Source organism: Ruegeria sp. BI7, from assembly GCF_056537925.1.
In genome coordinates this window covers 115,343-346,028 of record NZ_JBQFSK010000002.1, presented here as the reverse complement: position 1 = coordinate 346,028, position 230,686 = coordinate 115,343, and the positions used below count along the sequence as shown (strand labels likewise).

193 protein-coding genes, 2 tRNA genes and 1 pseudogene (2 of these 196 cut by a window edge) are annotated in these 230,686 nt (G+C 57.3%); 103 read left to right on the top strand and 93 right to left on the bottom strand.

The annotated features are described in order from the left end of the window. Together ACR0JB_RS09150 and ACR0JB_RS09145 are read right to left on the bottom strand one after the other, a co-directional pair. Positions 1–256: the beginning of a tripartite tricarboxylate transporter TctB family protein gene (locus tag ACR0JB_RS09150; RefSeq protein WP_170362600.1), read on the bottom strand. Its footprint begins 260 nt before the window's first position; only the first 256 of its 516 coding nucleotides appear in the window; the start codon lies at positions 254–256; its stop codon lies off the left edge, out of view. A gap of 2 nt (positions 257–258) precedes the next feature. Beyond that, entirely contained in the window at positions 259–1,458 is a 1,200-nt protein-coding gene (locus ACR0JB_RS09145; protein ID WP_170395128.1) for an ROK family transcriptional regulator, read from the bottom strand. 92 nt (positions 1,459–1,550) lie between these two features. On the opposite strand from ACR0JB_RS09145, the gene ACR0JB_RS09140 reads away from it, so the two are divergent. From ACR0JB_RS09140 to ACR0JB_RS09130, 3 genes are all read left to right on the top strand, one after another. Then, complete coding sequence (locus ACR0JB_RS09140) at positions 1,551–2,534, top strand: Bug family tripartite tricarboxylate transporter substrate binding protein (protein WP_170395125.1); 984 nt, start codon at positions 1,551–1,553, stop codon at positions 2,532–2,534. A gap of 76 nt (positions 2,535–2,610) precedes the next feature. Further along, positions 2,611–4,146 carry a choline-sulfatase gene (gene betC, locus ACR0JB_RS09135; protein WP_170395123.1) on the top strand — a complete coding sequence of 512 codons (1,536 nt, stop codon included), beginning with the start codon at positions 2,611–2,613 and terminating at the stop codon, positions 4,144–4,146. Between the two features lie 348 nt (positions 4,147–4,494). Further along, positions 4,495–5,178, top strand: a complete 684-nt coding sequence (locus ACR0JB_RS09130; RefSeq protein ID WP_170395120.1) for an IS6 family transposase — start codon at positions 4,495–4,497, stop codon at positions 5,176–5,178. A 115-nt stretch (positions 5,179–5,293) separates the two neighbouring features. On the opposite strand, the gene ACR0JB_RS09125 is transcribed toward ACR0JB_RS09130, so the two are convergent. Then, entirely contained in the window at positions 5,294–7,390 is a 2,097-nt protein-coding gene (locus ACR0JB_RS09125) for a tetratricopeptide repeat-containing sulfotransferase family protein (protein ID WP_170395117.1), read from the bottom strand. A gap of 234 nt (positions 7,391–7,624) precedes the next feature. On the opposite strand from ACR0JB_RS09125, the gene ACR0JB_RS09120 reads away from it, so the two are divergent. Continuing rightward, complete coding sequence (locus ACR0JB_RS09120) at positions 7,625–10,507, top strand: autotransporter outer membrane beta-barrel domain-containing protein (RefSeq protein WP_170395114.1); 2,883 nt, start codon at positions 7,625–7,627, stop codon at positions 10,505–10,507. Positions 10,508–10,712: 205 nt separating this feature from the next. Here ACR0JB_RS09120 and ACR0JB_RS09115 read toward each other — a convergent pair whose 3' ends face one another. From ACR0JB_RS09115 to ACR0JB_RS09105, 3 genes are read right to left on the bottom strand one after another with little or no spacing between them, the layout of a single operon-like run. Next, positions 10,713–12,197: a SpoVR family protein gene (locus tag ACR0JB_RS09115; protein WP_170395111.1), complete on the bottom strand. Its 1,485-nt coding sequence runs from the start codon at positions 12,195–12,197 to the stop codon at positions 10,713–10,715. Continuing rightward, a complete protein-coding gene (locus ACR0JB_RS09110) occupies positions 12,190–13,512 on the bottom strand; it encodes a YeaH/YhbH family protein (protein WP_170395108.1) in 1,323 nt (440 codons plus the stop codon). The genes ACR0JB_RS09115 and ACR0JB_RS09110 overlap by 8 nt, the downstream gene beginning before the upstream one ends. A gap of 15 nt (positions 13,513–13,527) precedes the next feature. Then, complete coding sequence (locus ACR0JB_RS09105) at positions 13,528–15,462, bottom strand: PrkA family serine protein kinase (RefSeq protein ID WP_170395105.1); 1,935 nt, start codon at positions 15,460–15,462, stop codon at positions 13,528–13,530. Between the two features lie 861 nt (positions 15,463–16,323). Here ACR0JB_RS09105 and ACR0JB_RS09100 point away from each other — a divergent pair. Then, complete coding sequence (locus ACR0JB_RS09100; RefSeq protein WP_480789853.1) at positions 16,324–16,815, top strand: adenylate/guanylate cyclase domain-containing protein; 492 nt, start codon at positions 16,324–16,326, stop codon at positions 16,813–16,815. Positions 16,816–17,086: 271 nt separating this feature from the next. On the opposite strand, the gene ACR0JB_RS09095 is transcribed toward ACR0JB_RS09100, so the two are convergent. Further along, entirely contained in the window at positions 17,087–17,551 is a 465-nt protein-coding gene (locus tag ACR0JB_RS09095) for a GNAT family N-acetyltransferase (protein ID WP_170395099.1), read from the bottom strand. Positions 17,552–17,676: 125 nt separating this feature from the next. Between ACR0JB_RS09095 and ACR0JB_RS09090 the strand changes: the two genes are divergently transcribed. After that, a complete protein-coding gene (locus tag ACR0JB_RS09090) occupies positions 17,677–17,850 on the top strand; it encodes a transcriptional regulator (RefSeq protein WP_170395096.1) in 174 nt (57 codons plus the stop codon). Positions 17,851–17,903: 53 nt separating this feature from the next. Further along, the gene (locus ACR0JB_RS09085) at positions 17,904–18,047 is read left to right on the top strand and encodes a hypothetical protein (protein ID WP_170395094.1); all 144 of its coding nucleotides are present in this window, start codon (positions 17,904–17,906) and stop codon (positions 18,045–18,047) included. Between the two features lie 62 nt (positions 18,048–18,109). Here ACR0JB_RS09085 and ACR0JB_RS09080 read toward each other — a convergent pair whose 3' ends face one another. Next, positions 18,110–18,319 carry a hypothetical protein gene (locus ACR0JB_RS09080; RefSeq protein WP_170505901.1) on the bottom strand — a complete coding sequence of 70 codons (210 nt, stop codon included), beginning with the start codon at positions 18,317–18,319 and terminating at the stop codon, positions 18,110–18,112. A gap of 138 nt (positions 18,320–18,457) precedes the next feature. Here ACR0JB_RS09080 and ACR0JB_RS09075 point away from each other — a divergent pair, with 138 nt between their 5' ends. Together ACR0JB_RS09075 and ACR0JB_RS09070 are read left to right on the top strand one after the other, a co-directional pair. Then, positions 18,458–19,096, top strand: coding sequence for a DedA family protein (locus ACR0JB_RS09075; protein WP_170395091.1), 639 nt, complete (start codon positions 18,458–18,460; stop codon positions 19,094–19,096). Between the two features lie 82 nt (positions 19,097–19,178). Continuing rightward, positions 19,179–19,421 (top strand): hypothetical protein, encoded by a 243-nt coding sequence (locus ACR0JB_RS09070; protein ID WP_170395088.1) that lies wholly within the window; start codon positions 19,179–19,181, stop codon positions 19,419–19,421. A gap of 232 nt (positions 19,422–19,653) precedes the next feature. On the opposite strand, the gene lpdA is transcribed toward ACR0JB_RS09070, so the two are convergent. From lpdA to ACR0JB_RS09045, 5 genes are read right to left on the bottom strand one after another with little or no spacing between them, the layout of a single operon-like run. Then, a complete protein-coding gene (gene lpdA / locus ACR0JB_RS09065; protein ID WP_170395086.1) occupies positions 19,654–21,015 on the bottom strand; it encodes a dihydrolipoyl dehydrogenase in 1,362 nt (453 codons plus the stop codon). After that, positions 21,016–22,272, bottom strand: a complete 1,257-nt coding sequence (locus ACR0JB_RS09060; protein WP_170395083.1) for a dihydrolipoamide acetyltransferase family protein — start codon at positions 22,270–22,272, stop codon at positions 21,016–21,018. Between the two features lie 3 nt (positions 22,273–22,275). After that, a complete protein-coding gene (locus ACR0JB_RS09055; RefSeq protein WP_480789852.1) occupies positions 22,276–23,289 on the bottom strand; it encodes an alpha-ketoacid dehydrogenase subunit beta in 1,014 nt (337 codons plus the stop codon). A 3-nt stretch (positions 23,290–23,292) separates the two neighbouring features. Continuing rightward, positions 23,293–24,528, bottom strand: a complete 1,236-nt coding sequence (locus tag ACR0JB_RS09050) for a 3-methyl-2-oxobutanoate dehydrogenase (2-methylpropanoyl-transferring) subunit alpha (RefSeq protein WP_170395078.1) — start codon at positions 24,526–24,528, stop codon at positions 23,293–23,295. Further along, complete coding sequence (locus tag ACR0JB_RS09045; RefSeq protein ID WP_170395075.1) at positions 24,525–25,598, bottom strand: Glu/Leu/Phe/Val dehydrogenase dimerization domain-containing protein; 1,074 nt, start codon at positions 25,596–25,598, stop codon at positions 24,525–24,527. The genes ACR0JB_RS09050 and ACR0JB_RS09045 overlap by 4 nt, the downstream gene beginning before the upstream one ends. 153 nt (positions 25,599–25,751) lie before the next feature. Between ACR0JB_RS09045 and ACR0JB_RS09040 the strand changes: the two genes are divergently transcribed. Then, complete coding sequence (locus ACR0JB_RS09040) at positions 25,752–26,219, top strand: Lrp/AsnC family transcriptional regulator (protein ID WP_170395295.1); 468 nt, start codon at positions 25,752–25,754, stop codon at positions 26,217–26,219. Between the two features lie 333 nt (positions 26,220–26,552). Here ACR0JB_RS09040 and ACR0JB_RS09035 read toward each other — a convergent pair whose 3' ends face one another. The 8 genes and pseudogenes from ACR0JB_RS09035 to ACR0JB_RS09000 form a co-directional block, all read right to left on the bottom strand. Then, on the bottom strand, positions 26,553–26,735 hold the full coding sequence (locus ACR0JB_RS09035; RefSeq protein ID WP_170395073.1) for a hypothetical protein: 183 nt from the start codon (positions 26,733–26,735) through the stop codon (positions 26,553–26,555). A 291-nt stretch (positions 26,736–27,026) separates the two neighbouring features. Continuing rightward, positions 27,027–27,659: pseudogene (locus ACR0JB_RS09030) on the bottom strand (tyrosine-type recombinase/integrase). Positions 27,660–28,153: 494 nt separating this feature from the next. Next, positions 28,154–29,842 (bottom strand): ABC transporter ATP-binding protein, encoded by a 1,689-nt coding sequence (locus ACR0JB_RS09025; RefSeq protein WP_170395070.1) that lies wholly within the window; start codon positions 29,840–29,842, stop codon positions 28,154–28,156. Continuing rightward, positions 29,839–30,753 carry an ABC transporter permease gene (locus ACR0JB_RS09020; RefSeq protein WP_170395067.1) on the bottom strand — a complete coding sequence of 305 codons (915 nt, stop codon included), beginning with the start codon at positions 30,751–30,753 and terminating at the stop codon, positions 29,839–29,841. Before ACR0JB_RS09020 ends, ACR0JB_RS09025 begins: the two co-directional genes overlap by 4 nt. Continuing rightward, complete coding sequence (locus ACR0JB_RS09015; protein ID WP_170395065.1) at positions 30,750–31,718, bottom strand: ABC transporter permease; 969 nt, start codon at positions 31,716–31,718, stop codon at positions 30,750–30,752. Before ACR0JB_RS09015 ends, ACR0JB_RS09020 begins: the two co-directional genes overlap by 4 nt. Then, entirely contained in the window at positions 31,719–33,272 is a 1,554-nt protein-coding gene (locus tag ACR0JB_RS09010; protein ID WP_480789851.1) for an ABC transporter substrate-binding protein, read from the bottom strand. Between the two features lie 55 nt (positions 33,273–33,327). Next, the gene (locus ACR0JB_RS09005) at positions 33,328–34,902 is read right to left on the bottom strand and encodes an ABC transporter substrate-binding protein (protein ID WP_170395060.1); all 1,575 of its coding nucleotides are present in this window, start codon (positions 34,900–34,902) and stop codon (positions 33,328–33,330) included. Between the two features lie 325 nt (positions 34,903–35,227). Beyond that, a tRNA-Leu gene (locus tag ACR0JB_RS09000) sits at positions 35,228–35,312 on the bottom strand. Between the two features lie 749 nt (positions 35,313–36,061). Between ACR0JB_RS09000 and ACR0JB_RS08995 the strand changes: the two genes are divergently transcribed. From ACR0JB_RS08995 to ACR0JB_RS08940, 12 genes are all read left to right on the top strand, one after another. Further along, positions 36,062–36,469: a hypothetical protein gene (locus ACR0JB_RS08995; protein ID WP_174821425.1), complete on the top strand. Its 408-nt coding sequence runs from the start codon at positions 36,062–36,064 to the stop codon at positions 36,467–36,469. 2 nt (positions 36,470–36,471) lie between these two features. Then, a complete protein-coding gene (locus ACR0JB_RS08990; protein WP_170377101.1) occupies positions 36,472–38,481 on the top strand; it encodes a dynamin family protein in 2,010 nt (669 codons plus the stop codon). Between the two features lie 8 nt (positions 38,482–38,489). Continuing rightward, entirely contained in the window at positions 38,490–40,229 is a 1,740-nt protein-coding gene (locus ACR0JB_RS08985) for a dynamin family protein (RefSeq protein WP_480789850.1), read from the top strand. A 22-nt stretch (positions 40,230–40,251) separates the two neighbouring features. After that, the gene (locus tag ACR0JB_RS08980) at positions 40,252–40,653 is read left to right on the top strand and encodes a hypothetical protein (protein WP_170349886.1); all 402 of its coding nucleotides are present in this window, start codon (positions 40,252–40,254) and stop codon (positions 40,651–40,653) included. 24 nt (positions 40,654–40,677) lie between these two features. After that, positions 40,678–41,550, top strand: a complete 873-nt coding sequence (locus tag ACR0JB_RS08975; RefSeq protein ID WP_480789849.1) for a hypothetical protein — start codon at positions 40,678–40,680, stop codon at positions 41,548–41,550. Positions 41,551–41,617: 67 nt separating this feature from the next. After that, on the top strand, positions 41,618–43,660 hold the full coding sequence (locus tag ACR0JB_RS08970) for a dynamin family protein (RefSeq protein ID WP_170349888.1): 2,043 nt from the start codon (positions 41,618–41,620) through the stop codon (positions 43,658–43,660). Continuing rightward, positions 43,657–44,943 (top strand): dynamin family protein, encoded by a 1,287-nt coding sequence (locus tag ACR0JB_RS08965; protein ID WP_170551894.1) that lies wholly within the window; start codon positions 43,657–43,659, stop codon positions 44,941–44,943. The genes ACR0JB_RS08970 and ACR0JB_RS08965 overlap by 4 nt, the downstream gene beginning before the upstream one ends. 339 nt (positions 44,944–45,282) lie before the next feature. Next, the gene (locus ACR0JB_RS08960) at positions 45,283–47,451 is read left to right on the top strand and encodes a serine/threonine protein kinase (RefSeq protein ID WP_480789848.1); all 2,169 of its coding nucleotides are present in this window, start codon (positions 45,283–45,285) and stop codon (positions 47,449–47,451) included. A gap of 208 nt (positions 47,452–47,659) precedes the next feature. Beyond that, a complete protein-coding gene (locus tag ACR0JB_RS08955) occupies positions 47,660–48,691 on the top strand; it encodes an FHA domain-containing protein (RefSeq protein WP_170395042.1) in 1,032 nt (343 codons plus the stop codon). 3 nt (positions 48,692–48,694) lie between these two features. Next, positions 48,695–49,480: a PP2C family protein-serine/threonine phosphatase gene (locus ACR0JB_RS08950; protein WP_170395009.1), complete on the top strand. Its 786-nt coding sequence runs from the start codon at positions 48,695–48,697 to the stop codon at positions 49,478–49,480. A gap of 22 nt (positions 49,481–49,502) precedes the next feature. After that, positions 49,503–50,765 (top strand): type 2 periplasmic-binding domain-containing protein, encoded by a 1,263-nt coding sequence (locus ACR0JB_RS08945; protein WP_480644374.1) that lies wholly within the window; start codon positions 49,503–49,505, stop codon positions 50,763–50,765. A 44-nt stretch (positions 50,766–50,809) separates the two neighbouring features. Continuing rightward, positions 50,810–51,916: a transporter substrate-binding domain-containing protein gene (locus ACR0JB_RS08940; protein ID WP_170395002.1), complete on the top strand. Its 1,107-nt coding sequence runs from the start codon at positions 50,810–50,812 to the stop codon at positions 51,914–51,916. A gap of 284 nt (positions 51,917–52,200) precedes the next feature. Here ACR0JB_RS08940 and ACR0JB_RS08935 read toward each other — a convergent pair whose 3' ends face one another. From ACR0JB_RS08935 to ACR0JB_RS08900, 8 genes are all read right to left on the bottom strand, one after another. After that, the gene (locus tag ACR0JB_RS08935; RefSeq protein WP_170394999.1) at positions 52,201–54,414 is read right to left on the bottom strand and encodes an NADP-dependent isocitrate dehydrogenase; all 2,214 of its coding nucleotides are present in this window, start codon (positions 54,412–54,414) and stop codon (positions 52,201–52,203) included. A 233-nt stretch (positions 54,415–54,647) separates the two neighbouring features. Continuing rightward, positions 54,648–55,688, bottom strand: coding sequence for a tetratricopeptide repeat protein (locus tag ACR0JB_RS08930; RefSeq protein ID WP_170394997.1), 1,041 nt, complete (start codon positions 55,686–55,688; stop codon positions 54,648–54,650). A 244-nt stretch (positions 55,689–55,932) separates the two neighbouring features. Then, positions 55,933–56,958, bottom strand: a complete 1,026-nt coding sequence (locus tag ACR0JB_RS08925; RefSeq protein WP_170394994.1) for a trans-3-hydroxy-L-proline dehydratase — start codon at positions 56,956–56,958, stop codon at positions 55,933–55,935. A 9-nt stretch (positions 56,959–56,967) separates the two neighbouring features. Next, positions 56,968–58,206, bottom strand: coding sequence for an NAD(P)/FAD-dependent oxidoreductase (locus ACR0JB_RS08920; protein ID WP_480789847.1), 1,239 nt, complete (start codon positions 58,204–58,206; stop codon positions 56,968–56,970). Further along, on the bottom strand, positions 58,203–59,135 hold the full coding sequence (locus tag ACR0JB_RS08915) for a 4-hydroxyproline epimerase (protein ID WP_170505934.1): 933 nt from the start codon (positions 59,133–59,135) through the stop codon (positions 58,203–58,205). Before ACR0JB_RS08915 ends, ACR0JB_RS08920 begins: the two co-directional genes overlap by 4 nt. Further along, entirely contained in the window at positions 59,126–60,085 is a 960-nt protein-coding gene (locus ACR0JB_RS08910) for a dihydrodipicolinate synthase family protein (protein ID WP_170505938.1), read from the bottom strand. Before ACR0JB_RS08910 ends, ACR0JB_RS08915 begins: the two co-directional genes overlap by 10 nt. Positions 60,086–60,245: 160 nt before the next feature. Then, positions 60,246–61,304: an ABC transporter ATP-binding protein gene (locus tag ACR0JB_RS08905; protein WP_170505941.1), complete on the bottom strand. Its 1,059-nt coding sequence runs from the start codon at positions 61,302–61,304 to the stop codon at positions 60,246–60,248. Further along, entirely contained in the window at positions 61,301–62,107 is an 807-nt protein-coding gene (locus tag ACR0JB_RS08900) for an IclR family transcriptional regulator (protein WP_170361731.1), read from the bottom strand. Before ACR0JB_RS08900 ends, ACR0JB_RS08905 begins: the two co-directional genes overlap by 4 nt. Before the next feature lie 141 nt (positions 62,108–62,248). On the opposite strand from ACR0JB_RS08900, the gene ACR0JB_RS08895 reads away from it, so the two are divergent. The 10 genes from ACR0JB_RS08895 to ACR0JB_RS08850 all read left to right on the top strand — a co-directional run bounded on the left by ACR0JB_RS08895 (position 62,249) and on the right by ACR0JB_RS08850 (position 73,515). Then, positions 62,249–63,508, top strand: coding sequence for an ABC transporter substrate-binding protein (locus ACR0JB_RS08895; RefSeq protein ID WP_170361732.1), 1,260 nt, complete (start codon positions 62,249–62,251; stop codon positions 63,506–63,508). Between the two features lie 97 nt (positions 63,509–63,605). Beyond that, positions 63,606–64,529: a carbohydrate ABC transporter permease gene (locus tag ACR0JB_RS08890; protein ID WP_170394979.1), complete on the top strand. Its 924-nt coding sequence runs from the start codon at positions 63,606–63,608 to the stop codon at positions 64,527–64,529. Position 64,530: 1 nt separating this feature from the next. After that, positions 64,531–65,379: a carbohydrate ABC transporter permease gene (locus ACR0JB_RS08885; protein ID WP_170349905.1), complete on the top strand. Its 849-nt coding sequence runs from the start codon at positions 64,531–64,533 to the stop codon at positions 65,377–65,379. 21 nt (positions 65,380–65,400) lie between these two features. Then, positions 65,401–66,741, top strand: coding sequence for an alpha-glucosidase/alpha-galactosidase (melA, locus tag ACR0JB_RS08880; protein ID WP_170394976.1), 1,341 nt, complete (start codon positions 65,401–65,403; stop codon positions 66,739–66,741). A gap of 24 nt (positions 66,742–66,765) precedes the next feature. Beyond that, on the top strand, positions 66,766–68,475 hold the full coding sequence (locus tag ACR0JB_RS08875; protein WP_480789846.1) for an IlvD/Edd family dehydratase: 1,710 nt from the start codon (positions 66,766–66,768) through the stop codon (positions 68,473–68,475). Then, positions 68,475–69,242: an SDR family NAD(P)-dependent oxidoreductase gene (locus ACR0JB_RS08870; protein WP_425081953.1), complete on the top strand. Its 768-nt coding sequence runs from the start codon at positions 68,475–68,477 to the stop codon at positions 69,240–69,242. Before ACR0JB_RS08875 ends, ACR0JB_RS08870 begins: the two co-directional genes overlap by 1 nt. 4 nt (positions 69,243–69,246) lie before the next feature. Continuing rightward, on the top strand, positions 69,247–70,140 hold the full coding sequence (locus ACR0JB_RS08865; protein ID WP_480789845.1) for a 2-dehydro-3-deoxygalactonokinase: 894 nt from the start codon (positions 69,247–69,249) through the stop codon (positions 70,138–70,140). Further along, complete coding sequence (locus ACR0JB_RS08860; RefSeq protein WP_170394964.1) at positions 70,137–70,742, top strand: 2-dehydro-3-deoxy-6-phosphogalactonate aldolase; 606 nt, start codon at positions 70,137–70,139, stop codon at positions 70,740–70,742. Before ACR0JB_RS08865 ends, ACR0JB_RS08860 begins: the two co-directional genes overlap by 4 nt. Continuing rightward, entirely contained in the window at positions 70,739–71,599 is an 861-nt protein-coding gene (locus tag ACR0JB_RS08855) for an SMP-30/gluconolactonase/LRE family protein (protein WP_170394962.1), read from the top strand. Before ACR0JB_RS08860 ends, ACR0JB_RS08855 begins: the two co-directional genes overlap by 4 nt. Continuing rightward, entirely contained in the window at positions 71,596–73,515 is a 1,920-nt protein-coding gene (locus tag ACR0JB_RS08850; protein WP_170394960.1) for a beta-galactosidase, read from the top strand. Before ACR0JB_RS08855 ends, ACR0JB_RS08850 begins: the two co-directional genes overlap by 4 nt. Positions 73,516–73,518: 3 nt before the next feature. On the opposite strand, the gene ACR0JB_RS08845 is transcribed toward ACR0JB_RS08850, so the two are convergent. From ACR0JB_RS08845 to ACR0JB_RS08820, 6 genes are all read right to left on the bottom strand, one after another. After that, positions 73,519–74,643: an ABC transporter substrate-binding protein gene (locus ACR0JB_RS08845; protein ID WP_170394957.1), complete on the bottom strand. Its 1,125-nt coding sequence runs from the start codon at positions 74,641–74,643 to the stop codon at positions 73,519–73,521. A 71-nt stretch (positions 74,644–74,714) separates the two neighbouring features. Beyond that, the gene (locus tag ACR0JB_RS08840; RefSeq protein WP_217354370.1) at positions 74,715–76,679 is read right to left on the bottom strand and encodes a beta-galactosidase; all 1,965 of its coding nucleotides are present in this window, start codon (positions 76,677–76,679) and stop codon (positions 74,715–74,717) included. After that, positions 76,676–78,319, bottom strand: coding sequence for an amino acid ABC transporter permease (locus tag ACR0JB_RS08835; RefSeq protein WP_170394953.1), 1,644 nt, complete (start codon positions 78,317–78,319; stop codon positions 76,676–76,678). Before ACR0JB_RS08835 ends, ACR0JB_RS08840 begins: the two co-directional genes overlap by 4 nt. Positions 78,320–78,384: 65 nt before the next feature. Next, the gene (locus tag ACR0JB_RS08830) at positions 78,385–79,134 is read right to left on the bottom strand and encodes a basic amino acid ABC transporter substrate-binding protein (RefSeq protein WP_170394951.1); all 750 of its coding nucleotides are present in this window, start codon (positions 79,132–79,134) and stop codon (positions 78,385–78,387) included. 22 nt (positions 79,135–79,156) lie between these two features. Next, complete coding sequence (locus tag ACR0JB_RS08825; RefSeq protein ID WP_170394949.1) at positions 79,157–80,203, bottom strand: LacI family DNA-binding transcriptional regulator; 1,047 nt, start codon at positions 80,201–80,203, stop codon at positions 79,157–79,159. Continuing rightward, positions 80,203–80,955: a sugar phosphate isomerase/epimerase family protein gene (locus tag ACR0JB_RS08820; RefSeq protein WP_170394946.1), complete on the bottom strand. Its 753-nt coding sequence runs from the start codon at positions 80,953–80,955 to the stop codon at positions 80,203–80,205. The genes ACR0JB_RS08825 and ACR0JB_RS08820 overlap by 1 nt, the downstream gene beginning before the upstream one ends. Positions 80,956–81,161: 206 nt before the next feature. Here ACR0JB_RS08820 and ACR0JB_RS08815 point away from each other — a divergent pair, with 206 nt between their 5' ends. The 5 genes from ACR0JB_RS08815 to ACR0JB_RS08795 all read left to right on the top strand — a co-directional run bounded on the left by ACR0JB_RS08815 (position 81,162) and on the right by ACR0JB_RS08795 (position 85,793). Continuing rightward, entirely contained in the window at positions 81,162–83,252 is a 2,091-nt protein-coding gene (locus tag ACR0JB_RS08815) for a family 1 glycosylhydrolase (protein ID WP_170505953.1), read from the top strand. A gap of 38 nt (positions 83,253–83,290) precedes the next feature. Further along, positions 83,291–84,217: a carbohydrate kinase family protein gene (locus ACR0JB_RS08810; protein ID WP_170394939.1), complete on the top strand. Its 927-nt coding sequence runs from the start codon at positions 83,291–83,293 to the stop codon at positions 84,215–84,217. 17 nt (positions 84,218–84,234) lie between these two features. After that, a complete protein-coding gene (locus ACR0JB_RS08805) occupies positions 84,235–84,906 on the top strand; it encodes a D-lyxose/D-mannose family sugar isomerase (RefSeq protein ID WP_170394936.1) in 672 nt (223 codons plus the stop codon). Positions 84,907–85,051: 145 nt separating this feature from the next. Then, positions 85,052–85,309, top strand: a complete 258-nt coding sequence (locus tag ACR0JB_RS08800; RefSeq protein WP_170349923.1) for a hypothetical protein — start codon at positions 85,052–85,054, stop codon at positions 85,307–85,309. Between the two features lie 10 nt (positions 85,310–85,319). Beyond that, the gene (locus ACR0JB_RS08795; protein WP_170394934.1) at positions 85,320–85,793 is read left to right on the top strand and encodes a hypothetical protein; all 474 of its coding nucleotides are present in this window, start codon (positions 85,320–85,322) and stop codon (positions 85,791–85,793) included. A gap of 3 nt (positions 85,794–85,796) precedes the next feature. Here the strand turns inward: ACR0JB_RS08795 and ACR0JB_RS08790 are convergent, their stop codons facing one another. Genes ACR0JB_RS08790 through ACR0JB_RS08780 form a run of 3 tightly spaced genes read right to left on the bottom strand, consistent with a single transcriptional unit; the run spans position 85,797 to position 90,764 of the window. After that, on the bottom strand, positions 85,797–86,969 hold the full coding sequence (locus ACR0JB_RS08790) for an acetate/propionate family kinase (protein WP_170394931.1): 1,173 nt from the start codon (positions 86,967–86,969) through the stop codon (positions 85,797–85,799). Continuing rightward, positions 86,962–88,356 (bottom strand): bifunctional enoyl-CoA hydratase/phosphate acetyltransferase, encoded by a 1,395-nt coding sequence (locus ACR0JB_RS08785; protein ID WP_170394925.1) that lies wholly within the window; start codon positions 88,354–88,356, stop codon positions 86,962–86,964. Before ACR0JB_RS08785 ends, ACR0JB_RS08790 begins: the two co-directional genes overlap by 8 nt. Continuing rightward, positions 88,353–90,764, bottom strand: coding sequence for a DUF3141 domain-containing protein (locus ACR0JB_RS08780; RefSeq protein WP_170505959.1), 2,412 nt, complete (start codon positions 90,762–90,764; stop codon positions 88,353–88,355). Before ACR0JB_RS08780 ends, ACR0JB_RS08785 begins: the two co-directional genes overlap by 4 nt. Positions 90,765–91,083: 319 nt before the next feature. Here ACR0JB_RS08780 and napF point away from each other — a divergent pair, with 319 nt between their 5' ends. Genes napF through ACR0JB_RS08740 form a run of 8 tightly spaced genes read left to right on the top strand, consistent with a single transcriptional unit; the run spans position 91,084 to position 97,590 of the window. Then, on the top strand, positions 91,084–91,599 hold the full coding sequence (gene napF, locus ACR0JB_RS08775; RefSeq protein WP_170394919.1) for a ferredoxin-type protein NapF: 516 nt from the start codon (positions 91,084–91,086) through the stop codon (positions 91,597–91,599). Beyond that, positions 91,596–91,889: a chaperone NapD gene (locus tag ACR0JB_RS08770; RefSeq protein WP_170349929.1), complete on the top strand. Its 294-nt coding sequence runs from the start codon at positions 91,596–91,598 to the stop codon at positions 91,887–91,889. Before napF ends, ACR0JB_RS08770 begins: the two co-directional genes overlap by 4 nt. After that, a complete protein-coding gene (napA, locus tag ACR0JB_RS08765) occupies positions 91,886–94,378 on the top strand; it encodes a nitrate reductase catalytic subunit NapA (RefSeq protein ID WP_170361756.1) in 2,493 nt (830 codons plus the stop codon). Before ACR0JB_RS08770 ends, napA begins: the two co-directional genes overlap by 4 nt. A 27-nt stretch (positions 94,379–94,405) precedes the next feature. Next, the gene (gene napG / locus ACR0JB_RS08760) at positions 94,406–95,224 is read left to right on the top strand and encodes a ferredoxin-type protein NapG (RefSeq protein ID WP_170349931.1); all 819 of its coding nucleotides are present in this window, start codon (positions 94,406–94,408) and stop codon (positions 95,222–95,224) included. Further along, a complete protein-coding gene (gene napH / locus ACR0JB_RS08755; protein ID WP_480789844.1) occupies positions 95,221–96,138 on the top strand; it encodes a quinol dehydrogenase ferredoxin subunit NapH in 918 nt (305 codons plus the stop codon). Before napG ends, napH begins: the two co-directional genes overlap by 4 nt. A gap of 12 nt (positions 96,139–96,150) precedes the next feature. Continuing rightward, the gene (locus ACR0JB_RS08750; protein WP_170361759.1) at positions 96,151–96,588 is read left to right on the top strand and encodes a nitrate reductase cytochrome c-type subunit; all 438 of its coding nucleotides are present in this window, start codon (positions 96,151–96,153) and stop codon (positions 96,586–96,588) included. 29 nt (positions 96,589–96,617) lie between these two features. Next, positions 96,618–97,319, top strand: a complete 702-nt coding sequence (locus ACR0JB_RS08745; protein ID WP_480789843.1) for a NapC/NirT family cytochrome c — start codon at positions 96,618–96,620, stop codon at positions 97,317–97,319. A 13-nt stretch (positions 97,320–97,332) separates the two neighbouring features. Then, the gene (locus tag ACR0JB_RS08740) at positions 97,333–97,590 is read left to right on the top strand and encodes a hypothetical protein (protein ID WP_480789842.1); all 258 of its coding nucleotides are present in this window, start codon (positions 97,333–97,335) and stop codon (positions 97,588–97,590) included. A gap of 17 nt (positions 97,591–97,607) precedes the next feature. Here ACR0JB_RS08740 and ACR0JB_RS08735 read toward each other — a convergent pair whose 3' ends face one another. Continuing rightward, complete coding sequence (locus ACR0JB_RS08735; protein ID WP_480789841.1) at positions 97,608–98,531, bottom strand: GlxA family transcriptional regulator; 924 nt, start codon at positions 98,529–98,531, stop codon at positions 97,608–97,610. A 97-nt stretch (positions 98,532–98,628) separates the two neighbouring features. Between ACR0JB_RS08735 and ACR0JB_RS08730 the strand changes: the two genes are divergently transcribed. From ACR0JB_RS08730 to ACR0JB_RS08720, 3 genes are read left to right on the top strand one after another with little or no spacing between them, the layout of a single operon-like run. After that, the gene (locus ACR0JB_RS08730) at positions 98,629–99,789 is read left to right on the top strand and encodes an acyl-CoA dehydrogenase family protein (protein WP_480789840.1); all 1,161 of its coding nucleotides are present in this window, start codon (positions 98,629–98,631) and stop codon (positions 99,787–99,789) included. Between the two features lie 2 nt (positions 99,790–99,791). Further along, positions 99,792–101,807: an acetate--CoA ligase family protein gene (locus tag ACR0JB_RS08725; protein WP_170505967.1), complete on the top strand. Its 2,016-nt coding sequence runs from the start codon at positions 99,792–99,794 to the stop codon at positions 101,805–101,807. A gap of 3 nt (positions 101,808–101,810) precedes the next feature. Further along, complete coding sequence (locus tag ACR0JB_RS08720; protein WP_170394910.1) at positions 101,811–102,590, top strand: carnitinyl-CoA dehydratase; 780 nt, start codon at positions 101,811–101,813, stop codon at positions 102,588–102,590. 4 nt (positions 102,591–102,594) lie between these two features. On the opposite strand, the gene ACR0JB_RS08715 is transcribed toward ACR0JB_RS08720, so the two are convergent. Beyond that, positions 102,595–103,836: an acyl-CoA dehydrogenase family protein gene (locus tag ACR0JB_RS08715; protein ID WP_170394907.1), complete on the bottom strand. Its 1,242-nt coding sequence runs from the start codon at positions 103,834–103,836 to the stop codon at positions 102,595–102,597. A gap of 265 nt (positions 103,837–104,101) precedes the next feature. Between ACR0JB_RS08715 and ACR0JB_RS08710 the strand changes: the two genes are divergently transcribed. Then, positions 104,102–104,710, top strand: coding sequence for a GntR family transcriptional regulator (locus ACR0JB_RS08710; RefSeq protein WP_170349940.1), 609 nt, complete (start codon positions 104,102–104,104; stop codon positions 104,708–104,710). A 6-nt stretch (positions 104,711–104,716) separates the two neighbouring features. On the opposite strand, the gene ACR0JB_RS08705 is transcribed toward ACR0JB_RS08710, so the two are convergent. The 10 genes from ACR0JB_RS08705 to ACR0JB_RS08660 form a co-directional block, all read right to left on the bottom strand. Continuing rightward, positions 104,717–105,475 (bottom strand): methyltransferase domain-containing protein, encoded by a 759-nt coding sequence (locus ACR0JB_RS08705; protein ID WP_480789839.1) that lies wholly within the window; start codon positions 105,473–105,475, stop codon positions 104,717–104,719. Beyond that, on the bottom strand, positions 105,472–106,092 hold the full coding sequence (locus tag ACR0JB_RS08700; RefSeq protein WP_170394901.1) for a pimeloyl-ACP methyl esterase BioG family protein: 621 nt from the start codon (positions 106,090–106,092) through the stop codon (positions 105,472–105,474). The genes ACR0JB_RS08705 and ACR0JB_RS08700 overlap by 4 nt, the downstream gene beginning before the upstream one ends. Next, positions 106,089–107,375 carry an adenosylmethionine--8-amino-7-oxononanoate transaminase gene (gene bioA, locus ACR0JB_RS08695; RefSeq protein ID WP_170394898.1) on the bottom strand — a complete coding sequence of 429 codons (1,287 nt, stop codon included), beginning with the start codon at positions 107,373–107,375 and terminating at the stop codon, positions 106,089–106,091. Before bioA ends, ACR0JB_RS08700 begins: the two co-directional genes overlap by 4 nt. After that, positions 107,372–107,992, bottom strand: coding sequence for a dethiobiotin synthase (bioD, locus tag ACR0JB_RS08690; RefSeq protein ID WP_170505976.1), 621 nt, complete (start codon positions 107,990–107,992; stop codon positions 107,372–107,374). The genes bioA and bioD overlap by 4 nt, the downstream gene beginning before the upstream one ends. Next, on the bottom strand, positions 107,989–109,122 hold the full coding sequence (locus tag ACR0JB_RS08685) for an 8-amino-7-oxononanoate synthase (protein WP_170505979.1): 1,134 nt from the start codon (positions 109,120–109,122) through the stop codon (positions 107,989–107,991). Before ACR0JB_RS08685 ends, bioD begins: the two co-directional genes overlap by 4 nt. After that, a complete protein-coding gene (gene bioB / locus ACR0JB_RS08680; RefSeq protein ID WP_170349946.1) occupies positions 109,119–110,099 on the bottom strand; it encodes a biotin synthase BioB in 981 nt (326 codons plus the stop codon). The genes ACR0JB_RS08685 and bioB overlap by 4 nt, the downstream gene beginning before the upstream one ends. A gap of 106 nt (positions 110,100–110,205) precedes the next feature. Beyond that, positions 110,206–110,976 (bottom strand): heme ABC transporter ATP-binding protein, encoded by a 771-nt coding sequence (locus ACR0JB_RS08675; RefSeq protein WP_170394889.1) that lies wholly within the window; start codon positions 110,974–110,976, stop codon positions 110,206–110,208. A gap of 3 nt (positions 110,977–110,979) precedes the next feature. Next, positions 110,980–112,044, bottom strand: coding sequence for a FecCD family ABC transporter permease (locus tag ACR0JB_RS08670; protein ID WP_170394886.1), 1,065 nt, complete (start codon positions 112,042–112,044; stop codon positions 110,980–110,982). Continuing rightward, on the bottom strand, positions 112,037–112,888 hold the full coding sequence (locus tag ACR0JB_RS08665) for a heme/hemin ABC transporter substrate-binding protein (protein ID WP_170394883.1): 852 nt from the start codon (positions 112,886–112,888) through the stop codon (positions 112,037–112,039). The genes ACR0JB_RS08670 and ACR0JB_RS08665 overlap by 8 nt, the downstream gene beginning before the upstream one ends. Next, positions 112,885–113,931, bottom strand: coding sequence for a hemin-degrading factor (locus tag ACR0JB_RS08660; protein ID WP_170394880.1), 1,047 nt, complete (start codon positions 113,929–113,931; stop codon positions 112,885–112,887). The genes ACR0JB_RS08665 and ACR0JB_RS08660 overlap by 4 nt, the downstream gene beginning before the upstream one ends. Positions 113,932–114,246: 315 nt before the next feature. Here ACR0JB_RS08660 and ACR0JB_RS08655 point away from each other — a divergent pair, with 315 nt between their 5' ends. Genes ACR0JB_RS08655 through ACR0JB_RS08635 form a run of 5 tightly spaced genes read left to right on the top strand, consistent with a single transcriptional unit; the run spans position 114,247 to position 118,772 of the window. After that, a complete protein-coding gene (locus ACR0JB_RS08655; protein ID WP_480789838.1) occupies positions 114,247–116,301 on the top strand; it encodes a TonB-dependent receptor in 2,055 nt (684 codons plus the stop codon). A gap of 58 nt (positions 116,302–116,359) precedes the next feature. Beyond that, a complete protein-coding gene (locus ACR0JB_RS08650) occupies positions 116,360–117,193 on the top strand; it encodes a MotA/TolQ/ExbB proton channel family protein (RefSeq protein ID WP_480789837.1) in 834 nt (277 codons plus the stop codon). Between the two features lie 4 nt (positions 117,194–117,197). Beyond that, on the top strand, positions 117,198–117,569 hold the full coding sequence (locus tag ACR0JB_RS08645; RefSeq protein WP_480785791.1) for an ExbD/TolR family protein: 372 nt from the start codon (positions 117,198–117,200) through the stop codon (positions 117,567–117,569). 4 nt (positions 117,570–117,573) lie between these two features. Then, a complete protein-coding gene (locus ACR0JB_RS08640; RefSeq protein WP_480785790.1) occupies positions 117,574–117,957 on the top strand; it encodes an ExbD/TolR family protein in 384 nt (127 codons plus the stop codon). Then, a complete protein-coding gene (locus ACR0JB_RS08635; RefSeq protein WP_170577816.1) occupies positions 117,954–118,772 on the top strand; it encodes an energy transducer TonB in 819 nt (272 codons plus the stop codon). The genes ACR0JB_RS08640 and ACR0JB_RS08635 overlap by 4 nt, the downstream gene beginning before the upstream one ends. Before the next feature lie 12 nt (positions 118,773–118,784). Here ACR0JB_RS08635 and trhA read toward each other — a convergent pair whose 3' ends face one another. The 5 genes from trhA to ACR0JB_RS08610 form a co-directional block, all read right to left on the bottom strand. Then, on the bottom strand, positions 118,785–119,453 hold the full coding sequence (gene trhA, locus ACR0JB_RS08630; RefSeq protein ID WP_170349956.1) for a PAQR family membrane homeostasis protein TrhA: 669 nt from the start codon (positions 119,451–119,453) through the stop codon (positions 118,785–118,787). A gap of 37 nt (positions 119,454–119,490) precedes the next feature. Then, complete coding sequence (locus ACR0JB_RS08625) at positions 119,491–121,839, bottom strand: fatty acid cis/trans isomerase (RefSeq protein ID WP_254440503.1); 2,349 nt, start codon at positions 121,837–121,839, stop codon at positions 119,491–119,493. A 70-nt stretch (positions 121,840–121,909) separates the two neighbouring features. Further along, on the bottom strand, positions 121,910–122,989 hold the full coding sequence (gene cysK, locus ACR0JB_RS08620) for a cysteine synthase A (protein ID WP_170505984.1): 1,080 nt from the start codon (positions 122,987–122,989) through the stop codon (positions 121,910–121,912). Between the two features lie 79 nt (positions 122,990–123,068). Beyond that, a complete protein-coding gene (locus tag ACR0JB_RS08615) occupies positions 123,069–125,126 on the bottom strand; it encodes an FAD-binding oxidoreductase (RefSeq protein WP_170505987.1) in 2,058 nt (685 codons plus the stop codon). A 64-nt stretch (positions 125,127–125,190) separates the two neighbouring features. Next, complete coding sequence (locus ACR0JB_RS08610) at positions 125,191–125,814, bottom strand: glutathione S-transferase family protein (RefSeq protein ID WP_170394860.1); 624 nt, start codon at positions 125,812–125,814, stop codon at positions 125,191–125,193. Positions 125,815–125,940: 126 nt separating this feature from the next. Here ACR0JB_RS08610 and ACR0JB_RS08605 point away from each other — a divergent pair, with 126 nt between their 5' ends. The 5 genes from ACR0JB_RS08605 to ACR0JB_RS08585 all read left to right on the top strand — a co-directional run bounded on the left by ACR0JB_RS08605 (position 125,941) and on the right by ACR0JB_RS08585 (position 129,625). Beyond that, complete coding sequence (locus ACR0JB_RS08605) at positions 125,941–126,828, top strand: LysR family transcriptional regulator (RefSeq protein ID WP_480789836.1); 888 nt, start codon at positions 125,941–125,943, stop codon at positions 126,826–126,828. Between the two features lie 120 nt (positions 126,829–126,948). After that, positions 126,949–127,569 carry a glutathione S-transferase family protein gene (locus ACR0JB_RS08600; RefSeq protein ID WP_170394855.1) on the top strand — a complete coding sequence of 207 codons (621 nt, stop codon included), beginning with the start codon at positions 126,949–126,951 and terminating at the stop codon, positions 127,567–127,569. 38 nt (positions 127,570–127,607) lie between these two features. Then, positions 127,608–128,276 (top strand): cupin domain-containing protein, encoded by a 669-nt coding sequence (locus tag ACR0JB_RS08595; RefSeq protein WP_170376984.1) that lies wholly within the window; start codon positions 127,608–127,610, stop codon positions 128,274–128,276. Between the two features lie 116 nt (positions 128,277–128,392). After that, positions 128,393–128,956, top strand: a complete 564-nt coding sequence (locus ACR0JB_RS08590) for a TetR/AcrR family transcriptional regulator (RefSeq protein WP_170577822.1) — start codon at positions 128,393–128,395, stop codon at positions 128,954–128,956. Between the two features lie 147 nt (positions 128,957–129,103). Further along, the gene (locus tag ACR0JB_RS08585) at positions 129,104–129,625 is read left to right on the top strand and encodes a hypothetical protein (RefSeq protein ID WP_254437248.1); all 522 of its coding nucleotides are present in this window, start codon (positions 129,104–129,106) and stop codon (positions 129,623–129,625) included. A 59-nt stretch (positions 129,626–129,684) separates the two neighbouring features. Here the strand turns inward: ACR0JB_RS08585 and ACR0JB_RS08580 are convergent, their stop codons facing one another. The 4 genes from ACR0JB_RS08580 to ACR0JB_RS08565 all read right to left on the bottom strand — a co-directional run bounded on the left by ACR0JB_RS08580 (position 129,685) and on the right by ACR0JB_RS08565 (position 135,516). Further along, a complete protein-coding gene (locus ACR0JB_RS08580) occupies positions 129,685–131,202 on the bottom strand; it encodes an ABC transporter permease (RefSeq protein ID WP_170349964.1) in 1,518 nt (505 codons plus the stop codon). A 10-nt stretch (positions 131,203–131,212) separates the two neighbouring features. Continuing rightward, positions 131,213–132,262 (bottom strand): quaternary amine ABC transporter ATP-binding protein, encoded by a 1,050-nt coding sequence (locus ACR0JB_RS08575; RefSeq protein ID WP_170349965.1) that lies wholly within the window; start codon positions 132,260–132,262, stop codon positions 131,213–131,215. Between the two features lie 63 nt (positions 132,263–132,325). After that, positions 132,326–133,294 (bottom strand): ABC transporter substrate-binding protein, encoded by a 969-nt coding sequence (locus ACR0JB_RS08570; RefSeq protein WP_480789835.1) that lies wholly within the window; start codon positions 133,292–133,294, stop codon positions 132,326–132,328. A 35-nt stretch (positions 133,295–133,329) separates the two neighbouring features. Next, complete coding sequence (locus ACR0JB_RS08565) at positions 133,330–135,516, bottom strand: DUF1989 domain-containing protein (RefSeq protein ID WP_480789834.1); 2,187 nt, start codon at positions 135,514–135,516, stop codon at positions 133,330–133,332. A gap of 239 nt (positions 135,517–135,755) precedes the next feature. Here ACR0JB_RS08565 and ACR0JB_RS08560 point away from each other — a divergent pair, with 239 nt between their 5' ends. After that, positions 135,756–136,787: a LacI family DNA-binding transcriptional regulator gene (locus tag ACR0JB_RS08560; protein WP_480789833.1), complete on the top strand. Its 1,032-nt coding sequence runs from the start codon at positions 135,756–135,758 to the stop codon at positions 136,785–136,787. Positions 136,788–136,962: 175 nt separating this feature from the next. On the opposite strand, the gene ACR0JB_RS08555 is transcribed toward ACR0JB_RS08560, so the two are convergent. Then, positions 136,963–138,048 (bottom strand): ParB/RepB/Spo0J family partition protein, encoded by a 1,086-nt coding sequence (locus ACR0JB_RS08555; RefSeq protein WP_480789832.1) that lies wholly within the window; start codon positions 138,046–138,048, stop codon positions 136,963–136,965. Continuing rightward, positions 138,041–139,426 carry an AAA family ATPase gene (locus tag ACR0JB_RS08550; RefSeq protein ID WP_170349970.1) on the bottom strand — a complete coding sequence of 462 codons (1,386 nt, stop codon included), beginning with the start codon at positions 139,424–139,426 and terminating at the stop codon, positions 138,041–138,043. Before ACR0JB_RS08550 ends, ACR0JB_RS08555 begins: the two co-directional genes overlap by 8 nt. 580 nt (positions 139,427–140,006) lie before the next feature. Here ACR0JB_RS08550 and ACR0JB_RS08545 point away from each other — a divergent pair. Beyond that, positions 140,007–141,266, top strand: a complete 1,260-nt coding sequence (locus tag ACR0JB_RS08545; RefSeq protein ID WP_170394840.1) for a replication initiation protein — start codon at positions 140,007–140,009, stop codon at positions 141,264–141,266. A 35-nt stretch (positions 141,267–141,301) separates the two neighbouring features. Here ACR0JB_RS08545 and ACR0JB_RS08540 read toward each other — a convergent pair whose 3' ends face one another. From ACR0JB_RS08540 to ACR0JB_RS08530, 3 genes are all read right to left on the bottom strand, one after another. Then, positions 141,302–143,608, bottom strand: a complete 2,307-nt coding sequence (locus ACR0JB_RS08540) for a Tex family protein (protein WP_302478583.1) — start codon at positions 143,606–143,608, stop codon at positions 141,302–141,304. Between the two features lie 64 nt (positions 143,609–143,672). Continuing rightward, a complete protein-coding gene (locus tag ACR0JB_RS08535) occupies positions 143,673–144,704 on the bottom strand; it encodes an Ldh family oxidoreductase (RefSeq protein WP_480789831.1) in 1,032 nt (343 codons plus the stop codon). An 85-nt stretch (positions 144,705–144,789) separates the two neighbouring features. Then, the gene (locus ACR0JB_RS08530) at positions 144,790–145,728 is read right to left on the bottom strand and encodes a c-type cytochrome (RefSeq protein WP_480789830.1); all 939 of its coding nucleotides are present in this window, start codon (positions 145,726–145,728) and stop codon (positions 144,790–144,792) included. Positions 145,729–145,776: 48 nt separating this feature from the next. Here ACR0JB_RS08530 and ACR0JB_RS08525 point away from each other — a divergent pair, with 48 nt between their 5' ends. From ACR0JB_RS08525 to ACR0JB_RS08515, 3 genes are read left to right on the top strand one after another with little or no spacing between them, the layout of a single operon-like run. Continuing rightward, positions 145,777–146,349: an RNA polymerase sigma factor gene (locus tag ACR0JB_RS08525; protein WP_226689425.1), complete on the top strand. Its 573-nt coding sequence runs from the start codon at positions 145,777–145,779 to the stop codon at positions 146,347–146,349. Then, the gene (locus tag ACR0JB_RS08520) at positions 146,346–147,086 is read left to right on the top strand and encodes a hypothetical protein (protein ID WP_170349975.1); all 741 of its coding nucleotides are present in this window, start codon (positions 146,346–146,348) and stop codon (positions 147,084–147,086) included. Before ACR0JB_RS08525 ends, ACR0JB_RS08520 begins: the two co-directional genes overlap by 4 nt. Positions 147,087–147,144: 58 nt before the next feature. Further along, positions 147,145–148,224 (top strand): helix-turn-helix domain-containing protein, encoded by a 1,080-nt coding sequence (locus ACR0JB_RS08515; protein WP_170395286.1) that lies wholly within the window; start codon positions 147,145–147,147, stop codon positions 148,222–148,224. Here the strand turns inward: ACR0JB_RS08515 and ACR0JB_RS08510 are convergent. Beyond that, positions 148,197–149,087 carry a LysR family transcriptional regulator gene (locus ACR0JB_RS08510; protein WP_170394828.1) on the bottom strand — a complete coding sequence of 297 codons (891 nt, stop codon included), beginning with the start codon at positions 149,085–149,087 and terminating at the stop codon, positions 148,197–148,199. The genes ACR0JB_RS08515 and ACR0JB_RS08510 overlap by 28 nt on opposite strands. Before the next feature lie 103 nt (positions 149,088–149,190). On the opposite strand from ACR0JB_RS08510, the gene ACR0JB_RS08505 reads away from it, so the two are divergent. The 3 genes from ACR0JB_RS08505 to fcl all read left to right on the top strand — a co-directional run bounded on the left by ACR0JB_RS08505 (position 149,191) and on the right by fcl (position 152,326). Next, positions 149,191–150,072, top strand: coding sequence for a phytanoyl-CoA dioxygenase family protein (locus tag ACR0JB_RS08505; protein WP_480789829.1), 882 nt, complete (start codon positions 149,191–149,193; stop codon positions 150,070–150,072). 141 nt (positions 150,073–150,213) lie between these two features. Continuing rightward, complete coding sequence (gene gmd, locus ACR0JB_RS08500) at positions 150,214–151,338, top strand: GDP-mannose 4,6-dehydratase (RefSeq protein ID WP_170349978.1); 1,125 nt, start codon at positions 150,214–150,216, stop codon at positions 151,336–151,338. Between the two features lie 10 nt (positions 151,339–151,348). Then, complete coding sequence (fcl, locus tag ACR0JB_RS08495) at positions 151,349–152,326, top strand: GDP-L-fucose synthase (RefSeq protein ID WP_226689422.1); 978 nt, start codon at positions 151,349–151,351, stop codon at positions 152,324–152,326. 33 nt (positions 152,327–152,359) lie between these two features. On the opposite strand, the gene ACR0JB_RS08490 is transcribed toward fcl, so the two are convergent. The 7 genes from ACR0JB_RS08490 to ACR0JB_RS08460 all read right to left on the bottom strand — a co-directional run bounded on the left by ACR0JB_RS08490 (position 152,360) and on the right by ACR0JB_RS08460 (position 161,834). Then, positions 152,360–153,436: a DUF2793 domain-containing protein gene (locus ACR0JB_RS08490; protein WP_480705858.1), complete on the bottom strand. Its 1,077-nt coding sequence runs from the start codon at positions 153,434–153,436 to the stop codon at positions 152,360–152,362. A 206-nt stretch (positions 153,437–153,642) separates the two neighbouring features. After that, a complete protein-coding gene (gene galU, locus ACR0JB_RS08485; RefSeq protein ID WP_480789828.1) occupies positions 153,643–154,536 on the bottom strand; it encodes a UTP--glucose-1-phosphate uridylyltransferase GalU in 894 nt (297 codons plus the stop codon). Between the two features lie 305 nt (positions 154,537–154,841). After that, positions 154,842–156,647 (bottom strand): ABC transporter ATP-binding protein, encoded by a 1,806-nt coding sequence (locus ACR0JB_RS08480; RefSeq protein ID WP_170394815.1) that lies wholly within the window; start codon positions 156,645–156,647, stop codon positions 154,842–154,844. 1 nt (position 156,648) lies between these two features. Continuing rightward, entirely contained in the window at positions 156,649–157,578 is a 930-nt protein-coding gene (locus ACR0JB_RS08475) for an ABC transporter permease subunit (RefSeq protein ID WP_170394811.1), read from the bottom strand. A 10-nt stretch (positions 157,579–157,588) separates the two neighbouring features. After that, positions 157,589–158,512, bottom strand: coding sequence for an oligopeptide ABC transporter permease OppB (gene oppB / locus ACR0JB_RS08470; RefSeq protein ID WP_170349984.1), 924 nt, complete (start codon positions 158,510–158,512; stop codon positions 157,589–157,591). 66 nt (positions 158,513–158,578) lie between these two features. After that, positions 158,579–160,207 (bottom strand): peptide ABC transporter substrate-binding protein, encoded by a 1,629-nt coding sequence (locus ACR0JB_RS08465; protein ID WP_480789827.1) that lies wholly within the window; start codon positions 160,205–160,207, stop codon positions 158,579–158,581. Positions 160,208–160,598: 391 nt separating this feature from the next. Beyond that, entirely contained in the window at positions 160,599–161,834 is a 1,236-nt protein-coding gene (locus ACR0JB_RS08460) for a lytic murein transglycosylase (RefSeq protein WP_170394806.1), read from the bottom strand. Between the two features lie 186 nt (positions 161,835–162,020). Here ACR0JB_RS08460 and ACR0JB_RS08455 point away from each other — a divergent pair, with 186 nt between their 5' ends. Genes ACR0JB_RS08455 through ACR0JB_RS08430 form a run of 6 tightly spaced genes read left to right on the top strand, consistent with a single transcriptional unit; the run spans position 162,021 to position 168,526 of the window. Beyond that, complete coding sequence (locus tag ACR0JB_RS08455; protein WP_480644336.1) at positions 162,021–162,971, top strand: cytochrome ubiquinol oxidase subunit II; 951 nt, start codon at positions 162,021–162,023, stop codon at positions 162,969–162,971. Continuing rightward, positions 162,968–165,052 carry a cbb3-type cytochrome c oxidase subunit I gene (locus tag ACR0JB_RS08450; protein ID WP_480644334.1) on the top strand — a complete coding sequence of 695 codons (2,085 nt, stop codon included), beginning with the start codon at positions 162,968–162,970 and terminating at the stop codon, positions 165,050–165,052. The genes ACR0JB_RS08455 and ACR0JB_RS08450 overlap by 4 nt, the downstream gene beginning before the upstream one ends. Beyond that, the gene (locus ACR0JB_RS08445; RefSeq protein WP_170349988.1) at positions 165,049–165,681 is read left to right on the top strand and encodes a cytochrome c oxidase subunit 3; all 633 of its coding nucleotides are present in this window, start codon (positions 165,049–165,051) and stop codon (positions 165,679–165,681) included. The genes ACR0JB_RS08450 and ACR0JB_RS08445 overlap by 4 nt, the downstream gene beginning before the upstream one ends. Next, positions 165,674–166,000, top strand: coding sequence for a cytochrome o ubiquinol oxidase subunit IV (locus tag ACR0JB_RS08440; protein WP_058281612.1), 327 nt, complete (start codon positions 165,674–165,676; stop codon positions 165,998–166,000). Before ACR0JB_RS08445 ends, ACR0JB_RS08440 begins: the two co-directional genes overlap by 8 nt. 22 nt (positions 166,001–166,022) lie before the next feature. Further along, positions 166,023–167,006, top strand: a complete 984-nt coding sequence (locus tag ACR0JB_RS08435; protein WP_170394797.1) for an HlyD family secretion protein — start codon at positions 166,023–166,025, stop codon at positions 167,004–167,006. Continuing rightward, positions 167,003–168,526: a DHA2 family efflux MFS transporter permease subunit gene (locus tag ACR0JB_RS08430; protein ID WP_170394793.1), complete on the top strand. Its 1,524-nt coding sequence runs from the start codon at positions 167,003–167,005 to the stop codon at positions 168,524–168,526. Before ACR0JB_RS08435 ends, ACR0JB_RS08430 begins: the two co-directional genes overlap by 4 nt. On the opposite strand, the gene ACR0JB_RS08425 is transcribed toward ACR0JB_RS08430, so the two are convergent. Together ACR0JB_RS08425 and ACR0JB_RS08420 are read right to left on the bottom strand one after the other, a co-directional pair. Beyond that, positions 168,523–168,885 carry a fluoride efflux transporter FluC gene (locus ACR0JB_RS08425; RefSeq protein ID WP_170394790.1) on the bottom strand — a complete coding sequence of 121 codons (363 nt, stop codon included), beginning with the start codon at positions 168,883–168,885 and terminating at the stop codon, positions 168,523–168,525. The two genes, ACR0JB_RS08430 and ACR0JB_RS08425, sit on opposite strands and share 4 nt — an antisense overlap. Then, positions 168,882–169,289 (bottom strand): fluoride efflux transporter FluC, encoded by a 408-nt coding sequence (locus tag ACR0JB_RS08420; RefSeq protein WP_367648159.1) that lies wholly within the window; start codon positions 169,287–169,289, stop codon positions 168,882–168,884. Before ACR0JB_RS08420 ends, ACR0JB_RS08425 begins: the two co-directional genes overlap by 4 nt. A gap of 197 nt (positions 169,290–169,486) precedes the next feature. Between ACR0JB_RS08420 and ACR0JB_RS08415 the strand changes: the two genes are divergently transcribed. The 3 genes from ACR0JB_RS08415 (at position 169,487) to ACR0JB_RS08405 (ending at position 173,652) form a co-directional block, all read left to right on the top strand. After that, a complete protein-coding gene (locus tag ACR0JB_RS08415) occupies positions 169,487–171,067 on the top strand; it encodes an FMN-binding glutamate synthase family protein (RefSeq protein ID WP_170394787.1) in 1,581 nt (526 codons plus the stop codon). A gap of 63 nt (positions 171,068–171,130) precedes the next feature. After that, positions 171,131–171,670, top strand: a complete 540-nt coding sequence (locus ACR0JB_RS08410) for an RNA polymerase sigma factor (RefSeq protein ID WP_170394784.1) — start codon at positions 171,131–171,133, stop codon at positions 171,668–171,670. Continuing rightward, positions 171,667–173,652, top strand: a complete 1,986-nt coding sequence (locus tag ACR0JB_RS08405; protein WP_170506013.1) for a vWA domain-containing protein — start codon at positions 171,667–171,669, stop codon at positions 173,650–173,652. Before ACR0JB_RS08410 ends, ACR0JB_RS08405 begins: the two co-directional genes overlap by 4 nt. 46 nt (positions 173,653–173,698) lie before the next feature. Here ACR0JB_RS08405 and ACR0JB_RS08400 read toward each other — a convergent pair whose 3' ends face one another. From ACR0JB_RS08400 to ACR0JB_RS08385, 4 genes are all read right to left on the bottom strand, one after another. Beyond that, entirely contained in the window at positions 173,699–174,250 is a 552-nt protein-coding gene (locus ACR0JB_RS08400) for an ABC-type transport auxiliary lipoprotein family protein (RefSeq protein ID WP_254440505.1), read from the bottom strand. 95 nt (positions 174,251–174,345) lie between these two features. After that, on the bottom strand, positions 174,346–175,662 hold the full coding sequence (locus ACR0JB_RS08395; protein ID WP_170394775.1) for an MlaD family protein: 1,317 nt from the start codon (positions 175,660–175,662) through the stop codon (positions 174,346–174,348). Between the two features lie 5 nt (positions 175,663–175,667). Next, positions 175,668–176,483, bottom strand: a complete 816-nt coding sequence (locus tag ACR0JB_RS08390) for an ABC transporter ATP-binding protein (RefSeq protein ID WP_170349998.1) — start codon at positions 176,481–176,483, stop codon at positions 175,668–175,670. A 1-nt stretch (position 176,484) separates the two neighbouring features. Next, entirely contained in the window at positions 176,485–177,597 is a 1,113-nt protein-coding gene (locus tag ACR0JB_RS08385) for an ABC transporter permease (protein WP_226689415.1), read from the bottom strand. 274 nt (positions 177,598–177,871) lie between these two features. Here ACR0JB_RS08385 and ACR0JB_RS08380 point away from each other — a divergent pair, with 274 nt between their 5' ends. The 4 genes from ACR0JB_RS08380 to ACR0JB_RS08365 all read left to right on the top strand — a co-directional run bounded on the left by ACR0JB_RS08380 (position 177,872) and on the right by ACR0JB_RS08365 (position 184,102). After that, positions 177,872–179,404, top strand: coding sequence for a sulfatase-like hydrolase/transferase (locus ACR0JB_RS08380; protein WP_480789826.1), 1,533 nt, complete (start codon positions 177,872–177,874; stop codon positions 179,402–179,404). A gap of 94 nt (positions 179,405–179,498) precedes the next feature. Then, entirely contained in the window at positions 179,499–181,364 is a 1,866-nt protein-coding gene (locus tag ACR0JB_RS08375; RefSeq protein WP_480789825.1) for a hybrid sensor histidine kinase/response regulator, read from the top strand. Next, complete coding sequence (locus tag ACR0JB_RS08370) at positions 181,364–182,065, top strand: response regulator transcription factor (RefSeq protein WP_226689412.1); 702 nt, start codon at positions 181,364–181,366, stop codon at positions 182,063–182,065. Before ACR0JB_RS08375 ends, ACR0JB_RS08370 begins: the two co-directional genes overlap by 1 nt. 270 nt (positions 182,066–182,335) lie before the next feature. After that, on the top strand, positions 182,336–184,102 hold the full coding sequence (locus ACR0JB_RS08365) for an ABC transporter ATP-binding protein (protein WP_170552109.1): 1,767 nt from the start codon (positions 182,336–182,338) through the stop codon (positions 184,100–184,102). 66 nt (positions 184,103–184,168) lie between these two features. Here ACR0JB_RS08365 and ACR0JB_RS08360 read toward each other — a convergent pair whose 3' ends face one another. From ACR0JB_RS08360 to ACR0JB_RS08340, 5 genes are all read right to left on the bottom strand, one after another. Then, on the bottom strand, positions 184,169–185,479 hold the full coding sequence (locus ACR0JB_RS08360; protein ID WP_480789824.1) for an HlyD family type I secretion periplasmic adaptor subunit: 1,311 nt from the start codon (positions 185,477–185,479) through the stop codon (positions 184,169–184,171). Next, positions 185,463–187,610 (bottom strand): type I secretion system permease/ATPase, encoded by a 2,148-nt coding sequence (locus ACR0JB_RS08355; protein WP_170394764.1) that lies wholly within the window; start codon positions 187,608–187,610, stop codon positions 185,463–185,465. Before ACR0JB_RS08355 ends, ACR0JB_RS08360 begins: the two co-directional genes overlap by 17 nt. After that, positions 187,607–188,851, bottom strand: coding sequence for a TolC family protein (locus ACR0JB_RS08350; RefSeq protein ID WP_170394763.1), 1,245 nt, complete (start codon positions 188,849–188,851; stop codon positions 187,607–187,609). Before ACR0JB_RS08350 ends, ACR0JB_RS08355 begins: the two co-directional genes overlap by 4 nt. A 106-nt stretch (positions 188,852–188,957) precedes the next feature. Next, on the bottom strand, positions 188,958–189,776 hold the full coding sequence (locus ACR0JB_RS08345) for a SapC family protein (protein ID WP_480789823.1): 819 nt from the start codon (positions 189,774–189,776) through the stop codon (positions 188,958–188,960). A 56-nt stretch (positions 189,777–189,832) separates the two neighbouring features. Then, on the bottom strand, positions 189,833–193,729 hold the full coding sequence (locus tag ACR0JB_RS08340; RefSeq protein ID WP_480789822.1) for a beta strand repeat-containing protein: 3,897 nt from the start codon (positions 193,727–193,729) through the stop codon (positions 189,833–189,835). 156 nt (positions 193,730–193,885) lie between these two features. On the opposite strand from ACR0JB_RS08340, the gene ACR0JB_RS08335 reads away from it, so the two are divergent. Then, a complete protein-coding gene (locus tag ACR0JB_RS08335) occupies positions 193,886–195,925 on the top strand; it encodes a beta-propeller fold lactonase family protein (protein ID WP_170394758.1) in 2,040 nt (679 codons plus the stop codon). Positions 195,926–195,937: 12 nt separating this feature from the next. Here ACR0JB_RS08335 and ACR0JB_RS08330 read toward each other — a convergent pair whose 3' ends face one another. The 3 genes from ACR0JB_RS08330 to ACR0JB_RS08320 form a co-directional block, all read right to left on the bottom strand. Next, a complete protein-coding gene (locus ACR0JB_RS08330) occupies positions 195,938–197,254 on the bottom strand; it encodes an HlyD family type I secretion periplasmic adaptor subunit (RefSeq protein WP_170394754.1) in 1,317 nt (438 codons plus the stop codon). Further along, a complete protein-coding gene (locus ACR0JB_RS08325) occupies positions 197,244–198,974 on the bottom strand; it encodes a type I secretion system permease/ATPase (RefSeq protein WP_170350011.1) in 1,731 nt (576 codons plus the stop codon). Before ACR0JB_RS08325 ends, ACR0JB_RS08330 begins: the two co-directional genes overlap by 11 nt. Before the next feature lie 324 nt (positions 198,975–199,298). Next, positions 199,299–200,216, bottom strand: coding sequence for a LysR family transcriptional regulator (locus ACR0JB_RS08320; RefSeq protein WP_480789821.1), 918 nt, complete (start codon positions 200,214–200,216; stop codon positions 199,299–199,301). A gap of 103 nt (positions 200,217–200,319) precedes the next feature. Between ACR0JB_RS08320 and ACR0JB_RS08315 the strand changes: the two genes are divergently transcribed. The 4 genes from ACR0JB_RS08315 to ACR0JB_RS08300 all read left to right on the top strand — a co-directional run bounded on the left by ACR0JB_RS08315 (position 200,320) and on the right by ACR0JB_RS08300 (position 204,432). Then, complete coding sequence (locus ACR0JB_RS08315) at positions 200,320–201,279, top strand: tripartite tricarboxylate transporter substrate binding protein (RefSeq protein ID WP_480789820.1); 960 nt, start codon at positions 200,320–200,322, stop codon at positions 201,277–201,279. Positions 201,280–201,344: 65 nt separating this feature from the next. Further along, positions 201,345–201,812, top strand: coding sequence for a tripartite tricarboxylate transporter TctB family protein (locus tag ACR0JB_RS08310; RefSeq protein ID WP_170412148.1), 468 nt, complete (start codon positions 201,345–201,347; stop codon positions 201,810–201,812). A gap of 6 nt (positions 201,813–201,818) precedes the next feature. Beyond that, complete coding sequence (locus ACR0JB_RS08305; protein ID WP_480789819.1) at positions 201,819–203,333, top strand: tripartite tricarboxylate transporter permease; 1,515 nt, start codon at positions 201,819–201,821, stop codon at positions 203,331–203,333. After that, positions 203,326–204,432, top strand: coding sequence for a lyase family protein (locus tag ACR0JB_RS08300; protein WP_170394739.1), 1,107 nt, complete (start codon positions 203,326–203,328; stop codon positions 204,430–204,432). Before ACR0JB_RS08305 ends, ACR0JB_RS08300 begins: the two co-directional genes overlap by 8 nt. Before the next feature lie 48 nt (positions 204,433–204,480). Here ACR0JB_RS08300 and ACR0JB_RS08295 read toward each other — a convergent pair. Together ACR0JB_RS08295 and ACR0JB_RS08290 are read right to left on the bottom strand one after the other, a co-directional pair. Continuing rightward, a tRNA-Pro gene (locus tag ACR0JB_RS08295) sits at positions 204,481–204,557 on the bottom strand. A 114-nt stretch (positions 204,558–204,671) separates the two neighbouring features. Beyond that, on the bottom strand, positions 204,672–205,787 hold the full coding sequence (locus ACR0JB_RS08290) for a THUMP domain-containing class I SAM-dependent RNA methyltransferase (protein ID WP_170394688.1): 1,116 nt from the start codon (positions 205,785–205,787) through the stop codon (positions 204,672–204,674). Between the two features lie 288 nt (positions 205,788–206,075). On the opposite strand from ACR0JB_RS08290, the gene ACR0JB_RS08285 reads away from it, so the two are divergent. Genes ACR0JB_RS08285 through nqrF form a run of 6 tightly spaced genes read left to right on the top strand, consistent with a single transcriptional unit; the run spans position 206,076 to position 211,948 of the window. Next, the gene (locus ACR0JB_RS08285) at positions 206,076–207,419 is read left to right on the top strand and encodes a Na(+)-translocating NADH-quinone reductase subunit A (RefSeq protein ID WP_170394685.1); all 1,344 of its coding nucleotides are present in this window, start codon (positions 206,076–206,078) and stop codon (positions 207,417–207,419) included. Positions 207,420–207,424: 5 nt separating this feature from the next. Further along, the gene (locus ACR0JB_RS08280; protein WP_170394680.1) at positions 207,425–208,633 is read left to right on the top strand and encodes an NADH:ubiquinone reductase (Na(+)-transporting) subunit B; all 1,209 of its coding nucleotides are present in this window, start codon (positions 207,425–207,427) and stop codon (positions 208,631–208,633) included. Continuing rightward, a complete protein-coding gene (locus ACR0JB_RS08275; RefSeq protein WP_170394677.1) occupies positions 208,626–209,453 on the top strand; it encodes a Na(+)-translocating NADH-quinone reductase subunit C in 828 nt (275 codons plus the stop codon). Before ACR0JB_RS08280 ends, ACR0JB_RS08275 begins: the two co-directional genes overlap by 8 nt. Further along, positions 209,453–210,106, top strand: coding sequence for an NADH:ubiquinone reductase (Na(+)-transporting) subunit D (locus tag ACR0JB_RS08270; protein WP_170350028.1), 654 nt, complete (start codon positions 209,453–209,455; stop codon positions 210,104–210,106). The genes ACR0JB_RS08275 and ACR0JB_RS08270 overlap by 1 nt, the downstream gene beginning before the upstream one ends. Continuing rightward, positions 210,106–210,714: an NADH:ubiquinone reductase (Na(+)-transporting) subunit E gene (nqrE, locus tag ACR0JB_RS08265; protein WP_170350029.1), complete on the top strand. Its 609-nt coding sequence runs from the start codon at positions 210,106–210,108 to the stop codon at positions 210,712–210,714. The genes ACR0JB_RS08270 and nqrE overlap by 1 nt, the downstream gene beginning before the upstream one ends. A 10-nt stretch (positions 210,715–210,724) precedes the next feature. Continuing rightward, a complete protein-coding gene (gene nqrF / locus ACR0JB_RS08260; protein ID WP_170394674.1) occupies positions 210,725–211,948 on the top strand; it encodes an NADH:ubiquinone reductase (Na(+)-transporting) subunit F in 1,224 nt (407 codons plus the stop codon). Positions 211,949–212,023: 75 nt separating this feature from the next. Here nqrF and ACR0JB_RS08255 read toward each other — a convergent pair whose 3' ends face one another. Beyond that, positions 212,024–212,548 (bottom strand): CBS domain-containing protein, encoded by a 525-nt coding sequence (locus tag ACR0JB_RS08255; protein WP_170350031.1) that lies wholly within the window; start codon positions 212,546–212,548, stop codon positions 212,024–212,026. 125 nt (positions 212,549–212,673) lie between these two features. On the opposite strand from ACR0JB_RS08255, the gene ACR0JB_RS08250 reads away from it, so the two are divergent. The 7 genes from ACR0JB_RS08250 to ACR0JB_RS08220 all read left to right on the top strand — a co-directional run bounded on the left by ACR0JB_RS08250 (position 212,674) and on the right by ACR0JB_RS08220 (position 220,042). Further along, positions 212,674–212,859, top strand: coding sequence for a hypothetical protein (locus ACR0JB_RS08250; protein WP_170361640.1), 186 nt, complete (start codon positions 212,674–212,676; stop codon positions 212,857–212,859). A 66-nt stretch (positions 212,860–212,925) separates the two neighbouring features. Continuing rightward, complete coding sequence (locus ACR0JB_RS08245) at positions 212,926–213,951, top strand: FAD:protein FMN transferase (protein WP_170506028.1); 1,026 nt, start codon at positions 212,926–212,928, stop codon at positions 213,949–213,951. A 15-nt stretch (positions 213,952–213,966) separates the two neighbouring features. Beyond that, positions 213,967–214,209, top strand: a complete 243-nt coding sequence (nqrM, locus tag ACR0JB_RS08240; protein WP_170350034.1) for a (Na+)-NQR maturation NqrM — start codon at positions 213,967–213,969, stop codon at positions 214,207–214,209. 64 nt (positions 214,210–214,273) lie between these two features. After that, entirely contained in the window at positions 214,274–215,962 is a 1,689-nt protein-coding gene (locus ACR0JB_RS08235) for a sulfatase-like hydrolase/transferase (RefSeq protein ID WP_480789818.1), read from the top strand. Positions 215,963–216,050: 88 nt separating this feature from the next. Then, complete coding sequence (gene gpmI / locus ACR0JB_RS08230) at positions 216,051–217,568, top strand: 2,3-bisphosphoglycerate-independent phosphoglycerate mutase (RefSeq protein ID WP_170376874.1); 1,518 nt, start codon at positions 216,051–216,053, stop codon at positions 217,566–217,568. Next, complete coding sequence (locus ACR0JB_RS08225) at positions 217,565–218,695, top strand: murein hydrolase activator EnvC family protein (protein ID WP_170376872.1); 1,131 nt, start codon at positions 217,565–217,567, stop codon at positions 218,693–218,695. Before gpmI ends, ACR0JB_RS08225 begins: the two co-directional genes overlap by 4 nt. 6 nt (positions 218,696–218,701) lie before the next feature. Then, on the top strand, positions 218,702–220,042 hold the full coding sequence (locus ACR0JB_RS08220) for a S41 family peptidase (RefSeq protein ID WP_170394663.1): 1,341 nt from the start codon (positions 218,702–218,704) through the stop codon (positions 220,040–220,042). Between the two features lie 43 nt (positions 220,043–220,085). On the opposite strand, the gene ACR0JB_RS08215 is transcribed toward ACR0JB_RS08220, so the two are convergent. From ACR0JB_RS08215 to ACR0JB_RS08205, 3 genes are all read right to left on the bottom strand, one after another. Next, positions 220,086–221,612 (bottom strand): MFS transporter, encoded by a 1,527-nt coding sequence (locus ACR0JB_RS08215; protein WP_480789817.1) that lies wholly within the window; start codon positions 221,610–221,612, stop codon positions 220,086–220,088. A gap of 79 nt (positions 221,613–221,691) precedes the next feature. After that, positions 221,692–222,045 carry a hypothetical protein gene (locus ACR0JB_RS08210; RefSeq protein WP_170394657.1) on the bottom strand — a complete coding sequence of 118 codons (354 nt, stop codon included), beginning with the start codon at positions 222,043–222,045 and terminating at the stop codon, positions 221,692–221,694. Between the two features lie 11 nt (positions 222,046–222,056). Continuing rightward, entirely contained in the window at positions 222,057–222,818 is a 762-nt protein-coding gene (locus ACR0JB_RS08205; RefSeq protein WP_170350041.1) for a DUF6478 family protein, read from the bottom strand. A gap of 241 nt (positions 222,819–223,059) precedes the next feature. Between ACR0JB_RS08205 and ACR0JB_RS08200 the strand changes: the two genes are divergently transcribed. From ACR0JB_RS08200 to ACR0JB_RS08185, 4 genes are read left to right on the top strand one after another with little or no spacing between them, the layout of a single operon-like run. Continuing rightward, positions 223,060–226,167: an ABC transporter transmembrane domain-containing protein gene (locus ACR0JB_RS08200; protein ID WP_170350042.1), complete on the top strand. Its 3,108-nt coding sequence runs from the start codon at positions 223,060–223,062 to the stop codon at positions 226,165–226,167. Next, positions 226,160–227,050: a CPBP family intramembrane glutamic endopeptidase gene (locus ACR0JB_RS08195; protein ID WP_170394654.1), complete on the top strand. Its 891-nt coding sequence runs from the start codon at positions 226,160–226,162 to the stop codon at positions 227,048–227,050. The genes ACR0JB_RS08200 and ACR0JB_RS08195 overlap by 8 nt, the downstream gene beginning before the upstream one ends. 58 nt (positions 227,051–227,108) lie before the next feature. Continuing rightward, positions 227,109–228,041 (top strand): acetyl-CoA carboxylase, carboxyltransferase subunit beta, encoded by a 933-nt coding sequence (gene accD / locus ACR0JB_RS08190; RefSeq protein ID WP_170394651.1) that lies wholly within the window; start codon positions 227,109–227,111, stop codon positions 228,039–228,041. Further along, complete coding sequence (locus tag ACR0JB_RS08185) at positions 228,038–229,312, top strand: bifunctional folylpolyglutamate synthase/dihydrofolate synthase (protein ID WP_170506045.1); 1,275 nt, start codon at positions 228,038–228,040, stop codon at positions 229,310–229,312. The genes accD and ACR0JB_RS08185 overlap by 4 nt, the downstream gene beginning before the upstream one ends. A 78-nt stretch (positions 229,313–229,390) precedes the next feature. On the opposite strand, the gene zapE is transcribed toward ACR0JB_RS08185, so the two are convergent. Continuing rightward, positions 229,391–230,449 carry a cell division protein ZapE gene (gene zapE / locus ACR0JB_RS08180; protein WP_170506048.1) on the bottom strand — a complete coding sequence of 353 codons (1,059 nt, stop codon included), beginning with the start codon at positions 230,447–230,449 and terminating at the stop codon, positions 229,391–229,393. A gap of 150 nt (positions 230,450–230,599) precedes the next feature. Between zapE and ACR0JB_RS08175 the strand changes: the two genes are divergently transcribed. Next, a protein-coding gene (locus tag ACR0JB_RS08175) for an MFS transporter (RefSeq protein WP_170506051.1) crosses the window boundary here: on the top strand, positions 230,600–230,686 show its 5' portion. It continues 1,155 nt past the right edge of the window; the window shows 87 of its 1,242 coding nt (coding positions 1–87); its start codon is at positions 230,600–230,602; its stop codon lies beyond the right edge, outside the window.

Sequence of the window (230,686 nt, the reverse complement as noted above, 5' to 3'; positions counted from 1 at the left end):
AGATTGCATCTGCTTCCGCGTCCTCATCCGCATCCACCTCGGGTGTTTTGAGGAAGTATGATTCCGCCACCAAACTCAGCGCGACAAACACAACGGCGAAAGCAATGACGCGAGGCCAGAACTCAGGTGACAACGCCGAGATCTCGACATTGCCCGGAGAATCCACCCCTGACGGTATGAGTATAACGATTGTCAGAATCCCAAGGACCAGGAACAGTGCCCCCGCGAAAAAATCTCTCCGTTTTGATGGCTCCACGGTCAGTTTCCTCCCTTCAACAAATTCAAATCCAACTCAGCGTTTGCGATGTTTTCGCTGAGCGATAACAGCCGAGCCGCGCCCATATGCGTCATCTCGCTGGATTTGATCTTGATTGGTTGCTGCAGATCCGACTTGAGGGTGTCGATCTGCTTTCGAAACGCTTCAAGGTAGATGGGCGATTGGGCCAACGGCCCTGCCAGCAACACCAGTTCTGGCTGCAAAACCGTCAAACTTAGCGAAAAGCAGTTTGCTGCCCGCGCGCCAAATTCTTCCAAAACCGATTTGTAGTCACCATCCGTTTCATCCGCGCCCGAGACGACCTCCCAGATTTTTCGCGCCCTATCCCGATCGGAAAGCGCATTGAAAACATCCGAAGAAAGCAATTTCTGCAACAGCGCTTTCCCGCCGCACAAATCTGACAACGTCACGGGCAGATTGGACCCCAAGCCGTCGGTGGTCTTAGCTTCGGTCAGAACACCACCAACCCGACTGATCCCACTATAGGGCTGCCCATTGATCTGAAGTCCGATACCAAAGCCAAGCGCGCAGTAGATCACTACCACGTTTTCAATGTTGCGTGCGGCCCCAAATGCAGCCTCGGATTGACAGATTGCAGCGCTCGGTGTTTCCAGCGCAACCGGAACTCCAAGCTCTTTCTGGACCAGATCCCGAACACCCACTTCGTCATCCCACCCAAGTGTCGGGGCCGAAATGACGGTGCCACGCGCCTTGTCCAGATTTCCTGCAATCGTAAGCCCAACACCAAACAACCTGTCTCTGTCAGGAACATGTTGTTCAATGAGCTGTCGGGCCTGATCACAGCATGTTTTCAGAAAGCCTTCGCCTTCGGACAGGCCTTCACCACCAGCATCCCAGGACGCAATTCTGTTGTTTGAAAGATCGGCCAGTGTAACGACCTGCTGATAGGCGTTGATACCTATTCCGATAACGTATCCGCCAGTGCGGTCGACAGACAGTCTCTTGGTGCGCGGGCCCCGCCGCCCCTCGGATTTGGCGTCGCCGACTTCCTGCACCAAGCGTGCCTCGATAAGTTCGCGCGTGATCCGGGACACGCTTGCCGCGTTCAATTCCAGCTTGTCGGCAATTTGCGACCGGGAAATTGTACCAGACCCCAATATCTCACTCAGAACCCTTTGCCGGTTTCCGCGCCCGATTTCTTCCAGTGATGAACCTGCCATTTTGAGCCTCCCATTTCATATTGACTTAATTATTTACTTACTGCAAGTAATTTATTAAGGTGAACTCATTCGATTCAGGGAGACGCTATAAAATGAAACTGAAAAATACAGTAGTCGCTACGCTGAGCTGCCTTGCCCTGCTCGCAATCCCAACTGTGGCATCTGCGCAGGAATATCCAAGCAAGCCAGTAACTTTGGTCGTTCCGTACGGCCCCGGCGGTGCCGCTGATCTGGCCGCCCGTACTATGAGTACAGAAGCCCCCGAGTATCTGGGTGAGAACATTCTGGTCGTCAACAAAACCGGCGCTGGCGGAGTCGTTGGCTCGACTCAGGTCGCAAAATCACGCCCGGACGGCTACACTTTGCTTATGGCGCGCGTGGGCTCTCAGGCCACGGTTCCTGCGATCAACCGCACAATACCGTACAAGTGGGACGACTTTACCTTTCTCGGCCTGATTGAAAAGAACCCGTTTGTCTTGGGCGTAAGTGCAGACTCGCCGTACCAAAACTTTGACGAACTGAAAGCAGCAATCGAGGGGGGCGAGCGCCTTTCTTATGCGTCTGCTGGAGTTGGCACTTTGTTGCATATGGCAATGCTGATCATGCTGGATGATCTTGGGGTAGATTCCGAAGCCCTGATCCATGTGCCCTTCAAAGGGGGCGGAAAGGCGACCGCTGCCGTTGTTGGCGGGCACGCCGATTTGATCTTTCACAACCTTTCAGGTCTGTCCGGCGCAATTGAGAGCGATCAAATTCGCCCATTGCTGACCACCACGCCGGAACGGTTCTCAGCCATACCGGACACCCCGACCGCGCAGGAGCTTGGTCATCCAAATCTGGAAAATGTCGTCGGTTGGACAGGCGTATGGGGCCCAAAAGATCTGCCGGAGGACGTTGTCGCAAAATGGGTCGAAGTGCTGGACGCGATTTCCGCCGATGCAAGCTGGGTTGATACGACTGAAAAGCTGGGCTCGGTCCCTATTGTTCTGTCGCCAGACGAAACAAAATCGTTTGTCGAGGGTCAGGTCAAAACCTTCAGTGACACCGCCGAAAAGCTGGGAATGGTAATTCAATAAGCAGCTCGGCGTCCCGGGCGGCCGCTCCTCCCCTTGGCCGCCCGGGACAATTTTCTTTCACATTTGGGAACCCACAATGGCACGTCCAAACATCCTTTTTATTCAGGCCGACCAGCTTGCAGCAAATGCGTTGAAAACATACGGAAACAAGACGGTGAAAGCGCCAAACATCGACCGCCTTGCGCAAGCAGGTGTAGTGTTTGAAAACTGTTATTGTAACTTGCCCATGTGTGGTCCGTCCCGCGCGTCGATGCATGCCGGAAAGCTGCCCTTCTCCATTGGCATGTATGACAATGCCAGCGAATTCCACGCCGATATTCCAACATTTGCCCATTACTTGCGCAGCATGGATTACCGGGTTGAAATGTCGGGCAAGATGCACTTTGTCGGCCCCGATCAGCTGCATGGATATGACAAACGCCATACGACAGAAATCTACCCGGCGAACTTTGCCTGGACCGTGGATTGGTCCAAAGGGCGCGAATACAAGCCCACGAACCTGACCATGGCACCCATTCTGGAAAGCGGCCCGGCAGTGCGCACCATGCAGATGGATTACGATGACGAGGTCGAATATCACGGCATTCAGGCGCTGTATGACCTGGCGCGCACGGGCGATGACCGGCCCTTTATGTTGACCGTTTCCTTTACCTCACCCCACTCTCCGTTCGTGATCGGACAGGAATACTGGGATCTCTACGACCATGATGAGATCGAGTATCCAGCAGTGCCACCACTTGAGCTAAACGAGATGGATCACCTCAGCCGCAACTTACATTATTGCCAGTCGCGCCACGAATTTACCGTCACCCCCGAAGATCGTCGAATGGCGCGCCATGGGTATTACGGCATGATCTCGTATATCGATGATAAAGTCGGCCACCTTGTGGAAGTTCTAGAAAAGACGGGTCAGATGGAAAACACCATCATTATCCTGACCGCCGATCATGGTGAGATGATGGGCGAGCGTGGCATGTGGTTCAAACAACACTTTTTTGAATGGGCCGCCAGTGTACCTTTCATCGTCTACGCGCCAAATCGGTTCAAACCAGCGCGGGTGAAAAAAAACATCTCACTGATCGATCTTCTACCAACACTCACAGACCTTGCCGCTGACGGCGCGTTCCAGGATTTTGCGTCGCCCATAGATGGCCAATCCCTGGTCCCTGCCCTGAACGGAGACACATCTACACTGTCGGATGTCGCGATCTCGGAGTTTGCGGCCGATGGTTCAACCGGGCCCAGCCGAATGGTTAAAAAAGGGCCGTGGAAGCTCATGTGGCTCGAAGGTGAAGACACATTGCTCTATAATATCGACGAAGATCCCACCGAGGTGAGAAACCGCGCGAACGATCGTGACTGCACCGAGATCCGGGCCGAGCTTGAGGCTATCTTGTTCGATGGTTGGAATCCGGAGGAATTAAAAACAACCATTCGCGCCAGCCAGGTTCGCAGGCTTGCAATTCACAACGTGACAGGTGGGGATCCGACATATGTTCATACAGTTCGCCACGATGATGGTGAACGCTACATCCGCAATGCAGGGGCGGCAGACACCAAGGCGCGGGCGCGTCTACCTTACGTGGCTCCGGCAAAGCCAGATCGGGCGTAAATGCACCGCATGACTATACCCTTGTTGGCGCAGGCACTGCGGGGTTCTTTTGCGTCGCATCTGCCTTCGGACCAAAGTACCGACCGAGCCAATTGAAATGGAACGCGCTGGCCACCGTAGATATCGAAGAAAATCCGTTGATCCTTTAAAAGGACACCAGGGCTAACCGTCACAGATCAGCCCAAATTACACTTTGCTTTCCGGTGGACGAAACCGGACGTTGCCACGCCTCATTATTATTGGCGTCAGCGTCGTGGTTAGATGGGCGGTTTTGTCGCAAACTTCGCCCCTACCTGTCAGTTCGACTGCATTTCTGGTAGCGCGTGCTCTAAATGACAGGAGCAGACCGTGACGATCTTATTTAAAGGCGCGCATTTTCCGAAGGACGTGATATTGCACGCGGTTTTCTTCTACCTGCGCTACGGTGTTTCCTATCGGGATTTGGAAGAAATCATGGCGGAACGCGGCGTTGATCTGGATCACGCAACGCTGAACCGGTGGGTCAGTCGATATGCCGGCCTCATTGCTGAAACAGCGCGGTATAGAAAGCGTCCCGCAGACCGTTCGTGGCGCATGGATGAAACCTATGTGAAAGTGAAAGGCGAATGGGTTTACCTTTACCGAGCGATCGACAAACACGGGAAGACCTTAGATTTCATGTTGTCCGAGCGCCGGAACAAGGCCGCTGCGACGAGGTTCTTCGCCCGCGGTCTCGAGGTGAACGGATTGCCGCGCAAGATCGTTATCGACAAAAGTGGTGCCAACACAGCTGGCATTAAGGCGATCAACAAGATGCTGAAAGGCTTTGGTTGCCCGATCCCGATCGAGATAGTGAGGCGGAAATACCTCAATAACATCATTGAACAAGACCATCGTTTCATCAAACGACGGATCAGACCGATGCTGGGATTCAAATCTTTCGCCTCAGCCGCATCTGTCCTGGCAGGCATAGAACTGGTCAACATTATCCGCAAAGGTCAATTCACGCCCGGACTCCGTCCCTTTCAACAATTCGCCCAACTGGCAGAGTAAACCGCTCACCAATTCCACTGATGCTCTGCCATCTAAAAGTTTGCGACAGAACCATCGAAAACAGCGCCCTACTTCACACCGGCAACCTTCAATTTTAGGTTTCAGCGAAAATCTTTCAGAAAGAAATCCTTGCTCCTCCGATAGTTTCAATAAGCGGGGTTAGATGAGATTTGTAGTTTAGCCATTTTTCCTTTGAGGACTTGTACAGCGGCTGGCGCACTTGCTGAACGCTGGCGGTACGAACTCGCCGCGCATCTTTGTGAAATTCAAGGCAGCGATCATCCCATTCAAGACCACAAAAGGCGATCAGGCGACGCGCTTCAAACTCAATGTTCTCGACCAGGTTTTCATAGTGAACGGTGTGAAAACTGCCCGACGGAAGGATATCATTCCAGTGTTGCATGACGCGAACATAGGCGTTGAAGTACCGGCCAAGCTCGACCTGGTCATAGCTGTGATACTGGCTGCGCTGAAAAACCCGTGTGAAACAGGACAGGCACGTATCCATTGGATTGCGCGCGACATGCACGATCCGTGCGTTGGGCATGATCGCATGTATTAGACCAACCATCAGAAAATTCGCCGGCATCTTATCGACGATAAACGGTTTACCAGGCGCGTGCGCGTCAAGCTGCTGGATATATTGTTGGGCGCGTTTCGAAATCTCGTGATCCGGCAGAGCGGCGATCAGACTGCCCGTTTTCTTGTTTCCACCGCGCAGCTGATCGGTAAACAGCTTGTGCATATAGCTCAACTCTCCGGCCCCAAAAACGTAGGGGTGGCTGGCGAGGATCGACTCGGTCAGCGTGGTTCCAGATCGGGGCATACCAACAACAAAGATCGGCTGGCTGCTATCCACAGAATTTTGGCGGAGCTTTTGGACCAGCTCTGGCGTAAACATTGAAATCAGATCGTCGGCGGTTTCCTCGATCTGGTCCGCGTCAAAATCGATAATGCTGCGCTTTAGCGCGGCCCCTTTTGCAAAATGCTCAAAAGCGCTGTCGTAGCGCTTGAGGTCCTCATAGCATTTCCCCAAGGCGTAGTGATACGAAACCGATTGTTCGGGCGGCAACTTGTCGACCCCGGGCAACGCGGCCACAAGAGCCTGAAAATCAGGGTTGTCTTCGGCAACCTTGTCCAACCTGACCAACGCGATCTGCGCATTCAGACGGGCCTTGTCCCTTTCAGCCGCCTTGTTGAACCAACTGCGAGCGGCGTCAAAGTTGCCCCGCTCCATCTCCAGATGCCCCAATGCGATCATCGTGGCCGAAAAATCTGGTTTTAGTTCAAGGGTCTTTTCGTAATTGGCAAAACCGGCCTCAAGGTCGCCAAGGTGCGATTTGCAGACGGCGATATAGTGATACGCAGGTGCGTGGCTGGGGTCTAAACGCTGCGCTTTTTCAGCCTCGACAAGGGCAAGTTCATGCAGGTTTTTCTCGGTCAGAACCTGTGCAAGCCCGACATAGGATTCGGGCTTCTTTTCATCCAGCGAAATTGCATTCCGAAAACAGCGTTCGGCTTCGTCCCATTCGCACTGCAAAACGTGTAACCGCCCCCGATTGCGATGCAGCTCTGCGGAAACATGTCCCTTGCCAAGGTAATCATCTGCCAACTCTGTGGCCTCTTCCGACTGTTCAGCTTCGATCAATACGGAAATGAGGTTGTTGACACTCTCCAGATAGCCCGGGCGCAGGTCCAGCACCCGGCGGTAGAATGAAATTGCCCCTTCTCTGTCCTCGTTGTCGCGCGCGATCGATCCCAGATTATTCAACGCCGCAATCAGATCGGGGTTTAGGGCCAACGCTCTTTTCTGACAGGCTTCGGCTTCGGACAGTTCACCCATATCATAATAGGCCAACCCAAGGTTTGAATGCGCGTTTGCAACCCCCGGAGCAAGCTGAACCGCACGTTTGCCGACCCTGAGTGCTTCTTCGGGTTTTCCGTTCGTGCGCAATACCTCGGTAAAATTTGACAGGAACCCGGCATTGTCTGGCTGCAATCGGATCGCTTCGCGCATGGCATTTTCGGCAGGCCCGGTCTGACCGGTTTGAAACGCAACTACGCCAAGCAGTTGATGCGCAGGGGCATATTCGGGCGCAGCCTTGAGGACTTGGTTCAGAACCTTGACAGCTTTGTTCAATTGCCCTGTTTCAAATGCCTGAACACCTTGGTTATAGGCCTCTCCGATGGACAAAGTCTGGTTTTTTGGCATTCAAGTAGCTCCGGGCTGGCGCATGATAGCAACCTGATACCAAGCGCCGTCAAATTGCCACATTGTGTTGCAGTTTTCCTACGAATTTCCAACAGCAATAGACCATCTTATGCAATGCATAATTGGTGGATTGCATATATGTTAACGACTTTTTAACAGTTCATAAGCGGAGCCGATCGCGAATACGCGGCAAGCTTCGACAAAAAAAGACAAAAAAATCTAACGGGATAGTAAATGTCTAAAAATGGGTCGGGGGTGAACGCCCCCAAGCTCCGTGGGGGGCGTCTTTTCAAGTGGAAAGGCCAAATTGTCAGTGCGGCTCCTGCTGCGTTGTTGGCACAGGTATCGATGGTTGCACTGACTGCCGGGGACGTACGTGCGGATACGATCTCGAATGTGGTGACGACGCCTCAGGTTTTCGCAACCGATGCGGATCACGAAGTGACGGCAAGCGGCGCGATTGAGATTACATCTTCGACGGCCGCCGCCCTGACGATCACTACGGATTACTCAAGCACGTTTACCAATAACGGGTCGATTTCGGTCACTGCCACCGACACGGATACGGCGACGGGCCTGCGCCTGGATGGCGGCCTGCTTGAGGGCGGCGAACTGGTGAACAACGGCTCCATATCGCTGGATATTACGGGCTCTGACCCTCAGGATATTTATGCAGTCCAGGTCAATGGTGATGTCGCCGGTTCGATCGTGAACAACGGCACCATAGAGGTCGATGTGCAATCGACTGATGGGGACATCGAAGCCTGGGGTATCTATGTCGATGGAAACCTTACAGAGACCGGCGAAATCTTGAACACCGGCACGATAAGGGTCGATGGACTTATCAACACCTCTGCAGGAAGCACCGCGTCAATCTACGGTATCGCCGTTGATGGCGACGTTGGCGGCTCCATCCGAAACACGGGCACAATCGATGTACGCGCCAGATCCTTCGCCGACGATTACGCCTATGCCTGGGGCATCTATGTCGAGGATGACCTGCTAGAGACCGGTGAGATTGTGAACTCGGGCACCATAAAATCGATTGCCATCACCACCGTTGACAGTACTGCATCTGCATTCGGGATTTTCGTTGATGGCGATGCGTCCGGTGTGATCTTGAACACGGGCACTCTGGACATTTTCGCATCTGCTCCAACGACCTATGAGGCGATCGCCTATGGCATTGCTGTCGATAGCGATCTGTCCGGCCGGATTGAAAACAGCGGTACGATCAAAGTAACTGCCTTGGCGGTTGAATCCGACGCTTCGGCATATGGTATCTTCGTCGATGATGATATGCTGGAAGGCGCAACCATCATCAACAGCGGCACGATCACTGCATTCGCAAGTGCCGATACCGATGATGAGGCCTATGCAGGCGGCTTTTACCTCGAAGATCTGGTTGAAGGCACCGTTATCAACTCGGGCACGATCACCGGAACTGCGCTTTCTCTTAATACCGGTGACGAGGCGACAGCTTCGGGCATGTATATTGGCGATGACGTTTCGGGAACGGTCACCAACTCGGGGACCATGACCTTGCGCGCCGAGGCTGCCGAAGACTCGGCAACTGCCGCAGGATTTTATCTGACAGACAATCTGAGCGGTACCATCACAAACTCGGGCAATATCACGGCCACCGCCATCTCGCGGGATACCGAGGCCGAAGCCTACGGCGTATACGTCGACGAAACCGCAACCGGAGACATCTCGAACTCGGGCAATATCACGGTCACCGCCCAGGGTGGGATGGATGGCGGTGGACTATCGCCGGACCAGTCAACGGCAATCGGTATCTACGCCAATGACATGCAGGGATCGTTCTCGAACACCGGACAGATCACTGTTCATGGGACCGGTTCTGCCGGGACACGTGCTGCCGGTATCCAATTCGACAACTTTGACGGCACGATCGACGGCCTGGGAACCATCCGGGTTTCCGGCAATGACGAGGTTTATGCCGTTTATCTCGGGACGGGTTCGGGCACGCTTAACGCTGACACCAATGATGATGTCGACGGCGTCATACGGGTCGACGCGCACAACGTAAATCTCGACGCGCAGGGCGGCAGCGCTGTGTTCAACTTTGAAGACGCCACGCCCGGAGCGGGTGTTTTCACGACCACCGTGTCCGAAGAGGGCTCTGCCTGGTTCGTGCAGGATGAGGGCGGAGCAGCACCAGTATATGCCGCTGTAGATGCTGATGATTTTGCGGTTTCAGGCGACGTCGTCGCCTTTTACGGCAGCGTCGTAGGCAGCAGTGGCAACGCGCTGAACTATGCACCGTCAGAGCAGGTTGCGCAGGGGTTCACCTTTGCGGGCTTCAGGCCATTTGCGATGATCGATGCACAGTATCGAGAGTTCGACCCTGAAACCGGCAGCGATCTGGACGTATCGCTTTTCAGCGGCAGCGCCGGGATTACCGGTCAAATGGACAACGGCATTGCGTTGGCTGTTGGCATGGGCGTGTTCTCGGCGGACGGAGATAACGAGTCCGCGGACTTTGACACGACCGGCTTTTTTCTTGACGCCGCCGTGGGTCGACAGATTGGTGCCTATACGCTTGAAGCTGGGTTTGGCTATGGCTGGCTCTCGACAGACCGCACCCGTCAAATCAATGGCAGCGATGATGCTCATGCCGATTATGACAGCAGGCTGTTGACAGCGCATATCGCGGTCGAACGCGGGTTCGACGTCAGTGGTGATTTCGGGCTGCTCGGATTTGCGAACGCGCGCTATACCAACCAAAAGGACGATGGCTACACCGAAACACGCTCAAGCGCCAACGCCACGGTCGGAGATGTCACCACCGAAGTCATCGAAGCCCAACTGGGTGTAGAGGCTGAAAAGCAGTTCGGTAATGGCGGTATCCTAAGCGGGCAGCTCAGCGGTGTTCTGCGGCGCGATCTGGGAACAACAGATGCTGATGTGACCGTATTCTCATCGACTCAGTCGCTGATATTTGCATCTACCGACTTCACCGGCGCTCGTGTCGCGGTTGGCTACGAGCAAGATATTGTTGAGGACATTCAGCTTGAACTGAATGCCGAACAGGAAATCGGCAGCGACGCCCAGGGCCCCTTCCTTCGGGCGGGACTTCGCTGGTCGTTCTAAATAATAAAATCTCCGCGGCACCCGGGACGGTGCCGCGGAATTCCAATTGGTCGAACTCACGCATTGCGGGACAAAGCAGCCTTTGGAAAACAGGACTGCAGACGCACCATCTGCGCATGGCTCAGCCAGAGAAGATCAGATATGTCACCGCTCATTCTTCGAACGATGAATCACGCCGCAAAGCGGATATCAATGGATCCCGAACCTAGTTTTCAAACGCCACATCAAAACCCCAGATTTGCTGCAGATAGCCTAAAGTCGCTTCGGACGCCTTTTTGTTCAACGGCACACCATTGCGCACGGAGTGATTTAACCTGAGGTGACGATCGCCCATCAAGTCTACGTCAACGATCTGAATATCGGGATCGTGTTCCGAAACGTCGAAACCGTGCGCCAAGGTGTCGCGCACTTGGTGATAACCGCGCTCGTCATGAATTGCGTCGACTGTGTAGAAAGGTTTCCCCTCGTCATCGGTCAGTGAAAACATGCGGAATCGGCGCATGACATTAGGGCTGAGGAACTGTTGCACGAAGCTCTCGTCCCGATAGTTGGCCCATGCATCCTTTAATACATCGCGCCACGCGCCGCTTCCTGCTATGTCCGGAAACCATTCCCGGTCCTCCTCGGTCGGGTCGGTGCAGATGCGCTGGATATCCTGCATCATCGCGAAACCCAGCGCATAAGGGTTGATCCCCATCGCGTTCGGAGCGTCAAAGCCGGGCTGCGTCAACACATTGGTATGACTGTGCAATATTTCCAGCATGGCGCCATCGGTCAGCAGACCGGCGCGGTGCAGCTCGTTGGTAATGTAATAGTGAACGAAGCAGGCGCATCCTTCATTCATCACTTTGGTTTGGCGCTGCGGATAGAAATACTGTGCTATGTTGCGAACGATACGCAAAACTTCACGTTGCCAAGACTCCAGAATCGGGCTGTGGCGTTCAACGAAATAAAGCAGGTTTTCTTCTGGCAACCCCATTTCACGCTTGCGTTTCCGCGCCTCTTCATCGGTTTTCGATGACTGTGTGGGATGATCGAAGGCGTCCCACAAATAGTGTACCGCCCGTTCCTCTTCGATACGCCGCTCACGCTGTCTGGTTCTCTCATCCGCGAGCGATGAGTGGGGCGGGCGCCTATGCCGGAAAACGCTGGACGGCATGAGCGCGTGGGCGGCGTCCAGCAATTGCTCAACCTCGCGTTCCCCGTGCTGTTCTTCGCATTGGGCAATAAAGCCGCGCGCGTAGTCGAGGTAGTCGAGAATACCCTGTGCATCACTCCACTGGCGAAACAGGTGATTGTTCTTGAAGAAATGATTGTGCCCAAAGGCCGCGTGGGCAATCACAAGGACCTGAAGCGCCATAGTGTTGTCTTCGAGGCAGTACGAAATACAGGGATCGGAATTGATGACGATCTCATAGGCAAGACCGTTTGCGCCCTTGCTGTAGGCTTTTTCTTCGTGAACGAAACGCTTCCCGAAGGACCAGTGCCTATACATGAGCGGCATCCCGGTCGACGAATAGGCATCCAGCATTTGCTGATACGAGATGATTTCTATCTGGTTGGGATAGACGTCAAGTTCTAGATCATCAATCGCCACACATTCGATCGCGGCAAAGCTGCGCTGGATGGTCTCGAAATCCCATTCCGCTCCGTCAAACAGCGGCACCCTAACTTCGGTCCGATCAGCCATTGGAAACTCCGTTCGTCTTGCGCGCAAACAACTCGTGCAGAACAGGGTAGATGTCACTGGCGCGCGCGATCCGTTTCATGGCGAAGTTTGGCCAAGCCTCTGCGACCTGTCGGTACGAGCGCCACAGCTCCATACCATTGTCTGCGCTGTTCATCAGATTGGCTTCGGTCTCGTCGACGATCTCCGTATAGGCGAAATATTGGCACCACTTCATCAGTTCACTGTTCAGCAGGTCGGCGCACAGTTGCGAATCTCCGCTGAAATTTTCACCATCCGATGCCTGCGCGGCATAGATATTCCACAGTGCGGACGGATAGCGGGCTTCGATAATCTTTTTCATCTCGTTAAGCGCGCTGCTCACGACCGTCCCACCGGTTTGGCGGGAGTGAAAGAAGGTATCTTCATCGACTTCCGCGGCAATCTGCGTGTGGCGGATAAATACTAGTTCGATCTTGTCGTAGCGTTGCTTGAGAAAAAGATGCAGGAGGACGAAGAACTGCTTAGCAAGGCTCTTCTCCCGCTCTCCCATCGAGGCCGAAACGTCCATCAGGCAGAACATCACCGCATTAGCTGCCGGTTCGGGGCGCATCTCGAAATACTTGTAACGTACGTCCAGCGGATCAATGTAGGGAATGATCTTGCGTCGCCGTAGCATCTTGTCGAGCTGCTCGCGCAGCAACTGCCTTTCCGCCTTTCGCGCCGCATCTGGTTTTCCCAACGCCTCTAGTTCTTCAACCTGTTGCGTAAGAGCCTGTATCTCGGTGTTTGTCGGGCGCCGCATTGCGAGACGTCGCCCGAACGCATTGCGCATTGTTCGCGAAACACTGAGGTTGGCGGGCGTCCCAGCGGCAGTATATCCCATGCGGTGCGGTTTGGAGACGGCAACCTCTTTCAGACTGCGTTTTACCATGTCAGGCAGTTCGAGATCCTCGAAGAATATGGAAAGAAACTCGTCCCGCGACAGGACGAACATGAACTCGTCTTCGCCCTCTCCATCGGGTGCCCCTTCACGTCCGCCTTGCCCATCCTGACCCGACGGGGGTTTCTTAAGCCGGTCACCTGCCTTGAACGTCTTGTTTCCGGTTAGAACCCGGTGTCTGGAACCACCTTTGCTGTCATGTTGAAAATGCGGCTCCCCGATCCCTTCTGACGATACCGAGATATTTTCCTGCTGGTCGACATCAGCGATTTTCCGACGCCGGACACTTTCGTCAACCGCCTCTTTGACGGCTGATCGAACCCGACGCAGAAACCGCCTGCGGTTCCCAAGGTTCTTATCCTTGGGGTTTAGCCTTCGATCGATGAAATGGGCCATTTGAGCATAGACTCCTCATCCTGCCTTGTTGACCCGCATGTACCATTCAACCAGGCGCCTGACCTGACGGCGCGTATAGCCGCGGCCGATCATGCGATCAATAAACTCGTTATGCTTGGCTTCGGTTTCCTTGTCCCGCTTAGCGCCAAAGCTGATGACAGGCAGAAGATCCTGAATTTGGCCGAACATGCGCTTTTCGATAACCCTTCTCAGCTTTTCATATTTGCGCCAGTCAGGGTTTCGACCGCTATTGTTGGCCCGCGCGCGCAGCACGAATTTGACCACTTCGTTTCGGAAATCCTTGGGATTGGAGATTCCGGCCGGTTTTTCGATCTTTTCAAGCTCCTGTTCCAGAACGCCGCGATTGAGAATCTGGCCGGTATCCGGATCCTTGAAGTCCTGATCTTCGATCCATGCATCTGCAAAAGAGATGTATCTGTCAAAAAGGTTCTGACCAAAGTCAGAATAGGATTCCAGATAGGCTTTTTGGATCTCGTTGCCGATAAATTCCGCGTATCGGGGCGACAGATCGTCTTTCATGAAAGATAGATACCGGCTTTCAATCTCGTCGGGGAATTGCTCGCGTTTCACCGCCTGTTCAAGAACATAAAGCAGATGAACCGGGTCGGCGCCCACTTCCTCGGTGTCGTGATTGAAGGTCTCGGACAGCACTTTGAAGGCAAAGCGGGTCGATGTGCCCGTCATCCCCTCGTCCACCCCGGCCGCATCCCGATATTCCTGCACTGACCGCGCTTTGGGATCGGTATCCTTCAGTGTTTCACCATCATAGACGCGGAGCTTAGAAAATGTTGGCGAATTTTCATGCTCTTTTAGCCGAGTCAAAACACTGAACTGGCTCAGGATAGTCAGCGTCTCGGGTGCGCAGGGAGATTCACCTAGGCTGCTTTCCTCAAGCAACTTCTCGTAAATCTGGGATTCATCCGAGGCACGTAGGCAATAGGGAACCTTGACCAAACTGATCCGATCCAGAAAGGCCTCGTTGTTCTTGTTGTTTTTGAACTGCTGCCATTCCGCTTCATTCGAATGCGCAACTATCACACCCTGGAAGGGGAAAGCACCGATATTCTCCGTACCAGCATATGACCCCTCTTGCGTGGCGGTCAGCAACGGATGCAAGACCTTGATCGGCGCCTTGAACATCTCAACGAATTCCATCAACCCCTGCGTGGTGCGGTTCAGAGCACCGGAATAGGAATAGGCGTCTGGGTCGTTCTGGCTGAATTCCTCCAGCTTGCGAATATCGAGTTTTCCGACAAGCGAAGAGATGTCCTGGTTGTTTTCATCGCCCGGTTCAGTCTTCGCAACGCAAATCTGGCGCAGTTTCGACGGGTAGAGTTTGACAACCGAAAATCTGGAAATATCGCCGTCAAATTCCTGCAGGCGTTTGACAGCCCAGGGCGAAATCAATCCGTTCAACAACCGTTTGGGGATATTGTATTTGTTATCTAGCAGATCCCCCATTTGCGCACTGTCGAAAAGGCCAAGCGGCGACTCAAAGATTGGGCTGATCTGGTCATCCGCCTTCAGTACATAAATCGGCTGCCGCTCCATCAGGTTCTTAAGGATCTCGGCAAGCGTTGACTTGCCCCCACCGACTGGGCCCAACAGATAGAGGATTTGCTTGCGTTCCTCGAGACCCTGGCTGGCATGGCGGAAAAAGCCAACGATGCGCTCGATGGTTTCTTCGACGCCATATATGTCCTGGAAGGGCTTGTATCGCTTGATTGTTCGATTAAGAAATATGCGACTGAGCCGAGCATCCTGACTGGTATCAATAAGCTCGGGCTCGCCAATCGCGGCGATCATCCGCTCGGCTGCGGTAGCCCGCATAGTTGGGTCTTCACGACATTCCAGCAAATAGTCCTGCAATGTCATTTCGATGAGCTTTGTCCGCCCATACTCTTCTGCAAACTGCTCGAAAATCTCCATTTTCAAAAATTCCTCTAGGTTTCGTACTCCTTCGTCCCAGCGCGCTAAGTTCATCCTAGTCTACCACAAAACTGGTCCGTAATTGTCTAATTTCTAATCACAATTTGTTTCCCGTTCGTTGCTCCGTTGAAACTAGTATTCTTTGAAGCCTGCAATACCTACCTCTACGCGACCTTTTTTGCCGGCTTGGTCGCGCCGACGTTCTATCCTCGATTTGGGTTTTCCCCGGCCGGTAAGCAGACGCCGTATCCTGAACTCCTGGCAGCCCCGGAAGCACTAATTGCACTTGAACTGGCGGCAGACTAAGTCGAGACCGCATAGCGGCAAAACAATTGCGATCAAACTGTTCATGTACTCGCATTTTGGGGAACACATCACAGCACGGAAGACGCCACATTCCATCCTTAACTCAAAGTAAAAACCAGACATTCAATTTAGCAAGTTGAATGTCTGGTTTTGCGGGGCCGCATCGCAGCGCAGGGGATAGTGACGCATGTCGGCTCTGGGCCGATCCTGGGTGGCCAGCGAACGCAGTCTTGATGCGATACTTCACAATCCGCACTGAATGATTGTCAGCAATTGAACCCCAAGTTCACATTCGTCTGACTCCACCGATTTACTGAGTTTGTCGAAGGAGGGCTCGGAGTTAAACACAGCGAAGCCATGCAGAACGTGCCAGCAACCTCTTTCTGCAATATGCGGTCCCCTTTTCCTTCTGGATCATACACCAGCACGAGCCAACGTTTCTCGAAACGAAGCTCAGCTAAGCTGGTGTTGAAGGAACAACAAGATAGGTGCAAGTTTTTGCGTTTTTCTTATGCTTGTACACTCCACACTCGCGAGCATTGGGCTGAACGACGGATGTCAGAGGTCGATCGCAAACTAACCACCATTCTCGCCACCGACGTTGTCGCATTCACCAACATGATGAGTCGGGACGAGCCCGGTGCGCTGCATGCCCTGAAAAACTGTCTTGGACAAATTGTAGACTGCATTCGCGAACACTATGGCCGCGTGTTTGGAGGCGCCGGTGATTCACTGATTGCCGAATTTTCCAGCCCGTCTTCGGCGGTGAAGTGCGCAGTCGATTTCCAGAACAAGATTGCGGCCCGCAATCGTGACTCTTTGAAGCAGCAACGTATGTGGTTCCGTGTCGGCATCAATCTGGGTGACGTGATGATCGACGGGGACAACCTGTATGGAGAAGGGGTCAATATCGCAAGCAGGTTGGAGGAATTGCGCGAAAAACATCCGAGTCTCTCAGGGTTAACAAAACGGCCAATAATGTTTGGACGAACTACGAACAGGCTGCATTTCGAAGAGGCGTTTGAAGCAATTGGGCTACGGAGCTGATCTGACGGGAGTTCTTAGGCTTTCGATGATTGCCTTGACGAGTCCGCATTTCTGCAAAGCAAAGTCGCTCTCACTATGCGAGGTGAAAATTACTCTACGTCGAGCAGAACGTTTTGATGGGGGTCAAAATGAAGCTCAGTGCATTGGAAATCTGTTGCATACTTCTGGCGGGCGCAGTGGCTGTGGCCGGGTTTGCGGAAGCTGCAAGTGCGCTGATATCGGATATGTGAGTAAAAAAGGGAGGTAGAGTGTCTCGTCAACACTCAGTGCTTCAAGCCAACCGCATGACCAGTTCCACTTCCCCATCAACAATTCTACCCGTTGGGCGAAAGCCAAACTTGGTATAGAGCGGCATAGCGCCACCTGGTTCATCAACAACGCTGACGATCAGGTTTGAACGCCCCCTTTCGCACGCTAACGACTTTGCGAATTCCAAAGCCGCTCTACCATGCCCACGACTCTGATGGGCCTGGTCGACCATTAAACGCCAGATGTAAATCCCGTCTGGGTCATCGCCTTCGTCAAGATCCGCTTCAGGGTGGGACATATCAACAACTGCCAGCAGTCCGACCGGAGTAGATTGCTCCCAAACACCGTAGATTTCCGACCCTGGTTCAAAGACGGACTGCGCCATGGTCATTAAGTTTGATGCAACGAACGTGGCCTGACCGTCGCGCACCTTTAGTCCAGCCAGTGGCCGTAGGGTATCTCGGGAGAAAGGGCGGAATTCGGGCATGGGCTATACCTGACAGAACACCTCAAGATCGAGAAGCTTTGGACATGCCCGATCGGAACCAGCTACCAGAATCGCGTGATCTCGGGTATGAAGTCTCATATCGATTTTTTCTTTGAGGTATTGCCATGACCATTGTCCGCACTCCGACCGAGTACCATGCTGCGCTCCGAGAGATCGAGTATCTGTGGGGATCCGAGCCGGATACGGAAGAGGGCAAAAGGCTCAAAGAATATTTGGCTGCTGTGGATCATTACGAACGAATTTCCAAAGTGACACCTGACGTGCGGGCCATTGCTTGATTCCGCGACTGTGTCTCACCGTGGGTGGCACTCAGCGTATCGGGAGAATGGATATGAACAGAAACTACCTAGTTATCGCCGCAGTGCTGGTTGTTTTACTCTTTGGCCTCACAATGATGAGGTCAGTTGAAGAGGACGCAGAAAGTGAAGAAGCCGCCCCAGCTGCAGAAACGGAAACAACAACTACTGCGGATTGAGCGCCCCACATGACCTTATGTGCGTGTTACGGAGTAGAGAGCGTCCGAACCAGACCAATTTGTCAAAAGTAGTAGTGGCGATAGAAAAAGGGGTCCTGCATGTAGTCAGTGTAATGGCCAGTTTCTCGAAGGTCTTTTGCGACTTGAGCATCGGTCTCCCTTTGCTTCTTTCGCGCCAGTTTTTTTCTTTTACGTCTCGTACGCCTTGTTTCTGGTGAAGCGAACAGGGCGCCCCAAAAGTTTCTGCAAATTTCTTTGTCTGTAAAAGTCATTTTAGTTCCTCTCGCGGTTTGCAGTGTATCCATGGCTTTTAACTGGCACCTACAAGTTGGTAGATCTCTTCCAAATCATTAAGAAAAGTACATCGAACAATCCGCTTCGGGATCGTTTCGGTAGGGCCGGGTTTTAAGATGCATCACTTTGCAAACCACTTCGAAAATCTTGTTGAGAACTACGGACTACTCATACTTTTCCCGACGATTTTTTTTGAGACCTTTGGCCTGCCTCTCCCTGGAGAAAGCGCTTTGGTGGCCGCATCGGTGCTTGCAGCAAAAGGAACTCTGAACATTTTCGCGGTTGCAGCGGTTGCCAGTCTTGCGGCCATAGCTGGCGACAATGTTGCATACCTGATTGGGCGTAGATATGGCCGCGCAATCATCTTAGCGTATGGATCTCGTTTCGGCATTACCGAGACGAAGTACGAGGCCGCAGAACGCGCGACAAACAAATATGGTGCCTATGTAGTGGTTTGCGCGCGCTTTATTGTATTGCTGCGGCAGTTAAACGGCTTGGTTGCTGGCTCAGCTAACATGCCGTGGGTAAAGTTCTTTTTGGCAAATGTTGCGGGCTCTTTGCTTTGGGCACTCTTCTGGACAACTATTGCATACCAGTTCGGACATCGCGTCTCGCTACTACCCGATGCCCTGCATCATGTTTTACTGATGGGTGCCGTCCTGGTTACTGTGGCTTTGGTGCTGGTGCTTGTATTTGGACGGAGGGCTCTATTGAAGCGAAAAGCAATAGCAAAGAAACAACCTGGAGCAAGTTGAGCGCAACTGCTTCGCAGCATTTTCTTTGGCTTAAAGCGTTTAATTGCTTTACTGATTTGGCATTAATTGCTTGGAGAGATAGATGAAACGTTTCGTCGTAATTCCATTTATTGCTGCTTTAGCAGCATGCGATACCCCAACTGATATTGAAGGCACCGCCATAGATTCGGGCGGTGAAACAGCAACTATCAAAGGGCTTAATACTTCTACACCGACCGATGCCGAACAAACCAACGCCGAAGTTCAGTGCAGTGGGCCTGCCACATTCGAAAGCGCAACTCCCGTAGGAGATGGCTTTTACGACCTGAAGTTTACATGCGATTAACCGAAGAAGTTTCGCTGTGGTAGTACGAATTTGGATGGGCAGGACTGCTCGCAAATATGAAGACGAGTAGGAGCGCCTTCTCACAAAGGGTTCTTCAGGCCCATCGCCGTCCACAAGACCCGAGTAAATCTAGGATGCATTGCAGGGCTATCTCGTTAAAGAGCACCCGGTCCGGTTTCCATAGAAAAGACCAGCCCAACCAATACAGGGCTGACCGATTGTTAATCTGACCTCAGATATGCAGGGCTTGACCCAAAGCCTTCAGACAAGCTTCTTGCAAGCCTTCAGATTGGGTCGGATGAGCGTGGATGCTTGCGCCGATGTCCTCAAGGCAGGCACCCATTTCGATGGCGATCGAAAAGGCGGCCGAAAGTTCCGACATCTGAGCACCGACAGCCTGAATGCCTACCACCGCGTGATCGCTTTCGCGCCAGACCACACGGACAAACCCATCTTCACGTTCGCATGTCATGGCCCGACTGTTGGCTGCCAACGGAAAATCTGTGGCCTTTGTGCCTTCAATCTCGTCAGGCAGAGCGCCACAGGTGACGATCTCGGGGTCGGTAAAACAGACTGCTGGGATCGCGCATTTGTCCCACTCGACGGTGTGACCCGCGATATGTTCGGCAACCATTTCGCCCTGCGCCATGGCACGATGCGCGAGCATGGGTTCACCTGTAACGTCTCCGATTGCATAAATGCCGCGCATTGAGCTCTGACAGGTCTCGTCGATCTGGATGAACGGACCGTCCATAGTTAGCGACAGCTCTTCAACCCCGATGCCCTGCGTGCGTGGGCGGCGACCAACCGTTACCAATACTTTGGCGGCTGTAATTTCGCCCTGATCCGTGGCCAAAACACCATCGGAAAAGCTCTGCGCCCTGGCGCCGGTCATAACCGTGACATTCAGAGCCGACAGACGTTTAGCGACCGGTCCAGTCAGCGCTTTGTCATAGGTGGGCAGGATGCGGGATTCGGCCTCGACCACCGTGACCTTGGTACCCAGTTTGGCAAAGGCCGTGCCCAATTCCAGCCCTATATAACCGCCGCCAACAACGGCGAGGCTTTCAGGCACGTCACCCAGCGCCAGAACTTCGGTCGAAGACAGGATATCGCCGCCAAATGGCAGGAAAGGGAGTTCGACCGGGGCTGAACCCGATGCGATGACGATGTATTCAGCAGTGATTTCACGGCTCTCGCCATCTGTATCGCTGACCGACACGGTCTTGCCATCCAAAAACCGGGCGCGGCCCGAAACGAACCTGACTCTGGCCTTTTTCATCAGACCCGAAACACCGGTATTCAGCCGTTTGACGATACCGTCTTTCCAGGCAACGGTCTTGGCGAGGTCGATATTCGGGGCAGCAGTGGTGATGCCCAGCGGGCCGTCATTCACCGCCGTAATCCGGTGAAACTCATCGGCTGCGTGGATAAGCGCCTTAGAGGGGATACAACCCACATTCAGGCAGGTGCCGCCGGGCTTGGCCTCGTCCACCACGATCGTGTCGATGCCCAACTGACCCGCACGAATGGCGCAGACATAGCCGCCGGGTCCAGCGCCGATGATCAGCAACTTGCATTTCAGGTCCGACATTCAGCCCTCCACAAAAAGCATGGCCGGGGTTTCCAGCAGGGATTTCAGTTTTTGCACGAAGACCGCTGCATCCCAGCCGTCGACCACCCGGTGATCAAAGCTACATGAGATGTTCATCATCTTGCGCGGCTGGAACTGCTGACCGTCCCAGACCGGACGAATCTGCATTTTGTTGACGCCCACAATGGCTACTTCGGGGTGATTGATGATCGGCGTGGTAGCCAGCGCACCCAAGGGCCCGAGCGAGGTGATGGTGATGGTGCCGCCCTGCAACTCCTCGCGCTTGATCGTGCCCTCGCGGGCGGCTTCGGCCAAGCGCGTCAGCTCAGCGGCATTGTCCCACAGGCTGCCGGCTTCGGCATGGCGGATTACCGGCACGTTCAGCCCGTTTGGTGTCTGGGTGGCGATGCCCACATGCACCCCGCCATGGCGATGGATGATGCCGGCCTCGTCATCAAAACGCGCGTTCAGTCCGGGCTGTTCGCGCACCGCTTCAACCATCGCGCGCATCAGGAACGGCAGAATGGTGAGTTTTGGCCTGTCGCCCTTGTGCTTGTCGTTCAGCGCCACCCGCAGGGCGTCGAGCGCCTCGATTTCGACCTCTTCAACGATGGTGATATGCGGAATCTGGCGTTTCGAAAGCTGCATCTTTTCGGCGATCTTGCGGCGCATGCCGATGACGCGCACCTCTTCGATGCCGGTATTGGCGCCACGGGTGATCTGACCCTGCTGAATTCCACCCGAGGCTATCCATTGGTCCAGGTCGCTGTGGCTGATCCGCGAGGCCGGACCGGACCCCGGCACCTGGCGCAAGTCGATCCCTTCTTCACGGGCACGAGCGCGTACGGAGGGTGAGGCCAGCGGCTTGGTGCCTTTGGCGCGTGCAACCGCAGGAGCGGCCCGCTCGGGTGCCTTTTCGGGTTCAGGCTTGGGCTCGGCCTTTGGCTCTGGATCAGTTTCCGGCTCAACGTCGGTCGCCTCGGCCACAGCAGGCCCGTCGCCTTCGTTGCCTTCGCCGTCGACCTCGATACGGATCAATGTGGCACCAACGGCCATCAACTCGCCGATCTCTCCACCCAGTTCAAGAACCTTGCCATCTACGGACGAAGGCACTTCGACCGCAGCCTTGTCGGTCATCACCACAGCCAGAGTATCGTCTTCCCTGACAATATCGCCGGGTTTGACCAGCCATTCGGTCAACTCGGCTTCGGCGATCCCTTCGCCAATGTCCGGCAGGCGGATGATATGTACGCCCATGGCTCAGTCCTCCATGACGGTATTGAAGGCTTCACCCACCCGCGCGGGACCCGGGAAATACTGCCATTCCTGCGCGTGCGGATAAGGTGTATCCCACCCGGTGACGCGGATAATTGGCGCTTCGAGGTGATAGAAGCACTCCTCTTGCACAAGGCTCAGCAACTCGGCACCAAAGCCGCAGGTGCGCGTGGCTTCATGCACGATCACGCAGCGGCCGGTTTTCTTCACCGAGGTGGTGATCGTATCCAGATCCAACGGCATGAGTGTCCGCAGGTCGATCACCTCGGCGTCAATGCCAGTTTCTATTGCGGCGGCTTCGGCGACGTAAACCATGGTCCCGTAGGTCAAGACGGTCACATCCGCACCCTCGCGGGTGACCTTGGCCAGGCCAAGAGGCACGATCTCTTCGCCTTCTGGGACGTCACCTTGGACGTGCTTTTTCCAGGTTGTCAGCGGCTTGTCGTGGTGCCCGTCAAACGGCCCGTTGTAAAGCCGCTTGGGTTCCAAAAAGATCACCGGATCGGGGTCGGCGATCGACGCAAGCAATAGCCCCTTTGCGTCCGCAGGGTTGGACGGCATCACCACCTTGAGGCCCGACACATGGGTAAACAGTGCCTCAGGGCTCTGGCTGTGGGTCTGACCGCCGAAAATACCGCCGCCAGTGGGCATGCGGATGACAAGCGGACAGGTGAAATCGGCGTTCGAACGGTGTCGCAAACGCGCGGCTTCACTCACGATCTGGTCATAGGCGGGGTAAACATAATCGGCGAACTGAATCTCGATCACCGGTTTCAAACCGTATGCGGCCATGCCGATTGCGGTGCCAACGATACCGCTTTCGTTGATCGGCGCATCGAAACAGCGGCTCTTGCCGTATTTTTCCTGCAAACCGGCGGTGCAGCGGAAGACACCACCGAAAAAGCCCACGTCCTCACCAAACACCACCACTCGGTCGTCGGCACCCATGGCCACGTCATGGGCATCGCGAATGGCTTCGATCATTGTCATTTGAGCCATCTCTCAATACCCCGCTTGCTGGCGCTGACGGATCAGATGCGACGGCATCGTTTCATAGACACCCTCGAACATGTCACGTGGCGACGGTGCCTTGCCGTCGCCCAGAGTGCCGACACTCTCGGCCTGTTTTTGCGTCGCAATGACTTCATCCATGATTTCGGCCTCGGCCTGTGTATGGCGTTCGTCAGACCACTCGCCGATCGCAATCAGATGCTGTTTCAGCCGCGTTATTGGATCGCCCAACGGCCAGGCGCTGGCTTCTTCGCCCGAGCGATAGGCTGAGGGGTCGTCCGACGACGAATGCCCGCCAGCACGATAAGTCACGTACTCAATCAAGGTCGGACCCAGCCCACTGCGCGCACGTTCGGCAGCCCATTTGGCGACAGAATGAACGGCCAGGTAATCGTTACCATCAACGCGAAGTGAGGGGATTCCAAACCCATGTCCGCGCGCGGCAAATGTGCCTACGCCGCCTCGGGCGATCCCCTGAAAGGTCGAGATAGCCCATTGGTTGTTGACGATGTTCAGAACCACCGGGGCCTTATAGGTGGAAGCAAATACCATAGCCGCATGAAAATCGCTTTCTGCGGTTGAACCGTCACCGATCCAGCCGGCGGCAATCTTGGTATCCCCTGAAATAGCCGAGGCCATGGCCCAGCCAACCGATTGCACGAATTGCGTGCCCAGATTGCCCGAGATCGAAAAGAATCCGTGCTCTTTCGAAGTGTACATGATTGGCAACTGCCGACCGTGTAGCGGGTCATCGGCATTGGAGTAGATTTGGTTCATCATCGTCAGCATCGGGTAATCCACTGCAACCAGCAGACCGGCCTGACGATATGTCGGAAAGTTCATGTCTCCGGGTTGCAACGCACGAGAGAAAGCACAGCTGATTGCCTCCTCACCTAGGTGCTGCATATAGAAACTTGTCTTGCCCTGACGCTGTGCCATCAGCATGCGTTTGTCGAAGGCGCGCAGGGTCAGCATATGGCGTAAGCCGGTTCGCAGTTCATCAGGCGTCAACGCATCTGCCCAATCACCGATGGCCTGTCCCTCTTTGTTTAAAACCCGAACAATCGAAAAAGCCATGTCGCGAATGTCATCCGCGGCCACGTCGACCGGCGGCCGGAGGACCTCACCAGCCCGGGGGATTTCGAAATCCGAGAAATCCGGTGTATCGCCTGGGCGGCAGCCCGGTTCAGGGACGTTCAGCGAAAGCGGTTTGGTTGTATCGCTCATGCCGCCCCCTCCTGTCGGTGATCACATGCACGATCCAGAATGTCACCGACAATCTGATCGGCGACCCGTGTGGACGATTGGCCGGTGCGTTTCGAGGTTTCGAGGATCTCAGCAATTCGAATCGCGATCTCCTCAAGCCTGGCCTGGCGATATGCCTCACCAGCCTTGTGAATTTCACTGGCCACGCTGATGATGCCGCCTGCATTGACCACATAATCAGGCAGATAGCGTATTCCACGAGCGCTAAGGACCTCAGCGACAGAGTCTTCGGCTAATTGGTTGTTGGCCGCGCCACAGACCAGCCGCGCAGACAGTTTCTGCGCGGTTTCATGGGTCAGAATACCACCCAGAGCGCAGGGCGCGAAAATGTCCATCTGCGTGTCAAAGACCTGATCAACGGGGCAGATATCCGCACGCAGCCGGTCGCGGGCCTGGCCCAACTCGGCCTGATTGATGTCTGACACGATCAACGACGCCCCCGCTGCATGCAGTTTATCCGCCAGGCTCATGCCCACGTGGCCCAGACCCTGCACCAGCACGCGGCGACCGGTTAGGTCGTCACTTCCGAACGCGTCGCTGGCACCAACCTTTAAGCATTGGAAAACCCCTTCGGCGGTAAAGGGTGACGGGTCGCCGCTGCCGTGCTCACCCCCTTCAAGACCAACCGCAAATTCCGTTTCCTCAGCCACAATCCGAATGTCTTCGGGCGAGAATCCCACATCTTCGGCCGTATAATACCGCCCCTCCAGCGTATCAATCGCGCGGCCAAATGCACGCAGCATTGCCGGAGTTTTGTCTTCGCGGGCATTGCCGATGATCACTGATTTGCCACCGCCCAACCCGAGGCCAGCCATGACGTTCTTGGCCGTCATGCCGCGTGCCAGTCGCAACACGTCCTCACGCGCAGCTTCCCGGCTGTCGTAAGCCCACATTCGGCAGCCGCCCGCCGCTGGGCCGCAAACCGTCGAATGCAGACAGATGTAAGCCTGCAGTCCGTTGCTGGTGTCCTCGGCAAAGATCAGACGTTCATATCCGGGCGGCGGAGTTTCTTCGCTGATGATCAGGGGCATGATTTCACCATTCGTTTGTATGGTAGGAGTGTCGTCAATTCGATCCATCGGGATCATCACTTCCAGCCTATGGCCCTGTGCCGGGTTGAAAAACCGCTTTTCCAAGGTATTCTGAAACAAAGTGAGTGTTTTTCACTACATATTAAAGGAACAATAGTGCCTTATTCTACTGATCAAGTGGATCGAGAGATTCTTCGAGCGTTACAAGAGGATGGACGCATGTCATTGGTCCAACTTTCGGAACGCATTGGCCTGTCCGCCACGCCTTGCAAACGCCGGTTGGCGCGCCTTGAGGAATCTGGGCTGATTTCGGGCTACAGCGTTCGCATAGACCGTAAAACGGCAGGCTTTCCGATCACAGCTTTCATCTCGGTTGAATTGGAGAGACAGGACGCCGAAAAAGTGGCCGACTTCCAGCGCCAGGTTGCGCTGTTTGACGAAGTGGTGACTGGAACGTTGATGACCGGCGCGCAGGATTTCCTGTTGGAAGTTGCCGTTGAAAGCCTTGAAGAGTTTGAGACGTTCCTACAGACGAAACTAATGCGCCTACCGGGATTACGTGTGGTGCGTTCACGGTTCGCTTTGCGCCAATTTATCAATCGAACGCGCATCCCATATTGAGAGCATAGCGAGTTTGATCTGCGCTCAATCTATCGCTATCAGAAGACAGCTCTTGGCGCGCGAGTTTCTTCAGGAAGTAAAGTGCAAGATTATTCACGGCCGCCATTTAAAACACATCTGTCAAATGGCAATCAAAACCGATACTTGCAGGTTTCTAACTTTTCTCCACCTGTATGCTAAGTGAGTCTGGTGCTGCATAGTCTACGTCTAAAGCAGTAGTGACGGGCCTACTGAGTATCGGAATACCTTAGACAAGTTGATAGCCCCATTGACTCAGAAAAAATGGGCCCAGGATTTCTCCCAGGCCCGATCTGCTTTCAGGCTGGTTGCCGTTTAAATTAAGATCAGGGTCTTCCGCAACTTCAGCCCGCTTCCGATCCCAAAGAAGGCAGTTCCGCCGTCGTTAAGAACCCCGAAAACTTCAACTGCGGTTTCGAGCAGGTTCTGGATAGACGCAGCGTCATTCACCGTATTGACGTGAGCGATTTCAAAGCGAACCTCGGCAACGTGCGTCATGTAGTCCGCCGGGGTAACGAAATTGACGTCGCGTTCAGCAACCTTGGTGCCAAATCCATAAGAAGGGTTCAGGCCGACACCAGCGTTGGAAACAACCAGGGCGCGACCATTGGCATCTAGCAGAGTGACTCGTGCTTAGATCCTGAACCACGATTGGACTCGACGATCTCAATTTTGCTTCTGCGCCTTTTACCTTTGCAGCGAATGGCGACATAGGTGAAGCTACACCGCGGCACAGTCTGGCAAGATGAATGACCGCTTTGGGTCGCCCGTGAAGGCGACCCAACTGCACTATATTTCAATGGCTTCGGCGATAGCTAGGGCATCCTCGAGTTCGACGCCGAGGTATCTGACAGTATTGTCCATCTTGGTGTGGCCCAGAAGGAGTTGAACAGCACGAAGGTTTCCGGTCTTCTTTTAGATCTGAGTAACCTTGGTTCTACGCATCGAATGTGTACCGTAGGCGCTTGCCTCTAGACCGATCGACGTGACCCAATCCCTGACGATCCGTGCATATTGGCGTGTTGAGATGTGCAGGCGCTCATGAAAGCGGCCCGGCCAAAGATACTCGGATCCGACCATGAGTTCATCTTCCATCCACTTCTCGACCGAAGCCCGCGTTCCTTCGGAAATCTCGAAGCGCACAGGTTTCTGAGTCTTGCTCTGACGTACTGATGCTCGTTCCTTGATCTGGCCGGATGCCATCACGTCGACGACTTTCATTTTCACGAGATCGCAGCCGCGAAGCTTGCTGTCGATCGCCATATTGAACATTGCGAGGTCGCGATGGTTTTCGGCCAGTTCAAATCGCACCCGGATTGCCCAGTCGTGCTTTGGTTTCAGTGGTCGCTTCTGGCCAACGATCCGGCCCTTGTTCCAAGCAGGGCGAAGTGCCCGAATGGCGGGTAAGTTCGGTGTTTCCATGACTGATCCTTCGATCCGCCATGCCCTCCCAAACGATAACCCGACGTTGACCAAGGAAGTCTATCATAACACGCAGCACTGCTACCGGTGGCGGCAGTGAGCCCAAAGTTGCCGTTAATGGGGTTGCGGCGAACGTAGGCTTTGGCCGTCCATAGTGGTCATTCGCTGAGACAGCACGATCAAGGGTTGCTAAGTTTGGGTTCGGTGGGTTGCGTGCGAAAGCCTTTGCTTCAGAAGTGGCCATGCCGGGTGGAATTGACGTTGCGAACATGAACCCAGAAGGTCAACTGCACGCGCAGAATCCGTCAGCTTCGCCAATACTCCGAGTTTGAAATCTGAACCTGGGGCGATCTTAGGTTTACAGGTTCGACCTGTTACTTTGGGGCGGAACCGTATCAAGACGGTCTCCGTGTTAATACACTGTAGATTGCTGGCGTCTGCACCTCTCAATTCAATTTCTTCTGTAAAAACGATGCAAGACTAAGTCGGTAAGATTACGCTAGTTGCTTTAGCCGGGGCATCAACTCCAAGAGTTCCCGTGTGTACGGGTGCTCTGGAACCGCGAACAATGAGTCCGTCTCCTGAACCTCAAGCAGCTTCCCATGACGCATCACGCCCACCCGGTCACACATCTGACGTACAACCGGGAGATCGTGGCTGATAAATAGCATAGTCAAGCCGAGGTGGTCCTGCAGGTCTTTAAGGATGTTTAGGATTTGCGCCTGAATGGATACATCTAAGGCGCTAGTCGGCTCGTCGCAGATTAGAAAACGGGGCTGAGTTGCAAGGGCGCGAGCAATACAAATGCGTTGACGCTGCCCACCAGAAAATTCATGTGGATACTTACGCCACGCGTCCTTGGCCAGCCCAACCCAGTCAAGCAATTCGCGCACACGCGGTTCGACAGCGGGCTTGGGCAGAATTTTATGATGATGGATCGGTTCGGCCACGAGGTCCCCGACCCTCATACGCGGATTGAGGCTGGAAAAAGGATCCTGAAAGATCATTTGAATTTGGCGGCGATACGCTTGTAGGGCTTCTGCTCCCATGGCAGTCACATCTTGTCCGTCAAAGATTATTCGTCCACCGTCCACGGGATATAGTGTGCCTATCATCCGCGCGACAGTGGACTTGCCAGAGCCGCTTTCGCCGACAAGGCCAAAAACCTCACCGTCCCGAATGTCGAAACTGACCTGATCGACAGCGGTTAAGTATTGCCGCTGTGATGGCAACAGGCCGCCCTTTTGCAGGAACGTCTTGGTGATGGACTCGACCTCAAGCAGTTTGCCCGATTTTGACAAATCGGTCTTGTCCCAATGCGCCGCCAGATCGTCTATCTTGAAGGTTCTTTCCCGCTCACCATAGCTGACCATCGGAAAGCGTTCTACTTTGGCATGAGGTCGTGGCACGGCGGCAATCAGGGATTTGGTGTATTCATGTGTTGGTGCGCCGAGGATTTGGTCGGTGGTGCCGCTTTCGACCACATGGCCGGAATACATGACGGTGACCGTATCGGTGGTGTCAGCAATAACGCCCATATCGTGGGTCACAAGGATCACGCCAACTTGGCGTTCCTTGGCCAGTTCCTTGATCAGATCCAGCACTTGCGCCTGCACCGACACGTCCAGAGCTGTGGTGGGTTCATCCGCGATCAGAACGCTGGGTTCGGTACAGAGCGCAAGCGCGATCACCACCCGCTGACGCATCCCGCCGGAAAACTGGTGCGGGTACTGGTTGAACCGATCCGCCGGGTCCGGGATGGACACGCGATCCAGCAGGGCAATGGCGCGCTTTTTGGCCTCGGACGCGGACAGGTCGAGGTGCAGCTGGATCGTCTCGACCAATTGCTCGCCCACCGTGAACAGCGGGTTCAGCGAGGTCAGCGGATCCTGAAAGATCATCCCGATCTCTTTGCCCCTGATCCGGCGCTTGTCTTCGGCGTCCAGTTCGTCGATGCGGCGACCGTTCAGCCAGACCTCGCCCTCGGAGACATGGGCCGGGGGGTCCAGCAGGCCGATCACAGCATTGCCGGTCATGGACTTGCCTGCGCCGCTCTCGCCAACAACGCCACGAATTTCACCGGGGTGGAGGTCGTAGGTCACATGCTCTACCGGCTTGAAGACACCGTGGCGGGTGGGGATTTCCACTGTAAGGTTGCGGATCGAAAGAACGGGATCAGTCATTTCAGCCTCGGGTTCAGAACATCACGCAGCCAGTCGCCCAACAGATTCACACTCAATGCCAGTGCCAATAGGGTGCATGCCGGGAAGAACAGGATCCACCACTCGCCCGAGAACAGGAAGCCCTGCCCGATACGGATCAGCGTGCCCAGCGACGGCTGCGTGGGCGGCGCACCAACACCAAGGAAACTGAGTGTCGCCTCGGCAATGATAGCCAGCGCAAGCGAGATGGTTGCGATCACCAGCACCGGTGAAAGCACGTTGGGCAGGATGTGGCGTAGCATGATGGTCAGCGGTCTTTGCCCGATGATGCGCGCGGCGGCGACATAATCCTTGTTCTTCTCGACCAGCGTCGCGCCCCGGACGACCCGAGCAAACTGCACCCAGTCGGACAGACCAATCGCCAATATCAGCACCCAGATCGCCATCTGATCACGGTATTCAATGGGCGTGATGCCCTTGGCGATGCCAAAGATCAGCATTGCCAGAAGGATTGAAGGGAAGGTCAGTTGCACATCCGCAGTGCGCATGATGATCGTTTCGGTCCAACCGCCGAAGTACCCGGACAACAGGCCCAGAATGATCCCTAAGATCATGGCAAACATGACGGCAGCCACTCCGACAAAGAGCGAGATCCGCATTCCGTATAGGATTGTGGAAAACACATCCCGCCCCTGATCGTCGGTCCCCATCAGGAAACTATCACCGGTGAAGGCATTCGGCTCCATGGGCGGGGTGAAGCCGTTCATCAGGTTGAGGCTTGAAGGATCAAAAGGGTTCGTCGGCGCGATCAGAGGCGCGAAGATCGTTGCGAGGACAAGCAGCAGGGCCACTGCCGCAGACACCATGGCCACGGGCGAACGGCGAAAGGCATAGAACTGGTCGCTGTCCAAAATAGCTTGCAAACGGCTCATGCGCTGACCCTCAGACGCGGATCAATGAAGGCATAGAGAATATCGACCGCAAGGTTGATGGTGACGAAGATGACCGAGATCATCATGAGGTAAGCTGCCATAACAGGGATATCCACGAACTGGATCGCGTTGATGAACAGAAGCCCGAGGCCCGGCCATTGGAATACCGTCTCGGTAATGATGGCGAAGGCAATGATGGCCCCCAATTGAAGACCAATGATCGTGATGACAGGAACCATCGTGTTTTTCAAAGCGTGCCGAAAGTTTATGGTATGATCGCTCAGGCCCCGGGCGCGAGCAAAGCGGATGTAGTCTTGCCGAAGAACTTCCAGCATCTCGGACCGAACCAGCCGCATGATCAGGGTCATCTGGTAAAGGCCCAGCGTAATTGCGGGAAGGATCAGCGCTTTAAGCCCGCTGCTGGTCAGCAACCCGGTGCTCCACCAGCCCAGATCCACGACCTCTCCGCGCCCGAAGCTGGGTAGCCAACCAAGCTCAACCGAGAAGATGTATATTAGCAAGATACCGATCAGGAAGGTTGGCAAGGACACACCGATCAGTGATGCCGACATGATGAAATTCGCGGCAAACCCATCTCGTCGGATTGCGGTGAACACACCCAGAGCAATGCCCAAAACAATAGCAAGTACGGCAGAGACCAATGCCAATTCCAACGTTGCCGGAGCGCGCTCGGCCAGGATTTCCGCAACCGGGCGGCCTTGACGGAAGCTGACGCCGAAATTCCCTTGCGCCGCTTCCTGCAAGAATTTCACATATTGCACCGGAAACGGCCGATCGAGGCCCAGCTGAGCGCGCAGACGTTCTACATCTTCCATAGTCCGTTCCTGCCCCAGCATATTGTCGATCGGGTCGCCAACAAAACGGAACATGGAAAACGCGACAAGGCCCACGACGAACAGAACCAGCGCCGACTGGGCTACACGCTTGATTATATATGACAGCATTTAGTTAACCGTGACCCAGCGTAGAAGGAAGAAGTTGTCCGGCCGTTGTGTCAGCTCGATATTGCTGCGCACGCCCCAGACCAGTGGCTGGACATAGAGTGGTACATAGGCCACGTCGTCTTGAAGGATACCCGCGACTTCATCCAGCATTGCCTGACGTTTAGGCTCATCAATCTCAGATTGGATCATCGGCAGTAACTCGTCCACGCGCGCGTTGGAGTAGCCGCCGAAGTTCCACGAGCCCAACTTCTTTTCCTCGTTCGGAGTAGAGGCCAGAAAGCGCACGGGATGTTCGGCATCAAATGTACCTGGCGACCAACCTAAAAGGTACATGTCAAAATTGTCGGCCCGCAGTTCCGGCCAGTAGTTCTGCACCGGCATCGCGTCGAGCGTCACATTCAATCCAACTTGTGACAGCATGGCGGTGATCGCCTGACAAACGGATTCGTCGTTCAGATACCGATTGTTAGAGCACTTAAAGCTGACCTCGGATCCATCCGCCCCGGCCTCGGCCAGTAGCGCTTTCGCACCTTCAGGATCATAAGCATAAGGGTCTGCGTTCGCAGCAGAATACCCCCGCATTGCTGGGCTGACCAATTGGCTGGCCACTTCGGCGTTGCCACGCATGATGGTTTGCAGGATGGCAGGTGCATTCACCGCCTTCGCAACCGCTTCGCGAACACGCGGATCGAGGAACAGGTCCGAGCCACCTTGCCCGGCCTCGCTTGCGCCTTCCTGCTGGTCAAAACCCAACATGATAACACGCGCTTCGATGCCCTGAATGACCTTAACGTCTGGATTGCCTTGCAATCGGGCGACATCTTGAATGGGCACCGGATTGATGAAATCCACATCACCGGCCATGAGCGCCGCCAGAGCTGTCGCAGGGTTCTGGATCGGAACCAGTTCGGCGCGAGTCAGGTTGTGTTCTGCTTCGCCCCACCAGCTCTCAAAGGGTTCCAGAACAGTGCGCAAGCCCGGCTCTCGCGCGGCGACGCGGAAGGCACCGGTGCCATTGGCGTTCAGGGTCGCGTAGTTGCCGGCCTCTTTGTCGGGGAGTGCTGCGTCATTTGTCTCGGCCCAACTGCTATCCATGATCATCCAGTTAGCGATGCTGTCCGGGAAGATCGGGTTGGGCGCAGTCGTCATGACGTCGACGGTAAAGTCGTCAACCTTCACCACCTCGCTGACCGGTGCGAACCAGCTGCGGGTGTCCGAATTCTCGTCCGAGGCGCGTTGATATGAGAACATCACGTCATCCGCATTGAACTCGGCCCCATCATGAAATGTAACGCCCTCGCGCAGCTTGAACCGCCAACCTGCGCCGTCCCCGATAGTTTCCCAACTGGTTGCTAGCGCCGGTTCGATGGTCATATCCTTACCCCGCCGAACAAGCCCCTCGTAGACATTATTCAGAAACCCCAGCACAGGTGCAGAGTTGACCGCATGAGGATCCATCGTTTGCGGGTCTGTTTTGACGGCAAATGTGAACTCATTAGCTGCGACAGGTAAGGCAAGCGCTCCCAAGAGCGCGGCAGTGGTCAGACGTTTCATGATTGCTCCCACTTTTTGGTGGCGGGCCTCGCATGCCGAGGCCCGACCACGTTTCTTAATTCAGGCCGAAATGTTTGACCATTGGCTGATCTTCGGGATCTACGTTGATATCCAGGTTTTCTGCCATGCCCCAGTTCAGCACCTGGTGGTGGATCGGGATATATAGCTGTTCGTCCTGCACCACACGCCAGATCTCAGCGATATCCTCATTGCGCTCGACAAGATTAGTGTTCGAGGCCAACGACTTAATCTTGGCGTCTAACTCATCGTTGTCAAAACCAGTGCCGTTCCACGTGCCAATATCGCTTTCGCGGCCATGAACTAGGAAGTTGAAGATGTACTCCGAGTCATAAGTCGGAACGCCCCAACCCAGCATGTAGAAATCGGTCTTTCCGTCAGTGATCAGCGGGAAGTGCTGCGCTTTCGGCTTGGCATCAAGATTTACGGTAATACCGATTTGACCCAGCATCCCGACAGCGGCCTGACAGATACCTTCATCGTTGATGTAGCGGTCATTGGGGCAATCCAGCCGGATTGAGAAACCGTCGGGATAGCCTGCCTCTGTCAACAGGGCTTTCGCACCTTCGATATCCGTGCTGCTTTCGGCGTCCATGTCGGCGGTCCAGCCGTTAACGAAGGGCGGTGCAATCATCCCGGCAGGTTGCGACTGACCGCGCATGACTACCTGCTTGATGGCATCGCGGTTGATCGCCTTGGACATAGCCTGACGCACACGCACATCTGCAAGAGGGTTCTTGCCATCGACGTTATCCGCTTCGATATCGTCCCCACCCTGGTTCATGCCAAAGAAGATCACCCGGTTCTGCGGCGCTTGTTTGACGACTAGCCCATCCACCGCATTCACTCGATCCAGATCCTGCACCGGCATATCCTGCAGGAAGTTCACCTCGCCCGACAGCATCGCAGCAACGCGGGTGGCATCGTTCTGGATCGGTGTATAGATGATCTCGCTGATCGCCATCGGGAATTCATCTCGACCCCAATAATCCTCGTTCCGCTCCATTACGGTTTTCACGTCAGGCTCACGGCTCACCAGTTTGTAGGGGCCGGTGCCGTTCACATTGGTGGTTGCAAAGGTGATCTCGCCACCTTCAAAATCCTGAACGTCAACTGCGTTGTTCGCCTCGGTCCAACCTTTGTCCATGATGAACAGATCCGTCAGGTTCGCCGGTAGGATCGGGTTCGGACCATCGGTTACGATCTCGACCGTATGGTCGTCGACTGCGCGCACTTCGACGATCGAATTGATCAGCTCTTTCATATCCGAGTTCGGCTGTTTAGCGCGATTGATGCTGAAAACCACGTCTTCTGCAGTGAAATCGGCGCCGTCATGGAATTTCACACCCTGACGCAGATTGAACACCCAGACATTCGGATCACTCTCGCTGGGAGCCCAATCCGTGGCTAGTGCGGGTTCGAAGGCGCCGGACGTGTCTCGGATAATCAGAGGTTCATACATCTGGTGGCGCACAGTATGCGTGGGGCCTTCGTTTTGTGAATGCGGGTCAAGTGTCAGCGCATCCCCCGAGCGCGCCCAACGTAGGGTTTCTGCGTTGGCCAACGACGTCGTCGTCATCAATAGCGCAAGCGCGAGCATTTGTTTATTCATTATTTTCTCCCATATTGCAGTCGTTTAGCTGCATTGAATTCACGATACTATGTCGCAAATTTCTGTGACCTTGTGGTGTGGATAGCATACCAACTGCGAATGCATGTCAATCGTTCAACCCGGTGCTGAGTTGCCAAACGTAAGCGACCTGGGAATTTTGGAGGACAGCTACTGTATTAAAAAAAATGCATCATCCAAGCGCGCGCAGCAGAGGCGAGAACAAAAAATAGCGACAATTAGCGAAAGTGCGAAACACCCTGCGAAACTCTCGCACAGCCTAGAACACGAAAAAGAAGGAGAATCCAAAATGTTCAATGAATTCAAGTGGTGCGGGTGGAGGGACTTGAACCCCCACGCCTTGCGGCGCCAGAACCTAAATCTGGTGCGTCTACCAATTTCGCCACACCCGCACGACCGGCCTTGAGCGCCGGATTGACGTGCTCAATAACAAAGGCTGCGACCGAGTGCGAGAGGGAAATTGGCTTTTGGCAAAGATTATTGCCCCCTTATTGGCGACAATCTTGGCGAGGCTGATCGTCATACCCGGCGCGCAGAATCCACGCCTCTGAGGGTGCGTGAGTAGACTGAATCGGGCCAATAGTCCCAATTTATTGAATGTTTGGAACTTAGATCCCTGGCGAAAATCAGTACGACAGCATTTGATACCTCAATTGGTCGTCCTACCAATTGTTGACGATTCATGCACATTAAAGATGGCCGAAAAATTACACTCGCTTACGTTGAGTTATCTGGTTGAAAGACGGGCGCACCTAACACGGTTGCTTCGATCATCGCACCGGGAGGGTCGGAAAACCGGCTCGTAGATAAAATCTCTTATCGAATTTATATTGTTATAAAACAATATATTACCAACCAATCTCTCAAGTTAATTCATCCTATGAACAACGCCTTGCTCTGCTCTGGCGTCTTGATCCTTCAGTGCCGAAATTCCCCCTACTCGGCCATGAGTTGAGCGATCCTAGGGGTCGCGACCATATTTGCGCCACAATTCAAACGCCAAAAAATCTTATTCGCGTCAAAATAACACCGCCTTGCCAACAATTATGGAGAGCGGGAATTAATGAGTCTTTTTGCCTTCGGGCAAGTACGAGTTTCTTTTTTGCTCAACTCGAACACGAGGGTCTTAGCCGTGACCAATATGATGAACGCTGCTTCTGCCGAGCAAGACGCCATTGGTCTTGCCCGTGAAAGTTTTCTTGGTGAACTGAAGTCCTTGAACCGGAATCATCCGAACACAGGCTTCGGCGTGTCATTGCGTACGCATTCGGGGGGTCACTACCTGTTGGCCAACTCGCGTATGCCGCTGCCCCGAACGAAATCAAAATGTTTTCCGACTGGGCGTCGCCTGGCCCTGCTGGAAAACAGTGAACAGTTCAGCGAGATCGAAGTGCTTGCAGATTCTCAAGCTTATGAAACGATCTCACCCGGTGACGAAGCCGACATTCTGGGCACTGCGCTGAATCTGATCGCGCGTATCGACATCATGACCAGCTCTCCTGACGGTCAGGACCACAATCCCATCGCTGCCACTGGAACCGGAGGCTGACCATGGCCCGAAACGACCATCTTCTGTCCGTTGGAAATGAGGCGCTGACGCCGATGACTTCGGCCATGACTGCCCTGTCTACGCAGATCGACCAATTGACAGAGGTAGCAGATGCGCGATCCTCGGCGCGGTTAGCAACGCTCAAGACGAAGATGGAGAATTTTACGGCCAGTGTGACACTGGTTGGGCAGGTCAAGGCTGGCAAATCCTCGATCGTGAACATTCTGGCCGGGCGCCCCGCCCTGCTGCCGTCGGATGTGAACCCGTGGACCTCGGTGGTAACCACGCTGAACATCAACACCCGCACAGAAGGCGACAAAAAAGCCAAGTTCACCTTTTTCGAACAAGAAGAGTGGGACAACCTGATGGTCGGCGGTGGCCGATTGGGAGAACTGGCCAATCGCGCCGGGGCCGATGATGAGATGGAAGATATTCGCCGCCAGATCGGCGAGATGAAGGCCAAATCCGAATCCCGCCTGGGCCAGCATTTTGACCTGATCCTGGGACAAAGCCACCAGTATGACTATTTCGACGACGAACTGATCCAGCGCTATGTCTGTCTGGGCGATGACGAAGACCCGGATATCAACCCCAAGACCGGGCGTTTTGCCGACGTCACCAAATCTGCGGAACTGTTCATGGACATTCCGCAATATCCGATTTCGCTGAAACTCTGCGATACACCCGGCGTGAACGATACGTTTATGGTGCGCGAACAGATTACGCTGCGCAGCCTGCGCGGGTCCGAGGTTTGCGTTGTTGTTCTGGCCGCCAGCCAGGCGCTGACCACCATGGATATGGCGCTGATGCGGATCATCGCACAGTTTGAAAACCGCCAGATCATCCTGTTTGTGAACCGCATCGACGAACTGTCAGATCCGGTCAATCAAGTGCCGGAAATCCGCGACCGCATTCAGGACACGCTGAAACAGAATAATATCGACACGAGCACAAGCGTTGTGTTCGGCAGTGCCCTTTGGGCCGAAGCCGCCCTGACCGGCAATCCCGACATTTTGACAGAAGAGTCGCGGCAAGCCCTGAATACCTTCTATTTGGCAGCAGGGTTTGGTGATCAGGCCCCGTCGCTGGATAAAATCTGGGCATTGTCGGGTCTTCCCGATCTGCTGCTGGCGATGAATGAACGGATCGCTGACGGAGCGGGCACTCGCCTGTTGGATCGCGTCCGGCATCGCGCCCGCAATATCGCCAGCCAGATTCGGGCGACGGCTGTGGCCAAGAACCTGTCCGACGGCCAAGGGATCGTGCGGGATCTGGATGGTGTGACCCCGGAAGAGGCAATCGCCAAGGTTGCTGAGGAATACGATAAGAAGGCTGCGGAACTGACGACCGCCTTGCGCGACAAAGTGCTGGAACGTCTGAAATCGGCCGAGGCGAACTTTGTCAAACGCGCAACGGACTCTTTGATTTCGCATCTCGAACAGAATGGCGAGGAAGGCACTTGGCAATATGACCCGGCGGGTCTGCGCACATTGCAGAAAGCGGCCTATTTCAGCTTTGCCCGCGCGATGCGCAAAGAGGCAGGCGCGCTTTACAGTACCGCCGCGGCGGATGTCGAAGCGCTGTACCAGAAGCTTTTGGGCAACCATCTGGGTGAATTCAGCATCGAAGCCCCAATCGTCCCTCGCGTACCTCCGCCACTGGGCATCGGGCGCACCATTGCGCTGGACCTGCAAAGCACATGGTGGCGCCGCTGGTGGCAACGCCGCAAAGGGTTCGAAGCATACGCTGCCGATTATACGCGCCTGATCGCATCCGAGGCGAACTCGATCACCAAGGACCTTGAGGAAAATCAGATCGCTGCGGTTCTGGAAAATGTCCGGGCCGGGTTGTCTGACTTCCTGCGCGAGCAGGCCGAGACCCTGTTGAACATCTCGGCCTCAGCCGAGCAAGACCCAAGCCAGGCCGCGCTTATGGCCGGTATAGCACCCAAGAAATCGCGCGACGATATCCTGGGTGACATCCTGAAAGATCTTAGTAACGAGGCAGCATAAGTAGCGATATGGCAAAAGACACACAAACCCGCTTCGTCTCTCCTAAGGCATGGGAACGCATCGAGCAGTGGTCCCGACGCAAACCGATCTTTGCGCTGATGGGAGAGTTCAGTGCCGGAAAATCGACGCTGATGAACTTTTTGCTGCGCTCGCACGCGCTGCCAACGCAGGTCACGGCCACGCAACTGCCCCCCGTCTGGTTCAGTTGGGGAAAAGGTTCGGCCTATGTGCAGCGCCACGATGGTAGCCGCGAGAACATTACGCTGGACCAGCTTGATACCGTAGGGGTCAACGACGTTCAGTTCGTTCGCATTTTCCTTGAATCCGACATTCTGGAAGCGGTGGACCTGATCGACACCCCCGGCATTTCCGACCCGAAAATTTCCAGCGATGTCTGGCGTCGCGCGGTCGGGCAAGCCAATGGCGTGCTGTGGTGTACTCATGCCACCCAAGCCTGGCGCGAGACCGAGCGCGCGACATGGGTGTCTTTGCCCGAACGTTTGCAGCATAACTCGCTGCTGCTGGTGACCCGAGCAGATGTGTTGGGCCAGAAAGATCGCCAAAAAGTGCTGCGCCGCGTGAACCGCGAAGCCGGTCATCTGTTTAACAGATCGATCCTGTTTTCGGCTCGTGACGCGATCACGGCGCGGGACAAAAGCGGTGACGCCGAGCTGTGGGCCCGCAGCGGTGGCGGCAAGATGGTCGACAGCTTCCTCGAAATTACCGAACAGATCATGGACAACCGCGCCGATATGCTGGCGCGCTACCAGATCGACAACAGCCTGTCAGGCGGCCTTCGTGTTCAGCCAAATCGCCCCAAGCGAAAGGAAGAACAGGCCGACGAACCGGCGCCGTTGAAATTGGTCGACCCCGTATCCGAATCCGAGGCGGGTGGCGCAGACGAAGTGGTCACCAACTTCCCAATTCGTCCAACGCGTGTCGAGCGCCGCGCCGAGGATACCGACCGGGAAGAACGCATCGATGCGGCCGAGGCCGAGCGCCTGCGCGCCGAAATGGTGGCGGAAAAGCAGGATGCTGAACCCGTCCAGGACGCCCAAGAGGACGAGCTGCGCGCCTTTTTCCGCGACACACCGGACACCGGCCTGAACCTGTCCGAACACGTGCGGGGTTTCGACGAGGAAGACTCGTTCGATCTGCTGGATGATGACGAATTGGACGAAGATGACGATATCAACCTGTTGTCTGACCCCGAAGTGGACAGCCCTGCCGAAGAACTGGCCGCTTCGGACCCGATCCTTTCCTCGCCAGAAAGCGAGTTGGCAGACACGTCCGAGCAGAGTGAGAGCGCCGAACAGGCACCGGAAGACCGTCGCGCCGATGTCTCGGTGTCATCAATTACGGCTTTGCTGGCGGAACAGGCGAAAGGCGCAGATGATGAGTATGAGCCCGAGCCCGAATCCAGTGGTCTTGTGGACATGCAAGTTGTGCCGCTGTCCAACGGTGCTGCCCCTGACGAGGCAACCCCGGCCGCAAAAAACGGCGAAAAACTGGAAGACTTGCTGAACGTACCGGCAGGAAAACCGCTGAGCGCGGCGTCCATGTGGCGCGACATCACTGCGGATGAGGATTTGCCGGACGACGCTGAAGGCATGAAAAATGTGTTCGACGCGTTCCTCAAGGAATTCGACCAGATCGCAGCCGAACATTACGCACGTCAGGCCAAGGATTCGATGCATACGGTTCCGAACGCTTCGAAAAACGGCGGGGCGGAATTCCATGTGTTGTGACCCGAAGCGCAGGTAGCAAGCGATGACAATCGAAGCCGCATTGAACACCGCGATGGACACCATACCCGACTGCATTGCAGCCGGGTATGTCGATATGGAAACGGGGATGTTGCTGGCGACCAACACCTTGGACACAGACAGCGCGGACGTTCTGGACACTTTGGCCATTGCCGTGGCTAACCTGTTTCAGGGTCGCGGAGTCAAAGCCTTTGAGGAATTGTTGCGCTCGGCCACAGCAGAAGAGTCGGATAGTCCAGGATTTGGGGAAATCGCGGTGTTTTCGAACGATCGGCTGCACATCTTTCTGCGGACCCGGGAATATCCCGATCACGTGGTCTGCTACATCTGTCACAACAGCGCCAATGTCGGGTTGGCGTTGACCAAATCGCATCTCAGCCTGGGGCCGGTAGCGGCTGCAGTTTAGACCGGACCAGAGGGGGGTCACGGCATGATGGACACGGACATACTTGATCTGCTCGACAATATCGGTCGCGCATCTGTCGCCCGCCTGAATCCGGCGGTGACCGTACCAGGCGAAACAGCCCAGGCGCGGCGCGAAAAGGTTTTGCGTACCATTCGCGGCACCATCCTGCCCCGTCGGTTGGAATTCACCGCCGCCAACGGCGATTGCCTGGCGATTGAGGTCAACAGCTCTCGGGTGACGGATGTGTTTCGCGTGCAATCCGGTATTGCCCCGGATTTCGAAACAGAATCGCGTGAGGATCTGGCCGTCAAACTGGCGCAGCTGGTCACGGACATCGCCTGCGCTCCTGCTCCGCTTGAGCTTGTTTCCCTGCAACCAGACACGGCGCTTGAGGCGGATGACGTTGGCATAACCTACAGCGAGATCGAAACCGCCTGTGAAAACATAGAAGTGCCGACAGAGCCGGTTATTTCCATTGTTGCGGATGCCGACCCGGACGAAATAGCATCCGCCGATGAAGCTCTGGAAAGCGAAGAAAACGACACTCTAGCGCAGCGTTTCTATGACGGGTCCGAGCGGTTTGCACAGGGGCGTGTTCTGGCAGCCGGGGCCGACGGAGCAGCACTGCAAAAGGCAGGTGATTGCCAAGAAAATGGATCATTACACCCCGATTCCGGCCTGCTGGCCCGCTTTGCCCGCGATCTTGCTGGTTGGAATGGCGACAGCGCCGCCGTGATGGACCATCCGCAATTGATTGTCATGCGCCCTTCGGGTGGCAAAGACGCCGGGCTGGCAATCCTGAACGATGGTAAAAAACTGGCAATGGCCGTACACGAGGCGCGCAAGCTGGGTGCCGTCGTCAATCTGTGGACCAACATAAAGAGGCCGGACGGATGATTTCGGCCAAAACATTCAATTTTTCGACTAATTCTATCCGTGATTACAAGTTACCAGGGTAAAGTTTATGAGTGAAAACAACCGTCGCGAGTTAATCCGTATTGCCGATGACATGAACGGCACCTCTAATGAAGAGACCCGCCAGTTCATTTCGCGAATTGTCAGCGACCTGACGAATCTGAAACCTTCGATTGCCTTTGTCGGGCAGATCAAGGCCGGCAAATCCCGTTTGATCAACGGCTTCACCGGGCAGGCCGAATACCTGCCGTCGGATGTGAACCCGTGGACGACGGTGATTACCGATATGCATTTCGGCCACCCATCGGGACGCACCGCAGGGGCCGAATTCCACTTTTTCGACAACCGCCAGTGGCAAGCGCTGATCGCCGAAGGCGAAGAGCTGCGCAACATGTTCCCCGATGACGAGGACAGCTATAAGCGCGAAATGATTGAAGAGCAGGTCGAGGCGATGAAAACCCGCGCCAAGCTGCGTCTGGGTGAAAGCTATAAACACCTGCTGGGTCAGCATCACGATCTGGATGACCTGAATTCGGACGATCTGGCGCGCTATGTCTGTGCCGGGGATGATCCGACCGAAGAGGGTGAGCACGACCCTGGATCAGATCGTGGTCTTTACAGCGACATCACCCGCAAGGCCGAGGTCTATTTCGACATCGGCCACTTCCCGTTCCCGCTGACAGTGACGGACACGCCGGGCGTCAACGACCCGCTTTTGATCCGCGAGGAGATTTCGCGCCAGTACCTCAAGGAATCCGACTTCTTTGTTGTGGTTCTGTCTGCGCATCAGGCCCTGTCGCGCGCCGATCTGAAACTGTTCCGCCTGATGCAGGCGCTGGAACTGGGTCAGATCGTAGTCTTCATCAACCGCGTCGACGAATTGGGCGGTGGAGCCGAAGATGCGGGCAAGGTCCGGGCCGATGTGATGGACGGTCTCGAAAAAGCACTTGGCAATTCGGATATCGATGTGCTGATGGGCAGCGCCCAGTGGGCGCACTATGCGCTGACCGGGGACGAAACAGGTATCAACCATGATGAGGTCCTGGCCTGGCTGCGCGCGCATCCGGAACAAATGAAGCAATATCTGGACGGGGTCGAAGAAATCAAACGCGGCTCGGGCCCGATCAGCCGCGAAGGCGTCTTGCGGTTTGCCGCCATGATCGCTTCGGGTTTGCCAGACCTGCGCCGTCACGTGACCAGTGCGCTGACCGAGGGACCGCGCAATGAACAGCTGCGGATGGCTTGGCAGCACCTCAACAGTTTTGCCCAAGGCGAGCTTGAGCGCAGCAAGGCCCATCTGCGCGTCATCGAAGAGGAAATCAGCCCTGCCCCCGACAGCGGTGACGAGAATAGTAAGACGCTCGCCGATCTGCGCACACTGGTAACGCAAAAAACCTCGGAAATCGTCAATGACATGGACGATGTTCTGGCCAATCTGCGCGGGGTCATGGACGATACCGTGGCCGAGTCTGTCTCGGCTGTGGTTCGGGGACCGAATGGCGACTCACCCCTGCTTGCTAAGGGTGGGGATACCGAACTAAACTTCACTCCGCTGCGCGACCGAATGCGCGAGTTGGTTCAAGGGGCCACGCAAGTGGTGCGGCAGCGGATGCTGAGCGAATTGTACTCGATTGACATGCAAAGCAATGCCGCCTTGCGCGCCCTGCCCGGCTGGCAAGACCCAAGCGACAACCGCATGAATACCAGTGCCGTGCGCTGGTTTCGCCCGGATACCACAGCTCTGACCCGCGGCATTACGGTTGAACTGCGGGTCAGCTGGTTGTCACGTCTGATTTCACGCAAAAGCGTTGTCGCCCGCGCCGAACGCATGATCGTTCAGGAATTCGAGATGATCGGCGATGATCTGGTAGACACCGCCCGCAGCGATTTGTTGGAACGCCTGAACACCGTTCTGGACCATTATCTGGCCTTGCTGGCCGGGCATCTTGAACATCGCATTGGAAGCGGCGAAACCAATGAGCGCACCGAGGCCCAAATGGCCTTTGATCAGGCACAGCGCATCGTGGCAGAACTAAGCGCAGTATTCGGCGCGGATGACGTAGACAAATTACTAGCAGAGGCGGCGGAATGATCGAATTTCCCGGAACCGAACAGGAAGTAAGACAACTTGAACGCTTTCTGACCGTGACCGAAAACCTGACAGCCGATGAGTCACTGGGCGATATGCGCGATAGAGCGCTGGCCCATGCCGAACGGCTGTCCAACGCGGTCAACATCGGTTTTGCCGGGGAATTCGGGGCTGGCAAGTCCAGCCTTGCCAACATGTTGGCCGGGGCCGATATCCTGCCCACCGGGCCACAACACCTGAAATTGCCACTGGTTATCGTCGCCTATTCCGAAACTCCGGAAACCACCGTGGGCTGGTGGGATCGTGAACCCAAGATTTATTCCGGCATCGCTCTGGAAAAAGCAGCCGCGGATGAACCCGATTTCATTTCGGTTGGGCTGAACACCCCTGCCCTGCAGGAAATCTCTTTGTTCGATCTGCCGGGAACCGGTGCGCTGGACGACAATTACAAAGAGACGCTCGATCTGCTGAAATTCGTCGATTGTGCGATCTGGTGTACCAACGGGACCAATGCCTGGCGTGAAACCGAACGGCATCTGTGGGTACAAGTCCCGCAAGAGCTGCGCGCCAATAGTCTGCTGGCCGTCACCCACACCGATCTGCCCCATGTCAGCGAAGCACTGGATCGGGTTCTGTCGCGGCTCAACAAGGAAAAGGGCGATTTGTTCCGCTCAGTCGTGCCTATTGGCACGCCGGTTGCCGTCCGCGCCATGGCGCAGGAGCCCGAGCCCGATTTTACCCTGTGGGAAACTTGTGGTGGCCAAAATCTGGCCGAACAGGTTTTAGAGATCGCATCCGCCCGCCGTCTGGCTGACCTTGAAGCCGCACAGGCAGACCTGAAACAGGACTTTCTGCCCTTTCTGGAAACGCTGGACCTGCCCGAGGCCGAGCCGCAGCCGGCCGACACTACCTCGATGCATGCCACGCTGGAATCCGCACTGCCGCCGCTTGAAAACCCGATCCTCGAGGACTGGCTGGCCGCAATTGCCAGCATCTACGAAGACCTGCGTGAATCGTCGGATATCGAACCGTCGGCCTTTTTGCATTCGTGCCAGGAAATCGTCGAAGATTTCGCCGAACGGTTAGAGCAAGGGGGAGAAATCGACCCCACGGCCGACTGGATCCCGGGCGAGTTCGAAAAGGCCACCGACCTGTTGTTGTTGTTGCAATTTGAAAGCGGTGACGCCCCCTTGAAGGACGCGATCAGCATTCTGGCACAGCTCAGCGATAACCTTGCCTGGGCAGGCAGCCGAGTGGATTCGGCGCAGCCAAAAACCGGAACCTGATAACTTCTCGTTAAAATTGAGTCGCGATACAGCGATTCGAATGCCCCAGAATCGCACCTAAAACTTTCTGACTCCGTTGACCAAGCGGAGACAAACAGTCGATCAGCTTGCATTTTGTGCAGGCTGATTTTCAACATTTAGAGACACCACCTCATCTAAATACAATATGTAGTATTGATCCGAAAACGGTCCATAGTGAAGCCATGAGGCGGCCCCAATAAAGTCAAATTTGAAACGTCTAACCGTCTTAAGTGTCCTGCGGTTGTGTTTGGTTGTGAGTTCGAGGGCGATTTAGCCCAGTTAAATAAACCGCAAAACGATCAGAACGGGCGGAAAGAAATGAGCCACAACCAGGCGGTCGGTGCATCGCACGACGAACCGAAAATTGAAGGACTTCAACGCGGCGCAAAACTACTGCGCGGTCAGTATGAAATCCTGCGTTTCCTAAGCAATGGCGGCTTTGGGATCACTTATTTGGCCCGCGACAGCCTAGAGCGTGACGTGGTTATCAAAGAGTGCTTTCCGGGTGCCTTGTGCCGCCGCAATGGCGACATGGTCGAACCCGCCGATCCTGACCACAAGGACGATCTGCGCGCCATCATTGATTTGTTCATTCAAGAGGCACGCAACCACGCGCGTCTGGTGCATCCCAATATCGTAGACGTCCACCAGGTCTTTGAAGACAACAACACCGCCTATATCGCGATGGATTTCATCAAGGGATGCGATCTGTTGGATTACGTTGAGAACTCCGACAACAAGGCCGGGCCGGATTTCATCGTACAGGTGACCGAAAGGATGTTGTCTGCGGTGTCCTTCATCCACCAAAGCGGCATGCTGCATCGGGATATCTCACCCGACAATATCCTGATCAACGAGAACGGCGATCCGGTGCTGATTGACTTTGGCGCCGCGCGCGAGCAAGCGGCACAGCAATCCGCGGCTCTGTTGACCCTGCGGGTTATCAAGGACGGTTATTCCCCCCACGAATTCTATGTGCGTGGCGCCGATCAAGGCCCCAGCAGTGATCTCTATGTGCTGGCCGCCACGCTGTATCACGCCATCAGCGGAGAACGCCCAATTGATGGTCAGACCCGCCTGAACGCATTCAACAATGACCAGGACGACCCATACTCTCCGTTGGCTGGACAGTTCAAAGGCTACCCGGATGGGTTCCTTGAAGCGATCGACAAGGCGATGGAGGTTCACGTCACTGACCGCCTGCAAAGCGCGTTGGATTGGTTGCGCATGTTCCGCGGTCCGGGCGTGATGTTCGATACGTTCGACTATCGTCCGGTTTCCGTCATCGTTGCGATGGACCGCAAGGATGATGAGGTTGAAAAAGCCCGGATCAAAGCCGAAAGCGAAAACGCCGAGGCGGTGGTCACCGCACTACTGGCTGGCAACGCAGATCTGGCTCTGGGCAACGAAGATAAAAACGACGATGAACTGGCCAAGTTCACGTCCAAGGAAGACACGGCCGTCGCCGTTGACACTGTGGTCAAAAGTGGATCAGGCGGCAGCGGAAAACTGGTTGCAGGCATTGCCGTTGTTGTGGCCGGTCTGGCGGCGGGCGGATACTTCCTGATGACCAGCGAAAAACCGGAACCCGCACAGGACATTGCGGTTGTGGCCGAACCCGCAACGACCGAGACCACCACCCCAGCAACAACCCAGGTCGAAACTGAATCGGCAGCACCTGTCGAGCAGACTGCTGATACCGAAGCCCCTGTCGAGCAGGTGGCCAACACCGAACCTACGCCGGAACCAATTGAACCGGCACCCGTTACGGCAGAACCGACGCCAGAGCCTGTCGAGCAGACACAGGCCCCCTCGGCTGACACACAAGAGGCCCAAGCCCAGACAGCCGAACCTTCACCCGCAGCGGTTTCGTCGGGAACCCCTGCGGAAACGCAAGTTGCCTTCTCGCATTGGGATGTCGAGATTCCGTTCCAGTTCTCACGACGTCGTGTATCCACCGGCAGCATCATCGCCGTTACCGGTGTTGACCCGGCACAAGACATGTCGGTGATCGGCGATTGGGTCACGCGCGGCGCTGCGATCTATACGCTGAATGGCAAACCCATTCGCGAGAACGCAAGCTTCGCCGCGCATGTTCTGGATGATCTGTCCGTTGATCCTGACGGGTATATCCGTGTGACCGCGCGTTATCGTCCGCTGGGCAAGACCTTGGCACAGAACGGCTTGCTGGCTCTGCCTGCCATCCGTGTGATCGGTTTGGAAAACGGCATTGGCTTTACCGTCCGCAATGAAGATGGTCAGGGCTGGAAGGCGACTGTAACGACTGCCCCCACCGACACGGCGGGAAGCCTTCGGACTGGCGACGTTCTAATCTCGGAAGCGCAAACCGGGACCATCCTGAACGAAGAAGAAAGCCTGGATGCCCTGCTGGAAGCTCTGGTTTCGGACAATCTCACGCAGGCTCGACTGACCGTGCTGCGCAACGGGGCCGAAGCTGAGGCCGTGATGCAGCTAGCGCAGGAGTAATCTGACCGGTTCGAAAGTGATCTGCCGCAAAGTGAAAACGAAGGGTGGTGCCTGGAAATCCGCCACCCTGACGGGGACCGGCCCGTCGCGGCAGAAAAAAGTTGGTTTGATTTCCAAATTGTAAGTGCCGTTGTGCCGATGCGCGCAGAGGCGAGTAGCAGCCCCGCAGGACGAAAACCCTGTGTCAAAAAGCAAAGGTGTCGACACCATGTTCAAATATAAAAGCCCTCTCAGCCGGCTTCTCGAAGGTGCCGGCAAACCTAAAGAAGCAGAAACCGAAGTAGAAGTGGTCGCGGAAGAAGCCGCCGAGCCCGAGGCGGAAAAGCCCCAGCCGATTGCGGATTTCAACGCACTGCGTAACGCGCTGGCCGGTGGCAACATGTCGTCGGAATCCTACGAAGAAGCTGACGAACTGATCCCCGAAAAGGACATGCCCGAGTTTTCCGACGAGCCGGAAGAAGATGCCTCGGATGACGTCGTGGTGACCGAAGTGGTCGAAGAGGCCGAGGATAACATCTTCGAAACACCCGAAACCCAGCCCGAACCAGAAGAGCCGGTTGTAACCCTGCACATCGCCATCGACGAAGAGATCGAGGCGGAAGAAACCGCACAGGCCGAGGAGCCGCAGGAAGAGGCCATTCTTGAGGTTGTTGTTGAAACACTTGAGACCGCTCAGCCCGAGCCGGTTGAACCTGCGCAACCCGAACCAGTCGCTGAAATCGCGCCTGAACCAGAAATTGCACCGGAACCGCCTCAGCCGGTTCAAGCGCCCGCCTCCGAGGACCGCCGTGGCCGCGTCAAAACCACGTTCCTTGGTTTTGAACGCGCCGACACGCACGTTCAGGAGATGATCGAAAGCGCAGAACCGGTAGCCAAGACCGAGACTGCGCAGGAAACCTTCCCTGTGGGTTGGCTGGTCGTAACCGCCGGACCGGGTCGTGGATCCTGCATCACCCTGACTGAGGGGCTGATGCAGATTGGTCGCAACGACGACCAGGCTATTCAACTGGACTTTGGCGACACCGGTATTTCACGCAGCAATCATGCGGTGATCGCCTATGATCCCGAAGACCGCAAATGCTATCTGGGTCACGGAGGCAAAGCCAACCTGGTCCGTCTGAACGGCAAACCGGTGCTGAGTACCGTTGCGCTGTCCAGTGGCGACCTGATCCGGATCAGCGAAACCTCAGTTCGATTTGCCGCCTTTTGCGATGACGGCTTTGACTGGCGGGATGCTTAATAGATGCTGGCGCAACCGGCATATGACATTGCTCTGATCCTGGAACAGGGTCAGCGCGACTCGCAGGAAGACGCGATCGCGGCGCGCATGTTCGATGCGGCCAATGCCAGCTATGTTGTCGTCGCCGACGGCATGGGTGGTCATGCGGCAGGCGAAGTCGCCTCGGAACTTGTGATTGCCGCCTGGCGCGAGGCCCTGGACGCTGAGCTTGAAAGCAATACCCCGACCGAAAGCGCAATAATCGACGCGTTGCCCTTGGCTGCCATGCAAGCCAATGCCGCAATTGCCGCGCGCTGCGAGGAAAACGGCGAGGGCCTCAACATGGGGTCTACCCTTTTGGGGGTGCTGTTGCTGGAACAGCGCGTGTTCTGGATTTCGATCGGCGACAGCCCGTTGTACCTGTTCCGCGACGGGGTGCTGCGCCAGATCAACGAAGATCACTCCATGGCTCCGGTCATTGACGCGCAGGTGGCCCAAGGCACTCTGACAGAGGCTGAAGCGCAGGTTCACCCGGATCGCAACCAACTGACATCAGTGGTCATGGGGGCCGAAATCCCCAAGGTCGATTGCCCGGAAGAGCCGCTGAACCTGACTGCAGCAGACGTGTTGATCCTGGGCAGTGACGGGCTGCAGTTCCTCAGCGACGCGGAAATTCAGACCATTGTGCAGGCCAGCGCGCATGCATGGGCGCAGGACATCGCCGAAGCGTTGTTGCAGGCGCTTCACGCCAAGTTTGACCCCGATCAGGACAATGCCTCGATCGGTGTTGTGAAATTAACAAGAAACTAACCAAGGCAAAGATACAGGACCCATGAAAACCCATCTGTTCATATCCAGCCTGGCACTTGCTGCCGCGGCCGGAGCCGCCTCGGCGCAAGAGGCGTGCTCAACCTACGAAATCCAATCAGGCGACAGCCTGCGCGAATTGACGATCAATGTTTATTCGACTGAGGATTTTCGCATCATCTTTGACGCCAACCGCGACGTGATCGGCAACAACCCGAACATCATCCGCGTGGGCGACGTACTGACCCTGCCCTGTCTGGAAGATATCGGGCGTGCGCGGGAAGTTCCGCAAACGGAAGCAGAAGCCATGGCAGCTGAGATGGCGGCCGAACTGGTCGCAGCAGCCGAAAAGCGGGCAGCTAAAGCTATAGCCGAGGCCGAAGCCCGCGTAGCAGAAGCCGAGGCCGAGGCCAAAAAGACCAGCGAGGACGCGGTGGTTGCAGCCAAAGCCGCGGCCCACGAAGAAATCGAAGCCGCCCGCGCCGAGGGTGCCGCACTGATCCGCGACGCGGATGGCGGGATCCGCCCCGATATTCGGGATCGCCAGCTGCTGCTGATCACCGGCGGCAACTATGCGCCGTTCACAGATGAGGCCCTGCCCAATCGCGGCCTTTATACAAATCTGGTGGAAACCGCGATGCTTCGGGCCGCACCCGAGCAGGCCTACAAGATCCAGTTCGTCAACGACTGGTCCTCGCATCTGGACCTGCTGATGCCGACACTGGCCTTTGACGGCACCTTCCCCTGGTCGCGCCCCAATTGCGAAACGGCCGAGGCCCTGTCGGAAAATGACCGCGCGCGGTGCGAGACTTACAATTTCTCGAACCCGTTCTATGAGGTTGTGGACACCTTCTTTGCCCGCGAAGGCTCGGGCTATGAACAGACGCTGACCTATGCCGATTTTGCAGGCACCACGATCTGCCGCCCCGAGGGTTGGTCACTGTCGCATATGGATGCAGTGGGTCTTTATGAACCGGCGATCACGCTGATGCGCCCGGTGTCACCGGATGATTGCTTTCACGCGGTTATGGAAGGCACCGCCGACATCGTCGCGATCGAAGCTCACTTGGCCGTCGGTGCAATCAGCCGCCTGGGCTATGAGCATCGCATTCTCGAAAACCCCAACCTGGCGGCAATCAAGTCGCTTAACGTCATGACCCACAAAGATAATCCGGATGGGGAAGCGATCCTTGAGACGCTCAACCAGGGTCTGGCAATCATGCAGCAATCTGGCGAATGGCGTGACATCGTTTCGACCGCTCTGCGTCATCAAATGGAAAATGGCTAAGGCCTCAACCGGCCTGACAACTAAAAAGTCTGGAGGAAGTGGACATGTTTGAATTCAACCTGAAGAAAGTCGTGCTGTCGGCAACAGCCGTCACCGCCCTGAGCGCCGGAGCCGCCGCCGCACAAGAAGCCTGCACCAACTATACCGTCGCGGATGGCGACACGATGGCCACCATCGCCATCGCGGCCTATGGCACGTCGAACTATCAGCCGATCTTTAACGCGAACCGCAACCTGATCACTAACCCGAACGATCTGGCCCCTGGCCTGGTTCTTGCGCTGCCTTGTGAAGACGGCAGCCTGCCGAACGGTCAATCCGCTCAGGAAGTTATTGCGGCCGAGGAACAGCGTGCGGCAAGCGTCAAGCGTTCGAATGTCTATGCGCCGCCGATCAAGATGGTCGCGGGCAACGGATGGGAGCCATTTACAACTGAAACCCTGAACGGTGGCGGTATTATGACCCGTCTGGCAACAACCAGCCTTCAGCGTGCGGGCAACCAGCGCGAATACTCGGTCAGCTTTGTTGATGACTGGAGCTCGCACCTGGACACCCTGTTGCCGCTTGGGGCGTTTGACATCTCGATCGCATGGACCGTCCCGGACTGCACTAACCGCTCGTATGAGTGGTCTGAGGCTACCGAAGCCCGCTGCACGCAGTTTGTCGCATCAGTTCCTGTCTATGACATCGTGGGTGGCTTCTTCACGTTGCCGGAAAGCGACTATGCAAGTGCGACTTCTTTCAAGGACCTTGAAGGCTCGACCATCTGCCGCATGGCAGGCTGGAGCATGGTGGTGCTTGAAGAGCAAGGCTTGAACCACAACAACACAACCGTGGTCCAGCCCAATACAGCCCGTGAGTGTCTGGATGCCGTATTGACCGGCACCGCAGATGTGGCGGCATTCGAAGTGGATCTGTTCGCATCGACAATGAATGACATGGGCTTGACCTCGGCTGACATCGTTGAAAACCCGTATGTATCCACCTTGTCCTCGATGAGCTTCCTCGCGCACCGCACCAACCCGTTCGCACGCGAATACATTGCGATGATGAACAAAGGCCTGATTGAGATGCGTGAGTCCGGCGAGTGGTACGCGATCATCTCGGATACCCTGCGTGAGCAGAACGAAAAGCTGAACGCAGCGTCGAACTGATCTTTTAGTTCACCTGAAACCCTTGGGGCCGGTCTTAGGACCGGCCTTTTTTGGTTTCTGGTACCGCTATTCGGTCAAATTCTTGGGGTTCAAATGCGGAGCCTACGGGAATCCCCTAATACCCGGAATAGCTCAGAGTGATATTCTGAAATCAACTATACCGGAGAGGCGCAGCCTCCCCACTCACTCAAAAAAGGGCCGACTTTTGGGGGTCGGCCCTTTTTTCTATTTTGATCTCTATTTTTCATCGAAAAAGCCACGCCTAAAGGCGTGACTTTCGGCGATCAGCCGATGATCGCATTCAATGTTGAGCTGGGGCGCATCACAGCGGCGGCCTTGGCCGGGTCGGTGTGATAGTAGCCACCAAGATCGGCAGGCGCGCCTTGCGCGGCGGCCAGTTCACCCAGGATCTGACCTTCCTTTTCGGTCAGCTCTTTGGCGATTGGCGCAAATTCGGCCGCAAGGTCTGCATCGTCGGACTGTGCCGCCAGTGCCTCGGCCCAATAGCGCGCAAACCAATAATGGCTGTCGCGGTTGTCCGGCTGGCCAACCTTACGGCTGGGCGATTTGTTGTTGTCCAGAATACCCTGCGTCGCCGCCTCGGCTGCGGCACCCAGAACACCTGCCTTGGCGTTGCCTTTGCTATCGGCCAGGAAGTTCAGCGATTCACCCAACGCGCAGAACTCACCCATCGAGTCCCAACGCAGGTGGTTTTCCTCAACCAGCTGCTGCACGTGTTTCGGAGCCGAGCCACCAGCACCGGTTTCAAACAGGCCACCGCCATTCATCAGCTTGACGATGGACAGCATCTTGGCCGAGGTGCCCAGTTCCAGGATCGGGAACAAGTCCGTCAGGTAATCCCGCAACACATTGCCGGTGATGGCGATCGAATCCTTGCCAGCGGTGATCGTTTGCAAGCTTTGCTGGGTCGCTTCGCGCGGCGCCATGATCAGGAACTTATCCGCCACGCCAGCGGCCTCAAGCGCCGGTTTCACGTATTTGATCAGCTCTGCATCGTGGGCGCGGTTTGCGTCCAGCCAGAAGATCGCCTCGGAACCTGTCAGACGCTGGCGGTCCAATGCCAGCTGAATCCAGTTTTCGATCGGAGCTTTCTTGACGGTGCAAGCGCGCCAGATATCGCCAGCCTCCACCTCATGTGACAGCAGGACGTCACCGTTAGCCAGCGCGATGCGGATCACGCCATCAGCAGGCGCTTCGAACGTGGTCGGATGCGAGCCGTATTCTTCGGCTTTCTGCGCCATTAGGCCAACGTTGGCGACAGCACCGGCTGTGGCCGGGTTCAGCGCGCCATTGGCTTTGAAGAAGTTAATCGCCTCATCATAAACACCGGCATAACAGCGGTCAGGGATCACACAGTTGGTGTCGCCCTTGGCGCCAGCCTCATCCCAACCCTTGCCGCCCGCGCGGATCACTGCGGGCATCGAGGCGTCGATGATCACATCCGACGGTACGTGCAGGTTGGTAATGCCCTTGTCGCTGTCGACCATATACATGGACGGACGGTCAGCTTTCAGGGCGTCAATGGCGGCCACGATCTCGGCGTCGCCTTTGACGCGGTCCAGCAGATCACCCAGGCCCGAGTTCGGGTTCACACCCAACGCATCCAGCTCAGCGCCATATTTTTCGAACACCGGCGCCAACCAGGCTTTGACGGCATAGCCAAAGATGATCGGGTCCGACACTTTCATCATAGTCGCCTTCATATGAAGCGAGAACATGGTGCCGTCTTTCTTGGTGTCCTCAATGGCTTCGGTCAGGAAGGTAGACAGGGCCTTGACCGACATAAAGGTGGCATCCGCCACGGTGCCTTCGTCCAGCGGCCAGCCGTCTTTCAGGACAGTCACGCTGCCATCTTTGCCGACGAATTCGATCTTTGCATCGCCTGCTTGCGCCGCGGTGATGGTGGCCGATTTTTCGTTGGCATAGAAGTCATTGCCGGACATCGACGACACTTTGGTCTTGCTGTCAGCGGCCCATTCTCCCATCGAATGCGGGTTTTTCTGGGCATAATTCTTGACGGCCTTCGCGGCGCGACGATCGCTGTTGCCTTCGCGCAGAACCGGGTTCACGGCCGAACCCTTGATGGCGTCATACCGCGCGCGGATCGCCTTTTCCTCTTCGGTCGAAGGCTCTTCGGGGTAGTTCGGGATATCATAGCCCTGCGATTGCAGTTCTTCGATGGCCGCAACCAATTGCGGGACCGAGGCCGAGATGTTCGGCAGCTTGATCACGTTAGCCTCGGGCGTTTTCACCAGTTCACCCAACGCGGCCAGATCATCGGTGATGCGCTGTTCGTCGGTCAGGTTTTCGGGGAAGGTCGAAAGAATACGTCCTGCCAGCGAAATATCCTTGGTTCCAACACTGACACCCGCGGCGCCGGCGAATTTGCGAATGATGGGCAGGAAGGACGCGCTGGCCAGCTCGGGCGCTTCGTCTACAATGGTATACAATATATCGAAGTTCGATTTTTCTGCCATATTCTTTTACCTTTTTTCAGCCTTTCGGGGCGTGCGATCCAAGAGTAGCGCCACATCTGTGTGGCTGGTACTGAGGCGCGGGAATCCAAGCGCCCCAATGGTGACTCTGATTTGACAGGGTCTCCCTTAAATCAGGTTTGCCTTGGGATCAATCGTCTAGTGGGGGCGCAAATTGACACGGGGTTGAGAAATCCCGAGTTTGCTTAAACATTCAGCCGTTTAGCTCTGCCTAACTAAATCTCTTCCAAATCCTGCGGCGTTGCACCTGCTGGGCGAAACCTTAGGGGCTCCAGCAATGTGCCAGCATGTAGAACGTAGTCTGCAACCGCCCTATTGAGATGCTCAGTTGATCCCTCATAGGCTTGACGTGAAACTGACACTCCTTGCTTGCCGAAGGAATCCAATGTTTCTTTTCGGCCTTTGGGTCCAAATGCAGACAAAGCACTTTCAAGCTCTGGCACCGCCAGGTCCGGTCGCCCCATAACTGCGTGGAGATGGCCGCGGAGCATCATTTCTTCCTTGTTTCTCCACAGATACCAACCAATTGCATTGTAGAACCAACGCTTTATGAAAATGCCTTTTTTTGTGTCATCATTTTCATTCTGGTATGCGGCGAGCTTCTGAACATAGTTTATCCCCTTTTTTTCATCACCAATTTCAAGGTGCACGCGAGCCTTTAACGGCAGCACCGTCGTGATATCCGACGTCAAACGATCGATTTCTGACACTGCTGCCAACGCGCTAACGTAATCACCGGTGTAGCTAAGATGATATTCCACAAGCAACTCGTGGGCCCAAACCTGCTCTGGCCAACGCTCTGACGCCTGATCTAAAAGTGCCTTGACCCCATCCTTCCCTTCAATTCGATTTACTAGGTACACAACCGCATAACCGCTTTTTCTATTGTCTGGCTGTAACCCGAGCACCCGTTTGTAACCCAGAACAGCATCTTCAAGGCGTCCCTGTTTTTCGTCAATTTTCGACTTTTCAAGCAACGCATTGATGTTGTTCGGATCAATTTGCAGCGTTTTGGCATACTCTGTTTCAGCCGCATCGAAATTTCCCTGTGCGTCCAACCCCATGCCGCGTCTTAGATGCGAGGTCGCATCGTTCGGGCGCAGGGCCAAAGCCGCATCATAGTTGGAAATGGCCTCAGCGTAACGCCGACCGCAGTAATAGGCCCACCCCCGCGCCTTCATCAGTTCATTTCTCTGATCCGGAGTGAGCCCATTGACCTCTATCAATGCCGTACATGCCGAAACAACCGTAGCCATACTGCCATTGTTGCCTAGACATGTTGCGGTCAGCTGCGTGTATTTCGCTTCCAATCTGGAAGGTGAATTAAACGAAAGCAGCAATCACAATGATCAGGGCAGCAAGGCGTATATGCATCTAGGCTCCTTTGGGTCAGAGATACTCACCTTTAGGTGGTTATCCCCGGCCCATTCTCAAGATGCCTTTACCGTCAACCTGCTGTAAGTGAGCCATAAAAACCACACGCGCAACCGCGGTGATTGATCACACGCCCCACGTGTCACTCAACCGGTATCCCTGGGGCCAGGGGTCGTCTGGGTCCAGCATGTGCTGGTGGATGCCGGTGATCCAACCACGGCCGCTGATCTCAGGGGTGATGGCCGGGCGGTCGCCGACGCGGGTTTCGGCGACAATCCGACCGGTAAAGTGAGAACCGATGATCGAAACTGCATCGAACGTCTGCCCGGCCGTCATCTGCCCCTTTGCAGCCATCAACGCCATACGCGCCGAGACCGCCGTACCGGTGGGTGATCGGTCGACCTTGCCCGGCTGGATGGCCACTGCGGACTTGCCGGTCAGGCCGGTTTCGGTGGTCTCAAGCGGGCCACAAAAGGCGCAGAATGAGATGTGGTTCCAATCCGGGTTCTCGGGATGGGCAAAGCCAAGCTGTTCGTTGGCGGCATTCGTGATCGCCACACCCATGCGCGCAATATCGCGGGCCTCATTTTCAACAATCTCGATCCCAAGCGCGGCGGCGTCGACCACCACAAAGCTGTCGCCGCCATAGGCCGTGTCCACGGTCAACGTACCAACGCCGGGAACCTCCAACGGTACTGCGATCTTGTCGGCGAAACTTGGCAAGTTCTGCACGTTAATACGCTGGGCCTTGCCGTCCCGGCATTCTGCGCGGACCCGGACCAATCCGCCCGGCGCCTCAAGCGTCATATAGGTTTCGGGTTCCTGCATCGGGATGATCCCGCCATCCAGCAGCACCGTCGACACGCAGATCGAGTTCGATCCCGACATGGGCGGCGTGTCTTCGGGCTCCATGATGATAAAGGCGGCGTCCGCCTCGGGGTGTTTGGGTGGCACTAACAGATTGACATGGCGAAACACGCCGCCGCGGGGTTCGTTCAATACGAAATTGCGCAGAGTCTGATCCTGGGCGATGAACGAGCGCTGATCCCACAGGGTTTCTCCGGGCGGTGGCTGGACCCCGCCGACGATGACATCCCCCACCTCACCTTCTGCATGGGCCGAAATCACGTGGATGGTTTTGATGCTGCGCATGTCTTGTCCTTAGAACCGGGTGGCGGAAAAAGGGGTTAGGGAAATCTGAGAAGGTTGCCCGTCAATCAAAGCTCCGACTAATTCAGCCGTTCCTGCCGATTGCGTCAGACCCAGATGACCGTGGCCAAAGGCATAAATGACGTCCGGCGCGTTCGGCGAGGCTCCGATCACCGGCAGACTGTCTGGCAGGGATGGGCGGAACCCCATCCACTGCGATCCCCCATCGGTGTTCAATCCGGGCAGGAATTGCACCGCTTTTTTCAGCAACGCGTCCGCTCGTTTGTAATTCGGCGGAAGGGTCAGCCCACCCAATTCAACCGCTCCGCCGATCCGAACGCCGCCATTGATTCGTGTGGCGACGAATCCGTGACCCGCAAATGTCAGATGCATGCGCAGGTCAAACGCACCGGCAGGAAGGGTAGTATTGTAGCCACGTTCAGTCTCAAGCGGAATCGCGTCGCCCAGTGTCCGCGCAAGGTGATGCGACCATGCGCCGGCACACAGAACCACCTTGGCTGCCTTTTTCTCACCGTCTGACAGAGCGATCCGAACGCCGCCTTCATCAGCAGTCAGCCCGCGCGTGTCATGAATTTCAATCTGCCCTCCGCGATCGCGAAAGGTCTGGGCCAGATGCGCAACCCATTTCTTTGGATCGACAGTGTTCATCCAGTTCGGCGTGAACCCTGCATGGGTAAAACGGGGGCTCAGGCCGGGTTGTTTTTCGGCAAGTGCCTCGCGACTGTCCAGCAGTTCGAAATCAATCCCATGTTGGCGCCGCAGCTCCCACTCGGGCAGGCTGGCGCGGAATTCGGCCTCGCTTTCGTACAGCTGCATTTGTCCGTCACGCTGCATCATCGCTTCGCCGTTCACCGAAGTGACCAAACGGTCCAAAGCCGCGCGGGACAAGTCCATCAAACGCGCCTGCGCGCGCAGGTGGTCTTGATACCGTCCCGGTCGGCTGGCCCGCCAAAACCGGTACATCCACGGCGCGATTTTGAGTGCATAAGCAGGTGGTACGGACAGCGGCCCCAGCGGGTCCAGAAGCCATTTAGGTGCCTTGTGCATAATCCCTGGCTTTGCCAGAGGTTCGACCTCGGAAAAGGCAAACGCGCCTGCGTTCCCGGCCGAGGCCTGTGCTGCAATACCCTCACGATCCAGAACCAGAACGCGATGGCCCCGGCGCTGCAACTCAAGCGCGGTTGTGATGCCGATCACGCCAGCGCCGATCACGACGACCCGCGAGGTCATAGGTTAATGCCCGCCTTGAAGGGGTCATTGTCCCCAAAGATTAGCGTCGCCTCGGCCATAATATGGGCCCGCCCGGTTATCGACGGGATGACACCACCATTCGTGCCGGGCTGATAGGACAGGTGATAGGCGCTGCCGATGACGCTGTGTTGCACAATCTCTTCGCCGGGTTTCAGCACCCCATCAGCGGCCAGACAGGCCAGACGCGCGGAACTACCGGTGCCACAAGGGGACCGGTCATAATTGTCGTCCGGGCACAGCACAAAGTTGCGACCATGGACCGTCGGATTATCCGAAGCGTCCTGAAAGATCACATGGTCAATCGGTTCACCCTGTTCTCCGCCAATCCTTTGCGCAATCGAGGCCTCTCGGATCGCAACGGTCATATCGGTCAGCTGAGGGATATTTTCAGTTTCCACCGGTATAGGGCTGGGATCAACGATAAAGAACCAGTTGCCGCCATAAGCCACATCGCCGGTCACCGCGCCATAACCCGGCACATCCAGCGTCACCCCGCGATGCACCCGGCGGCTTTCGATATTCGTGACGGTGACAGTGTTGGCGTCGTGCAGGTCGACCGTTACGATCCCAGCAGGCGTTTCAATGCGATGTTGTCCAACACCGATCCGCCCCAGATGGGCCAACGTGACGGTTAGCCCGATGGTTCCGTGACCGCACATGCCCAGCACGGCATCCACGTCAAAATAGATCACGCCAGTCACACAGGTCGGATCAACCGGCTCGACCAGCAACGCGCCAACCATGGCAGGCTGGCCGCGCGGTTCTAACATGATCGAGCGATAGAACTCCTCATGGTCTGTCGCCAACCGGTGGGCGCGTTCGGCCAACGGGCCGGAACCCAAATCGGGTGCGCCACTTAGGATAACCCGTGTGGGTTCGCCCCCGGTGTGGCTGTCGATCACATGCATTCAGCGATTACTCCGCCCTGTTTGGACCAGTCGGCGAACCATGTGCGGAATAGGTCATATTGCTGTTCGCAATAGTTGCGCTGCGCATCTGTCAACTCGTCCGTTTCATTGAAGTGCAGACGGTATTCCTGTTCCCCGTTCAGCACCAGAAGATGCTTGTAATACAGCACCAGGTCCGGGCCTTCGTCAAAGCTGGACAGCACATGGATCGCCTCGGTCAGCTCTCGCGCGCGCTGGCGGGCCTCGGCATGGCCTTGGGCCGCCTTTTTGGACAACCCGGCCAGCAACAATGCCTCACGCGGCAAGGCGGTGCCTATCCCGGTGATCGAGCCCGTCGCGCCGCAATTCACAAAGCCATGATAAACCTCGGTATCCACGCCAACCATCAGGGTGACCTGATCATCCTGACTGGTGATGTTCTCGGCCGCATAACGCAGATCGTCCTTGCCGCCGAATTCCTTGAATCCGATTAGGTTTGGATGCTCGGCGCGCAGGGCAAAAAACAGGTCTGCCCGCGTAGCGAATCCGTAATACGGGCTGTTGTATATGATCGCGGGCACATCCGGCGCGGCGGTCAGGATCGCCTGGAAATGGTTCTTTTGCGCTGCCGGAGAGCTGCCACGCGACAACACGCGCGGGATCACCATCAGGCCAACCGCCCCAACCTTCTGCGCATGGGCCGCATGGGCCACAGCAGACTTTGTATTGATGGCCCCGGTCCCGACCACCACGGGCAACCCTGCATCGATCAACCGTTCAACACCCTCCATCCGCTGTGCGTCTGTCAACAACGGCCAATCCCCCATCGAGCCGCAATAGACCACCGCTGACATTCCCGCGTCGATCATCTGCTTTCCCTTACGCACCAGCGCGTCGAAATCAGGCGTGCGATCAGCCTTACAGGGCGTCATAAGAGCAGGCATGGTGCCGGTGAAAACATTGGTCGTCATCGAAGTTTTCCTTCCAAAAGGCAACGTAGAGGCGGGCTGAATTCACCCTTTTTACTCGCCATAACGGATATTGGATACAAAATCCAGAAAATTTACGACTGACAAAAAACGCACCAGATCACAGAGACCGGTGCGTTTTGCTTCACTCAGGATTTTGCGATTACCGGAACCGTTGTCCGGTTTCAGAATCGAATAGCATTGCACGATCTGACCGCACGGTGATACCGATACGCTCCCCTTGCTTGCTGCGCTGGTCTTCGCGCTCTTCAATGATCAGCTTGTCGCCATTGGGGGTCAACAGATAGGTATAGCTTACCCCACCAAGCGCTTCGGTCAGATCAACGGCGCAGGTTTCGGCTGCACGATCAACTTCGATATGTTCGGGGCGGATGCCCAGGGTCACCTTGTTCAGACCCGCAGGTACATTGGCCGTCACCTCCAACGGTGCGCTAAGGGCGGGATGCGAGACTTTACCGTCCGCAAAATCACACTCCAGAAAATTCATCGCGGGCGAGCCGATGAACCCCGCAACAAAGCGGTTGTCCGGGTCGCGATACAGATCCATCGGCGCGCCGACCTGCTCAATCCGGCCGTCCCGCAATACCACGATCTTGTCGGCCATGGTCATCGCCTCGACCTGATCATGAGTCACATAGATCATCGTTGCGCCGATCTCATTGTGCAGCCGCGCGATTTCGACCCGCATCTCGACACGCAATTCAGCGTCGAGGTTAGACAGAGGTTCGTCGAACAAAAACACCTCGGGTCCCCGCACGATGGCGCGGCCAATGGCAACCCGCTGACGCTGACCGCCAGACAGGGCCTTGGGCTTACGCTTGAGGTACTGATCCAGCTTCAGGATATTCGACGCCTGCTGAACCTTTTGGTCGATCTCGGATTTGGCGACCCCGTTCATACGCAGACCGAAGCCCATGTTCTCGGACACAGTCATATGCGGATACAGAGCGTAAGTCTGAAACACCATCGCCACGCCGCGCTTGGCCGGATCCATATGGGTTACGTCACGCGCACCAATATTAATCTGACCCTCGGTCGTCTCTTCAAGCCCCGCGATCATGCGCAGCAAAGTGGATTTGCCGCAGCCAGAGGGGCCAACGAAAACACAGAACTCACCATCTTCGATGTCCAGATCAATACCGTGGATTACCTGCGTCTCGCCATATCGCTTGATCGCCTGGTTCAGAGTCACTCCGGTCATGTCGCTTGCATCCTGTTGTTGTCGGCGCTTTGGCGGGTCTCAGGGAACCGCCAGGCCTGTGCTTCGGCTCCGATCTGTTCGGCCACTCGGCGAACACGGGGAACCCAGGTTTCCAATTGTTCGAAATTCATCCGCTCGGTCGATCCGGTGACCGAAATTGCCCCCAACATCCGCCCGCCCGACGTCAGAATCGGACAAGCGATGCAAATAATGCCCGGCTCGTGTTCTTCATCGTCGATGGCATAGCCGCGACTGCGGATCAGGTCGAGGTCAGCGCGCAGCGCCGCCTCAGAGGTCAGGGTTTTATCCGTGAATCGGTGATAGCTCTGCTGAGAAACGGCGCGCTCCAGCGCGACCTCATCCAAATACGCCATCATCGCCTTACCGACGCCGGTACAATAGGCCGGGCCGACCTTGCCCGCCTGCGAATACATCTCGATCGGTTGCGCGGCGTTGCGCTTGTCGACGTACAGAACCTGACTGGCATCCAGCTGCGCCAGATGCACCGTTTCCCCAGTCTCTGCGCTCAAAGCATCCAGAAACGGCCGCGCTATCGGCGCCAATGAGCTTTGTGTCCAGGCCGAATGCGCAAGCCGCACCAGCCGCAAACCAGGCGTATAGGTTTGCCGATCAGGGTCATATGACAACATGCCCTGATTGGTCAGCGTTTGCAGAAACCGATAGAGCGTAGCCTTGGGGAAATCGCTGCTCTCCAATAGTTCCGCAAATCGGACCGGGCGCGCAAAAGCCGCCACCTGATCCAGCACCTCACATGCTTTTCCTATTGTTCCGTCACCTGCCACGGGCGTCTGTTCTCCTCCTATTGACCCATCGCCATCTTCACGAGGGTCTTGACAAGACTAACCGAGTCGATGTGTAGTTTTCAATATATAAAACACGGTTTCATTATTTGAAACTAAAAATGGAAGCTAAGGGAGGAAACCATGCATTCCATGTTCAAGCGTACTGCGGTGGCGCTGGCGGCCAGTGCGGCACTTGCCGCGCCCGTAGCAGCCGAACTGTCCGGCGAGCTGCGAATCTTCCTCGACACATCGAACCCGGCGCCCCGCGCGACGATGGAAGCGATGATCGATCGGTTCGCGCAACAGCATCCGGGGCTCGAGATTGAAACCACCGTGATCGACCGCGAGGCGTATAAGACTCAGATCCGCAACTTCCTTACGGCGGACACACCGGACGTTGCGACATGGTATGCAGCCAACCGGATGAAGCCCTATGTTGAGGCCGGCCTGTTCGAAGACGTGTCCGATCTTTGGGCCGAACCCGAGATCGCAGACAATCTCGCCTCGACCAAAGGCGCGATGACCCTTGATGGTAAACAATGGGGCGTGCCCTATACCTACTATCAATGGGGCGTTTACTACCGCAAAGACATCTTTGATGAGCTGGGCCTGACCGAGCCGACCACCTGGGAAGAAGAGCTGGTCAACTGTCAGAAGATCGTCGACTCCGGTCGCGCCTGTTACACCATCGGCACCAAGTTCCTTTGGACTGCCGGTGGCTGGTTCGACTACCTGAACATGCGCACAAACGGCTTCGACTTCCACAACCAACTTGCCAATGGCGAAATCAGCTGGGAAGACGACCGGGTCAAGCAAACCTTCGCCAACTGGAAACAGCTGATCGACATGGGTGCGTTCATCGACAACCACCAGACCTATAGCTGGCAAGAGGCCCTACCCTTCATGGTCAACGGCGAGGCCGCGGCGTATCTGATGGGCAATTTCGCCGTCGCTCCGCTGCGCGAGGCCGGGCTGACCGATGATCAACTGGATTTCTACCAGTTCGTCGCCATCAACCCTGACGTTGAACTGGCCGAGGACGCGCCGACCGACACGTTCCACATCCCGGCCAACGCATCGAACAAGGAAGCCGCACGTGAGTTCCTGCGCTTCGTTGTATCCGCGGATGAACAGTCCCAGATCAACAACGGCGCCAATCTCGGCCAACTGCCAGTGAACGCGCAATCAACCGTGGATGACGACAAGTTCCTGCTACAGGGTTTCGAGATGCTGTCGTCGAACAGCCCCGGTGGCGTGGCGCAGTTCTGGGATCGTGACGCACCTGCCGAAATGGCCAAAGTGTCAATGGAAGGGTTTCAGGAATTCATGGTCAAGCCGGACAATGCCGACCGCATCCTGGCCAAACTGGAACGCGCACGTCAGCGCATCTACGACAACTGAACCGGTCGGGTCGGGCGAAAGCCCGGCCTGCACCTCATCCTGCGTAAGACGGGTAGTAACCCGTCTTACTCAACCTACCTAAAACCCGAGTTTGCTCATGTCAGCCGTCGACGTCCCAGAACAGGAAAGCTGGTTCCATAGAAACCAACAACGCATTGCGCCCTGGCTGTTTCTGGCCCCGGGCCTGCTGTTCTTCATGGTTTATGTGATCATCCCGGTGTTCCAGTCCTTCAACCTGTCCCTCTATGAATGGGATGGACTTGGGGCGGCTGAATATGTGGGCTTTCGCAACTATGAAGACCTCTATTGGGAATGGGTTGACCGGGATGCATTCTATACCTCGTTGAAAAACAACCTGATCTGGCTGGTCCTCTATCTGGCCGCGATCCCGGCGGGCCTGTTCATCGCGCTGTTCTTGAACCAGACGGTCTGGGGCATCCGCCTGTACAAATCACTGTTTTTCTTCCCCTTCGTTATTTCTCAGGTCGTCGTCGGCCTCGTTTTTACGTGGTTCTATGACCCGACCTTCGGCCTGCTCAATGAATTCCTCGGTCTGTTCGGCATCGAGCCGCTGAACGTGCTAGGGGATGAACGCTTTGTCACCTATGGCATCATCTTTGCCGGTCTGTGGCCGCAAACGGCCTATTGCATGATCCTGTACCTGACCGGCCTGAACGCCGTGGACCCCGAACAGATCGAGGCCGGGCGTCTGGACGGCGCCAAGGGCCTGCGGATGTTATGGCACATCATCCTGCCGCAACTGCGCCCCGCCACATTCATCGCCTTTGTCGTGACCATCATCGGCGCGCTGCGCAGCTTCGATCTGATTTCAATCATGACCCAGGGCGGCCCGTTCGGATCATCCCGCGTGCTGGCCTATTACATGTTCGAGGTCGCGCTGTCCGAATACGGCTTCCGTATGGGATATGGTGCCGCCATCGCTGTGATCCTGTTCCTGATCATGCTCTGCTTTATCGCCTACTTCCTGTGGTCGATGTACCGTGAAGAAAAGGGGCACTGAGATGTTTCCCAAACCCATTGAAAAACAATCCCGCGCGGCGCAGATCAGCTATCAGGCCATGCTGCCACTAGCCTTGCTGTTGTGGTTGGGTCCGTTGCTGGCGGTCGCCCTGTTCTCGGTCAAACCGGCTGCGGACTTCACCAACGCGAACTATTGGGGCATGCCGTCCAGCTTTGAAGGTGCGTTCAACTACGGGCAGGTGTTCTTTAACTCGGACATGCCACGGTATCTGCTGAACTCGTTCCTGATCACCATCCCGACTGTGGTCGGGTGTGTCGCGCTCAGCACGATGACCGGGTTCGCGCTGGGGATCTACAAGTTCAAATCGAACATCTGGATATTCTTCATGTTCGTGGCAGGCAATTTCGTGCCGTTTCAAATTCTGATGGTTCCGGTCCGCGACCTGACGCTGCAGCTAGGTCTCTACAACACCAAAACCGGGCTCGTGCTGTTCCACATCGCCTTCCAGACTGGGTTCTGCACCCTGTTCATGCGCAACTTCATCCGTGCCCTTCCGTTTGAGCTGATCGAAGCTGCCCGGGTCGAAGGTATCAGCGAATGGCGTATCTTCTGGTATGTGGTCCTGCCACTGATGAAGCCTGCGATCGCCGCGCTCAGCGTGCTGATCTTCACCTTCATCTGGAACGATTATTTCTGGGCCGTTGTCCTGACCCAAGGGGCCGAAAGCCAACCTGTTACCGCAGGCATCACCAGCTTTAACGCGCAATTCCGCGCCGCCTATCAGTTGATGAGCGCCGGCTCCATCGTCGCAGCCTTGCCGCCGGTGGCCATGTTCTTCCTGATGCAGAAACACTTCATCGCGGGCCTGACCCTCGGTGCCGTCAAATAGCTTCGAACCGGAGTTCGCCTTATGACCAAGATCACCTTTATTGGTGCGGGTTCCACGATTTTCATGCAGAACATCGTGGGCGATGCCCTGCTGACCCCTGCGCTGGCCGACAGCCACTTTGCATTGATGGATATCGACGCCGAGCGCCTGGCTGAAAGCGAGGCGGTCGCCCGTGCGATGATCCGCTCGGTCGGATCGGGTGCGACCGTATCCACCCATAATGACCGCCGCGCGGCGCTGGACGGGGCAGATTTCGTGATCACCGCCTTCCAGATTGGCGGCTATGAACCGTGCACAATCACCGATTTTGAAATTCCCAAGCAGTACGGTCTGCGACAAACCATAGCTGATACGCTGGGCATTGGCGGCATCATGCGCGGCCTGCGCACGGTTCCAGTCCTGTGGGATGTGGCGCGGGACATGATGCAGCTGTGCCCGAATGCAACCCTGTTGCAATACGTCAACCCAATGGCGATCAACACTTGGGCGCTGGCCGAGCAATTTCCAGCGGTGAAGCATGTTGGCCTCTGCCACTCGGTCCAGAACACGGTCGAAGAGCTGGCCCATGATCTGGACCTGCCTAAGGACGAGTTTCGCTATAAGGTCGCTGGCGTAAATCACGTCGCCTTCTTTCTACGGTTGGAACACCAGGGGCGCGATCTCTACCCCGCATTGCGGCAGGGATACGCAAGCGGTCAAATACCCAAGGCCCCGCTGTTGATGCCACGCTGCCCCAACAAGGTCCGGTATGAGGTGATGGACCATCTGGGCTATTTCTGCACCGAAAGTTCCGAGCATCTGGCGGAATACGTGCCGTGGTTCATCAAGGATGGGCGGCCGGACCTGATCGAGCAGTTTTCGATCCCGCTGGACGAATACCCCACCCGCTGCGTCGAACAGGTGGCCAGTTGGAAAGAACAGGCCAAGACCCTGACCGACGGGCGCAATATTAATGTCACCCGCAGCCATGAATTCGCCGCCGATCTGATGAACGCCATCGTCACCGACACGCCCTACGTTGCCTATGGCAACCTGCCCAACACAGGCCAAATCCCGCAATTGCCCTTGGGGGCTGCGGTTGAAACCCCGTGCTTGGTGGACAGCAACGGCGTGCAGCCCTCGGTGGTCGCGGACATCCCACCGCAGTTAATCGCGCTGATGCGCAGTCAGATCAACGTGCAGGAGCTAACGGTGCGTGCGCTGGTCGACCGGAACCCCGAATACATATATCACGCCGCCATGATGGACCCGCACACTGCTGCCGAACTGGACCTGCGCCAAATCCGCAACATGGTTGATGATCTTCTCATCGCCCATGCCGATTGGCTGCCGGACTGGTGCAAACCCGCAAAAGCCGCCTGACCCCAAGAATAGAAGGCAGACCAAATGACTAAGAAACGCCGATCACAGCACTGGTATGGCAAGCTGGACAAAGATGGGTTCATCCACCGCTCGTGGATGAAGAACCAGGGCTTTCCAGACCACGCGTTTGACGGGCGCCCCATCATCGGTATCTGCAACACATGGTCGGAACTAACGCCCTGCAACTCGGGCCTGCGCGATCTGGCCGAAGGGGTCAAACGCGGCGTGTGGGAGGCCGGAGGTTTTCCGGTCGAATTTCCGGTCATGTCGCTGGGCGAGACGCAAATGAAACCCACCGCCATGCTGTTCCGCAATCTGTTGGCGATGGATGTTGAGGAATCGATCCGCGCCTATGGTATCGACGGCGTTGTCCTGTTGGGAGGTTGCGACAAAACCACACCGGGTCAATTGATGGGTGCGGCCTCGGTTGATCTGCCGTCTATTGTGGTTAGTTCCGGCCCGATGCTGAATGGTAAATACCGCGGCCAGGATATCGGGTCAGGCACAGACGTCTGGAAGTTCTCTGAAGCCGTACGCGCGGGTGAAATGACCCTGCAGGATTTCATGAGTGCGGAATCCGGAATGTCGCGCAGTGCGGGCGTTTGCATGACGATGGGCACGGCCAGCACAATGGCGTCGCTGGTCGAAGCGATGGGCATGAGCCTGCCCACCAACGCCGCCCTGCCCGCTGTCGACGCCCGTCGCATGGCGCTGGCACATCTGACCGGCAAACGGATTGTCGAGATGGTGGACGAAGATCTCAAACCCTCGGACATCCTGACCAAGGAAGCCTTTGAAAACGCCATCCTGGCCAACGCCGCCGTGGGTGGATCGACAAATGCGGTGGTTCATTTGCTGGCATTGGCAGGCCGCGTCGGAGTCGATCTGACCCTAAAAGATTTTGAAATCGGTTCAGACATTCCCCTTTTGGTGAACTGCATGCCCTCGGGCAAATACCTGATGGAGGATTTCTGTTACGCAGGCGGCGTTCCCGTCGTTCTGTCCGAGCTGAAACCCTTCCTGCGGCCCGCGAAAACGGTTTTGAACAAGGATATCTCGGCCCATTATGAAGGGGCTGAATGTTTTAACCGCGACGTCATCCGCCCCTTTGACGATCCGGTGAAACCCGCCGCGGGCCTGCGCGTGCTGCGCGGCAATCTGGCCCCGAACGGCGCCATCGTGAAACCCTCGGCCGCGACGGACGCGCTGTTGGAGACCGAGGCCGAAGTCTATGTCTTTGAGAACATCGAAGATCTCAAGGCCAATATCGACCGCGACGATCTGCCGGTGACACCCGAGACCATTCTGGTGCTCAAGGGCTGCGGCCCCAAGGGCTATCCGGGGATGCCCGAGGTCGGCAACATGCCGATCCCGGCCAAGCTGGTGAAGGAAGGTGTGCGCGACATGATCCGTATCTCGGACGCGCGCATGTCCGGCACCGCCTATGGCACCGTCATCCTGCATGTCAGCCCCGAAGCGCAGGCAGGCGGCACATTGGCACTGGTCAAAACCGGTGACCGCATCCGGGTTTCCGCCAGCAAGGGTGAGCTGGAACTGTTGGTCGATCAAAAGGAACTGGACGCCCGTCGCGCCACGTGGCAACCGGATGACCCGCATTACACACGCGGTTATGCGAAACTCTATATCGACCACGTGCTGCAGGCCGATCAGGGCGCGGACCTTGATTTTCTTGTCGGCAAAGACACCCGCCTTGTGACCAGAGAGAGCCACTGATGGATCAACCAGCCACTTTCCACGATCTCAACGGGGCTTCGGTCTATATCACCGGCGGTGGCTCGGGGGTTGGCGCGGCGCTGACCGATGGGTTTCTTGCGCAGGGCGCCAATGTCGCCTTCATCGGCCGGTCCGACGCCAGTGGGTTTGTCGAGGAAATGCGCGACAAACACGGCCGCGCGCCCCTGTTCATGCAAGGCGACATGACCGACACCGAGCTGCTTCACGTCACCATGCAAAAAGCCGCCGAGGCGCATGGCCCACTGAACGTGCTGATCAACAATGCCGCCAATGACAAACGCCATTCGCTGGACGAAACCACCACCGAATTCTGGGACTGGATGATCGAGGTGAATCTCAAGGCTTATTTCTTTGCCTGTCAGGAGGCCGCGCGCCAGATGCAGGGCAAGGGTGGGGCGATCATCAATTTCAGTTCTATTAGCTATATGATGGGCAATGCAGGCTACCCGATCTACACCACCTCAAATGCCGGGATCACCGGGATGACGCGATCCTTGGCGCGCGAATTGGGGCCGCAGAACATCCGCGTGAACGCGCTGGCTCCGGGCTGGGTTCTGACGCAGAAACAGCTGGACATGTGGGCCACGCCCGAAGATCTGGCCGCGCATTTGGACCGTCAATGCCTGAAAGAACACCTGACGCCCGAGGATATGGTCGCACCGACCTTGTTTCTGGCCTCGGACGCCAGCCGCGCGATGACCGGGCAATGCGTGGCCGTCGATGGCGGCGTTGTCGTAACGGGGTAAAGCCATGAGTACGGAATGGATTGCAGTCGACTGGGGAACCTCGCATCTGCGGGCTTGGGCAATGCAGGGTGATGCGGTGCTGGATCAGGCGCAGTCGGACAAAGGCATGGCACGGGTGGACAAAGGCGGGTTTCAAGCCGCGCTGTTCGAACTGATCGAAGGCTGGCTGGGCACGGCGCCACTTGACGTGATCGCCTGCGGAATGGTGGGCGCGCGGCAGGGCTGGGTCGAAGCCCCCTATTCCGCCGTTCCGTGTGAGCCAACGCCGGTTGCGCCGTTTCGTGTTCCCGGCACCGACCCACGCATTCGCGCCTTCGTGGTGCCCGGTCTGAAACAAACGGCACCACCCGATGTCATGCGCGGCGAAGAAACCCAGATCGCCGGGTTTCTGGCCTCGCGTCAGAACTGGGACGGGGTGATTTGCCTGCCCGGAACCCATACGAAATGGGTGCAGGTCAGCGCCGGAGAGGTTGTCAGCTTTCGCACCTTCATGACGGGCGAGATGTTCGATCTGCTGGGCGGGCAATCGGTGCTAAAACACTCGATCGGCGAGGGCTGGGAGGATGCCGCCTTTGCCGAGGCCACGGCCGATGCGTTGTCGAAACCTGAACAACTGGCGGCGCGCCTTTTTGGTTTGCGAGCCGCTGATCTGCTGCAAGGGCAGGATGGCGGCATTATCCGGGCACGGCTGTCAGGTTATCTGATCGGCGCGGAATTGGCGGCCACCCGCCCCTATTGGTTGGGTCAGCAATTGGCAATCATCGGGGCCGAGAGCCTGTCGGAAGTTTATGCCAAGGCCCTGCAACAACAGGGCGCGTTTGTAGAAACCGCCAATAGCACGAAATGTACCCTGGCCGGTCTGCAACAGGCCCGCAACCTCACGAGGCAAACCGCATGAGCCGACCCATCATCGCCATTTTGCGCGGACTAGCCCCCTCGGACGCAACGGACGTTGGACGGGCGCTGATCGACGCTGGCATCGACAAGATCGAAGTGCCGCTGAATTCGCCCGATCCGCTGGCCTCGATCGCCGTTCTGGCCAATGAGTTCAGTGATCGTGCTTTGATCGGGGCAGGCACGGTTTTGACGTCCCAGCAGGTCGACATGGTATCAGAGGTCGGCGGTCGTCTGATCGTGTCACCGAATTGCGACCCCGAGGTGATCTCGCACACACATCGGCTGGGACTGGAAAGCTGGCCGGGTATTTTTACCCCGACCGAAGCTTTCGCCGCGCTCCAAGCTGGGGCATCAGGGTTGAAACTGTTCCCCGGAGCGCTGGCAGGACCAACAGGGTTGGCGGCCTTACGTGCGGTGCTGCCAGAAGGCACAAAGGTTTATGCCGTCGGCGGGGCAGGCCCCGAGAATTTCGACCTGTGGATCAAGGCCAGCGCTGATGGGTTCGGCATCGGATCGGCGCTGTTCAAACCCGGCATGACCGCCTTGGAAGTCGCAGAGCGGGCGGCCCAAATCGTCACCGCCTACGACAAGGCCGCTGGATGAACATCGTCTACGACCACCGCGCCTGTGAACTGGGCGAAGGGCCGTTGTGGCACCCGGAACGGCAACAGCTGTTCTGGTTTGACATCCTGGGCAAACGCCTGATGACGCGGGACGGCAAAGCGCAGCGCAATTGGCAGTTCGACGAACATGTCTCGGCCGCGGGCTGGGTAGACCGGGATAGGCTGTTGATAGCCTCTGAAACGGGCCTGTGGCGGTTCAACCTGCAAAATGACCAGAAAGACCTGATCGCTCCACTTGAGGCGGACAATCCGGTCACGCGCTCAAATGACGGGCGCGCGGATCCTTGGGGTGGGTTCTGGATCGGGACGATGGGTAAAACCGCCGAACCCGGTGCAGGCGCGATTTATCGGTATTGGCGGGGGGAACTTCGGCAACTGGTGGACGATGTCACGATCTCGAACGCGATCTGCTTCGCCCCGGACCGGTCATGCGCCTATTACACGGACACAGCCACCAAGCAGGTCATGCAATGGCCGCTGAATTCCGAAACCGGCTGGCCCAAGGGCGACAGCACTGTATTCCTGGACCTACGCGTCGACGGTTTGAACCCCGACGGCGCCGTGGTTGATGCGAAAGGCAACCTCTGGATCGCGCAATGGGGTGCAAGCCGCGTTGCAGCCTATACACCGTCAGGACAGTTCCTGACAGCCATCCCATTCGAAGCCACCCATGTGTCATGCCCCGCATTTGGCGGCAACGACTTGACCACACTCTACTGCACTACTGCCCGCGAGGGGCTGGACATGGACACGCTTGCTGCACACCCTACCAACGGTATGACCTTTGCCGCCCCCGGCGCAGGCACTGGGCAGGCCGAACACAGAGTCATTCTATGAAGCCCGAACTTGGTGTTTGCTACTATCCCGAACACTGGCCCGAAGAAATTTGGGCCACGGACGCCGCGCAGATGGTCGAAGCCGGCCTGAGTTGGGTGCGGATCGGTGAGTTTGCCTGGAGCCGGATGGAGCCCACTCCGGGTGATCTGCAATTCGACTGGCTGGACCGAGCGATTGAGGTGCTGGGGGCTGTGGGCCTTAAGGTTGTTCTGGGCACGCCGACAGCAACGCCGCCCCGATGGATGCTTGAGAAACACCCTGACATGCTGGCGGTGGATGCTCAGGGGCAGCCGCGCAAATTCGGTTCTCGCAGGCATTATTGTTTTAGTCATCAAGGATATATCACCGAATGCGCCCGCATTGTCCGGCTTATGGGCGAGCGGTACGGGAGCAACCCGCATGTCGCCGCCTGGCAGATCGACAACGAATATGGCTGTCATGACACGACCGTCAGCTACAGCCAGCCTGCCTTGCGAGAGTTTCAGCGGTGGCTGGCCGATCAATATGGCTCGGTCGACGCTCTGAACGCCGCCTGGGGCAATGTGTTCTGGTCGATGGAATACGCAGGTTTCGATCAGATCGACCTGCCCAATCTGACCGTGACCGAACCCAACCCCGTACATGTTCTGGCCTTCCGCCGGTTCAGCTCGGATCAGGTGGTGATGTTCAACAAAGCGCAGGTTGATGCGTTGCGGCCACTGACCGACGCGCCGCTGCTGCATAATTATATGGGCCGGGTTCTGGATTTCGATCATTTCAAAGTCGGTGCGGATCTGGATATCGCCACATGGGACAGCTATCCGATTGGGTTTCTCTCAGACCGGCTTGAGGCGGACGAGGCCCATAAAGCCGCGTTCCTGCAACAGGGCAATCCGGATATGCAGGCCTTTCATCACGACCTTTATCGCGCCGTTGGGCGCGGGCGCTGGTGGGTGATGGAACAACAACCGGGCCCGGTGAACTGGGCTCCTTATAACCCTGCCCCCCTGCCCGGCATGGTGCGCCTGTGGTCGCTTGAGGCGGTGGCGCATGGGGCCGAAGTGGTAAGCTATTTCCGCTGGCGGCAGGCGCCGTTCGCGCAGGAACAAATGCACGCTGGCCTTTTGACACCGAACAACACACCCGCCCCGGCACTGGCCGAGGCTCGTCAAACCGCAGTTGATCTGGCCGAGCTTGGCGCGCTGACGCAAACGCAGGCGGACGTGGCGATTGTGTTCGATTATGCCTCGGAATGGGCCTGGGCGACACAACCGCAAGGGGCCGGGTTCAACTATTTCCGGCTGGTTTTTTCAGCCTATCGCGCGTTGCGGCGGGCCGGGCTTTCGGTGGACTTCATTGCGGCCTCGGAAACGCCCAAGACTGACTACAAACTGATCCTCGCCCCCGGTCTGGCCACGCTGGATGACGATCTGGAAACCCGCCTGACAGAGGGTTGTGATCTGGCCATCCTTGGCCCCCGTACAGGCGCGATCACTCGCGATTTCCAAATCCCAACCTCAGGTCGCCCGGGCCTGTCCGGGCTGGATTGTGAAGTTGATCTTGTGGAAACCCTGCCCCCTAACGTGCAGCGTGATGTTAACGGAGGTGGCGCGGCGCAACACTGGGTTGATCGCCTCTCCGGAGATGCCCCAGACCTTTTGACCTTTGTTGATGGCACATCTGCCCTAAAAGGCGAAAACGGTCTTTGGTACCTTGCGGGTTTCCCGGATGAGGCTCTTTGGGACAGGGTCATCTCGATGGCCGCCAAAACGGTCGACCTGACCTTGCATGCAATGCCCGAGGGCCTGCGCCGACGGGAAACCGAGCAGCATATATTTCTAATCAACTACACCGCCGCACTCGCCCTTTGGAACGGGCACGAAATCGCTGCGTGTGACGTTGTCATCCTACCAAAGGGTCCAGCCGCACAGGGGTAATGCTCAGGCGTTTAAAAATTTTTCGACAAACTCGGCCCGTGCTTTAGCATACCACGGAGCTTCAGCCAGCCACGGGTTGAGGTTGGCCAACGCGTCGCCCGGATAGGCCTCGGCAAAGTTCTTTCTGAACTCATCGCCCGCGAAATCCTCGGCGCCCAGTACGGCTGTGTTATATCCGTTCACTGCAGCGGCAGCTCCGGCTGGCTCAGGTCGGTACAAATAGTTGATGAACGCATAGACCTGTTCGATGTTTTCCGCACCGACCGGCATTGCAAGACCATCCACCCACGCCATCGCTCCTTCGATCGGAGCCTGATAATTCACCGGTTCCCCTGCTGATTTCAAAGCCAGCGGCGGCCCGTCCCATGTTTGCCCCACAACTACGCCGCCATTCAGCAAGCCGTATTTCTGAGTTTCAGCATCGTTCCAAATCAGCTTGATCCGATCCCTGCGTTTAATGCACCAGTCCGTGATCTGGTCCCAGACCCTGCGCATGGTGTCTTCGTCGTCATAGGCATCCCAGACGGACTCGGGCTCCATCTCACCCAAGCGTTCCAAATACAGACCCGCACACAGCATCATAGAATGCGCACGACCCATGGTCATACCGGCGTTATCTTCCACCCAAACATCCCCATAGGATGGGGTGCTGCCTTCGGGCGACCACAGATCGGTGCGATAGGCGATGCCTTCGGTACCCCAGATATGCGGCAGCCAGTGGGTTCCACTCTTGTTGAAATCCCAAGCGTCGGTGCCAATCCTGATCATGGACGGATTAACCGCATCCACGTTAACCCTGTTCAGGTCGAACGGTTGCAACAAGTCCAGCGGTGCCCATTGCAGAGACCGCATATTCGTTGGCGTGACAATATCAAATCCCTGACCGTTCGACTCCATCATCATACTTAAGATTTCTTCGTTCGATCCGATCCCGATATGATTGACCCTGATCCCCGTTTCCGCTTCGAACCCTTTCAGGAACTCAGGCGGCAGGTAATCCGACCACATCACCACGTTGATCTCACCCGAAGAGGCCAGCGCGCTTTTGCTGTAAAGCGGAGCCGCCAAAACAGCCGCGCCCGCGCCTTTCAGCATCGAGCGTCTGGAAAGGGTTTTCCGTTCAGCCATTTTGATTCTCCTGCTATTGAGTTGTTTTGCAGCCTTCTACTTGCTGCCAACAGGAATGTGGACTGGCAAGATCACGTGTCCCGCCAGATTGAAACCCCATAGGGTGGGATTTCAGTGCCCCCAACCAAATAGGCATGTGGTTCGTCAGTCGGTAATGACAACCCATCTGCCCCGAAATTGAAGGCAAATTTCAATCCTCCGCGACGTGTGATCCGCAGGTCCGGTCCGCACTCCGTGACGGGAAGGCCCGCCCAGCTTAACGCGTCCGTAAGTATGGCATGCAGCAATTGGCCGCGTGGGATCATTGCCAGATAGATTGCTCGGTCCGAGCGTACAATCGCCGGGCTGCCATCCCGGTATGCGCTGCTAAACTCTGCCGTTACCGTTCCGCTGGTGTCGATGATTTCCCGCCAACCGGTGAAGTCATACGTCGTTCCGTCCTGCAAGCGCACCGATTCCTGCGCCAGTTCTGGCAGCGATTCCATCCGCAAGACCGTCACACCGGTAAGCTCAGCCAACGCTCCGGGCGCAAGGTTGTGCGGTGTGTGCATGTCGGGTGTCTTGCTGCCCGCGCGCGCGCCGATCAGCAGTTTCGCCCCACTGTCCCGCAGTTTAATGGCCAGATCGTATGGAACGATCATGCTTTGCGGGACAACAATCAAGGCATACCCGTTCAGCTCATCTTGTGGCCCCACAAAATCCAGATCGACCCCAAGCGCGCACAGCCCGGCATACCATTCGCGGATGATCTGAGCATTTGGGAAGGCATCGTCATGCGGCAGGATATCCGCCGCCCAGATGGATTCGTAATCCAGGATTATGGCCACCTGCGCCCGCTCACGTACCACGGCGGGCAACAAGTCGCGCTCTGCCGCGACCTGCGCCAATTCCACGGCGGCCTGATCCGGGCTGCCGTCCGAACGCAACAATGCTGTGTGATACTGTTCCTGCGCAAATTTAGCCTGTCGCCAGCGAAAAAACATCACCGCCTGCGCGCCATGCGCATAGGCTGCCCAGGTCCACAGTCGCACCATCCCGTCCGCGGGTGAGGGGTTTTTCTCGGCCCAGTCCACCGGGCCGGGTTGCTGCTCCAACACCCACATGCGCCCCTTGCCTTGAGAGCGATACAGATCGCAGTGAAACCCCTGATAGTCCGGCGCGCCGGTCCGCAAATAGCGGTGCTTTTCGTCGTCAGACAGGGTCGAGCCCAACAGATTGCCTAAAGGGTAACTGTCGAAGCCAACAATATCCAGATCGGCGGCAACGGCATGGTGATCGAACTCAAAACTGCCCGCCATGAAATTATGGGTGATGTCCCGGTCCGGCGCGTACTGACGCAACACATCCACCTGCGCGCGGTTGAACAGCCGCACCCGGTCCGAGGAGTATCGCGCAAAATCAAGCGCGTGGGTTGGGTTGGGGCTGGCCACCAGCCCGTTTGGCAATTCGATCTGGTCAAAGCTGGAATAGGCAGATCCCCAGAACACTGTCCCCCAGGTTTCGTTCAGTATTGCGATCGACCCGTACCGATCCGCTAGCCATCGCTGGAACCCGACCCGCGCCGCATCCGAATAGCTAAGCACCGTGTCGTGATCGTTATACTCATTGTCGATCTGCCAGGCATGAACATAGGGGTTCTGGCCGTATCGACGGGCAAATACGGTGGCGATCCGGCGGGCTTCGGCCAGATAGACATCGCTGGAAAAGCAATAATGCCGCCGCGATCCAAACCCTCGCACGCGCCCGTCCGGGCCAACTGGCAGAATTTCCGGATGTTCGTCGATCAGCCATTTCGGCGGGGCGGCGGTGGGCGTGGACATCATCACGCGCAGGCCTGCCTCGCCCAGAATGTCGATCACCTCATCCAGCCAATCCCAGTGGAAAACGCCGCGCTCCGGTTCAATCAGGCCCCAAGTGAATTCGGCGATGCGCACCCAATCCAGTCCCATCTCGACCATTCGCTGCGCGTCTTCACGCCAGAGCGACCCGTCCCATTGTTCGGGGTAATAGCAAACCCCAAGTTCCAACCTGCTCATCGATCTTCCCTTGCCGTGCGGCGTTCGATCCATTTGAGGAAGCTGGCGCAGCCCAACGTGATCACCACATAGAGGATTGCGGCTGTATTAAACGGCGCAAAGGGCAGAAAACTGGCGGCCTGAAATTCGCGCATCCGCTGGGTCATATCGCGGACTGACAGGATCGACAGCAGTGAGGTATCCTTGATCATCGCAATGAACTCATTGCCCAAGGGCGGCGTGACGATGCGCAGCGCCTGCGGCAGGATGATCAGCCGCGCAGTTTGCCAGCGCGAAAGACCCAGCGAGCCACCAGCCTCGATCTGACCCCGTGGGATGGCCTCGATCCCGGATCGGAAAATCTCGGCCATATAAGCGGAATAGCCGACCGAGATCGCGATGATCCCGCGAGTCATATTGGTCATATCGATACCGCCACCCGTGGCATCTTTGACCGCCCCAGCCAAAGGCAGACCGATATAGAGGATGATCACTAGCATCGGAATGCCACGGATCGTGTCCACGAAGAACTCGGCCCCTACGGCCAGCGGATGCAGCTTGTGCTGCGCACCGCCCACCGTCAGCGTCAGCAATAGAAAACCAAACACGGCAAAAGCCAGCGCTGGGTTGCGGTACTGATCCGGCAGGAATTGCGTCTGCCAGATCACCGGATAGCCCTTGGTGTTGGCACCGACCGGGACAAAGGCGCCCGACACGCTGTCGACGGTTTCGATCTGTTCCACCGCGCTGGCAGTGTTTGGGGCGCTACGGATGCGGTATTGCTGGTCTTCGCCCCCGTCGAATTCGCCAAACCGGATGATGTCGGCCTGCGCCTGCGGGGTGCCGCGCACAATGGCGATACGCGCATCCAGCGTGCCGATCAGTTCGTATTTGACCTGTGGCTGCATGAAGAAAAACGCCGATACACCCAGCAAAGTCAAGCTGATGCAGCCATAGACAACCGTCGTGCGCGCCTTGGGTTTGAACGATTGCAGCCCGACCCAGATCAGCCCCAGAATGGCGGCGAAGATATAAGCAAAAATGGCGGCGCGAAACGTGATCGCCACTCCGGTTGCAAATTGCCAATGGGCCATAAACATCAGATAGAACAGCGCGGCCCCGGTCAGGATTTCAAACCCAAGCTGAGCAAGTCCCCGCGCCCTGACGGGCAACCGGCCCGACAGCAAAATACCAGCAACCACAAGCGCATAGATTAGCAGTAACACCTGAAGACCTGTCTGAACCTGATCAACAACGTCTGGAAAAAGTACCCAAGTCTGCGCGGAGCGGTCGATCAAGGTCGAAGTATTTTCGCTGAGCGCATGAAAGAAGACGGACTCGGCAAATGGCATCAGCACCTGCGGCGCGACGAAAACCAAGACCGCCAGCGCCAACGCTGCGGGCAAGGCCGCCCATGCCGAGATACGCACCCAACCTGGCGCCGTCTGAAACCGCGCGTTTCGGGCGCAGAGATATCCCAGAATGGCCACCGCAAGAACCAGCAGGAACCCGACAAAAATCGGGCCGGCATTATTCCCGATCCCGAGAATTGCGATCAAAGAGCGCAGATATTTTGAAGAGGTAGCGAACAGGTAGATAATGAACGGGGCCGCGGCGAGCAGAACAAGATTGCTCGGGCGGATCGAGCTTAGACGCTTCATGGGACCTCACTGCAAACAGGCGGCCCGGTTGCCATCGGCACCGGGCCGTTTCGGATCGGACAGGTTTATTCGGTGCCCCAGTATTTGCCGACCAACTTGTCCAGCGTGCCGTCGGCCTTGATCGCTGCCAGCCCTTCGTTGATGGCGTCGACCGTTGCGTCGCCTTCCTGAAACACGATACCCAGCGGGTCGGATTGCAGGCCGGTGATGCCCACGGTCAGCTCACCCGCGAACTCCTGCTCGTATGCGGCGGCCGAGGTGCCGTCGATGATCACACCCTGCACATCCGCATTTTGCAGTGCCAGGATCGCGGCAGAGAAGTTGTCATACAGGCTGACATTTTCGCGCCCTACTAGATCCTCGGCCAATTGCGCGTTGGTGGTACCGGTCTGCGCCGCCAGCTTCTGACCACCGGCTTTGAAAGCCTCAAGCGTCATGTCCGCATTGTCGACCTGGAGCAGAATGGCCTGACTGACCACAATGTAGGGTTCTGAAAAATCCATCGTCTCTTCGCGTTCCGGCGTGATTGAGACGCCAGAGATCACCAGATCGAACTCACCCTGCTGAAGCGCGGCAAAGATGCCGTCCCATGCGGTGTTGACGAAATTCGGGACGCAATTGACCCGTTCGCAGATCGCATTCATCACATCCACATCGAAACCCACGATCTGACCGGTCGTCTCATCGACAGTTTCCATCGGCGGATAGGTGGCGTCGGTTCCGATTTTCAGAACGCGCCCGTCAAGGTCGGCAGCAAAAACTGCGGGGGCTGCTATCGCGGTCACGACCGCTGCGGCCAGTAGATTTTTTAACATCTTTAAGTCCTCCTGAGTTGATTTACGTGGTGGGCGCCTTTTGCGACGCGGGGGTGTCAGGTTGGCGCTCGATCAGCGTGGCCCTGATCTTTTTCTGGATCTCGGACGGGTCGGTCCCGTCCAAAGCTCTCAACATGTATTCGCCCAGAAGACAGCTGGTTTCTTCGATGGGCACATAATAGGTGCTGGGCGGGGGTACGAAGTATCGACTGAGTTGCAGATCATCGGTGGAAATCACCACCATATCCCGGCCAATCTGCACACCCGCAGCATGGGCTGCGGACAAAACGCCTAGTGTCATTGCCTCATTCGCGCAGATACAGGCCGTGGGTCGGTTGCTTAGCTGCATCAGAGCCTCAAAACACAACTGCCCAGTACGAGCGGTTGTGGGGCCATTGAAAATCAGCGCTGGGTCAGGCGCAAGGCCACTATTGGCCAACGCCTGTTCGTATCCGGTTTGACGTTGTGCTGCATAGATCAGTTTGGTCGGGGGGTTCACCAGTGCAATACGCCGATGCCCCAACCCCACCAACCGCGCGGTTGCGTCAAACGCAGCCGCCTGACTGTCGAAATCGACATAGGCATGAGGTGACTCGCTGTCGCTCATACCCATAGTGACGAAGGGAAAGCTATGTTGCTGTAGAAAAGCGATGCGCGGGTCGCCCTGCAATGTGCCCGAAAAGATGACTCCATCGGCCAAACCGTCCTGAACAATCCGCGCCAGAACGGCCATGGCATCCGGCAGATCGGCCACGTTGAACACAGACATCTCGTATCGCGAACCCTGCAAGGACGCCGAGATACCGGCCAGAATGCGGGTGAATTCTACCCCTTCCCATTCCTCTGCTGCGTCAGGTGACACGCTGACCAGCACCGCGATACGGTAGGATTTGTTGGTGCGCAGCTTCAAACCGTCCATATTGACACGGTACCCGAGACGCGTGGCTACAGCCTGAATCTCTTGGCGTGTTTCTTCCCGAACTGACGCAGCCCCCCGCAGCGCGTTCGAGACGGTGCCAACGGAATAGCCCGTCTCCTTGGCGATCGACTTGATCGTTGCGCGCGCCATTATCCGACCTCCGAAGACATCTGTCCCATCAGAAACTTTCGCCCCGTCCGCAAGGTCTCGGCGTGGTCGGGCGTTTCATCGTGTTCGACAAACAGATCGCTGCAGGGGCTGTCATTCAGAATGCGCAACAGCCGGGGCCAATCGACCACACCCTGCCCCAGATTGCGCCAGCGATCATCACCCTGCCCCGAAGCCGGTTCTGCATCCTTGGCGTGTACTGATACGATCCGTCCCGCGTACCGCTGCAACACCGCGGCCGGTTCCGGCACCGAGACGGCCAACCATCCGATATCGGGCTGCCAATGCAGCGTGTCATGCGCCAAGATCAGGTCCAAAGGCGTTTCTCCAACAGGGCCAACCAGGTCAAAATCATGGTTGTGATAAGCCAGTCGAACCCCCTGGCCCGCCAATCGCGCCGCCCAGGCAGAGAGTTGGTCTGCTACATCCTGCCATCCCGCGACCGTGTCAGGGCGGGCCTGAGGCGCCAGCCATGGCATCACGGCAACCGGGCAGTTCAAAAGATCAAGCAGGGTCAGAATATCGTCAAACCGGGTTTCGAATTCTTCCCAATCGAAATGCGCCGACCGGACGGTCAGGCCCGACTGCGCAACTTGCAACGCCATGTGTTTAGGGGACAGATCGTGAAATCCAACCGTTTCAACATCCGCAAAACCGCAGGCGTGGATCAGATCCAACTGCGCAGCCAGATCCCCGAGCTGCCTGACGGTATAAAGCTGTGCCGCTATACGCATCTGCTTACTGAATGACTCTCGATTGAAACGTTTCAATAACGTTGAAGCAGCAACACCCCTTTTGTCAAGATTCGGCCCAAAGGGGCTGGTATTTCGCCAGAAGTGCTGACAAAACACTCTAATCCATTGATGATACCGCTAACATATAGAATGCATCGGGCCGAACTGTTAGGTGGCGGCCCAACCGGCGCAAACAGGTTTTGACCATGAATTACACCCGCTCCGATTTCCCAAAGGATTTCCTCTTTGGCGTGGCAACCTCAGCGCACCAGATCGAACAGGAATTCGATCTGGTACACGAAGCCGGGTTTGACTGTTATCAATTTTCAATCAATTGGGCCCGCGTTCTGCCCGAAGGGCGCGGGGCGATGAACGAGACCGGGCTGGACTTTTACGATCGTCTGACGGACGCGCTGTTGGCGCGTGGCCTTCGACCGTGCGCAACACTGAATCACGGCGAATTGCCTGCAGCGCTGGCGGATCTGGGCGGATGGCGAAACCGCGCCATCGCCGATTGGTTTGCGGATTTCACCGAAATCATCATGGGGCGTGTCGGCGACCGTATGTACAGCGTTGCACCGATCAGCATCCCGGCTGGCATCGGCAGATTACACAATTTCGCTAACCAGATACTCGACACCGGAAATACCCGCGCCACCGCGCGGGCAATGCACCACATGCTGTTGGCCCATGGGTGTGCCATCGAGGCGATGCGAGGGTTGGGCATGACCAATCTTGGGGTTGTGTTCGATCAAACACGCGCGGAACCGTCCAAGGACCCCGCCACCGATTTGCTTGGTGACATCCTCAATCGGTTCTGTCCGGCTGGTGTTTTCAACAAGACCTACCCTACAATGGCGCTTGAATCGCTGGAGCGTCATCTGCCGTCAAGCTGGCAGGGCGACATGGAAACCATTGGAACTGGCGTTGATTGGTGCGGTCTGACCTTTGACACGCATTGGCCATCTGCTGTGGACCTGAGCCGTTTTCAGCACGACTACACCCAAGACAGGCCGATCCTTGTCACCGGTATGGCTGGCCGCGAAACTTCGCACGGGGATGGGTGGGGTAACGATCTTACCCAACACCTATCGGCAGTGCAGGACGCGCTGAAACAGGGTGTTCCGGTGAAGGGGGTGTTTATCCGGTCTGTGCTGGACCGGGGCAATTGGGCCCCTTACGACGCTGAACCGAAAGACGTGGTCGACACAGTCTCTAGTGCGCCAGAAAGCAAACCGAAGGTGTCGTATAACATCCTTAAACCCGTCCTGTCTGGTGGCGCGGTGTCATTGCCTCTGGCTCAACCACCTGGTGCCATGCGCGCGCATTGGAACTTGGTCGCGGATATCGGCGGAACCAATACGCGCTTGGGCGTGATCGCTGACGGAAAGCTGACCGATCTGCGCAAATACCCAACCGGCACCCTGCCAGAATTGCTTAACGCCTTTCACACCCTGCGCGATGAGATCGGCACCGATCCACGCGCCGTGGTGGCCGCCGGGGCCGGGCCTGTGAAGAACGGGACGATCCGCCTGACGAATGCAAAGCTCGACCTGTCCGAGGGTGATATCGGCAAGGCCACGGGCGCGCAGCATACCTTTGTCATCAACGACTTTACCGCCGCTGCTTGGTCGGTGGCCGAAATCACAGGCAATGATGTCGAGGTGTTGCAAGGCGCCACGACCCCACCCCCTGGCACCCGGTTGGTTGTCGGTCCCGGCACAGGTCTTGGAGTTGGGGCGTTGCTTTATTCTGAGGGCCGATATCACACCGCATCTGGTGAAGGCGGCCATATCGGCCTGTCACCGCGCCATGTGGATGAGGTCGAGATTTTCAAAGCCGCCCGGCACATCGCTCCGGATTGTTTCTTTGATGAAACTTTGGTGCTTGAGGCGGAAATGTTCCTTAGCGGCACAGGTCTGCCGGTCCTCTATCAAGCTGCAAGCATGGCCGCAGGACAGACCAACACGCCAAAGCGCAGCGCCAAGGACATTCTTCAAGACGCTCGCGCGCAGACAGATCCGATCGCCGAAAAAACGGCGCATATGTTCACCACCCATCTGGGCGCAGTGATGGGTGATCTTGCCGTCGTGCTGATGCCTGTGGGCGGTGTGTTCCTTGTGGGCGGTGTGGCCGAGAAAAACCGCTGGCTCTTCAAGGAAGCCTTCCGCGATGCGTTCAACGCGGGCGGCCGGTTTACCGATTTGCGAAGGTCAATGAGCCTGTATGTTTCGGAACAGGACGAATTTGGCATTGTTGGCGCTAACAATTTCTGTAAAAGTGCGCTCGCGCGTTAATATAGCCGCCTGATCCCAAAAGACAGAAAGGACCCGGCATGATCCTGTGCTGCGGTGAAGCCCTGATCGACATGATCGCCACCCCGACCATTTCGGGCGGTGATGGATTTGTGCCCCATTCCGGTGGCGCGGTCTTTAACACTGCCATTGCCTTGGGGCGGCTGGGGTCGCCGGTTGGGCTGCTGACTGGCCTGTCTTCAGATATGTTCGGAGAGCAATTGGCCGAAGCCCTGAAGACCAGTCATGTGGATGCAAGCCATGTGATCCGATCAGATCGCCCCACGACGCTGGCCTTTGTGCAGTTGAAGGACGGGCACGCCTCTTACAGCTTTATCGACGAAAACTCGGCGGGTCGCATGCTGATGCCCGAGGATATGCCGGATCAGCTCCCCGCTATTTCGGCGCTGTATTTCGGCGGAATCAGCCTGGCGTGCGAACCCTGCGCAGACGCTTATGCCGCATTGTTGGACCGGCAAGGGGCGGATCGGGCGGTGATGATTGATCCCAATATCCGGCCCGATTTCATCAAGGATCAAACCCGGTATCGCACCCGTCTGAACCGGATGATCGCACAGGCGGATATCGTAAAGGTCTCGGACGAGGATCTGGATTGGATCATTCCCGGCCCGGAAAGCATCACTGAGAAAGTGCCGCTGTTGCTGCAAGCCGGGCCTGCCGTGGTCATTGTAACGCGTGGCGGTGACGGCGCGTCAGGCTATCTGGCGGACGGGTCCGAAACCTCAGTCCCTGTTCGACCGGTTCAGGTTGTCGATACCGTCGGCGCGGGTGACACGTTCAACGCCGGTGTGCTGGCCGAACTGGAACGCGGTGGGCTCCTGACCAAAACCGCGCTGCGCACCCTGAATACCGAAAACCTGCGCGCCGCTTTGGCCAAAGGCGCAGAGGTTGCAGCCATCACCGTTTCCCGCGCCGGGGCCAACCCTCCCTGGGCGCACGAGCTTTGAACCCCAAAGAGATCTAAATGAAACGTTCTGACATCAACGCCATCAAAACCGAGGCCGATGCCTTTATCCGTTCCTTCGGTGCGGTCCTGCCCCCCTTTGCCAATTGGTCGCCTGACCAAATGCGCAGTGACAAAGCCGCAGGCATTCGCGAACGCGGGCTGGGTTGGGACATCACCGATTACGGGCAGGGACGCTTTGATGAGTTGGGCCTGTTCCTGTTCACCTTACGCAACGGCGATGTGGGTGATCTGAACAGTGGTCGGGGCATGCTTTATGCCGAAAAGTTGCTGGTATCGCGGGACAAACAGCTGTCGCCAATGCACCGCCACATTGTGAAAGCCGAAGACATCATAAACCGCGGCGGTGGTGATCTGGTGATGGAGATCTATGCCTCGGACCCGCAAGGCGATATCGACCGTGAAAATCCTGTTGTTGTGCCCAGCGACGGTTGCCCCGTCACAATTCGGCCCGGTGAGTTGCTTCGCTTGAAACCCGGCGAAAGCGTCACTCTGATGCCCGGCATATGGCACGCCTTCTGGGCCGAAAAAGGCGATTGCCTGATTGGCGAGGTCTCGACCGTCAATGACGACCGAACCGACAACGTGTTCGAAGACCCGATCCCGCGCTTTGCAACCATCGAAGAAGACGTCGCGCCGGATTTCCTGTTGGTCGCGGATTACTACGCTTGATACGCAGTTTTCAGGCTGACCTGACCCGCAAAATGATAAGTCGCTTTTCTTAAACCGGAAAAACGCATTAAAATGGGCTGCGAAACCGTGGGTGGGGGTTCCAACCCTGACCTGTTAGCGCAACAACTGTTAGGGGGCCGGTCCAATGGTCACGAAAGCCGAGCTTGAAGCGCAAGTTGCCGATCTGCGCCGCCAACTGGCCGAGCAAACTGCGACCCGTGAACAGGCACAAAGGCCGGAACCACACGATACTGTGGCCGACAGGATTGCCGAGAACATCGACAACTGGACCGGACAGCTTGAAGAAGCCCTGACCGAGTTGGAGGATCTGCCGCACAAAAGACCGATCCTGTTTGCGCTTGGCATTTTTACGCTTGGCTATCTGCTAGGCCGATCCCGGTAGGAGCCTGAACATGAGCCGCATTTCCCGCAATATCTCGATCATTCTGCGCGCCGAACGGTTGATTGCCCAACGCCATGTTGCCGTGGCCGCACGGCGTACCGGCTTTTACGCTGCGGCGGGGCTGGCCGTGGGGCTGGCTGTCATCATGCTGAACGTGGCCGGTTTTTTCTGGTTGTCCGCAACCATGTCCAAACCGCTGGCCGCGCTGATCATGGCTGGGACCAACCTGTTGCTGGGTGTGATCCTGGTTCTGATGGCCAACACGCAGAACGCGCAGGCAGATACGACAGCCGCGGTCGAATTGCGCGATATGGCACTGTTAGATATCGAGACCGAGATCAAAGACACTCTGTCCGACGCACGTAACACCGTGACAGGCATCCGGCGCGACCCGCTGGGTGCCCTGACACCTGATGTTATCAGCGCCATTCTGAGTACCCTGATTAAATACGCCAAGCGTCGCAAAGACAAACCCGAGCAATAGCGACTATTGCACCATCCGGGCGGCGGCGCGGGCGATCACCATCTCTTCGTTCGTTGGAATTGCCAGAATGCGCACGCGGCTGAAATCGGTCGACAGAACCGTGCCATTGTCGGCGTTCCTGTTGGGATCCATTTCAATCCCGATCCAGCGCATCCCGTCACAAACCCGCTGACGGATCTGTACTGCATTCTCACCAATGCCGCCCGTGAACACCAGCGCGTCCAACCCTTCCAGCGCAGCAGACATGGCGCCAAGCTCTCGGCGAATGCGAAAGACATAATAATCGATCGCCTTGCGGGCCTCGGGCGTTTCGGCGGCCAGCAGGGTGCGCATGTCCGATGACATTCCCGACAGACCCAGCAGGCCGGAATTACGATAGAGCATGTCGGCGATTTCATCCGCGCTCATCCCTTCCTGCTGCATCATGTACAGCACGACACCCGGGTCCAGCTGACCGCTGCGGGTGCCCATCGGCAGGCCGTCCAATGCGGAAAAACCCATGGTCGACGCCACAGCCCGCCCGCCTGACACAGCACACATCGACGCGCCATTGCCCAGATGCGCGATGACAACGCGGCCATCATACAGGCTGGGCGCGGTCTCTTTCAGCTTTTGCGTGATGTAGTCATAGCTCAGGCCGTGAAAGCCGTACCGGCGCACGCCCTTGTCATAATAGCTCTGCGGCAGGGCGAAGGTATCGTTGACCCATGGATGGGTGCGGTGAAAGGCGGTGTCGAAACAGGCCACCTGAACCGTGTCTGGAAAGGCGGCGCTGGCTGCACGGATACCGGCCAGACTAAACGGCTGGTGCAGCGGCGCATAGGGAATGAACCCGGCCAGAGTATCCAGAACCTTGTCGTCGATCCGCACGGGTTCGGAATACACCGTCCCCCCATGCACAACCCGGTGACCTATGGCGCGGATTTGGATGTCCGGCAGATATTCGCGTGTCATGTCCAGAAAGGCCTGGATTGCCTCGTCATGGCTTTGGGTATCCGTCAGCGCCTGGTTGATCGAGCGGCCCCCGGCAGATTCCGCCAACAAGCGCGGCGCATCCCCCAAGCGTTCGATCTGGCCGTGCCAACGCATGCTGGGGCGATTGCCTTCGACCAGTTCATACAGCCCGAATTTCAACGAAGACGACCCGGCGTTCAGCGCCAGCACATGGTCAGCCATGAATTTTGTCCTTATTTGCCTGCGCATGCAGCGCCGCCACCGCACAGGAAGCCAACCGCGAGGCATCATCATCCGCTCGGGACGTCAGAATGATCGGGGCGGCGGCACCTACCACAATTCCCGCTGCCTCGGCATGGGAAATGTAAGTCAGCTGTTTGGCCACCATATTGCCAGCTTCGATATTCGGGGCCACGAGGATATCCGCCGCCCCGGCGACGGCGGACTTGATGCCCTTTGTTCGCGCCGCCTTCAGATCAACCGCGTTGTCCATCGCCAGTGGGCCATCGACCAGTCCACCGGTGATCTGACCCCGCTCGGCCATTTTCGACAACAGCGCCGCATCCACAGACGAGGGCATATGCGGGTTGATCGTCTCAACCGCCGACAAGACGCCAACCTTTGGTGTTTCTATCCCGATCGAGTGTGCCAGATGGATGGCATTCTGCACAATGTCTGCCTTGGTCTCGAGGTCCGGGGCGATGTTCACGGCCGCATCCGTCACCATGATGGGCCGTGAAAAGCCCGGCACGTCCATCACAAACACATGCGACAGGCGACGGCCTGTCCGCAGACCTTTGTCCCGACGCAGAACCGCTCGCAGCAAAACATCGGTGTGCAAATGCCCCTTCATCAGGGTTTGCGCCTTACCTTCAACCACCAAATCCACGGCGCGGTGGGCAGCGTTTTCATGACTGCGGGCTTCAATGATCTCGAGACTCGACAAATCGGCCTTCAACTCGGCGGCTGCAGCAGCGATTTTGTCAGGATCACCCAGAAGGATCGGCGCAATAATACCCTTGGAATGCCCTAGCAACGCGCCGCCCAGCGAGTTCGGCTCTTCCGGGGCGATCACGGCTGTGGGCATCGGATCCAGAGGCTTTGCCTTTGCGATCAGTGCATCGAAATGGCGATGGCGCTGAACGATCAGGCCGGGCACGTCAACCGAGTCAAAGGTCAGGTGTTTGGCTGGCGGCGTCACTTGCACCTCACCACTGAGGATCAGAGCGTTGTCGCCCACGCGGCGCACTTCGGTCGCACAAAGCAAATCACCGTCGTCCCGCTTTTCGGTCACGGTCAGCGTGGCGGTCACCTCGTCATCAGCCAGAACAGGCGCATGAAAAGACAGGTTCGCCGACCGCGCCTGGGTGCCCGCGCCGGGCAGGATATTGCCCAAAATTGCCGCAATCAAACCGGCAGGCCACAGGGCTGGTGCCACTGCCTCGGGGTGGCCATCGCCATCGCCATCATATCCCGCCAGATGCAATGGATTATGATCGCCCGAGGCCGAGGCAAAGGCATAAAGATCATCGATCGTACATAAGCGCGTCACCTGCGCCACGTCCCCGACCTTGATCTGCGCGTAGGTGCGGTTTTCCGTTATTTTCATTTCTGTTTGGCCTTGTTCGCAGCAGCCGAACTGCGCCCTTGAGATTTGCTCCGAGTTTCCGTTTTCTGTTTGATCTCAGCAAGATCAAGCGTGTCGTACAGTGCTTGTGCCATCTCAACAAGCTCAGGCGACGGGTCTGGAATTTCGCCCAAAATTCGCTTGAGCAGATCTACCGCCTGCTTTCTGTCAGCAACCCGCGGAAGCAAGTCCGGCAATGTATCGATCGCACCCTGTTCGTCAAAAGTGACGATCACTGTCTGTTCGCGCAACATGCGTTGGCGGTCTTCGACGGTGAGATCCCTGAACGGGGCCTCATGTTGGAACACATGCGCCCAGCGATGCAGAATTTCAGCCCGAAAGCTTTGGTTACTTGAGGCCAGCAACAGCAACAACCGGATCACGGCCTCGGGCAGCCCGCCCTGTTTCATATGCGCCAATGCTGCCTCAACCTCGGGCAGGGCTTTCAGAGTTTCAGGATCAGGCAAGGTACGGTGGGCAGCGTTCTTCTTGCCGAACCACGCGGCCAGCGGACCACCCCAAAGCGCATAGAACATCCCTTCATACCAGGCATCGCGCAGGTCTCGACTCAGATCCATGGCCTGTTCGACCCAGTCGCCGGTCAGCTTTTCCATCTCAAGAAACGGGTTATCAGCTGTCGCCGGGGCGCGCAGTTCGCGCGTCATCCCGGCTAATTGCGCAACCCCCTTCATCATCGGATTGTCCGAAGACATCGCCGTGCGTTGAACGCGCAGAGGGTGCAGATCACGCAAAGCCTTTGCGCCCATCGGTGTGGAAACAGATCGCACAAAAGGACGCCCAAAGGTTTCATATGCATTCGCCTGCACCTCGGACATATGGGCCACCGCGGCAAAGCTGGCCTCATCCTGCTGGCCGTCGTCCAACGCGGCTACATCCCCGAGTGTGCGGTCATAGAACCGAACCTCGAACTGTTTATCCTGGCCTTCGCCTTGGGTGTTTTCGATCACCATCTCGTAGAGGCCTGGTGCCATTGCTTCGACCGTTTCCAGGGTCGAAGCCATCTGCGTATGTTCCTTACGCGCCACTTTGGACGAGACAAAGATGCCCAGATGGCCAACTTCATCATGCAACATGTAGATGATCCGCTGACCGCGCAGACGGATTTCCTCTTCATCTGCGTATGTGGCGGCAATCCAGTTGAGTGCCTGCTGGGGCGGGGTGATGTTGTCACCTTGGCTGGCAAAGACAAATATCGGGCCTTTCACCGCCTTGATGTCGATCGGCACGCCCGGTTCCAACTGCGCGGTGTTCTTGATCAGCCGATTGCCAACGAACAGCTGCTCGACGATCCAGTGAATCTCGGCCTCGTTCAATAGGAAGTAACCACCCCACCAGCGCTCAAAATCAATGAAGCGTTTCCGACCGCCGTCAGGGTCGCGGTAGAGGTCGAAATACTTGCCGAAATAATTCCGGCTGGGGTTCAGCTGTTCAAAATTCATCACCAGATTGGCGCCATCGAACATGCCCGCGCCGACGTCCGACCAGAACATCGGTTGCCAGGTGCCGCCCAGAACACCGGCGTTATACCGCATCGGATTTTCCCCTACCTCGCCCGACCATGGTGCAATGGGGGCGCCATTCAGGATCAGCGGTCCGGTCAGATCCGGGTTGCAGGCGGCCATCAGCAAAGTGGCCCACCCACCCTGGCAATTGCCGGTCACGACCGGCTGCGGGCTGTCGGGATGGCGCGCGCGGACAGTGCGCACGAACCCGGCCTCGGCATGCATGACGTCGGCAAGGGTCTGCCCCGGCACAGGGTCTCGCCCGAAACTGACGAAATAAACCGGATGCCCTTTTGACAGGGCAACGCCAACCTGACTGTCTGGTTTGAATCCACCGATGCCGCCGCCGTGACCGGCACGCGGATCGATGATGATGTAGGGACGCCGGGTGTCGTCAATGGTTACACCTTTGGGCGGCAGGATGCGCAGCAGTTGGTAATTGCAGGGGCGTTTCAGGGTCGCCCCGTCGACGATGACCTCATAGTCATAGATCAGCACCGGCGGGCAACCCGCGGCTTCATGCTCCAGAAAAACATCTCCACGTTCACGCAGCGCGTCCATGGTCAGCACCACGCGCTGGGTGGCGTCTTTCAGATAAGCTGTCCAATCGTCGACAATCGATTGCGAACGCGCAATGCGCTGCGAAACCTCGGCGAAGCCCTGCATCAGATCTCGGGTCCGCTCTGAATGTGTTTCGATAATTCGCGTCGATTGCAGCCGGGCGGATTGGGACAACAGGGTCCATTGTACGCCGGACCGATCCAAAGCGCGGGTTACGATATCAACCGTTCGGTCCTGAATCGCAGCCGCATTTTCAGCCGTCTCGGACCGAAGGTTCAACGAGGTCTTCTGCACATTGGTCACCATGAGCCTGTCCTCTAACCATCGAAAACACATGCGCCGCGCCGTAAAATTCTGCCAGTGGCCGAGTCGATTTCTGCGACGCAGCATAGTTTGTTTCGAAATGATACTCAAACCCAACTCTGCGCCGCGCCGTCTTGGTTCTAACCGTTGGTGCAGCCACCGCCTGAGCGGCATTGGACAACTTCAACTGTCAGGTGACTGGCGAAAAGGCGAAAAGGCGAAAAATAAATGTTTCAATAATGATCTGGATCAAGATTCATCACATTCGAAATCGCTATTGGGATAACCTAGTAAGGGAATCAAGCGCGTACAGTCCAGCCAAATGAGCCAGATGACCAGTCGTCGGGCGTTTCTAAGCGCCAAAGTATGTCGGGAGGACAGCAGCATTGTCCGTCCTCCGGGATCACATGTGCCGGGTTTCCTGGATCACTGCACCAAATGTGGCGACTGCGTCGACGCCTGTCAGGAAACGGTGATTGTCTTCGGTCAGGACGGTTTCCCGGTGTTTAAGCCCAGTGAAAACCCGTGCACCTTTTGCGGCGATTGCGCCACGGTCTGCCCGACAGACGCGTTGCAAGTCGAACGCCTGCCGGACTGGCCCTGGCGCGCGGCGATCGAGACATCCTCTTGCCTGTCCGTGAACGGGGTCAGCTGTCGCGTCTGTCAGGACAATTGCGAACAGAATGCCATCCGCTTTAGGTTACAACTGGGCGGTCGGGCCGAGCCTTCGCTGGATGCCGACACCTGCATTGGGTGCGGTACCTGCGTGCCCTCCTGCCCTGTCAATGCCATCGCGCTTGACCGTCAGCCCACATCTAAAACGGAAGCGATACAATGAATATTTGCGGTTGCCTTGTACATATCGTCCCTGACCAAGCTGAGGCCGCGGCGCAAACGATGCGCGACACACCAGGCGTCGAGGTGCATGCCCAGGCCGAAGACGGCCGTTTCGTCGTCGTCGTCGAAGACACATCCGATCACCTGGCGTCCGAGATCATCATGGATCTGCATCAGATCCCCGGAGTGGTCTCACTGACGCTGACCTATCACCATTTCGAGGATCTTGCGGAGGCTACCCCGCATCCCGATGCCCAAAGCCAAACCACCAGCCGGAGGCTCACGCTATGACTACATCAGAATCTCGCCGGACTTTTCTCAAGGCCTCAGCGGCCGCTGCCACTGCATCAGCCGCTGGCATTCCTCTGGCCACCGGTCAGGCCAACGCGCAGGCCGGGGCCCCCGATATCCGCTGGGACAAGGCGGCCTGCCGGTTCTGCGGTACCGGATGTTCGGTGCTGGTCGGCACCAAGGACGGCCGTGTGGTGGCCACGCAAGGCGACCCGGACGCGCCGGTCAACCGTGGCCTGAACTGCATCAAGGGCTATTTCCTGTCCAAGATCATGTACGGCAAGGACCGTCTGACTACGCCGCTACTACGCAAGACCAACGGCGAATACGACAAGAACGGTGAATTCGAGCCGGTCAGCTGGGACGAAGCCTTCGACGTCATGGCCGCCAAGTGGAAAGAGGCCCTGGCCAAGAAGGGTCCAACCAGTGTTGGAATGTTCGGTTCGGGTCAGTGGACAATCTGGGAAGGCTATGCCGCCTCCAAATTGATGAAAGCCGGATTCCGGTCTAACAATATCGACCCCAACGCGCGGCACTGTATGGCATCCGCCGTTGTCGGGTTCATGCGCACATTCGGCATTGATGAGCCGATGGGCTGTTATGACGATTTCGAACACGCGGACACTTTTGTGCTGTGGGGCTCGAACATGGCCGAGATGCACCCGATCCTGTGGTCGCGCCTGACCGATACGCGCCTGACCAAGCCGGGATGTGAAGTCCACGTGCTGTCGACCTTCGAACACCGTTCGTTCGAACTGGCAGACAATGGCATCGTGTTTGAACCACAGACCGATCTGGCGATCCTGAATTACATCGCGAACTACATCATCCAGAACAACGCGGTGAACGAGTATTTCGTCAGAAATCACGTCAACATCACGAAAACTGCCACCGATATCGGCTATGGCCTGCGAGAAACCAACGCGCTGCAACAAGAGGCAGAAAACCCGAACTCTGGCGCGCTTGAGAGCATCAGCTTTGAAGAATACGCCGAAGCAGTTGCGCCCTATACGCTGGAATACACCTCGGAACTGTCGGGCGTTCCAGCAGACAAGCTGGAGAAACTCGCGCAGCAATATGCGGACCCAACCCGTAAGGTCATGAGCCTTTGGACCATGGGCTTCAACCAGCACACCCGCGGGTCTTGGGTGAACTCGCTGATGTATAATGTGCATCTGCTGGTGGGTAAGATTTCCGAACCGGGCAACTCGCCCTTCTCGCTGACAGGTCAGCCGTCAGCTTGCGGGACTGCACGCGAAGTCGGCACCTTTGCCCACCGCCTGCCCGCCGACATGGTGGTGGCGAATGATGAACACCGCGAGATTTGCGAAACTGCGTGGAACATCCCCGAAGGTACCATTCCGCCCAAACCAGGCTTCCACGCTGTGTTGCAACACCGCAAGCTGAAAGATGGTGAGCTGAACGCCTATTGGGTGCAGTGCAACAACAACATGCAGGCCGCGCCCAACATCAACGAAGAAGGCTATCCCGGTTATCGCAACCCCGAAAACTTCATCACCGTCTCTGACCCTTATCCCACCGTCACCGCCGTTTCTGCCGACCTGATCCTGCCCACCGCCATGTGGGTCGAGAAGGAAGGCGCTTATGGCAACGCCGAACGCCGCACCCAGTTCTGGCGGCAACAGGTGCAGGCCCCGGGTGAGGCCAAGTCCGACCTGTGGCAGCTTATGGAATTCTCCAAACGCTTCACCGTCGAAGAGGTCTGGGGCGAAGAACTGCTGGCCAAGATGCCCGAGCATCGCGGCAAAACCATGTTCGACGTGCTTTATGCCAACGGTAAGGTGGATCAGTTCCCGCTGTCCGAGACAGCGGAAGGGTTCCACAATGACGACGCCGAGCACTTTGGGTTCTACGTTCAGAAAGGCCTATTCGAAGAATACGCTGAATTCGGGCGCGGACATGCACACGACCTTGCACCGTTCGAAATGTACCACCAGGCACGCGGTATGCGCTGGCCGGTCGTGGACGGCAAAGAAACGCTGTACCGCTTCCGCGAAGGCTTTGACCCGTATGTTCCCGAAGGTGCTGACGTAAAATTCTACGGCCACAAGGATGGCAAGGCCAAGATCATCTTTGCGCCCTACGAACCCGCGGCTGAAGAGCCGGATGAAGAATTTGATCTGTGGTTGTCCACGGGACGTGTGCTTGAACATTGGCACTCGGGCTCGATGACCCGCCGGGTGCCGGAATTGCACCGCGCCTTCCCATCCGCCGTCGTCTACATGCATCCGCAGGACGCCAAGGATCGGGGCCTGCGCCGCGGACAGGAGATCGTTCTGTCCACCCGCCGCGGCGAGGTTACCAGCCGGGTCGAAACCCGCGGACGCAACAAGGTGCCGCGCGGTTTGGTCTTCATGCCGTGGTTCGACGAACACCAGCTGACCAACAAACTGACGCTGGACGCGACCTGCCCACTGTCGAAAGAAACCGACTATAAAAAGTGCGCCTGCAAGGTCGAGCGCGCGTAACCGGCCCGGATCGCAAAGGTAGCCCCCATGTCTCTGGCTGGTACACCCCTCTCGCCGCAACGGCGCCGTTTCCTGCAGGATTCGGCGCGTGCGGCAGGCGGCTGCGTGGTCGCAGGGTCTTTGCTGGCCTGGCTGGCCCGTGATGCCCGTGCGTTACCGGCCGAGGCACTGCGTCCACCCGGCGCACTGCCTGAGGAGGCGTTCTTGTCGGCCTGCATCCGCTGTGGGCTGTGCGTGCGGGACTGCCCTTACGATACGTTGAAACTGGCCGAACTTGGGGTGGATGCCGTGGCCACCGGCACCCCCTATTTCACGGCGCGCAATGTGCCGTGTGAGATGTGCGACGACATTCCCTGCGTTGCCGCTTGCCCCACAGGTGCGCTGGACCCGGGGCTGGACAATATCGACGACGCGAAAATGGGTGTTGCCGTTCTGGTCGATCAGGAGAACTGTCTGAACTTTCAGGGCCTGCGCTGCGACGTCTGCTATCGCGTCTGCCCCGTCATTGATGACGCGATCACGCTGGAAGCGGCCCATGACGCCCGATCGGGCCACCATGCGATGTTCATCCCCACCGTGCATGCCGAGCGCTGCACCGGTTGCGGCATGTGCGAAAAAAGCTGTGTCCTACCGGAAGCTGCCATCAAGGTTCTGCCGGAACGACTGGCGCGGGGCAGCGCGGCCGATCACTATCGCAAGGGCTGGGAAGAAAAAGAGGCCCATGGCGGGCCTTTGGTGGACGGCTTGATCGATCTGCCCGACCGCTTGCCGGGACCGGGCACAGACAACCTGACCACACCGGGCGGCTTTGCACCGTCATATGACCTGCCGGGGGTAGGCCAATGAGCGCGCGAACGCATATTCCTGTCGGTCACGAAGCGATCGAAGCCAAAGGCTGGATCGGAGCGCATCGCTATTTGCTGCTGCGTCGCACCAGCCAGTTGTTCTTTCTGGTCCTGTTCTTGCTGGGCCCCTGGTTCGGCATCTGGATCGTGCAAGGCACACTGGCCGGGTCTCTGACCCTAGGCGTGTTGCCTCTGACCGATCCGTTTATCGTATTGCAAAGCATCATTGCCGGGCATTGGCCTGAGTTGACTGCTCTGATCGGCGGGTTAATCGTTCTGGTCGCCTATGCGCTGATCGGCGGGCGCGTCTATTGTTCATGGGTCTGCCCGATCAATCCAGTGACCGACGCCGCCAACTGGCTGCACCGGCGGCTGGACCTGCCGAAAGGCTGGCAGCCGAAACGCGCCATCCGCCTGTGGGTGCTGGCAATGGTTCTGGTCGTGTCGGGCCTGACCGGCGTGATCGCTTGGGAGCTGATCAACCCCATCACCATGCTGCATCGCGGGCTGATTTTTGGCGCGGGTTTTGTCTGGGCCATGGTTGCTGCGATCTTTATCTTTGACCTGTTCGTCGCGCGCCACGGATGGTGCGGCCATATCTGTCCGGTCGGCGCTTTCTATGGTCTGATCGGCAGCAAAAGCTTGCTGCGGGTCAGCGCCGCAAACCGGGCGGCCTGTGACGATTGCATGGATTGCTATGCCGTCTGTCCAGAAAATCAAATCATATCCCCCGCGTTGAAGGGCAAGCCCGGGACAACGCCACTGATCCTTTCCCCGGACTGCACCAATTGCGGCCGCTGTATCGACGTATGCGCGGTCGATGTCTTCACCTTTACTCACCGGTTCGACGACCATGTCGCCGCGCCTTCCGATCCAGTTCCCGCGCCCGACCGGCGCGCAGCCAGACCTATTTAAGGGAGTGCCAAGATGAAAAAATCAATCGTGACAGGCGGAATGGCCCTGATCCCCGTTTTGCTCCTGAGCGGGTTCGCCCTTGCCCAGTCGGCCCAGGTGGAAACCCTGCGTGGGGCGGATGTGGATGAGCTTATTCCACTCGATCAGATCCACAAAAATGTCGAAGGACGCATGCAGCGCAACTATCGCCAGCAACCGCCGCTGGTTCCCCATTCGATCGAACAATACCAGATCGACGTGCGCACCAATCAGTGTCTGTCCTGCCACGACTGGACCAAAGCAGGTGAACGCAACGCTCCGACCCTGTCGATGACCCACTATCTGGATCGCGACGGCAACGAACTGGATCACATTGCGGGCACCCGCTATTTCTGCAACCAATGTCATGTGCCTCAGGCAGACGCGCCTGCATTGGTCGACAACGTGTTTGAACCCTCGTCCGGCAACTAATCCAACGCATGTCTGAAAGGAGCACCAAGATGGCAGACTCCCCCGAAAAACGCGGTTGGATTGGCCGCCTCTGGAACTGGATCTGGACACCGGCCGTGGCGTTCAGCTCGGGCTTTCTGATCCTAGCGGGCTTTCTGGCCGGCATCCTGTTCTGGGGTGGGTTCCACTGGACACTGGAACTGACCAACACCGAGGAATTTTGTACCTCGTGCCACACGATGGAGGTCAATCTGGGCGAATATCGCGAAACGATCCACTACAACAACCATTCCGGTGTGCGCGCGATTTGTTCCGACTGCCACGTGCCGCATGAGTGGAACCACAAAATCAAGGCCAAGATCATGGCCGTCAAAGACGTCTATCACGAACTGGCCGGAACCATCAGCACGCCCGAAAAATACGAAGCGCACCGTCTGAGCATGGCTTCGGCCGTCTGGAAAAAGATGAAGGCGTCGGACAGCCGCGAATGCCGCAATTGCCACAACTTCGACTATATGGATTTCACCATCCAGGAAACCCGCGCCGCATCCGAACACCAGCGCGCCATCGACAACAACATGACCTGCATCGACTGCCACCAGGGCATCGCGCACAGCCTGCCATCCGATTACCTTGAGGAATACCAGAAGGTCACAGATGAGTTGGCTGGTGAAACCTCGGACGGACAGTCGCATCAGGTAGCAGATGGCAGCGAAGAGATCCGGTCATTCCTAAACAAGAGCGCGGATTAAAGAGGGGCAAGATATGCTGGAACTTCTGGGAACAATCGGGGCCAACGTTATCAGCCTTCCGGGCATTCTGGGCCTTGCGCTTGGCATGATGACCCGCCGCCTGTGGCTGGGCGGCTTGATGGGGGCCGTGGTCGGCGTGCTGGAAACGGTGATCTTCGCCCATTGGAACTTTGCCAATGTCAGTATGGTCGAACTGTTAATCGCCGTCGTCATCGGCCTGTGCGCAGGTACGTTGGGTTCGGTCATCCGCATCAAGGGTGCGACAGTCTGAATTCGCCAAACTTTGCATCAATTCGGCGCCCCGCTGCGGAATGCAGTCGGGGTTCGCCCGAATTCGGCCTTGAACGCACGGGTCATGGCGCTGGCGTTTTCATACCCGCAGCGACCGGCAATTTCCGCGATGGTTTGTTCGGTCTCCTCGACCAGTTTCCGGGCCATAGTCAGCCGCAGGCGCCGATACAGTGCCTGTGGCGTGGTGCGTAATTCGGCCTGAACCCGCATCTCAATCTTCTTTTGCGAACAGCCAAGTTTGCGGGCAACGTCCCGGATCGTCAGCGGCGTTTCTATGTTCCCCTGCATCACCGTCAACGTGCGATTGACCAGCGTATCCTCGGATTTCAAAGGCAAGACATAGGGATCGGTCGCGCTGCGGCTCATCAGCAGGTGGGCTACCTCCATCGACAGTAGCGGGCCATGATCCCGACGGATCAGAGCCGAGGCCAGATCAAAGGCCGCCATCGCCCCCGAACAAGTCAACCGATTGCCGTCTATGACATAGCGTTCCTGCACAACGTCAACTGCTGGAAAGGCTTCTTCAAACCGCGACAGCTCATCCCAGTGAATCGTCGCGCGGTGATCGTCCAGCAAGCCAGCGCGCGCCAGTAGCCAACTGCCGGTATCCAGCCCGGCCACTTGCGGATGGGTCCGCGCCGCCGCCAGCAGGGCGCGCGTGGTGGCACGGGTATCGAGCGACAAATAGCCGTAAGATGGCATCACGACCAATACATCGCCGCTGTGATCGTGCAAGGCCCCATGCGGTGTGACGACCAGCCCGCTGGAACTTTGCACGGGCTTGCCATCCAACGAACAGAATCGCCAGAGATACAGCGTCTGCCGCGACAACGAGTTGGCCGCCCGTAGCGGTTCGACCATGTTGGCGAGGCAGTGGTTCGAAAACCCATCAAACAACAGAGTGTTATAGCGTTGGGACAATTTTTTCTAACTCTGCATACTAAGCGGCTAACTTTGCATGTCGTGACCGTGACCTGTGGCGTTTCATTCGTCAACCACCAGCCAGGGAACACGCGCCATGCAATTCGGTCTGTCAGAAGAACAGGAAATGATCGTTTCAACGGTCCGCAGCTTTGTCGAGAAAGAGATCTACCCCCACGAAGACGCGGTGGAGCGCAGCGGAACCGTGCCGTCAGAGCTGGGCGAAGAGATCAAACAGAAGTGTATCGACCTTGGCTTTTACGCCTGCAACTTCCCCGAAGAAGTCGGCGGCGCTGGTTTGTCGCATCTGGATTTCACATTGGTCGAACGTGAATTGGGCCGCGGTTCCATGGCGCTGACCCACTTCTTTGGCCGTCCGCAAAACATCCTGATGGCCTGCAACGATGATCAGCGCGAGCGCTATCTGCAGCCCGCCGTGCGTGGTGAAAGAATGGACGCGCTGGCGATGACCGAACCGGATGCCGGGTCGGACGTGCGGGGCATGAAATGCCAGGCCGTGCGCGATGGCGGGGACTGGGTCGTCAATGGTTCGAAACACTTCATCTCGGGCGCGGAACACGCGGATTTCTTCATTGTCTTCATCGCAACCGGGGTCGATGAGACCCCGAAAGGTCCAAAGAAGCGGATCACCACCTTTCTCGTGGATCGCGGCACGCCGGGGTTCGAGGTTCGCGAGGGCTATAACTCGGTCAGCCATAAAGGTTACAAGAACTACATCCTTTATTTCGACAATTGCCGCCTACCCGATGCGCAGGTCCTCGGCGAAGTCGATGGTGGCTTTGCGGTGATGAACGAATGGCTATATGCTACCCGGCTGACGGTCGCGGCCTTTTCAGTCGGGCGCGCGCGCCGGTGCTTTGACTATGCGCTGAATTATGCGGCCGAACGCAAGCAGTTCGGCCAACCCATCGGCAAGTTTCAGGGCGTCGGTTTCCAAATCGCCGACATGATCACCGAGATTGACGCTGCAGACTGGCTGACCCTCGCCGCCGCGTGGCGACTGGACCAGAACTTGCCATCGAACCGTGAGATCGCCTCGGCCAAGCTCTATGCCTCCGAGACGCTGGCACGGGTGACCGATACCACACTGCAAATCTTCGGCGGCATGGGTCTGATGGATGACTTCCCGATCGAACGGTTCTGGCGCGATGCAAGAGTTGAACGTATCTGGGACGGCACCAGCGAGATTCAGCGCCACATCATCAGCCGCGATCTGCTGCGTCCCTTGGGCGCCTGAAGATGAGCAAAGATCTGAACCGGCTGCTACGCCCGAAATCCATTGCCGTTATCGGCGGTGGGGCGTGGTGTCAGCAGGTCATCCTGCAATCGGAACGCATGGGCTATGCCGGCCAGGTCTGGCCGGTCCATCCCAAGGCAAGTGATATCGCAGGGCACACGGTTTTCGCCCGTCTGGAAGACCTGCCACAGGCCCCGGACGCCGTTTTCATCGGCATCAACCGACACGCCACGATTGAGGTGGTACAGACCCTGTCCGCCATGGGTGCCGGTGGGGCGGTATGCTTCGCCTCGGGCTTTTCCGAAGCAGTGGCCGAAGATGACACCGGCGCGGACCTGCAGGAGCAGCTGCTAGCCGCCGCAGGAGACATGCCCATTCTGGGACCGAATTGTTACGGCTTCATCAACGCGCTGGACGGGGCGCTGCTATGGCCGGATCAGCATGGTGCAACGCCGGTGGACAAGGGCGTTGCGATCTTGACGCAAAGCTCGAACATCTCGATCAACTTGACGATGCAAAAACGCGCGCTGCCGATTGCCTATATGGTGACTTGCGGAAACATGGCGCAAACCAGTCAGGCCGAGATTGCCTCGGCCCTGATCGACGACCCGCGCGTGACCGCCGTTGGCCTACATATCGAAGGGTTCAAGGATATCCGACAGTGGGAGGCGCTAGCCGCCAAGGCGCATGCAAAGGGCATCCCCCTGATAGCGCTAAAGGTCGGCGCGTCGGAACAGGCGCAGGCGGCAACCGTGTCTCACACCGCGTCTCTGGCAGGCAGCGACGCCGGGGCGCAGGCGCTGCTGGAGCGATTAGGCATACCGCGCCTGTCTGCCCTACCCGATTTCCTGGAAACGCTGAAACTGTTGCACTGCTACGGGCCATTGCCGGGTGGCAACATCGCCTCGATCAGCTGCTCGGGGGGCGAGGCCAGCTTGATCGCCGATATGGCCATTGGCACTGGTCTGAGTTTCCCTCAGTTGACTGACGACAAGAAAACCCACTTGCGTGATGCGCTTGGTCCGATGGTCGCTTTGAATAACCCGCTGGACTACCACACTTATATCTGGCGCGATGAGGGTGCGATGACGCGGGCGTGGTCGGGAATGACAGGCGACGATATCGACCTGACCTTCTCGATCGTCGATTACCCGACCACTGATCCGACAGATTGGGCCTGCGCATCGCGAGCGGCGCTGAAAGTGCGCGCCGAGACCGGAGCTCGTTTCGCTATCGCGGCGACTCTGCCTGAACTTCTGCCCCAGGACATCGCGCAAGACCTTATGGCCGGTGGCGTCGCCCCTCTTATGGGTCTGCAAGAAGCGCTTAGCGCCACCCGTGCAGCGGGTCAGGTCAAAGCACCCGCCGAGGCCGTAGTTTGCCTGCCCGGCACGATCGAGGCAACGCGTACATTGACCGAGGCCGAGGCAAAATCAGCGTTGGAAGTGTGTGGCTTACGCGTCCCTCAGAACCGCACAGTTCGGGGCGCTGACGAAGCACGCGCTGCGGCGTCGGATATGACCGCGCCCTTTGCTATCAAAGGCATCGGGTTGGCCCATAAATCCGAACACGGCGCAGTATGCCTTGGCGTCCAGGTTGACGACGTAGCCGATGTGGCCGCCGATATCGGGACGGATGAGGTGCTGATCGAAGAGATGATCACCGGTACCGTAGTCGAGCTTTTAATCGGCGTCGTCCGCGATCCGGCGCATGGGTTCGTCCTGACGCTGGGCGCAGGCGGTGTGCTGACCGAAGTGCTACGCGATACCACGTCGCTGTTGGTACCCAGCACATCCGACGATATCCGCGCCGCACTGGCCAAGTTGAAAATAGCCCCGTTACTTGCGGGCTATCGCGGCCAACCTGCCGCTGATATGGATGCGATCATCACCGCAATTCAGGCCGTTCAGGCCTATGTCATGCAAAATGCCGACACGCTTGGCGAGGTCGAAATTAACCCGCTTCTCTGCACGCCCCACACGGCGGTTGCAGTGGATGCCCTGATTAGAAAGGCCTGAGACATGGACCCGATCAAAACCCGACGCGACGGAGCGATCCTTGAGGTGACGCTGGACCGGCCCAAGGCCAATGCTATCGACCTGATCACCAGCCGCAGAATGGGTGAGGTCTTTGCCGAATTTCGCGATGACCCCGAATTGCGCGTCGCCATTCTGACAGGCGCGGGCGAAAAGTTCTTCTGCCCCGGCTGGGATCTGAAAGCCGCTGCCGATGGCGATGCAGTTGACGGCGATTACGGCGTTGGCGGGTTCGGCGGCCTTCAGGAACTGCGCGATCTGAACAAGCCGGTGATCGCAGCGGTAAATGGGATCGCCTGTGGCGGCGGTTTGGAACTGGCTCTGTCAGCCGACATGATCCTGGCGGCCGAGCATGCCACATTCGCCCTGCCCGAAATCCGCTCGGGCACTGTTGCGGATGCGGCCAGCGTGAAACTGCCCAAGCGTATCCCCTATCATATCGCGATGGAGCTGCTGCTGACCGGGCGCTGGTTCGACGCCGAAGAAGCCAACCGCTGGGGGCTGGTGAACGAAATCATCCCCGCCAATCAGTTGATGGATCGCGCGTGGGAGTTGGCCCGGCTGCTGGCCTCGGGCCCTCCTCTGGTTTACGCTGCGATCAAAGAGGTCGTGCGCGACGCCGAGGACAGCAAGTTCCAGGATGCCATGAACCGCATCACCAAGCGCCAGTTGCGCACGGTAGATGTGCTGTATGCCAGCGAAGATCAGTTGGAAGGCGCGCGCGCCTTTGCGGAAAAACGCGACCCGGTCTGGAAAGGAAAGTAAGCGTTCAGCGCGGCGGCGGAGTCAGCCATTGCGCTGACATCCCGAAGTTTGACTCTTTGATCTCCTGCTTCGCGATGGCTTGCAGATGCACCTCGTCCGGGCCGTCCGCATATCGCAATGCCCGCGCCCATGTATAGCTGTCGGCCAGCGGCGTATCCGGCGTCATCCCCATGGCACCAAAGACCTGCATTGCGCGGTCGGTCACGGCGGCATGCACGTTGGGTGCCACCACCTTGATTAGGGAAATCTCACGCCGCGCCGTCTTGGCGCCCACCTGGTCAATCTTCCACGCAGCCTGCAGGGTCAGCAAACGTGCCTGTTCGATCTCAAGCCGCGATTTCGCGATCCATTCCCGGATCACGCCTTGGTCTGATAGTTGCTTGCCAAAGGTTTTCCGTTCTTGCGCGCGTTCAACCATCAGCGACAACGCCATCTCTGCGGCCCCGATTGAGCGCATACAGTGATGGATACGTCCCGGCCCCAGCCGCGCCTGCGCCAGAGCAAACCCGCCTCCTTCTTCGCCCAGAAGATTGCCGACCGGCACGCGTACATCCTTGAACAGCAGCTCGGCATGGCCTTCGGGGTCATGCATGTTCAGGATCGTGGGGTTTCGGACAATCTCCAGGCCGGATGTGTTTTTGGGCACGATCACCATGCTTTGCTGTTTATGCCTGTCGGCATTGGGATCGGTCTTGCCCATGACAATGAACATTCTGGTGTTCGGATGGCAGGCATTGGTGATGAACCACTTGCGCCCGTTTATGACATATTCATCCCCCTCGCGCCGGATCGAGGTGGTGATGTTTGTCGCGTCCGAACTGGCCACATCCGGTTCTGTCATCGCAAAAGCCGAACGGATTTCGCCGTTCAGCAGCGGCACCAGCCATTCTTGGCGCTGCTCGGGCGTGGCGAACATGTGCAACAGCTCCATATTGCCGGTGTCCGGCGCATTGCAGTTGAACACCTCAGAGGACCAGCTGACCTGCCCCATCAACTCGGCCAGCGGGGCGTATTCCAGATTACTCAGCCGGGTGCCGGGTTCATCGTCGCGCAAGGAAGGCAGGAACAGGTTCCACAGCCCTTCGGCCCGGGCCAGCGCCTTGAGGTCTTCCATGAATGAGACCGGGAATTTGCCTGCTTCAATCTCTTCCTTATGAGCACGGATGCGAGGGTAGATATGCGCCTGCATAAAGCGTTTCAGCTGCTCGCGGATTTCCGCAGCGCGTGGCGATGGGGCAAAGTCCATGACGGTCCCTTTTCAGAACGTTGCAACACTACGTTGCCTCTGCGGATACCCTATCCGCACCCACCGCATTTGTGAAAGCTGCCAGTTGGTTTCCAACGGTTTTTGCCGCAAGGTCATTTGAGTTGCGACAGGACTTGCCGGGTTTTGTATCGTCAAGCGTGGCAGAGTTAACGACCAAGCTGTTGCGACGACAACCATCACCTGTTGCCCATCACCTTGCAGAGCGATAATCGTCTGATCATATGACCAAAGCGACGGAGTTCAGGTGTCTGAGCAGCAGATCAAAAAATCGGATGACATTGCGCAGAAACTGTTGACCAGGATTGTCCGTGGCGCATTGAAACCCGGCGAAAAGCTGCGGCAGGACCTGATCGCGCGTGAGTTCGGAGTCAGCCAGGTCACTGTACGCGAGGCGCTGCTGAACCTGGCATCAAAAGGACTGGCCGTCGCTGTACCACGCCGAGGTATGTGCGTGGCGCCAATGGACCAGAACGCCATTCAAGAGCTGCGCGTGATGCGACGCGCGCTTGAACCGGTGGCCTTGCTACATTCCGTTCCAAACCTGACGGCCCAGCAGATAGCCCAGATCGAACAGGTACACGAAGACTGCGACAGCGCCCAAACTGCTGAAGATTGGGAAGACGCCAATCAGCGTTTTCATATGGCCGTCATCGCGGCCTGCAACATGCCGCGCATGATTGACGAGATCAGGAACCTGCAAGTGCTGTACACGTGGCATTTCAACAACCTGTACACCGCCAAATGGCGACCGCGCGCCGATCCGGATCACGCTGCAATTCTGGCTGCCATTAAGGATCGCGATGCGGCCAAGGCGCATTCAGTTATGCAGCGCCACCTGACCCGCCTGCCCTAGGCGGGATCAATCGGGTTTCCGGGCGATGATCCAGGTCGGGTGATAGGTCAACGGAACCCCGTCCTTGCCGCCAAACTGCCGAACATAGTCATTATTGAAGGAAAGCAGGCTCGACTTTGTCCACGGCTTCTGCGCGCGCCCGTTCACTCCGGTTCTGCGCAGATGGTCCAGCACGTCGCGAGGAGAGGAAAACTGCATCTGCTGTTTGGATTCTCCGGCACTGACGACGTTCAGAATACCTTCGACAGCAGCGGTCAAAACCTCCGGTCCACAAAGGCCGGGCGCCTTCGCCGCCGATCCAACCTGCACCAGTTCCTGATATTGCAGCGGGCCAAAACCGGAAACCGCCAGCCAGCCTCCGGGGGCCAGCGCCCGCGCGGCACGGTGCAGGAACGCGGCGGGATCTGGCAACCACTGGATCATTGACGCCGAGGCAATCAGATCCGGTTTCGCAGGCCATGCGACCGTTTCCGCATCACCACACAGAAATCCTGCACCAAAGGACGCGGCGGTCTCATATGCCTCGGAGGACAGATCGTTGACGGTCAAACCATCAAACGCGAACTGCGCGCAAAGCCTTTGGGTCAAATGACCGGTGCCACAGCCAAACTCCAATCCGGACGCAAAATGCGTCGGAGCACCGTCACGTTGCAAATCCTGCGCCAATCGCTCAGCTATCCGCGCCTGTTGGTTGGCAGCCTCGTGGTACGAGCGGAAACTGCGGCTAAAACTACGCTGGACGCGGCTGGTCATCTGGGCATTCATGCGATCCACTCCTGCCAGTTCTGACCGTTGGCAAAGGGTATATGCGCGGTTGGAACAGTTCGGACTGCTTCTTGTTGATCAACCCACGCTGCCTTTTGGGCGGATGTAGAAATGATCCGGTCCCTCAGCGGCATCCAAATCCGGTCGAACCCGGGATCGGGTGCCGGGCCACGTTCGATCACCGCGTGCAGCTCTGCTTTTGCCGTGTCGATATCTATTTCGGGCGCCGGACCTTCCAGCCCAGCTCGGCGGCAGAACTTGGCAAAGCTGGCGGTGCTAAGTTGATCGGCCGTGGCCCGGATCATGTCCGGCGCGATGCCGCGTTCGACATCGGCGGGATGCAAAGTGCCGCTGACCGCGATCAGCCGATCTGGCCGCACCCCCGTTTGTGCCAACCAATGCGCGGCCGAGGCCACGCCAAACGAGAACGCGATCAGGGTGACCCTGTCATAGTTTGACAGCTCGCTCAGCGGGTTATCTAGACGGATATAGTCGTCGACGAACAAGACATCCGTATTGCCCTCAAGGCTTTCGAAAGGACCCGGGCCAAGGGCCCAGCCCCCGAAGACCAAAAGCACCTCGGCCGTGCCTAACCGGGACAACCAGCGCTGTTTCATGACATCCCTCGAACCAGCGATACCATGGCCGAGGTTACGCGGCTTAGCTCATCTGATGAGATGATATAGGGCGGCATACAATAGATGTTGCGCGCGAACGGTCGCAGCCAGACGCCGGTTTCCAACGCCAACCCATGCGCCACCGACGGGTCGACCCAGCCTTCCATTTCGATAACTCCGATGGCACCCAAGACGCGCACATCTGCCACACCGGGCAAGTCGCGCGCCAGAGCCAGCTCCTGCGTCATCTGCGCAGCGATACCCGCCACTTCCGACCGCCAATCGCGGACCGAGAGTTGTTCCAAACTGGCGACCGCCGCCGCGCAGGCAAGCGGGTTAGCCATATAAGTGGGCCCGTGCATCATGACGCCGGCCTCGCTTTCCCCAATCCGTCGTGCGACGGTTTCGGTGGTGACCGTGGCCGCCAACGTGATATGCCCACCTGTCAGCGCCTTACCCACGCACAGGATATCTGGCGCAATGTCGGCATGGTGCAGGGCAAACAGCTCACCGGTGCGGCCAAAGCCAGTGGCGATCTCATCGAAGATTACTAGCACGTCATGTGCCTTGCACATCTCATGGGCGCGCTGCAGCCAGGTCGGGTGGTAGAAATACATCCCCCCTGCCCCCTGAACCACAGGTTCAAGGATCAGCCCCGCGATCTGGTCGGCTTTCGCCTCCAGCAACTGTTCCAGTGCATTCAGCCCGTTCAGGTCACCGTCCTCGGACCAGTCCTGACCAAAGGCGATCTGAGGGCGCGGCAGGAAATGCTGAACGGACAGGGCGCCCGCAAACAACCCGTGCATTCCGTTGACCGGGTCGCACACGCTCATCGCTTTCCAGGTGTCGCCGTGATAGCCGCCGCGGATGGTGGCAAACTGCGTTCGCCCCTTGCGACCCTGCGCCATTTGGTACTGCACCGCCATTTTCAGGGCTACTTCGATGGCGACCGACCCGCTGTCGCTGTAGAAAATGCGATCCAGCCCGTCGGGCAAAAGCCCGATCATTTTCCGGCCCAGTTCAATCGCGGGTTCATGTGTCAGCCCACCAAACATCACATGCGGCATCTGATCCAACTGCGACTGCATGGCTGCGATGATGGCCGGGTGACGATGCCCATGCACCGCACACCACCAGGACGACATGGCGTCGATCATCTGCGTGCCATCCTCAGCCGTCAGCCAAACCCCATCTGCCCCGGTGATCAGGTGCATCGGGCCGGGTTCCAGCACGTTTGTGTAAGGGTGCCACAGATGGCGGGCATCAAACTCCAGCGGTGTCATAAGGCACCTCGGATCGCGTCAATGTCGATGGCAGAGAATGCGTCGGACAGGGTTTCGCGTGAAAGGTTTTCGACGAAGGGCAGCCTGCCCAAATGGCGGATATTGGTCATTTCGGCGATGGTCTGTTCCACGTCCGGCTCAGCATCACCGACAAAGGCCACGCCAATCACATTGCATCCTGCATTGCGCAACGCCATCAGGGATAGGGTCGTGTGATTGATCGTACCCAGTGCGGTACGCGCCACCAGCACAATCGGGGCCTGCCACTGCGCAATCACATCCAGGAAAAAGACCTGACGGTTAAGCGGCACCATCAACCCGCCCGCGCCTTCGACCACCAGTGGGCCGGACACCTGTGGCAACGTCAGGAGGGCCGGGTCGATCTCAATCCCCATATCTTCGGCCGACAAATGCGGTGAGGCGGGCATGTTCAGCCGGTACGCCTCGGGCAGCACCTCGGCCCCGGTCAAGGCCTTGACGGTTTCCGAGTCGGTGGCCTCTTCCAGCCCCGACTGCACAGGTTTCCAATACTGCGCGCCAAGGGCTGCTGTCAGGCCCGCTGCAAAGACAGTTTTCCCGATGCCCGTATCCGTTCCGACTACGATGACAGGGCTCATGCAGCCTCGCTTTGTTGCTGCGCTAGGGTTTCGAACAAGGCGGTAATATTGGCCTGTGAAACATTGCCCGTAACCGAAACACGTAGCCGCGATGTGCCGCGCGGAACCGTAGGAGGGCGAATGCCGCGCACGTCAAAGCCTTGCGACTGCAGGGCTGCGGCCGTTTGCATCGTGTGCGCTTCGTCCCCAAGAATGACGGGGATGATCTGACTGTTCAGCACACCCGGCGACACGCCATTCCGGCGCGCTTCGGCATGGGCGTGATGTATTCGGGCGTTCGCCGCCTCGGTCAGTCCGGTGTCTGATTGCAAATGCGCCAGTACAGCCCGCACCAGGGCCGCGTTAAACGGAGATGGCGCGGTCGCAAAAATAAAAGGCCGTGCCCTGTTGATCAGCGCGTCGATCATCAGCCGTGGGCCACAGATCAGTCCGCCCGAAACGCCCAGACCCTTACCGCAGGTATGCAATGTGAGCACTTCGGCCTTCAACCCATGCGCCAGTCCTTTGCCGTGTGGGCCGAAAACACCGGTCGCATGGGCTTCGTCCACGACCAACACCGCGTCCTGCTCCACAGCCAGATCGGACAGCGCATTCAGGGGCGCGAGATCACCCTCCATCGAATAGACGCTCTCCACGGCAATCCAGATTTGACCGGACCCTCCTGCGGAAAGCCAGTCGGCAATAACACGGCGCGCGTCGGCCACATCGTTATGAGCAAAGGCCCGCGTGTCGGCCCGGCCCATACGCATGCCTTCATGAGCGCTGGCATGAACCAGATCGTCATACAGGATCAGATCACCACCGGCGGGAAGGGTCGAAAAAATCGCCTGATTGGCCTGAAACCCGCCACCCATGAACAAGGCGGCCTCGGCGTCGAAAAACGCGGCGGCCTCAGCCTCCAACGCCTCATGTTCCGGGTGATTGCCGCGCAGCAACCGCGACCCACCCGATCCCAGCGGCACACCGCGATCCAGCGCCTTTTGCGCGGCACCTTGCAGCCATGCAGATTCGGACAGACCCAGATAATCATTCGAGGCAAAGTCCAGCCCACGCCTCGGGGTCAGCACCCGGCGACGATGCCGGGCGCCTAATGTTTCAAGCATCGAGTTCAGGCGACCCAATGCTTTCATTCAGCAGCTTCCGCACAGCTTTGCCCGGCCACGGTTTCGGCTTGCAACCCAAGCTTGGCAAACAGGATCGCGTCCGTGTCTTCTTCCGGGTTCTCTGCCGTCAGCAGCGTTTCCCCCACAAAGATCGAGTTCGCCCCGGCCAGGAAACACATCGCCTGATGCTCATCGGTCATGTCGCTGCGTCCGGCAGACAAGCGAACATAGGATTTCGGCATCATGATACGGGCGGTGGCGATCACACGCACGAACTCGATCGGATCGATCGGCTTGGCGTCCGCCAGCGGTGTGTCTTCCTGCGGCATCAGCATGTTGATCGGCACCGATTCAGGTGCGGGTCCCATATTGGCCAGTGTGACCAACATATCGACACGGTCGCCGACCTCTTCACCCATCCCCAGGATACCGCCGGAACACACTTTGATCCCGGCTTCTTGCACGCGGGTCATTGTATCGATCCGGTCGGCAAAGGTGCGGGTGGTGATCACTTCGGGGTAATACCGCTCGGACGTGTCGATGTTGTGGTTGTAATAGTCCAGGCCGGCGTCACGCAGGCGAAACACCTGGTTGTCGTCCAACATGCCCAGCGTCATGCAAGTCTCCATACCCATCTCGCGAACGCCTTCGACCATGGCCACTAGCGCATCCATGTCGCGATCTTTCGGTTCACGCCAGGCCGCGCCCATGCAGAACCGGGTAGCACCACCATCCTTGGCCTTGCGGGCCTCGGCCAACACGCGCTGAACCTCGATCAGTTTCGAGGCCGACAGTTTTGAGCCGTTGCGCGCCGATTGCGAACAATAGGCACAATCCTCGGCGCAGCCACCTGTCTTGATCGACAACAGCTTGGAGGTCTGAATCTTGTTGGGATCGAAATTCTCGCGATGCACGGTCTGCGCGCGGAACAGCAAATCCATCAGGGGAAGATCATATACGGCCTGCGCCGCCTCGCGGGTCCAAGTGGGGGAGGTGTTTTCCATTTTATCGATAATCTATCCAAAACTCCATGCCTAGCTTTTCTAATATCGATAATCCGACAAACTACAACTTAAATCTAATTCAACAGCGCCGAACCGCGAAGCGTGATCAAAGCCCAGCCACCTGCGGTAAAAGGTAGACTCCTGTTTCAGGGGCACAATTGACCGCAATACGGCAGCCATACGCCTGACTGAGCAAATCGTCGCACAATGTATCCACCGGCGTGCCCTGGCTGAGGATTTGCCCATCCGACAGTAGAATCACATTGTCGGCACACATGGCCGTCAGGTTCAGATCATGCATCACCATGACCACCCCGCCGCCGCTGGCCGCGAAATCCCGAACAATTTGCATCACCTGCAATTGGTGGCCGATATCCAGGCTGGAAACGGGTTCGTCCAGAAACAACCAGCGCGACCCTGCCGGCCCGGTCGGTTGCCACACCTGCACCAGAACGCGGGCCAGTTGAACACGCTGCTGCTCACCCCCTGACAGTTCCTGATAGAACCGCCCTTCAAACCCACCCAAACCGACACGAGTCAGCGCATGCAGGGCAATCCGGTCGTCCATAGATCTGCGCATACGCCCTATGCGGATCACCTCTAACACGGTGAAAGGAAAGCTCATCGGAGTCGCTTGTGGCAGGACGGCACGAATGTCGGATAGCTCAGCAGCGCTGGTTCGCGCGATATCCCGACCGTTCAACGTAACGGCCCCGTCATGGTCCAGATCGCCGGTCAGCGCGGCCAACAAGGTAGATTTACCCGCCCCCGACGGGCCGACAACAGCAGTCACCTGTCCGGGCTGGGCTGAGAAAAACAGATTGCTTAGGATCGTGCGGCGTCCCAGCTGAACGCTCAGGTCTGTGACAATCAACATGGTCTAAAGGTCCACAATTCCGCGTTGCCTCAACAAAATCCACAGAAAGAACGGCGCGCCGATGACTGCGGTGACAATCCCAATGGGCAGCTCAGACGGGGCGATGATCATTCGACTGATCAGGTCGGCCAGCACCAGAAGGGCCGCGCCCAGAAGGGCCGAATTGACCAGCATGTATTTGTGATCGGGCCCCGAGGCCAGTCGCAGCAGATGCGGCACCACGATACCCACAAACCCGATCCCACCACTGACGGCAACAGCAGCCCCGGTCGATGCTGCGACGACCAGAATGGCGCAGGTTTTCAGGTGTTGCACACGGATGCCGATATGCCCGGCTGCGGCTTCGCCCAGGGCCAGACCGTTCAGACCAAGCGCCAGAAATGGCGACAGCATCAGGGGGATCAGGATCAAAGGGGCCGCAACAATGATCTTGCTCCAACTGCTGCCCGCCAGTGAGCCCATGGACCAAAAGGTGAAATCCCTCAGCTGCGCGTCATCCGCCATGTAGACAAGGATGCCCGTCAATGCCATCGCCAGCGCGGTCAGCGCGATCCCGGCCAGCAGCATCGTCGCAACCGAGGTTCGGCCACGCCGCGTTGCGACCCGATAGAGCAGCATTGTAGTGATCCACGCGCCAAAAAACGCCGCAACCGGGACAAGCCATGTCGCCAGCCCAGCGGCAAAGGTCAAAGTCCAGCCCAGCACAATCGCACCAACTGCCCCCAGACTGGCCCCAGCGCTGACACCGACGATGCCCGGATCGGCCAGCGGATTTCGGAACAAGCCCTGCAGAACCGCCCCAGATACGGCCAGCGCTGCCCCAACAAGACAACCCATGATCACACGGGGCGCGCGGATATCCAGCAGCACCACCCGGTCGCGCAAGGACAGGTCTTGGCCCTGCGCCATATCAAGCAATGCCTGCCACAACGACGTGCCCGCCGATCCCGTTGCAAGCCCGGTCAGCACCACCACACTCAATACAACGATCAAAACCCAGCTGAGCCGACGCGCGGTTACGCTCCGGTCGCCGTCGATTGCCATCCCGTCAGCGGTTTGGTCAGCCATTGACGCCGCGCAATCCAGCTGCAAGATCAGAGATAGCCTGCCCAGTGCGTACCGAGAATCCCAACAACAACATGCCATCCATCCGCAACAATTTAGCGTTCTGACCTGCCGGTGTGGCCGCAATCGCAGGGTGTTTGAAAACCTGTTCATCTGTCAGGGAAATCTGTTGGCCGCTGTCCATCAGTAAGATGACATCGGGGGCTGCTGCAATGATCGCCTCATCCCCCAATGGTTTATAGCCCTGAAACCCCTCAACAGCATTTGTGGCCCCGGCCAGTTCGATAATACCCTGCGCTGCCGTATCCTGCCCTGCGGCCAGCACGCGCCCACCCTGCATTGCAAGCACAAACAGAACACGCTGATCGGCCAATTCACTGTGCGCAGTGGCGGCATCGATTGCGCCGCCAATGCGTTGCGCCAGTGCTTCGCCCTCGTCAGGAACATCCAGCGCCTTGGCAACGGCTTTGATCTTGGCGACAACCGCCGCGCGATCATGGCCCATCGGTATACTGACCAAAGGGATATGACTTTCGGCCAGAACCTCCAGCGTTTCCGGCGGGCCTGCGCCCTCTTCTGCCAAGATCAGATCGGGACTGACCGACAGCAACCCCTCGGCGGACAAGCGGCGCACGTAGCCTATATTTGGCAATGCGGCGACCTGCGGCGGATGGTTCGACGTGCTGTCGCGTGCCACCAACCGGTGTTCTTGTCCCAGCGCATAAATGATCTCGGTGATCGATCCCCCGGCCGAGACAATGCGTTGCGCCGGGTCGGCATGCAGACCAAATGCAGATACCAACAACACCAATCCGGCAAGTTTCAGTTTTGCGCGCACCCGAGTCATGCCGGAACCTCCTCTGGGCGGCCCTCAAGCGACGCAACAAGGTCGTTCCAGATTGCAGCTGAGGCAGGCTCGGCCAGCACGCCAAAGATTTGCAATATCAGTGCGCCCTGCGCGTCAAACGCCTCGACCGAGATCGCATCGCCTCGTTTGGTGGATTTCCTGGCCTGCCAGACCTCGGCGATGTGGTCGGTGCGTAGGTGCAGGTTAAAGCCAGGATCCAGCACATTCAGCCATGGGCCCATCTGCTTGACCTCCTTGATGGGTCCGGTGTGAATTTCGATGCACCCCTGATTACCAACAAAAACCATGATCGGCAGGCCTGTTTTGGCGGCGCTGTGCAGAATTGTGTCGACGGCCGATATCACCAGAGCCCGCACATATGGCGCCCCGGCCATGCGATAGGCCCCCAACCTGTTCAGCTTGAGCTTGCGAACCATCTGGAGAAACTGATGGGTATCTGTGATTTCATCCCATCCAGCACGCAGACGGTCGGTTTTCTCGGGCTCGACCTTGGCGGGTTCAACCGCTGCGCGCGATTCAACTGTCAGAGTGTCTGACTGGTCCGGCAGTTTCAGGGCCTCGATCACGGCATCCCATTCCTCGATCACAGAGGTATCGCGCAAAAAGACCTTGTGAACCGCATCACCTGCGGCGTCGAAAATCTGAAGGGACAGGCGTTCCGAGCCATCCTCAAGCGTTTTGGCCACGGCAAAGCCGTAAACCCAGTGACGCGGGAACATGCGCAGATCAATCTCGTGATTGGCGATCAGCGCCGCGTGGGGGCCGCCACGGTAATCATCGTAAATCCCCACCTTCTCGATCACGCAGCTTTCGTTGCGAGTCAGTGCCATGACCTCGCCCAATCGGTTCACCAAGGGCATAAGCCGATCCATGTCGGGGCTTATGCGGGTGGCTCCGTGTCCGACATGCGCGGCCACCAGCTGTGCCTCGGTGATGCCGAGTTGATCCGCCAGATCACGCTCGCGCCGCTTGGGGTTTTCCAACCGCGCAGCACGGATTTCAGAAGGGCTTGGATGGGTCATGGTCGTCTCCACAATGGTATCGAAACGCATTTGGCTGGGACCGAGACGACCGGGCTGCGCGCTTTTTTAGCTTTCTTTGCCCTTGTCCTAAGCGGTCCGGCCTGTGGCATCAAGGGCACGCAGCAGTTTTCTGACAAAAATAGTATGGTATTAAAAAATCTAATCCGCTAAGGAGCCGCCCACATGGACCACAGCGCGCAGCATCAAGCGCGCAGGCCCGTAGAAACACCCAGCACATCGCGAGGTAGCATCTGAATTTCGCCTGTTTCAGGCGGGTGCATCTCTGACTGCACGATACACATACTGGGGGTTTCAATGAAATCAGCATTAAAGCGGCCTACCGCAAGCGTGGCCCTGACCAGCGCCGTTTTGGCGGCAACGCCGCTATGGGCGCAAGAACAAGAAGACGACATCATCCAACTCGATGACATCATCGTCACCGGCACCGGGCTTCCAACCGAGGTTTTCGACAGCCCGTCCTCCGTCACCGTTGTGGATGCCGGTGAAATCCGAGAAATCCCCCCGGCCTCAGTCGCCAATCTGTTGTCGGATGTGCCGGGCGTTCAGGTGTCCGAGAATGATCTGGATCGTATCCGTATCCGTGGCGAAGATTCGCAGCGCGTCGCCATCCTGCTGGACGGTCAGCGCCTGTCGGATCACAACCGTTATGGAACACCTCTGCTGGTGTCACCCACCGATATCGAACGGATCGAGATCGTGCGTGGCCCTTCATCGGTTGTCTCAGGCAATCGGGCCATCGGTGGCGTCGTGAACATCATCACCAAACGCGGCGCAGACAAACCGGTCGAGGTTTCCGGCACCGCAGGTTACATCGGGTCCAATGACGGCTATCGCGCCGCTGCCAGCATCGCAGGTACGTTCAACGATTTTGACTATCGTCTGTCGTATTCGAAACTGGACCTGAACGACCGCGAAACACCCGACGGTGATCTCGTGCCCTCCAGCAGTGAAGAACACGGCGTGCTGGGCTTTGTCGGATACCGCTTTGGCAACAGCTATGTCGGCCTGCGCGCACAGGATTTCGGCGCCTCGACCGAGGTGTTCACCGGCAGCCCGGATGCCCAGATCAACCTGCCCAAACGGGACCTGCGCAAATACAGCGCGTTCTACGAAGGCGAAGACCTGACGCCCTGGATGTCGATGCTGAAGTTCAGCGCTTACACGCAAAAGGTCGACCGCGTGTTCGACAGCGAATTCACCAGCAGCGGCGGGCCGGTCACCACCATTGTCAACGCGGGATCGGACGATGAACAGACAACCAGCGGGTTCGTGGCAACAGCAAACTTTGAATTTGCACCCGGTCACCGATCGGTTATCGGGCTTGAATATGACGATGACCGGTTAGAGACCACTAAGACCTCTGATATCACGATCCTTCCGCCCTTTGGACCGCCCAGCCAAATCAGCGTGCCCTCTTTCACGGATGCGGAAATCCGAACGGCCAGTATTTTTGGACAGCACGAAGCAACCTTTGGCGATTTCGTCGCCACGGTCGGCGCGCGCTACTATAGCGTCGAAAGCGATCTGAACGAACGCACGGTCAACGGGTTTCCGCTGCCTGATGCCAGCAATAGCGATGACCGCTGGCTGGGCTCGATTGGTGCCGTCTACAATCTGTCAGATGACGCCATCCTGCGGGCCAACATCTCGCAAGGTTATACCTTCCCGTCCCTGTCCGAGCTGTACCTGTCCACGTCGGCTGGCGGCCAGGTCATCAATGGCAATCCGAACCTGAAACCCGAAACCGCGACAAACTATGAAATCGGTGCGCGCGTGAATCGCGGGAACTTCGTGCTGGATACGGCCATTTTCTATACCGAAGCCAAGGACTACATCACCACCGTGGCCGATCCGGTCAATCCGGCCGAGCTGATCTATGACAATGTCGAAAGCGCAGACAGCTGGGGCATTGAAATCGCGGCCGAGGTTGATCCCGGCTGGGGCGGTGTGCGCCCCTATGTCATCGTGTCGAATGTGACCCGAGAGTTCACCTATTCCAACGGGTTCAGCACCAAAGACAGTGGCACCCCGGAATGGACAGGGACGCTTGGTGTGCGCTCAGACTGGCAGACAGCCAGCTTGACGGGCACCTGGGATATGTTCCTGCGGGGCGAAAGCGCGGCCGAGTTGCGCGACGAAAACGGCAATATCGTCGACAGCGGGACAGCCACCGGCACCAACCCGACCTCGGGCTGGACCACGCTGAACTTCCGCGGCAGCGTGGATTTGACCGAGAACGCATTGCTGACGCTCGAGCTTAACAACATCCTCGACAGGTCCTACCGGGCCAATGACCAGATCCCGGCTGCAGGACGCAATATCAACCTATTCGTCACTGCAACCTTCTGACCCGGAGAATAGCGGGGCCACGGGGTAACCCGGTTGGTCCTGCACACAGGAGAACCTTATGATATCCCGATTGATCCTGTTTATGGCCCTTGCGATGGTACCGGTTGCCCTCGCCGCGCAAGACACCCTGACACCCCCAGTGCCAGAGGTTCTGGTGTCAAGCGACCAGATTGGACCAGCGCAACCAGATTCGGCTGAACCCAACGAGCCCGTGCCTGGACACAGCACAGGCGTGGAAACCGCACAGGATGCCTCGGTCCAGGCGGCCGAGTTTCTGCGCAAAGGCGGACCATCGATCTGGGCCGTCGCGGTACTGTCTGTGGTCACCGTTGCCCTGATCCTGTGGAAGATTTGGCGGCTGGCCCTGATCGGGGCATGGTCGAGAGGCAAGGCCGGTCAGGCCGTGGATTTGTTCGAGACTGGGGAGCCCGATGCCGCTGTTACGACGCTCCATGGCCGCCGGGGAGTTCGATCCAAGGTGATTAGCCATGCCATCCGGTCCATTCGCACCCTACCCGAAGACCGCGCCCGCGAAGAGGTTTCGCGCGTGGCCAAACGCGAGATTGCCGATGCCGGTACCGGCCTTCGAGCGCTGGAGCTAATCGCAACGATCGCACCTCTGTTGGGTCTGTTAGGCACAGTTCTGGGCATGATTGCAGCGTTTCAGGCGCTGCAACAGTCAGGCAACCGCGCCGATCCCTCCCTATTGGCTGGCGGTATCTGGGAGGCGCTTCTGACCACCGCAGCAGGTATGGCCGTAGCCATCCCAGCCTCGGCCGCGCTGACGTGGTTCGAGGCCGTAATCGACCGCATCCGCCGCGATTTGGAAGACGGCGCAACCCGTATTTTCGTATCAGGCAAGCCGGGCAATCTGAAGCTGGCTGCCGAGTGATCTGATGCAATTCGCCCCAATTGCAAAACCCAGACGCAAGCCCAACCTCACGCCGATGATCGACGTGGTGTTCCTGCTTTTGGTGTTCTTCATGTTGGCGTCCCGCTTCGGCATCGAGTCCATCTTGCCGCTGCCGCTGGCCTCTGCGGGCCACGAATATAGCGGACCGCCGCGCCTGATTGACGTCCTGCCCAACCAAGAGTTGCTGAACGGCATCGCCAGCGCGGATATAGCTCGCGATCTTGCACCACTGATGCAGGCCCCCACGGATTTGGTGATCTTGCGCGGCAGGAATGGCGCGACATTGCAACGGATCGTGACCGTCACCGAGACCCTGCGTGACGCTGGGTTTATTTCGGTCGTTTTGGTGGAATAGCGCGATGAATTTCTCGGACCCATCCGGCAAACCGCGCCCTGCATCCATCCTGCCGATGATCAATGTCGTGTTTCTACTGCTGATCTTTTTCCTGATGACGGCGAACCTGATCAAACCCGAGCCGTTCGAAGTTACCCCGCCAAAATCGACATCCGACACCGACCCCAAGGTTAAGCGGGTGCTTTATGTCGACAAAACTGGCCGTATGTCCTTCGAAGGGAAGGAAGGAAACGCGGCGCTGGTCGCCTTGGCAACGATTAGCGAAACCAACAGCGTCGTCCAGGTTTGCGCCGATGCACAGCTTGAGGCCAAAATGATGTCCGGGCTGCTGCGTGGTCTTGCACAAGCGGGGCTGAACCGGGTCGAGCTTGTGGTGGCCCGAAAATGAAACGCTGGGTTGAAGCCTTTGTTTTTGTTGCTCTGGCCGCCGCCTTGCATCTCGCCGCCCTTGCCAGCCAGCCAAAGTCTGGTGTTGTTGCGGGCGGTGTTGGTGGCGCAGATCTGGCAACGATAAAAGCTGCCGCCCCCTCGGTGGCCGAGATGGTCAAAACGTGGGAGGCTGCGCCCATCACGCCCACCCGGCAGACGCCGACCGTGCAAGTGCCGCAAACCCCGGCCGTCCCCGCCGGGCCAACCTTGAAAATCGATCAGGCCCCAAGGGCTCAAATGACAATCGCACTTGCCCCGCCAGAACCGGAGAAGCTGCCGCAGGTGGACACGGCACAGCCGCCACCAGTTGTCGCGCCGACGGAAAGGGCCGAGCGTGAATCTCAACAGCCAGACAAGACACCCGCGCAGGACGGTCGAAAAGCCAAGGTAACCGCCGCAGGTGTAAACAAACAGGTTGCCGCAGGTTCAGGTGACGGATCGCAGGCCGGGGCGGGATCGGCGGAAGTGAACGCTGGGTCCTCTGGAAAGCAAGCAAAGCTCAAGGTGTTTTGGGGTGCAAAAGTTCGCGCCCGCATCGAGCGCAACAAGCAATCGTTGCGCCGCACGGATGGTGGCAGCGCCATGATCACCCTGACCGTTTCACGCGATGGGCGTCTGTTGTCGCATAAACTGCTGAAATCCTCGGGCAATTCGGCACTGGATCAGGCCGCGCTTAGCGCTGTGGCCCGTACAAAGCGCGTACCGAAAGCACCCAAGGGGTTACAGGGCGACAGCTTTCGCTTTTTTGTACCGATCAGGTTTGAGCCCCGTTAACCGGCGCCACCGTCAGGAAAACGGGTGTGGTTCCAACAGAATTCGAACCGAAATCGCGATGAAAAACAGCGCGCTGCCGGTCAGGACAAACACGTGCCAGATGGTATTGTGAAACGGCAGGTGTTCCGAAAGATAGAATGCAACGCCGACGGTATAAACGACACCGCCCGCCATCATCAGCCACACTATTGTCGGCGACAGCTCGGTCAGCATGGATTGTCCGGCCCAAATGATGGCCCATCCCATCATCAGATACAGGCCCAGACCAAACCACCGAAACCGGTTTGGATCGATCAGCTTCAATGTTGATCCCAGCGTCGCCGACGACCATAAGCCAATCAAAAGCCCCCATGCCTGCCCGCCCGAAAGCAAAACGAACGGCGTGTAAGTGCCAGCGATCTTGACGTAGATACCCGAATGATCCAGCCGGCGCAGTAGATCGGACCATCTGTCATTGTCGACCATGTTGTAGAGGGCGGAAAACGTCAGCATCAACACCAGCGTCACGCCATAGATCGAAACTCCCAGTACTGCCTCGGGCTCGGACCGGTGCTGGGCGGTGATCGTGATCAGAACCGGCACGGCAACAAGGGCCGCGGCCACGCCCAATACGTGTACAACCCCATCGCTGATACGTTCGGCCCGGGTATAGGCCGGCCGGATATCTGCAAAAGACCACATGTCTCAAATCTAGGGGTCGGATCGCAACCCGACAAGTTTAGGTCGGATCATCCCCTGCCTTGGGGTCTTTGTACCTGTTCAGGTCAAACACCCCTGCCTGAATTGGCTTCTGATCCAGGAACATCTCGTAAATCCGATCGCTGAGCGCCCAGAATTCGGGGCTTGTCCGGCGCACGCCGTATTCTGCCACCAAGGCCATGTAATCGCCTTGCGATCTGACGGATTTCAACGCGGTTATGAAGGGGGCCAACTGGTTCTGTCGGACATGGAAATAAAAGTTGGGATAACTGCCGATCAGGCCCGGAAGAATTGTCACCTTGTCCTCGGCCGGGAGTCGGCGCGCCTTTTCTTCAAACAGAAAGGCGACGTTGGAATGCGCCTTGTCATGGGCCAGGGTGAACAGCTCTGCCGCGCCGCCATCTTGCTCGACCACAAGAACGGACAGGTCGGGCAGATATTTCACCCAATCTCCGGTCTGATCCGCCAGATCGCGCAGCAAAATGCCTGACTGATCCGAGGGGCAATCACCGTCCAAACATCGGTTGATCGGGTCGGTGGTGGGCCACAGGCCATTGCCACGTTCCAGCAAGGTCAAGAGGAACTCTTGCTTAGGAGTGGTGGTTGCAAAGGTGATGCCGGTGGGGAAATGACCATCAACGTGGCGACGGTGCCAATAGGTAAGCCATTCGGCCAACACGCCCTGATACCAGCCTTGATGCATCTGCGACCTGACACCCCGTGGCATGAAAAACAGGAACGTATCCTCACTCTCCATCCGCAGCTCGTTCATATAAAGCCGCGTTGTCAGCTGATGTTCGACCCGGCCGAAAACATCATAGCCCGCGACAAGGTCATAGTAGATACGTTCGAACACCGGGAAATCCAGAACCCACGCGGTTTCGGGAATGCCGCCGTGAAATCCGGTCATGGCCGAGGCGTTGTCGAAGTGACGGAACACGGTGATCAGAGCGTTGGGGTTAGAGCCGTCGCCGTCCCAGATCGAGCCATAGTCAAACCCGGTTTCGTATATCGGGGCCTTCTTGTACCGTGCGTCCCGAAACTCGAGATACCGAACCTGGTTCTTGTGCGAAAACCCCGGCAACGCGCCCAATGCACTGGCGTCGGCCTCTGACACGGGCAACTCCAGATAGATGGCCCCGTCTTGCAGAAAGCTGGGGTCGGTAACTGACAAATCCGCTTCCGGGTCAAGGAAGCTGACCCAGAACCGGTCTTCAATCACATCAACTGCGGTCGCTCCGTGACAGACAGGGCCGCGTATGAAGCTGCGGACAAAAAACAGCGCATCATCCAACAGGAACTGATAGCGGCTTTTGGCGGGCATCTGCATATAGGTGCTGAATGGATTGCCGCCCTCGGCATCGCCATAGGAGGGTAGCTCAGCGAGTGTCCAATCGGGATCCAAAAACAATTGTTGATAACGCGCCATGCGATCTGGTCCCATCGAATATACCAGATGTTCCTTGTGTACGATCGTTTCGGTGACCTGCTGCAAACGATAGTAGAACGCACCCGCCCCCGGATCATCGAATGGCCGCCGCGTGGCAATAATGTCTATGGTGTCACCCGGCGCGGTGGTCGAGCGGACGAGCTGAAAGAACCGCCGCGCATTGTCATCTTGGAAATGGAGGCGGGCCAGAAACAGGTGTTCGTACAGATACCGGCTCATCAACTGGCTGCGCATGTCGTTTGAATTCAGGAATACCTCCCACTGCGTGATCTGGTCCTGAATCTCTGAGGGAATTTCGGTTGCAACAGATGGCAGCGCTGCGCCGCTGCGCGCCCAGGTCATGAGGGCCTGAAATTCGGCATCCGCCAACGGTGCAGTGCCATAGGGCATGCCGGCAAGCTCATGATCGCGGCTGAACTGATCAAATTCTCCGGATGTCGAACAAACCAGAGGGCGATCAAGCGCCAGACCAAGCTCGCTCGGAAGTGGCGCGTTAATCGGCATCGGATTCTGACGCCCCAGCTCAAGATACCGTTCCAGCAGGCCCGGAGTTTCGGCATTATTTGGATCACGGGTTACCGTGTGAAATCCCAGCGCCCGCCATTCGGGGACCGTCTGCGCATCAATCCCCAGCCGCGTGGGCTGGGCATCGGTCAAACGCTCGGTATGATAAACGGCCTGTTTGCTTGCCCCGCGCTGAACGCCTGCGGGCGAGGTGAGCTTCAACTGACAGGGTGCGTCATAGCAGCTGTGGCAGACGACACAGCGACGGTCCATGATCGATTTCACATCAGCCAAGCTTTGACCCTGCACAGCGGGGCTGGTCGTTCCCTGGGCCCGGGCATCCAGGGTAAAAAGACCAATGCTGACCACAGCCATCGCGATTGCGACTTTCAGCAGCAATAGATGTTTTCGCATCTGCGCTCCCCCCGTAACTTGCCGATATCATTGCAGTTACAGGGGGTACTAGGCAAGAATCGCTTTATCGTCAGCCGGTGTGATATCCGGGTGTCGAGCGTGAGATCGCAGTCTCTTCTTCTGTCATCTCAACCGGGAACCCGTCGAACAGGGGTGTACTCAGATACCGCTCACCCGTGTCAGGCAGCATGCACAGGACCGACGCGCCGGGCTCGGCCTGTTCAGCAATCTGCATTGCGACGGCAAAGGTCGCGCCACCGGATATGCCGGTCAGGATACCCTCTTGGCTGGCCAACTTCTGCGCCCATTCAACCCCTGTCGGACCGGCCACCGGGATCAGCTCATCAAAATAGCGGTTGTCGATGGATTCCTGCAAAACTGCGGGAATAAAGTCTGGCGTCCAGCCCTGAATGACATGTGGCTCGAACGCGGGGTGGCTTGAAACTGGATCGCTGTCCTTACCACGTTCGGTCGCGACGCCGCTGCCCACCAACTGCGCATTGGCCGGTTCGGTCAGGATAATTTTGGTCTCAGGACTCTCAGCGCGCAAAACCCGCGACACTCCGGTGACCGTGCCGCCGGTGCCATAGCCAGTCACGAAATAGTCCAGCCTTTCGCCATTGAAATCCCCCAGTATTTCCCGCGCGGTTGTTGCGGCGTGGATCTCAGCATTGGCCTGGGTTTCGAACTGACGCGCCAGAAACCAGCCGTGTTCCTCGGCCAGTTCAACAGCCTTGCGGTACATGCCAAAGCCTTTTTCCGCCTTTGGCGTCAGAACAACCTTTGCACCCAGCATACGCATCAAGCGCCGCCGCTCGGTCGAGAAGCTTTCGGCCATGGTCACAACCAGCGGATAACCCTTTTGCGCGCAGACCATCGCAAGACCGATGCCGGTATTGCCACTGGTGGCCTCAACAACCGTCTGGCCGGGTTTCAGGGCACCGCTGCGTTCTGCGGCTTCGATGATATTGACGGCAAGACGATCCTTGACCGATCCGGCGGGGTTGAACGCCTCGAATTTCACGAACAGGTTGACGGCTTCGGGTCCCAGATTGTTGATGCGGATCGTGGGGGTGTTTCCGATCGTGTCGAGTACACTGTCAAAGATCCGGCCATTGCCCGATGTGGTTCTGAGTTTGGCATCAGTCATTGGGTTTCCTTACATGGTCGCGCGTTTCATCAGACCTGTTTACCCGGCGCTTACGACAATGTCCCGAAAACCTTTCACCTCAGATATCCAGCACAACCGTGTCCGACCCCTTGGCGGGTACGGCGCAACAGATCAGCACCTCGTCTTTTGAATGATCCGCTGATGGTTCGGTGCGATAGGCGACTTGACCGGCGATCTTGTGGGTTAGACAGCTGCCGCATGATCCTGAACGGCAGGAAAAGGTTGGTGTCAATCCCTGCGCCTCGGCCACCTCCAGCAGGGTCGGGTCGCCTTGCACCCAATGCACCTTTTGATTGCTGGCTTTGAATTCCACATTGGCTACCTCAGCCTCAGGCTCGGGCTGGAACGCGACGGCGTTCTCGTCGACGCGCCGCGCCAATGCGGCAGGGCCAAAGGCTTCGGCATAAATACGGTCATCCCGCACGCCAAGACCACGCAGCATGTCATAGATCGCTTGCATGAAAGGGGCAGGGCCACAAAGAAAGAAGTCGTAGTCATCCAGCGGCAACGTATCTTGGATCAGTTCGGGTGTGATGTAGCCTTTGGCGTCAAAATCCACCCCCACGCGGGTGCCTTCTTCGGGCTGTGAGACAACCGAGACATAACGGATCTTTCCGCCGCCCTCGGCCGCAGCCTGTTGCAGGTCACTGTGAAAAGCCCGCTGTCCCACGGTTTGCGCGGCGTGAAAAATGGTCAGGTTGCGCGTGTGGCGGGTTCGCGCGCCTTCGTGCATCACGTGGCGGGTCATCGACATCATCGGTGTGATACCGACCCCGCCCGCAAACAGCACAGCAGGCCGGGTTTCAGACGCATCCAGAAAAAACTGACCTTTCGGGGCTTTGACCTCGACCAGATCACCGACCGACAGTGTTTCGTGCAAATGGTTTGACATCACGCCACCCGGTTCGCGCTTGACGGAAATCCGATACCCGGCATCGCCGGGCGCTGAGGATACCGTGTAGGTCCGCGTTGCCGGCGCCGTGCCATCGGGGCTAGTGCGAAGTGTCAGAAACTGACCTGCTTCAAACGGCAACAGAGGCAGGTCATCCGTGGCCTCGAAGATGAATGACCGGATCACGTCGCTTTCATCCTGAACAGCAGCCACCCGCAGGGTTCGCCACTGACGGCGCAGTGCTTCGGCCTCTTGCCGGGCCTCGGCTGTTTGCCAGTCATCCGCCATCAGACTGTTGGGCGAAAACTCCAGAAATTCAGCTCGGAACGGCAGCGCGTCATGAAGGCGTAGGCCGTGATCCAGATGAAACCACCAACCCCGGCTTGCACCATGGAAGCCCGCGATATCGGGATGGTCTTCTGACAGCACCTCAACCGTCCCAGTCAGCATCAGCACATCGCCGGTCTGATAATCCGGAAATACTAGGCCCGCCCTCGGATTTACGAGGAAGTTGCCCAGCGTGTTGAAGAAATTATTGCCTGCAAAATCAGGAACCAACAGGCTGTTGCCTTCAACCCGCACAAACCCCGACCGCCCGCCCCGATGTGAAACGTCAACGCCCGTATGGTCGGGGGTGTTGGCGTGGCTGGCGACATAAAACGAATTGGCCGTCGCGATCATGTCCCGGGCTCTTGGGTCCAGCTCAAGTAGCCGATCGACAGAGCGGGCGACGTTGGCGTCCGGCTCTCGGACAAAGGTAACATCATGGGTCTGGATGTACTGCGGACAATTCCCGAAAGACTGCACCACATCCAGAGAGAAACCGCCATTTTCGATCCGCCCAACGGTGGCATTCATACGGTTACGGCGCCGCGTGGAAAGTTCGACCCCGACGACACCGATGGGCGCGCCGGGCTTCAGCGCCGTTCGCACCGGGTCGTCTGGCAGAGGCTGGACGTCAACATCAAGCCGACGGTCATGCGGTGAATGGATAAACCCCGGCCGACCCGAGATCATCGACGCCCAGGGCCAACCATCAGGATCGACGCTGCCCACTACAAGAAAAGGCAGCTTGCCAAAGAACTCTCGATGCTGATCGGGCATGTAGGGGCGGATGTAGTTTCGGCCAACTGCCTCCATCTTTTCCCGTTTGCCGATGCGGGATTGCATATCCCGTTCACCTGCGTGGAAAGGCGATGTATCTGATGCGGTCGGGGCGTTCATGGCAGACCTCAAATGTCAGGGGCGGATTGACCAGCCACAAATGCGCAGCTGGCCAAGGGGTGGATCAGGCCGCGTTCAGACCAACCGCGGTGCGAGGCATCGGGACAAAGCCGTCCAGCGCCTCGACATTGGCCAGAAGGCGGCGCACGTTTGCGTAAGGTTCAAGCGAAACGTCACCTTCAGGCGCATGCGCGGTGTAGCTGTAGATGGCGACATCCGCGATTGTTGGGGCATCCCCAACCAGCCACTCGCGGCCTTCAAGATGCGCATCCAGCTTGGCAAGAACCTTTGCCGCGGTGGCGTGGGTAAAGTCCTTGTTCAAGGGCGCTTTGAAAACATTGATCAAACGCGCAGCGGCGGGGCCAAAGGCGATCTCACCAGCTGCGAGGGTCAGAAACTTCTGCACTTCGGCCTCATGCACTGGGTCCGCAGGCAGATAGGACGGTGCATATTTGCGCGCCAGATAAACCAGAATGGCGTTGCTGTCGGTGATGACCACATCACCATCTTCAAGCACCGGTACCTGCCCCGCGGGGTTCATCGCCAAAAACGGCTCGCGCTTATGCTCACCACCAGCCAGGTCCACATCGATGACGTCGTGATTAATACCGGCAATGCTGGCAAACAGGACGGCACGATGGGCATGGCCGGACAAGGGGAAACTGTGAATTCGGATTGCGTTGGACATTTGAAAGCTCTTTCTCTGATTGAAGGGGTTCGGCTGAGGGTCAGCATCTACGCGCCAAACTTAGATTGCTTTATCAGGGGCGATAATATACGCATTTAGAGAATTACTATGAACACAGTGTAGACAATGGACACGATCCAAGGCATGCGCACCTTTGCGGCGGTGGCGGCACATTCTTCGTTTACCGAAGGCGCAAAACAGATCGGCATCAGCACCAAGCTGGCCAGCAAATATGTCGGTCAGCTTGAGGACCGCCTGAACGCGCAATTGTTCAACCGCACCACCCGCAGCGTCACCCTGACCGATACCGGACGGTCCTATTACGAGCGTTGCCTTTCACTGCTGGACCAGTTTGATGAATTGGAAGGGCTGGTCCAGAAACGCCAGACCGAATTGGCGGGGCGTATACGGATCACCGCGCCAACCGGGTTTGGCTCGGCCGAACTGATACATCTGCTGAAACCGTTCCAAACCGAACATCCGAAAGTCACGATCGAATTGCACCTGTCTGACCATCACGTCTCGATGGTCGAAGAAGGGTATGACCTTGCCATTCGCTTTGGCGCACTGAAGGATTCCAACCTTGTGGCGCGCAAGCTGACGGACATGCGTATTGTCTGCTGTGTGTCGCCCGAATATCTGGCGCAACATGGGACGCCGCAAGAGCCCGCCGCCTTATCCACCCACAACTGTCTACTACAGACCACCGGCAACATGATCGACAATTGGGCTTTCAAGGGATCGGACGGCGAATACGTAGTTTCTGTATCCGGAAACTTTCGCGCAAATTCCCCTCGTGCTGTGGTGCATATGGCAGCGGACGGGCTGGGGATTGGCCGGATTCCCTTGTACACGGCACAGCCCTTTTTGGACACGGGCCGTCTGCAATTGCTGTTTGAAGCACAAGAGGCAATATCGCTGGGACTCTACGCAGCCTATCCGCAAAACCGCCACCTGACCGCTCGGATTCGAGCGTTAATCGACTTTCTGGTGAAACAGTTACGCGGGGCTTAAAGCCCCAACGCCTTCGAATATTTCTAACCGCAAGATGTGGGGGCTGAATCATGGTTGCAAAATTATCTACCTTCTGATAGGTAGATTCCCATTGATAATACTTCCAAAGGAATCGCACCTATGAAAATCCATGATATCGAAGGGTTTCCAAACCCAACCCGCGTCCGCATCGCCTTGGCTGAAAAGGGCGCATCTGACAAAGTTGAGTTCATTCCGGTGGACGTGATGGGCGGTGAGCACCGCACCCCTGAATTCAAAGCTAAAAACCCTGACGCCGCAGTTCCCTGCCTGGAGTTGCCCGATGGCACACATATCGCGCAGTGCAACGCGATCACCGAATACATTGATGCGACATTCGACGGCCCATCGCTGACTGGGGAAACGGCCAAGGAACGCGCACAAATCTCGATGATGAACCTGCGGGCGGAAAACGGTCTGCTGAACGCGGTCGGCACATATTTCCACCACGCCACCCCCGGCCTTGGACCGGATCTTGAAACCTATCAATGTGCTGAATGGGGCTTGAAACAGAAAGAGGTGGCCGGGCAAACCATGGCTTATCTGGATTCAGTTCTCGCCGAGAATGAATATCTTGCTGGCGACACTTTCTCAGTGGCCGACATCACGGCCTTCGCCGGATTGGCCTTTGCCGACTTCGCCAAGGTCGACATCCCGGAAAACCTGACCCATCTAAAGGCATGGCGTGCAAAAATGGCGACGCGCCCGTCCATCGCGGCCTGAACCAGCCCCTGCCACTGAAGTCGAAAGGAATACTATCAATGGAACTCAACTCGGATTTCTCATCCCGCGTCGTCGTTCACTCTGATCAACTTGAGTGGCAGGCCTCGCCCATGAAGGGTGTGGACCGGCGCATGCTGGACCGGATCGGCGGCGAAGTTGCCCGCGCCACCACCATCGTGCGGTACGCGCCGGGCAGCAAGTTTTCAGCTCATACTCACACTGGCGGTGAAGAGTTCATCGTACTCGATGGTGTATTTCAGGACGAACACGGTGACTTCCCCGCAGGAACCTATGTGCGCAATCCGCCAACCTCGGCGCATACGCCCGGATCGGAACCCGGTTGCACCATCTTCGTCAAGCTATGGCAGTTCGATCTGGACGACCGCACCCAGTTCCGCAAGACCATGGCGGATGAACTGGCTGCCCCGGTAAATGGCGTGTCAACCGCCACGCTGCACAAGGATGACCGTGAGATCGTCACCTACAGTCATCTTGATCCGGGCGCGGTTCTCAACTCTGACGCCGCTGGCGGCATCGAGCTTTTGGTCATTGACGGGTCCATCACCACCGGCGGTGATGACCTGACCAAAGATGGCTGGTTGCGCCTGCCCGAAGGCCAGGCCCTTTCAGCCACCGCGGGTTCCCATGGCGCAAAAGTCTGGATGAAAACCGGGCATTTGCCCTTTGCCAAGGCTCCGGCGGTCTAGCACGTGAAACGCGATCCCTCTGGCATTTTAGGGGCCGGGCCGGTACTGCTTTGAGGGTGTCAAAGGCAGGGGGAACACCGCTGCCTTTGAATAGCTCGGAAAGGGATTGAACACAGATGGCGACCGATACCAAAACCGCCTTGCTGGATGTTGCCGAACATGCCGCCCGCGCGCGCGGGTTCGATGGGTTCAGCTATGCCGATCTGGCTGATGCGGTGGGTATTCGCAAGGCTTCGATCCATTATCACTTTCCCACTAAGGCCGCCCTGTCGGCTGCTTTGATGGATCGCTACCACTCGACCTTTGAGGCCGAATGCCGCAAAGCCGAGGCCGCCCATGACACCGCGTCGCAACGATTGCAGGCCTTGATCGGGCTGTACCGAAATGCTCTCAACGATGGCAAAACCCTGTGCCTGTGCGTTTCGCTGATCAGCAGCCTTGAAAGCCTGTCAGACGAGGTGATTGAAAAGATCAAAGCCTTCCGCGCCATGGTGATCAAGCAGATCGAAGCGATCTTTGAACTGGGCCTGCAAGACCAGTCAATCACAGGCGTGACAAATCCAGCGGCCGAGGCCCGCGCCACCCTGGCCGTACTTGAGGGGGCGCTTTTGACCGCCCGCGCCGAACAGGATGTACAGGCCTTTGATGCGGTCGTGGACGTTTTGAAATCCCGCTGCTGAGGCGAGCCGCACGCCGCGGATAGCGGGCCATCCCCACAGGTTTGTTTCAATATTCTTCGCTTTGTCACCTGTGCGTGAAAGCTCTTTCAATTCGTTGAATTCAGCCGCCGTTTCACAATTTTAAAGGCACAAAGCAACGCAACCGGCATGAAAGGTCATCCCATGGCGATGTCAGAAACTGCGCATTCTTCGACGGGTCTGTTCCCACGATTCAACATCCCGCTTTTGGGTATGATGTTCATTTCAGGTTTCTTCGCGTCCAATGCGTTTGATCTGTGGGGGCAGCTGATCAGCCCGTCATTGGGGTTTGCCAATTTGTCTCCGCACGGGCTTGCGCGCAGCCTGCTCGGAACACTGGGCCTGCCCAATGGCGATTTCGCCGGGTATTTCGTTCACTTCTATCTGGTTGGCCTGATCGGTTATCCGATTGGCTGGCTCTACGTCTTCAACCCGGTTTGGGCGACGCTGTTCAAAGGCCGCCACATATTTGTGGGATCAGCAGTCTACGGTTTTGGGCTTTGGGTATTTGCCATTGGCGGTATCACGACCATCGCCGGTTTGCCGTTCTTCTTGAATTTCACCGGTATCACATGGGTCGCGCTAGTCGGGCATGTGATCTATGGCATCGTGCTGGTCTGGGCCATTCGCCTGATCGAACGCTGGTCGTAACCGGGATGCGTTGGCCGGGGGCAGCCCCCGGCCAGACAGCTTTGGATCGCGGTAGATCTCTACTTTTTACCGGCCACGATCCGATCCAGGATCAGCGCACAGAACAGGATCGCCAGCCCGGCCAGAATACCCTGACCTGCCGCCGCGTACTGCAACGCTTCCAGCACGTCTTCCCCCAGACCCTTAGCACCGATCAGCGAGGCAACAACGACCATAGCCAGCGACATCAGGATGGTCTGGTTGACGCCTGCCATGATGGTCTTATGCGCCAGCGGCAGATCCACCCGCCACAGTAGGTAACGCGGCGTGGCCCCAAAGGCGAGCGCAGCCTCGCGCACCGTTTCCGGCACCTGCTGCAAACCCAGAACGGTGAAACGGATCACCGGGGGACTACCGAAAATCATCGTGGCCACGACGCCTGCTGGTTTGCCTGACCCGATGAAAGCCACCACGGGAATCAGGTAGACAAAGGATGGCATCGACTGCATGAAATCCAGAATGGGCCGCACGATGGCAAAGGCACGTGGACGGCGGGCGCAATAAATACCCAGCGGGATGCCCAGCGTGATCGAAATCAACGCCGCTGCGCCCAGCAAGGCAATCGTGGTCATCGCCTTTTCCCAGAAATCCAAAAGCCCAAGATAGGCCAGCGCCGCCCCGGTAAAGATTGCCACGCGCGCACCGGCGGACAGGTAGGCCAGCATGATGATCACCAGAGCCACCACCGGCCAGGGCGTATCAACAAGCACCACCTCAATCCAGTCCAGCAGGGTGCGCATGCCATAGGTCAGGCCGTCGAAGAAGCCGCGCCCGGCGGTCTTGGTCCATTCAAAAACCGCCTGCACCCCGTCGCCCACATTTAGCCGCCAGTCGCGATTGGTCGGGAACGTCTTCAGCACCGCCAAAGCGTCAGGCTGCGCAAATTTGATCATCGACAGCACAACGACAATGCCCGTCAATGCCGCGGCCACAACCATCCGGGGGGTCGACCAGCCATTTGCGACACTTGTGTCCGAGCGCCAGCGCGCAAACTGACCCTCAAGCGTCCAGTTGGCCAGCGACGCAGCCAGAAACTTGACCGCCAGCAACAGCACAATTCCAACCATCAGATAAGCGACACCGGTGGAATCCGCACTGCGCGCGGCCTCTTGGGCCCCGACCAACGCGCCCTCAAGCGATTCCGCCGCACGTTTCAACGACTCCAACGTGGCGGAGCCGGATTGTTCGGCGGCGGCAATCTGTTGGCGGCGCAGTTCCAGCGTCTGTTCGATCTGGGCTGCGCGTTCACGGAACTCGCGACCAAGATCACCGAACAGCCCCAGCCCGATCTGGATATAGGCCAGTGTTTCCAGCACCAGAAAGCCCAGAAACCACGACCACAACCCACGCGCGCCAAACCAGATCGGCCCCAGGATCGCTGCGGCCTTGTTCAGCGTGAACCGATAGCCGGGCGCCTGCATCATATAGGCAAAGGTTTTTTGGTAGTATTCCTGCCCCTGCCCCACGAAATCGGCGATCAGCCCGTTCAGCCGATCAGCGGTTTCCGGTTGGATCTGTTGCACATCAACATGTTTCATATCGGTCCCCTTATGCCTGGCTGTCCTGAATGGCGCGGATCAGACCCGCGCGGTTAATCACCCCGACCGTGTTGCCATCCTGCGTGACCGCGACGACACCGTGGCCGTCGACGCAAAGGTTCATCAGATCGGACAAATCCATCTCGGGATGCGCTTCCTTTGCATCCTCCGGCACCTCGCCATGATGGGCCTCGAATTCGTCCACCGGTTTCATCACCGAATGGGCGAAGATCATGTTGAGCTTAGATATACCGGCAACGAAATCGGCAACATAATCGTCGGCGGGGTTGAGGATGATCTCTTCCGGCGTACCAATCTGCACGATACGCCCGTCTTTCATAATCGCGATGCGGTGGCCGATGCGAATGGCCTCGTCCAGATCGTGGGTGATAAACATCGTCGTTTTATTCAGCTTGTGGCTGAGGTCCATGAACTGGTCCTGCAACTGCTTGCGGATCAGCGGATCGAGGGCCGAGAATGGCTCATCCATCAACAGGATTTCCGGATCGGCTGCAATGGCGCGGGCAAGGCCCACACGCTGCTGCATGCCACCCGAAAGCTCATGGGCGTATTTGTCTTCCCATCCGTTCAGTTCGACCAGCTCCAACACCCGGTCCGCCTCTTCCCAGCGGCGGGCTTTGCCGGTGCCACGTATTTCCAACGGCATCGCCACGTTGTCACGCACGGTGCGGTGCGGCATCAGGCCGAAGTTTTGGAACACCATGGCAACACGCCGGTTGCGTAAATCGCGCAATCCTTCGTCATTCAGGCCCATCACGTCATCGCCATCCAGATAGATATGACCATCCGTTGGCTCGAGCAGTCGGTTTACATGGCGCACGAGGGTCGATTTGCCCGAACCAGACAGGCCCATGACACAGAACAGCTCCCCACGCTCAATTTCGAAACTGGCATCGGCCACGCCAACAACGCAGTTGAAGCGGTCCAGCACTTCGGCCTTGCTCAGCCCTTCGCTGTGGATGGCTTTCAAAGCCTCCTGCGAGCGCGCGCCGAATACTTTCCACACGCCTTTTGCGTCAATTGCGATATCCGCTGTCATACTGACCCCACCGCTGTTGAGAGTGTTACAGGGCGCCCCCGAAACACCGGGGGCGCGACGGCTTTAGTTTGTTTTCAGACCAAGCCAACCATCGACGGTATCACCATTCCCGGCGATCCATTCGGCCACGACCTCGTCAATCTCGCGGCCCTTGACCACGACCTCGTAAGTCAATCCGCTAAGCTGGGCTGCGTCCATGTCGATATTGGCCAGAAAAGAGGCAGCCGCGGGATTGCGCTGTTCCAAAGACTTCGAATGCGCCACGGTCACGGTTTTAACCGGCTCGCCGGTGCTGACATGGGATTTGTTGTACCAGTCGGCATCCTGATCCGGCTGCACCATCTTATAGGTGGCCGCGTCATGCTCGGGCTCTTCCAGAATGGTTACGTCATAGAGGGCATGCACATAATGCGGCGCATAGCAGTAAAACGCGGCCCCTTTCTGTTGGTCGATCTGATCCTTCAGACGCGAATAAAACACGGTTTCGTCTTCGGTGGTGGGTGTCAGGAAGGTTTCGATGCCGTAGTCCCGTACCCGCACCTTGAACGTGTTGGTCGACGCCCAGCCGGACGCGCCGACCCAGACCTCGCCCAGCCCGTCACCGTCTGAATCGAACAGCTCCTGCGCCATTGGGGTGGCCAGATCGTAGATGGATTTGATGTTGTGATCTTCGACCATGTAGTTCGGCACGCAAATCCCGGCGCGACCTTCGTAGCTGCCCGAAGACAGTCCAACAGTACCCTTCTGATCAACGTACTCATCGGTGAACGAAGACTGGTTCGGCAACCAGACGTCCGGGTGTACGTCGATATCGCCGCGCCCGCCATCCATGGCGGCAAAGATCACCGCGTTGGCACCAGGAGCATATCCGACTTCGCCGCCCAAACGGGTTTCGATGACCTGACCGATTACCCGGCTCATGATTTTGGCTCCGGGCCAGCTGGGTTCACCCACCATGACCTTCTCCTGCGCCATTGCCGTTGTTGCGCCCAAGATCATGGTCAAGGTTGCCGTGAATGCTAGTTTCCTCATATGTCTTCTCCCGTTGCGTTGAGTTGCATGCGCCATCAAGCGCGCGCCCGCTTGCGTTGCGGGTCTATGAATGGAATGTCCGAGACAGTGGCACACAGGCGCTTCATCCGCCCATCAAGCTGTCCGATCTCAAGTTCGGTGCAATTTTTTGCGTGTTCGACCGAAAGCCGCGCCATCGCGATGGCGTGTTCCAACATCGGTGAGCGGGTGGCCGAAGTGACCACACCCACCTGCCGCTCGCCTGCAAAGACAGGGGCACCGTGGGCGGGTACATCATCGCAGCCAATCAGCAGCCCCTTGAATACCCGGCGCGGTTCGCGCGCATTGCGTTCCAGCGCAGCCTTGCCGGTAAAGTCGGATTTGGTCAGGTCGACGGCAAAACCCAACCCCGCTTCGAATGCATCGACACCCGGCGCGAATTCGGCGTTGGCGGCGGCCAGACCGGCCTCGATCCGGATAACGTCCAGCGCGGCCGAACCCATTGGCGTGATCCCGAATTCCTCACCCGCTTCCATCACCGCGTCCCAGATTGCGACTGCATCGGATTTGGAGCAGAAGACCTCATACCCCAGTTCTCCGGTATAGCCTGAGCGCGACAGCATGAACGGCGCGCCCTCGCGATCGCGCAGACGGGCGACGGTGACGCCAAACCATTTCAGGTGATCCAGCCCGGGCACATGAGGTTGCGTAAAGGCGATCTTGCGCAACAGGTCGCGCGATTTCGGACCCTGGATTGCCAGGTTCGGCATCGCACCGCGCAATGCATGCACGCGCACTTGCAAACCGTGTTCATCCGCCAGCGTCTGCAACACGCGCCCACTTTCTTCCGAGCCACAGCACCAGCGGAAAATCTCGGGCGCGAGGCGGAATAACGTACCGTCATCAATGACAGCCCCGCTTTCGTCACACATCAAAGTGTAAGACCCGCGCCACACCGGCAACTTGGCCACGTTTCGCGTGGTTGCCAGCTGCAACAGCGCCTCGGCATCCGGGCCGATAATGTCGAATTTGCGCAGCCCACTCATATCCTGAACCGTCACCGCCTGACGGCAGGCCCAATATTCTCCCAGCGTGCCATGGGCGGGATAGCTGACCGGCGCCCACAGATCGCGCGCCGGTGCGAAATGCTGGGTCAGCGGAGCGAGCCGGTCGTGAAACGCGGATTCCTGACTGATCGACATCGGGGCATCTTCCTTTTCGCGATAGGCCACCGCGCGGCGGATCGGTGTTTCGGGGCGATAGATGCGCACATGCACATCTGTCGGATTCCAACCATTAATCGGATCAATGTCATCCGGGCAGGCGGTTGAGACACAGACCAGATCCTCGATCGCGCGCATCGCGACATAGTCCCCAGGACGAGAATGGGATTCTTCGGTCTGGATGTGATGGGTCGCCGGATCGATCCATGTGTTCCAAAAGAAATTGATGGCCGGCCAGGCCGCACGCCGTGCGACGCCATACGGGGCCAAGGCATTCGACATGTTGTCGGAACAATTCAGATGACCGGGAAACCCCCGCTCCTCATACCCGCGTGCGGTGCAAGCCAGACCGAAAGTGTCATGCCGCCCGCAGGTATCCTGTATGACATTCAACAGCGGACGCATCTCGCGATCAAAAAATTTGTCCAGCAACCCGGGCCCCGGGAATGCACGACGCACCATCGAGCGGGTGGCGGTCGAGTCGATCATCCATTCGTCACCACAATCCAACCCATCAGCGCGCAGCGCCATGAAATCTGAACACTGCTGGCCTTCGACGTCGATGATCTGAACAAATTCTCCTGCCTTCAGTTCATAGGCAACTGCCCTGCCCCGCGGTACTGTGAATTCATCCCGTGTATCACCCAGCAAAGGTGGCAGGTGCGGGTCCTGTGCAGCGGATGATTTGTGTTGAACCGTAACGCATCCGGCCCCTGCACCTCCGATCAACCCCAAACGCTCATTGGGACGGATCACCCAGACCGTAACAGACGTGTCGGCGCGCAGAATCACTGGATCGATCACTTGATCCAACCTGTGTCCGGGAACCGGTTCCCCCCCGCCCTGCGCAGCAATCCATCCTGAAAATCGGGCACTATCAAAGTCGGCCGCTGCGATCTGTCCGTTTGCCGTAAGCCCCAAGGTTGCCAACATTGGTTGCCCAACCTCGTCAAATGCCGTCAAATCCAGAGGTTGCGCCGGGCCAACCCCTTCTATCGACAGCAAATCCCCAGCGGACATTTTCAGTTGCACCGCCTCGCGCGGGGCCAAGATATGCGTACGCGCATCAGAGATTTTCGGAAAGCCCGGAAACCGCCGGCCAAGGCCGTTAAACCCCGTATTCGCGAACGTATGTAAGACTGAAGATCCGTGCATGGTGCAGCCAGATAGCCAAAATGTAACTAGTTACAGAGGTTGCTGAAACTAGTTACATATGTCAACACTTTCTTATACGACCGCAGAAACGGACCCAGAAAACGGTGAAGCCAAGAAGCCCTGAACCCAAAAAACGCGCAAATCTCAGAGACGTGGCCAAAGCGGCGGGTGTATCGGTCGCAACGGTGTCTCGGGTTCTCAATGAACCAGGCGTGGTGAAGAAAGACACGCTTGAGAAAGTCCAGGCTGCCATTGACGCGTTGAAATTCGTACCCAGCGCCGCCGCACGGGCGATCAATTCCGGCCGCACCCGATTTGTCGGAGCTTTGGTGCCAACGCTGGACAACGCGATCTTTGCCCGGTTCCTTGCCGCGCTAGAGCGTGAGCTGTCCGAACACCAATTGTCCCTTGTCGTTGCGACAACGAACTCGGACCTCGAAATCGAAGCCGAGAAAGCGCAAAGCCTTGTTGATATCGGAGCCGAAGGTCTGATTATCACAGGTGCCACCCACAGCGACGCACTGCACTACTTGATCGATCGGACGATGCTGCCGACGATCATCACATCCTTTTATGACGCAACAAACCCTCTGCCGACCATCGGGTATGACAACGAGGCGGTGGCTCAACTTGCCCTGCAGCATCTTGCCGACCTTGGGCATCGCCACATAGCTGTTGTACACGGCCCGGTGCATGATAATGACCGAACACGCGCACGACTTTCCGGGCTGCAGGACCTGCCCTGGGACGGAAAGCTAACCTGCTACGAGACCCAGATCAGCCATCGTGGCGGCGCGGAAAGTGCCAAACTCATCTGCGGACAGGCTCAAAAACCGGACGCCATTTTGTGCCTGTCAGATGTCGTTGCCTTGGGGGTTTTGTTCGGTCTTCAGGCCGAGGATGTCCGCGTGCCCGACGATATCTCTCTGGTTGGGGTCGACGATCTGCCCAGTTCTGCTGTCGCAGTGCCTGCCATCACCACAGTGCATTTGCCGGTGTCTCAAATGGGCGAGAAAGCCGCCGTTGCCCTCGCACGCTGGATTTCGGATCAGGAAAGACCCAGTGCCGAACGGCTTGACGGTCAGCTGATCGAACGGCGGTCAGCCATTCCGAACCCGTCCCATTTGACGTCCTGAAAACCAAGTTCCCGTTTCATACAGGTACGGCATGATCCTCATAACCGTTGGCTCATTACGTGGAATCCCAGCGTCCTATGGTGTCAGACGGTCGACCCAATTGGTGCGCAAAAATATGTCATTTTGCGCACCACATAGCAGGTCTTATTTTGCGGTCCTATCTCACCTTCCCGCTTTATGTTTTGCCGCGAAACTCACGCAGGTAATCGGCCAACCGTTCAACGATGTTCTGCGCGTCTTCGGCAGGGATATCCATTCCACGAATACGAAGGCGTAATTCGCCTGCGGAAACTTCGGCCAGAATGTCGCTGCCTCCGGTCAACGCCACCGGAGCCAGGCGCTGAACCTGTTGCGGACGCCCTCCCCTCGCTTTGTCTTTCACAGGGACAGGTGACGTCTTTAGGGCGGCTTCCAGCAACGCCCATTCCGATTTTTGGTCCAACTCGCCCACCTCGGCCAAAGCCTGACGCAATTGGGGTTGTGCCCCCTCCCGCAATGCGGCCGCTAGTTTCAGTCCTGCTTTTTCGGACAGGGCGATCGGGTGCTGCAACAAGTCACCAAGTGCTTCGTGTACCACCGCAAAACTACGAACCTTGGATCGTTTTGCCTTGGATGCCGCAGCAAACAAAACGTCAACAGCGGCTTCGGTCGATGCAAATACCCCCTGTCCCGCAGCCAAAACCGCAATACGTCCACGTTCATAAGGGCTGAGATTTGCCCTAAGTTCGTTTTCCTCGACCATTGAGACATAGGCGCCCTGCCCCGAACCAGCCTCTCGGACAAAGGCTGGGATTTCAGAAAACCTCGGATCAGTCTCGGCCAAGCGCCTGAAGGCATTCAATCGCCGGAAGCCAGAAATCAACCCATAAACTTCGCCGTCACGCGTGACCTCAATCGGTGTGCGCAACCCGTGAACGCGCAAGGACTCCAAAAGTTCCGCCATGGCTTCTTCATCTTCAACCATCCGGTCGCGACGAATGAAATCGGCATCAATCTGATCCAGCGACAGCATTTCCGCCACCAGTCCGGCATCCTGCGCGTCGCGCCATCGAGCTGCGTCACCTTGATCCTGCGCCAGAGCAAGGCGATCGGTCACCGCTGCCATGCCGTTGAGCGTTGCAGCCTCAGCCGCGACCTGTGCAATCGGAGGCGTCGATGACTTGGTTTCAAACGGGCTGATCGACGGTTTCGCCGCGAAACCGGCCTCAAGCTGTTCCAATTCTGACGTGTCCGGAGCGGTCAGTCTTCTGCGTTTAGCCATCTGCGTTTCCTTCCATCTGAGCGTCGCGCCACCAGCAGCCGATCAAGACCTGCTTGAATTCGGCATAGGTCCGGTCGAATGTTTCCCGACCTCGTACATACGTATCGCGATTGAAGTCCCTGTAATCCGCTTCATAGATACCGTTAACCTGCTCACCCGCCTGACCAACCAGAGCGGTATAGTCCTGACGGTATGCATTCATGAAGTCCCCGAAATAGGCCTGAATCACATTTGCCATATCGGTTTGCTGGCTGGCATCAAACCGAGTGATTATGGCCCTGACCACGTCCCATTCGAACTTGAGCTCGGGCAAACCAGCCGCCCTTTGCGCCGCGTTCTCACCGTCCTCGATGCTGGCAAAAGTCGTGTAGAGCATGTCAAAGAACCGGCCCGTTGAATCAAATTCAAGAAACGAGGCCCCCAACGGCACAAGCAAAATATCAGCTGCAGCCAGCGCGTTGATCGTTAGGTACCCAAGTGCAGGAGGCGTATCGAGGAAAACAATGTCGTAATCGTTCAACACTCCTTCATCCTGCAGAAAGTTGGTCAAACCATCCCAAAGCGGCCAACTGCGCAAACCCATGCGCCAAACGGGTATCTGAAACTCGGCCCAATACAGGTTCAACTGGGCGCCAATCAGGTCGATATTGGGCCAATGCGTTTTCTGAATAACATCGCGGGGCAGGGTATTGAGCGCTTCTTGCAGCGTTTCATCCAGGGGGATTTCAGGCTGCCCAGCAGCATTGCGGACCCGGTTTTCCTCTTGTACGGCACGCGCGTAATCTTTGGCTATAAGTGGAAAAACCGTTTGCCATTCATCTGCAACACTTCCACCTAGAATTGAGGTCATCGAGCCCTGGCTGTCCAGATCTATCACCAATACTTTATATCCGTCCAGCGCAGCTGACATTGCCAGATGCGCGGCAGTTGATGTCTTACCAACGCCACCTTTGAAATTGGCCACAGCAACCACCTTTGCAGGAAGGCCATCTGGTCGGTACGGCAGATATTCCTTGGTGCTCACACCCTCGGCTGCAAAGTGTTGTCGGAGGGTCAGTACTTCCTCCAGCGAAAACCACTTGGAGCCAGCCTCGCCTTCACCCTGCGGCAATTCGGGATTGGCCTTGAGCACCCGCCGCAGATGCGCAGGTGCAACAGGGATCAGGTATTTGGTGATCTCCCAGATGGAAAATCTACGCAGTCTTTTTTCGCCGTCCGGAGCATACCCACGTCGCGCCAGGTCTTCGCGCCCTTTTGCGCAGAATGTAGCCGCTTTGGCGAATCGAGAAGTTCCGATAGGATCAGGCAACTTTTGCGCTGCTAGCTCTGGATCCAGATTCAAATAGGGCGGCAGAGGAGGTTGGTTAGATTTATTCACTGTCGATGCCTCGGGTAATGTTCGCCTTAGCGGCGTATATTGCCCAACATAGCGAACATTTTCTAATGACGCTATCCTCAGAGTGAGAGTTTTCCACAGAATAAGCCCCTCTGAGTGGGTTTCGTCACGAAACCAGTAAAATAGGCAACACCAAAGCCAACAAAGAGTTTATTTATTTTAGATGTTTTAGAATCTTTACGAAAAAATTAGTGTTTAAAGCCAATGACTTAAACTCACTTCAGCACCTGTTTACGGTATGAAAGGGACCAGATTCCGGTATCAAAGGTACCCGTCTACAGGTTGCCGAGTGCCGAGTTTCAGGAAGAAGGGGGCCGATTCGCAGGACGCTGAATTTTCGACCAGATTAGACCCTAAATTTTCGTTTTTCGCCGGGTCGCAGTACATGTAAAACCCTCTAATTGGGCAACCCTCGATCCGGTTCTGTGGATAACTGCGAGGATTTTCAGGTCAGGTACCCAGATACAGGATTCCCTCTTTCCTGTATTTGGGTACCCAAATAGAATTGATCCATGGGTACTTTTTGTGCAAGAAATACCAAAACGAGCAGCCAGGCAGAATCATGCCGGATACACAATTGGATATGGATCAGCTCTCTGGTGCATTGCGCCGGGAGACGGTTAAGAAAAACGTCGCCGCGATTCACATCAGCGGCAAGCTTACGCTTTTGCAGCGTAAGCTCTCGAATGTCCTGTTGTTGAACGCGTATGACGCACTAACCTCGGCGCAGACACATACTATCGACGCGCGGACGCTTGCGATGATGGTCGGCTATAATTCAAACGACTTCGATACGCTGCGGGCGAGTTTGCGAGCGCTGGCCGAAACCGTCGCGGAATGGGACATGTTGGATGAGCAGGGCAGACAAGAGTGGGGCGTGTCCTCATTGCTCAGCTTTGCCAAGCTGAAGAACGGGGTTTGTGAATACGCCTACTCCCCGGCGCTGGCCCAAAAGCTTTATGATCCGAAAATCTATGCCCTGATCAATGTGCAGATCCAAAGGAACTTTAGCTCTGGGCATGGCCTGGCGCTGTATGAGAATTGTTATAGGTTCGTCAGAACCGGCTCTACGGGCTGGTGGGCGCTGGACGTGTTTCGCAAACTCATGGGAGTAGACGGCAGCGATTATTACGGCAGCTTCAAACACCTCAACGCCAAGATCATCAAACCCGCCGTGGCTGAGGTGAACAAAAGTTCGGACATACTGATAGAGCCACAGTTTCAAAAAAAGGGCCGCACGGTCACGGATATCCGGTTTCTGATCAAAGGCAATCCACAGAAGGCGATGTTCGAAATCGATGACAGCGATGGCGTCCGCAATCTGCAAGTTTACAAGACGCTCCGTAAGCAAGGGGTGTCCGACCGGTTGGCGCGACAGTGGATTGCGGAACATGGTGAAGACTATGTGCAGCAAAAACTGGATTATGTAAGCGGGCAGGGGGATGTGAAATCAACGGTTGGATATTTGTCCGCCGCCTTGCGCGACGACTATCAACCGCCGGAAAACGATTCTCTGCCTGAACCCAGCCCCGAAGCCGTCGAGGCCGCGCGCATACGGGACGTCGAGAAGGCGCTAGAAGATCAGGCTTATGCAGCCCGAGTGGCTGAGCGTACCGAGCGGTCGCGAAAGCTGTCTATCGTTGAAGAACTGGTTTCGCGGCGAAACCCAACCCAGCGGGATGCGGACAAACGCTTGTTTGTGGCAGGGCTCGACAATGATCTGGACCGGGAACACTTCCGCGCCCATGGCTGGCGTTCTGGTCTGAACGCCAATGCCATCTTTGAATTTTGGGAAGAGCTTGAGCCGGACGCCTTCGCCTAGGCGTCAAAGGCAAAGGCTGTGAATGCCCGTTTTCATCAACGGTCCTTCATCGCAGATTTCAACGCATCCGCAAATGCGCTGTTATGCGCATTACTATCAGATTTTGCGCGTTGCGATCCTTTGGGTTTTGACAGGCCGGAGTTCTTTTTTGGTCCTCGACTGGCCTGATCTTCGCGAGCTGATGTTCCGCCATCCTTGCGCATGGTTAGGCCAATCCGCTTGCGGGGAACATCCACCTCGACCACGGTGACCTTGACGACCTGTCCGGTCTTGACCACCTCGTGCGGGTCTTTGACGAAGCGGTCGGCCAATTGACTGACATGGACCAGCCCGTCCTGATGCACCCCGATATCCACAAAAGCGCCAAAGGCGGCGACATTTGTCACTGTGCCTTCCAACACCATGCCCGGTTTCAGGTCGGTGATCTCTTCGACACCGTCGGTGAACGAGGCGGTGACAAAACTGGGGCGAGGGTCGCGACCGGGCTTTTCCAGCTCGGCAAAGATGTCGCGCACGGTCGGCAAGCCGAAGGTGTCGTCGACGAATTTTTCTGCGCGTAACCCCTTTAGCGCTCCGTCGTGACCCATGATCTGACGGATGTCGCGCCCGCAGGCCGAAACAACTCGGCGGGCCACGTTATAGGCCTCGGGGTGAACTGAAGAGGCGTCCAGAGGTTCCGACCCGTCGCGTATGCGCAAAAAGCCTGCACTTTGCTCATAAGCGCGCGGGCCAAGGCGGGCGACCTTCAGCAGTTCTTTACGTGATTGAAATGCGCCATTCAGGTCGCGATGCATGACAATTGCTTCGGCCAAGCCGGGCCCCAACCCCGAGACATGAGAGAGCAGGGGGGCTGAGGCCGTGTTCAGATCAACCCCCACCGCGTTCACCACATCTTCGATCACCGACGCCAAAGATTGCGACAGCCTGTGCTGGTCCACGTCATGCTGGTATTGGCCGACCCCAATGGATTTAGGTTCGATCTTAACCAGTTCGGCCAGCGGGTCCTGCAGCCGACGAGCGATGGAAACCGCACCGCGTAACGACACGTCAAGATCGGGGAATTCGCGCGCGGCCAGTTCTGAGGCGGAGTAGACCGATGCGCCAGCCTCGGACACAACAACCTTGGTCGGGGCCGAAACAGCTTTTGGCAGCAGTTTCAGCGTATCACCCACAAGTTTCTCGGTTTCCCGGCTGGCGGTGCCATTGCCGATGGCGATCAGTTCAATTTCGTGCGCAGCGATCAGGTTCAGAATGGCGGCCTGCGCGCCGCGTAGATCGTTCTTAGGTTGAAACGGATAAAGCGTATCGGTCGCGACCACTTTACCTGTGGCATCAACCACCGCAGCTTTGACGCCAGTTCGAATGCCGGGGTCCAGCCCCAGGGTTGCCTTGGCACCCGCTGGTGCGGCAAATAGTAAGTCTTTGAGATTGCGCGAGAAAACATCAATTGCTTCATCCTGCGCTCGGCCGCGCAGATCCGCCATCAGCTCGACCATCATCGACAGCGACAGCTTAACCCGCCAAGTCCAACCCGCCACTTTACGTAGCCACAGATCTCCGGGACCGTCTCCACGTGTGTGAAGGTGCGCGGCGACAATCGCTTCGGCACGGGCGGCACCGGTTTCGGGATCGGGCGCGATATCCAGTGTCACGATCCCCTCTTTCGAGGCCCGCAGCATCGCCAACGCACGATGCGACGGGGCTTTTGCCCAAGGCTCCGAATGGCTGAAATAGTCGCTGAACTTCGCGCCTTCCTGTTCCTTGCCTTCAATTACCTTTGAAGTCAGCAGGGCCTCGCGCTGCATGAAATTGCGCAGCTCACCCAGTAGGGCGGCGTTTTCGGTCAGCCGTTCGGTGATGATGTCACGCGCGCCGTTCAGCGCGTCCTTGACGGTTGCCACTGCTTCGGTGACATATCCCTGCGCCAGAATTTCTGGGTCAGCCGACCGATCCGCCAGAATGGCATCCGCCAGCGGTTCCAACCCATTCTCGCGGGCAATCATCGCCTTGGTGCGGCGCTTGGGTTTGTAGGGCAGGTAAATGTCTTCCAGCTGCGCCTTGGTTTCGGCCTGTGCGATGGACTTGACCAGATCGTCGGTCAGCTTGCCCTGATCTTTGATCGAGCCCAGGATCGTCTCGCGCCGCGCTTCCAGTTCGCGCAGATAGGTCAGGCGGTCAGAAAGGGTGCGCAGTTGGGTGTCGTCCAGCCCACCCGTCACCTCTTTGCGGTAGCGGGCGACAAAAGGCACGGTGGCCCCTTCGTCCAGCAATTTCACCGCGGCCCCCACCTGTTCGGGGCGGGCATTGATTTCGGTGGCGATGGTGCGGGCGATGCGGTCCAAGGGGGCCTCCTGAATATGTCTGGAGGGACTTCTTAGCCAGCCACATCGCCAAGGGAAAGAGGCTTTAGCGTGCCTGCGCCTGTTCGGCCAAAGCCTGCAGGTCGTCGTGCAGGGTCTTGGCAACCTCGACATAGCCACGTTCGGTGTTGCGGGCCCGCGCGGCAAAGCGCCGTTGCGACGGCAGACGCGCGCCCTGATCGGTGATATCGGCGAACAAACGCTCGGCCCGCGCGTCATTCTCATCGACTCGACCGCCGCTGAATTGCGCAGGATCGAAGGCCAGCAGGATTTCCCCGTGATAAGGTGCGCCGCCGGCGCCATCGGCGAATTCCATGCTTTCCAGACTGGTCAGATCATCGATTAGCGGACCGGCCAGCAGTTCGATCATAATCGACAGGGCCGAGCCCTTGTAGCTGCCAAAGGTCAGCATCGCACCGTCCATCGCGGCCTGTGGATCGGTGGTCGGGTTGCCGTGTTTGTCGATGGCGACACCTTCGGGCAGGGGCTTGCCTGCGCGGTGGTACAGTTCTATCTCTCCCCGGGCAAAGGCGCTGGTGGCGAAATCGAAGGTAAACGGGTCTTTATTCTGGCGAGGCCAGCTGAAGGCCAGCGGGTTGGTGCCAAGGCTACCACGCGTGCCGCCGGCCGGGGCAACCCAAGCGTGACTGGGGCCCATCGCCATCGCCGCCAGACCAACCGCGGACAGACGCTCCACCTCGGGCCAGAGTGCCGAGAAATGGAAACACCGGTTGATCGCCATGGCGGCGATGCCGTGGGTGCGGGTTTTCTCGATCAAAGCCGGCAGCGCTTTTTCGAACGCCAGCAGGGACATCCCGCCCTGCGCATCAACCCGAACGACTGCGTTATCCGACGGTTCAAGGACTGGCTCTGCATGCCCGTCGATCTGACCCGCATTTATCGTGTCGGCGCACATGAACAGGCGGAACAATCCATGTGATTGGCAATCGTCGATTTGACAGGTGGTTAGCGTATCGGCGATCGCTGCGGCATGATCCGGCCCGAAACCAGACGTGGTCAAAATAGAAAGGCTGAGGTCTCGGACTTCGTCCAATGACAGTTTGACCGTTTCGCTCATGCCCTGCGTCTCCCTCATCGTGACTGAGACAAGGGATAGCGTGGCAGAGCGGGCAAAGGGAACCCGGTTTTCGCCGGGTTCGGGATCAGCCCTGCGCTTCGGCCTGCAGATAGGCGATCAGGTTGGTGATATCTTCGTCTTTTTTCAGGCCGGGAAACTGCATCTTGTTACCGGGGATCGTGCCGCGCGGGTCAGACAGGAACGCGGTCAGGGTGTCAGCGGTCCAGACGATGCCCGACTCTTGCAATTGGGCCGAATACCGGAACCCGTCCGCCTTTCCGGCTGTGGCGCCGATAACCCCGTGCAGTGACGGACCGACAGTGTGGCGGTCTTGCTCAAGCTTGTGGCAGGCGCTGCATTTGCGGAACACTTTCCTACCCGCCTTGATGCCTCCTTCCACTGCGGCGACGGCAACCGGGGCAGCAGGGGCAGCCGCAGCCTGTTCGCCATCCAAGTTGAAGATCAGCCGGGCCGTCACCGGAACCGTGCGAGTGATGCCGGGCAGGCTGGCCAGCTCCATCAGTTTTTCGACCCCAGCATTGACGCCTGCGTCTTCGGCGCTGATGAACACCATGTCGTTGGTCGACACCATCACCGAGGACTCAGAAAGGTGGGCCACAAACATCTCGGCGTCGAAGGCCACATCCGTTCCGGCCAAAGACAACATGGCCTCGGCGTTGACGGTGGTGGTTTCGCCAATACCCAGACTTGAGACTTCGGCCATGTCAAACGTGGCCGTCAGCGCCGCAGTACCTGCTTTGCGAAACACGTACTCGATCATCCGTTCGTTACGGATGTCGATATTGGTTTCGACCGAGAACAGGTCGATCTGAATCTCGGCCTTGCCGTCTGGGCTGACATGACCGCTGAGGTTGGTGAAGGAATTGACCTCGCCCACGGTGTCTTTCTTGATGGTCCCATAGGCCAGATGCGATCCTTCGGGGACAAGGGTCCAGCCGTCCGCCAGCGCCGGGGTTGCAACAATTGCCGACGCAATCGTGACTGCCTTCAACAGAAGTTTCATTTCTTTCCTCCTCGGGTTATGTCAGTCCTGACCCCGCGGGCCCGGTCCGTGGAAAGCAAACACACACAGGTCGCGATTTATTCGATGGGTGGTGAGATTAGTTCGGAACAGGCCGTGCGCGGCGCGATCCAGATGCATTCGAAACGCGTCTGGCGGTTTGGGCTGGCACTGTCCGGCGCATCCGACGTGGCCGACGATCTGCTACAATCCACATGTCTGCGCGCGTTGGAGCGACACCACCAGGTCACGTCACATGACCGGCTGGATAGCTGGCTGATGACGATCTGCCGCTCGATCTGGTTGAATGAGGTACGGGCGCGTTCGGTTCGCAAGGCGCAAGCGCTGTCCGTGACACCCGAAGCAGACTTAATTGCACCCGGAAACGATTCAGAAACGAATATTTTCGCCACTGAAGTGTTTACACAAGTGATGCAGCTGCCAGAGGCGCAGCGGGAGACGGTCGTGCTTGTGTTCGTCGAGGGCTATAGCTACCGCGAAGCTGCCGCGTTGCTGGAGGTGCCGATAGGAACTATCATGAGCCGGTTGTCCAATGCCCGGCAGAAACTGAAAACTGTGATGCAGCATGAGGCGGCAGACACCGTTCGACGGAGTGGCAAATGAAGTTTTCCGACGAGACGCTGTTGGCGTATCTGGAAGACAAACTGGATGAGGCCGAAGCCGCCGCGATCGAAAGCGCGGTTGAGGCGGATCCCGCATTGGAACAGCGCCTGATGGCGCTGGACCCGTTCGCACCTGTGGTGCAGGCGGTTTTCGAACGTGTGCCAGTGGAAACGCCCCAGGTTGATTTGCCCCAGCCGGTGGTCCCGGTCGTGCGAGCCGGTGGTGGGCTGCGTCTGCTTGCCGTTGCGGCTTCGGTCGCGGTCGTTGCTGCGTCGGCGACCTTTTGGGCGACCCGTCCCGAGCCGCTGGGCTGGGTTCAACAGGCAGCGATTTATCAGTCGTTGTATGTGCCAGAGACGATTGCGTCGCTGGACAGTTCCTCTCAGGCTTTAGACGAGCAGTTCGCGCAGGCTGAGGCACAGCTGGGTCGGTCGTTGAACCGCGAAGAGCTTGAAACCCTGCCGGGGATGGAGCTGAAACGCGCGCAGGTCCTGTCATTTAAGGGCAAGCCGTTGGTTCAGGTGGTGTTTGCCGATGCGGAAGGTCGGCCCTTTGCCTTTTGTGTCATCCGACAGGGTGAGGGCGCGCCGAACAAGGACGTGCAACAGGCCGTGCTGAGCGGATTGGCCACAGCCAACTGGACGCAGGACGGATATGGCTACATGCTGATCGGCAGCAACGATCAGACCGATCTGAGCAGTCAGCTGGATTTTCTTACTGAAAGATTTGCGGGTTAAACGCGTAATGCGCAAAAACGCCTTGTGAAGCGGGGCAAATCCTCGAAATATAATGGGTATGAAGAAAAAGCCCGTCATGCCTGATCCGGATGAGGACGCCGATGCGGTAGGCCCTCCCAGTATCTATGATGTGGACCCGCCCGAAGACGATGACTTGTGGTTTCTGCCGCCCGAGGATGAAGAGGCGGTCGAGGATTTTTTGCCCCCAGGCCCGAAAGTGGATCGCCGTTTGCTGTTCGATCCGCGCGATTGGCGTGCGGCTCAGGCCGAGCTGTCTTTTGAACTGGCCGACCTGGCGGCAATTTTCGGTGCTTTGGATGAGAGGTTGCGGGCCGGGCCGGATGGATGGACGCATCGGCTGGCGCTGATGGATGTATCCGATCTGGGCTGGTGGACCGGGGACCGGATCAGTGTTGACCGGCTGGCGTTGTGGACCGGTCTGCGGATCGGTGCAACCGGTGATGACGTTCAGGCTTTGTTTCGGGCCGGTTGGGCGGTACGGCGTTTAACTTCCGGACCGGGCCCGTCTTCGGATGGGTGGGAAATTGGCCTGACCGCCTTTTTGGATCGCATGGCGCAAGGTATCGAAGACATCCCCGAGGCAGTGGCCGATCTGGCAGAAGTGATGCGCAATGCCGAAGGCTTGCATCCGGTGACGCAGGCGGCCATGGGGTTCTATGCCTGGCGGGCGCTGTCCCAGGGGATCGGGCAGGATACCGAAGCCGCAATTATCGCGGCCCGCCATGCGGCAACGATGGGGCGGGGCGGGGCGATGTTCATGCCTTTGGCGCTGTCCGGTCCCGGGGCGCTGCGCGGGGTTGGCGAGGTAGACGAAAAGCTTTCGGCCTGGATCAGAGGGGCAGGGCAGGCAACCTTAGCCGCGCTGATGCATCTTGATCGGGTCAGCGCTTGGGAACAACGCGCGCGCGAGGCAACCAGCGGGCTGAGCGGGCGGACACCGCCTTTGTTGATCGACGTTCTGACTGCCTGGCCCATGGTTTCGGCCCCACTGGCCGAGGAACTGACAAAAGCGTCACGTGCAGCAGTACAGCGCAATATCGACCGGTTCACCCGGCGCGGCCTGATCCGCGAGGTGACAGGGCAGGGGCGTTACCGGGTCTGGACCGCCGCATTGTGATCCAGCAGCCATTCGCGAAAGGCACGCGCCGGTGGCCGCAGGGCTGCGCGGGATGGATAGACCAGATGGTAGGTTTCGTGACCTGCCACTTGAATGTCGGGCAGGCAGGGGACAAGGCCCGACATTTCCATGATCCGATCTGATGCGGGCGCGCGGGCCAATGCGATGCCGCCGCCGCTGGCCGATATCTCGGCCGCTATCAGGGAGTTATCCGCAAAGAAAAACCGCGCCTGACCTGTCGGCAGACGTAAGGTCTCGAAAAGATGCAGCCAACTGGCGCGGTGAGTCGAAACCTCGATCAAAGGGAAACGGAACAGATCTTGGGGGTGGTGAATCTGATTGGCGATATCTGGCGGGGCTACGGGATACAGGCGTTCATGCAACAACACATCACTGTCCGCGCCATAGAGGGTCGGATTGCCGAACACGATCTGCAAATCGGTGAACTGGTTGGCGAAATCTGAAACCAGATTGCCGGTGGTCAAGGACAGGCTGATCTGCGGATGCGATGCGTGAAAGTCTGGCAGCCCACCGGCCAGAATGCCGTGCGCATAAAGCAGAATGGATTGCACAAACAACCTCTGTTCCCGCGTTTCACCGAACAGCCCCGTGGTGGCGGTTTCCAACATCAGCAGCGATTGTTGAACCGACGGCAGATAGGCCCGCCCCGCCTCGGTCAGGGTTACGGCATGGGCGTGGCGGTGAAACAGCGGCGTGCCCAATCGCGTTTCCAGCGCTTTCACCTGCTGGCTGACGGCTGCAGCCGACATGTTCAACTGCGTGGCCGCGCGGGCAAAGCTTTCGGTGCGGGCGGCGGCCTCGAACACGCGCAGCCAGTTGAGGGACGGGATACGGGACGACATGAGAATAGGCTAAGCTGAACTTAGCCTAACGGGCAAGAGGTTGCGCGCTGACCTTGTGGCGTTCCGGCCTATCCTGCGTGAACCAGCATTCTAGAGGTGCCTCATGCCGCAATCAGCTAACTCACCCCACGCCCTGACGGTGAACCAGTCCGAGAAATATTGGGAAGACGGATTTCTGTTCCCTCTGACGGTTTTTTCTCCCGATGAGATCGCCGAAATCCGCGCGGAATTCGAACAACTTGAGACTGACTGGCTATCTGCAGATCTGCCTTTGCCGCTAAACACCTACAAGCGTGTAAACGCACATCTGGTCATACCTTTGGCCGCGAGGGTGGCACAGGACCCACGGGTATTGGATGTAGTCGAAGGTGTATTGGGGCCGGATATCATGGTCTGGTCCGCCGAGTTTTTCGTCAAAGAGGCCCATACCGAACACACGGTGGGCATGCATCAGGATCTGACCTATTGGGGCATGGGTGAGACACCGTATCAAGTGACCGCTTGGATCGCGCTGTCCCCGGCCACGGTCGAAAGCGGTTGTATGGATTTCGTACAGGGCAGTCATAAAAACCCGATCCTGCCGCATAACGACACCTATTCCGACACCAACCTGTTGTCGCGCGGGCAGGAAGTCGCCGTTGATGTCGCAGACGAAGACAAAACCCATATCGAACTTGCCCCCGGGCAAATGTCGTTGCACCACGGGCTGACCATTCATGGCTCGGGTCCGAACCGATCCGGTGATCGCAGAATTGGTCTGGCGATCCGCTATCTCAACCCCAACGCCCGGCAACTGGTTGCGGACCGAGACTATGCCATGTTGGTGCGCGGTCAGGACGAACGGTCAAACTTTGTTCATGTCGCCCCCCCGAGCGCGGCGTTCTCTGAACAATCGCTGGCTCTATATGAACAAGTACGCCGGGATCAGAGCAAAGCGCTGGCGGATGGTGCTAAAAGCGATGTGCCGCTCTACGGGACGTCCTGACGTTAAATAGTGACGTATACGCAGGCTGGCGGTTAATAGCCGCCAGTATTTTCAGTGATTTAATGCGTTGGGTTGCATTCCGCGAGTTCTTGCTGTTTCTGAGGTGGAAAAGATGCACACAGTATTTCGTGGGAAAATAAGATGACGAAAAAGGCGTTGATTACAGGTATTACCGGGCAGGATGGGTCCTATCTGGCCGAATTCCTGCTAGAAAAAGGGTATGAAGTTCATGGGATTAAGCGCCGGGCGTCGTCCTTTAACACGCAGCGGATCGACCACATTTATCAAGATCCTCATGACCCCAACCCCAAATTGCACCTGCATTACGGCGATCTGAGCGACACGTCGAACCTGACGAGAATCATTCAGGAGGTGCAGCCGGACGAAGTTTACAACCTGGGTGCGCAGTCGCATGTGGCGGTCAGCTTTGAATCTCCAGAATACACGGCAGATGTAGACGCCATCGGAACCCTGCGCCTGCTGGAAGCGATCCGTTTTCTGGGGCTAGAGAAAAAAACGCGGTTCTATCAGGCGTCCACGTCCGAGCTGTATGGTCTGGTCCAGGAAACGCCGCAACGTGAGACGACCCCGTTCCACCCCCGTTCGCCATACGCGGTGGCCAAGCTGTATTCTTATTGGATCACCGTCAACTATCGCGAAGCCTATGGTATGTATGCCTGCAACGGCATCCTGTTTAACCACGAAAGCCCGCGCCGTGGCGAAACCTTTGTGACGCGCAAGATCACCCGCGGTCTGGCCAATATCGCGCAAGGTCTCGAAGATTGCCTTTACATGGGCAATATCGACAGCCTGCGGGATTGGGGTCACGCGAAAGACTACGTGCGGATGCAGTGGTTGATGCTACAGCAGGACAATCCCGAAGATTTCGTAATTGCTACCGGCGTGCAATATTCGGTCCGCCAATTCATCGAATGGTCCGCTGCCGAGTTGGGTATCACGTTGGAATTCTCGGGCGACGGCGTGGATGAAATCGCAACCGTCACGTCGATTGAAGGGGAAAACGCGCCGGCCTTGAAACCTGGCGACGTGATCATGCGCATCGACCCGCAATATTTCCGCCCGGCCGAGGTGGAAACACTGCTGGGCGATCCGTCGAATGCGAAAACCAAGCTGGGCTGGGAGCCCGAACTGACTGTGCAGGAAATGTGCGCCGAAATGGTTGTCGAAGACCTGAAAACCGCGAAACGCCATGCGCTGTTGAAAGAGCATGGTTACGAACTGCCGGTAAGTCTGGAAAACGGCTGAGGAACACGACATGCGCAAGATTTACGTAGCAGGTCACCGCGGCATGGTAGGTGGCGCAATTCTGCGCCGTTTGCAGGATCGTCAGGCAGCCGGTGAAGCGCTTGAGTTAATCACGCGTACACATTCCGAAGTAGATCTGACCGATCAGGTTGCCGTGCGCGACTTTATGCAGGCTGAACGCCCGGATGTCGTGATCCTTGCCGCTGCCAAGGTTGGCGGAATCCACGCCAACAACACCTACCCGGCGGATTTTATCTACGACAACCTGATGATCGAATGTAACGTGATCCATCAGGCCTTTGCCGCTGGGGTGAAACATCTTCTGCAATTGGGCAGTTCGTGCATCTATCCGCGTGCCGTGCCACAGCCGATGCGCGAGGATGCTTTGCTGACCGGAGTGCTGGAACCCACAAACGAGCCTTACGCCGTTGCCAAGATCGCCGGGATCAAACTTTGTGAGAGCTATAATCGGCAGCACGGTGTCGATTACCGCTCGGTCATGCCGACGAACCTGTATGGGCCGGGTGACAATTTCCACCCCGAAAACAGCCATGTCCTGCCCGCCCTGATCCGCCGGTTCCACGAGGCGCAGCGCGATGGTTTGGACGAAGTTGTGATCTGGGGTACCGGCAAACCCCGCCGCGAATTTCTGCATGTGGACGATATGGCCGAGGCATCGCTGTTCGTGCTCGACCTGCCGCGCGATGTCTATGAGGCGAACACCCAACCGATGCTGAGCCACATTAACGTGGGCTGTGGCGAGGATATTTCGATCGCGGAACTGGCGGCGTTGGTGGCCAAAACAACCGGCTATACCGGTCGGATCACGCAGGATGTCAGCAAACCGGACGGCACCATGCGCAAGCTGATGGATGTGTCCCGTCTCGCCGACATGGGCTGGCGCGCGCGCGTTGGGCTGGAAGACGGCATTCGCGAAACCTATGCCTGGTTCCTGGATCAGGCAGCGGCGGAGTTGCGGGCTAAGTAACTGCCCAGGTCGGGACCCGGGCAGTTCGTTCCGTCAGAACCAGCGGCCAATGGCAATGGCCGTTGGTGTCAGCGCCGTCGCATCGCTGTTGGCGGCCAAAATCTTGAAACCTACCTGCGTTTCGGTCGGGGCTTCAAAGCCAATGAACCGATTGCTGGCCCCTCCGCTGCCACTGACCGAAATGGTTGAACCGGTTGCAAAAGTCATCGGGAAATTCCAAACCGCCACGTCGCCTGCGAAAAGCGCGCCATCAGCATTTATACAGCCCGTTGCGGGCAGGGTGACGGTGCAAATCTGCGTTCCATCCGCAAAACGCACGTAGTCGCCATTGGGGGTTGAGCCCCGCTCGATCACAGCTCCGTCTGGTACACCGCCATTTTCGGAAACGGACCCTAACAGGTTGCCAGGACCATAACCGTAGTCAGCCCGCATCAGGCGCCCGGGTGTCGTGTCATCAGGGCTGGCTTGAATTGCTGCGCCATCTACAATGCCGGTCGTGGGGTCAAAGCTTAGTGCGTCGGTCCAGGTGCTGCCGTTGGGTGAAACCTTGATTGCAAAGCTGGTATTGCCCGACAAACCCATTTCGGCATGGCCGGTCCAGTTGGATTGAAACAGCACTGACGCGGTGTCGCCCGCGCTGGCCTTGTTGATCTTCAACTGATGCCCGCCGCCCTCATGGCTGAGCAATGTAGCCGGAGATCTTACCGACAGGCGGTTCGTGCTGTCGTAGCTTGTGGCGAGACCCACTCCGTCCAAATTCTGCGTCGCGACCGGAGGATCGATCCAGGCCCCACCGTCCCAGACTTTCATTTGACCGGTGCTTTCATCCCATGCGCGCCAGCCTGTGCCGGGCGCGGCGAAATACCAGGCGTTGTCCAGCCAAGTAGCCAACATTCCGGCCTGACCCGTCCAATCCCCTGTTGGTGCGTTGCCCAATGCGTGAACTTCGCCCTGGTCTGGAACGGCAGGTGGAGTCGACGCGTTCGTCGAGGCCAGGCTCAGCTGGGTAACAACATCCAGCTGTCGCAGCGCCTCGTTATGGGTGACGTGTTTCTGGGCCTGTGAGGGTTGCAGAAATGGAAGGTTCAATCGGGGTGAATTTTGTGGCACGGGCGTCCTCCTGTGGCTGTCGGTCCGACAATTGCATTGCGCGCCACATTGCCTTTTGGTGGATGAACCCCGTCTGACCGTGCCGGACGCCCGAAAAACCAATTGCTAACTTTTCAGAAGCATCAAAAAAGCCGGGGTGCTGAGCACCCCGGCTTGTGGAAATGCCGTGCCGAGGAAAACCCCGGTCGATGTGTCGTCAGAAGTTGTTACTGAGCAGCCTGATCCGTCGCCACAACGTCACGCAGATACTGGCTCAGATCCTCGCGCAAGTCCTGGCGGGCCAGCGCAAAGGCTACCGTGGCCTGCAGGAACCCTGATTTTGAGCCGCAGTCGAACCGCTGTCCGTTGAATTTGTACCCAAAGACCGGCACGCCATTGCCAATATCTTCGGCGATGGCGTCGGTCAGTTGAATCTCACCACCGCTGCCTCTTTTCAATTGGTTCAGATTGTACAATACCGACGGCCCCAACACGTAGCGGCCGATAACGGCCAGGTTCGAGGGCGCATTCTCGGGATTTGGCTTCTCGACCATACCGCGTGCGCGTACGACCGTACCGATATTCTCACCTACGTCCAACACACCGTAAGCGCTGGTCTTGTCTTCTGGAACCTCCATGGCCGCCACCATGTTCCCGCCGGTTTCCTCATAGGCTTCGATCATTTGCTGCAGGCAAGGCTTGTCGGCAGCAATCACGTCGTCTGGCAACATTACCGCAAAAGGCTCGTCGCCGATCAGTCGACGGGCGCACCAGACCGCGTGACCCAGACCCAACGCTTTGTGCTGACGGATATAGGCAATCGCGCCACTTTCCATATTGGTGGCGTTCAGCGTTTCCAGCAGGTCTTCCTTGCCTTTGGCTTTCAACTCCTGCTCAAGCACCAAGTTGTGGTCGAAATAGTCTTCTAGTGCAGACTTGCCGCGAGAGGTCACGAAAATGAATTCAGTGATGCCGGCGGCACGCGCTTCGTCGATGGCGTATTGTACCAACGGGCGGTCGACCAACGTCATGATCTCTTTCGGGACCGACTTTGTCGCGGGCAGGAACCGCGTACCAAGCCCTGCGACGGGGAAGATCGCCTTTGTGACCTTACGTGTCATTTGACCTCTCAAGTTACTAAAACAATGTCTGACTGTTAGCGTACCACGCGGGTCTCTTAGGCGCTGTGGTCCGAACAATCAACGCTCTGTAACAACCAACGTATCATTTGCAATGGATGGTGCCACCCGGTGCGGTAGAAGTCAAAACGATCGGGATTTACCCTGCGCGACATTGCGGATTTCTGCCCTTATCTGCAGCAGAAACGGATATCTGCCTGCCATAGATCCGCCTTGCCGACAGTTGCCGTAGTCACTGGGTCCAATGCACACCCCGAAGCCGGGTGAATGGCTTCGGGGCAGCAGGGTCAGGCCCCGTTCATGATGATTTCCAGCGGGTCGTGTTCGGCCACGAAATGATCCGGCGTCACCTCGCTCAGCTGCGGCACATAATCGGTCTGACCTGCGGCCAACCGGCTGGGAAGAAACCGTAATGTGGCTTTGGGATCCATGGGTGAGGGCAGTTCACCAGGTAGCTTCAACCGCTGTCGGCTGCGTTCCACATCCGGGTCCGGGATCGGCACCGCCGAGATCAGGGATTTTGTGTAAGGGTGGATGGGATCAGAACAGATCACCTCTCCATCCCCCAGCTCGACTATTCGGCCAAGATACAGAACCATGATCCGGTTCGAGACCGCACGTACCACAGACAGGTCGTGGCTGATGAAGATCATCGACAGGCCAAACTCCTGTTGCAGTTCGCGCAACAATTCCACGATTTGCGCTTGAATGGACACATCCAGCGCCGAAACCGCCTCATCACAGATGATCAACTTGGGTTTATTGATCATCGCCCGTGCAATGCCGACCCGCTGGTTTTGCCCGCCGGACAGCTCATGCGGATAACGGTTGATCATGTTGGCCTTCAGACCAACCCGTTCCATCATGTCGGCGACCATTTCCTTGCGTTCCCGATCCGTCAGATCGGGGCGGTAGGTCTTGAGTGGTTCCGCGATAGACGCCGAGATCGTCATCCGCGGGTCGAGGCTGGCCAGCGGGTCCTGAAACACGATCTGCAAGTCTTTGCGGTATTTGTTCAGCTCGGCTCGTTTTAACCCGACAATGGGATGGCCCAGCCAGCTGACATTGCCACCGCTGGGCTCGATCAGTTGAAGAACCGCCCTTGCTAGAGTGGATTTTCCACAGCCAGATTCGCCTACAACACCCAGTGTTTCACCTTTGCGGATGTCAAAACTGACGCCATCGACCGCCTTCAATGGCACCTTGCGTCCAAATATGCCACCCGGCACGTGGATCGGGAAATGGACCTTGACGTCATCAACTTTTAACAGCGGGTCTTCGATCTTGTCCAAAGCCTTCGGCGCATCGCCAGCATCGATCCGCGGCATCGCCTCTAGCAGAGTACGGGTGTATTCGTGCTGCGGTGCGCGGAAGATTTCGCGCGTGTCTCCGGCCTCGACAAACTGACCCAGACGCATGACCTGAATGCGATCGCACATCCGCGCAACAACGCCCATGTCATGGGTGATCAGGGCAATCGCCGTGCCTTCGTCCTTTTGCAGGCGCACCATCAGGTCGAGAATGTCGGCCTGCACGGTGACGTCCAGCGCCGTGGTCGGTTCATCCGCGATCAGCAGCTTGGGATTGCACAGCATCGACATTGCAATCATCACGCGCTGACGCATACCACCCGACAATTCGTGCGGGTATTGATCCAGCCGCCGTTTTGCCTCGGGGATGCGGACGCGATCCAGCCATTCCAGACAGCGAGCCCGAGCTGCGGACCCTTGCAGCCCTTCATGTACCTGCAGAACCTCTCGCATTTGCTGACCGATCCGCAGATGCGGTGTCAGCGCGGTCAGTGGGTCCTGAAAGATCATGCCGACATCATCGCCACGGATCTTGTTCAGCTTGTTGATAGGCAGGTTCAGGATTTCCTTGCCGTTTAGAGTAGCGGACCCCATGGCCCGCCCGGCAGGCGGCAACAATCCCATCGCGGCCATGAAGGTCTGGCTTTTGCCTGACCCGCTTTCACCCACGATGCCAAGGCATTCGCCCGGATTGATGTCGAAACTGATGCCTTTGACGGCCTCGACCACACCATCGGGCGTATTGAACTGGACGCTCAGGTCCTTAACAGAGAACAGGCTCATATCAGCGATCCTTCGGGTCCAGAGCGTCACGCAAACCATCACCGATGAAGAACATCGAGATGATGATGGCGACATAGATTGTCAGCGGGTACATCAACTGCCACAGCGTCCCGTAAGCCATCGTTCCAGCGCCTTCGGCAATCAAACGACCCAAGGACGTGTAGGGTTCCGAAATGCCCAATCCAAGGAACGAAATGAAGCTTTCCATCAGGATCATTTCCGGCACCAACAATGACGCATAGACGATTACCACACCCAAAAGGTTTGGCAGGATATGGCGATACATGATGGTGAACTCGCTGACACCAGCAGCGCGGGCAGCCTCAATGAACTCGCGGTTTTTCAGGGTCAGGGTTTGCCCTCGAACGATCCGCGCCATGGTTAGCCAGCCCACCGCGCCAAGTGCGATGAACAACATGAAGAACGACCGCCCCGCCACGACGAGCAGCAAGATGACGATCAATGTGGCCGGGATCGCCAGCAGGATGTCGACAAACCGCATCATGACACCGTCGGTGCGCCCGCCGATATATCCGGCGGCGATACCGTAGAAGGTTCCGACAATCAGTGCGGTTGCCGCCCCGATAAGCCCGACCAGCAGCGATGTTGTAGTGGCCTGAATGACGCGGCTGTAAAGGTCGCGTCCCAGATCGTCGACGCCGAAATAGTGCCCGGTTTCGATTGAGGGCATGCCCATGCCAGCCACGTCCCCCATAACGTTCCAGTCAATCTCCTCGTTGCTCCAGACGGCGAAATATGGGCCAAAGATTGTGAACAGGACGATCATGGTCAGAATGAAGACGCTGGCCATTGCGGCTTTGTTTCGAACAAAACGCATCCGTGCGTCTTGCCACAGCGAACGTCCCTGAATAACCGTGTAGTCGGTTACGTCTCCGGCCAGCTGAGCGGCTTTTTGTGATTTTCCAAGCATTGCCAGCCCCTCAGTACCGGATTTTCGGATCGAACCAGGCATAGGCCAGGTCGGTCAGCAAGTTCACGACAACGGTCAGCGCGCCATAAAGGATCGTAACCCCCAACAGCACGGCATAGTCCCGCGACAGGGCCGAGCCGACATAGGCCTGACCTAGTCCACCGGTCGAGAAATAGATGTCGACAAAGACAGAACCGGTCAGCACGTAGACAAAGACCGGCCCAAGATAGGACACAACAGGCAGAAGGGTCGGCTTCAAGGCATGGCGCCAGATCACGGTTCTGGTCGGCAGACCCTTGGCGCGCGCGGTGCGGATGAAGTTTGAGTTCAGAACCTCAAGCATGGACGACCGCGTGATCCGCGCAATCGACCCCATGTACGAGGTCGCCAGCGCAATAACCGGCATGATCAGATATTGCCATTGACCACCATTCCAACCACCGCCGGGCAGCAGCCCCAGCCACAGGGTGAAAGTCAGGATCAAGATCGGGCCCATGATGAAGTTCGGCAGCGCCTGCGCAGCAATGCCCAGACCCACGGCGAAATAGTCGATCCAGCTGTTGTGCTTGATTGCGGCGGCGATCCCCAGACCCACACCAACGGTGGTAGCAACCAGGAACGACAGCGACCCATAGGTCAGCGAGATTGGAAAACCTTGTGCAATGATGTCGTTCACATCGCGGTCCTTGAACTTGAAGGACGGGCCGAAATCGAAATGCACGACGATGTTGTAGAGGTAATCCCACAACTGTTTCCACAGCGGTTGATCCAGCCCATAGCGGGCCTCGATATTGGCCAAAACCGCCGGTGGCAGAGGCCGTTCCGAGGTAAAGGGCCCACCGGGCGCGAAGTGCATAAGAAAGAAACAGGCGACGATCAGCAACAGGATCGTCGGTATGGCGACCAGCAGTCGCCGCAGACTATAGGCAAGCATTTCATGCCCCCATGTTTATTGGCCCTGCCCCGGTTGCATCCGGGACAGGGCGAGGTTCAAAGACGATTACTCGGCGCGTTTGTAGAGGTTCTTCGAGTACCAGTTCTGCTCGACATTGTTGATCGGCCAGTTCCCCACGTCGGTGTCCATCATGTAGACGCCAGCATAGTGGTAAATCGGGATCACAGGCGTTTCCTGCGCGATGATACGCTCAACCTCGGTGTATAGAGGTGCAGGATCGTCCGAGGTTTTGGCTTCGGCCAGCAGTTCGTCAACGCGGGCATTGTTGTACTTGCCGTCGTTATAGCCCGATTGCGATTGCAGCAGGTCCAGGAAAGTGGAGGCCTCGTTATAGTCGCCACACCATGCGCCGCGGGCCAGATCGAAGTTCTGGTTGCCGCGCTCTTCCAAGAAGACTTTCCATTCCATGTTGGCCAGCTCGACATTCACGCCCAGTTTCTGTTTCCACATCTGGCTCAGCGCCACGGCGACTTTCTTGTGATCTTCGTTGGTGTTGTAGACCATCTCAAAGCTCAGCGGATTTTCGGGGCCGTAACCGGCACCGGCCAGCAGTTCCTTAGCCAGTTCATCCCGCTCGGGCTGAGTCATCGAGGCCATCTCGACCTCGGGGACCGTGAATCCAGCGGTCGCTTCGGGAGCGAAAGTGTAAGCCTGCGGCTGGCCACCAGCCATGACTTTTTCGGTGATGATCTCGCGATCAACGGCCAGTGACAGTGCCTGGCGGACATTAGGGTCCTTGAACGCTTCGGGACCGTCTTCCGTCAGGTTGAATGTGTAATAGTAGTTACACAGGCGCGGGAAGCTGATGGCCTGATCCGGGTGTTCCTGGCTCATGCGGGGAAACTGCCCTGCGGGAACTTCGGTGCGGTCCAGTTCGCCAGCCAGATAGCGGGTCAAAGCGACGTTTTCGTCGTTGATGACCAGCGTCACGACTTTGTCCAAGATCGTGTTTTCATTATCCCAATACATCTCGTTGCGTTCACGGACCGAGCGTTCCTGCGGCAGGTGTTCGGTCCAGATATAGGCTCCGTTCGAGACGATGTTTTCGGGCCGGGTCCAGGCGTCACCATGTTCCTCGATCACTTTCTGCGGGGCCGGGAAGGTGGTGGAGTGCGTGGTCATCTGCGGGAAATAGGGCAGGGGCGCGCTCAGAGTGACTTCCAGAGTGTGATCGTCGAGGGCTTTGACGCCCAACTCGTCAATAGGCTTGTTCCCGGCAATAATTTCAGCAGCATTCTCGATCGACATCAGCTCCATGAACCAGGCGTAGGGCGAAGACAGTGCGGGATCGACAGCGCGTTTCCAGGCATAAACAAAATCACCTGCTGTCACCGGGTCGCCATTCGACCACTTGGCGTTGTCGCGCAGGGTAAAGGTATAAACGTCTTTGGTGTCGTTGGTGGTATAGCCGGTGGCGACGCCCGGAACCAGATTGCCGACTTCGTCCTGGTTCATCAGACCTTCAAACAGGTCGCGGGTAATCTCAGCGCCATAGGTATCCTCAACAACCTGCGGATCGACCGAGCTGTGCTCATCGCCAAGGCGGTAGATAAAGGTCTGGTCATCCGCCAGCGCCTCGCCGGTTGTGGGATGGGTGCCCGCAGCAAGGGCGGCACCGGTGATCATGGTCGAGGTCAACAGCCCCGCCAGAGATGTACGCATATACTTGTTCATGTTTTTCTACTCCCGTTTTTAGGGGTCCGGCACGCGCATCCTTTCAGGATGGGTACAGGCCACCTTGTTTGTCCGACCCTGAACAAGACCGGGACGGGTTCGAATTTTGCTTTTTTAGATCGCAAGGAACACCGCGTCGCAGTCTTTCGGTTTGCAGTCGGGAACGTGTTTGCGAAAGTCGCCTTTCACTGCCGGTGAAGGTGGCACTATTTCAAATCGGGATAAAGATGGTGCCCACAATTTAAGCAACTACAGGTGGATCGTGAACGAAATGGACGTAGGTTGGGAAATTTAATAATGAAACTTCATCGTTTCTTGACATTTTTGTGAAGGTCGCTCCGCAAACTTGACGCCAAGGAAGCTCGAATCACATCAAATTTGCAGCGAATCGCTACTGCGCCAGAGCGGATTTCATGCTGGTTTCTGGGAAGCAGGTCGGGCTGCGCCCCGTCACTTGTTGCCAGCGCCCAATCGAGCGGCGAGTCTTGAACCCCGGCAATCCATCCGCACCACCGACATCATGGCCCTGGTTTTCCAACGCCCGTTGCATGGCTGCGATATCTGACCGGTACAAGGTATCAACCTTGCCCCAGCGGGCTTTGAAGTCCCCAACGCCATACTGAATGCGGTCTCCGACATGGCCCACGAACAGAGCGTAGAGATCGCTTTTGTTGTAATCCTTGAGAACGTAGAAATTCGGCGTGACGATAAAGGCGGGTCCCTTGCGTCCAGCTGGCATCATCAGAAACCCCTCACCCGGCAGTTCGTGTGGTGGAAATGGCTTGCCAGATACGCGGGTGATCCCCATGGCAGCCCAGTCCTGAATAGGCCGACCCTGATCCGGTCCTTCCAGCGCACAGGTTATCTGGGTTGGAACCGTGACCTCGAACCCCCAGTCGCGCCCGGTGACCCAGCCATGTTGCGACAGGAAATGCCCGATGGAGGCGATTGTATCTTCGGCCGAGCCCCAGATGTCGGACCGCCCGTCGCCATTTCCATCCGCGGCAAAGGTCAGGAAGTTCGAAGGCATGAATTGCGGTTGACCCAACGCGCCCGCCCAGCTGCTTTTCAACCCGCCCGTTGGGGCGTGGCCGGCCTCGGCAATTTGCAGCGCAGCGATCAACTCGTCGGTGAAATACGCGGCCCGGGTACTCATGAACCCTTTTGTCCCCAACACCTGAAAGGCATCGTGGCGGATGGGTACTTGGCCATACCCGCTTTCCCGGCCCCAAATGGCCAGGATGATCCGCCCGGGAACCCCGGTTTCCACCTCGACCCGCGCCAGGGTCTTGGCGTGACGCCGGGCCATCTGCCGCCCTTTGGCAGTTGCACCCTGAACGGAACCGGCATTGAAGTATCGGCCAGGTGATCCAAATTCAGCCTGTTTTTGCTGTTTGGGTGTCTGAGCAGAACTGCCCGGCGGCACCAGATCGGGCAACTTCCAGTTGAGCGTTACCCCATCAAAGGCCCGCTGCATGGTTGCGCGCGAAACACCTTGGGCCTTGGCACGCGGCCAGACTGTATCCTGCAGCCATGCTTGAAACTGGCGTTCCACCGTCGCGCGATCCTGTGCGCTTGCACTTGTCGAAAGGCACCAAAGGCCGAGGGCGAGAATAATCCAACGCATCACCAAAATGTCTCACCCGGCTGAGATGCCAAGTCAACCGCATCATCGAAGGCGATTTGCACGATCCTAATGCTGTGGTTGTTCAAGCAGGGTGTGAAACAATCGATGGTTTTGGAAAAAACCTTGAGAAAACCTGTGACTCTGCCGATAGTTGGCCGAAACGAAGGCTTAAGAGGACGATCAGGCGTGGCCTTACTCAAACCTTCAGCAATGGCACTGGTGATCGCGGTTGTTGTGACCTCGGCACAGATGGCGTGGGCAAGCAACAGCTTCATGGACCCGCAAGGCCCTATTGCGGCGGTTCAGAAAACCCACCTGCTGCGGGCGACTGTTCTGATCATGATCGCCGTGTTGCCGGTTTTGGTATTGGTGCCGCTGATCGCCTTGCGGTACCGGCGGCGCAAGGCCAGCGCGGCAGAGTACCGGCCCAAATGGGATTTCTCGGGCAAGCTGGAATTAGCCATGTGGGGCGTGCCGGTCGTGATCGTGGCGCTGCTGTCGTATTACTTGTGGAAAGCCACCCACCGGCTGGACCCTTACGCCGCACCGTTCGGTGAAACACCCGCGCTGAACGTGCAGGTTGTTGGCCTCGATTGGAAATGGCTGTTCATTTACCCCGATCTTGGTATCGCCACCGTCGGAGAGTTCGGCATTCCTGTCAAACAGCAAGTGGCGATGACGCTGACGACGGATACGGTGATGCAATCCTTTATGATCCCTGCTCTGGCGGGGCAGATCTACGCGATGCCGGGGATGACGACTCAGCTGCATCTGGTGGCCGATACGCCCGAGACGATGCAGGGCGAAAACACGCAGTATAATGGGCGGGGTTTTACCAAGCAGAAGTTTCTGACTCAGGCGATGCAGACGGAAGACTTTAATGCCTGGGTTGAAAGTGTTCGCACCCATGGGATGCCTCTGACCGAAGACACGTACAGAACGCTGGCCATGCGCACGGATCGGGATGAGGTACAAGCAGCATTGGGGACCTCACTGATGCCACTCAATGCGCTGTATTTTACGCTGGAGGACGGTGATCTGTTCCAGTCCATTTTGCACCGCTATCACGGTGGGCAACCGTTGCCACGCGATCAACAACCGGGAACCGCTGAATACGGGCAAGAGGGCGCGCAATGACCGAAACGGGATTCTTTGGCCGTCTGAACTGGGATGCCTTCCCGATCACGGGTCTGATCCAAAACCCTAACGCAAATGAAATCGTGGCCAACGCGGCGGCGGCCGTGGTGATCGTAGGCGTCATTGTCGTGGTCGGATCACTGACATGGTTCCGCCTGTGGGGGCCTTTGTGGCGCGACTGGCTGACCAGCGCAGATCATAAGAAAATCGGCATTATGTACATCGTCTTTGCCATCGTCATGCTGGCCCGCGGCGTGCTTGAAGGCGTTGTCATGCGCGCCCAACAAGCAGCCGGGCCGGGCGATGGTTTCCTTGAGGCCGAACACTTTGCCGAGTTGTTCAGCACCCATGGCACGATCATGGTGTTCTTTGTCGCCGTGCCCTTTGTCTTCGGGCTCGCGAATTACCTTATTCCACTGATGATCGGTGCGCGGGATGTGGCCTTTCCGGTAATGAACCAGATCAGTCTGGGCCTGACCGTCTCGGCGGGCATGATGCTGATGGTGTCGCTGGTGGTTGGCAATTTCTCGACCGGCGGGTGGACAGCCTATCCGCCCTATACCGGTGCTGCCTTTAATCCCGGAGTGGGGCCGGATTACTGGATATGGGCCATTGTTGTCTCAGGCATTGGTACCACGCTGACGGGGATCAACTTTGCAGTCACGATCTACAAGCTGCGGGCGCCGGGGATGAAGTTCATGCGGCTGCCAATGTATTGCTGGACAATCATCAGCAGCTCGATCCTGATCATCTTTGCCATGCCGCCACTCGGCGTGGCCGCACTGATGCTGGCGGCGGATCGGTATCTGGATTTCCATTATTTCACCAACGACCTTGGCGGCAACATGATGAACTATGCCAACCTGTTCTGGCTGTTCGGCCACCCCGAGGTCTATCTGCTGGTTCTGCCCGCTTATGGTATCTATTCCGAAGTTTTCGCCACATTCTCGGCCAAACGGCTTTACGGATACAACTCGCTAGTGATTGCCACAATGTGCATCGCGGTGCTGTCCTTTACCGTCTGGCTGCACCATTTCTTTACTATGGGCCAAAGCGCTCTGATCAATGCTGTGTTCGGCATCGCCACCATGCTGATCGCCATTCCAACCGGGGTGAAGGTCTATGACTGGATGGCGACTTTGTATCGTGGCCGTATCCGGTTTTCGGTGCCGATGCTGTACGGCCTGTCCTTTCTGATGTTGTTTGTGATTGGTGGCTTGTCGGGTGTGATCCTTGCCAACCCGACGGTCGATTATCAGGTGCATAACACTCTGTTCCTTGTGGCGCATTTCCACAATGTTCTGTTGCCGGGCGTGCTGTTCGGCCTGCTGGCCGGATACAATTACTGGTTCCCCAAGGCTTTTGGGTTCCGGCTGAACGAGCGTTGGGGGCGCATCACAGTGGTATTGTGGACGGTTGGGTTCATGCTGACTTTCCTGCCGCTTTATTTCGTTGGCCTCATGGGGATGCCGCGCCGGTCGTTCAGTTGGGAAGACCCCAGTTTCCACCCCTATATGATCATCGCCGTCATCGGCGCGTTGGTGATCTTGTCGGCGCTGTTGGCGGTGGTTATGCAATTGTGGGTCAGTATCCGCGACCGGGAAAACACCCGCGTACCAGTCGGCGATCCGTGGGATGCGCGCACGCTGGAATGGTCGATCCCGTCGCCGCCGCCGCCCTACAATTTTGCCGTCATCCCGCAGGTGACGGATCGGGATAACTTTGCCGCCGCAAAGGAACGGGGTGAGGCCTATCCGACACCTGATGAGTACGAAGATATCTCGATGCCGCGCAACACTGGGATCGGGTTCATCCTGTGTGTACTCAGCGGAGTCTGGATGTTTGCATTGGTCTGGTGGATCTGGTGGCTGGCCGCACTGGTAACTGCGCTGATGTTGCTGTCCTTCATCCTGTGGACTTTCCGGCTGGACACAGAAGAGGTCATCCCCGCCGAGGAGGTTCGCAAACAACACGAAGCCTGGCTTGATTTGGTGCGCAGCTCTGCACCGGTGGATCGCGATCATGAAATTGCTCCGGAAAATCGCGGCCTTGCCCGCCCTGACCTGGAGGCAGTGACATGAAGCGCGCACCGACGCACAGCTATCCGGGGTTAAACCTCGGGCGGCGGCATGCCAGCGCGGACCAGGCCGCCGAGGTTGTCACTTTCGGATTCTGGGTCTTTCTGATGAGCGATCTGGTCTATTTCGGCCTGATGTTCGCCATTTACATCACCATGATCGATGCACAGGCTGGCGGGCCCGGTCCGCACGAGCTGTTCGATCTGAGAAGCATCTTTGCCCAGACGATAATCCTTTTGACCAGCAGCCTTACCGTGGGGCTGGCAATGCTGGCGCTGAAATACAACCTGCCCAGATGGCGGATCGTGTTCTGGTTCTGCGTGACGCTGGTATTGGGTCTCAGCTTTCTGGTGCTGGAAATCCGCGACTTCGTGGCGATGACCGAAAAAGGCGGTGTCCCTCAACGCAGCGGGTTTCTATCGGCCTTCTACGGTCTGGTGCCGCTGCATGGGTTGCACGTGGCTGCTGGGTGCTTGTGGTTGATCGTGTTGGGCATTCAGCTGCGCCTGTTTGGCTTGACCGATCTGCTGATGTCGCGTGTGGTTCGGTTGGCGTTGTTCTGGCACTTCCTCGACCTGATCTGGATCGGGATCATCACCATCGTTTACTTCGGAGGGCTGACCTATGGATAAGCGCAGCGAGATGCATCGGCGCGAACGTCGGCGGTACGTCATCGGTTATGGCGGCTCGCTTTTGCTGACAGGGGCGGTGTTCACGATAGCCTATAAATACGGCATCGAAACCAAAGGGGTTTACCTTTCAATCGCCCTGCTGGGGTTGGCGCAACTCATTGTACAACTCGTCTATTTCCTGCATATCGACCGACGCCGCAGCAGCCGCGAAGACCTGGATTTAATCCTTTTCTCTACGCTGGTGTTACTGATCATCATTCTTGGAACTGTTTGGATCATGGGCAATCTGGCGGTTCGGATGCACACCTATCCGATGTAGCGAATTGTATAAGGTCTGACGCATGAAATCGATTAAAGTCGTCGCCGTTGCCGCCATGCTGATTGCTATCGCCGCTGGTCTGTTGCTGTATTGGCGCCATGAGGAAAGGTACCCCTCGACCAAAGACGCCTATGTCGGTGCTAATATCATCAACGTGGCAGCGCAGGTAACCGGGCAGGTTGCTGAGGTGCCGATCAATGACAATCAGCCAATCAAGGCGGGGGACCTGCTGTTCACCATCGACGATACACAATTCAAGGCAACCGTCGATCAGGCGCAGGCCGATCTGGACAGAGCCATACAGCAGGTTCAAACGTTTTCGACCCAGATCGCAGCGGCCAAGGCGGCGGTCGATTCAGCTCAGTCCGCCTTCAACACGGCCAACAACAATTTTGAACGCAACAAGGCGCTTTTTGCGGATGGAGATGTGGCGCAGGTCACATTGGACCAGGCAACGACAGAATTCGCGCAGGCCTCGGCCAGACTGACCGCCAGCCAGTCCGGCCTGTTGGCCCTGCAAAGCGGTGTGGCCGCAAAGCAAGATGACGTTCTGTCTGCCCGCGCACAGCTTGAGATCGCACAGGCGGATCTGGGATGGACCAAGGTTTATGCAGCGGCGGATGGTTGGATTGCTAACCTGACCTTACGGCCAGGTTCAGCGGTGGCCGCCAATGCGCCGCAGTTTTCGATTGTCGAGTCTTCGGACTGGTGGGTGGATGCGAATTTCAAGGAAACCGCTCTGCCGCGCATTCGTCCGGGCCAACCGGTTACGGTTCAGATCGACATGCTGCCGGGTGTGACGCTGACGGGCAAGGTCGCCTCGATCGGGCGCGGGTCGGGGGATACTTTCTCGCTTTTGCCGTCCGAGAATGCCAGCGGCAATTGGGTCAAGGTCACCCGCCGCTTTGCGGTGCGTGTGGAGCTTGACCCGACCGATGCGCCGCTGCGTGTGGGCGGCAGCAGCAAAGTGACAGTGGACACGACCGTCGATCAGGCAGAAAAATGACCGGATCGGCGGCCAGCCGCGTAAATCCGGTGATCGTGATCGCCGTTGTGCTTAGCGCCATACTCGAGGTGCTGGACAGCACCATCGTCAACGTCGCGCTACCTCATATTCAGGCCGCGTTTGGTGCCACGACCGATCAGGCGACTTGGATTTTGACCAGCTATATTGTCTCGGCTGTGGTTGTCATGCCTCTGACCGGTTTTGTCGCGCGCCGGGTCGGGCGACGACGGTTGATCCTGACCGCCATCACCGGTTTCACTGCCATGTCGGTCATGTGCGGCCTGTCCTGGAGCCTTGAGACAATCGTTTTTTTCCGCCTGGCGCAGGGTATGTTCGGCGCGTTTCTGATCCCGCTGTCGCAATCTATCCTGTTTGATGCATTTCCCCGTGAAAAACGCGGGCAGGCGATGGCTGTTTTTGGTCTGGGCGTCGTGGTTGCCCCCGTCTTGGGGCCGACAGTCGGGGCCATCCTGACTGAGTATTTCTCGTGGCGGATGGTGTTTTTCGTAAACCTGCCGGTGGCGGCCATGGCCCTGCTGTTGCTGGCCGGAGAGCTGCCGGATGATGAAACCGAAGAGGTCAAGATCGACTGGATCGGTCTGGCCTTGCTGGCCATCGGCATTGGTTGCTTGCAATATATACTGGATCAGGGGGAAACCAAGGATTGGTTGACCTCTCGTGTGATACAGGTGGCGCTGATCGCGTCGGTTCTGGGCGCGTTGGGGTTTGTTGTTCATGCGCTCAGCTCGAAGCGCCCCGTCGTTGATCTACGCCTTTTCGCGGACCGGAATTTTGCCCTGTGCAATCTGGTCATCGCTGGGTTTGCGATCTCGCTGTTCGGAGGTATCGCGATCCTGCCAACTTTTGTTCAGAACCTGCTGGACTATCCGGTCATCGCCTCAGGCCATTTGTTCATTCCGCGGGGCATTACGGCGGGTCTGTCCATGGTGGTGACTGGCGCTGTACTGGTGCATCGTTTTGATCCGCGTATTCTGGCTGGGCTGGGCATGGCGTTGACGGCGGTAAGCAACTTCATGATGGGCGCGCTGAATATGAATGCGGGGTTTTGGGAGCTGGCCTGGCCGGGTGCAGTCAGCGGTCTGGGTATGGGGTTGGTCTTTGTGCCCATGTCGATTCTGGCGTTCGAAAGTATTTCGAAAACGCGGCAGGACGAAGCGTCTGGATTGTTCAACGTGACCCGTCAGTTGGGGTCGTCGGTTGGAATTTCACTTGTTGGGACATGGGTGGTGCGCGGGTTGCAGACGAATACCGCTGTGCTTGGCCAGAATGTGACCCCCTACAACCCGGCTGCGCAGGCTTATCTGCAACCGCTTGGCCTGACGCCCGACAGTGCGCAAGGCGCTGCCATACTGGGGCAAGCGATCAGCCAGCAGGCTGAAATGATTTCATATCTGACCGTTTTCAATAACCTGGGTTTGCTGGCCCTGGCGACGATTCCTTTGCTGTTTTTCTGCCGCGCTCCTAAGCCAGGCACACAGTCTGCTGTTCCTGCGCACTAGTGTGTCAGGAACAATCCCAGCAACAAGGCGAGCCAACACAAGACCAGGCTAAGTAGAATATTCCCCGCCGCCAGCGCAATCGTGCGTTGCCGCCGCAATTCCAGCGACTGATAGGCAAAGCTTGAGAAGGTGGTGAAGCCGCCGCAGAACCCGAAAACCAGCCGTCTTTCTTCCTCGCCCAAATCAACCGGCCCACCCAGGTAACCGATCCACAGACCCAGAAGCAGGCTGCCCAGAATATTCACAATCAGCGTTGCAAACGGCAGGTCGTGGCGAACCCGCAGGGCGACCCAATGGCGCAGCACTGCGCCCAGACCGCCGCCCAGCCCGAACATAGCGTGCAGGTACAGCTCAGTCATTTTGCTGACCTCTGCCCTAGGAGACACCGTCCGATAGTCTCGCCCAAAATAGCAGCAGCAAGGCCAACCGCGATTTCCAGACCAGCAGCCGAAATAGCGCCCCAAAGATGCGTTGCCGCCATACGTTCCAGTTCGGCCACAAATGAGGAAAACGTAGACAGACCTCCGCAAAACCCGACGGCGCCTAGATGCAACACATGTGCATGCACGCGATGCCGCACTGCATAAAGCCAACCGAGTATGAAACAGGCCACAATATTGATCCCAAACGTGGCCGTCAGAATCGGAGCGCCGGGGATCTGGGCCGAGAGCGCCTCGCGCAGCAACGACCCCGCAGCGCCCCCTACGAAAACGGCAGCGAACATGATGGCCGTGGTCCGGACGGCGGGTCGGATCTGTGTCACGGCCTGGATTCCTGCACAATTTCACCTTTGTTTTGGCATACCTATAGGGGCAAGGGGGATCAACAGTGGCTCTGTATTCTGCCTGTTTCGTAATCTAACCTGATCGCGTGATGTTTGGTTCAAACGCTTGCAATCAAAAGCCGAATTGATCCACGTTTGCCATTAGCTGGTTTGGCAACACCTTGGGAGAGCGCAAAATGATTGTACGTCAACTCTATTACTTCCTCAGCTACGTGTGTTTGCCGCTGACTGTGTTGTGGGGGTTGTACTGGCCACCGGCGCATTGGCTACTGGTCCTGTTGATCCCCTACGCAGTGGTTGGCCTGTATGACATGCTGACTACAAAGCATAACGTTTTGAACAATTATCCGGTTCTGGGGCATTTCCGGTATATGCTGGAATTCGTCAGCCCGGAAATCCGCCAATATTTTGTTGAGACCAACGAAAGCGGGCGCCCCTATAACCGTATCATCCGCAGCCTGGTCTATTCCCGCGCCAAGGGGCAGATGGATACACAGGCCTTTGGCACACAATTCGACATCATGACCGTAGGGTATCACCGGGCCAACCATTCACTTGCACCCAAAGAGGTGGCCGAAAGTGAGGAACGGGTAATGCTGGGCGGACCCCAGTGTACCAAGCCCTATAATGCCTCGCGTCTGAACGTATCCGCCATGAGTTTCGGCGCACTCAGCGCCAATGCGATCCGGGCGTTAAATGGCGGTGCCAAAGATGGGGGGTTTGCGCATAACACGGGTGAGGGTGGGTTGTCTCCGCACCATCTGGCCGAGGGCGGTGATATCATCTGGCAGATCGGTACGGGCTATTTTGGATGCCGTACGCTCGAAGGTACGTTCGATAAGGATAAATTCGCTGAAAAAGCCCAAAAAGATGTGGTCAAGGCGATTGAAATCAAACTGTCGCAGGGCGCGAAACCATCCCATGGCGGGGTTCTGCCTGCGGCCAAGGTGGATAAGGAAATCGCCGAAATCCGCCACGTACCCGAGCATCAGGACGTCATATCTCCTCCCATCCATTCGGCCTTTGAAGGCCCGACGGGTTTGATGCATTTCGTTCAGCACCTGCGTGAATTGTCAGGCGGCAAGCCCGTCGGTTTCAAGCTGTGCATTGGTCGTCCTTCCGAGTTCATGGCGATCTGCAAGGCGATGTTGGAAACGGGTATTTTGCCCGACTTTATTACTATTGATGGTGCCGAAGGGGGCACCGGCGCGGCTCCGGTTGAATTTACCAACCGCCTCGGCGTGCCCCTGAACGAGGCGTTGATCTTTGTTAACAACTGCCTGCGTGGTGCCGGTTTGCGCGACAAGATGCGGATCATTTGCTCGGGTAAGGTGGCCACGGGTTATGACATGGTCGAGAAATTTGCGCTTGGGGCTGATATGTGCAACGCGGCGCGGGCGATGATGTTTGCGGTGGGTTGCATACAGGCGTTGCATTGCAATACGAACCGTTGCCCGTCTGGCGTGGCCACACAGGATCCGATCCGGGGACGGGCAGTGAACGTGCCGCAAAAACGCGTTCGGGTGCAGCGCTTTCATGACGCCACGCTGGAAAGCTTTCGTGAGCTTTTGGGAGCTATGGGTAAAGAAAAAGTCTCTGACTTGCACCCAAGCGATATCCGCTGTCGTAACGCGGATGAACACGAACGTTCTTATGCCGAAATGTACACTCTGATCGATGAAGGCGCCTTGCTGAACGATACGCCCCCCGAAGCCTTTGCTGCGGATTGGAAAATGGCATCGGCAAGTCATTTTTAATTTTTTTTTCGACCCGCCGCCAAGGATTGACCTTTCCGGTCCGTCTTACTCATCGTGATGCGTATGACAACTTCGGATGAGGATCTGGCCAAAGCTGCCGCAAAGGGGGACGCGGATGCGTTCGCTGCCCTACTTGCGCGCCATTACGATCGGATTTTCCGTCTGGCCTTTCGTTTGTGCGGGCGCGGTGATCAGGCCGAAGATTTGACACAGGATATCTGCACCGCCTTACCAACCAAGATTGTTGGGTTTCGGGTGCAGGCCAAATTCACCACTTGGCTGTATCGTGTTGTCGTCAACGCCGCCGAAGACGCGCGCCGTCGGCAAGCCAGTCACAGTCGTGCTGCGGTCGGGTGGGGCGATGTTGAGCAGATGCGCCGGTCGGAAGCGGCGGAAACCGCCGAAGCGGTCGATTGGTTGCAACGGGCCATGCGCGCCTTACCGCAAGAATTGCAGGACACCTTGGCCCTGACGCTTGAGGACGAGATGACTCATGCCCAAGCGGCGCAAGTGCTGGGCGTGTCTGAGGGCACAGTGTCTTGGCGCATGTCGGATATCCGCAAACGCCTGCGCGCCCTGCGGCAAGAGGAGCTGGCTCAATGACAGACGATCTTGAAGATTTCAAAACCTTGATAAATGCCGCCACCCCCGCGCCGGATGCGCAGCGTCGGGTGGAAAATCTGCAGCAGGCGCAGAAAAGTTTCGCCCGCACCCAAGGATTGCAATCTGGCGCGCGTCCGACTGTCAAGCGAGGCCCAATAGCCCGCCTGACAGAAGGAGCGAAGTCCATGTTGAATGTCTTGACGCATCGCGGCGCATTGACCGCGACAACCGCAATTGCTGCTGTGGCCTTGGTGGCGATTCTACCGCAGACGCGGGTTTACATGTCGAGCCCATCCCCACTACCGAACGATGAACGCGTTGAATCCCGGACCAAAACAGAAGAGGCGGATCAGGACAGTGAATTGTCTTTCGCCGTTCCCGACAGCGCGGTTTCAGAACCCGTGGTCGAAGCGCCTGTTGTGATGGAGGACTCGATCGCGCCTCGGTCGCGTCCTAATGCATCGAGTAAAATACAAACCGGTGGCCTGGGTGTGACAAATGAGAGCTATTCCAGTTCGGGATTAATTGGAGGTTCCCAACTATTGGTGCCGTCGCCGGACCAACGCGTTGTTGTTCTGGCACCCGAACAAAATACCGAAGATTTTGCCAACGCCGACACCAATCCATTGAAGGTCACTGCCGAAGATCCCGTGTCGACCTTCTCGATTGATGTCGACACGTCCTCATATTCGATTGTCCGATCCTCTTTGATGCGCGGTCAGTTGCCGCCGAAAGATGCGGTGCGGGTTGAAGAGATGGTGAATTACTTCCCCTACAGCTATCCCGCGCCCGAAAGTGATGTGCCGTTCCGGCCTTCGATTTCGGTGACCCCAACACCCTGGAACGAAGGCACGCAGCTGGTCCATATCGGCATTCAGGGTGCGCTTCCGCAGATCGAAGATCGCCCACCGCTGAACCTGGTGTTTCTGATCGACACGTCGGGTTCGATGCAAAATACCGACAAACTGCCGCTGCTGAAACAATCTTTCCGCCTGATGCTATCGGAATTGCGGCCCGAAGATCAGGTGTCAATCGTCACTTACGCGGGCGGCGCCGGGCAAGTGCTGGAGCCGACGACGGCGTCGGAACGGTCCAAAATCCTGAACGCGCTGGACCAGTTGGAGGCCGGGGGTTCGACCGCCGGGCAGGCCGGGTTGCAGCAGGCCTATCAGGTGGCGGAAAGCATGGTTGAGGATGGTGAGGTCACCCGCGTTATCCTGGCCACGGATGGTGATTTCAATGTTGGCCTGTCCGACCCGGACGCTTTGAAAGATTTCATAGCCCAAAAGCGCGACAGCGGCACGTTTCTAAGCGTTCTGGGCTTTGGTCGGGGAAATCTGGACGATGCGACCATGCAGGCGCTGGCGCAGAACGGGAACGGGCAGGCGGCCTATATCGATACATTAAGCGAGGCACGCAAGGTTCTGGTCGATCAGCTGACCGGCGTGCTGTTTCCGATTGCCAATGACGTCAAAATACAGGTCGAATTCAACCCGGCGCAGATCGCCGAATACCGTCTGATCGGGTATGAAACCCGTGCTTTGAAGCGCGAAGATTTCGCGAACGATAAGGTGGACGCGGGCGATATCGGGGCCGGTCATACGGTGACTGCGATTTACGAAGTGACACCTGTGGGGTCGGACGCCATCCGAAATGGTCCCTTGCGCTATGCGGAACAGGCGGTGTCCGAGGGGTCGGACGAGATCGGATTTTTCAAACTGCGGTACAAAACTCCGGGGGCTGCGGAAAGCCAATTGATCCAGCATCCAATCCTGCCGGGGCAAGGGGCCGTGACCGAAGATGTGGAATTCTCATACGTCATTGCGGGCTTTGGCCAGTTGTTGCGCGGCGGAGAATATTTGGGCTCGTGGTCCTATGCGGATGCGATTGCGCTTGCAAATGAGGCAAAGGGTGAGGACCCGTTCGGGTATCGTGCCGAAGCCATCACATTGATGCGTTTGGCCCAGACACTTTCCCAATGACACTTGCATGCGGGCGCCGACATTTGAAGGCGCCCGTTTTCCTGACCTAAAATCGATCAGAATTGTTCGCGGCGTGGGTGTTGATCCTGCGCACACTCCATTCCACCGCATCCCGCATGGTCTTGCCTAGCGCATTATCGAACGCTCGGACCAGATCAGGAGTTTTATCGCTGGCGGCGACCACATATTCCCGGAAGGAATCTGACGCGATGATCTTGTCTTCGAATTCGTCGATGATCTTGATGTTCATGCGGACTTCGACCCGTACGGTTGACGATCCGTCATCTTCAGCGATCACAAGGCCCTGAAATTCCCGCAAGTCCGGAACGATGACATAGTCCGCGCGCAACCCCACGGTCGATCGACCAACGGCAGCCACCTTGCCGCTGTTTTCATAGCTTTCCACCAACAACGCCTGAACGATCAGCGGGGCGCGGTCCACCCAACGCGCCCGTGGCAGATACTGGACCTGCAACGGTGTGGGTTGAATAGCAATCTGATCGGTGTTGACGGCTGCGGTGGCCGTTGGTTCCTGCACCACGACCTGTTTTTGAATGCGCGGTAACGAAGACGAAAACGTGCTTTTTGGTGTCAACAAGTACAAATCATTAGGCTTTGATGCCTGCCTGAGCGTTCCCAGCCCCGCGCATCCCCCCAGCGACACCAGGGCGAGAACCACAAGTAAATGCCTAATCATTGGCGAAACTCCGATGCTTGGGTTCCAAGAAGGAAACGCGCGGGATCACGTTCGACCTTATCCACCAGACGATCCAGGCTGATGACCAGTCGTTGCGATTCTTCGATAAAGCGGGTGAACTGCGGCAGACCGACCCGCAGGAAATCGGACAGCTGACGGCGGTTGTCCTGGACGATACCGTCGATGGTACCCAGCAGTTCCGAGGCTGATTTCGATGCGCTCAGGATATCGGCGGATATGTCGTCTAGACGTTGGGTGACGTTCTTCACAGTCGCGGATACCTCATTTGCGGCTGTACGGATGTCGTTCATTACAGTGCCGACGTCTTCGGTTATGACTTTGTTGGCCGAGTCAAAGGCACGTTCTGCCGAAGCCAGGGTGCCCTCTGCCATCTCCATTGTGCCAGTGATCGATCCGAGGGTTTTGTTGGCGTTCACGAATGTCTCGGTGATGGTTGCCAATGATACCCCGGCCTCGCCCGTCAGGCTGTTCAGGTTCTCGGCCAAGGTTGTGGACCGTTCGATAAAGGGTCGGATATCTTCCTCTATCACACTGTTCGCTGTTTCGATGGTGACCTTGACGCTCCCCAGGGCTTCGGTTGCCGAGTCCGATGCGGTTTTCACGCTTTTCAGCGTATCCGTGCCGGTTGTCAGGGTCGTTTCGGCGGTGTCGGCCAACTGATCCAATCGATCTGTGAAATCGCCAAGCTTTTTTGCGGCGCCCCCAAGGTCCGTCGACAGGTTTTCGAAATCCGAAAGCGTCTTTTCCAACTTGCCTGAAGCGGAAGCCAGATTGTCGAGAATGTCGCTGACGTATTTGCGGTTCTTGTCATCGACTACGGCATTGAGGTTTTCCAGCAGGGTAACGGCCTCGTCCAGCACCTTCGGGGCTCCCTCAAACAACGATTGAATGGCGCTGCGCTTGCTTTTAATCACACTGTCTTGTGGCAGTTTTGTGCCGCTGGCGGACCCGCCGGTCAGTTCCACGTAACTAACGCCCGTGACACCCAGTGATTGCAACTGCGCAATTGTGTCTTCGGTTACGGGGATGTCTGCGTCGACCTCAAGCCTGACCCGTACCTTGGACGGGTCGTCCTCGTCCAGATTCAGCGAAATAACCTGACCGACTGGCAGACCATTGTAGCTGACGCCGCCTGCCGCAGACAGGCCAGATACGTTGTCGAACAGTACATCATAATAGGCGTATTGCCGCGACACCTCGAATTTCGCCAACCATAGGAAAAAGCCGAATGCGCCAAGGATACCCGCAAGGGTGAAGGCGCCGATCAGGATATAATTCGCTCGGGTTTCCATGGCCTCTACCTGTCCTGCCCCTTCTTTTGCGCCGCGCGCGCCCGGGGGCCGGTGAAGTATTCCTGCACCCAAGGATGGTCGACTTTGGTCATTTCTTCAATCCGTCCTTCAACCAGAACGCGTTTTTCGGCCAGCACTGCGACACGATCGCAAATGGCATAGAGGCTATCGAGATCATGCGTAACCATAAACACGGTCAGCCCCAGCGCGTGCTGCAACTCGCCGATCAACTCGTCATAAGCCGCCGCCCCGATCGGGTCCAACCCGGCGGTGGGTTCGTCCAGAAACACGATCTCGGGGTCCAGTGCCAGTGCGCGGGCCAAGGCTGCGCGTTTGCGCATACCCCCGGACAGTTCTGACGGAAACTTGCCGCAGCTCAGTTGTGGCAGACCCACAAGGCTGATCTTCAGGCTGCCAAGGGCACACATCAGCTTTTCACTTAACCCGGTGTGTTCGCGCAGCGGGGCCATGACGTTCTGCAAAACTGTCAGAGACGAAAACAGTGCGCCATCCTGAAAGGCCACGCCCCAATGCCGTTCGATGCGGCGACGTTCCTGTTCGGGCCCGTTCAGGACGTCGACACCCAATACTTCGATGCTGCCTGCGGCGGGTCTGTTCAACCCAACAATCGTGCGCAACAGCACCGACTTGCCGGTGCCCGATCCGCCAACGATGCCCAATACTTCACCGCGCCAGACGTCCAGGTTGAGGTTCTGATGCACCACCTGCGTTCCAAACTGGTTGGTCAGATTGCGCACGCGGATCACTGCCTCGCGCTGAGCGCCGGTTTCCGAGGTCTTTTCAAGCACGCTCCCGTCCATGTCAGACCTCCAACACCGAGAAGAAGATCGAAAACAGCGCGTCCAGTGCAATCACCATAAAGATAGACTGCACAACGGAGGCTGTTGTTCTTTGGCCGACGCTCTGGGCCGATCCCTTGACCTGCATTGCCTGCCAACAGGCGATAACGCCGATGACCACGGCAAAAAACGGGGCTTTGATCATGCCGATGGCAAAATGCCAGATGCCGGTGCTTTCCTTCAGCCGCGTCACGAACATGCCGGGGCTGATGCCAAGATCAATCCAGCTCATCAAACCCCCACCGATCAGGGCGGCCATATCCGCAATGAAACCCAGGATCGGCAACATGATCAACAAAGCGACGACGCGCGGGATCACCAGCACTTCGATCGGGTCAAGGCCCAGCGTGCGCATGGCGTCGATCTCTTCCTGCACTTTCATCGATCCGATTGACGCGGTGAAAGCCGACCCGGACCGGCCCGCAACAATAATGGCTGTCAGCAGGATACCCAGCTCGCGCAGCACCGAGATCGAGATCAGTTCGACCACGAAAATCTCGGCTCCGAATTGTTTCAGCTGAGTGGCCCCCTGAAAGGCCAGCACAACGCCGATTAAAAACCCCATCAGGGCAACAATCGGGATGGCCCTAAAACCCGTTTCCTCCATCTGAGATACCAGCGCTGCCTGTCGCAGCCGCCATGGCATAATAATAGTGCGGGCCAACCGATGCAGAGTCAGGCCCAGAAAGCCCAGCATCGAAAGGGTGTCTTTCCAGGCCCCGGCCGTGCCTTGACCAACGCTGGCGACCCAATCAACAAAACTGCGGTGTTCCGCTTCGATACCGGAATCGTCAGGTATGTTCTTGGCTACAGTGTCCAACAGGGCGGACTGAGCCGGGCTTAACCCTTCGAACCGAACCTCGGCGCCTACGGCCCTGTTTCGCCGGGCCAAATCGGCAACCAGCCATGCGCCACCGGTATCCAGCGCCTCGACCTGAGACAGATCAAACGTGACGTTGCCACCCTGGGGTTGAGCTGAGGCAAAAGCCTGTTCTACTGACGCCAGAGATTTGGTGAGCATTTCACCCGAAATACGCAGGCAGACGCCGTCGGCGTCATGTTCCGAATGTATCATGGGCTGCGTCATGGGCGTATGTGATGTGAATCCACGTTGTGCTGCAACGGATTTTTACGCTGTGACCAGATTTGCCGTCATACCATAGCAGGGGTGTGACAATTTGGGTCCGCCTGACGCTAGCCATGTGCGCCATCCCCTTAAATGACTGTTTTTTGTACGTGATACGAAAAAAAGCGTGCTCAAATATCAGCGCGATGAACGGCTTGCCGCGACCACGGAACCAAGTCACAGTCTGCAGCGGAAACGCCTCGTTGGAATCAAGGTAAGTGTCATGAAGCACGCGGGAAATGTCCTGTTCATCATTATTGATCAGTTGCGGGCAGATTGCCTGAACGGTGCCCTTGCGGATCACGTCGATCTGCCGAACATGCGGGCGTTTATGGATGAGGCCGTGACATTTGACCGCCACTTTTCGGTCACCAATCCTTGCGGGCCTTCGCGGGCCTCAATCCTGACTGGGCAGTATTCGATGAATCACCGCTCGGTCCGCAATGGCACACCGCTGCGGCATGATACGCCGAATATCGCGACCGAGATGCGTAAGGCCGGTTACCTGCCCATGCTGTTCGGCTATACCGATACCTCGGCCGATCCGCGTGTGCATGACGCAGGTGACCCGGTTCTGAAATCCTATGAGAACCCGATGGCCGGGTTTGATGAAATCGTCGAGATGCGGTTAGAGGAATCCTACCCGTGGCGATCCCACCTGATGCAGAAAGGATACCGCTTTGACTATTACTGGGACGTTCACAAACCGGTGTCACCGACCGGAGATGCACCGCGCCTGAATGATCCGGCCCTGTACCGGGCCGAAGACAGCGACACGGCCTTTCTGACCGACACATTCCTGAACAGTCTTGCCCCGCTCAAGGGCCAGAACTGGTTTGCCCATTTGACCTATATCCGACCACACCCACCGCTGGTGGCCCCGGCACCGTATAATGATATGTACGATCCGGCGTCATTGCCACTGCCTGCGGGTAGCTCTGATGCAACTGAAGAGCGGGCGATGCATCCTTTCTTTGGTCCAACGATGGACAAGCAGACGGCTGCGGATTTCGTGCTTGGTTTCGATCACGTTGACCCCACGGTTGAGAATATCCAGACGCTGCGCTCGGTCTATCTGGGGCTGGCAACCGAAGTGGATCATCATGTCGGTCGCGTTATCCAGTACCTGAAAGACAGCGGGCAATACGACGATACGCTGCTGGTGATCACCGCCGATCACGGCGAGATGCTGGGTGATCGGCACAGCTGGGGCAAGATGACAGTCTATGACGCGGCCTATCATACGCCGCTGATGATCCGGGTGCCGGGTAATGAATCTCAGGCGGGCAAGGTAGTGTCTGCGCCAACCGAGTCGGTCGATATAACCCCGACGATCCTTGAATGGGTTGGTCAGACGGTTCCGAATGCGATGGATGGCCGGTCCTTGTTGCCGCTTTTGCGTGGCGAAGTGCCTGAGGATTGGCGCAGCTATTCTTTTAGCGAGCTTGATTTCTCGGAACCCGAAAACCCTACGTTGTGGCAACAGCAATTGGGCACGGGCAACAGCGACTCGTGTTTGGGCATTCTGCGCGACGAGCGGTTCACTTTGGTCGAATTTGCGGCTGATTTGCCGCCGTTGCTTTTCGATCACGACGGCAAGGGCGAGCTGGAGGATGTTGCAAGCAACCCCGATCATGCGGTGGACCTGGCGCGTTTGGGGCGGCTAATGTTGCGGCATCGGATGCGAAACATGGACCATACGCTGTCGCTGCATTCCATCACGCCGGATGGGGCAAAGTCCAAACCGCGGTACTGATCCAATCTGTCCTATACACCTGTGACGAAACCGGTGCTACGCATGGTTCGCGGAGAGGGCGAATTTGGACATAACTGAACAACAGATAAAGTCGATGACCAGTGCGGGTCTGAACCTGATCGGTCAGGCCCTGTCGATCTACGACAGCCAATTGCGGCTTGTGGTCAGTAACCACCGTTTTCAGGATATGTTCGACCTGCCGGATGAACTTGTGCAGCCCGGAGCGCTGTTCGCCGACACGATCCGCTATCTGGTTGCGCACGGTGAATATGGTGAAGTTACTGATGTCGAGGATGCCGTCGCTCAGCGGGTTCAACAGGCGCTGGCGTTCGAGCCTCATTACATGGAACGTGTGCGCGCCAACGGCTGCGTGATTTCGGTCGAAGGTGCGCCTTTGCCCACAGGCGGTTGGGTATCCGTCTACACCGATATCACCAACACCAAACAGGCCGAGGCCCTGCTGCGTGCCCGGTCCGAGGAACTGTCGGATCAATTGCTGGACCGCGCCGAGGAGCTTTTGGCAGCCAACCGGAAACTCGCGGCGACCAACTCTGCGCTAGAAGAGGCCAAACGTCAGCTGACCGAGATCGAAGCCCGCACACGCATGACGACCGAGATGATGCCGGCCCATATTGCCCATCTGAATCCAGACGGTCGGTATGATTATTCCAACCGGCGGCTCAGCTCGGTCATGCCGGGCCGACCTTCTGAAATTCTGGATATGCACATATCTGACGCGTTGGGTGCTGCGGCCTTTACCCGTGTAGAACCTTACCTGCTCAAAGCCTATAGCGGTGAAACGTCGGTGTTCGAGTTCACAGAGGATCAGGATTCCCGTCGCATCCGCGTGTCGTTTTCACCAGATGGTGAGGGGGGCGTCTATGTGATGTCTGTCGATATTACTGAGGAAACGCAGGCGCGTGTAGCCCTGCAACAGACACGTCGCCGGGCCATGGCGGCGCAGATGACCAGTGGGTTGGCGCATGATTTCTCGAACCTGTTGACCATCATTCTGGGTATGCAGTCCCGGTTGGAAAAGATGGATTTGTCCGAAGCCGCGCGAGAGCTTGTGGCCGCGACCCAGCAAACCGCACTGAGGGGCGGGCAATTGCTGAACCGGATTGCGGATATGACTGGCAACCGAACATTTCAACCAAAAGCAACCGACATGCGCGGCTTGTTGGAAGACTTACGCATCCTCGCCTCGCCATCCCTGCCACGCGGCGTCGGCCTGTCGGTAGTCAACACTCTGCCGGATGAGGCGCTGATGCTGGACCCCGGCATGGTGCAGGACGCGTTGTTGAACCTTGTTCTGAACGCGCGCGATGCCTGTGGTGGATTTGGTCAGGTGACGATCAGCGCGCATAAGATCGGAGAGATCTGGATTGAAATTGCGGTCACCGATACCGGACCGGGTTTTTCCGAGGAAGGTTTGGAGAAAGCCCTGAACCCTTTCTTTACGACCAAGGGCAGCAAAGGGTCGGGGCTGGGTCTGCCAATGGTCTATGATACTGTAAAACTGGCAGGCGGAGACCTGAACCTGCGCAACACGCCTTCGGGCGCAGCGGTGGCCATGCGTTTGCCCTATCGTCCAGCCCCGCCGGTGCAGGATGGGCTGGTCCTGCTTGTCGAAGACAATGATGATCTGCGCGGGCAGTTCCGCGATATGCTGGTCGATCTTGGATGTTCGGTGATCGAGGCAACCTCGGTCGATGAAGCTCTGGCTTTGACGGCGGATATTGACGATATCGCGCTGGTACTGTCAGACATCCGACTGGAAGGGCAGGGGACGGGTCTTGACCTGTTGGCGCAGTTGAAGCCAGGCTTGGCGTGTATTTTGATGACCTCGTTGCCCTATTCTGACCCGCTGCACCGGCAAGCGCTGACACTGGCGCCGGTCCTGAGTAAACCGTTTACGCGGGCACAGCTGTCCGCCCTGATCCGAACCGAGGGCACCTGATGAGTCAACCGCTGGTCACCATTGTCGATGATGAACCCGAAATCCGACGTGTTCTGACCGACGCGCTGGAAGAGGCCGGATTCCGCACCCAAAGTTTTGCCCGGGCGCGGGAATTCGAGGCTGCGCTGAAACGTGTGACGCCGGATGTGTGCCTGGTTGATCTGTCCCTACCCGATACGGACGGGTTGGCGTTGGTGCATCGGCTGGCACTGGAACAGGGGGCAGCGGTGATCATCATCTCAGGTCGGGCGCAGGTGCAAGATCGTGTGACCGGGCTAGAGCTTGGGGCGGATGATTACATTACCAAGCCGTTCGACCCGGCCGAGGTTGTGGCCCGCATTCGGGCCAGATTGCGGTCCCCTCGCCAGCAGACCTCGCAGTCGGATGTGGCGATGTTCAATGGTTGGACTGCGTATTTTGACCGCTATGTCCTGATCGATGCCAGTGGCGCAGAGACACCGTTCAGCCATGCGGAGGGGGAAGTTCTGCGATTGTTTTTGGACAGCCCGAAACGCCTGATCAGCCGATCTCAGATGCAAGAGGCACTGGGCGGTGCGGCTGGCGACAGCTTTGACCGGGCAATGGATGTGCGCATCTCTCGGTTGCGCACCAAGCTGGGCGAAGATCCGAAAAACCCGCGCCTGATAAAGACGATCTATGGCGCAGGTTACATTTTTCTGGGGGACGTCGAGTGGCGGTAAAGCGCCTATCAATAGCTGGAAGGCGGTCTTATACTGGAGCTCATGTTGTGAATATTTTAGCAAAACCACTTCGTTACACGAAAAATAGGACAAAATCCTAAACCTGATGTCAGCTGGAACACATAGCTTTTATTATCTGCGCACGGGCTATGGATTCTTGGCGCAGTCGCGCATAACTAACACCATCCTGTCCGGGGGTTGCCGGTGCAATGCGGGTTAAGACCATGACGCTGCCGGGTATCGGAACAGCTAAGGGTTTTGGAGAGTAGAATGATCAAAAAAACCTTGGCCAAATGGCAATCCGGTCACATCGGCCGTTTGCTGGGCGAAAGCCTGCGCAGCCAGGGCTGGTTGTATGGGATCGCGATGATGGCCATGGTTGTGGTTGCTGCAACCACTGCCGGTACCGCGTGGATGATGGAAAACATCGTCAACACCATGACCGAGCCTGAGATGCGCTCACAGGTCTTTCTGGTTGCCGGGGCTGTAATTGCGCTGTTTTTCGGCAAGGCGGCTGCATCTTATGTACAGGCAGTGTTTTTGGCCCGGGCCGGAAACCGCATCATCGCTGTTCAACAAGAGCGTCTTTACGCCAAGCTGATCAAGCGCGGTGTGGGCTTTTTCTCCAGAAACGAATCCTCGGGCCTTTTGATGCGCGTGACGCAGGGGGCTCAGGCGGCCAGACGGCTGGTCAACGTCGTTGTCACCAGCTTTGTGCGAGACTTACTGACATTGATCGGTCTGGTTTTCGTAATGGTCTATCAGCAGCCTTTATTGTCAGTGCTGTTCTTTGTCGTGGGCCCGGTTGCCTTGGTGAGTGTTCGTTTCCTGCTCAAGCGCGTTCGCTCGATCATGCAGTCCGAGATGGCGGCGCTGTCCGAGATCATCAAGGTTCTTCAGGAAACCTCCGGTGGCATAACTATCATCAAGGTCTTTGCTCTCGAAGATCATATGGTCGGACGGATGAATGGGGCGATCAGATCGGTTGAAAAACGGGCGAACTCGATTTCGAAACTGCAATCGGTAGCCAGCCCGCTGATGGAATTTCTGGCGGGCCTTGCCATAGCCGGGGTTCTGGTGATTAGCACCATAGGTATCGCAGGAAGCGGCCCAACCACCGCAGGTCAGCTGATGTCGTTCATCACGGCGCTGTTGATGGCATACGAGCCGGCAAAACGTTTGTCGAAGATGCGCGTTGTCATTGAAACGGCGCTGGTTCCGATCGGTCTGATGTTTGATTTGCTGGACGAAGAAGAGCCCATGCGGGAAAGCCCCGATGCCAAACCGCTGGAATCTGGACCGGGTGAAATTCGGCTAAGGGATCTCAGTTTTGGGTACAAGGGAAACCCCAATGTCATTTCGGATATGAACGTGACATTTGAGGCTGGAAAGACAACGGCTCTTGTTGGTCAGTCCGGTGGCGGAAAATCTACTATCTTTGGCCTGATCATGCGTTTTTATGATCCTGATAGCGGAACGGTTGAAATAGACGGGCAGGATCTACAGGGGGCAAGCTTTGCCTCATTGCGCCAAAAGATCTCGTATGTTGGTCAGGAAACGTTCTTGTTTTCCGCTTCGATTATGGAGAACCTCAGATTTGCGCGTCCCGAGGCAACCGACGAAGAGGTGACCGAAGCCGCGCGGGCCGCCCATGCACATGAATTTATCAGCAAGATGCAATTCGGCTATGACACGCAAGTGGGTGAGAATGGCGCGTTTTTGTCTGGCGGGCAAAAACAGAGGTTGGCCATTGCACGAGCAATTCTGCGAAAGTCTGAAATCTTGTTGCTGGACGAAGCCACCAGTGCCCTTGATGCAGAATCTGAAACCCTTGTGAAAACCGCGCTGGACAAGCTGACCGAGAATGTCACAACGATTGTCATCGCCCACAGGCTGTCTACCGTGTTGGAAGCGGACAAGATCATTGTCATTCAGGACGGTGAGGTTATTGAGGAAGGCAACTTGGAAACTCTGGTCGGGAACGATGGGGTGTTCCGGAAATTGTTTGATAAGCAGTTCAAACAACCGGTGTCCTGACAGCCGCCCCTTCTGTAGGATCTGGTCAGTAACGTGGACCTACAACCGGGCTTAACCCGTTTTGACCTATTCGCGCAGTGCCCTGTCTTTGACTTTGACCACAGGTTGCAGAAGGTATTCCAGCACCGTCTTTTTGCCCGACAGAATGTCAACCTCAGCAATCATGCCGGGGATGATTTCAACAGCCAGACCATTGGCATCCAGCATCGAGTTGCTGGTCTCAATTTCTACGACAAAAACTTCTTCGTCATTACGTTCGGACCGCATGATCGTGTCTGCACCGATGCGCGTGATTTGACCGTTCAAAGCCCCATAGCGGGCAAAGTCATAGGCTGTGATCTTGACCTTGACCGGCTGCCCTGAGTGAAGAAAGGCAATGTCCTCTGGTCGCACATAGGCTTCGACAAGCAAGGTGTCGTTCAAAGGCACAATTTCAATCAATTCCTCTCCACTGCGGGCCAATCCCCCGATTGTGCTGCGATGCACCCGGTTCACGATACCCCGAACCGGCGATCGCACCAGTGCTCTTTCGGCCCGGTTGCGCAGTGCTGGTAGAATGGGTTGCAACGCCGCAAGCTCTGTGGTCGTCAGCGCCAGATCAGTCAGCGCGGCGCTGCGAAACCGGCTGCGCGTTGCGCGGATGCGGTCGTCTATTTCGTCTAGACCAGTTCTCAGCCTGTTGGTCGCGGCCACGGCCCGCGTTCTGCGGCCTTCCCATTCGGCCTCACCACGGCGGAGCGTTAAAAGCGTTGTGGCTGGCTCCATTTTCTTTTCCACCAGTGGCTGCATCATCGCGCGTTCTTCAGCCAGCAACTTAAGCGTCTGATCTGCTGTCACACGATCCACCAGCCCTTCTTCGTATTCCTGTTGGCGTTGCTGGCGCTGCCTTTCAAGAATTGCGATTTCAGCACGCAATTCGGATTGGCGCCCCTGATACAGCGCGGTTTCCGAATGCACGACCTCGGGGGACCCTTTGATCAGTTTCGGCGAAAACCTCAGTTCGGTCCCGTCAATTTCTGCCTGCAAACGTTGGGTGCGCGCCATCAGCCCGAATGCACGCTGTTGTTCCTGGTTTAGCTGACTGTCGATCTGGGTGGTTTCGAACTCCATCAGCAGCGTTCCTTTTTCAACCACTTGCCCTTCCCGAATTTTCAGGGATTGCAATACGCCGGGTTCAGTGGCTTCGATCACCTGAATGTCAGCCGAAGGCACGATCCGACCGTCAACGCGCGTCACGTCGTCCAATTCGGTGAGATGAGCCCACAGTCCAAGCGCGACAAGACAGGACGCAATCACCAACAAAAGCAGAGATCCACGTAACGGTGAGCGTCCACGTATTTCACGCGCGAGTGTGGCCAGATCAGGATGCCGCGACATTCAGGTGCCTCCGTGTTTTGCGGGCGTGTTGGACCAGCAAGCTTTTCGGGCCGTCTGCGCCTACGCGCCCGCCTTCGATCACAATGACCCGATCCACCAGCTCCAGAAGGCTGGTGCGATGCGTGACGATAACCATCGTTGTGTCCTGCGTTGCCTGTTTCAGGCGACGGATCACTTCGGCCTCGGTTTTTACATCCATCGCGCTGGTCGGTTCATCCAGCAACAGGACCGGAGGTCGTCCGACCAGTGCCCTGGCCAAAGCAATGGCTTGCCGCTGACCGCCGGACAAACCTTCGCCCCGCTCCGCCAGTTTCAGGTCATACCCATTGGGGGTATGGGCAATAAAATCCTCGACCCCCGCCACCTTCCCAGCATGGATCAAGTCCTGATCGCGTGGCCTGAAGGTGCCGCTGTTTATGTTCTCGCGTACCGTGCCAGAAAACAGCCAGATATCTTGTAGGATCGACCCGACGTTTCGACGCAGATCACCAGGGTCGATCTGTCGGATATCTGCCCCGTCCAGCAGAACCGACCCCGAGCGCGGCTGGTAAAGTCCAAGCAACAGCCGGGCCACTGTACTTTTACCCGAGCCGATTGGCCCCAAAACCGCGACCTTCTCACCCGGTTCAATTGAAAATGACACGCCGGTCAAAGTGTCCTCGGTCTGATCGGGATAGGCGAAGTGAACATCCTTGAAGCAGATCCGGCCTTCGAAACCGTTTCGACTTACCCAATTGCGTCCCTGTGGCCTTTCGCTTTCGGCCTGCATCAAGGCATCCAGACTGCGGTAAGCGCTTCGGGCCTGGTTGACGCGGGTCAAGGTTTGGGCAAGCTGTCCCAACGGGGCCAAAGCGCGCCCCGTTAGCATGACTGAGGCAACCAGCGCCCCCATGCTGGCCTGAGCGTCGGTGATCAGAAACACGCCATAGAAGACGATCAAAACCTGTGCAACCTGTTGGGTGAAACCGGTCAGATTCAGGGCAAACTGCGTCACCGTGCGGCTTCGCGCGCCGTGTGACGATTGTCGTTCTATCGCATTTTCCCAACGGGTTCGCATTTGCCTAGCCGCTGCGGTGGTTTTGATGGTCTCAAGCCCTGAAACCGTTTCTACAAGAACGGATTGCTTGGATTGCCCGTCTGAAAAGCTTTTCTCTGCCAGGCGTGCCAACACTGGTTGAACGGCAATTCCCGCAAGCAACACAATTGGAACCGCGAGGGCCGGGATAAGCGCCAGCGGTCCACCCACCAGATGGATGACAAAGATGAACAGCGCGATAAACGGCAGATCAACCAGCGCAACCAGCGTGGCCGAAGTAAAGAACTCGCGTAGAGTTTCGAACTCACGAACTGTGCTGGCCATGGCGCCAGTCGAGCCTGTACGCGATTTCATTCGGATGTTCAGAACCTGGTCAAACACACGACGCCCCATCAGCATGTCGGCCTTTTGCCCGGCGCGATCAATGAACCCGGCGCGCAACAGCTTTAGGATGAAATCGAAGCTTAGTGCGAGGCCGACGCCAGCGGTCAGCGCAATCAGGGATTCAGTCGCTTCGTTGGGTAGAACGCGGTCATAAACCACCATGATGAAGATCGACGTTGAAAGGCCAAGCAGATTGGCGAGCGCTGCCGCCAGAATAACCTGTGTGTAAGACCATCGGTTTGCGGCCATTGCCGACCAGAACCAGTGCCCGGAATTTGAGGAATCGCTGTTTGATACTTCGTCGCGATAATTGCGGCGAAACAAAATGGCATATCCGGTGTAAATGTGCCTCAACTTATCTTCTGACACTTCACCGATACCAGCCCCAAGATCAGGGTCGAAAATCAAAAGATGCCCATCGGGCGAACGACCGTGGTAAACAACGGCTTTATTGTCTTGCAACAGCAAAAGCGCTGGTGCCAGTTTGGTGTCGAAATCCCGCAGCTTTCGTTTGCCGTATCCGGCCTGCAGACCAGCCCTTTGTGCCACTTCGATAGCGTCACGGAGGGTAAGTTCCCCGGTCGTTCCTGATTGCGCGGCATACAAAGTGGCGCTTGTCATCGGCCGATCCAGTTGAGCCGCGACGTGCAACAGGCATTTTTCCAAAGGCGTAAGCTCGGGGTCTCGTGAAATTGGCAGCAGTTGTGTCATAGACCCTCACCCCACTTGGCCGATGAAATCCCTAGAAGGTCCAGAATGTCACCAGTGAGGCTGAGCGCGGCATAGTTGGTCAGGAAGAAATTCTGCTCAGCCAGGATCAATCTTTCCTGAGCGTTCACATAATCTCGTTGCGCGTCCAGGATTTCGATCAGACTGCGCCGTCCTATTGTGAATTGCTCGCGTGCTGCTGAGACACTGTCGGCGTTGGCCTGCACTGCGATGCGGGCGGCCTGCAGCCGCACTGCGCCAGCTTGCTGATCCGAGCGAACAAATTCCAACTCTCGCCGTATGTCCCGGATTACGGATTCTCGTGTGAATTCAGCCTCTTTGACCTGTGCCTCTGCCGCCGCAATTGCAGCGCGGCGCTGTCCTGTGCTGTCGATCTCGTAATTGAATGACAGATCGACGCCGAAATTCGCGTCATTGCTATCATTCCGATCAGCAAAGGCTGCAACCTGAACGCCAGGCTGGCGCCGGGATTGAGCAGCAGCCTGCTCGGCCTTTGCGGATAGCAGCGCTGCATCCGCCCGCCGAACCTGTGGGCTGTCCATCACGATCTGAGCATCAGTTCTCGACAGTTTTGGGGCCGCAACCGGAGGGGGCAATACCCCGGGGGCAGAGCCGAAAAATTCGCGAAACTGAGCATCCGCACGATCTAGTCTGGCCTCAGCATCCGCCAATCTTGTCTGCGCGTCAGCCATGCGAGAGCGGGCCGCCAGAACATCCGCATTTGAACCTACACCCTGCGCGGTTCGCTCGGCTATTTGGCGAAGCATTTCTTCGTGAGCCGACACGTTCTGTTCCGATATGCCCAGGATTTTCCGCCTGTCAAGAACCACAACATAGGCCTCGATTGCCGAAAACGCGATTGCCGCCGCGGTTTGCAACTGGTCGCCCCGGCTTTGAAGCACGCGGGCTTTTGCGGCAGCCAGGTCATTCGAGGCCGCGCCGCCGTCATAGACTAGCTGCGAAATTCGCAAATAGGGGGTAACGTCAGCAATATCCGATTCAATGCGCTCGGATCGTGCGTTTACACCGATGGACACTTGCGGCAACAACGCCCCTTTTGCGGCGTCCTCATTGGCAGCAGCGACTTCAAGTCGAGTTGCGCTCTGCGCCAATTCGGGGTTGGATTCGACAGCGACCCGGACCTTTTGACCAAATGCACTTTGCGCAAGCCGCGGTGAAGGAGCGTTCGCGCCCGCGCCCGCTGAGCCACGGGAAAGCGACATTTCAACCCCCGTCAGATCAGGCGCGGGCGTGCAAGCCGAAGACAACGCGGCGAGACAGATTAAAGCTGCAAATTTTACTCTGCGATCATGTATTGGCATAGGTGCTTCACACCCCACTGGTTCCGAGAAAGTCGTCATTCTGAGCGTTGGCCATGGCGTAGAGGAAACCGGAAATATCTGAATTTTCCGTGTATTTTTCTTGCGGGTTTTGCTGTGCAAGCTGTTGATGAGCCCGGGCCAACCACCCGCAATGTGACAGCGAAATCAGATGCGCGTGGATCAAGAAAAGAGCACCCGAATCGACCAGTTTCAGCTTTTCAACCTGCGACAAAGTCTTGAGCCGCTGGACCGACACCCCAAACTTGTCGGGCGGCAGGGGTATCCCATCATGTGACGCAATTGGTTCGAACAACCCAAGACTATTGATGATCTCACACAGGGCCAGGGTTGCCTCACAGGCCGCAGCGCGGGCTTGAAGAAAGATTTTCACCTCACGCAAGGCAGGTGAAACGGCTCCGGTATTGTCAAAAAATGCTTCGTCCTTTGGGTCGTCGCTTAGCAACCCAGAGGATTCATCCACATTTAATTGAAACAGAGGTGCCTGATCTGCCTTTTTGCGACCGGTGGGTGCGGCCTGAAAAGGATAGCAACGTAAAGCTGAGGGCACATAGGCGGCAAGCCACCGGCCCGCCTGCGATACAAATGGGGTAGGCCTATCTTTGAGAACGGACAATATACCGGTTGGCTCATAACCTCTGGCTGTTTTCTTGAACAAAATGGGAAAAGTGGTGGCCGCTTGTTGAGCTTCTTGAAAGACAATTGCGCATTCAGCGCGATTGGCCGCGAATTGGTAAGACATGAAACGTGTCCAGTAACGCCGCCCATGCCGGGAAAAGGTGACTGGAACCAGGCCATTCTGCGCCATTTTTACCCCGTGATTTGGGTGACTGCCGCCAGAAACGGCGGCAGCCGAATTTCTGATCAGGCTGTGGCCCCGGTGGGGTCGGTGTGCAGGATGTTGTCCGCACTCAGACCGCTTAGGTCATCCAATCCGGAGAATTGCGCCACGGTTTCAACTGTTGCAGAGTTCGGGGCGGTATAGTCGACTTTGACCAGCACACTGTCGGTCCCATCCGTCGCCATCACGTAAATCTCGTCGCCAGCTTGAATTCCAGTCAGGCTTTCAACGGCAGTTTCGATCGTGTTCTCAGACAGGTCGCCCAGTACCGTAGTCAGACCGACGACCCCGGTATCTGCGCCGATCGCGTCACCGACGGCCAGTGTCTCGACATCGGTGCCATCTCCGCGAAGTGTTCCGAAGCTTAGGCCACTGAATATAACGGCATCGGACACTTCGGCTGCGGTGCCAATCGTAAAGCCTGTCACTGTATCGACACCGTTTGCAGCTGGATCAGCTTCGAAGATGATGACGTCGCGCCCAGCGTCCGAAACGTCAATCGCATCATCACCGTCTTGACCGCGGATAAAATTATCCAAACCAGAGGCTACCAAGGTGTCGTCACCGCTAGTGCCAATCTGGTAGACGCTTGGACCGCCATCCGGGGTCGTGATAGTCAACTCGATGGGCTGATTTGGGTCAACAACGGTCATCTCGAATGTAACCAGAGGCTGGTTCAGATCCGTGAAGGTGGTTGCTGCACCGGCAAAGCGGATCACGTTCCCTCCGATCGGGTTGGACACGAAGAAATCGAATGCCCCGTTGCCCACATCCGACCCAGTGTCGAAGGTTACGACGGATGGGTCAAAGCCCAGCTCTGCCGTCATGGCAAGACCGCTTGAGATATCCCGATCCGCACCTGCGTAGATCTCGAATGTCACGGTGTTTCCACTGATTCCGGCCTGTGTGATGACATAGGCGGCTGGTTCATGGGCCGTATTGTCATCGTTTGCGGTCAGGGGGTCCGGACCGCCGGTAACAGTTGCGTCGGCGGCGAAATCAAGGTCGTCACCTGCGTTAATCCCCGAGAAATCCGAGGCAGGAACAGCTAGAGACCAGCTTCCATCTGCGGCGACCGTCGCAGAACCGACGGGGCTGCCATTCAGGGTGACGTCCACCGCCTGACCTGCACTTAATCCGGCAGATGTGCCCGATACGGTTACACCTGACGCCTGCGCGTCGGCCAACGACACAGCGCCGTTTGAACCGACAGGGTTCATGGTCAATACCGGCCGGAGGTCAGTGGTCAATGTGATGGTCGCCGAAGTGGCCGGGTTTCCGGCCTGATCGGTTACGCTGGCTGAAATCGGATAGCCCGTACTGTCTGCAAGGCCTGCCAAATCAGCGGAAGGGACGGTTGCGGTCCAGGAACCACCCGACGCGGTGCCGGTATATGTTTGGCCATTCAGGCTGACGGAAACGGTTTGCCCATCCTCGGCACTGGTCGTGCCCGAGATCATGAGGTCGCTGCCTTGCTCGGTCACGTCCAATTCGGTTCCAACCGGCAAGGGGTCGAGAGTCACTGTCGGAACAGTGAAATCAGTGGCAAAGCTTGTGGTGTCCTGCGCGCTGTTGCCTGCCGCGTCGGTTACCGAAGCATCGACATCATATGATACGCCATCCTGCAATGCGCTAAGATCTGCAGCCGAGGCTGTATAGCTCCAACTGCCGCTATTGACCGTAGCGGTGCCCGTGACATCCACGGTTCCGTCGGGTCGGGCGATTTCGACCGTGACAACCGTGCCGTCTGCGGCGTCAGAGGTACCGCTGACAGTCAGGTCTGTGCCTTGTTCCACGGCATTCATGACGGCGCCATCCGACAGGCCTGTGACGCTGATCGAAGGGGCGGTAAAGTCTGTATCAAAGCTGTTGCTGGCCTGGATCGCCGGATTTCCCGCCGCGTCGGACACGTCTGCCGTGACCGGAATGGTGACACCGTCAGACAAGGCGGCAAGATCCGCCGCAGGAACAGTGACAGACCATGCGCCACCCGAGGCCACCCCGGTATAGGTTTGACCGTTCATCGAAACCGTCACGAGCTGACCATCTTCGGCCGTGGTCGAACCGGTGATGGTCAAGTCTGTTCCCTGCTCGGTCGCGTTCAAAACAGCACCATCCGAAAAGCTGTCAATTGACAGGGTCGGGGCGGTGGCATCTTTGGCAAGTGGTACACTGGCTTGTGGTGCTGCCAGCCCATTGGTATCGGAAACATCGGCAGTCACCGCAAAGCTTCCTCCGTCAGCCAGGGATGCCAAGTCAGCGGCCGGCACTGTCACGCTCCAACTCCCGCCCGAGACCGTGTCTGTATAAGTTTGGCCGTTCAAGGTAACGGTGACCTGCTGGCCGTCTTCAACATTGGCCGTCGATCCCGAGATTGTCAGATCGGACCCAACCTCAACCGCGTTGAGAAGCCCGCCAACGGATAGCGGAGAAACGGAGATAGACGGGCCCGTCAAATCAACAGGAACAGAAGCCGAAGCCGGGACCGAAATGTTGCCGGCGGCATCGCTGACCGTGACATTGACGGTTGCCGGAACACCCGTCGATAGCCCGGTCAGATCGGCGCTTGGAACTGTTACGCTCCATGCGCCACCCGTGGCCGTGGTTGAATATGTTTGACCGTCAAATGTGACGGAAACCGTCTGACCGTCGACGGCTGTGGTTGACCCTGTCAGGGTCAGGTCGGCGCTGACATCGATCAATTCGATAGACCCGCCGGCAACAGGGTCCAGAGTAATCGTCGGAGCGGTAAAGTCTGTATCAAAGCTGGCATCGGCTTGTGTTGCCGAGTTGCCTGCCTGATCGTTGACATCTGCGGTGACCGCAATCGTGGCACCGTCCGGCAGGGTCGCCAGATTGGCGGCAGGGACCGATACGCTCCATTGTCCGCCAGCAACAGTACCGGTGAAGGGTTGTCCGTTGATCGTGACGACTACGGTTTGCCCGTCCTGGGCGTTCGTTGTCCCGACTACGTTGAGATCGGTGGTCTGTTCCGAGGCATTCATCACCGCCCCGTCCGAAAACCCTGTAATGGTCAGGGTCGGTGGGATGGTATCCACGGCAAATGTCACTGTTTCTGCTGACAATTCCGTGCCCTCGGCGTCGAGATTGCGGACCGTTACGGTTTGCACGCCCTGTGGCAAGGTTGCGGCCTCGGCAGGAGTCAGTGAAAGGCTCCAGCTTCCGTCATCTTCGGGGGTTACGGTTTTGGTGAGCGATCCGATCGTCACTTCAACAGTTTCAGTACCCTCTGGTGCAGTCAGTCCAGTGCGTGCCGTGCTTAGCATATCGCCCTGCGAACCTGCCAAGTTGAGAACCGGATAGCTGGGTGTCGGTGCAGGCGCAGGTGCAGGTGACGGCGCGGTATCGTCGTCTCCGCCACCACCGCCGCCGCCCCCGACAGCCGCTGCAGCACCCGCCAAACCAAGACCACCCAGCGCCGCGGTTGCGCCGCTAAGACCTCCTGCCGCTGCGGCGCCTCCGGCCTCTGCCAGGCTGAACTGGGCAATCTCGGACACGGCGTCTTCGGCGATCATGATTGCGCCACTATCAAGCACCTGTACGTTTTCGGCGGCGACAACCATCTTGCGACCATCGGCCAATTTCAAAAGAACGTCGCCATTGTCCAACAGCTTGACGGATCTTACGCCAGGAATCGTTTCCGCGAATTGGAACGCATAAAGCTCTTCGATTGTGGCCTGCGCCAGGGCGGGCAGCGCGAGAATCGTTGACCCGAGCCCGCCAAAAATGCCACGTCCGGCCCAACGGCGCATCTTGCCGTCAATCCACTGGCGGATGTGTCGCTTGCGTTCGGTATCAGGCTGAGCATCGGCCGGGTTGATCTTGGATTCAGGTTCTTTGGTCATCTTGCCCTCACATGTGGTTTCCGCATCCGCTCGAAGGATCCAGGCCTTGTTCATCTGTCTTTCTCTTCGGTGACTCATGCGGCCGGACCAGAAAAAATTGAGTTAAACTGAAGCCGAACTCCTCGTTTTCTCCACATTCCAGCTTTGGTTTCGGACTGGGCATCGGATCATCCTGTAATCGGTGCCGGGTGTGGCGTGGGGTGATTGGATATGATGCTTCAGTTCAAAGGAGTGGTTGCAACGGGGAGCACAGCGCTCGATTCAGGTATCGGCCATACGGCTTTAAAAACGCTTAATGACGTCACGTATCTGTACAGCGTGACCGGTCCGGGCGGCGGTATCGCGGTTTGGAAGCTGGTCGAAGGTGCGCTGCCGCAATTGCAAGACACCGAATATTTCAGTGGAACGATCACGTTTCAGGTTGGCGATATCGGTATGCCTGTAACGCTGGCCGGAGACGATCAGCTTGTTCTGGATGTACGTACGGCGACTGGATTGATCGGGTATGACCTGAACCCAAATGGAACCGTAGGCCCGCTTCAGGAAACGGGGACACTGACCGGCGGTGGAGATATCTCGGCCCTAGTGCAGTTCGGCGATATCCTGACCATCGCGCACGAATCGACAGGGCAGATTGCAACCTATACTGTGAACGGGGACGGCACATTGAGCCTGTCGGCGTCGATCGCGGGGCAGGCTGATTCGATGCAAGTTCTGCAAGCCGGGGCGGATCATTTCGTGATTGCAGCCGACGCGACCACCGGCACGATCAGCACCTACAATGTCGATCAAAACACCGGTGTGCTGACAGTGGTCGACAACAGCGACGCGCTAGCGACTTTAGGGATTGCTTCACCGACGGCGGTCGAAGTGGTGCAAGCCTATGGCCAATCCTGGGTCGTTGTGGCGGGGGCAGGCAGCAACTCGCTGAGCGTTATGGAGTTAGCGGGTGACGGGCGATTGATCCCCACGGATCATGTTTTGGATTCCTTGCATACACGGTTCGAAACGGTTCAGGATTTAGCCGTGATCGAGTCTGACGGGCATGTGTTTGTTGTTGCTGGTGGCGGCGATGATGGCGTTTCCCTTTTCACGCTGACACCAGGCGGGCAATTGGTGCATCAGGACAGCTTTGCCGACACTATTCATAGCGGGTTGCAGAATGTCGAAACATTGAGTGTTGCCCATGTCGGGGACGAGCTTCAGATTCTTGTCGGCGCGCAACAGGATGAAGGCTTGACGCAACTCAGCGTTTCGATTGCGGATTTGGGCATCGTGCGCGATGGCTTTGGTACGGTGACGGGTACTGCACAGAATGACATGCTCAGCGGCAGTATCCTCGAAACAACCCTGATGGGTGGCGCAGGTGACGACATTCTGATCGCAGGTATAGGCGCAACAACCATGCATGGGGGTGCCGGCGCGGATATCTTTGTTATGCAATACGGCAGTGACCCCACAACAATTAACGGCTTTCAGGCCGGAACCGACCGGTTGGATTTATTCGACTATCCGCTGCTGCGCACGCCGGGGCAACTGATGTTCACAGCCACGGCGCAGGGGGCGCAGATCAAATTTCTCGATGAGGTCATCGTGATCAACTCTTCAACCGGAGGGCCCCTGACCAGCGCTGAAGTGTTTGGCGCGGGCTTTGGCGGGCCGGATCATATCCCCGTCGATTTTGGCGATTTTGGCGGGTTGGATCCTGGCAGCTCGGATGGAGTGCAGGGCACTGTGACTGTCAACTCTGAGGCCGCGAATCCGGGCCTGTCGGACGCTGAGATTCGATTTACACCGGATGGCGGCGGAACCATCAGCGTCAGGGCGGATGACGAGGGGCGGTTCGATCTGGATTTGCCGTCAGGCACCTTTGAGGGGGAGTTGGATATTATCAAAACCTATTCGACGGCCAGCTATGAGATCACGGCGTTGGATGCGTTGCAGGTTTTGCGCATGTCGGTCGGGTTGGACCTGACCTGGGGTCCGGCCACGCCCGAGAACCTGATCGCGGCCGATATTACACAGGACGGAATGGTCAATGCGTTGGATGCGCTGGCCATCTTGCAAATAGCCGTAGGTCTGCCCACCGCGCATGAAGCGGAATGGGTTTTCCTTGATGATGACACAGACCTGTCCGGGATTACCGAGAACAATGTCAGTTATGAAACCGGTGTCGATGTCACTGTGGTCGACAATGTGATTAGCACCGATATGACTTCGATCCTTCTGGGCAACCTCGAACCGGTCTGAAACCGCAGCCCATTATTCACGGAAAGCCCGGTTGAAATAGTCGGCCATGGGTTTGACCATATAGGACAAAGGGGTTCTTTCGTCGGTCTTGATCATGGTTTCCACCGGCATGCCCGGTAACAGGGCTTGCCCATTCAACCGCTCGATCTGATTGTCTTCGGGGGCGACCTCGGCGCGGTAGAATGTCTGACCAGTTACGTCATCAGTGAATGTATCCGCCGAGACGGTGACTACCCGCCCGTCAATCTCAGGCGTCTCTCGTTGATTGAAAGCCGTGAACCGTAACGCCACTGGTTGCCCAATATGCAATTGATCTACGTGGATCGCATCAACGCGCGCTGCCACCAGCAACGGCGTGTCTTGGGGTACAATATACATCATAGGCTCGGCTGGTTGAATCACCGATTGCAGGGCGAAAACCTGACTGCCATAGACCGTACCTGCAACGGGTGCGCGAATGTCCAACCTTGATAGCCGTTCTTCCAGAGAAAGACGTCGCTCAGCCAACTCAGCGATCTGCGTCTGAACGTCCCGCAGTTCGGTAATAGCCTCTTCCCGCCGCGTGGCCGTCAATTCGACAATCTCAATCTCGGTTGCTGAAATCTGACCTTTCAGGCGAGCCACAGCAGCTTCGAGTCTACCAATCTCACCCGTCAGGCTGGCCTCTTCCCGCTGCAAGGCGGACACGCGGCTGGCCTGAGTCAAACCGCGTTGTAACAGGTCTTGTTGGTCCTTCAGCTCGTTTTGAATCAGTTCCACCTGGCGACGCAAGGACACTAGCTGTGCCTCGGTTCCTTCGATTTCACTGTCGATCTGAACCCGCTGTTTGCCCAATTGTTGGGTCTGTTGGTCCAGTGTTTCCAGACGGGCCTCGAACAATCGTTGCTGACCGGCAATCAGTTCAGCGTCGATATCATCCTGCTTTTGAATCTCTTCAAGCAGAGCTGCCAAGGCTGGGGCATCGCCACCGTCGCGTTCGGCCACCAATCGGGCTCTACGTGCCAACAACTCAAACAGTTGAGATTCGACGATCGTTTTCTCCGAAGATAAAAACGTATCGTCCAAACGGACCAGCATGTCTCCGTTGGCGACTTCGTCACCGTCGCGCACGAAAATCTCGCCCACAACGCCACCATCAGGATGTTCCACTACCTGTCGGCTACTTTGAACCTCGATTGTTCCTTGCGATATGATCGCCCCGGCCAGTCGGGTTTGCACGGACCAGATGCCAAGCCCGCCAACCAAAATCAGCAAAGCCACAAAACCGACCAAGGCTGGTATCGTGATGTGCCACACCGGGCGCGTGTCTTTACCCGTCTTATCCTGCATCTTTTTTCACCTGACTGAGGCCGCGTTTGATGGCGCCAGCGTTTTGTACCATTGCACCCAGCACCTCATCCCGAGTGCCGGATTTCACAACTTGCCCGTTTTCGACAACGGCCAGATCGTCACATTCCGAAATTGCCTGAGGGCGGTGGGTCATGATGATGGTTGATTTTCCGGCCTCTTTCAGACCTCGAACAGCGGCGTTCAGCGCCTCGGTCCCATCGGCATCCAGGGCCGAGTTAGGCTCATCCAGAATCAACAGAACCGGGTTGCCGTAAAGGGCGCGGGCCAGTGCGATACGTTGCTTTTGCCCGCCCGACAATTGGCTGTCATTGCCTTCCAGAAATGTGTCATATCCTTTGCTCAATGACAGGATCAGATCATGCGCGTTGGCCATTTTTGCTGCGGCTACAACCGCGTCAGGATCGGGATTTTCCGACATGCGGGCAATGTTTTCAGCCACGGATCCGTTGAACAGAGTAACTTCCTGCGGCAGGTAACCAATATGCTGGCCCAGATCGTCGGGATCATATTGATCCAGTGTTGCACCACCCAACCGTATTTCCCCGGCGGCAGGTTGCCACAGGCCCAACAGGGCTTTGGCCAGCGTCGATTTCCCCGAGCCGCTTTTACCGATGACGCCAAGCGCTTTACCTGGTTCTAGCCGCAAAGCGACATTGCGCAGCGTCGGCTTGTCCGCACCCGGAGGAATGACAGTTAGGCTTTTTGCGGTCAGCCGGGCCTCGGGCACAGGCAGTTTGGTGCGAGGTTTTTCAGGTGGGGTCGCATCCAGAAACCGGTTAAGCGAACTCCAGGCCGTGCGGGCCCGTTCAACCATACCCCATTGGCCAACCGCCTGCTCAACGGGTGCCAGCGCCCGCCCCAACAAGATAGAGCCGGCAATCATCGCCCCTGGCGTTAGTTCGTTGCGCAGCACCAGCCAAGCGCCAAGCGCCAGCATGGCCGATTGCAAAAACAACCGCAGTGATTTGGTTAGCGAGGTAAAGCTGCCTGTCCAGTCACTGGCGGCTATGGTCTGACGCAGGGCATTGGTGCGCTGCCGCTGCCAGCGTTGGGTTATGTCCTCTTGCATGCCTTGCGATCGCACCACTTCGGCCGCTTGTCTTGCGTGTTCGGAAAACGCGTTGGCCTGGGCCGACGCCCTTTGTGCTGAAGCCACCTTGCTGTGGGTTAGCCACTGGTTCAACAAGGCGATCAGGATAAGCAAACTCCCGCCCGCCACGGCCAACCAGCCTAGCAACGGGTGAAACAAGAAGATTGCTGCCAGAAATACTGGTGTCCACGGAATATCCATCACCGCCAAAAGAACGGGCGAGGCACACAGGTTCTGAATCGACTCAAGATCGCGCAATGCCGTGGCCGGAGCGGACCGTGCTTGTGGAAAAAGTGATCGGCGCAGGGTGGCGTCGAACACACGTTCATCCAGTTCAGACTGGAACCGGGCACCGAATCTAGCCACGATTCTGCCGCGGGCAAAATCCAGCATCGCCATAAGGCCATATAGCAGGGCCACCAGCAAAAACAGTGCTGTCAGCGTTTCCACAGCGCGCGAGCCCAGGACCCGATCGTAAACCTGCAGCATGAACAAAGGCCCGGTCAGCATCAGAAGGTTAACGAAGATGCTGAACAGAAACGCCAGGGCCAGGAAGGTAATGCCCCGATTGCGCACATTTCGCAACTCATGGCGAGGCGGCAGTGTCATGCGGTTTTCAATATTCACGTACAGGGCCTTTAGTAACTGATTCTCTGCCAGACCAGAGTTTTGGCGATGGGCCGCATCTTAAACTATGGCACGACGGAGAAAATGCGAGAATTGGTGGATCGGCGAAAAGCTACTTGCAGTCAAGGCAAAGGACCGCTGGTGGGCGCGCATACGCTCATGCCCATATCATACTGGGTTCAGTTGCCGCGCCGCTAAAGGACCGAGCTACTTGAGACCCCGCGGCAGTCGGACCGTCAAGATACCGCCGCGCATTTCGCATATCGGACGACCCTTTGTCGCCAATGTTCGGTTCCTGAGGTTGCTTTAATTGGTGGGTTCAAGCGTCTCACTCTGCTGTGCCAATTCGTTGACGACGTCGAACAAGGCCTTTTCGAACAGCGGCAGAGTTTTGGACCCTGTTTCGGAAACCGGATAAAGCAGCCCAAAGGTCATCCACCGCTCTGGGGCCACGGGAACAAGCGTAAGGTTTGCGAACGCGACCTGAGCGGCCACCAATTCATCCGCGATCGTGACACCCGCGCCCTCTCCCACCAGCGCGCAAGCCAGCTGCGAGGCGGCGACTTCGCAGGTTTGTCTGGGCGTCACACCGGCGGAACGAAAGAAGTCGTCCAGTTGATCCCGCAACAGCAGACCATGCATCAGACGTATAACGGGTTCCCCGGCAAGATCATCCGCCGTCAAATGACTTCGGGATGAAAGCGGATGGCCTGCGGGCAAAACCGCCTGCGCTTTTACTCGGAAGAGGGGTTTGGAGACGATGCCGGGATGATCGACGGGCAACGCCCCAATTCCAATATCGTATTCCCGCCCGGCCAGCCATTTTCCCGCCTCGCGTCTTGCCCGGACATCCAGGTTTACATTGGTGCTGGGGTTCTCTTGCATGAACCGTGCCACCGCAGGCGCGGACAGGGATTGTGCAATCCGGGGCATCGTCACAATGCGGAGCGTTTCGGTGCGCCCCGCTTTGATCTCGGCTGCGATGCGCGGAACTTCGTCAAGATTGTCCAGAATCCTGCCGGCCTCTTTGTAAAAGGCCAACCCTTCCGGCGTCGGTGTCAGGTTGCGGCCACTGCGATCAAAAAGCGTCAATTTCAGCTCGGCCTCAAGCCCGGTGATCAAACGGCTGACAGCAGGTTGGCTGAGATGGAGAATCTTAGAGGCGGCGACAAGGGATCCTTCGGATAAAGTAGCGCGAAACGCGCGCAGGGCTTTAATATTCATCCTTCTACTCTTTCATAATTTGCAAGAGTAGATAACACCTTTGCATTTTTTACAATTGAAGAAATCGCGTAATTTGATCCCAAGTGAAATTGGGAGGTTACTCATGAAACGCAGAACTCTTCTTGGTGTTGCCATCGCAGCAATTACCGTCACCGCCACAGCTACAGCAAGCTTTGCCGCGGATTGGCCGAAACGCCCGATCAACCTTGTTGTCCCCTACAAGGCGGGTGGCGGCACAGATGCTTATGCGCGCGCTATTTCGGCCGCTGCCGAAGGTATTCTGGACGTGCCTGTGGTAGTTGTGAATAAACCCGGTTCGGGTGGTTTGAACGGTGCCAATGCAGTCGTTGGCGCGCGTCCTGACGGGTACACTATGATGATGACGTCGGGGGGGTCGTTCCTGCTGTCGACCATGACCCGCGATACTGAGATCGACGCGCTGGAAAGCTTTGACTTCGTGGCACAGGTTGGCCAGTTGCAGACCTCATTGATGGTTCCGGTCAACAGCCCCTTTCAATCCGTTCAGGACGTGATCGATGCCGCCAAGGCCAACCCCGGCCAATTGCGGTGGGCTCATTCGGGCCGCGGTGGTTTCCATCACGTTGGCGGCATGGGTTTTTTGGCCAATAACGGTATCGAAGCTCAGGATGTGCCGTTCAAAGGGGGCGGGCCGACCCGTGCCGCGTTGATCGGTGAACAGGCTGATTTCGGCTTCCTTGGAGTTCAGCAACTGGCAGGTTTTGAAGAACAACTGCGCGCGCTGGCGGTCAACAGTCAGGAGCGTGACGGCATTATGATTGAGGTGCCCGCTTTTGGGGAGCTGGGTATTCCATTTGCTGCAGTATCCTCGCCAGTAATCGTGTTTGCTCCGAAAGGGACGCCTGCAGAGGTGGTCGCCGCGATGGAGGCCGCGCTCGAACAGATCGCTGCCAAGCCGGAATTCGCCGAACTTCTCGCCTCACGCGGGACCGGCCCGGTCTATCAGAGCGGTGCGGAGGCCAAGGCGGCGCTTTCGGCGATGAAAGAAGACGCCACCCCCTTGGTTGAAAGCCTGACCAACTAAAGCTCCTGGGGCCGGCGGATCATCCCCCGGCCCAATTCTAACGACGGAAAATAGAGAGGATCGTCATGCGTGCCTATGCAGAAGGTCTAGTGCTTGCCCTCATTTCGATTTTTGCAATCTGGGGCGCCTGGCAGGTGCCTGCGGCATCTCCAGGGGATACATGGGCCGGGATTGTGCCGTTCTCTGCCGCAGTTGCCCTGCTGTTTCTCTCGGGCCTTATGCTGGCGGGTGCAGCACGTCAGACGACGGGTGGAGCGAGCCACGCACAAGATAATGGCGCGGCCTTGCAGATCATTGGCTTGTTCATCATTGCTCTGATCTATCAACAATCCTTCCGCTGGTTCGGTTACTTACTGCCAACGGCCATTGTCGCACCACTTGTCCTTTACTTTTTCGGTGTGCGCAGCCGGATCGGGCTGGCCGTGTCTGTCATCCTTTGCCCGCTGATCTTCCATCTCATCTTTTTTGTCCTGCTCGGCGTCTACCCTCCCTATGGCGAGGTTTTCGATCTGCTGAGCTGGATTCAGGGGTAATCCACTATGGAAATCTTTCCCGCACTTCTTTCGGTTATCACAGACCCCACGCTGCTGTTTGCAATTGTCCTTGCTGCGGTTGTTGGCATGATCGTGGGTGCCACGCCCGGCCTCACGGCATCGGCTGCGATTGCCATGCTGTTGCCCATTACCTTTTACATGTCGCCGATTTTTGCGCTCGCCTTTCTTTATGTGATCGGAAAATCCGGCCGCTATGGCGGGTCGATTGCGGCGATCCTGTTCAATACGCCCGGTACTGCGGCCAGCGCGGCGACCCAGATTGACGGCTATCCGCTGGCACGCGCCGGCAAGGCGGGCAAAGCGATGAAGGTGGCGACAATCTCATCGATCATCGGGGATTTGATGGGTGACATTCTTTTGGTCATTGGCGTCGGCTTCATTGCGGCCATTGCCCTGAAACTGGGCCCGCCGGAAACCTTCGCCATCTATTTTGCAGCCTTTGTGGTGATTGGATCGGTCATCGGAAACTCCATCGTCAAAGGGTTGGCGTCGGCGCTGATGGGTATCCTGATTGCAATGGTCGGACTGGACCCGATCTCAAGCGAAGAACGCTATACGTTCGGCTCATTCGAGCTGTCCAACGGCATCGGTCTTGTGCCGCTGATGATCGGCGTATTCGTTCTGGGTGAGGTCTTTGCACAGCTTGAAACCCGGCGCAAAGCCACGGGTGACACCAAAGAGAACGAAAGCACGGCGGACGGAAACACTCTGACATGGGAAGAGTACAAACCCTGCCTGCCGCACGCTTTCCGAGGCGGGTTCATCGGTGCGGGCATCGGTGTTCTGCCTGGACTGGGTTCAGCCATTGCCGCGTTCATCTCATACGGTGAAGGCAAGCGCCGCGCCAAAAACCCGGAAATGTGGGGCAAGGGCGCGATGGAAGGCGTGGCCGCGCCCGAGGCCGCCAATAACGCGGTTTCCGGCCCATCAATGGCACCTCTGTTGACGCTTGGTATTCCGGGTTCAACCATCGGTGCAATCCTGCTGGGTGTATTCCTGATCCACGGCATTCAGGTTGGCCCGACCCTGTTCCTGACGGATAAGGAACTGGTCTATAAACTGTTCGCCTGTGGAATGCTTGGCATTCTTGCCTACGGTCTGATCGGCTATTTCGGGGCTACGCAGGTTGCGCGGTTGATCCTGAAGATACCGACCAATGTTCTTTATCCGCTGATCTTTCTGACCTCGTTTGTGGCTGCCTATTCCGCACGTGGGTCGATGTTTGATGTGACCGTCATGACAGTTGCAGGTTTCGCCGGTTGGCTGATGCGCAAATTTGATTTCAATGTTGCCGCATTCGTCATCTCTTTTGTGTTGGCCAAAGGCGCGGAAGAAACCTTTCGCCAGTCGTTGCTGATGTCCGAAGGTGGGGCGTTGGTCTTTGTGGAACGCCCCATCGCGCTTGCGTTCCTGCTGGTCGGGCTTGCGGCGATGGCATTCCGAATTCGCGGTATCGTCAAGGAACGCCGGATCGCACAAGGAGGGCTTGGAGATGCTTGATTATGGTATCTACCGGGATTGTTTTTCCAGCGCCGACATGCGGTCCATCTGGTCGGAACATACAGTCATCTCGGCCTGGTTGCGCGTGGAGCAGGTGCTTGCCGAGCATCAGGCAATGGCCAACGTGATCCCAGCTGAGGCGGCGAAGGCAATAAATTCCCTGTCAATCTGCGACCTTAACAAGCCCGATCTGCAAGAGGAAATGATGTTTGTCGGTCGCCCGATTGTCGGATTGGTCAAACAGATGCGCACCCTCCTTCCGGAATACGCCGCCTATGTGCATTTCCGTGCTACCACGCAGGACATTATGGATACTGCGATGGCTTTGCAGATGAAGCTGGGGCTAGAGTTTGTTCAAGACGCTCTGGATGGCGTTATCGCGGCCATTGATCATCATATTTCTTCTCATCCCGACACAATGATGATGGGTCGCACAAACGGGCAATTCGCAGTGCCGATTCAGCTGGCCACAAAGTTATTGGTTTGGCGATCGGAACTTGAACGCCGTTCACAGGCGCTGAAAGATGCGTCAGGACGTGGGTTGAATGTCCAGATTGGTGGACCTGTTGGCGATTTGCGTGGCTATGAAAACGGGACCGGTCAGCGCATCAAAAATGGTATCGCCGCATCTCTTGGACTGAATGTGGTCGAGCCTCATTGGCAGAATGCGCGGGACGGGGTGGCTGACATCATCACTGCCCTAGGTGCGCTGTGCGGGACGCTTTGTAAAATTGCACATAACGTCAATCAGTTGTCGTCGTCTGACATCGGAGAATTCCTTGAGGTTCAGGAACCTGGTCAAGGCGCGTCTTCCGCGATGGCCCACAAACGAAACCAACGTGCATCGGAATTCGGCGAAGCCGTAGCCCGCCTTGGGCGCCAACGCGCCGAGCAAATAGGCGAACTGACCCTGCATGAACACGAACGATCAGGTGGCGTTTGGATTGCTGAATGGGTGACGGTGCCCGAGACGTTTCTTCTGACCTCGGGCGCATTACAGTGGTTGGAACGGATGTTGAAAAACTTGGTTTTTGATACGGGCGCGATGAGCAGATCGCTCTCGGCCAAACTTATTGCCGAACAGCAAACGCATCATTAATAGAGACGCGGTTGCACCGTTTAGATCTGTTAGTCTGTTAGGTGATATTGGTCGGAGTGAGAGGATTCGAACCTCCGACCCCTGCCTCCCGAAGACAGTGCTCTACCAGGCTGAGCTACACTCCGACCGTGGCGCGTGATCTATACCCGAGGAATCGGATGTGCAAGGGGATTATGGGGCCAAATGCAGGAATTCGTGCCCAGCAGAAACTGTCCTTTGCGCCACCGCTGCATTAGCAATTAGGGTAGGGGATCCGTGCGGTACAGCCGGATTTTCGTGCCACCGTGATCGACGACTGGCCCGGCAGGGAGCAAAGGCAAGCGCGTGGCCCGGGCTAGTGATTGATTGCTGGTCACTATACCCACCCGCCAGCCGCTGAACCGCGACATCAGAACCTTGCCCAGGCTGCCGTACAGAGAGCGCAGGCGTTTCTCGTCCCCGATTCTTGCACCATAGGGCGGGTTGACGATGACCAGACCCGTGGGGCCCGGTGGCGGCTTAATGTCACTGACCGACCGGCACTGAAACCGGGTGTGTGCGGCAACCCCAGCTCGATCGGCATTGGTGGCGGCGGCCTCGGCGGCCCCGGCATTCCGGTCCGAGCCGTAAAAGACAGTGTCCAAGTTTACCGGCGGTCCGTCTTTGCGCAGTTCGGCCCAAGCGCGCGAATCGAATCCGTGCAGGTCTTCGAAGGCAAAACGGCGGGAACGGCCCGGATTTAGCCCGGCTGCGATCTCGGCCGCTTCGATAACGAAAGTACCCGAACCGCACATCGGGTCCAGAACAGCCTCAGCTCCGTCGAAACCACATTCGCGCAAAAACATCGCAGCCATGGTTTCGCGCATCGGGGCCTTGGCCACCGCCGGTTTGTGGCCACGCTTATGCAAGGGTTCTCCTGAGGTGTCGACCGAGAAGGTGCAAATGTCTTTTTCGATGCGCAGCAACACGCGCAGCCCAGCGTCGGATGAAATCGGCGCGCCCAGCGTTTCGGTGATTGCCCGCTCGACTCTTTGGCGGGCGGCCCCGGCATGATAGATGCGGGATTTCCGGCTTGTCGCCTCAACCTTGACCGGGATGTCGGCACGCAGAAAATCGGACCAGGGGAACTTGCGCGCCCGCTTGTCGAGCTGCGCCAAATGTACTGCCGGAAATGTGCCCATCCGGACCAGTACTTTGTTTGCACCGCGCAGACACAGGTTTGCTCGCCAAACCTCGGGCCAACCGCCATGGCAGCTTATCCCGCCGGGCACAATTTTGGCATCTGCGAATCCCTTTTCGACGGCTTCGGCCTGCAAAGGCGCCTCAAGCCCGGGGGTGGCCACCAGAAAAATCTCAAATTCGCGCGTCTGTTCCATTGGGCGTGCTTACACTGGAAGGGCACTGGGCGCGACCAGCAATTTTTGGGCGCTAAAATGGAAACATTTCAAAGGAAAGTGAAAATCATTGTGTGATTTTGGCGGCAACGGGTTTGCTTTTAGCATCATCCCCGCGTAAAGGAGCCCAAATCGGAAGTACGCCCGCGGAATTTGGACGCATTTCGACGCTTTTGCGACGACTGTTAAAAAATCCTGCGTTATTGTCCGACACTGTTAAAGTGTTGGTCTAACCGGCGCAGATAAAGAGGCTTGGAAGACAGTAGCAACATGCAAACTTTCAAACTGAAAAAAGGGTTGGAGCTGCCGGTGCAAGGCGCGCCGGATCAAACCATCCAGCCGGGACCTGAATTTAAAACCGTTGGGGTATTGGGCGGGGATTACCTGGGCCTGAAACCGCGCATGCTGGTGCAGGAAGGTGACGCGGTTCAGCGCGGTACGCCGTTGTTCTGCCACAAGGATGCGCCCGAGGCGATGATGGTCGCCCCGCTGAGTGGTAAGATCGTGGCAATCAATCGCGGTGCGCGCCGTGTATTGCAGAGCGTCGTGATCGAGGTTTCGGACCCGAACGATACAGGGATTGATTTCTCGGGTGTGGGCAATGCGGACAGTGCCGAAGGCGTGACGGAAAAGCTGTGCGCGGCCGGTCTTTGGACCGCCTTCCGTACCCGGCCCTATTCGAAATTGCCGATGCCGGGTACCACTCCGGCCGCGATTTTCGTCACCGCCATGGACAGTGAACCGTTGGCGGCAGACGCGGCCGTAATCATTGCCGATGCCGGTGAGGCCTTTGCAGCCGGTTTGGCCGCAATAACCAAGCTGACCGAAGGCAAGACCTATCTGTGCCACAAGGAAGGCGACGCCATTCCGGGCGCGGAAGTGCCGGGGGTCGAAGCTGCGGCTTTCTCGGGCCCGCATCCCGCCGGATTGGCCGGGACGCATATTCATTTCCTTGAACCCCTGGCGGGGGATAAGCAGGTCTGGACCATCGGTTATCAGGACGTGATCGCCATTGGTCGCTTGATGCAGTCCGGTCATCTGGATCCGAACATCGTGATCGCACTCAGCGGCCCGGGCGCGCGTCAGCCGCGTCTGATCCGCACCGTCATGGGTGCTTCGACCGACGATTTGACCAACGGCGAGATCGACGTGGACGGCACTCCGCGCATCATTTCGGGGTCGATCCTGTCAGGTACGCAGGCTGAAGGACCAACCGCATATCTGGGACGTTTCGCGCGTCAGATCAGCATCATCCGCGAAGATCACGACCAAATTCCGATGGGCTGGATTCGTCCGATGCCGTCGAAATACTCAGTTCAACCGGTGCTGGGCTCGGCATTTTCGCACAAACTTTATAAGTTCACCAGCAACCTGAACGGCGGTCGCCGCGCGATGGTGCCGACCGGTGTGTTTGAGCGGCTGATGCCGCAGGATTATCTGCCAACACAACTGCTGCGCGCGCTGCTGGTGATGGATACTGACAGCGCCCAAGCGTTGGGTGCGATGGAGTTGGACGAAGAGGATCTGGGCCTTGTCGGCTTTGCCTGTCCGGCAAAATATGAATACGGGCTGGCGCTGCGCGACTGCCTGACCAAGATTGAAAAGGAGGGCTGATCCAAATGGGTTTGCGCAGCTTCTTCGATCGGATCGAGCCGAACTTTACCAAAGGCGGCAAGTACGAGAAGTATTTCCCCATCTACGAGATGGTGGAAAGCTTTATCTACACTCCGAAATCCGTCACCACCGTCGCCCCGCACGCGCGGTCCTACATAGATATGAAGCGGATCATGACTTATGTCGTGATCGCGACGATCCCCTGTATCCTGTGGGGGATGTGGAATACCGGTTATCAGGCTAACAGCGCAATTGCAGCCCTTGGCCCGGATGCGGCAACTGGCTGGCGTATCGCCATCCTGCAGGCATTTGGCATCTCGCTGGACCCGTCCAGCATCTTCGCCAACGTGATGCACGGATTGATGTACTTCTTGCCGATTTACATCGTCACACTGGTTGCAGGCGGTATTTTCGAGGTGATCTTCGCCACCGTGCGTGGGCACGAAGTCAATGAAGGTTTCCTCGTAACCTCAATGCTTTACACGCTTATCATGCCCGCATCCGCCCCGCTGTGGCAGGTGGCTCTAGGCATCATCTTCGGTGTGGTCATCGGCAAAGAGGTGTTTGGCGGCACCGGTAAGAACTTTCTTAATCCTGCGCTGGTCGGGCGTGCCTTCCTGTATTTCGCCTATCCGGCGAATATGTCGGGTGACACAGTCTGGACCCCAGTTGACGGTTTTTCAGGTGCAACTGCGCTGTCGGTTTCAGCATCCGAAGGCTATCAGGCGCTGGCAGCCGAAGGTCTGACCTGGTGGAATGCCTTCATGGGCTTCATGCAGGGCAGCTTTGGCGAAACTTCCACACTGGCCTGTCTGATTGGCCTGGGCTTCCTGTTGGTGACACGTATTGCGAACTTCCGCCTGATCGTTGGCTGTCTGGGGGGCATGATCGTCTTTTCCCTGCTGCTGAACCTGATCGGTTCGGACACTAACCCGATGTTTGCAATGCCGTGGTACTGGCACCTGGTCGTTGGTGGCTATGCCTTTGGTCTGGCCTTCATGGTCACCGAACCGGTTTCGGCCAGCCACACCAATCTGGGCCGCTACATCTATGGCGCGCTGATCGGTGTCATGGTTGTGATGATCCGTGTGATTAACCCGGCTTTCCCCGAAGGCATGATGCTGGCCATTCTGTTCGGCAACGTCTTTGCACCGCTGATCGATTATTTCGTCGTTCAGGCCAACATCAAACGGAGGGCGCGTCGCCATGTCTGATACGCAATCCCCAGACAATAACGAGGCACCCAAGGGGGCGATTGCCAAGTTCCTGGCAGCCTCGCCGGATTCGGTCGGCAAGACGATCTTTATCGCCGTCGCTGTCTGCCTTGTCGCCTCGATGGTCGTGTCCTCGGCTGCTGTAAGTCTGCGCCCCGTGCAAGAAGCGAACAAGCTGAAGGACAAACAGGTCAACGTCCTGCAGGTCGCGGGTGTTTATGAACCCGGCGTCGACGTGACCGAAGCCTTCGCCGCGTTTGAGCCGCATGTTGTGGAACTGTCCACCGGCGAATTCGTCGATGACCAGTTTGATCCGGCCACCTTTGACGACATCGCAGCCGCAAGTGATCCTGAGTTGAGCGTTGCGCTGGACGACGACCCGGCCGGGATCGGCCGCAAAGCTAAGTATCGTGTGATTTACCTGCTGCGTGATGATGCGGGTGATCTGGATAAGGTGATCCTGCCGCTGCACGGCTATGGTCTGTGGTCCACGCTCTATGGTTTTATCGCGCTAGAAAACAACGGCAACGATATCTACGGCCTGCAATTCTATCAGCATGGTGAAACGCCGGGCCTTGGGGCCGAGGTGGACAACCCCCGCTGGAAAGCGTTGTGGAGCGGCAAGAAACTGCGTGATGACGCGGGTGATCTGCAGATTACCGTTGCGAAATCGCAACCGGCAGCTGGCCCCGACTTTTACGTCGACGCGCTGGCCGGTGCCACACTGACCTCGGTTGGTGTCGATAACCTGGTGAAATTCTGGATGGGTGATGCGGGCTTCGCTCCGTTCCTGGCCAAACTGCAAGCAGGAGAGATTTGATGTCCCAGACCAAGAAAGAAATGCTGGTCGACCCGCTTGTCGACAACAACCCGATTACCCTGCAGGTGCTTGGCATCTGTTCGGCTTTGGCGGTGACCTCGTCACTGCAGGTGTCGTTCGTGATGGCACTGGCGGTGACCTTCGTGACATCGTTCTCGTCCTTCTTTATCTCGTGCCTGCGCAACCAGATCCCCAGCTCGATCCGGATCATCGTGCAGATGGTGATCATCGCCTCGCTGGTGATCTTGGTGGATCAAGTTCTCAAGGCCTATGCCTTTGAGATTTCGAAAACCCTGTCGGTGTTTGTCGGTCTGATCATCACCAACTGTATCGTGATGGGCCGCGCCGAGGCGTTTGCGATGAAGAACCCTCCGGTCGCATCGTTCATCGATGGATTGGGCAACGGGATGGGCTATGGCCTGATCCTGCTGCTGGTCGGTTTCTTCCGCGAATTGTTCGGGGCGGGGTCGCTGTTTGGCGTGACCATTCTGCAAACCGTCAACAATGGTGGCTGGTATGTGCCCAACGGCATGCTGCTGCTGCCGCCATCGGCGTTCTTCATCATAGGTCTGATCATCTGGGCCTTCCGCACGTGGAAGCCAAGCCAGGTTGAAGAACGTGAATACAAAATTCAGCAGGTAGAGGCCCACTAATGGAAGGTCTGATTTCATTGGCCGTAAAGGCCATATTTGTCGAAAACCTTGCGCTAAGCTTCTTCCTGGGGATGTGTACCTTCATCGCCGTTTCCAAGAAGATTTCGACCGCGCTGGGTCTGGGCATTTCGGTGATGCTGGTTCAGGCGATCACCGTGCCCACCAACAACCTGTTGCTGACTTATCTGCTGAAACCGGGCGCGCTGGCCTGGGCCGGGTTCCCGGATGTGGACCTGACCTTTCTTGGCCTTATCTCGTATATCGGTGTGATCGCGGCGATGGTGCAGATCCTCGAGATGATCTTGGATAAGTATTTTCCGCCGCTCTACAACGCGCTGGGGATCTTCCTGCCGCTGATCACGGTGAACTGCGCAATTCTGGGTGGTTCGCTGTTCATGGTGGAACGCGACTATAACTTTGCCGAAGCCGCGACCTATGGTCTGTCTTCGGGCTTTGGCTGGGCGCTGGCGATCACCGCGATGGCAGGGGTTCGGGAAAAGCTGAAATATTCGGATATTCCTGACGGCCTGCAGGGTCTGGGGATCACCTTCATCACCGCAGGACTGATGGCGCTGGCCTTTATGTCCTTCTCGGGCGTGAAACTTTAAGGAGGGACGAATGGAAACTTTTAGCCTTGGCGTCGTCCTCTTTACCCTGATCGTTATCGCGCTGGTAACGATCATTCTGGCGGCACGCTCCAGACTTGTATCCACCGGTGATGTGAACATCACTATCAATGGCGAAAAAACCATCTCGGTGCCCGCAGGCGGCAAGTTGCTGCAAACGCTGGCGGCTGAGAAGCTCTTTGTCCCGTCGGCCTGCGGCGGTGGCGGCACCTGCGCGCAATGCCGGGTCAAGGTGCATTCGGGCGGCGGGTCGATCCTGCCGACCGAAGAAAGTCACATCACCAAGCGTGAGGCTGCATGCGGCGATCGTTTGTCCTGTCAGGTTGCGGTCAAACAGGACATGGATATCGAAGTCCCCGAAGAGGTCTTTGGCGTCAAGAAATGGGAATGCACCGTTCGGTCGAACGAGAACGTGGCGACCTTCATCAAGGCGCTAACGCTGGACCTGCCCGAGGGGGAAGATGTGAACTTCCGCGCCGGTGGTTATATCCAGATCGAAGCCCCCGCACACCAGTTGAAATACACTGATTTCGACATTGAAGAGGAATACCGCGAGGATTGGGATCGCTTCAATCTGTGGCAGTACGAATCCGTGGTAAGCGAACCGATCGAGCGCGCCTATTCGATGGCCAACTATCCGGATGAGAAAGGCATGATCATGCTGAACGTCCGGGTCGCTTCGCCGCCTCCGGGTTCCGAAGGTATTCCGGCGGGTCAGATGTCGTCGTACATCTTCAATCTGAAACCAGGCGACAAAGTCACCATTTCGGGTCCGTTCGGCGAATTCTTCGCCCGCGACACGCAAAAAGAGATGGTTTTCATCGGTGGTGGTGCCGGTATGGCGCCGATGCGCAGCCATATCTTTGACCAGCTCAAACGTCTTGAAAACCGTGATCGCAAGATCAGCTTCTGGTACGGCGCGCGGTCCAAGAAAGAGATGTTCTTTGTCGAGGATTTCGACACGCTGGCCGAAGAGTTCGACAATTTCGAATGGCACGTGGCCTTGTCCGACGCGCAGCCCGAGGATGACTGGAAAGGCTATACCGGCTTCATCCACAATGTGCTGTTCGAGGAATACCTCAAGAACCACCCCGCGCCCGAAGATTGCGAATTCTACATGTGTGGCCCGCCAATCATGAACCAGTCGGTCATCAACATGCTGCTGGATCTGGGTGTGGACCGCGAAGACATTATGCTCGACGATTTCGGCGGATAAGAAACGAAAAACCGGCGCATTCAGCGCCGGTTTTTTTTAAAGCCGCAAGGTTGCTGGCCTTCTAGATCAAAGCCATTAGCCGACGATCATCTGCTTCATGCGAAGCGCCTCGTATTCCAGCTCTTTGAGACGGAAATGCACAACGTCTCCAATTGTGATCACGCCGCACAGGTTGCCATCGCGAAGCACTGGCATGTGGCGGAACCGACCGTCGGTCATGGTTTTAAGAACATCATCCAGCAGATCGTCCGGCGAACAAGTCTTGACCTCGCGCGTCATCAGATCCTCGACCGCTTGAGGCAACGTCTGGCCGGGCGTATCCGCCATGCGCCGTACGATGTCGCGCTCGGACAGGATGCCTTGCAATGTGCCGTTCTGGTCGGTCACCAGCACCGCCCCAATCCGCTTTTCCTTCAGCGTATTGACCACTGAATGGATCGTATCGTTCGGGCGGACCGAAAACACCGCATCCCCTTTACCATCCATCAGCTTGGCCACAGTTGTCTGCGCATGCGACAAGTTCGATTCCGTCGATTGGCTGTACGTGGTCTTGTCAGCCTTGTCGCCACGCTTGGGGGCTTGGTAAGAGGTTGGGGCCATGGGCAATCTCCTTCATGGTTCTTGCAAAGTCTTTCCCTTTTACCTTAGCGCAGCTAAACGACCTGTATAGGGTGCAATTGTGCTGATCGGCAGAAACCCCCATCAAAAAAAGGACGCTTAAGCCTTTGAACGACCTGTATCTTACCCCACCGGTGGCTGCCTTGATTTTCTTTGTAGTGGTCGTGTGCGGCCATAATTTCCGCAAGACGTGGAAACAGCAGCCGCCGGGATGGCAGAAACGGGCCTGGCTGTTTGGTGTGCCGGCGGGAATTGGCCTTTTGGTACTGGGCTTTTTGCCGCTGAAACTGTGAAGTCGATTTGACTCTGGCGGGGGTGGCTGGCATATGCCGGACACTGATTTTCCAGGAGATCGCCCCATGCGTCTTGTGCCAGTTTTGGCCTTCGTCACTTTGCTGTCCGGCTGTCTGTTCGACAAAGAGCCAGAGGTGGTTCGCCTATCGGGCGAAACGATGGGAACAACCTTCAACATCACCGCAATTGGCCAGGACCTGGACGAAAACGCGCTGGCTGTGGCGGTCGAAGAAACTCTGGCAGACGTTAACGCCAAGATGTCCAACTGGGACCCAAATTCCGAGGTCTCGACCTTTTCCGCCGCGACAAGCACAGAACCGGTGCAGGTTTCCGCAGATTTCGCACAAGTGATGGCCGCCGCGAATGATGTGCATGAGAAAACCGGCGGCACCTTTGATGTCACCCTTGGACCATTGATCGAACTGTGGGGCTTTGGGCCCCGCAAGCCGGAAGACCCGGTGCCTTCGGATGTCGAAATTCTGAAAGCACTCAACGGCGTCGGGCAGGGGCGTTTGCTAACTCTGGATGCCGAGGCGGGAACGCTGACCAAATCTGAACCCGGTGTTGGGATCAATCTGTCCGCTATTGCCAAGGGTTATGGTATCGACGCGGTGGCCAAGACCCTGCGCGACGCCGGGATTGAAGATTATCTGGTCGAGATCGGTGGCGATCTGGTCACCATGGGGCAGAACGACAAGGGCGAGGCCTGGCGCATCGGTATCGAAAAACCACAAGCGGGAGCGCAGACCTATCAGCTGATTGTGTCGGTCAGCGATCTGGGCATGGCCAGCTCAGGCGATTACAAGAATTTCTTTGAACAAGACGGTGTGCGGTATTCGCATATCATCGATCCAACAACCGGGCGCCCGATCACGCATCGGACAACATCGGTGACTGTTCTGGCTGAAAACGCTATGATGGCGGATGCATGGGCAACCGCGATGCTGGCGCTGGGGCAGGAAAAGGGCCTTGAGCTGGCCGAAGAACATAAACTTGCTGTGTACTTCATCTCGCGGGATGTGACGGGTGGCGAAGATGCCTATATCACGGTACACAGCACCGCGTTCAAAGACGCGCTTGAGACCAACTGACTGGTAGGTACCACAATGAGCACCTTTATTCTGGCCTTTATTCTTCTTGCCCTTGTGATGGTAGGTATGTCGTTGGGTGTTATGCTGATGGGCAAAACCATCAAAGGCAGTTGTGGTGGCCTGAACGCGATCTCGGGCGCGGACAAATGTGTGGTCTGCCACAAAGACATTGATCCTGACAGCCCGCTGCGTGATCAGTTGCAGTGCAAACGCGCCAAGAAGATGCTGGAACAGATGGAGCGGCAGGCCGAGGCATAAATTACGCTTCGCTGCGGGCCGGGAATTGGCTAACTAAGTCCCTGACTATCGGGGAGGTACCGCGTTGGCCAAAGCCAAAAACATTCTGTTCATCATGTTCGACCAGCTGCGCTGGGATTATCTGAGTTGCTACGGCCATCCGCATCTGCACACTCCGAATATTGATCGTTTGGCCGCGCGGGGTGTGCGGTTTGACCGGGCTTTTATCCAGTCCCCCATTTGCGGTAGTTCACGCATGTCGACCTATACCGGGCGCTATGTTCATTCGCATGGTGCGTCCTGGAATGGCATCCCCTTGAAAGTGGGCGAGATGACGATGGGCGATCATCTTCGCAAGGCCGGGATGGGTTGCTGGCTGGTCGGCAAAACCCATATGCGTGCGGATGCCGAAGGCATGGCACGGCTGGGGCTGGAACCCGACAGCCTGATCGGTGCCCGCGTGGCAGAATGCGGCTTTGACGTGTTTGAACGCGATGATGGGATGCGTCCCGAGGGGCCGGACGGGTTTTACGATCCGGACGGGGCCAGGGAATACAACAAATACCTCAGCGCCAAGGGATATGAGAGCGACAACCCCTGGCACGACTTTGCCAACTCGGGGCTGGATGCGGATGGCAACGTCCTGTCGGGCTGGTTCCTGAAGAATTCCCCCGAACCCGCCAATATAGCCGAAGAAGACAGCGAAACCCCGTATCTGACGGGTCGCGGAATAGACTTTATGCTATCGCAGGACGGCCCATGGTGTTGTCACCTGAGCTTCATCAAGCCGCATTGGCCTTATATCGTGCCCGAGCCCTATGCCTCGATGTATGGTCCCGAACATGTGTTGCCTGTGGTGCGATCCGAGGTCGAGCGCCAAAAAGCCCACCCGGTGCTGCGGGCTTTTATGGACACGAAGATCGGCCAGACATTCTCGCGTCAGGATGTGCGCGAGGCGGTGATCCCCGCTTATATGGGCCTGATCAAACAGGCCGATGACCAGATGGGCCGCCTGTTCGACTGGATGGAGAAAACCGGCCGGATGGACGATACGATGATCGTGTTGACCTCGGACCATGGGGATTTTCTGGGCGATCACTGGATGGGGGAGAAGACCTTCTTCCACGACGCCTCGACCAAAGTGCCCCTGATCATCTACGACCCGTCAGCCGAGGCCGACGCCACGCGCGGCACTGTCAGTGATGCGCTGGTCGAATCCATCGACCTCGCCCCGACTTTTGTGGAGGTTGCGGGGGGCGATGCGCCTTTGCACATCCTCGAAGGGCATTCCTTGCTGCCGATCCTATACGGGCAGCAGGAAGAGACCGCGCGCGATGTGGTGATCTGTGAATATGATTATTCGGCCTCACCGATTGCCGATATGCTGAACGCCTCGGTCCGGGATGCGGTGATGTTCATGGTTGCCGACAAAAAGTGGAAGCTGATCCATTGTGAAGGTGGCCACCGGCCGATCCTGTTTGATCTGGAAAACGACCCGGACGAGTTGATCGATCTTGGTGAAAGCGCGGATCATGCCGAAATTATCGACCGTATGTACGATTACCTTTTCGCGTGGACGCGCCGCGCCTCGCAACGGACCACGCGCTCGGAACAACAACTGATCGATATGCGGACCAAAAGCCGCGGCAGGGGTGTTGTTGTCGGGGTCTATGACGAAAACGATGCTCCGCTGGATCTGACCGTCAAGTACCGGGGGCGCAAGGCTCGGCCATTCACCGAATATATCGGCAAGGAAAAACCGCCCCGGCATTAAATCTGCCCACCACAGGCCAAAAGGCGGTTCACCCGCCGATGGTCAGGCGGTAAAAGATCGACCAAGAGCAGAAATCCGGAGAGCTATAATGACCGCCCCCAAACCCGTTGTCCTGTGCATTCTCGATGGGTGGGGCCTGTCCGAGGACACCAAAGCCAACGCGCCGTATCTGGCCAATACCCCTACGTTCGACGCAATCATGGCCAACGGGCCGCATGCCACTTTGATAACGCACGGGCCCGATGTTGGCCTGCCCAGCGGTCAGATGGGCAATTCCGAGGTCGGTCATACCAATATTGGCGCGGGCCGCATCGTGGCCATGGATCTGGGTCAGATTGATCTGGCGATCGAAGATGGCTCATTCTTCGACAACAACGCCATGCAGGATTTCATCGCCAAGGTGAAGGCCGCGAGTGGTACAGCGCATCTGATGGGGCTGGTTTCGGATGGCGGGGTGCATGGGCATCTAAACCACATTATCGCAGCGGTCAAAGCCATCACCGATGCGGGCGTTCCTGTCGCGCTGCACGCGATCACGGATGGGCGCGATGTGGCCCCGAAATCGGCTTTCACCTACATTGCCGAGCTTGAGGACCGACTGCCCGAAGATGCGCGCGTTGTGACTGTCAGCGGGCGCTATTTCGCGATGGACCGCGACAACCGCTGGGAACGCGTCAGTGAGGCCTTTGAGGCGATGATCAAGGGGCAGGGGCGGACTGCGGCCACAGCGCATGGCGCGATTGATCACGCCTACAACCAGTCGGAAACCGACGAGTTCATTGTGCCGACGGTTCTACAAGGCTATGACGGCGTAAGTGATGGCGATGGTGTTTTCTGCCTCAACTTCCGCGCTGATCGGGCGCGCGAGATTCTACGCGCGATTGGCGAGCCGGATTTTTCTGATTTCGACACCGGTCCGCGCCCGCACCTGTCTGCGCTATTGGGGATGGTGGAATACTCGGACGGTCACAATGCCTATATGACAACCGTGTTCCCAAAGCGCGATATCGTGAACACGCTGGGCGAATGGGTCGCCAAACAGGGGCTGCGTCAGTTCCGCCTGGCCGAGACCGAGAAATACCCGCATGTTACGTTTTTCCTCAACGGTGGAAAAGAAACGCCCGAAGTGGGTGAAGATCGTTATATGCCGAAGTCACCAAAAGTGGCGACATATGATTTGCAGCCCGAAATGTCCTCGGCCGAGGTTACCGCCAAGTTTGTCGAGGCGATCGAGGCCGGGTACGACTTGATCGTCACCAATTATGCCAACCCCGATATGGTGGGTCACACCGGTGATCTTCAAGCCGCAATCAAAGCCTGCGAGGCGGTGGACCAGGGCCTGGCACAGGTGGTTGCCGCGCTGAAAAAGGCAGGTGGTGCGATGATCATCACTGCCGACCACGGCAATTGTGAAATGATGGTGGATCCCGAAACCGGCGGACCGCACACCGCGCATACCTTGAATCCCGTGCCCGTGGCGCTGGTGGGTGGGCCGGAAGGTTCCACGTTGCGCAATGGGCGTCTGTCCGATCTGGCACCGACCCTGTTGCAGTTGATGGGCCTTGAACAGCCACCCGAAATGACCGGCAAGAGTCTGTTGTTATGACCTTGCGCGCGCTTCTTTGGGCAGTGCTGTTTGCGACGCCGGTCCACGCCCAGACCGACCCGTCCACAGCGGCGCTGAATGCGGCGCAAATGCTGGAAGATGCATCCGTCGCTTTGACCGAGGCCGACAGCGCCCGTGACCGCGTGCGTGCCCTGACCGAAACCATTCAGGCCTATGAGGCCGGTCTGACCGCCATGCGCGAGGGCCTGCGCCGCGCCGCCACGCGCGAGGCACAGTTGACCACTGAATTGCGCAGCCGCGAGGATGAAATCGCGCAGTTGCTGGGCGTGTTGCAAACCATCGAAACAACCGCGCCACCGGTTCTGATGCTGCACCCCTCTGGCCCGTTGGGGTCGGCCCGCGCAGGTATGATGCTGTCCGAGGTCACGCCAGGTTTGAACGCTCGCGCGCAAGAACTGGCCCACGACCTGCAAGAGGTTCAGACCCTGCGGCAGCTACAACAAAGCGCCGCTGATACTCTGACCGAAGGTCTGACCGGCGTGCAAACCGCGCGCACGAAGCTCAGTACCGCCATAGCAGATCGGACCGATTTGCCGGTGCGTTTTGTCGAAGATCCGGTTCGAACGGCGATCCTGATCTCGTCCACAGAAACGCTGGAAGGGTTTGCCAGTGGACTGTCGGAAATCTCAGAAGGGGAGATTGCTGAAACCAACGCGGATATTTCCCAGCGCAAGGGTGAAGTTGCCTTGCCCGCTCAGGGTGTTGTGCTGCACCGCGCTGGTGACACGGATGCAGCAGGGGTCAAGCGCCCGGGTGTGGTGCTGGGCACACGTCCACGCGCGATTGTGACATCGCCGACTGCGGCTACGATACGTTATCGCGGGCCGCTGCTGGATTTGGGGAATCTGGTCATCTTAGAGCCTCAACCCGGTCTTTTATTCGTATTTTCGGGGCTGCAAGAGGTCTACGGCAACCCCGGTCAGGTGATCCCCGAGGGCACTCCGGTCGGCTTGATGCCTGGTGAAACGCCCGAAATCGGCGCTATTTTGTCAACAAGCAGTGATGGCACTGGAACTGACCGGTCAGAAACGCTCTATATAGAGGTAAGACAGGATAACAGCCCCGTGGACCCGGAATCGTGGTTTCGGACCAGCAAGGATGGATAAATACATATGAAGAAATTTGTGATGGCCGGTTTGGCCGGAACCGTGGCAGGCATACTCGCAACTACTCAGATCGCAGGACCCCTGTTGGCACAAGAGGCTGAGAACAAGGCCAGCGTCTATGAGCAGCTTGATCTGTTCGGGGACATTTTCGAACGCATACGTGCGCAATATGTTGAAGAGGTTGAGCCCGAGGAGCTGATCGAAGCCGCGATTGATGGCATGCTGACATCGCTGGACCCGCATTCCAGCTATCTGTCGCCTGACGATGCCGAACAGATGCGCGTGCAGACACGCGGCGAATTTGGCGGGCTGGGTATCGAAGTCACGCAGGAAGAGGGCTTTGTGAAAGTCGTCTCTCCGATCGATGACACCCCGGCGGATGCGGCTGGGATCGAGGCTGGGGACTTCATCACCCATGTCGATGGCGAAAGCATTCTGGGCCTGACGCTGGACAAGGCGGTGGATCTGATGCGCGGACCTGTGGGTTCGGAAATCGTGATTACGGTCGTGCGCGAAGGGGAACAGGAACCCTTTGACGTCACGATCATTCGCGACACGATCAAGCTGACCGCTGTGCGTGCCCGCACCGAAGGCACCAGCGTCGTGCTGCGAGTGACCACCTTTAACGACCAGACCTTCCCCAACCTGCAGGAAGGGCTGAACGAACAGATCGAAGAGGCTGGTGGCATCGAAAAGGTCAATGGCTTTGTTCTGGACCTGCGCAACAACCCGGGCGGTCTGCTGACGCAGGCGATCAAGGTTTCCGATGCCTTCCTGAACGAGGGTGAGATCGTGTCTACCCGTGGCCGCGACCCGGGCGAGGGCGAGCGGTTCAACGCATCCCCAGGCGATCTGGCCGAAGGCAAGCCGATTGTGGTTCTGATCAATGGGGGTTCGGCCTCGGCGTCCGAGATTGTTGCCGGTGCCTTGCAGGATCACCGCCGCGCCATCGTGGTCGGCACCAAAAGCTTTGGCAAAGGTTCTGTTCAGACGGTCATGCCGCTGCGTGGCGACGGGGCCATGCGCCTGACTACGTCGCGGTATTACACACCGTCGGGTCGTTCGATTCAGGCGCTTGGCGTCAGCCCCGACATCATTGTCGAGCAACCGCGCCCGGTGCCGGATTCGGAAGAGGAAGATTCGAACCGTCCCGCCCGGTCCGAAGCCGACCTGCGCGGCAGCCTGAACAATGACAGCCTCAGCGAAGATGAGATTCGTCAGATCGAGGAAGACCGAGCCCGGGCCGAAGCCACAGCTGAGCTTCGGGAAGAAGATTATCAAATGGCCTATGCCATCGATATCCTCAAAGGTTTGTCGGCCTTCAACCCGAACGGGCCGTCGCAGTAAACCAACGGGGCCGCCAATCAGGCGGCCCTTTTTCTTTGTTGGATCAGCTTTCCACTTTGTGCAGCTTTTCCTCATCCAGCAACATCGCCAATAAGACGCCGACAGATACTGACACAGTGGCGAAAATGAAGGCCATGTTCATGCCGGTGTCAAACGCTGCGGTGATGGCGGTTTTGACCTTTTCGGCCTCGACCGTGCCCAGTTTGTCCATGATCGCGCGTGCAGAGGATGTGGTCAGCGTCCCGCCGTTGATGGCCCGCTGATCGGATTCCGACATATCAATCCCGGCGGTCGCCAGACGTTCGCCCAGGCTGCGCAGACTGACCAGATACATGATCGCGGTCGCGCAGGCCACCGAGATGGCACCATAGACGAGGTGTGTCATGAAACTCAGCCCACCGACCAACCCGGCCCGTTCCGGTTTAACTGCGCAAACCGCAGCGGTGCCTGATGGGCCAACAGTCAGCGTGGCCCCCAACCCAATCATCGCCATACCGGGCAGAATCTGAAAATAGCCCAACCCTGCGGGCAACACGACAACACTGGCCGCACCGATAGTAGCGCACAGGTAACCCCAGAACAAAAGCCGTTTGGGACCGAAATCGTTGTACAGCTTGCCCGACAAGATGGACCCCACGGCAAGCAGAACGGTAAGCGGGGCCAACCCGAATGCAGATTGCAAGGTCGACCAGCCCAGTACCTTTTGCATGTATTGGGGGAAATACATCAACCCTACGAACGCTGCTGAGACATTGAACATGTTCAGGCCCAGCGTGATGCGAAACTCTCTGTTCGCCATCATCTGGGGCAGCAACAGGGGTTCTTTCACGCGTTTTTCCACTTGTGGGAACAAGACGAACAGAACAGCGCAGACGAAGAACAACATCAGCAAAGGCGATGAGGTCCAGCCCCAATCTGCACCCACGTCCAACCCATAGAGCAACAGCAGGACAGCCAATGACAGTACACCCATACCTGCAACGTCGATGTGTTCGCCTTGTTTGTGCTGGGTTTCGCGCTCCATCAACACTAGGGCGGTGACCATCGAAATGGTCGCAAACACCACGTTTGCAAGGAAAAATAGCCGCCAATCCCCAAAGTTCACGACCGTACCGCTGATCAGCGGGCCGATGACGTTACCGCATGTGACGCCTGCCAGAATAAGCCCCATGATCATGGGGCGATGTTCAGGGCGCGAGACTTTGGTGGCGCCGTAGGCCAGCGTGCAGGGCCAGACACATCCCGCGCCGATCCCCTGTAATGCGCGTGAGACAATCAGAAAATCCAGGCTAGGCGATACAAAACACATGACTGAGGAAAACAGAAAGATCGACAGGCCGATCAGCATCATCTTGCGGTGCCCGTACATGTCGCCAAGCCGCCCCCCGGCAACCATCGTCATGGCAAAGAACAGGGCATAGATGTTCAAAACCCATTGGGTACTGGTGATATCGGCGTCGAAACTGTTTTCGATAGCCGGAACCAGGATCAACGCGCCGGTAAAGTCGATGCCGATCCCGAACCCCGTCACCATCAGCGCGATGAGTTTAATGATGCTGCTGCGATCCATGAGCTTGCCCAAGTTGCTGCGGGTCGCTCAAGGATGCACGGGATTCTGATGAAAAGATAGGGACTTGGCCCTAAACGGACTAATCGCCCACGCTCTGCGCCCGCCGAAATGCCCGTTTCAGCATATCCAGTTCCGCGCGCAGCAGCTCGACCTCAGCGCGAAGATCATCCGCTGCCGGGGAGCCTGCGATAATGGTAAAATCGCCAAGTTTTTCGGACGTGCCTGCGTCCACGATGACAAAGCAATGCACGCCATCGGACAGTGCCTTCACGGGTACAGGGACAGTCAGTGCCCATCCGTCATCTGCTGGTGTCACGCGCACGTCTTCCAAAGGTTCGCCCAAGTACAGAACCTCAACCGTCACCTCGGCCTGCAGGTGACCCTGCCAGAGGCCGTTCTCGAACCGGATGGGTGTCAATGTCGGTTGCGTCATGGCCGGACCTCTTACAAATCGGCGCGATGGTGGCGGCAGAAGGTCAGATCGCGCAGGGAAACGCGATTCATCTGCGGGTTTTCAAAGATCAGGTCCAGCCAGATCTTCTCGATCCGCGACTCATTCAAGGGCAAATGTGCCAGATCGAAATCGACTGAGCAGGAGCTTGCAGACAGGTCCAGCTTGCGCAGAACCTGTTCAGCGTTGGGTCCGTGCTGGATGTTGAGACGGGCGAATATCTCAAGCGGCTGCTCGGCCTCGATCAGGGTATCCACACGCATGAGATGCTGTTTGGTCAGGCCCTGAGCAGCCTCGTAGGGCAATTCCACAGACAGGGACAGGAAAGAACCGGAAAACCCGAACACTTCAACTGTCATCCCATATGCGGCCAGATCCTTGTCGCGGGAATTCCGGGTCTGCCGCATTGCTATTTCGGCCAGGGAACAGTCGTGGAACAAGGTCACCTGCCGGTCCATCTGCGCCTTTCGTGCGGCCGAGGCCACACCTGGACGCGCCAATGGCCCGCGCCACAGATCCGGTCGCCAGCACCAATCGGTGCCAAGGGGTTTGGGGAATTGGGTCGACCCAATTCGAGGTCGGGCCAGACGGCTGTCGGCCTCATGAATCAGCATCTGCAGATGCGTGCGCAGCTTGCGCGCATCATCGCGCTGTTGCCGCAGTTGCGGTTCAGGTGCAGCAGGTGCGCCACGCAGGGCCTGACGCCAGCGTTCGACGGCGCGGCGTTGAATATAGCGATCCAGAAGTCTGCCCATGGCCCCATCATTCAGAGTGTGACCCTGTTTAGTCAAAGACAACGCAGGGTTTAAAGGAGAATAAACGATACTGAGGGGCAAATCTCGCGAATTTGTGACTGATGGGGCGGATGGGCAATCGATTTGAAACCTGTTAGCCCAGCCATTCTTGCAATCGTAAAGGTCAGTGCGTACCGTCTGATACCTGATTGCAGTGGATCATCCGAAAACGCATCCAATAGATTTGAGGCAAGGCCGGGGCATGGAACCCACTCTATTCGCTTTCATATGGAAACATTCGAAAAAACAACAGCTTGTGCTGCTGTTTCTGACGGTTCTGTCATTCCCGTTCCTCTATGCCTCGCTTGAGTTGCCCAAGCAGATTATCAACGGGGCCATTGGCGCGCCAAGTAATACGGTAACGATCCTGGGATTCTCGGTAACGCAGGTGCAGTATTTGCTGATCCTGTGTTTCGCCTTTTTGGCAACCGTGATTGCCAGCGGGTTGATGAAAATGCGCATCAACACGATGAAGGGCATCCTTGCTGAACGCATGTTGCGCCGTTTGCGGTTCACTTTGATCCATCGCACCATGCGGTTTCCGAAATCCTATTTCGCCACCACCAGTCAGGGTGAGCTGGTGTCGATGATCACCTCTGAGGCCGAACCGATGGGTGGCCTGATGGGCGACGCGATCGCGCAGCCGGTGTTCCAGTTCGGGCAGATGATGACCATCGTCACCTTCCTGTTCATGCAGAGCGTCTGGTTCGGCCTTGCCAGTGTGGCTCTAATCCCTCTACAGGCCTGGCTGATTCCAAAGTTGCAACGCCAGATCAACCTGCTGAACAAGGAACGTATTCAAGAGGTCCGCAACCTCAGTTCAGAAATTGGCGAAAGTGCGGCTGGGATCAGCGATCTGCGCACCAATGGCGGCTGGCGGTATCGGCAGGCGCAGTTCAGTCATCGTTTGGGGCTTTTGTTCGAGATCCGGTTCAAGATCTACAACAAAAAGTTCTTCATGAAGTTCCTCAACAATCTGATCACGCAGATGACGCCGTTCCTGTTCTATTCGGTAGGCGGCTATCTGGCGATCACGGGTGAGGTGACAGTCGGGGCGCTGGTTGCTGCACTTGGGGCCTATAAGGATCTGAGCGGCCCGTGGAAGGACCTGCTGACCTATTACAATCAGGTACAGGACATGTCCCTGCGGTGGGAGGTCGTGACCGAACGCTTTGCGCCTTCAAACATGATCCCTGAAAATCTGTTCGTGGGTGAGCCCGAGACTATTCCGCATCTGACGGGCGATATCGAGTTGCGAAACGTCACCGTGCGCGATGATGACGGCAAGACCATTCTGGAAGATATCGACCTGACCATTCCCAAGGGTGCGCGGGTCGCCATCCAATCGACCCATGCCGCGGAACGAAATGCGCTGGCGCAGGTCCTGACCCGCGAAGTCCTGCCGGTGCAGGGCGACGTGATCATGGCGGGTCACAATCTGAAAGACCTGCATCAGGTCGTGATTGCGGCCCGGATCGGCTATGCCTATTCGCGGCCCTATCTGTTCGACGGCACGCTGGGCGACAATCTGTTAATGCCCCTGCGTCCGCATCCTCAGCATGAGGCCGATGCCGCCGTGGCGCCGACTCGCTGGCAAATCGAAGCTGCCCGCGCTGGAAATCCGACGGATTCGCTGACGGATGAATGGATTGATCCGGGGCTTGCCGGGCTGGACGATGTTGATGACATTCGCGCCTGGTGGTTCCAACTGGTCGAAGCGATGGGTACTGACGAACTTATGCTGCGCCGTACCCTGCGCACACAATTTGATCCCATTTTGCATCCTGATCTGGCGCAGGACGTGGTCAACCTGCGGGGGACGATTGCGGAAAAGCTGCAGGAAAAAGGGCTGGACCAACACGTTTATCGGTTCGACCCGGATCGTTTTAACCCGGCTGTTCCTTTGGGGGGTAACCTGCTCTATGCGACTCCGTCTCGGGATATCACGCCCGAGTCTATGGCGGATGATCGGCGGTTCAAGAACATGCTTGGGATGCATGATCTTGCCGATGACGCCATGTCCATGGCCAGCGCCGTGATGGAAACATTGGATCAGGCCTTTGGCCGCGACGGCACCGATCACCCGCTGTTCCTGCGTCTGGGGATGTCCAAGGACATGTATCACCGTCTGCTCGACATCAAGGATCGGCGTAAGTCGAGAGGAGACAACGGAATTTCCGAGGATGAGCGCGCTTTGCTGCTGACGCTGCCGTTCCTGCTGACGGCTGAGCAGATTGGCCCGGACTTCCCCGAGGAATACAAGGACAAGATTCTGTCAATCCGCAAGGATCAGGCCGAACGGCTGCGTGGGGCGCTGGATGGTATGTTCGTGCCTCTGTCGCCCGACAGCTACATCCCGCGCCTGACGGTGATGGAGAATGCGATTTATGGCCGGGTGTCCCTGATGGCCGGAGCCCATGCCGATGAGATCGAAGATGTCGTTGCTCAGGCCGTGAACGAGGCTGGTCTGCGCCGTCGGGCTGCGTCGACTTTGTACGATCTACCGACCGGGCTGGGCGGAAACAACCTGCCAACCGTGTTTCAAGAGCGCGCGGCGTTTTCCCGCGCGGGGATCAAACGTCCCGATATCCTGATCCTCGACAAGGCATTGGCCAGCCACGATTCCCAAAGCCGTCTGCGCACACGTCTGCGGCTGCGCGAATTGTTGCCCGAATCGATCATGATCTTCATGGAGGATCATTTTGCGCACCCTGAGGCCTATGACTTGTTCATCGAGATCAAGGATGGTCGGATTGACGGTGTCTCGCGCACCCAAACCCACCACGAAGACGGGGCCTCGGCTGATCTGAGTCGCAAGCTGCAGATCATATCCTCGACCGAGCTGTTTTCGGGGCTGGATGCGCGCAATCAGCGGCTGCTGGCCTTTTCGGCACAATGGTACGAGGCTGCGTCGGGGCAGATGATCTTTTCCCGTGGGCAAGCACCCGACGCGGCGTATCTGTGCATCAAGGGGCAGGCCAATCTGGACTGGACCGATGAAAGCGGTGGCACGCGCACTATATCGATCATTGAACCCGGTCGGTTGATCGGCGATCTGTCAATTATCACCGGCGATGTCCGTCAATTGGATCTGACAGCGGCCACAGATTGTACGTTCCTGCGCATCGGAGCAGAGGAATTGCGCGCTGTGATCGAAAGCGATGCGTCGGTCGCGGTTCAGTTGCTGCAAACCGTTGCCGGGTATCTGACCACGTTGTCCACAAGGATCAACACCATCCAACACGCATCTGAGGTGTTCCCTGAAATCCCACAATCCATCGAAGGTGAAAGCTCTGGCAACAATGCCTGACCCTCACGCATATGCCGCCCATGAGGGGCTTGTGGGCGACGCACGCGCCCGGCCCGAACTGTGGCGCCTCGCGGCGGGTCTGGGTATTGTCCTTGTTCTCTATGTGACGTTGAACGCAGTGTTGTTTGCCTTTATCGGGCAATTGCTTCAACCAGATCAGGCGCAGGGTCTTTTGCAAGGAACCTCAACGTCGGCCGCGCTGATTCTGCTGTTGAGTTTCGGTTTCCTGACGCTGGGCGTGGCTATCGCCGCCCGTCAAATGCAGCACCGGTCTCTGGCCGCCATCCTTGGCCCGCGCCGCCTGTTATTGCAACAATTCTGGATGGTCCTGCGTGCCTTGGTGATTCTGGGCCTGATCATGGCGGCCCTGCCACCCTATGGTATGGGTGAGACGCTGACGCAAAACCTGGCCCTGTCCACATGGTTGCTTTTGCTGCCAGTGTCGGTGATTGCGGTCCTGATTCAGACCAGCGCCGAAGAAGTGCTGTTTCGCGGCTATATCCAGCAATGCTTGGCGGCTAGATTCCGATCTCCGGCGATCTGGATGGGAGTACCTTCGGTACTGTTCGCAGCAGGGCATTATGCGCCCGGTGTCACCGGCGAGAATGCCCTTCTGGTGGCCATTTGGGCGTGTATTTTCGGCCTGCTGGCGGCGGATTTGACCGCAAGGTCGGGAACATTAGGACCTGCTATTGCATTGCATTTTCTGAACAATGCGGTTGCGCTTCTGTTCATTTCGCTGCCTGAAACGTTAAGCGGGTTGGCATTGTATCTGCTGCCTTACGACATGTCCGAAACCGGCTCGTTACGGCAATGGCTGTTCGTTGATTTTGCGGTAATGACTGTCAGCTGGTTAACTGCACGTCTTGCGCTCAGGCGTTGATTGCATTTCTTTCCGTTGCGTCTTATTTGACGTCAATGCCGCAAAACAAGGTTCCGACATGAACTGGATCACAAACTACGTCCGTCCCCGGATCAATTCGATCTTCTCGCGCCGGGAAGTGCCCGAAAACCTTTGGCACAAGTGCGATGAATGCGGCACGATGCTGTTCCACCGCGAGCTGGCGGAAAACCAGAATGTATGCACCCAATGTGATCACCACATGGCGATCACCCCGCGGGACCGTTTCGCACACCTGTTTGACGGTGGTATTTTCACCGAGGTCGAAGTTCCCGCACCAACCACCGATCCGCTGCAGTTCCGGGATCAGAAGAAATACCCGGATCGCATGAAAGCAGCCCAGAAAAAGACCGGCGAGTCTGAGGCAATGCTAGTTGCCCGGGGCGAAATCGGACGCACCCCGATTGTGGCCGCCGCGCAGGACTTCTCGTTCATGGGCGGGTCTATGGGCATGTATGTCGGCAACGCCATCATCGCCGCCGCACAAGAGGCGGTAAAATTGAAGCGCCCGTTGATTCTGTTCTCAGCCGCAGGTGGCGCACGGATGCAAGAAGGTATCCTCAGCCTGATGCAGATGCCGCGTACAACCGTGGCCGTTGAGATGCTGAAAGAGGCGAACCTGCCCTATATTGTCGTGCTGACGCATCCCACTACCGGTGGCGTGACCGCGTCTTATGCGATGCTGGGTGATGTTCATATTTCGGAACCCAATGCGCTGATCTGCTTTGCAGGGCCGCGTGTGATTGAACAGACCATCCGTGAAAAGCTGCCCGAAGGGTTCCAGCGCGCGGAATACCTGCTGGATCATGGCATGTTGGACCGTGTGACCAAGCGGACCGAGATGCGTGAGGAACTGATCACCATTACCCGGATGCTGATGAACCAGCCGCCAGCAGTCAAAGGCGATTTGCCCGCGCCCCAGCCCGAAGAGGCCAAGGCCGAAACCCCAGCCGAGGAAACGGTCGAAGAATGACCAGCCCGACATCTGACGTCATCCTCGACCGGATGATGGCGCTGCATCCCAAGATCATTGACCTGACCTTGGACCGTGTCTGGCGTTTGCTGGCAGCTTTGGACGATCCGCAGGTCAAGCTGCCACCGGTGATCCATATCGCCGGAACCAATGGCAAGGGCTCGACCCAGGCGATGATCCGTGCCGGGTTGGAGGGCGCGGGGCTGTCTGTCCACGCCTATACCTCGCCCCACCTCGCACGGTTTCACGAACGCATCCGATTGGCCGGAGAGCTGATTTCGGAACCCGCTTTGACCGCCGTTCTGGATGAATGCTACGCCGCCAATGATGGCGAAAACATCACTTATTTTGAGATCACGACCTGCGCGGCCCTGCTGGCTTTTGCACGGACGCAGGCAGATTACACGCTGCTTGAGGTCGGCTTGGGTGGCCGTCTGGATGCCACGAATGTCATACACGAACCGGCAATAACGGTGATCACGCCAGTTTCGATCGACCACGAACAGTTTTTGGGAGATACGCTGGGCAAGATCGCAGCCGAAAAGGCGGGCATCATCAAACCTAGTGTGCCCTGTATCGTCGGCCCGCAACATGACGAGGCGCTAGAGGTCATCGAATACACCGCCGCACGCCTGGGTGCGCCGCTGCTGGTCCACGGTCAGCACTGGCATGTGCATGAGGAAAACGGGCGCCTGATCTATCAGGACGAAACCGGGTTACGTGATCTGCCATTGCCCAACCTGCTGGGTGCGCATCAAATGCAGAACGCTGGTGCCGCGCTGGCCGTTCTACGGCACCTTGATCTGGGCGACGACGCCTATGAGGCCGCCGTGACCCGTGCCGAATGGCCCGCCCGTATGCAGCGCCTGAAAACCGGTCCCCTGGTCGAGGCCGCGCCACAAGCTGAGTTGTGGCTGGATGGTGGCCACAATGCCGCCGCTGGAGTAGCGCTGGCGGATGTTTTGGCCAAACTGCCAGAGCGCCCGACGCATATGATCTGCGGAATGCTCAACACCAAAGACGTGACGGGTTACCTCGCACCGCTCGCGAAACAGGTCCAAAGCCTGACCGCAGTATCGATCCCTGGCGAGGCCGCAACGCTGAGTGCCGAAGACACGGCCGCTGCCGCGGCTAAAGTCAACCTAACCGCCACAACCGCCGACAGTGTTGCCGACGCTCTGAAAGCAATTGTCGGGGAAAACTCACAAGCCCGCGTTCTGATCTGCGGCTCGCTGTATCTGGCGGGAAACATCTTGCGCGAAAACGGCTAAATTCTCTGCCCGCAGGGGCTTCTTCTGGCCACTAATACCTCGAGGGAGCCACGCAAAGCGCGGCGGGGGCTGAGCCCCCTATTTCCCCCAGTCCTGATCCTGCATTTCCCGCAGTCGCGAGGCAGTGCGTTCAAACTCGAAGGTCCCTTCGCCTTCGACATACAACATCTCGGGCTCAGCCGCGGCGGAACAGATCAACCGAACCTTGGCCTCGTACAAGGCGTCAATCAATGTGACGAACCGTTTGGCTTCGTTGAAGTTGTTGCGCGACAAGCGCGGGATGTCCTCTAGCACCAGAACCTTCAACTCATCTGCAATTGCCAGGTAATCCGCCGGGCCTAACATGCGACCACACAGATCGTAGAACGTGGCCCGGGCAACTCCGTTCCGAAAGGCCGGCAGCTCGACCGACCGGCCTTTGACCTGCAAGACTAGCGGTTCCGCCGCACCGCCCGACAGATCGGTCCAGACGTCACGAATGTTCTGCCGTGCCTCGGGTCCGATTGGGGTGAAGTATACCGGTGCGCCCTCCAGCCGGTTTTGGCGGTAATCTGTGGGAGATACCAGCTCCCACACCTGAAGCTGTTCCTTGATGCGGGCGATGAAAGGCAGGAACAACTGCCTATTCAGCCCGTCCTTGTACAAATCGTCAGGGTGCCGGTTTGACGTGGTCACAACCACAACGCCGCCTTCATAAAGCAGGTCGAACAGACGCCCGACGATCATGGCATCGGTGATATCGATAATCTGCATCTCGTCAAAAGCAAGCAGCCTGACCGAATTCACGACCTCTTTCGCCACAGGGGCCAAGGCATCCTCGACCCCATCCTGACGGGCTTTGTGCATACCGGCATGAATTTCCTGCATGAACGCATGAAAATGCACTCGACGTGCGGGAATATTCTCCAGCGCATCGACAAACATATCCATCAACATGGATTTCCCGCGCCCTACGCCGCCCCAAAGATACAACCCATTGGGCGGGGGCGGAGCCTTGCGGAACAACCCGCGTTTAACTGGGGCGGACAGCGCCGCGCGGATACGTTCGAAATGGGGTAGGACGGCCTCTTGCGCATCGTCCCGGGTCAGGCTGCCCTCGGCAATGCGGGCGTTGTAAATCGAAATCAGATCCGTCATGGATTCGAGCCATAGCGCCCGCGTTGAGCCTTGAAAAGCGGCCATTTCCCACGACCCATCAAATTTCCTTATCCGTGACCGCAAATCTGCTGATTTGACCGACTGCTCAAATTCACTACCGTCCGTCGAACCGATACCCCCGAGGTCCCTATGTCGCATTCTACGCGCCTGCTGAATCCGATCCTGATCGTAGGATGTATTATCATCACGGTCAGCTTTGCCGTGCGGGCGTCGTTC

What these genes read in the sequence shown, in the direction of transcription:
- napA (WP_170361756.1), top strand. Translation starts at nt 91,886, where the DNA reads ATGACTACATCAGAATCTCGCCGGACTTTTCTCAAGGCCTCAGCGGCC.
- ACR0JB_RS08790 (WP_170394931.1), bottom strand. Translation starts at nt 86,969, where the DNA reads ATGGCTGACCATGTGCTGGCGCTGAACGCCGGGTCGTCTTCGTTGAAA.
- ACR0JB_RS08910 (WP_170505938.1), bottom strand. Translation starts at nt 60,085, where the DNA reads ATGACGACCAATGTTTTCACCGGCACCATGCCTGCTCTTATGACGCCC.
- ACR0JB_RS08980 (WP_170349886.1), top strand. Translation starts at nt 40,252, where the DNA reads ATGACAATCGAAGCCGCATTGAACACCGCGATGGACACCATACCCGAC.
- ACR0JB_RS08975 (WP_480789849.1), top strand. Translation starts at nt 40,678, where the DNA reads ATGATGGACACGGACATACTTGATCTGCTCGACAATATCGGTCGCGCA.
- ACR0JB_RS08890 (WP_170394979.1), top strand. Translation starts at nt 63,606, where the DNA reads ATGTCAGCCGTCGACGTCCCAGAACAGGAAAGCTGGTTCCATAGAAAC.
- ACR0JB_RS08545 (WP_170394840.1), top strand. Translation starts at nt 140,007, where the DNA reads ATGCCGGATACACAATTGGATATGGATCAGCTCTCTGGTGCATTGCGC.
- ACR0JB_RS08445 (WP_170349988.1), top strand. Translation starts at nt 165,049, where the DNA reads ATGAAGCGCGCACCGACGCACAGCTATCCGGGGTTAAACCTCGGGCGG.
- ACR0JB_RS08705 (WP_480789839.1), bottom strand. Translation starts at nt 105,475, where the DNA reads ATGAATGCCCAGATGACCAGCCGCGTCCAGCGTAGTTTTAGCCGCAGT.
- nqrM (WP_170350034.1), top strand. Translation starts at nt 213,967, where the DNA reads ATGAGCACCTTTATTCTGGCCTTTATTCTTCTTGCCCTTGTGATGGTA.
- ACR0JB_RS08450 (WP_480644334.1), top strand. Translation starts at nt 162,968, where the DNA reads ATGACCGAAACGGGATTCTTTGGCCGTCTGAACTGGGATGCCTTCCCG.
- napH (WP_480789844.1), top strand. Translation starts at nt 95,221, where the DNA reads ATGAGCGCGCGAACGCATATTCCTGTCGGTCACGAAGCGATCGAAGCC.
- betC (WP_170395123.1), top strand. Translation starts at nt 2,611, where the DNA reads ATGGCACGTCCAAACATCCTTTTTATTCAGGCCGACCAGCTTGCAGCA.
- ACR0JB_RS08195 (WP_170394654.1), top strand. Translation starts at nt 226,160, where the DNA reads ATGCCTGACCCTCACGCATATGCCGCCCATGAGGGGCTTGTGGGCGAC.
- ACR0JB_RS09010 (WP_480789851.1), bottom strand. Translation starts at nt 33,272, where the DNA reads ATGAAACGTCTGACCACTGCCGCGCTCTTGGGAGCGCTTGCCTTACCT.
- ACR0JB_RS08730 (WP_480789840.1), top strand. Translation starts at nt 98,629, where the DNA reads ATGCAATTCGGTCTGTCAGAAGAACAGGAAATGATCGTTTCAACGGTC.
- ACR0JB_RS08965 (WP_170551894.1), top strand. Translation starts at nt 43,657, where the DNA reads ATGATCGAATTTCCCGGAACCGAACAGGAAGTAAGACAACTTGAACGC.
- ACR0JB_RS09005 (WP_170395060.1), bottom strand. Translation starts at nt 34,902, where the DNA reads ATGAATAAACAAATGCTCGCGCTTGCGCTATTGATGACGACGACGTCG.
- ACR0JB_RS09075 (WP_170395091.1), top strand. Translation starts at nt 18,458, where the DNA reads ATGCATCACTTTGCAAACCACTTCGAAAATCTTGTTGAGAACTACGGA.
- ACR0JB_RS08370 (WP_226689412.1), top strand. Translation starts at nt 181,364, where the DNA reads ATGAGTCAACCGCTGGTCACCATTGTCGATGATGAACCCGAAATCCGA.
- oppB (WP_170349984.1), bottom strand. Translation starts at nt 158,512, where the DNA reads ATGCTTGCCTATAGTCTGCGGCGACTGCTGGTCGCCATACCGACGATC.
- ACR0JB_RS08210 (WP_170394657.1), bottom strand. Translation starts at nt 222,045, where the DNA reads ATGACGCAACCGACATTGACACCCATCCGGTTCGAGAACGGCCTCTGG.
- ACR0JB_RS08350 (WP_170394763.1), bottom strand. Translation starts at nt 188,851, where the DNA reads ATGTCGCTTTCCCGTGGCTCAGCGGGCGCGGGCGCGAACGCTCCTTCA.
- ACR0JB_RS08815 (WP_170505953.1), top strand. Translation starts at nt 81,162, where the DNA reads ATGAATTACACCCGCTCCGATTTCCCAAAGGATTTCCTCTTTGGCGTG.
- nqrF (WP_170394674.1), top strand. Translation starts at nt 210,725, where the DNA reads ATGGAAACTTTTAGCCTTGGCGTCGTCCTCTTTACCCTGATCGTTATC.
- bioA (WP_170394898.1), bottom strand. Translation starts at nt 107,375, where the DNA reads ATGACACCGCTGGAGTTTGATGCCCGCCATCTGTGGCACCCTTACACA.
- ACR0JB_RS09085 (WP_170395094.1), top strand. Translation starts at nt 17,904, where the DNA reads ATGAACAGAAACTACCTAGTTATCGCCGCAGTGCTGGTTGTTTTACTC.
- ACR0JB_RS08610 (WP_170394860.1), bottom strand. Translation starts at nt 125,814, where the DNA reads ATGTCCAACGCAATCCGAATTCACAGTTTCCCCTTGTCCGGCCATGCC.
- ACR0JB_RS08480 (WP_170394815.1), bottom strand. Translation starts at nt 156,647, where the DNA reads ATGAGCCTGTTCTCTGTTAAGGACCTGAGCGTCCAGTTCAATACGCCC.
- ACR0JB_RS08860 (WP_170394964.1), top strand. Translation starts at nt 70,137, where the DNA reads ATGAGCCGACCCATCATCGCCATTTTGCGCGGACTAGCCCCCTCGGAC.
- ACR0JB_RS09035 (WP_170395073.1), bottom strand. Translation starts at nt 26,735, where the DNA reads ATGACGCACGTTGCCGAGGTTCGCTTTGAAATCGCTCACGTCAATACG.
- nqrE (WP_170350029.1), top strand. Translation starts at nt 210,106, where the DNA reads ATGGAAGGTCTGATTTCATTGGCCGTAAAGGCCATATTTGTCGAAAAC.
- ACR0JB_RS08740 (WP_480789842.1), top strand. Translation starts at nt 97,333, where the DNA reads ATGCTGGAACTTCTGGGAACAATCGGGGCCAACGTTATCAGCCTTCCG.
- ACR0JB_RS08800 (WP_170349923.1), top strand. Translation starts at nt 85,052, where the DNA reads ATGGTCACGAAAGCCGAGCTTGAAGCGCAAGTTGCCGATCTGCGCCGC.
- ACR0JB_RS08640 (WP_480785790.1), top strand. Translation starts at nt 117,574, where the DNA reads ATGAATTTCTCGGACCCATCCGGCAAACCGCGCCCTGCATCCATCCTG.
- ACR0JB_RS08215 (WP_480789817.1), bottom strand. Translation starts at nt 221,612, where the DNA reads ATGGATCGCAGCAGCATCATTAAACTCATCGCGCTGATGGTGACGGGG.
- ACR0JB_RS08685 (WP_170505979.1), bottom strand. Translation starts at nt 109,122, where the DNA reads ATGAAAGCATTGGGTCGCCTGAACTCGATGCTTGAAACATTAGGCGCC.
- ACR0JB_RS08330 (WP_170394754.1), bottom strand. Translation starts at nt 197,254, where the DNA reads ATGCAGGATAAGACGGGTAAAGACACGCGCCCGGTGTGGCACATCACG.
- ACR0JB_RS09125 (WP_170395117.1), bottom strand. Translation starts at nt 7,390, where the DNA reads ATGCCAAAAAACCAGACTTTGTCCATCGGAGAGGCCTATAACCAAGGT.
- ACR0JB_RS08660 (WP_170394880.1), bottom strand. Translation starts at nt 113,931, where the DNA reads ATGACCCATCCAAGCCCTTCTGAAATCCGTGCTGCGCGGTTGGAAAAC.
- ACR0JB_RS08380 (WP_480789826.1), top strand. Translation starts at nt 177,872, where the DNA reads ATGAAGCACGCGGGAAATGTCCTGTTCATCATTATTGATCAGTTGCGG.
- ACR0JB_RS08225 (WP_170376872.1), top strand. Translation starts at nt 217,565, where the DNA reads ATGACCTTGCGCGCGCTTCTTTGGGCAGTGCTGTTTGCGACGCCGGTC.
- ACR0JB_RS08770 (WP_170349929.1), top strand. Translation starts at nt 91,596, where the DNA reads ATGAATATTTGCGGTTGCCTTGTACATATCGTCCCTGACCAAGCTGAG.
- ACR0JB_RS08855 (WP_170394962.1), top strand. Translation starts at nt 70,739, where the DNA reads ATGAACATCGTCTACGACCACCGCGCCTGTGAACTGGGCGAAGGGCCG.
- ACR0JB_RS08925 (WP_170394994.1), bottom strand. Translation starts at nt 56,958, where the DNA reads ATGCGCAGCATCAAAACCATCCACGTGATTTCGGCCCATGCAGAAGGT.
- ACR0JB_RS08615 (WP_170505987.1), bottom strand. Translation starts at nt 125,126, where the DNA reads ATGAACGCCCCGACCGCATCAGATACATCGCCTTTCCACGCAGGTGAA.
- ACR0JB_RS08950 (WP_170395009.1), top strand. Translation starts at nt 48,695, where the DNA reads ATGCTGGCGCAACCGGCATATGACATTGCTCTGATCCTGGAACAGGGT.
- ACR0JB_RS08305 (WP_480789819.1), top strand. Translation starts at nt 201,819, where the DNA reads ATGGAAATCTTTCCCGCACTTCTTTCGGTTATCACAGACCCCACGCTG.
- ACR0JB_RS08435 (WP_170394797.1), top strand. Translation starts at nt 166,023, where the DNA reads ATGAAATCGATTAAAGTCGTCGCCGTTGCCGCCATGCTGATTGCTATC.
- ACR0JB_RS08415 (WP_170394787.1), top strand. Translation starts at nt 169,487, where the DNA reads ATGATTGTACGTCAACTCTATTACTTCCTCAGCTACGTGTGTTTGCCG.
- ACR0JB_RS08505 (WP_480789829.1), top strand. Translation starts at nt 149,191, where the DNA reads ATGCCGCAATCAGCTAACTCACCCCACGCCCTGACGGTGAACCAGTCC.
- ACR0JB_RS08745 (WP_480789843.1), top strand. Translation starts at nt 96,618, where the DNA reads ATGGCAGACTCCCCCGAAAAACGCGGTTGGATTGGCCGCCTCTGGAAC.
- ACR0JB_RS08585 (WP_254437248.1), top strand. Translation starts at nt 129,104, where the DNA reads ATGAAAGGTCATCCCATGGCGATGTCAGAAACTGCGCATTCTTCGACG.
- ACR0JB_RS08200 (WP_170350042.1), top strand. Translation starts at nt 223,060, where the DNA reads ATGGAACCCACTCTATTCGCTTTCATATGGAAACATTCGAAAAAACAA.
- galU (WP_480789828.1), bottom strand. Translation starts at nt 154,536, where the DNA reads ATGACACGTAAGGTCACAAAGGCGATCTTCCCCGTCGCAGGGCTTGGT.
- lpdA (WP_170395086.1), bottom strand. Translation starts at nt 21,015, where the DNA reads ATGTCGGACCTGAAATGCAAGTTGCTGATCATCGGCGCTGGACCCGGC.
- ACR0JB_RS09120 (WP_170395114.1), top strand. Translation starts at nt 7,625, where the DNA reads ATGTCTAAAAATGGGTCGGGGGTGAACGCCCCCAAGCTCCGTGGGGGG.
- ACR0JB_RS09025 (WP_170395070.1), bottom strand. Translation starts at nt 29,842, where the DNA reads ATGACTGATCCCGTTCTTTCGATCCGCAACCTTACAGTGGAAATCCCC.
- ACR0JB_RS08650 (WP_480789837.1), top strand. Translation starts at nt 116,360, where the DNA reads ATGATATCCCGATTGATCCTGTTTATGGCCCTTGCGATGGTACCGGTT.
- ACR0JB_RS09095 (WP_170395099.1), bottom strand. Translation starts at nt 17,551, where the DNA reads ATGCCCGAATTCCGCCCTTTCTCCCGAGATACCCTACGGCCACTGGCT.
- ACR0JB_RS08785 (WP_170394925.1), bottom strand. Translation starts at nt 88,356, where the DNA reads ATGAAAATAACGGAAAACCGCACCTACGCGCAGATCAAGGTCGGGGAC.
- ACR0JB_RS08995 (WP_174821425.1), top strand. Translation starts at nt 36,062, where the DNA reads ATGATGAACGCTGCTTCTGCCGAGCAAGACGCCATTGGTCTTGCCCGT.
- ACR0JB_RS08280 (WP_170394680.1), top strand. Translation starts at nt 207,425, where the DNA reads ATGGGTTTGCGCAGCTTCTTCGATCGGATCGAGCCGAACTTTACCAAA.
- bioD (WP_170505976.1), bottom strand. Translation starts at nt 107,992, where the DNA reads ATGAGCCCTGTCATCGTAGTCGGAACGGATACGGGCATCGGGAAAACT.
- ACR0JB_RS08920 (WP_480789847.1), bottom strand. Translation starts at nt 58,206, where the DNA reads ATGACCTCGCGGGTCGTCGTGATCGGCGCTGGCGTGATCGGCATCACA.
- ACR0JB_RS08955 (WP_170395042.1), top strand. Translation starts at nt 47,660, where the DNA reads ATGTTCAAATATAAAAGCCCTCTCAGCCGGCTTCTCGAAGGTGCCGGC.
- ACR0JB_RS08670 (WP_170394886.1), bottom strand. Translation starts at nt 112,044, where the DNA reads ATGGCTGACCAAACCGCTGACGGGATGGCAATCGACGGCGACCGGAGC.
- ACR0JB_RS08530 (WP_480789830.1), bottom strand. Translation starts at nt 145,728, where the DNA reads ATGAAACTTCTGTTGAAGGCAGTCACGATTGCGTCGGCAATTGTTGCA.
- ACR0JB_RS08675 (WP_170394889.1), bottom strand. Translation starts at nt 110,976, where the DNA reads ATGTTGATTGTCACAGACCTGAGCGTTCAGCTGGGACGCCGCACGATC.
- ACR0JB_RS08985 (WP_480789850.1), top strand. Translation starts at nt 38,490, where the DNA reads ATGGCAAAAGACACACAAACCCGCTTCGTCTCTCCTAAGGCATGGGAA.
- ACR0JB_RS08340 (WP_480789822.1), bottom strand. Translation starts at nt 193,729, where the DNA reads ATGAACAAGGCCTGGATCCTTCGAGCGGATGCGGAAACCACATGTGAG.
- ACR0JB_RS09015 (WP_170395065.1), bottom strand. Translation starts at nt 31,718, where the DNA reads ATGCTGTCATATATAATCAAGCGTGTAGCCCAGTCGGCGCTGGTTCTG.
- ACR0JB_RS09100 (WP_480789853.1), top strand. Translation starts at nt 16,324, where the DNA reads ATGTCAGAGGTCGATCGCAAACTAACCACCATTCTCGCCACCGACGTT.
- ACR0JB_RS08605 (WP_480789836.1), top strand. Translation starts at nt 125,941, where the DNA reads ATGGACACGATCCAAGGCATGCGCACCTTTGCGGCGGTGGCGGCACAT.
- ACR0JB_RS08850 (WP_170394960.1), top strand. Translation starts at nt 71,596, where the DNA reads ATGAAGCCCGAACTTGGTGTTTGCTACTATCCCGAACACTGGCCCGAA.
- ACR0JB_RS08600 (WP_170394855.1), top strand. Translation starts at nt 126,949, where the DNA reads ATGAAAATCCATGATATCGAAGGGTTTCCAAACCCAACCCGCGTCCGC.
- ACR0JB_RS08405 (WP_170506013.1), top strand. Translation starts at nt 171,667, where the DNA reads ATGACAGACGATCTTGAAGATTTCAAAACCTTGATAAATGCCGCCACC.
- ACR0JB_RS08255 (WP_170350031.1), bottom strand. Translation starts at nt 212,548, where the DNA reads ATGGCCCCAACCTCTTACCAAGCCCCCAAGCGTGGCGACAAGGCTGAC.
- ACR0JB_RS08520 (WP_170349975.1), top strand. Translation starts at nt 146,346, where the DNA reads ATGAAGTTTTCCGACGAGACGCTGTTGGCGTATCTGGAAGACAAACTG.
- ACR0JB_RS08865 (WP_480789845.1), top strand. Translation starts at nt 69,247, where the DNA reads ATGAGTACGGAATGGATTGCAGTCGACTGGGGAACCTCGCATCTGCGG.
- ACR0JB_RS08375 (WP_480789825.1), top strand. Translation starts at nt 179,499, where the DNA reads ATGACCAGTGCGGGTCTGAACCTGATCGGTCAGGCCCTGTCGATCTAC.
- ACR0JB_RS08915 (WP_170505934.1), bottom strand. Translation starts at nt 59,135, where the DNA reads ATGCATGTGATCGACAGCCACACCGGGGGCGAACCCACACGGGTTATC.
- ACR0JB_RS08290 (WP_170394688.1), bottom strand. Translation starts at nt 205,787, where the DNA reads ATGGAACAGACGCGCGAATTTGAGATTTTTCTGGTGGCCACCCCCGGG.
- ACR0JB_RS09090 (WP_170395096.1), top strand. Translation starts at nt 17,677, where the DNA reads ATGACCATTGTCCGCACTCCGACCGAGTACCATGCTGCGCTCCGAGAG.
- ACR0JB_RS09110 (WP_170395108.1), bottom strand. Translation starts at nt 13,512, where the DNA reads ATGGCCCATTTCATCGATCGAAGGCTAAACCCCAAGGATAAGAACCTT.
- ACR0JB_RS08845 (WP_170394957.1), bottom strand. Translation starts at nt 74,643, where the DNA reads ATGGCTGAACGGAAAACCCTTTCCAGACGCTCGATGCTGAAAGGCGCG.
- ACR0JB_RS08285 (WP_170394685.1), top strand. Translation starts at nt 206,076, where the DNA reads ATGCAAACTTTCAAACTGAAAAAAGGGTTGGAGCTGCCGGTGCAAGGC.
- ACR0JB_RS08410 (WP_170394784.1), top strand. Translation starts at nt 171,131, where the DNA reads ATGACAACTTCGGATGAGGATCTGGCCAAAGCTGCCGCAAAGGGGGAC.
- ACR0JB_RS09050 (WP_170395078.1), bottom strand. Translation starts at nt 24,528, where the DNA reads ATGAGCGATACAACCAAACCGCTTTCGCTGAACGTCCCTGAACCGGGC.
- ACR0JB_RS09140 (WP_170395125.1), top strand. Translation starts at nt 1,551, where the DNA reads ATGAAACTGAAAAATACAGTAGTCGCTACGCTGAGCTGCCTTGCCCTG.
- ACR0JB_RS08335 (WP_170394758.1), top strand. Translation starts at nt 193,886, where the DNA reads ATGATGCTTCAGTTCAAAGGAGTGGTTGCAACGGGGAGCACAGCGCTC.
- ACR0JB_RS08575 (WP_170349965.1), bottom strand. Translation starts at nt 132,262, where the DNA reads ATGACAGCGGATATCGCAATTGACGCAAAAGGCGTGTGGAAAGTATTC.
- ACR0JB_RS08820 (WP_170394946.1), bottom strand. Translation starts at nt 80,955, where the DNA reads ATGCGTATAGCGGCACAGCTTTATACCGTCAGGCAGCTCGGGGATCTG.
- ACR0JB_RS08665 (WP_170394883.1), bottom strand. Translation starts at nt 112,888, where the DNA reads ATGACTCGGGTGCGCGCAAAACTGAAACTTGCCGGATTGGTGTTGTTG.
- ACR0JB_RS09115 (WP_170395111.1), bottom strand. Translation starts at nt 12,197, where the DNA reads ATGGCTGATCGGACCGAAGTTAGGGTGCCGCTGTTTGACGGAGCGGAA.
- ACR0JB_RS08825 (WP_170394949.1), bottom strand. Translation starts at nt 80,203, where the DNA reads ATGGCGCGCGCAACGATCAAGTCGATCGCCAAGGAGACGGGCTATTCC.
- ACR0JB_RS08315 (WP_480789820.1), top strand. Translation starts at nt 200,320, where the DNA reads ATGAAACGCAGAACTCTTCTTGGTGTTGCCATCGCAGCAATTACCGTC.
- ACR0JB_RS09105 (WP_170395105.1), bottom strand. Translation starts at nt 15,462, where the DNA reads ATGGAGATTTTCGAGCAGTTTGCAGAAGAGTATGGGCGGACAAAGCTC.
- ACR0JB_RS08275 (WP_170394677.1), top strand. Translation starts at nt 208,626, where the DNA reads ATGTCTGATACGCAATCCCCAGACAATAACGAGGCACCCAAGGGGGCG.
- ACR0JB_RS08960 (WP_480789848.1), top strand. Translation starts at nt 45,283, where the DNA reads ATGAGCCACAACCAGGCGGTCGGTGCATCGCACGACGAACCGAAAATT.
- ACR0JB_RS09070 (WP_170395088.1), top strand. Translation starts at nt 19,179, where the DNA reads ATGAAACGTTTCGTCGTAATTCCATTTATTGCTGCTTTAGCAGCATGC.
- ACR0JB_RS09020 (WP_170395067.1), bottom strand. Translation starts at nt 30,753, where the DNA reads ATGAGCCGTTTGCAAGCTATTTTGGACAGCGACCAGTTCTATGCCTTT.
- ACR0JB_RS08590 (WP_170577822.1), top strand. Translation starts at nt 128,393, where the DNA reads ATGGCGACCGATACCAAAACCGCCTTGCTGGATGTTGCCGAACATGCC.
- ACR0JB_RS08870 (WP_425081953.1), top strand. Translation starts at nt 68,475, where the DNA reads ATGGATCAACCAGCCACTTTCCACGATCTCAACGGGGCTTCGGTCTAT.
- ACR0JB_RS08365 (WP_170552109.1), top strand. Translation starts at nt 182,336, where the DNA reads ATGATCAAAAAAACCTTGGCCAAATGGCAATCCGGTCACATCGGCCGT.
- ACR0JB_RS08875 (WP_480789846.1), top strand. Translation starts at nt 66,766, where the DNA reads ATGACTAAGAAACGCCGATCACAGCACTGGTATGGCAAGCTGGACAAA.
- ACR0JB_RS08810 (WP_170394939.1), top strand. Translation starts at nt 83,291, where the DNA reads ATGATCCTGTGCTGCGGTGAAGCCCTGATCGACATGATCGCCACCCCG.
- ACR0JB_RS08905 (WP_170505941.1), bottom strand. Translation starts at nt 61,304, where the DNA reads ATGACCGGAGTGACTCTGAACCAGGCGATCAAGCGATATGGCGAGACG.
- ACR0JB_RS08270 (WP_170350028.1), top strand. Translation starts at nt 209,453, where the DNA reads ATGTCCCAGACCAAGAAAGAAATGCTGGTCGACCCGCTTGTCGACAAC.
- ACR0JB_RS08425 (WP_170394790.1), bottom strand. Translation starts at nt 168,885, where the DNA reads ATGACTGAGCTGTACCTGCACGCTATGTTCGGGCTGGGCGGCGGTCTG.
- ACR0JB_RS08805 (WP_170394936.1), top strand. Translation starts at nt 84,235, where the DNA reads ATGAAACGTTCTGACATCAACGCCATCAAAACCGAGGCCGATGCCTTT.
- ACR0JB_RS08635 (WP_170577816.1), top strand. Translation starts at nt 117,954, where the DNA reads ATGAAACGCTGGGTTGAAGCCTTTGTTTTTGTTGCTCTGGCCGCCGCC.
- bioB (WP_170349946.1), bottom strand. Translation starts at nt 110,099, where the DNA reads ATGGAAAACACCTCCCCCACTTGGACCCGCGAGGCGGCGCAGGCCGTA.
- ACR0JB_RS08625 (WP_254440503.1), bottom strand. Translation starts at nt 121,839, where the DNA reads ATGCGAAAACATCTATTGCTGCTGAAAGTCGCAATCGCGATGGCTGTG.
- ACR0JB_RS08475 (WP_170394811.1), bottom strand. Translation starts at nt 157,578, where the DNA reads ATGCTTGGAAAATCACAAAAAGCCGCTCAGCTGGCCGGAGACGTAACC.
- cysK (WP_170505984.1), bottom strand. Translation starts at nt 122,989, where the DNA reads ATGACTGATGCCAAACTCAGAACCACATCGGGCAATGGCCGGATCTTT.
- ACR0JB_RS08715 (WP_170394907.1), bottom strand. Translation starts at nt 103,836, where the DNA reads ATGGACTTTGCCCCATCGCCACGCGCTGCGGAAATCCGCGAGCAGCTG.
- ACR0JB_RS08940 (WP_170395002.1), top strand. Translation starts at nt 50,810, where the DNA reads ATGTTTGAATTCAACCTGAAGAAAGTCGTGCTGTCGGCAACAGCCGTC.
- ACR0JB_RS08935 (WP_170394999.1), bottom strand. Translation starts at nt 54,414, where the DNA reads ATGGCAGAAAAATCGAACTTCGATATATTGTATACCATTGTAGACGAA.
- ACR0JB_RS08300 (WP_170394739.1), top strand. Translation starts at nt 203,326, where the DNA reads ATGCTTGATTATGGTATCTACCGGGATTGTTTTTCCAGCGCCGACATG.
- ACR0JB_RS08835 (WP_170394953.1), bottom strand. Translation starts at nt 78,319, where the DNA reads ATGAAGCGTCTAAGCTCGATCCGCCCGAGCAATCTTGTTCTGCTCGCC.
- ACR0JB_RS08555 (WP_480789832.1), bottom strand. Translation starts at nt 138,048, where the DNA reads ATGGCTAAACGCAGAAGACTGACCGCTCCGGACACGTCAGAATTGGAA.
- ACR0JB_RS08830 (WP_170394951.1), bottom strand. Translation starts at nt 79,134, where the DNA reads ATGTTAAAAAATCTACTGGCCGCAGCGGTCGTGACCGCGATAGCAGCC.
- ACR0JB_RS09080 (WP_170505901.1), bottom strand. Translation starts at nt 18,319, where the DNA reads ATGACTTTTACAGACAAAGAAATTTGCAGAAACTTTTGGGGCGCCCTG.
- ACR0JB_RS09060 (WP_170395083.1), bottom strand. Translation starts at nt 22,272, where the DNA reads ATGGGCGTACATATCATCCGCCTGCCGGACATTGGCGAAGGGATCGCC.
- napG (WP_170349931.1), top strand. Translation starts at nt 94,406, where the DNA reads ATGTCTCTGGCTGGTACACCCCTCTCGCCGCAACGGCGCCGTTTCCTG.
- gpmI (WP_170376874.1), top strand. Translation starts at nt 216,051, where the DNA reads ATGACCGCCCCCAAACCCGTTGTCCTGTGCATTCTCGATGGGTGGGGC.
- ACR0JB_RS08780 (WP_170505959.1), bottom strand. Translation starts at nt 90,764, where the DNA reads ATGGTGACCAATGTGCAGAAGACCTCGTTGAACCTTCGGTCCGAGACG.
- ACR0JB_RS08220 (WP_170394663.1), top strand. Translation starts at nt 218,702, where the DNA reads ATGAAGAAATTTGTGATGGCCGGTTTGGCCGGAACCGTGGCAGGCATA.
- ACR0JB_RS08245 (WP_170506028.1), top strand. Translation starts at nt 212,926, where the DNA reads ATGCGTCTTGTGCCAGTTTTGGCCTTCGTCACTTTGCTGTCCGGCTGT.
- ACR0JB_RS08840 (WP_217354370.1), bottom strand. Translation starts at nt 76,679, where the DNA reads ATGAGCAGGTTGGAACTTGGGGTTTGCTATTACCCCGAACAATGGGAC.
- ACR0JB_RS08385 (WP_226689415.1), bottom strand. Translation starts at nt 177,597, where the DNA reads ATGATACATTCGGAACATGACGCCGACGGCGTCTGCCTGCGTATTTCG.
- ACR0JB_RS08885 (WP_170349905.1), top strand. Translation starts at nt 64,531, where the DNA reads ATGTTTCCCAAACCCATTGAAAAACAATCCCGCGCGGCGCAGATCAGC.
- ACR0JB_RS09055 (WP_480789852.1), bottom strand. Translation starts at nt 23,289, where the DNA reads ATGGCTCAAATGACAATGATCGAAGCCATTCGCGATGCCCATGACGTG.
- ACR0JB_RS08310 (WP_170412148.1), top strand. Translation starts at nt 201,345, where the DNA reads ATGCGTGCCTATGCAGAAGGTCTAGTGCTTGCCCTCATTTCGATTTTT.
- ACR0JB_RS08390 (WP_170349998.1), bottom strand. Translation starts at nt 176,483, where the DNA reads ATGGACGGGAGCGTGCTTGAAAAGACCTCGGAAACCGGCGCTCAGCGC.
- ACR0JB_RS08930 (WP_170394997.1), bottom strand. Translation starts at nt 55,688, where the DNA reads ATGGCTACGGTTGTTTCGGCATGTACGGCATTGATAGAGGTCAATGGG.
- ACR0JB_RS08185 (WP_170506045.1), top strand. Translation starts at nt 228,038, where the DNA reads ATGACCAGCCCGACATCTGACGTCATCCTCGACCGGATGATGGCGCTG.
- ACR0JB_RS08535 (WP_480789831.1), bottom strand. Translation starts at nt 144,704, where the DNA reads ATGAGCGAAACGGTCAAACTGTCATTGGACGAAGTCCGAGACCTCAGC.
- ACR0JB_RS08355 (WP_170394764.1), bottom strand. Translation starts at nt 187,610, where the DNA reads ATGACACAACTGCTGCCAATTTCACGAGACCCCGAGCTTACGCCTTTG.
- ACR0JB_RS08970 (WP_170349888.1), top strand. Translation starts at nt 41,618, where the DNA reads ATGAGTGAAAACAACCGTCGCGAGTTAATCCGTATTGCCGATGACATG.
- ACR0JB_RS08430 (WP_170394793.1), top strand. Translation starts at nt 167,003, where the DNA reads ATGACCGGATCGGCGGCCAGCCGCGTAAATCCGGTGATCGTGATCGCC.
- napF (WP_170394919.1), top strand. Translation starts at nt 91,084, where the DNA reads ATGAGCCAGATGACCAGTCGTCGGGCGTTTCTAAGCGCCAAAGTATGT.
- ACR0JB_RS08345 (WP_480789823.1), bottom strand. Translation starts at nt 189,776, where the DNA reads ATGGCGCAGAATGGCCTGGTTCCAGTCACCTTTTCCCGGCATGGGCGG.
- ACR0JB_RS08895 (WP_170361732.1), top strand. Translation starts at nt 62,249, where the DNA reads ATGCATTCCATGTTCAAGCGTACTGCGGTGGCGCTGGCGGCCAGTGCG.
- ACR0JB_RS08725 (WP_170505967.1), top strand. Translation starts at nt 99,792, where the DNA reads ATGAGCAAAGATCTGAACCGGCTGCTACGCCCGAAATCCATTGCCGTT.
- ACR0JB_RS08750 (WP_170361759.1), top strand. Translation starts at nt 96,151, where the DNA reads ATGAAAAAATCAATCGTGACAGGCGGAATGGCCCTGATCCCCGTTTTG.
- ACR0JB_RS08440 (WP_058281612.1), top strand. Translation starts at nt 165,674, where the DNA reads ATGGATAAGCGCAGCGAGATGCATCGGCGCGAACGTCGGCGGTACGTC.
- fcl (WP_226689422.1), top strand. Translation starts at nt 151,349, where the DNA reads ATGCGCAAGATTTACGTAGCAGGTCACCGCGGCATGGTAGGTGGCGCA.
- gmd (WP_170349978.1), top strand. Translation starts at nt 150,214, where the DNA reads ATGACGAAAAAGGCGTTGATTACAGGTATTACCGGGCAGGATGGGTCC.
- ACR0JB_RS08515 (WP_170395286.1), top strand. Translation starts at nt 147,145, where the DNA reads ATGAAGAAAAAGCCCGTCATGCCTGATCCGGATGAGGACGCCGATGCG.
- ACR0JB_RS08945 (WP_480644374.1), top strand. Translation starts at nt 49,503, where the DNA reads ATGAAAACCCATCTGTTCATATCCAGCCTGGCACTTGCTGCCGCGGCC.
- ACR0JB_RS08565 (WP_480789834.1), bottom strand. Translation starts at nt 135,516, where the DNA reads ATGTCCGCTGGGGATTTGCTGTCGATAGAAGGGGTTGGCCCGGCGCAA.
- ACR0JB_RS08205 (WP_170350041.1), bottom strand. Translation starts at nt 222,818, where the DNA reads ATGGGCAGACTTCTGGATCGCTATATTCAACGCCGCGCCGTCGAACGC.
- ACR0JB_RS08460 (WP_170394806.1), bottom strand. Translation starts at nt 161,834, where the DNA reads ATGCGTTGGATTATTCTCGCCCTCGGCCTTTGGTGCCTTTCGACAAGT.
- ACR0JB_RS08645 (WP_480785791.1), top strand. Translation starts at nt 117,198, where the DNA reads ATGCAATTCGCCCCAATTGCAAAACCCAGACGCAAGCCCAACCTCACG.
- ACR0JB_RS08700 (WP_170394901.1), bottom strand. Translation starts at nt 106,092, where the DNA reads ATGAAACAGCGCTGGTTGTCCCGGTTAGGCACGGCCGAGGTGCTTTTG.
- ACR0JB_RS08990 (WP_170377101.1), top strand. Translation starts at nt 36,472, where the DNA reads ATGGCCCGAAACGACCATCTTCTGTCCGTTGGAAATGAGGCGCTGACG.
- ACR0JB_RS08320 (WP_480789821.1), bottom strand. Translation starts at nt 200,216, where the DNA reads ATGAATATTAAAGCCCTGCGCGCGTTTCGCGCTACTTTATCCGAAGGA.
- ACR0JB_RS08595 (WP_170376984.1), top strand. Translation starts at nt 127,608, where the DNA reads ATGGAACTCAACTCGGATTTCTCATCCCGCGTCGTCGTTCACTCTGAT.
- ACR0JB_RS08795 (WP_170394934.1), top strand. Translation starts at nt 85,320, where the DNA reads ATGAGCCGCATTTCCCGCAATATCTCGATCATTCTGCGCGCCGAACGG.
- ACR0JB_RS09045 (WP_170395075.1), bottom strand. Translation starts at nt 25,598, where the DNA reads ATGCCCCTGATCATCAGCGAAGAAACTCCGCCGCCCGGATATGAACGT.
- ACR0JB_RS08510 (WP_170394828.1), bottom strand. Translation starts at nt 149,087, where the DNA reads ATGTCGTCCCGTATCCCGTCCCTCAACTGGCTGCGCGTGTTCGAGGCC.
- ACR0JB_RS08325 (WP_170350011.1), bottom strand. Translation starts at nt 198,974, where the DNA reads ATGACACTGCCGCCTCGCCATGAGTTGCGAAATGTGCGCAATCGGGGC.
- ACR0JB_RS08580 (WP_170349964.1), bottom strand. Translation starts at nt 131,202, where the DNA reads ATGAAACATGTTGATGTGCAACAGATCCAACCGGAAACCGCTGATCGG.
- melA (WP_170394976.1), top strand. Translation starts at nt 65,401, where the DNA reads ATGACCAAGATCACCTTTATTGGTGCGGGTTCCACGATTTTCATGCAG.
- ACR0JB_RS08720 (WP_170394910.1), top strand. Translation starts at nt 101,811, where the DNA reads ATGGACCCGATCAAAACCCGACGCGACGGAGCGATCCTTGAGGTGACG.
- ACR0JB_RS08570 (WP_480789835.1), bottom strand. Translation starts at nt 133,294, where the DNA reads ATGAGGAAACTAGCATTCACGGCAACCTTGACCATGATCTTGGGCGCA.
- ACR0JB_RS09145 (WP_170395128.1), bottom strand. Translation starts at nt 1,458, where the DNA reads ATGGCAGGTTCATCACTGGAAGAAATCGGGCGCGGAAACCGGCAAAGG.
- zapE (WP_170506048.1), bottom strand. Translation starts at nt 230,449, where the DNA reads ATGACGGATCTGATTTCGATTTACAACGCCCGCATTGCCGAGGGCAGC.
- ACR0JB_RS08465 (WP_480789827.1), bottom strand. Translation starts at nt 160,207, where the DNA reads ATGAACAAGTATATGCGTACATCTCTGGCGGGGCTGTTGACCTCGACC.
- accD (WP_170394651.1), top strand. Translation starts at nt 227,109, where the DNA reads ATGAACTGGATCACAAACTACGTCCGTCCCCGGATCAATTCGATCTTC.
- ACR0JB_RS08395 (WP_170394775.1), bottom strand. Translation starts at nt 175,662, where the DNA reads ATGGAAACCCGAGCGAATTATATCCTGATCGGCGCCTTCACCCTTGCG.
- trhA (WP_170349956.1), bottom strand. Translation starts at nt 119,453, where the DNA reads ATGTGGTCTTTTGCAGATATCCGGCCGGCCTATACCCGGGCCGAACGT.
- ACR0JB_RS08360 (WP_480789824.1), bottom strand. Translation starts at nt 185,479, where the DNA reads ATGTCGCGGCATCCTGATCTGGCCACACTCGCGCGTGAAATACGTGGA.
- ACR0JB_RS08655 (WP_480789838.1), top strand. Translation starts at nt 114,247, where the DNA reads ATGAAATCAGCATTAAAGCGGCCTACCGCAAGCGTGGCCCTGACCAGC.